Annotated in this window: 152 protein-coding genes, 2 tRNA genes and 3 pseudogenes; 92 read left to right on the top strand and 65 right to left on the bottom strand. The window is 69.6% G+C overall.

Features of this window, described 5'->3' with window-relative positions:
- Positions 1–808 (bottom strand): annotated as a pseudogene (locus AC0IWM_RS13920) (serine protease); the annotation flags it as partial.
- Positions 809–949: 141 nt separating this feature from the next.
- Here AC0IWM_RS13920 and AC0IWM_RS13915 point away from each other — a divergent pair.
- The 4 genes from AC0IWM_RS13915 to AC0IWM_RS13900 all read left to right on the top strand — a co-directional run bounded on the left by AC0IWM_RS13915 (position 950) and on the right by AC0IWM_RS13900 (position 11924).
- A complete protein-coding gene (locus tag AC0IWM_RS13915) occupies positions 950–6292 on the top strand; it encodes an alpha-2-macroglobulin family protein (protein WP_471755891.1) in 5343 nt (1780 codons plus the stop codon).
- Between the two features lie 250 nt (positions 6293–6542).
- Positions 6543–8627: a penicillin-binding protein 1C gene (pbpC, locus tag AC0IWM_RS13910; RefSeq protein ID WP_471755906.1), complete on the top strand. Its 2085-nt coding sequence runs from the start codon at positions 6543–6545 to the stop codon at positions 8625–8627.
- A 163-nt stretch (positions 8628–8790) separates the two neighbouring features.
- On the top strand, positions 8791–10641 hold the full coding sequence (locus AC0IWM_RS13905; protein WP_471755904.1) for a potassium transporter Kup: 1851 nt from the start codon (positions 8791–8793) through the stop codon (positions 10639–10641).
- A gap of 131 nt (positions 10642–10772) precedes the next feature.
- Positions 10773–11924 carry a sensor histidine kinase gene (locus AC0IWM_RS13900; protein ID WP_471755889.1) on the top strand — a complete coding sequence of 384 codons (1152 nt, stop codon included), beginning with the start codon at positions 10773–10775 and terminating at the stop codon, positions 11922–11924.
- Positions 11925–11946: 22 nt separating this feature from the next.
- Here the strand turns inward: AC0IWM_RS13900 and AC0IWM_RS13895 are convergent, their stop codons facing one another.
- Both AC0IWM_RS13895 and AC0IWM_RS13890 read right to left on the bottom strand, forming a co-directional pair.
- Positions 11947–13491 (bottom strand): cation:proton antiporter, encoded by a 1545-nt coding sequence (locus tag AC0IWM_RS13895; RefSeq protein WP_471755887.1) that lies wholly within the window; start codon positions 13489–13491, stop codon positions 11947–11949.
- A 72-nt stretch (positions 13492–13563) separates the two neighbouring features.
- The gene (locus AC0IWM_RS13890) at positions 13564–14067 is read right to left on the bottom strand and encodes an OsmC family protein (protein WP_471755885.1); all 504 of its coding nucleotides are present in this window, start codon (positions 14065–14067) and stop codon (positions 13564–13566) included.
- Positions 14068–14243: 176 nt separating this feature from the next.
- Between AC0IWM_RS13890 and AC0IWM_RS13885 the strand changes: the two genes are divergently transcribed.
- The 3 genes from AC0IWM_RS13885 to AC0IWM_RS13875 all read left to right on the top strand — a co-directional run bounded on the left by AC0IWM_RS13885 (position 14244) and on the right by AC0IWM_RS13875 (position 18637).
- Positions 14244–15119, top strand: coding sequence for a cell envelope integrity EipB family protein (locus tag AC0IWM_RS13885; protein WP_471755883.1), 876 nt, complete (start codon positions 14244–14246; stop codon positions 15117–15119).
- 159 nt (positions 15120–15278) lie between these two features.
- Positions 15279–15854, top strand: coding sequence for a PilZ domain-containing protein (locus AC0IWM_RS13880; RefSeq protein WP_471755881.1), 576 nt, complete (start codon positions 15279–15281; stop codon positions 15852–15854).
- Positions 15855–16294: 440 nt separating this feature from the next.
- Entirely contained in the window at positions 16295–18637 is a 2343-nt protein-coding gene (locus AC0IWM_RS13875; protein WP_471755879.1) for a putative bifunctional diguanylate cyclase/phosphodiesterase, read from the top strand.
- A gap of 6 nt (positions 18638–18643) precedes the next feature.
- Here AC0IWM_RS13875 and AC0IWM_RS13870 read toward each other — a convergent pair whose 3' ends face one another.
- Positions 18644–19948 (bottom strand): flavin monoamine oxidase family protein, encoded by a 1305-nt coding sequence (locus AC0IWM_RS13870; RefSeq protein ID WP_471755877.1) that lies wholly within the window; start codon positions 19946–19948, stop codon positions 18644–18646.
- A 318-nt stretch (positions 19949–20266) separates the two neighbouring features.
- On the opposite strand from AC0IWM_RS13870, the gene AC0IWM_RS13865 reads away from it, so the two are divergent.
- The 4 genes from AC0IWM_RS13865 (at position 20267) to AC0IWM_RS13850 (ending at position 25763) form a co-directional block, all read left to right on the top strand.
- On the top strand, positions 20267–20983 hold the full coding sequence (locus AC0IWM_RS13865) for a sulfate transporter family protein (protein ID WP_471755875.1): 717 nt from the start codon (positions 20267–20269) through the stop codon (positions 20981–20983).
- A 168-nt stretch (positions 20984–21151) separates the two neighbouring features.
- Positions 21152–22291: a complex I NDUFA9 subunit family protein gene (locus AC0IWM_RS13860; protein WP_471755873.1), complete on the top strand. Its 1140-nt coding sequence runs from the start codon at positions 21152–21154 to the stop codon at positions 22289–22291.
- Positions 22292–22347: 56 nt separating this feature from the next.
- A complete protein-coding gene (gltX, locus tag AC0IWM_RS13855) occupies positions 22348–23715 on the top strand; it encodes a glutamate--tRNA ligase (protein WP_471755871.1) in 1368 nt (455 codons plus the stop codon).
- Between the two features lie 119 nt (positions 23716–23834).
- Positions 23835–25763, top strand: a complete 1929-nt coding sequence (locus tag AC0IWM_RS13850) for an ABCB family ABC transporter ATP-binding protein/permease (RefSeq protein ID WP_471755869.1) — start codon at positions 23835–23837, stop codon at positions 25761–25763.
- A gap of 10 nt (positions 25764–25773) precedes the next feature.
- Here AC0IWM_RS13850 and AC0IWM_RS13845 read toward each other — a convergent pair whose 3' ends face one another.
- Entirely contained in the window at positions 25774–27348 is a 1575-nt protein-coding gene (locus AC0IWM_RS13845; RefSeq protein WP_471755867.1) for a LysM peptidoglycan-binding domain-containing protein, read from the bottom strand.
- Between the two features lie 221 nt (positions 27349–27569).
- Here AC0IWM_RS13845 and AC0IWM_RS13840 point away from each other — a divergent pair, with 221 nt between their 5' ends.
- Entirely contained in the window at positions 27570–28172 is a 603-nt protein-coding gene (locus AC0IWM_RS13840) for an LOG family protein (protein ID WP_471755865.1), read from the top strand.
- Between the two features lie 31 nt (positions 28173–28203).
- Here AC0IWM_RS13840 and cysS read toward each other — a convergent pair whose 3' ends face one another.
- Entirely contained in the window at positions 28204–29583 is a 1380-nt protein-coding gene (cysS, locus tag AC0IWM_RS13835) for a cysteine--tRNA ligase (RefSeq protein ID WP_471755863.1), read from the bottom strand.
- 328 nt (positions 29584–29911) lie between these two features.
- On the opposite strand from cysS, the gene AC0IWM_RS13830 reads away from it, so the two are divergent.
- The gene (locus tag AC0IWM_RS13830) at positions 29912–30250 is read left to right on the top strand and encodes a hypothetical protein (protein WP_471755861.1); all 339 of its coding nucleotides are present in this window, start codon (positions 29912–29914) and stop codon (positions 30248–30250) included.
- A 78-nt stretch (positions 30251–30328) separates the two neighbouring features.
- Here the strand turns inward: AC0IWM_RS13830 and AC0IWM_RS13825 are convergent, their stop codons facing one another.
- Entirely contained in the window at positions 30329–30847 is a 519-nt protein-coding gene (locus AC0IWM_RS13825; RefSeq protein ID WP_471755859.1) for a CreA family protein, read from the bottom strand.
- A 162-nt stretch (positions 30848–31009) separates the two neighbouring features.
- On the opposite strand from AC0IWM_RS13825, the gene AC0IWM_RS13820 reads away from it, so the two are divergent.
- The 6 genes from AC0IWM_RS13820 (at position 31010) to mscL (ending at position 37985) form a co-directional block, all read left to right on the top strand.
- A complete protein-coding gene (locus tag AC0IWM_RS13820) occupies positions 31010–32023 on the top strand; it encodes a DUF2865 domain-containing protein (RefSeq protein ID WP_471755857.1) in 1014 nt (337 codons plus the stop codon).
- A gap of 1074 nt (positions 32024–33097) precedes the next feature.
- The gene (locus tag AC0IWM_RS13815; protein WP_471755855.1) at positions 33098–34201 is read left to right on the top strand and encodes an OmpA family protein; all 1104 of its coding nucleotides are present in this window, start codon (positions 33098–33100) and stop codon (positions 34199–34201) included.
- A gap of 135 nt (positions 34202–34336) precedes the next feature.
- A complete protein-coding gene (locus AC0IWM_RS13810; protein ID WP_471755853.1) occupies positions 34337–35572 on the top strand; it encodes an MFS transporter in 1236 nt (411 codons plus the stop codon).
- A 299-nt stretch (positions 35573–35871) separates the two neighbouring features.
- Complete coding sequence (locus tag AC0IWM_RS13805) at positions 35872–36582, top strand: phosphatidylserine decarboxylase (RefSeq protein WP_056476635.1); 711 nt, start codon at positions 35872–35874, stop codon at positions 36580–36582.
- A gap of 9 nt (positions 36583–36591) precedes the next feature.
- Positions 36592–37464 (top strand): CDP-alcohol phosphatidyltransferase family protein, encoded by an 873-nt coding sequence (locus tag AC0IWM_RS13800; protein WP_471755851.1) that lies wholly within the window; start codon positions 36592–36594, stop codon positions 37462–37464.
- A 92-nt stretch (positions 37465–37556) separates the two neighbouring features.
- Positions 37557–37985, top strand: coding sequence for a large conductance mechanosensitive channel protein MscL (gene mscL, locus AC0IWM_RS13795; RefSeq protein WP_471755849.1), 429 nt, complete (start codon positions 37557–37559; stop codon positions 37983–37985).
- 5 nt (positions 37986–37990) lie between these two features.
- On the opposite strand, the gene AC0IWM_RS13790 is transcribed toward mscL, so the two are convergent.
- From AC0IWM_RS13790 to AC0IWM_RS13775, 4 genes are all read right to left on the bottom strand, one after another.
- Complete coding sequence (locus AC0IWM_RS13790; RefSeq protein WP_471755847.1) at positions 37991–38257, bottom strand: hypothetical protein; 267 nt, start codon at positions 38255–38257, stop codon at positions 37991–37993.
- A gap of 215 nt (positions 38258–38472) precedes the next feature.
- Positions 38473–38883, bottom strand: a complete 411-nt coding sequence (locus AC0IWM_RS13785; protein ID WP_471755845.1) for a DUF1236 domain-containing protein — start codon at positions 38881–38883, stop codon at positions 38473–38475.
- 170 nt (positions 38884–39053) lie between these two features.
- Entirely contained in the window at positions 39054–39794 is a 741-nt protein-coding gene (locus tag AC0IWM_RS13780) for a sigma-70 family RNA polymerase sigma factor (RefSeq protein ID WP_471755843.1), read from the bottom strand.
- Between the two features lie 150 nt (positions 39795–39944).
- The gene (locus tag AC0IWM_RS13775) at positions 39945–40802 is read right to left on the bottom strand and encodes a class II glutamine amidotransferase (protein ID WP_471755841.1); all 858 of its coding nucleotides are present in this window, start codon (positions 40800–40802) and stop codon (positions 39945–39947) included.
- Positions 40803–41098: 296 nt separating this feature from the next.
- Between AC0IWM_RS13775 and AC0IWM_RS13770 the strand changes: the two genes are divergently transcribed.
- The 3 genes from AC0IWM_RS13770 (at position 41099) to AC0IWM_RS13760 (ending at position 46152) form a co-directional block, all read left to right on the top strand.
- Positions 41099–43645, top strand: coding sequence for an ABC transporter transmembrane domain-containing protein (locus AC0IWM_RS13770; protein WP_471755839.1), 2547 nt, complete (start codon positions 41099–41101; stop codon positions 43643–43645).
- 139 nt (positions 43646–43784) lie between these two features.
- On the top strand, positions 43785–45020 hold the full coding sequence (locus AC0IWM_RS13765; RefSeq protein WP_471755837.1) for a L,D-transpeptidase family protein: 1236 nt from the start codon (positions 43785–43787) through the stop codon (positions 45018–45020).
- A gap of 232 nt (positions 45021–45252) precedes the next feature.
- Positions 45253–46152 (top strand): MBL fold metallo-hydrolase, encoded by a 900-nt coding sequence (locus tag AC0IWM_RS13760; RefSeq protein ID WP_471755835.1) that lies wholly within the window; start codon positions 45253–45255, stop codon positions 46150–46152.
- Between the two features lie 43 nt (positions 46153–46195).
- Here the strand turns inward: AC0IWM_RS13760 and AC0IWM_RS13755 are convergent, their stop codons facing one another.
- From AC0IWM_RS13755 to AC0IWM_RS13725, 7 genes are all read right to left on the bottom strand, one after another.
- Positions 46196–47668 (bottom strand): amino acid permease, encoded by a 1473-nt coding sequence (locus tag AC0IWM_RS13755; protein WP_471755833.1) that lies wholly within the window; start codon positions 47666–47668, stop codon positions 46196–46198.
- Between the two features lie 166 nt (positions 47669–47834).
- Positions 47835–48503 carry a DJ-1/PfpI family protein gene (locus AC0IWM_RS13750; RefSeq protein ID WP_471755902.1) on the bottom strand — a complete coding sequence of 223 codons (669 nt, stop codon included), beginning with the start codon at positions 48501–48503 and terminating at the stop codon, positions 47835–47837.
- A 137-nt stretch (positions 48504–48640) separates the two neighbouring features.
- Positions 48641–49018, bottom strand: a complete 378-nt coding sequence (locus tag AC0IWM_RS13745) for a response regulator (protein ID WP_471755831.1) — start codon at positions 49016–49018, stop codon at positions 48641–48643.
- A gap of 15 nt (positions 49019–49033) precedes the next feature.
- Entirely contained in the window at positions 49034–50305 is a 1272-nt protein-coding gene (locus tag AC0IWM_RS13740; RefSeq protein ID WP_471755829.1) for a sensor histidine kinase, read from the bottom strand.
- Positions 50306–50757: 452 nt separating this feature from the next.
- A complete protein-coding gene (locus AC0IWM_RS13735; RefSeq protein ID WP_471755900.1) occupies positions 50758–52245 on the bottom strand; it encodes a M48 family metalloprotease in 1488 nt (495 codons plus the stop codon).
- A gap of 29 nt (positions 52246–52274) precedes the next feature.
- On the bottom strand, positions 52275–53099 hold the full coding sequence (locus AC0IWM_RS13730; RefSeq protein ID WP_471755827.1) for a DNA-binding protein: 825 nt from the start codon (positions 53097–53099) through the stop codon (positions 52275–52277).
- 1494 nt (positions 53100–54593) lie between these two features.
- Positions 54594–55751, bottom strand: a complete 1158-nt coding sequence (locus tag AC0IWM_RS13725; RefSeq protein WP_471755825.1) for a right-handed parallel beta-helix repeat-containing protein — start codon at positions 55749–55751, stop codon at positions 54594–54596.
- A 1173-nt stretch (positions 55752–56924) separates the two neighbouring features.
- Between AC0IWM_RS13725 and AC0IWM_RS13720 the strand changes: the two genes are divergently transcribed.
- Positions 56925–57962, top strand: a complete 1038-nt coding sequence (locus AC0IWM_RS13720; RefSeq protein ID WP_471755823.1) for an acyltransferase family protein — start codon at positions 56925–56927, stop codon at positions 57960–57962.
- A 451-nt stretch (positions 57963–58413) separates the two neighbouring features.
- On the opposite strand, the gene AC0IWM_RS13715 is transcribed toward AC0IWM_RS13720, so the two are convergent.
- The gene (locus tag AC0IWM_RS13715; protein ID WP_471755821.1) at positions 58414–59142 is read right to left on the bottom strand and encodes a DUF3750 domain-containing protein; all 729 of its coding nucleotides are present in this window, start codon (positions 59140–59142) and stop codon (positions 58414–58416) included.
- Positions 59143–59355: 213 nt separating this feature from the next.
- Here AC0IWM_RS13715 and AC0IWM_RS13710 point away from each other — a divergent pair, with 213 nt between their 5' ends.
- Positions 59356–60858 (top strand): NAD(P)/FAD-dependent oxidoreductase, encoded by a 1503-nt coding sequence (locus AC0IWM_RS13710; protein WP_471755819.1) that lies wholly within the window; start codon positions 59356–59358, stop codon positions 60856–60858.
- Positions 60859–60863: 5 nt separating this feature from the next.
- A complete protein-coding gene (locus AC0IWM_RS13705) occupies positions 60864–62825 on the top strand; it encodes a hypothetical protein (RefSeq protein ID WP_471755817.1) in 1962 nt (653 codons plus the stop codon).
- A 9-nt stretch (positions 62826–62834) separates the two neighbouring features.
- On the opposite strand, the gene AC0IWM_RS13700 is transcribed toward AC0IWM_RS13705, so the two are convergent.
- The gene (locus AC0IWM_RS13700) at positions 62835–63545 is read right to left on the bottom strand and encodes a YoaK family protein (protein ID WP_471755815.1); all 711 of its coding nucleotides are present in this window, start codon (positions 63543–63545) and stop codon (positions 62835–62837) included.
- A gap of 219 nt (positions 63546–63764) precedes the next feature.
- Here AC0IWM_RS13700 and AC0IWM_RS13695 point away from each other — a divergent pair, with 219 nt between their 5' ends.
- The 4 genes from AC0IWM_RS13695 (at position 63765) to AC0IWM_RS13680 (ending at position 65937) form a co-directional block, all read left to right on the top strand.
- Complete coding sequence (locus AC0IWM_RS13695; protein ID WP_471755813.1) at positions 63765–64016, top strand: hypothetical protein; 252 nt, start codon at positions 63765–63767, stop codon at positions 64014–64016.
- Between the two features lie 86 nt (positions 64017–64102).
- Positions 64103–64378, top strand: a complete 276-nt coding sequence (locus AC0IWM_RS13690) for a hypothetical protein (RefSeq protein ID WP_471755899.1) — start codon at positions 64103–64105, stop codon at positions 64376–64378.
- A 109-nt stretch (positions 64379–64487) separates the two neighbouring features.
- Positions 64488–65096 carry a Crp/Fnr family transcriptional regulator gene (locus AC0IWM_RS13685; protein WP_471755811.1) on the top strand — a complete coding sequence of 203 codons (609 nt, stop codon included), beginning with the start codon at positions 64488–64490 and terminating at the stop codon, positions 65094–65096.
- A gap of 271 nt (positions 65097–65367) precedes the next feature.
- Positions 65368–65937, top strand: a complete 570-nt coding sequence (locus tag AC0IWM_RS13680; RefSeq protein WP_471755809.1) for a peptidase S14 — start codon at positions 65368–65370, stop codon at positions 65935–65937.
- Between the two features lie 17 nt (positions 65938–65954).
- Here the strand turns inward: AC0IWM_RS13680 and AC0IWM_RS13675 are convergent, their stop codons facing one another.
- Both AC0IWM_RS13675 and AC0IWM_RS13670 read right to left on the bottom strand, forming a co-directional pair.
- The gene (locus tag AC0IWM_RS13675) at positions 65955–66746 is read right to left on the bottom strand and encodes a hypothetical protein (RefSeq protein ID WP_471755807.1); all 792 of its coding nucleotides are present in this window, start codon (positions 66744–66746) and stop codon (positions 65955–65957) included.
- A complete protein-coding gene (locus AC0IWM_RS13670) occupies positions 66743–66955 on the bottom strand; it encodes a hypothetical protein (protein ID WP_471755805.1) in 213 nt (70 codons plus the stop codon). Before AC0IWM_RS13670 ends, AC0IWM_RS13675 begins: the two co-directional genes overlap by 4 nt.
- A 662-nt stretch (positions 66956–67617) precedes the next feature.
- Between AC0IWM_RS13670 and AC0IWM_RS13665 the strand changes: the two genes are divergently transcribed.
- From AC0IWM_RS13665 to AC0IWM_RS13655, 3 genes are read left to right on the top strand one after another with little or no spacing between them, the layout of a single operon-like run.
- Positions 67618–68436, top strand: coding sequence for a helix-turn-helix domain-containing protein (locus AC0IWM_RS13665; RefSeq protein ID WP_471755803.1), 819 nt, complete (start codon positions 67618–67620; stop codon positions 68434–68436).
- A 42-nt stretch (positions 68437–68478) separates the two neighbouring features.
- On the top strand, positions 68479–69546 hold the full coding sequence (locus AC0IWM_RS13660) for an MFS transporter (RefSeq protein ID WP_471755801.1): 1068 nt from the start codon (positions 68479–68481) through the stop codon (positions 69544–69546).
- A gap of 5 nt (positions 69547–69551) precedes the next feature.
- Entirely contained in the window at positions 69552–69704 is a 153-nt protein-coding gene (locus AC0IWM_RS13655) for a hypothetical protein (RefSeq protein ID WP_471755799.1), read from the top strand.
- Between the two features lie 72 nt (positions 69705–69776).
- Here AC0IWM_RS13655 and AC0IWM_RS13650 read toward each other — a convergent pair whose 3' ends face one another.
- Positions 69777–70154, bottom strand: coding sequence for a hypothetical protein (locus tag AC0IWM_RS13650; protein ID WP_471755797.1), 378 nt, complete (start codon positions 70152–70154; stop codon positions 69777–69779).
- A 479-nt stretch (positions 70155–70633) separates the two neighbouring features.
- Between AC0IWM_RS13650 and AC0IWM_RS13645 the strand changes: the two genes are divergently transcribed.
- Positions 70634–71185 carry a PilZ domain-containing protein gene (locus AC0IWM_RS13645; protein WP_471755795.1) on the top strand — a complete coding sequence of 184 codons (552 nt, stop codon included), beginning with the start codon at positions 70634–70636 and terminating at the stop codon, positions 71183–71185.
- Between the two features lie 71 nt (positions 71186–71256).
- On the opposite strand, the gene AC0IWM_RS13640 is transcribed toward AC0IWM_RS13645, so the two are convergent.
- The 4 genes from AC0IWM_RS13640 to htpG form a co-directional block, all read right to left on the bottom strand.
- A tRNA-Thr gene (locus AC0IWM_RS13640) sits at positions 71257–71332 on the bottom strand.
- Between the two features lie 59 nt (positions 71333–71391).
- On the bottom strand, positions 71392–73038 hold the full coding sequence (locus AC0IWM_RS13635) for a DEAD/DEAH box helicase (protein WP_471755793.1): 1647 nt from the start codon (positions 73036–73038) through the stop codon (positions 71392–71394).
- Positions 73039–73215: 177 nt separating this feature from the next.
- Positions 73216–73515 carry a hypothetical protein gene (locus tag AC0IWM_RS13630; protein WP_471755791.1) on the bottom strand — a complete coding sequence of 100 codons (300 nt, stop codon included), beginning with the start codon at positions 73513–73515 and terminating at the stop codon, positions 73216–73218.
- A 137-nt stretch (positions 73516–73652) separates the two neighbouring features.
- Positions 73653–75488 (bottom strand): molecular chaperone HtpG, encoded by a 1836-nt coding sequence (gene htpG / locus AC0IWM_RS13625; RefSeq protein ID WP_471755789.1) that lies wholly within the window; start codon positions 75486–75488, stop codon positions 73653–73655.
- 218 nt (positions 75489–75706) lie between these two features.
- Here htpG and AC0IWM_RS13620 point away from each other — a divergent pair, with 218 nt between their 5' ends.
- Positions 75707–75982 carry a hypothetical protein gene (locus tag AC0IWM_RS13620; protein ID WP_471755787.1) on the top strand — a complete coding sequence of 92 codons (276 nt, stop codon included), beginning with the start codon at positions 75707–75709 and terminating at the stop codon, positions 75980–75982.
- Between the two features lie 40 nt (positions 75983–76022).
- On the opposite strand, the gene AC0IWM_RS13615 is transcribed toward AC0IWM_RS13620, so the two are convergent.
- Positions 76023–78911 (bottom strand): EAL domain-containing protein, encoded by a 2889-nt coding sequence (locus AC0IWM_RS13615; RefSeq protein ID WP_471755785.1) that lies wholly within the window; start codon positions 78909–78911, stop codon positions 76023–76025.
- Between the two features lie 168 nt (positions 78912–79079).
- On the opposite strand from AC0IWM_RS13615, the gene AC0IWM_RS13610 reads away from it, so the two are divergent.
- Positions 79080–79472, top strand: coding sequence for a cupredoxin domain-containing protein (locus AC0IWM_RS13610; RefSeq protein ID WP_243214794.1), 393 nt, complete (start codon positions 79080–79082; stop codon positions 79470–79472).
- 67 nt (positions 79473–79539) lie between these two features.
- Here AC0IWM_RS13610 and AC0IWM_RS13605 read toward each other — a convergent pair whose 3' ends face one another.
- Positions 79540–80541 (bottom strand): hypothetical protein, encoded by a 1002-nt coding sequence (locus AC0IWM_RS13605; protein WP_471755783.1) that lies wholly within the window; start codon positions 80539–80541, stop codon positions 79540–79542.
- Between the two features lie 319 nt (positions 80542–80860).
- Between AC0IWM_RS13605 and AC0IWM_RS13600 the strand changes: the two genes are divergently transcribed.
- On the top strand, positions 80861–81022 hold the full coding sequence (locus AC0IWM_RS13600) for a hypothetical protein (RefSeq protein WP_200930086.1): 162 nt from the start codon (positions 80861–80863) through the stop codon (positions 81020–81022).
- A gap of 32 nt (positions 81023–81054) precedes the next feature.
- Here AC0IWM_RS13600 and AC0IWM_RS13595 read toward each other — a convergent pair whose 3' ends face one another.
- Positions 81055–82143, bottom strand: coding sequence for a cytochrome-c peroxidase (locus tag AC0IWM_RS13595; protein WP_471755781.1), 1089 nt, complete (start codon positions 82141–82143; stop codon positions 81055–81057).
- Between the two features lie 238 nt (positions 82144–82381).
- On the opposite strand from AC0IWM_RS13595, the gene AC0IWM_RS13590 reads away from it, so the two are divergent.
- Positions 82382–83422: a glutamine synthetase beta-grasp domain-containing protein gene (locus AC0IWM_RS13590; protein WP_471755779.1), complete on the top strand. Its 1041-nt coding sequence runs from the start codon at positions 82382–82384 to the stop codon at positions 83420–83422.
- A gap of 139 nt (positions 83423–83561) precedes the next feature.
- On the opposite strand, the gene AC0IWM_RS13585 is transcribed toward AC0IWM_RS13590, so the two are convergent.
- A complete protein-coding gene (locus AC0IWM_RS13585) occupies positions 83562–84155 on the bottom strand; it encodes a glutathione S-transferase family protein (RefSeq protein ID WP_471755777.1) in 594 nt (197 codons plus the stop codon).
- 75 nt (positions 84156–84230) lie between these two features.
- Between AC0IWM_RS13585 and AC0IWM_RS13580 the strand changes: the two genes are divergently transcribed.
- Positions 84231–84953, top strand: coding sequence for a helix-turn-helix transcriptional regulator (locus tag AC0IWM_RS13580; protein WP_471755775.1), 723 nt, complete (start codon positions 84231–84233; stop codon positions 84951–84953).
- A gap of 31 nt (positions 84954–84984) precedes the next feature.
- Here the strand turns inward: AC0IWM_RS13580 and AC0IWM_RS13575 are convergent, their stop codons facing one another.
- Positions 84985–85914: a glutaminase gene (locus tag AC0IWM_RS13575; protein ID WP_471755897.1), complete on the bottom strand. Its 930-nt coding sequence runs from the start codon at positions 85912–85914 to the stop codon at positions 84985–84987.
- Positions 85915–86316: 402 nt separating this feature from the next.
- Here AC0IWM_RS13575 and AC0IWM_RS13570 point away from each other — a divergent pair, with 402 nt between their 5' ends.
- Both AC0IWM_RS13570 and AC0IWM_RS13565 read left to right on the top strand, forming a co-directional pair.
- Positions 86317–86679: a NepR family anti-sigma factor gene (locus AC0IWM_RS13570; RefSeq protein WP_471755773.1), complete on the top strand. Its 363-nt coding sequence runs from the start codon at positions 86317–86319 to the stop codon at positions 86677–86679.
- Positions 86676–87260, top strand: a complete 585-nt coding sequence (locus AC0IWM_RS13565) for a sigma-70 family RNA polymerase sigma factor (protein ID WP_471755771.1) — start codon at positions 86676–86678, stop codon at positions 87258–87260. The genes AC0IWM_RS13570 and AC0IWM_RS13565 overlap by 4 nt, the downstream gene beginning before the upstream one ends.
- A 39-nt stretch (positions 87261–87299) precedes the next feature.
- On the opposite strand, the gene AC0IWM_RS13560 is transcribed toward AC0IWM_RS13565, so the two are convergent.
- Complete coding sequence (locus AC0IWM_RS13560) at positions 87300–87566, bottom strand: hypothetical protein (RefSeq protein ID WP_471755769.1); 267 nt, start codon at positions 87564–87566, stop codon at positions 87300–87302.
- 432 nt (positions 87567–87998) lie between these two features.
- On the opposite strand from AC0IWM_RS13560, the pseudogene AC0IWM_RS13555 reads away from it, so the two are divergent.
- Both AC0IWM_RS13555 and AC0IWM_RS13550 read left to right on the top strand, forming a co-directional pair.
- A pseudogene (locus AC0IWM_RS13555) lies at positions 87999–88490 on the top strand (YciE/YciF ferroxidase family protein).
- 123 nt (positions 88491–88613) lie between these two features.
- Entirely contained in the window at positions 88614–90791 is a 2178-nt protein-coding gene (locus tag AC0IWM_RS13550) for a helicase-related protein (RefSeq protein ID WP_471755767.1), read from the top strand.
- Positions 90792–90861: 70 nt separating this feature from the next.
- Here AC0IWM_RS13550 and AC0IWM_RS13545 read toward each other — a convergent pair whose 3' ends face one another.
- Positions 90862–91227 carry an SWIB/MDM2 domain-containing protein gene (locus AC0IWM_RS13545; RefSeq protein ID WP_056476824.1) on the bottom strand — a complete coding sequence of 122 codons (366 nt, stop codon included), beginning with the start codon at positions 91225–91227 and terminating at the stop codon, positions 90862–90864.
- Between the two features lie 613 nt (positions 91228–91840).
- Here AC0IWM_RS13545 and AC0IWM_RS13540 point away from each other — a divergent pair.
- Both AC0IWM_RS13540 and AC0IWM_RS13535 read left to right on the top strand, forming a co-directional pair.
- Positions 91841–91966, top strand: a complete 126-nt coding sequence (locus AC0IWM_RS13540) for a hypothetical protein (protein ID WP_272481515.1) — start codon at positions 91841–91843, stop codon at positions 91964–91966.
- Between the two features lie 577 nt (positions 91967–92543).
- On the top strand, positions 92544–92981 hold the full coding sequence (locus tag AC0IWM_RS13535) for a PRC-barrel domain-containing protein (protein WP_471755765.1): 438 nt from the start codon (positions 92544–92546) through the stop codon (positions 92979–92981).
- Between the two features lie 17 nt (positions 92982–92998).
- Here the strand turns inward: AC0IWM_RS13535 and AC0IWM_RS13530 are convergent, their stop codons facing one another.
- Complete coding sequence (locus AC0IWM_RS13530) at positions 92999–93658, bottom strand: response regulator (RefSeq protein WP_471755763.1); 660 nt, start codon at positions 93656–93658, stop codon at positions 92999–93001.
- Positions 93659–93819: 161 nt separating this feature from the next.
- Here AC0IWM_RS13530 and AC0IWM_RS13525 point away from each other — a divergent pair, with 161 nt between their 5' ends.
- From AC0IWM_RS13525 to AC0IWM_RS13495, 7 genes are all read left to right on the top strand, one after another.
- Positions 93820–94989, top strand: coding sequence for an FIST N-terminal domain-containing protein (locus tag AC0IWM_RS13525; protein WP_471755761.1), 1170 nt, complete (start codon positions 93820–93822; stop codon positions 94987–94989).
- Positions 94986–96344, top strand: a complete 1359-nt coding sequence (locus AC0IWM_RS13520) for an ATP-binding response regulator (RefSeq protein ID WP_471755759.1) — start codon at positions 94986–94988, stop codon at positions 96342–96344. Before AC0IWM_RS13525 ends, AC0IWM_RS13520 begins: the two co-directional genes overlap by 4 nt.
- A gap of 321 nt (positions 96345–96665) precedes the next feature.
- Positions 96666–98639 (top strand): acyl CoA:acetate/3-ketoacid CoA transferase, encoded by a 1974-nt coding sequence (locus AC0IWM_RS13515; protein WP_471755758.1) that lies wholly within the window; start codon positions 96666–96668, stop codon positions 98637–98639.
- A gap of 53 nt (positions 98640–98692) precedes the next feature.
- Positions 98693–99643 carry a LysR family transcriptional regulator gene (locus AC0IWM_RS13510; protein ID WP_471755756.1) on the top strand — a complete coding sequence of 317 codons (951 nt, stop codon included), beginning with the start codon at positions 98693–98695 and terminating at the stop codon, positions 99641–99643.
- A 198-nt stretch (positions 99644–99841) separates the two neighbouring features.
- The gene (locus AC0IWM_RS13505) at positions 99842–100597 is read left to right on the top strand and encodes a glucose 1-dehydrogenase (RefSeq protein WP_471755754.1); all 756 of its coding nucleotides are present in this window, start codon (positions 99842–99844) and stop codon (positions 100595–100597) included.
- A gap of 79 nt (positions 100598–100676) precedes the next feature.
- Positions 100677–101597, top strand: a complete 921-nt coding sequence (locus AC0IWM_RS13500; RefSeq protein ID WP_471755752.1) for a bestrophin family protein — start codon at positions 100677–100679, stop codon at positions 101595–101597.
- 179 nt (positions 101598–101776) lie between these two features.
- On the top strand, positions 101777–102127 hold the full coding sequence (locus AC0IWM_RS13495; RefSeq protein ID WP_471755750.1) for a GNAT family N-acetyltransferase: 351 nt from the start codon (positions 101777–101779) through the stop codon (positions 102125–102127).
- A gap of 330 nt (positions 102128–102457) precedes the next feature.
- Here AC0IWM_RS13495 and AC0IWM_RS13490 read toward each other — a convergent pair whose 3' ends face one another.
- Positions 102458–103570: a type II asparaginase gene (locus AC0IWM_RS13490; protein WP_471755748.1), complete on the bottom strand. Its 1113-nt coding sequence runs from the start codon at positions 103568–103570 to the stop codon at positions 102458–102460.
- 366 nt (positions 103571–103936) lie between these two features.
- On the opposite strand from AC0IWM_RS13490, the gene AC0IWM_RS13485 reads away from it, so the two are divergent.
- The 3 genes from AC0IWM_RS13485 (at position 103937) to AC0IWM_RS13475 (ending at position 107872) form a co-directional block, all read left to right on the top strand.
- Entirely contained in the window at positions 103937–104869 is a 933-nt protein-coding gene (locus tag AC0IWM_RS13485; protein WP_471755746.1) for a LysR family transcriptional regulator, read from the top strand.
- Between the two features lie 190 nt (positions 104870–105059).
- Complete coding sequence (locus AC0IWM_RS13480; protein WP_056476849.1) at positions 105060–105362, top strand: hypothetical protein; 303 nt, start codon at positions 105060–105062, stop codon at positions 105360–105362.
- Between the two features lie 428 nt (positions 105363–105790).
- Positions 105791–107872, top strand: coding sequence for a TonB-dependent siderophore receptor (locus AC0IWM_RS13475; RefSeq protein ID WP_471755744.1), 2082 nt, complete (start codon positions 105791–105793; stop codon positions 107870–107872).
- 42 nt (positions 107873–107914) lie between these two features.
- Here the strand turns inward: AC0IWM_RS13475 and panB are convergent, their stop codons facing one another.
- From panB to AC0IWM_RS13455, 4 genes are all read right to left on the bottom strand, one after another.
- Positions 107915–108739 (bottom strand): 3-methyl-2-oxobutanoate hydroxymethyltransferase, encoded by an 825-nt coding sequence (panB, locus tag AC0IWM_RS13470; protein WP_471755742.1) that lies wholly within the window; start codon positions 108737–108739, stop codon positions 107915–107917.
- Positions 108740–109201: 462 nt separating this feature from the next.
- On the bottom strand, positions 109202–109792 hold the full coding sequence (locus AC0IWM_RS13465) for a rhodanese-like domain-containing protein (protein ID WP_471755740.1): 591 nt from the start codon (positions 109790–109792) through the stop codon (positions 109202–109204).
- Between the two features lie 13 nt (positions 109793–109805).
- Positions 109806–110657: a quinoprotein dehydrogenase-associated SoxYZ-like carrier gene (locus AC0IWM_RS13460; RefSeq protein ID WP_471755738.1), complete on the bottom strand. Its 852-nt coding sequence runs from the start codon at positions 110655–110657 to the stop codon at positions 109806–109808.
- 84 nt (positions 110658–110741) lie between these two features.
- Positions 110742–111710, bottom strand: coding sequence for a quinoprotein relay system zinc metallohydrolase 2 (locus tag AC0IWM_RS13455; RefSeq protein WP_471755736.1), 969 nt, complete (start codon positions 111708–111710; stop codon positions 110742–110744).
- Positions 111711–111877: 167 nt separating this feature from the next.
- On the opposite strand from AC0IWM_RS13455, the gene AC0IWM_RS13450 reads away from it, so the two are divergent.
- The 14 genes from AC0IWM_RS13450 (at position 111878) to recN (ending at position 128772) form a co-directional block, all read left to right on the top strand.
- Positions 111878–112474, top strand: coding sequence for a TetR/AcrR family transcriptional regulator (locus AC0IWM_RS13450; RefSeq protein WP_471755734.1), 597 nt, complete (start codon positions 111878–111880; stop codon positions 112472–112474).
- Between the two features lie 43 nt (positions 112475–112517).
- A complete protein-coding gene (locus tag AC0IWM_RS13445; protein WP_471755732.1) occupies positions 112518–113501 on the top strand; it encodes a CobW family GTP-binding protein in 984 nt (327 codons plus the stop codon).
- 123 nt (positions 113502–113624) lie between these two features.
- A complete protein-coding gene (locus tag AC0IWM_RS13440) occupies positions 113625–113867 on the top strand; it encodes a hypothetical protein (protein ID WP_471755730.1) in 243 nt (80 codons plus the stop codon).
- A 176-nt stretch (positions 113868–114043) separates the two neighbouring features.
- Entirely contained in the window at positions 114044–115210 is a 1167-nt protein-coding gene (locus AC0IWM_RS13435) for an FtsW/RodA/SpoVE family cell cycle protein (RefSeq protein ID WP_056476877.1), read from the top strand.
- Positions 115207–116316, top strand: coding sequence for an undecaprenyldiphospho-muramoylpentapeptide beta-N-acetylglucosaminyltransferase (gene murG / locus AC0IWM_RS13430; RefSeq protein WP_471755728.1), 1110 nt, complete (start codon positions 115207–115209; stop codon positions 116314–116316). Before AC0IWM_RS13435 ends, murG begins: the two co-directional genes overlap by 4 nt.
- Positions 116317–116387: 71 nt before the next feature.
- The gene (gene murC, locus AC0IWM_RS13425) at positions 116388–117803 is read left to right on the top strand and encodes a UDP-N-acetylmuramate--L-alanine ligase (RefSeq protein ID WP_471755726.1); all 1416 of its coding nucleotides are present in this window, start codon (positions 116388–116390) and stop codon (positions 117801–117803) included.
- A gap of 370 nt (positions 117804–118173) precedes the next feature.
- A complete protein-coding gene (gene murB, locus AC0IWM_RS13420; RefSeq protein ID WP_471755724.1) occupies positions 118174–119112 on the top strand; it encodes a UDP-N-acetylmuramate dehydrogenase in 939 nt (312 codons plus the stop codon).
- Between the two features lie 304 nt (positions 119113–119416).
- Positions 119417–120340, top strand: coding sequence for a D-alanine--D-alanine ligase (locus tag AC0IWM_RS13415; RefSeq protein ID WP_471755722.1), 924 nt, complete (start codon positions 119417–119419; stop codon positions 120338–120340).
- A complete protein-coding gene (locus AC0IWM_RS13410) occupies positions 120307–121278 on the top strand; it encodes a cell division protein FtsQ/DivIB (RefSeq protein WP_471755720.1) in 972 nt (323 codons plus the stop codon). The genes AC0IWM_RS13415 and AC0IWM_RS13410 overlap by 34 nt, the downstream gene beginning before the upstream one ends.
- Positions 121279–121344: 66 nt before the next feature.
- On the top strand, positions 121345–122667 hold the full coding sequence (ftsA, locus tag AC0IWM_RS13405; protein WP_056215981.1) for a cell division protein FtsA: 1323 nt from the start codon (positions 121345–121347) through the stop codon (positions 122665–122667).
- A 120-nt stretch (positions 122668–122787) separates the two neighbouring features.
- Positions 122788–124596: a cell division protein FtsZ gene (gene ftsZ / locus AC0IWM_RS13400; RefSeq protein WP_471755718.1), complete on the top strand. Its 1809-nt coding sequence runs from the start codon at positions 122788–122790 to the stop codon at positions 124594–124596.
- 328 nt (positions 124597–124924) lie between these two features.
- Entirely contained in the window at positions 124925–125872 is a 948-nt protein-coding gene (gene lpxC / locus AC0IWM_RS13395) for a UDP-3-O-acyl-N-acetylglucosamine deacetylase (protein ID WP_471755716.1), read from the top strand.
- Between the two features lie 221 nt (positions 125873–126093).
- The gene (locus AC0IWM_RS13390) at positions 126094–126972 is read left to right on the top strand and encodes an outer membrane protein assembly factor BamD (protein ID WP_056476901.1); all 879 of its coding nucleotides are present in this window, start codon (positions 126094–126096) and stop codon (positions 126970–126972) included.
- A gap of 132 nt (positions 126973–127104) precedes the next feature.
- Complete coding sequence (recN, locus tag AC0IWM_RS13385; RefSeq protein ID WP_471755714.1) at positions 127105–128772, top strand: DNA repair protein RecN; 1668 nt, start codon at positions 127105–127107, stop codon at positions 128770–128772.
- A gap of 348 nt (positions 128773–129120) precedes the next feature.
- Here the strand turns inward: recN and AC0IWM_RS13380 are convergent, their stop codons facing one another.
- On the bottom strand, positions 129121–129363 hold the full coding sequence (locus tag AC0IWM_RS13380; RefSeq protein WP_471755712.1) for a hypothetical protein: 243 nt from the start codon (positions 129361–129363) through the stop codon (positions 129121–129123).
- An 89-nt stretch (positions 129364–129452) separates the two neighbouring features.
- Positions 129453–129974: a GcrA family cell cycle regulator gene (locus AC0IWM_RS13375; RefSeq protein WP_471755710.1), complete on the bottom strand. Its 522-nt coding sequence runs from the start codon at positions 129972–129974 to the stop codon at positions 129453–129455.
- 305 nt (positions 129975–130279) lie between these two features.
- On the opposite strand from AC0IWM_RS13375, the gene AC0IWM_RS13370 reads away from it, so the two are divergent.
- The gene (locus AC0IWM_RS13370; RefSeq protein WP_471755708.1) at positions 130280–130960 is read left to right on the top strand and encodes an HAD family hydrolase; all 681 of its coding nucleotides are present in this window, start codon (positions 130280–130282) and stop codon (positions 130958–130960) included.
- Positions 130961–131037: 77 nt separating this feature from the next.
- On the opposite strand, the gene AC0IWM_RS13365 is transcribed toward AC0IWM_RS13370, so the two are convergent.
- On the bottom strand, positions 131038–131754 hold the full coding sequence (locus AC0IWM_RS13365) for a DUF4142 domain-containing protein (protein ID WP_471755706.1): 717 nt from the start codon (positions 131752–131754) through the stop codon (positions 131038–131040).
- A gap of 237 nt (positions 131755–131991) precedes the next feature.
- Here AC0IWM_RS13365 and AC0IWM_RS13360 point away from each other — a divergent pair, with 237 nt between their 5' ends.
- Complete coding sequence (locus AC0IWM_RS13360; protein ID WP_471755704.1) at positions 131992–132690, top strand: CatB-related O-acetyltransferase; 699 nt, start codon at positions 131992–131994, stop codon at positions 132688–132690.
- Here the strand turns inward: AC0IWM_RS13360 and polA are convergent.
- The 3 genes from polA to AC0IWM_RS13345 all read right to left on the bottom strand — a co-directional run bounded on the left by polA (position 132599) and on the right by AC0IWM_RS13345 (position 136556).
- Positions 132599–135691 carry a DNA polymerase I gene (gene polA / locus AC0IWM_RS13355; protein WP_471755702.1) on the bottom strand — a complete coding sequence of 1031 codons (3093 nt, stop codon included), beginning with the start codon at positions 135689–135691 and terminating at the stop codon, positions 132599–132601. The two genes, AC0IWM_RS13360 and polA, sit on opposite strands and share 92 nt — an antisense overlap.
- 78 nt (positions 135692–135769) lie before the next feature.
- A complete protein-coding gene (locus tag AC0IWM_RS13350; protein WP_471755700.1) occupies positions 135770–136009 on the bottom strand; it encodes a helix-turn-helix domain-containing protein in 240 nt (79 codons plus the stop codon).
- 10 nt (positions 136010–136019) lie between these two features.
- Entirely contained in the window at positions 136020–136556 is a 537-nt protein-coding gene (locus AC0IWM_RS13345; protein WP_471755698.1) for a hypothetical protein, read from the bottom strand.
- Positions 136557–136723: 167 nt separating this feature from the next.
- On the opposite strand from AC0IWM_RS13345, the gene AC0IWM_RS13340 reads away from it, so the two are divergent.
- On the top strand, positions 136724–137434 hold the full coding sequence (locus AC0IWM_RS13340; RefSeq protein WP_471755696.1) for a hypothetical protein: 711 nt from the start codon (positions 136724–136726) through the stop codon (positions 137432–137434).
- A 417-nt stretch (positions 137435–137851) separates the two neighbouring features.
- Here the strand turns inward: AC0IWM_RS13340 and AC0IWM_RS13335 are convergent, their stop codons facing one another.
- The gene (locus AC0IWM_RS13335; RefSeq protein WP_471755694.1) at positions 137852–139009 is read right to left on the bottom strand and encodes a YihY/virulence factor BrkB family protein; all 1158 of its coding nucleotides are present in this window, start codon (positions 139007–139009) and stop codon (positions 137852–137854) included.
- A 331-nt stretch (positions 139010–139340) separates the two neighbouring features.
- On the opposite strand from AC0IWM_RS13335, the gene AC0IWM_RS13330 reads away from it, so the two are divergent.
- A complete protein-coding gene (locus AC0IWM_RS13330; protein WP_471755692.1) occupies positions 139341–141155 on the top strand; it encodes a monovalent cation:proton antiporter-2 (CPA2) family protein in 1815 nt (604 codons plus the stop codon).
- 4 nt (positions 141156–141159) lie between these two features.
- Here the strand turns inward: AC0IWM_RS13330 and AC0IWM_RS13325 are convergent, their stop codons facing one another.
- From AC0IWM_RS13325 to AC0IWM_RS13315, 3 genes are all read right to left on the bottom strand, one after another.
- Complete coding sequence (locus tag AC0IWM_RS13325; protein WP_471755690.1) at positions 141160–142638, bottom strand: UdgX family uracil-DNA binding protein; 1479 nt, start codon at positions 142636–142638, stop codon at positions 141160–141162.
- Position 142639: 1 nt separating this feature from the next.
- Positions 142640–143854 (bottom strand): putative DNA modification/repair radical SAM protein, encoded by a 1215-nt coding sequence (locus tag AC0IWM_RS13320; protein ID WP_471755688.1) that lies wholly within the window; start codon positions 143852–143854, stop codon positions 142640–142642.
- Between the two features lie 97 nt (positions 143855–143951).
- On the bottom strand, positions 143952–144569 hold the full coding sequence (locus AC0IWM_RS13315) for a regulatory protein RecX (protein WP_471755686.1): 618 nt from the start codon (positions 144567–144569) through the stop codon (positions 143952–143954).
- 81 nt (positions 144570–144650) lie between these two features.
- Here AC0IWM_RS13315 and AC0IWM_RS13310 point away from each other — a divergent pair, with 81 nt between their 5' ends.
- The 3 genes from AC0IWM_RS13310 (at position 144651) to AC0IWM_RS13300 (ending at position 147184) form a co-directional block, all read left to right on the top strand.
- Positions 144651–146081, top strand: a complete 1431-nt coding sequence (locus tag AC0IWM_RS13310) for a TAXI family TRAP transporter solute-binding subunit (protein ID WP_471755684.1) — start codon at positions 144651–144653, stop codon at positions 146079–146081.
- A 191-nt stretch (positions 146082–146272) separates the two neighbouring features.
- A complete protein-coding gene (locus tag AC0IWM_RS13305) occupies positions 146273–146599 on the top strand; it encodes a DUF2188 domain-containing protein (protein ID WP_471755682.1) in 327 nt (108 codons plus the stop codon).
- A 6-nt stretch (positions 146600–146605) separates the two neighbouring features.
- Positions 146606–147184: a Fic/DOC family protein gene (locus tag AC0IWM_RS13300; protein ID WP_471755680.1), complete on the top strand. Its 579-nt coding sequence runs from the start codon at positions 146606–146608 to the stop codon at positions 147182–147184.
- Here the strand turns inward: AC0IWM_RS13300 and AC0IWM_RS13295 are convergent.
- The 5 genes from AC0IWM_RS13295 to AC0IWM_RS13275 form a co-directional block, all read right to left on the bottom strand.
- Positions 147181–148635 carry a carbohydrate porin gene (locus AC0IWM_RS13295; protein ID WP_471755895.1) on the bottom strand — a complete coding sequence of 485 codons (1455 nt, stop codon included), beginning with the start codon at positions 148633–148635 and terminating at the stop codon, positions 147181–147183. The genes AC0IWM_RS13300 and AC0IWM_RS13295 overlap by 4 nt on opposite strands.
- Before the next feature lie 169 nt (positions 148636–148804).
- A complete protein-coding gene (locus AC0IWM_RS13290) occupies positions 148805–150115 on the bottom strand; it encodes a Gfo/Idh/MocA family protein (RefSeq protein ID WP_471755678.1) in 1311 nt (436 codons plus the stop codon).
- A gap of 132 nt (positions 150116–150247) precedes the next feature.
- Positions 150248–150619, bottom strand: coding sequence for a hypothetical protein (locus AC0IWM_RS13285; protein WP_471755676.1), 372 nt, complete (start codon positions 150617–150619; stop codon positions 150248–150250).
- A 96-nt stretch (positions 150620–150715) separates the two neighbouring features.
- Complete coding sequence (locus AC0IWM_RS13280; RefSeq protein WP_471755893.1) at positions 150716–151489, bottom strand: phosphatase PAP2 family protein; 774 nt, start codon at positions 151487–151489, stop codon at positions 150716–150718.
- Between the two features lie 124 nt (positions 151490–151613).
- Entirely contained in the window at positions 151614–152144 is a 531-nt protein-coding gene (locus tag AC0IWM_RS13275) for a 2'-5' RNA ligase family protein (RefSeq protein ID WP_471755674.1), read from the bottom strand.
- A gap of 122 nt (positions 152145–152266) precedes the next feature.
- Here AC0IWM_RS13275 and AC0IWM_RS13270 point away from each other — a divergent pair, with 122 nt between their 5' ends.
- From AC0IWM_RS13270 to AC0IWM_RS13235, 8 genes are all read left to right on the top strand, one after another.
- On the top strand, positions 152267–153223 hold the full coding sequence (locus tag AC0IWM_RS13270; RefSeq protein WP_471755672.1) for an alginate O-acetyltransferase AlgX-related protein: 957 nt from the start codon (positions 152267–152269) through the stop codon (positions 153221–153223).
- Positions 153224–153266: 43 nt separating this feature from the next.
- The gene (locus tag AC0IWM_RS13265; protein ID WP_471755670.1) at positions 153267–154244 is read left to right on the top strand and encodes a glutathione S-transferase family protein; all 978 of its coding nucleotides are present in this window, start codon (positions 153267–153269) and stop codon (positions 154242–154244) included.
- An 84-nt stretch (positions 154245–154328) separates the two neighbouring features.
- On the top strand, positions 154329–154847 hold the full coding sequence (locus AC0IWM_RS13260; RefSeq protein WP_471755668.1) for a hypothetical protein: 519 nt from the start codon (positions 154329–154331) through the stop codon (positions 154845–154847).
- 198 nt (positions 154848–155045) lie between these two features.
- Complete coding sequence (trxA, locus tag AC0IWM_RS13255; protein WP_471755666.1) at positions 155046–155939, top strand: thioredoxin; 894 nt, start codon at positions 155046–155048, stop codon at positions 155937–155939.
- Between the two features lie 28 nt (positions 155940–155967).
- Positions 155968–156636: an LON peptidase substrate-binding domain-containing protein gene (locus AC0IWM_RS13250; protein WP_471755664.1), complete on the top strand. Its 669-nt coding sequence runs from the start codon at positions 155968–155970 to the stop codon at positions 156634–156636.
- 27 nt (positions 156637–156663) lie between these two features.
- Positions 156664–156870, top strand: coding sequence for a Trm112 family protein (locus AC0IWM_RS13245; protein WP_056476974.1), 207 nt, complete (start codon positions 156664–156666; stop codon positions 156868–156870).
- 14 nt (positions 156871–156884) lie between these two features.
- Positions 156885–157880, top strand: coding sequence for an asparaginase (locus AC0IWM_RS13240; RefSeq protein WP_471755662.1), 996 nt, complete (start codon positions 156885–156887; stop codon positions 157878–157880).
- A 197-nt stretch (positions 157881–158077) separates the two neighbouring features.
- On the top strand, positions 158078–158473 hold the full coding sequence (locus AC0IWM_RS13235; RefSeq protein WP_056476981.1) for a hypothetical protein: 396 nt from the start codon (positions 158078–158080) through the stop codon (positions 158471–158473).
- A 67-nt stretch (positions 158474–158540) separates the two neighbouring features.
- On the opposite strand, the gene AC0IWM_RS13230 is transcribed toward AC0IWM_RS13235, so the two are convergent.
- Positions 158541–158900, bottom strand: coding sequence for a SpoIIAA family protein (locus AC0IWM_RS13230; RefSeq protein WP_056476984.1), 360 nt, complete (start codon positions 158898–158900; stop codon positions 158541–158543).
- Positions 158901–158952: 52 nt separating this feature from the next.
- Positions 158953–161211: a primosomal protein N' gene (locus AC0IWM_RS13225; protein WP_471755660.1), complete on the bottom strand. Its 2259-nt coding sequence runs from the start codon at positions 161209–161211 to the stop codon at positions 158953–158955.
- 128 nt (positions 161212–161339) lie between these two features.
- Here AC0IWM_RS13225 and AC0IWM_RS13220 point away from each other — a divergent pair, with 128 nt between their 5' ends.
- The 4 genes from AC0IWM_RS13220 to AC0IWM_RS13205 all read left to right on the top strand — a co-directional run bounded on the left by AC0IWM_RS13220 (position 161340) and on the right by AC0IWM_RS13205 (position 165445).
- The gene (locus tag AC0IWM_RS13220; RefSeq protein ID WP_471755658.1) at positions 161340–162416 is read left to right on the top strand and encodes an ABC transporter ATP-binding protein; all 1077 of its coding nucleotides are present in this window, start codon (positions 161340–161342) and stop codon (positions 162414–162416) included.
- Between the two features lie 137 nt (positions 162417–162553).
- A complete protein-coding gene (locus AC0IWM_RS13215) occupies positions 162554–163576 on the top strand; it encodes an extracellular solute-binding protein (protein WP_471755656.1) in 1023 nt (340 codons plus the stop codon).
- Between the two features lie 46 nt (positions 163577–163622).
- On the top strand, positions 163623–165356 hold the full coding sequence (locus AC0IWM_RS13210) for an ABC transporter permease (protein WP_471755654.1): 1734 nt from the start codon (positions 163623–163625) through the stop codon (positions 165354–165356).
- A 14-nt stretch (positions 165357–165370) separates the two neighbouring features.
- Positions 165371–165445 (top strand) — tRNA-Val (locus tag AC0IWM_RS13205).
- 54 nt (positions 165446–165499) lie between these two features.
- Here the strand turns inward: AC0IWM_RS13205 and AC0IWM_RS13200 are convergent.
- From AC0IWM_RS13200 to AC0IWM_RS13190, 3 genes and pseudogenes are all read right to left on the bottom strand, one after another.
- A pseudogene (locus AC0IWM_RS13200) lies at positions 165500–165927 on the bottom strand (DMT family transporter).
- 184 nt (positions 165928–166111) lie between these two features.
- Entirely contained in the window at positions 166112–167326 is a 1215-nt protein-coding gene (gene nhaA / locus AC0IWM_RS13195) for a Na+/H+ antiporter NhaA (protein ID WP_471755652.1), read from the bottom strand.
- Positions 167327–167413: 87 nt separating this feature from the next.
- Positions 167414–167671, bottom strand: a complete 258-nt coding sequence (locus tag AC0IWM_RS13190; protein ID WP_471755650.1) for a hypothetical protein — start codon at positions 167669–167671, stop codon at positions 167414–167416.
- Positions 167672–168091: 420 nt separating this feature from the next.
- On the opposite strand from AC0IWM_RS13190, the gene AC0IWM_RS13185 reads away from it, so the two are divergent.
- Positions 168092–169204: an acyltransferase family protein gene (locus tag AC0IWM_RS13185; RefSeq protein WP_471755648.1), complete on the top strand. Its 1113-nt coding sequence runs from the start codon at positions 168092–168094 to the stop codon at positions 169202–169204.
- Between the two features lie 166 nt (positions 169205–169370).
- Here the strand turns inward: AC0IWM_RS13185 and garD are convergent, their stop codons facing one another.
- Both garD and AC0IWM_RS13175 read right to left on the bottom strand, forming a co-directional pair.
- On the bottom strand, positions 169371–170936 hold the full coding sequence (gene garD, locus AC0IWM_RS13180; protein WP_471755646.1) for a galactarate dehydratase: 1566 nt from the start codon (positions 170934–170936) through the stop codon (positions 169371–169373).
- An 11-nt stretch (positions 170937–170947) separates the two neighbouring features.
- Entirely contained in the window at positions 170948–172276 is a 1329-nt protein-coding gene (locus AC0IWM_RS13175) for an MFS transporter (RefSeq protein ID WP_471755644.1), read from the bottom strand.
- A 255-nt stretch (positions 172277–172531) separates the two neighbouring features.
- Between AC0IWM_RS13175 and AC0IWM_RS13170 the strand changes: the two genes are divergently transcribed.
- A complete protein-coding gene (locus AC0IWM_RS13170) occupies positions 172532–172762 on the top strand; it encodes a tautomerase family protein (protein WP_471755642.1) in 231 nt (76 codons plus the stop codon).
- 10 nt (positions 172763–172772) lie between these two features.
- Here AC0IWM_RS13170 and AC0IWM_RS13165 read toward each other — a convergent pair whose 3' ends face one another.
- A complete protein-coding gene (locus AC0IWM_RS13165; protein ID WP_471755640.1) occupies positions 172773–173114 on the bottom strand; it encodes a hypothetical protein in 342 nt (113 codons plus the stop codon).
- A 1507-nt stretch (positions 173115–174621) separates the two neighbouring features.
- Between AC0IWM_RS13165 and AC0IWM_RS13160 the strand changes: the two genes are divergently transcribed.
- Together AC0IWM_RS13160 and AC0IWM_RS13155 are read left to right on the top strand one after the other, a co-directional pair.
- Positions 174622–175884 (top strand): nucleotide sugar dehydrogenase, encoded by a 1263-nt coding sequence (locus AC0IWM_RS13160; RefSeq protein ID WP_471755638.1) that lies wholly within the window; start codon positions 174622–174624, stop codon positions 175882–175884.
- Between the two features lie 47 nt (positions 175885–175931).
- Positions 175932–177209: a glycosyltransferase family 4 protein gene (locus tag AC0IWM_RS13155; RefSeq protein WP_471755636.1), complete on the top strand. Its 1278-nt coding sequence runs from the start codon at positions 175932–175934 to the stop codon at positions 177207–177209.
- A 329-nt stretch (positions 177210–177538) separates the two neighbouring features.
- Here the strand turns inward: AC0IWM_RS13155 and AC0IWM_RS13150 are convergent, their stop codons facing one another.
- Positions 177539–177661 carry a hypothetical protein gene (locus AC0IWM_RS13150; RefSeq protein ID WP_471755634.1) on the bottom strand — a complete coding sequence of 41 codons (123 nt, stop codon included), beginning with the start codon at positions 177659–177661 and terminating at the stop codon, positions 177539–177541.
- Between the two features lie 185 nt (positions 177662–177846).
- Positions 177847–178560: an SDR family NAD(P)-dependent oxidoreductase gene (locus AC0IWM_RS13145; protein ID WP_471755632.1), complete on the bottom strand. Its 714-nt coding sequence runs from the start codon at positions 178558–178560 to the stop codon at positions 177847–177849.
- Between the two features lie 776 nt (positions 178561–179336).
- On the opposite strand from AC0IWM_RS13145, the gene AC0IWM_RS13140 reads away from it, so the two are divergent.
- Positions 179337–180299, top strand: coding sequence for a helix-turn-helix transcriptional regulator (locus tag AC0IWM_RS13140; protein ID WP_471755630.1), 963 nt, complete (start codon positions 179337–179339; stop codon positions 180297–180299).
- Positions 180300–180408: the final 109 nt, after the last annotated feature.

Here is a 180408-nt window from a genome sequence, read left to right as displayed (position 1 = left end):
CCGCTGCGGCGGCCGGGGCGGCCGGGGCGGCCTCGGGGAAGGGCACGAAGCTGTTGGCGATGGCGATGGCGAGGCGGTCGACCTCGCCGGCCAGGGCCTTGTCGTAGCCGAGGGTGAGGCCGCGCAGGCCCGCTTCGCCGGCGGCGTAGCGGATATAGGATCTGCCCGTCCCGGTCTCGGCGGTCACGACGAGGAAATCGGGCCGCAGGAGCTTGTAGGTCACCCGCCGGTCGGGGCTCGGCGCGGTGACGCGCGCGAAGATCGCCTCGAGCCCGGTCTCGCCGGCCGGATAGGATTTCGTCTCCAGGGTGATTCGCCCGTCGGCGCTCTGCCAGCGGGTGCCGCCGGGCAGCGGCGAGCGCTTCGGCAGAATCCGCTCGGGCACGCCGAGCAGCACGCCGCTGGCCGGGTCCGGCTTGACCGTGAAGCGCGCGGCCGCACGCGCCGCAGCGCCGTCCTTCAGGAGGGCGGCCCGGCCGGCCGCATCCGGCAGCCCGGTCCCGCCGCTCCGCTTGGCATAGGCCTGGAGCGCCTCGTAGCTGCGCCGTCCGAAGGCGCCGTTGATCACGCTGTTGTAGTCGCCGGTCCAGACCAGGGCATCCTGCAGGCCCTTGCGCTCGGTCTCCGGCAGGGCCTCGAACGCGACCCGCGCCGCCTCGAAGGCCGGATCGGGCGCGGCGGGCTTCGGCCGCGTGGGCGCCGGGGCGGTGGGCCGCGGTGCGGGTGGCGTCTGGGCGGCCGCCGTGCCCGCCATCATCCCCAGCAGCAATCCGGTTACGCCCCGGATGGTCCGATCCCGTCGCGTCATGGCCGAGTCGCGTCTCCCCCGCGAGAACCGATCCGGTGTGGCAGAGCCCGCGACCGAATTCCAGACCGTTGCGGCGGATGCGCGAAGTGCTACGGTCCCGCCCGGCGCCCGGCACCGGCGCCCGGACGACGGGGTTGAAGCATGTCGGGAACAACCGGACACGGGCGTTCGCCCCGATCGGCGGTCGGCGTCGCGGGCATCCTGCAGGCCTTGGCGATCGCCAGCCTGCTGGCGTTCCCCGCCACGGTCCAGGCGCAGTCTCCGACCGCCCGAGCCGCGGCCACAGGCATGCCCAGGCCGTCCGCCGCGAAGAGCTTCGTGCGCGAGGATCTCGCCAGCGACGGCGTGCGCCTCGAGGCCACGCTGAAGGGCGAGGCCGGCACGGCCAGGCCGGATGCGAAAGCCGCCGCGAAGGCCCGCGCCGAAGGGGAAGCCCTGGTCGAGGCCGAGAAGTCGGCGGATGCCCTCAAGCCTCTCGGCCTCGCCGTGGCGGGGGAGTCCGGGGCGCCGGCGAACTGGCTCGCCTATGCGCGCGCGGCGAGCACGGTCGGCAACGACGACCAGACAGGCGACTACGCGAGTCGCCTGCGCCTGCGCCGCAACGCGCGGGCCGCCGCCTACCAGGGCTATCTGCGGGCCGGGACTGCGGCGGCCGAGGCCGAGGCCCTCGCCGTCCTGGGCGACGTCTACGCGGACGAGGCGGAATGGCGTCCGTCACTGGAAGCCTACCGCGCCAGCCTCGCGCTGGCCGACGATGCCGAGGTGCGCGAGACCTACGAATCGCTGCGGGCCGAGCACGGCTTCCGCATCCTCAACTACACCGTCGATTCGGACGCCGCGGCGCCGCGCATCTGCTTCCAGTTCTCCGAGGGCATCGCCGCCAAGACCGACTTCACGCCCTACATCGCGGTCTCGGGCGCGGCCAACGCCGCCGTCACCGGCGCCGGCCAGCAGGTCTGCGTCGACGGCCTCAAGCACGGCGAGCGCTACGCCTTCGTGGTGCGCTCGGGCCTGCCCTCAGCGGCGGGCGAAGGCCTGCTGAAATCGGCCGATTACGAGGTCTATGTCCGGGACCGCTCGCCCCAGGTCCGCTTCACGGGGCGCAACTACGTCCTGCCCCGCACCGGCCAGGCCGGCGTACCTCTGGTCTCGGTGAACGCGGCCAAGATCGACGTGGAGGTGCTGCGCGTCGGCGACCGCGGCCTCCTGCCGTCCTTGCGGGCGGAGGACTTCCTGTCACAGCTCAACGGTACCACGGCGCGGACCATCGCCGACCAGAAGGGCCAGCGCGTCTGGAAGGGTGTGCTCGACACGGCCAAGGCCGAGTTGAACCAGGAGGCCGTCACCGCCTTCCCGGTGCTTCAGGCCGTCGGCAAGCTGGAGCCCGGCATCTACATCATGATGGCGCAGGCCAGCGGAGCCGCCCCGTCTCCCGACGAGGAGGGCGGCTACGAGGCGAAGGCCACGCAGTGGTTCGTGGTCTCGGATCTCGGGCTCACGGCCTTCAAGGGCCGCGACGGCGTCCACGTCTTCGCCCGCTCGCTGGCCTCGGCCGAGACCGTGCCCGGCGCCGAGATCCGGCTGGTGGCCCGCAACAACGAGGTCCTGGCCACGGCCAAGACCGACCGGCAGGGCCACGCCGCCTTCGCGCCGGGCCTCGCGCGCGGGGAGGGGGGCATCGCGCCCGGCCTCGTGGTGGCGCAGATCGGCGACGATTACGGCTTCCTCGACCTGGGCCAGTCGGCCTTCGACCTCACCGATCGCGGCGTGAAGGGGCGGCCCCAGCCCGGCGCCGTCGAGGCCTACGTGTTTCCCGAGCGCGGGGTCTACCGCTCGGGCGAGACCGTGAATCTCACCGGACTCCTGCGTGACGCCACCGGCCTCGCGGTTCCGGAGATCCCGCTCACCCTGGTGGTCAAGCGCCCGGACGGCGTCGAGTATCGCCGCGCCCAGGTGGCCGATGCCGGCCTCGGCGGGCGCGCCCTGGCGCTGCCCCTGCTGCCGGGCGCCCAGCATGGCACCTGGCGGGTGTCGGCCTATACGGACCCGAAGGCGCCGGCCATCGGCGAGGCGAGCTTCCTCGTGGAGGATTACGTTCCCGAGCGCCTCGAGGTGACGCTGGAGAGCGCGACGCCGAGCCTGAGCCGGGGCGCGCCCGCCACCATCGACGTGGCTGCACGCTACCTCTACGGCGCGCCCGGTGCCGGCCTGGAGGTCTCCGGCACGGTGCTGGTGCAGCAGGCGGCCGGCAACGGCATCAAGGGACTTGAGGGCTTCTCCGTCGGTCTCGACGACGAGCGGGTGGAGGCCGCCTCGGCCGAGATCGACGCGCGCGCCACAACGGATGCGGCCGGCAAGGCCCGGCTCGTGGTGCCGGTGCAGGCCCTGGCCGCGCCGCGTCCCACCGAGGCGAAGATCACCCTGCAGGTGGGCGAGCCCGGCGGGCGGGCGCTGAGCCGCAGCCTGACCCTGCAGATCCTGCCCGAGGGGCCGGTGCTCGCCATCCGCAAGGGGTTCGGCGGTGACATCCAGGAGGGCGGCGTCGCCGGCTTCGACGTGGTCATGGCCGCTCCCGACGGGCGGCGCCTGGCGCAGGGCGACGTCGCCTGGACGCTCCAGCGCGTCGAGAAGACCTATCAATGGTACCGCGAGAACGGGCGCTGGTCCTACGAGCCGGTCACCAGCACGCGCCGCGTCGCCGATGGCCGCCTCGACCTGACCCCGGACGCGCCGGGCCGCGTCAGCGCCACGGTGAGCTACGGCACCTACCGGCTGGAGGCGAGCGTGCCGGGCCGGCCGTCCGCCACCGCGAGCGTGACCTTCACGGTGGGCTGGAGCGGCGGCGAGACCGCGGACGTGCCGGACCTCCTGGACCTTCGCCTCGACAAGGCGGCCTACGCCGCCGGCGAGACCCTGCGCGCGCGGCTGCAGCCGAAGTTCAAGGGACAGGCGACGCTCGCCGTCGTCAGCGACAGGCTGCACGCGCTCCTGACCATCGACGTGCCGGCCGCCGGCACCACAATCGACATTCCCGTGAAGGCGGAATGGGGCTCGGGAGCATACCTCGTGGCCACCGCCTACCGACCTCTCGACCAGGCGGCCAAGCGCCTGCCGGGCCGTGCGCTGGGCCTGGCGTGGTTCGGGGTCGACCGGGACAGCCACACCCTCGGCGTGACGCTGGAGGCACCGGCCAAGACCCGCCCGCGCGAGACCCTGACCCTGCCGATCCAGCTCGCCGGTCTGAAATCCGGCGAGGAGGCTCGGGTCAGCGTGGCCCTCGTCGACGTCGGCATCCTGAACCTGACGCGCTACGAGGCGCCCAACCCCTTCGGCTACTTCTTCGGCCAGAAGGCGCTCGGTCCCGAGATCCGCGATCTCTACGGATACCTCATCGACGGCATGCAGGGGACGCTCGGCGCCATCCGGTCGGGCGGCGACGGCGGCGCGGCCGAGCTTGCCGATTCGCCCCCGACCCAGGCGCCGCTGGCGCTCTATTCCGGGCCCGTCACGGTCGGGCCGGACGGCAAGGCGAGCGTGAGCTTCTCCCTGCCGGCCTTCAACGGCACCGGCCGGGTGATGGTCACCGCCTGGAGCCGCGCCAAGGTGGGCGCGGCCCAGGCCGACGTGATCATCCGCGATCCCGTCGTCCTCACCGGCACCCTGCCGCGCTTCCTCAACGTCGGCGACCGCTCGCGTTTTCACGTCGCCATCGACAACGTCGAGGGGCAGGCCGGCGACTACACGGTGGATCTCGATCTGACCGGCTCCGTCCTCGTCGGCGCCGAGGCCGTGCACAAGACCCTGCGGCTGGAGGCCGGCGCAAAGGGCGCCCTCGTCATCCCCATCACCGCCGCCGGACCGGGCCTGTCGCGGATCGACCTGACCCTGCGGGGACCCGGTCTACCCGGGGGCGTCGGCCAGAGCTTTGCCCTCAACATCGGCCCCGGCACGGGGGCGCTCGCCCGTCGCTCCGTGCAGACCCTCGAACCCGGTGCCTCCTTGCGCCTCTCGGACGAGCTCCTGGCCGACATCCTGCCCGGCACCGGCACGGTCTCCCTCTCCGCGTCGAATCTCGCCGGCATCGACGTGCCGGCCCTGCTCCAGTCCCTCGACCGCTACCCCTATGGCTGTTCCGAGCAGACCGTGAGCCGCGCGATGCCGCTCCTCTACGTCAACCGCCTCGCGTCGCTCGACAAACTCGGCCTCGACACACAAGCCGACGAGCGCGTGCGCCAGGCCATCGAGCGGGTGCTCGGTCGCCAGAACGCGGCCGGCGACTTCGGTCTGTGGTCCACCGAGGGGGCCAGCGACACCTGGCTCAACGCCTACGTCACCGACTTCTTGACCCGGGCCCGGGAGCGCGGGTTCGCCGTGCCCCAGACCGCCTTCGCCAATGCCCTCGACCGCCTGCGCAACGCGGTGGCCAACACCACGGAGGTCGCCGAGGGCGGCATGGACATCGCCTATGCGGCCTACGTGCTCGCCCGCAACGGCCGCCCGGTGATGGGCGACCTGCGCTACCTCGCCGACACCAAGCTGGCCTCGTTCGCGACCCCGCTGGCTCGGGGGCAGATCGCCGCCGCCCTGGCGCTGCTCGGCGACCGCGGCCGGGCGGCGAAGGCCTTCACCTCCGCGATGGCCGGCTTCCGGGAGACGGCCACGAGCCCGGTCTACCGGCCGGATTACGGCTCGCGCCTGCGCGACGGTGCCGGCCTGCTGGCGCTGGCCGCCGAGACGGGCCTGGCCCGCGACAGCGTCCAGCCGCTTGGCGCGCTCATCGCGGCCGAGCGCGCCAGTGGCCGGCCCACCAGCACCCAGGAGGAGGCCTGGATGGTGCTCGCCGCCGAGGGCCTGAGCGCGGATTCCGAAAACCTCCGCTTCACCCTCGACGGCCGCCCCGAGAGCGGCGCCGTGGCGCGCAGCTACCGGGCCGCCGCTCTCGACGGGAAACCGGTCACCCTGGTCAACGCGGGCAGCCAGCCCGTGCAGGCGGTTGTCAGCGTCAGCGGCAACCCGATCGCCTCGGAGCCGGCGGAGGCGCGCGGCTACACGATCGAGCGGCGCTACCACCGCCTCGACGGCAGCCCGGTCGACCTCGCCCAGGGAGTCCGCCAGAACGACCGCCTCGTGGTGGTGCTCACCGTGACCGAGGCCAAGGCCAGCGCCGGGCGCCTCCTCCTCGTCGACCGCCTCCCGGCCGGCCTGGAAATCGACAATCCGAAGCTTCTCGATGCCGACGCGCTGGCCGGGCTCGCCTTCGCGAAGTCGGACGTGACCCCGGTCCACACCGAGTTCCGCGACGACCGCTTCGTGGCGGCCTACGAACGCAGCCCGGAGCAATCCGCCTTCTTCCGGGTCGCCTACACCGTGCGGGCGGTCTCGCCCGGCAGCTACGTCCATCCGGCGGCCACGATCGAGGACATGTACCGGCCGGAGCGCTTCGGGCGCACCGGCTTCGGTTCGATGACGGTGAGCGCGAAGTAGGGCCGTGGAGACGAGGCCCGTCGATCCTCCTGCGCAGAGCAACGCGTTGGAAGGAAGCGCGCCGTCATGCCGGGGCCGCGCAGCGGAGCCCGGGATCCAGAACCATAGGTCGCTCGAGCTCTGGCAATGTCTGCGGCTCTCGCTTCCGGGCTCGGCTGCGGCGCCCCGGACTGACGGTGGGTTTGACAAGGCCTACGTCGCCCCATTCCCATCCTCGGACGGGGGGCCTCGGCTTGCGAAAACGAGCACGATTTGCGCGCTCGTGGCGGGCCTCCTCCTCCTCCTGCTCGTCCCGGCTCTCGCCCTCTGGCGTTTCGCCGACACCCTCCCACCCCTCGACCTCGCCCAGGCGGAACTCCGCTCCACCGTGGTGCTCGACCGGGAGGGGCGCCTGCTGCGCCCCTTCGCCACCGCCGACGGGCGCTGGCGCCTGCCGGTGACGGGCGCTCAGGTCGATCCGCGCTTCCTGGCTATGCTCACCGCCTACGAGGACCGGCGCTTCGCCTCGCATCCGGGCATCGATCCGGCGGCGACCCTCCGGGCCGCGGGGCAGTGGCTCACGGCGGGGCGCATCGTCTCGGGGGGCTCGACCCTGTCGATGCAGGTGGCCCGGCTCGTGGAGCCGCGGGCCGAGCGCTCGCTGGCCGCCAAGCTGCGCCAGATGGTGCGGGCGGTGCAGCTGGAGCGGCGTCTCGGCAAGGACGGGGTGCGCGATCTCTACCTCGCACTCGCTCCTTACGGCGGCCCGGTGGAGGGCCTGCGCGCCGCCAGCCTCGCGTATTTCGGGCGCGAGCCGGCCCGGCTGTCCTTTGCCGAGAGCGCCCTCCTCGTCGCCCTGCCGCAGGCGCCGGAGGCGCGGCGGCCGGATCGCTTCCCTCAGGCGGCCCGGCGCGCCCGCGACCGGGTCCTCGCCATCGCCGCCGCACGGGGCGTCATCACGGCGGCCGAGGCGGAGGCCGCCCGCGCCGAGCCGGTGCCGGTCGGGCGAAAGCCCTTCCCGATGCTGGCCGCCCACGCGGCGGACGCCGCGCACGCCGCCGACCCGGCCGCGCAGGTGATCCGGCTCACCCTCGATGGCCGCCTGCAGGCGAGCCTCGAAACTCTGGGTGCCGAGCGCGCGGCCGCCCTGGGGCCAGGGATTTCCGCCGCCATCCTGGCGCTCGACAACCGCACCGGCGCGGTGCTGGCCCAGGTCGGCAGCCCCGGCTATCTCGATGCGAGCCGGGCCGGTGCCATCGACATGACGGGCGCGATCCGCTCGCCGGGCTCCGCCCTCAAGCCCTTCATCTACGCGCTCGCCTTCGAGACGGGCCTCGCCCATCCGGAGACGCAGCTCGACGACCGGCCGGTCCGCTTCGCAGGTGCCTACGCCCCGGAGAATTTCGACCTCGGCTACCAGGGCACCGTGACGGCGCGGCGCGCCCTCCAGCTCTCCCTGAACGTGCCGGCCGTGGACCTGCTGGAGGTGGTCGGCCCCGCCCGCTTCATCGCGCGCCTGCGGGCGGCGGGTGCGCGCATCGATCTCCCCCGCGACACCGCGCCGGGTCTGCCGGTGGCGCTCGGCGGCCTCGGCGTCACGCTCACCGATCTCGCCCGGCTGTTCTCCGGCCTCGCCCGGCAGGGGCTGGTGCCGAACCTGACCCGTCGCGTCGGCGAGGCGTCGGGCCAGGCGTCGGGCCAAGCGGCCCCGGAGGCCCGCATCACGGAAGCCGTCGCCGCCTGGTACGTCGCCGACACCCTCCGGGGGGCGCCTCCGCCGGAGAATGCCCTGGCCGGCCGGATCGCCTACAAGACCGGCACCTCCTACGGCTACCGGGACGCCCTGGCGGTCGGGTTCGACCGGCGCGTCACGATCGCCGTCTGGGTCGGGCGGCCGGACGGCAACGCCGTGCCGGGCCTCGTCGGCCGGGTGGTCGCGGCGCCGATCCTGTTCGACGCCTTCGCCCGCTTCGGCGGGGAACCCGACCCCGTGCCGATGCCGCGAGACGCCCTGGTGACCACCACGGCCGGCCTGCCGCCGCCTCTGCGCCACATCCGGCGCGACATCCCCAAGACCCTGTCGGCGGCTTTGGGCGGCGCCCTGAAGATCGCCTACCCACCGGACGGCGCCCGCATCGATCTGGGTCTGTCGGAGCCCGCGCCCGCGCCGTTGGCGAGCCTCGCCCTGAAGGCGCTCGGCGGCGTGCCGCCCCTGACCTGGATGGTCGACGGCCTGCCGGTGGCGGGCGGCGCCCGCCGGCAATCGGCTTGGGCTCCGGAAGGGGCAGGCTTCGCGCGGATCTCGGTGATGGACGCCACGGGCGCCAGCGACAGCGTACTGGTGCGGCTCGAGTGACGCCCCTGTCCGGGGTTCAAGCCGGAGGCCGGTCGGGCCCCTGGTCGGGAGGAAACCCGCCCCTACCTGCGAGCGGCAGAGCGAACCTTCGCCGTTGCCGGAGAGCGTGCCCGTGGCCCACGAGGAATCCCGACCGGGACGGCCGGCCCTGCGCCCGGCGGTGATGCTGGGGGCGCTCGGAATCGTCTACGGCGATATCGGGACCTCGCCCCTGTACGCCTTCAAGGAGGCGGTCCGCGCCGCGAGCGCCGGCGCCCCGCCGACCCCGGTCGCCGTGACGGGTGCCGTCTCGCTGATCCTGTGGTCGCTGATCCTCATCGTCTCCATCAAGTACGCCGTGCTGATCCTGCGCGCCGACAATCGCGGCGAGGGCGGCATCGTCGCCATGCTGGCCCTGCTCGGGGCCCGTCACGCCAAGCCCGGCTCCTGGGCCGGGGTGCTCCTCGTCGTCGGCCTCGTGGGAGCCGCCCTCCTGTACGGAGACGGCGCGATCACGCCGGCGATCTCTGTGCTCTCGGCGGTCGAGGGCCTGAAGGTCGAGGCCCCGGCCCTGTCGCGCTTCGTCGTGCCGATCACGGTGCTGATCCTGGTGGGACTGTTCCTGGTCCAGAGCCGGGGTGTGGCCTTCATCGGCCGCATCTTCGGACCGGTGATGCTGGTCTGGTTCGTCGTGCTGGCGCTGCTCGGCCTCGGCGGCATCTGGCACGCGCCGCAGATCCTGGCCGCCTTCAATCCGCTCAAGGCCGTCGAGTTCCTGGGCCATGCGGGCTGGCACGTCAGCTTCGCCATGCTGGGCGCGGCCTTCCTGGCGGTCACCGGCGGCGAGGCGATGTATGCCGATCTCGGGCATTTCGGGGCCGGGCCGATCCGCGCTTCGTGGTTCGGCCTCGTGCTTCCGGCCCTGGTGATCCACTATTTCGGGCAGGGCGCGCTGCTGCTGGTGGAGCCCGACGCCATCGAGAACCCGTTCTACCGGCTGAGTCCCGACTGGGCGCATTACCCCCTGATCGGTCTGGCGACGATCGCCACCGTGATCGCCTCGCAATCGATCATCTCGGGCGCCTTCTCGCTCACCCAGCAATCGATCCAGCTCGGCTTCCTGCCGCCGATGCGGGTGGTCCACACCGCGCGGCACGAGCGCGGGCAGATCTACGTGCCGATGGTGAACTGGCTTCTTGCCGCCGCGACCCTGAGCGCGGTCCTGGTCTTCGGCTCCTCGGACGCCCTGGCCGGCGCCTACGGCATCGCGGTCGCCTCCCTGATGGCGATCACCACACTGCTCGCCGCTCTCGTGGCGCTGAAATGGGGCTACAATCCCGTCGCCGTGCTGGCGGTGAACGGGTTCTTCCTCCTCATCGACCTCGTGTTCCTCGGGGCCAACACCGTGAAGCTGTTCGAGGGCGGCTGGTTTCCGCTGATGCTCGCCGCCCTCGTCGCATTCCTGATGCTGACCTGGCGCAAGGGCAACCAACTCGTCGAGGCGGCGCGGGTTTCGCTCCGCCAGCCCGAGGACGAGTTCCTGGATCAGCTCCGACGCGATCCGCCCATCGTCCTGCCGGGAAACGCCGCCTTCCTGTCCTCGGCCACCAGCGCGATTCCCCTGCACCTCTCCCGCTTCGTCGCGCGCAGCCACGCCCTGCACAAGCGCATCCTCATCGTCACCGCCCGCTACGAGGAGGAACCCGCGGTGGCCCGCGACGAGCGCGCCGAGGTCATGGTGATTACCCCCGACATCACCCGCGTCATCCTGCGCTACGGCTTCATGGAGGATGCCTCGGTCCCCGACGGCCTGCGCTGCGCGGTGGAGGCCAAGCGCCTGCCGCCGGAATGCCTCGAGGATCTCACGATCTTCATCGGCCACGAGACCATCATCCCGAAGAGCGACCACCGCGGCATGGCGACTTGGCGCGAGGAGATCTACGCCTTCCTGCTGCGCAACGCCGAGCGCACCGGAGCGCATTTCTGCGTGCCGACGCGGCAATTGGTGGAGGTCGGCACCGAGATCGAGATCTGAGCCGGACACGGGCCATCAACTCTCGTGCGGACCTTGCTTATGCCCTTGCGGGCAGCGCTGCGGGTGTCGCAAAAGGAAGCTGCGCGGGCGGGCAGCCCGGCCGCGCCGAACCCGGGACGTGTAGCGTAGCGATGAGCGAACTGGCGCCGAAGGCCCTGGCGATCCGCCTGCGGCAGCAGGCGATCCTCTCCGATTTCGGGGTCGAGGCCCTGCGCGCCACCGAGCTGCTGCCCCTGCTCCAGCGCGCGACCGAACTCTGCGCCGAGGGCATGGAGGCGCAGTTCTGCAAGGCCCTGGAATACAAGCCGCACCAGGACTGCCTCCTCGTCTGCGCCGGGGTCGGCTGGGCCGAGGACGCGGTGGGCACGACCATCATCGGCGCCGACCTCGCCTCGCCGGCGGGCTATGCCCTGAAGACGGGACGGCCCGTGATCTCGAACCACCTCGAGAACGAGACGCGCTTCCGCACCCCGAAGCTGATGGCCGACCACGGCATCCGCCGCGCGATCAACGTGCTGATCGCCAACCGCGACGGCAATTACGGCGTACTGGAGGTGGACGACACCCGCGAGGGCCAGTTCGAAGAGGCGGACATCGCCTTCATGCAGGGCTTCGCCAACCTCGTCGGCGGCGCCATCGAGCGCCAGCGGGCCGAGGCGCGGCTGAAGGCGGCCCTGGAGCGCCAGGAACTCCTGTCGCGCGAGATGAGCCACCGGGTGAAGAACAGTCTCGCAGTGGTGGCGGGATTTCTCGGGCTGCAGGCCCGGGGCTCCGACAATGCCGACGTGAAGAGCGCGCTCGCCGATGCCCGCACCCGCGTGGAGGCGGTGGCCCAGGTCCATGACCAGCTCTGGCGCCAGCCGAGCCTGGAGGCGATCGACGTCGCGGGCTTCCTCGAAGCGCTGTGCGCCAAGCTGCAGGAGAGTGCGCCCCGCCACCGCCTGGTCTGCCGCGCGGCCCGGATGAACATCCCCGCCGATCTCGCGATCCCCCTCGGGCTCTTCGTCAACGAGCTCGTCACCAACGCGATCAAGTACGCCTACGCGGATGGCGAGGGCGAGATCCGGGTCGAGGCCCAGCCCGACGATGCGGGTGGCCTGATTCTCGCGGTGGAGGATGACGGCGCCGGGCTTCCGGAAGGATTCGATCCTACCGCGGCGCGCAGCGCCAGCCTCGGCATGCGCATCATCAACAGCCTCGCCCGCCAGCTCGGCGGCGCCCTCGCGGTCGCCCCGGACGTGCAGGGGGCGCACTTCTCCCTGCGGGTCGCGCCCCTGGCCTGAGGGCGCCGGGCTTCCGCGCGCCTCAGGTCTCGGCCCGGGGCGTCGCGTTCATCTCGGCCCAGTCGAACTCCTCCTCCAGCACGTAGTAGGCGTCGTCGCCGATATCGCCGGAGCGGCGCAGGGCCAGCACCCGGTCCCGCGCCGCCTCGATGGCGCGCCGGCGGGCGGCATCGGCGGGCAAAGCCTCGGAGGCGAAGCCCGTGTCGCGGGCCTCGGCCTGCTCCAGGGCGATGCGGAACTCCTCGCGCAGGGCCTCGGAAGGTGCGTCCTCCGCGTCCTCCAGGGTTTCGAGGGCGGCCCGGTAGGCCTCCGTCCGGCCATGCCCCACCTCGCGGCCGACGGGGTCGTTGTCCTCCAGCCCGAGCCGGCCGAGCAGGAGGCGCAGGGTCAGCCCCTGCACCGTCAGCGTGCCGATGATGACGCAGAAAGCGGTGAGCACGATGAGGTCGCGATAGGGAAAGCCCGGATCGCCGTCGGGCAGGGCCAGCGCCGTCGCGATGGTGACGATGCCGCGCATCCCCGCCCAGGACACCGCGATGCCGGCCGAGAGGCCGCGGTCACGGGTCTCGGTCCCGTCGGCCCCGAGGCGGGCGAGGTGGGCCGTGGGCAGGACCCAGATGAAGCGCACCGCCACCACGGTGAGGAACACCGCCGCGCCGACCAGCGCGTAGGAGACCTGCTGCGCCTGGGTCAGGCGCTCCAGGATCGGCCCGATCTGCAGGCCGATCAGCACGAAGGCGAGTACGTTGAGGACGAACACCGCCGTGTCCCAGACCGCGTAGGAGACGATGCGGGTGCGCGGCGGGGTGTGGCCGGGGGCGATCCGCGCCACCGTGATGGCGAAGGTGACCACGGTGAGCACCCCGGACAGGTGCACGTGCTCCGCCCCGATCCAGATCCCGAAGGCGGCCACGAACTGCAGCACGATGACGCTCGGCGCGTCAGCGACCGGGCGCGTCGCGGCGCTGTAGAGGAGGGCGAGGACCGGCCCGGCCACGAGGCTGCCGAGGATGCCGACCACGAAGGTCGGCCCGATCTCGGCGGCCGAGAACGTGCCGGAAACCGCTGCTGTGACGCCGAGGCGGTAGATCAGCAGCGAGCCCGCATCGTTCAGGAGGCTCTCGCCGCGCAGGATCGTGGTGAGGCGGTGGGGCAGGGAGACGTGGCGCAGGACCGAGAGCGCCGCGACGGCGTCGGGCGGCGCCACAACCGCGCCGAGCACGATGCAGGCGGCCCAGGGCATGTCGGGCACGAGCCACTTCACAACCACGGCCACGGCGGCCGTCGTCGCCACCACCGCGCCGAAGGCAAGGCCGGCGATCGGGCGCCAGTGGGTGCGCAGGTCCCGCACCGAGGTGTCGTAGCCGGCATCGAGCAGCACCGGCGCCAGGAACAGGGCCAGCGCCAGTTCCGGGTCGAGGACGAGGTTGGGCACGGCGGGGACGAAGGCGAGGCCGATTCCCCCGAGGGCCAGGAACACCGGATAGGGGGCGCCCACCCGGCGGGCGAGCCCGGCCAGGAGCACGGCGCCGAGGAGGACGCCGACGGTCCATTGGAAAATCATCATGTCGAGAGGAACGCACCATCACGGCGCCGGGATCACTCGCCCCGGCGCGAAACCCGGCGGTGTCGGTCAGCCCTACGCGAGGGTGACGGCGAGCTCCGGCTTGTGGTTCAGGGTCTGGAACACGACGCAGTAGCGCTCGGTCAGCTTGAGGAGCTGGTCGAGCTTGTCCTGGGAGGCGTCGGTGTCGAGGGCGAAGGCGAGGCGGATCGCGCGGAAGCCCACGGGCGCCTCCTTGTCGACCCCCAGGGTGCCGCGGAAATCGAGGTCGCCCTCGGCGCTCACCGTGCCGGACCGGAGCTCGACGCCGATCGCGGTGGCCACCGCCTTCAGGGTGACGCCGGCGCAGGCCACCAGGGCTTCGAGCAGCATGTCGCCCGAGCAGAGCTCGGCACCGGAGCCGCCGGTGGCCGGGTGCAGGCCCGCCACCGCGAGGGCGCGCCCGGTCTCGACCTTGCAGGCGATCGCGGTGTCGTCGAGGCTGCCCCGGGCGCGCAGGGTCACCACGGCCGCGTCCGGGGCGTTGCGGTATCGGTCCTTGATCGGGGCCTGGAGCGAGCGCAGGGTGTCGGCGTCCATGGGCGTTTCCTTACTCCCGTCTTCCGGTTCTTCTTCTGCAGACCCATCTAGGGCGCCCCGTCGGCGCGGCGAATGCGGACGCAGCCGATCGAACCTCGCTCGGATCCGCGGGATGCCCTATCTGGAAGGCATCGGCGGGGTCCGCATCCTCCGGCCCCGCCCTGTCAGGAGACTCCATGCGTCGTCCCAGCGTGAGTGCCGCCGCCGCGATGGCGCGGATGGCCTTCCCCGGCATCGCCGCCGGCCTCGTCCTGTTCGCGACCGGGGCGGAGGCCGCCGCGCCGATCACCCTCGCCAATCACCGGGCCGTCTACGACCTCTCCCTCGCCGAGAGCAGTGGAACCCGGGCGGTGGAGAGCGCGCGCGGGCGCATCGTCATCGATTTCACCGGGGATGCCTGCAAGGGCTACACGATGCAGACCCGGCAGGTGACGGTGCTGGAGAGCGGAGAGACCGGCAGCCGCACCTCGGACCTGCGCAACACCACCTTCGAGAGCGGGGACGGGCGCAGCTACCGTTTCAAGACCAGCACGGTGCTCAACGGCACGCCCGGCCAGGCGGTGGACGGCACCGCCGAGGCGAGTTCCGACCTGCTGAAGGTCAAGCTGAAGGAGCCCAAGCGCGACCAGTTCCAGGATTCGGGCGAGGTCCTGTTCCCCACGGTGCACATGCGGCGCCTGATCCAGGCGGCCCGCGACGGGCAGAGCACCGTCTCGGTCAAGGTCTTCGACGGCTCCGACGATGGGCGCAAGGTCTACGACACCCTCGCGGTCATCGGCCGGCAGGTCCCAACGCCGACGGCCTCCGACCGGGCGGCCGCGCGCGACAAGCCGCTGCGGGACGGACCGATGGCGAACGTGCCCCGCTGGCCCGTCACCTTGAGCTACTACATTCCCGGGCAGGGCGAGCGCACGCCGATCTACGTCCTCAGCTTCGACCTTTACGAGAACGGGGTCAGCGGCGCGCTGCGGCTCAACTACGGCGAATTCGCCGTGGTCGGCGATCTCACCCGCCTCGATACCCTTCCGTCGAGCAACGACTGCAACCCCTAGGAGCGGTGCCCGCGTGGGCGCCGGTCCACGGGCCCCGCACACGCCGCCGGGCGGGTCACTTCGCACGCATGTGAAACGGATTGCCTCAAATTGTCAGCGTCGCCGTAAAGAAATTTCCGGGACCGAGCCCTCTTATGGCACTGCAACCGCAGAACGGTCATGGACGAACCTTCCACCGCAACCCAGACGAGACTGATCCTGCCGGCCATCTGCTGGAATCGGTATCGCGCCGACTTCTATGCCGTCACCGCCGACCTCTCCGTGACCGGACTTCGCTTCCGGTCGTCCGTCGTGCCGTCCCCGGGCGAGGCCCTGTCCTGCAGCATCCGGCACGCAGGCTCCCTGGAGGCGCTGGTCATTGAGGGCGGCAGGGAGCATTTCGTCGCCCGGGTGATCCGCGCCGAGGCGCCGCTCCCCGTCATCGTGCGCCGGATGCTCGACCTCGCCTCCGAGCAGAATGGCGGCGAGGTGCCCCAGCGCGTGCATCCCCGCTTCGTGCCGGACCGGCCCGACATCCTCGTCACCATGTCCTGCGGCACCCGCATTCCCGGCCGGCTCATCAACGTCTCGGCTTCCGGCGCCGCCCTGCGTGTCGACATCCCCCTGGAGCCGGGCACGCGGATCACCCTCGGCCAGACGCCCGCCACGGTCGCCCGCTGCTTCGAAGACGGCATCGGCGCCGCGTTCCTGCAGCCCCTGTCTGTCGGAGAACTCGGACCGCACGTCACCCTGTGAGGTCGGGGACTGAAGGACGTCCCGGCTGCGGGCTGACGGAGCGACGCGATTCCGCGAGCCCGGCGCAACGTCAGCTGGCATGGTCAGCCGCGCTGCAATTAAGATTCTTTCAAATGACATCTTCTAGGCTGCGGGCTGGTCGATGAGCCGATGGACGTGACGATGGGCAAGGCGGACACAGCGGCCAATCCGAGCCCGCGGCACGGCAAGGACCTCGTCGGACGTCCGAGGACCCGCGCGATGCCCTGCGGACCGGTCGTTCCGGATCCGCGGCGCGCGGTCCGCTGAACACCGCGCACCCGATGTCGAGCCCGCCCGTCCCCTCGCTGCCCGCCCTGGCCGCCCGCGTGTCCCAGGTTCCCGTGGCCGCCTGGGGCCGTCGGTCCAGCGACCGCGTCCGGTCGCCGGTCCCTGCCGCGCCGCCGACGGACGGACCGGGCATGACGCCCGCCGAGCCCGGGACGACGAACCGCTACGATCTCGAGGCCCGGGCCGGGCACATCGACGAGGTTCTGCAACTCGCGCCCTATCTCGCGGTGACCCATGCGGTGGTCGCCGCGACGGTGCTGCTGCTGTTCTGGAGCGAATCGCGCCAGCTCTACCTGTCGTTCCTGTTCTTCTGCATCGTGCTGCCCGCCACCCTTGCGACGATCGCGGCGCGGCGCCAGCGCCTGCGTCGGCTGGATCGGGCCGGCATCCTCATGGGACACCGGATCGCGGGCGCGTTCGCGCTGATCCTGGGGATGTCCTGGAGCAGCATGCCGCTGATGCTGTTCCCGAACTCGGATGCCGAGGGACGGATGTACGTGGTGGCCATCTGCGCCGGCCTCATGGCGACCACCTACACCTTCGGCGCGCTGCCGCATCTCGGCCTCGTCTTCGCGGTGCCGATCGCCCTGGGTAGCCTGATCGCCCTCGTCCTGACGGGTGGGACGGTCGCGTGCTCGCTGGCGGCGATGCTGGCGATCTATTCGGCCTTCGTGATCCTGACCGCCGGACGCATGGGCCGGCTCTCGGAACAGCGGATCGTCGACCGGGTCCGGGTCGGCGAGCAGAACGAGACGATCAGCCTGCTCCTCCACGATTTCGAGGCGAACACGAGCGACTGGCTCTGGGAGACCGATACCGAGGGGCGGCTGCAGCACGTCTCCGAGCGCATCGGCCAAGTGGCGGGCGAACCTCCGGGCGCCCTGCACCAGGCGCCGTTCGCGGCGCTCTTTCTCGGCACCTGCGAGCCCCGGCCGATGACGCCCGAGATCGCCGAGGTGCTTACCCTCGTGGCCGAGCGCAAGATCTTCCGCGAGCGCGTGGTCGAGGTCACCATCAGCGGCCTGACGCGCTGGTGGCGCCTCAGCGGCCGGCCGATCACCGACAGAAGCGGGGCCTTCCTGGGCTTCCGTGGCGTCGGCTCGGACATCTCCGACACCCGCCAGTCCGAGGCGCGGATCGCCTACTTGGCGAGCTACGATTCGCTGACGGGCCTCGCCAACCGCACCCTGTTCCAGGACATGGCGACCCAGCTCTGCGCCCGCGCGCAGGCCTCCGGCGAACCCTGTGCGCTGCTCTATCTCGATCTCGATGGCTTCAAGTTCGTCAACGATACCTTCGGCCACGCCCTCGGCGACGTCCTGCTGGGCCGGGTGGCGCAGCGACTCTCCGGCGCGGTCCCACCCGAGGCGCTGGTCTCGCGCCTGGGCGGTGACGAGTTCGCCATTCTCCTCGCCGGCGGGAACGAGGAGGCGCTGATCGGCCTTGGCCGGCGCCTGATCGGGGCTCTGAGCATGCCCTATACCCTCGAAGGGGTTCAGGTGGAGATCGGCGCCAGTATCGGCCTCTCGATGGCGCCGCGGGATGCCCACAGTCCCGAAGGCCTCCTCAGCAGGGCCGACCTTGCGCTCTATCGCGCCAAGGCCACCGGCCGCGGCAAGGTCCGGGTGTACTCGCCCGATCTCGAGGCCACGATGCGCCTGCGGCGCGAACTCGAAGTCGACCTCAAGCGGGCGGTGGCGCAGGGGGAGTTCAGCCTGAACTACCAACCCCTCGTGGGGCTGACGGACGGCCGGGTCCGCACCTTCGAGGCCCTGCTCCGCTGGACCCGCGCCTCCGGCACCCTCGTCTCGCCGGCCGACTTCGTGCCGGTTGCCGAGGCGTCGGGCCTGATCTCCGAGATCGGCCGCTGGGTCCTGATGCAGGCCTGCCGCGAGGCCGCGCGCTGGCCCGACGACATCCGGCTGGCGGTCAACATCTCGCCGATCCAGTTCCGGAACACCGACCTCATCGCCGACGTGACGCAGGCCCTGACAGCCGGCGGGCTCGCGCCGGCACGCCTGGAGATCGAGGTCACCGAGTCGGTGTTCCTCGAGATGAACGCCACCACCATCGCCAATCTCAACGGGCTGCGCGCGCTGGGCATCCGCGTGGCGCTCGACGATTTCGGTACCGGCTACTCGTCGCTGAGCTATCTGATCCGGTTCCCCGTGGACAAGATCAAGATCGACCGCTCCTTCATCAAGGACATGGACAGCCGACCCGAGTGCCAGGCGATCATCGAGGCGATCCTGACCCTGGCGCACAAGCTCGCAATCACCGTCACGGCCGAGGGGGTCGAGACGGTGGAGCAGGCGCAGATGCTCAAGGCGAGCCGCTGCGACGACATCCAGGGCTTCCTCTTCAGCCCGGCGCGGCCGGCGAACGAGATCGCGCAGCTCATCGCCACCCTGCCGACGCGCTTCGGCGAGATCTTCCCGCTCCTGCCGGTGACGTTCCGCCGGGCGACACCCTGAGGCGGCCTAGCCGCGCAGGCGGCCGGCCACCGCCGCGCCCGCCCGCGTGCCCTCCTCATAGGCGCCCCCCGCCGTGCCCCATTGCAGGCGCGACAGGGCCTCCCCGGCGAACCAGAGCCGGTCCGCCACGGGGGCCCGCAACTGCGCCCGGGCCCCGGCATGGCCGGGCGGCACCACGGCCCAGGACCCGCGCGCCCAGGGATCGTGGCGCCACGCGCTCACCGCCGGGATGGTGAGGTCGTGCAGGGCACGGGTGCCGAAATGCGCGACGAGCGTCGCCCGGACCAGGCGGCGGACCCCGTCCGGCCCGGCCCGGCGGGCATCGAGGGCGGCGGCCATGGGCGCGTCGAGCTCGAAGAAGTGGAAGGGCGTGCCGTCGATCCGGGTGAGGAGGCCCGGGCTCGCCTCGCGTTGGCCGACGAGGCTGGCGAGCCGGTCCGCTCCGCGGAACGGGCAGGATGGCCAGTGCAGCACCGCGTGCTCGTAGATTCCGGTGGCGAATCCCGTGATCGCGTCCGCGACCTCCGGGGGGAGGGCGGGCGTGAAGAGGGGCGTGGCCCGCAGCACCATGGTGGGGATGGTGACGACGACGGCCCGGGCTGCGTAGCTCCGGGATCCCGCCCGCACCCGCACACCCGCGCCCGACCAGTCGATGCCGGTGACCGGCGTCCCGAGGGCGATCGGCAGCCCCTGGGCGAGGCGGGCGAGGTAGCCGCCGTAGCCGCCGGCGATGAAACGGTTGTCGCCGTACTCCATGCTCGGAAAGTCCTGGAGCGAAACGCGAGCGAGCGACTGCCCGGAGACGAGGCCGTGGACCCGCTCCACCCGCCGGCCCCAGGGCCCGAGGCCCGGCGGCAGGGCTGTGGCGGCCGGCCGGTCCGGTCCCGCCCAGGCCGCCTGGGTGCTCATCGCCCGGTCGGCGACCGCGAAGGCGCGGCCCAGGGCCGCCGCCTCCGCCGGGCGGCCGCGCCGGCGACCGACCCAGAGGTGGCTGTCCTGCGCCGCCACCCGCAGGGGTTCGCCTCGCTCGGTGGCCAGGCGCACCAGCGGATTGATCGGCCCCGCATGCAGCCAGTGGCCGCCGAGATCGACGGCATGGCCCCGCAGGGACGCGGTGACGAGGCGCCCGCCGACCCGGTCGCGCGCCTCCAGCACCGCCACCCGGATCCCGCGCTCGGTCAGCGCGCGCGCCGCCGCGATGCCGGCGGCGCCAGCCCCGACGACGACGACCTCCGGGTCTTCGGGCAGGGGCGCCAGGCGCGGCGCGATGCTCGGGCGCCAGCGTTCGTGCTCGGGGCGGGACGTCCTCATGGATGACGGTCTCGTTCCTGTCGGATGGGTGGCCACGGGCCTAGCAGAGGGCCGCGGCGGGCGACACCGCGCCTCCGGTCGCAATCCCGTCGCACGGGCCAGTCACACGAGAGAAAACTCCGGCGTCCAGGGTCGCGGCCGCGAATCGCCGTCCCGCCGGCCCGCGGGACGGGCGGGTGCAGCGATGCCCCGCACTTGCGCCTGCGCAGCGCCATAGCCAGAACCTGTGGCGAGAACCTCTGGACACGGTGCGCGCGGGGGCGACGCAGGCCGGGCCCTTCACGACCGGACCGACTCGAGACCACGGGATTCCCAGGTATGCTCATCCAGGCCGCCTTCGCCGCCCTCCGGCAGGTGTTCTCAGCCCCCTTGCGCGCGATCCTGTGGAAGTCTCTCGGGCTCACCGTGGGCATCCTCGTCGTCGTCTGGTTCGGGCTGACGCGGGCGATCAACTGGTTCCTGTCCCAGCACCACCTTTCGGTGGACTACCCCTTCCTCGACACCCTGGCGGTGTTCTTCGCCGGAGCCGGCCTGTTCGTCGGCCTCGCCTACGTCATGCCGGCGGTGTCGATCCTGGTGGCGGGCTACTTCCTCGACGATGCGGCCGAGATCGTCGAGCGCACGGACTTCCCCGGTGATCCGCCCGGCATCGCGCTGCCGCTGGGCACCGCGATGTTCTACGCCGTGCGCTTCGCCGGCCTGGCCCTGCTGGTGAACCTCGTGGCGCTGATCCTGTTCTTCGTGCCGGGGGTCAATCTCGTCGCGTTCTTCGGCGCCAACGCCTACCTGCTGTCGCGGGAGTATTTCGAGCTGGCCGCCGGGCGCTTCCGGCCGATGGCCGAGGCCGGCGCCATGCGGCGCCACTACGGCGGCACCACGCTCCTCGCCGGCGTGATGCTCGCCGGCCTCATGGTCGTGCCGGTGCTCAACCTCGTCACCCCGCTCTTCGGCATCGCCCTGATGGTGCACGTGCACAAGGGCCTGAGCCGGCGCACCCCGGTCGCGGGACCCCAGCCCCAGCCGCGCCTGCGCTGAGGCCCGTCCCGGCTCCCGGAACAGCCGGGTCCGAATTTCACCGGGCGGCCTCCCGTCTGGCGGGGAAGTGGTCTAGATACGCTGCACCAGGCTCAAGGACCGGCGCCGAACGATGCCCCGCAGGGGGGTCGGACGGGCGCAGGGGCCGCTTTTCGAGACGCACGAGCGATGACCGGCTTCGAGACCCTCCCCCTGACCCGCCCCGCCTCGCAGCTCGTCACCGTGTTCGGCGGGTCGGGCTTCCTCGGGCGCCACGTGGTGCGGGCGCTGGCCAAGCGCGGCTACCGGATCCGGGTGGCCGTGCGCCGGCCCGACCTCGCCCTGTTCCTGCAGCCCCTCGGCAAGGTCGGCCAGATCGTCGCCGTGCAGGCCAACCTGCGCTACCCCGAGTCGATCGCCCGGGGGGTCCAGGGGGCCGACATCGTCGTCAACCTCGTGGGCATCCTGCAGGAGACCGGCAAGCAGAGCTTCTCGCAACTGCAGGCCGAGGGCGCGGGCGAGATCGCCCGGGCGGCCGCGGCCGTCGGCGCGCCCCTGGTCCACGTCTCGGCCATCGGCGCCGACGCGGACTCGCCCTCGCAATATGCCCGCAGCAAGGCCCTGGGCGAGGCCCGGGTCGCCGAGGCCGGCGGCCCTCACGTGATCCTGCGGCCCTCGCTGGTGTTCGGCCCCGGCGACAGCTTCTTCAACCGCTTCGCCGCCCTGGCCCGCGCCCTGCCGGTGCTGCCGCTGGCCGGCGCCGAGTCCCGCTTCCAGCCCGTCTACGTCGCCGACGTGGCCGAGGCGGTGGCCCGCGCCGTGGAGGGCCACGTGCCCGCCGGCAAGGTCTACGAACTCGGCGGCCCCGAGGTCGAAACCCTCGAGGCGCTGGTGCGCTACATGCTCAAGGTGACGATGCGCAAGCGCGTGGTCCTGGGCCTGCCGCAGCCCGCGGCCCTGCTCCAGGCCCGCGCCCTCGAAGTGGTCGACACCCTCACCCTCGGTCTCCTGCCGGACAGCCTCAAGCTCACCCGCGACCAGGTCACCCTGCTCCAGAACGACAACGTCGTCTCCGAGGCGGCCAAGGCGGAGGGACGCACCCTGGAGGGCATCGGCCTGCAGCCCACCGCCATGGAGGCGGTGGTGCCGGGCTACCTGTGGCGCTTCCGCAAGGCGGGGCAGTTCTCGAAGGTGCAGGAGTTCGAGAGCGCGGTCCCCGAGACCCTGACGCCGAAGCCCTTCGTGCCGCGCAGCGGCAGCGGGCCGGCTCTCGGCCCGGATTCGAACGCGCCGAGCCGCATGGGCGTCCGCTGGGGCACCCGCGGCTGAGGCCTCCCCGCGTCACCGGAGTCCTCAGGGCCGGCGAAATGGTCTAGAGGGCGCCCATGACTCAGGCCTCTCCGTCCCATGCCGGCGCACCCCTGGTGCGCTTCGCGCCGTCGCCCACCGGCTACCTGCACATCGGCAATGCCCGGCCGGCGCTCCTCAACGCGCTGTTCGCCCGGGCGCGGAGCGGGCGTTTTCTGCTCCGCCTCGACGACACGGACCGGGAGCGCTCGACGGAAGCCTTCGCCGAGGCCGTGTCCGAGGATCTCGCCTGGCTCGGGATCGTGCCCGACCTGTTCGCCCGGCAATCCGACCGGGTGGCAATCCACGACGCGGCCGCCGCGCGGCTGAAGGCGATGGGCCGGCTCTATCCCTGCTACGAGACGCAGGAAGAGCTGGAGCGCCGGCGCCGGCGCCAGCTCGGGCGCGGCCAGCCGCCGATCTACGATCGTGCCGCCCTGAACCTCACGGAGGCCGAGCGCGCCGCCCTGGAGACGGAGGGGCGCACGCCCCATTGGCGCTTCAAGCTCGACGCCCGCACCGTGGCCTGGAACGACCTCGTGCGGGGCGAGGCCCACGTCGATTGCGCCTCGCTCTCCGATCCGGTGCTGATCCGCGCCGACGGCAGCTACCTCTACACCCTGCCTTCCGTGGTCGACGACGCCGAGATGGGCATCACCCACGTCATCCGCGGCGAGGACCACGTCACCAACACCGGCGTGCAGGTGCAGATCTTCGAGGCGCTCGGCAGCGCGATCCCGGTCTTCGGCCACCACAATCTCCTGACCACCGTGGACGGGGAAGGGCTCTCGAAGCGCCTCGGCCACCTGTCGCTCCGGGGGCTGCGCGAGGCCGGTTACGAGCCGGGCGCGGTGCGCTCGCTGGCGGTGCTCACCGGCTCGGCGGAATCCGTCCGCGCCGTGGCCGGCCTCGACGAACTCGCCGGCCTCGTGGACCTGGCGCAGATCTCGCGGGCGCCGGCGAAGTTCGACCCGCAGGAGCTCGACGGGCTCAACGCGCGCCTCGTCCACGCCATGCCCTATGCGGCGGTCGCCGGCCGCCTCGCGGCACAAGGAATCGCGTCCGAGCGCGCCGAAGCCTTCTGGGAGGCGGTACGGCCCAACCTCGCCAAGGTCTCGGAGGCGGAAGACTGGTGGCGCGTTGTCACCGGGTCCGTAGCCCCGGTCATCGCCGATCCGGCCTTCGTCGGAGCTGCCGCCGCGCTCCTGCCGGCCGAGCCCTGGGACGCCGAGACTTGGAAAGCCTGGACGGGCGCCGTGAAGGCGAGCACGGGGGCCAAGGGCAAGGCGCTGTTCATGCCGCTTCGCCTCGCCCTCACGGGCCTCGAGCACGGGCCGGACCTCGCCGGCCTCCTGCCGCTGATCGGGCGGGACGCGGTGCTGCGCCGGCTGGCGGGAAAGGGCTGAGGGCCTCCCTCTCTGCGGCGCATGCAGGGCCGCCCCCTCGGCTTCGGTGACTGTCGCCGGGCGGGCGGCACCCCTATATGCGGGCTCGACGCCGATTTAATCCCGAGCCCCGGATCCGAATGAGCACCGACCCCGCACCGGCGGCACCGGTCGCGGCCGCGCCGCCCGCGCGTCCCGGCCTCGTCGCCACCTACCGCCGTCTCTGGCCCTATCTCTGGCCCCACGGCCGGCCCGACCTGCAGCGGCGCGTCTTCCTCGCCTTCGGGCTGCTGATCGTCGCCAAGTTCGTGACGATGGTGACGCCCTTCACCTTCAAGTGGGCCACCGACGCCCTGGTGGCGATGACCGATGCCAAGCCGGGTGCGGCCGTGCCCACGGGCCTGCTCGCCGCCCCGATGCTGCTGATCGGGCTCTACGGCCTGTCCCGCATCCTGATGGCGGGGCTGACGCAGGTCCGCGACGGGCTGTTCGCTAAGGTGGCGATGCATGCCGTGCGCCGCCTGGCGCTGCAGACCTTCGAGCACATGCACCGGCTCTCCCTGCGCTTCCACCTGGAACGCAAGACCGGCGGCCTGACCCGCGTGCTGGAGCGTGGGCGCGGCGGCATCGAGGAGCTCTCGCGCCTGATGGTGCTGACCCTGGTGCCGACGATCGTCGAGTTCCTCCTCGTCATCGGGGTGCTCGCCTACGAGTTCGACTGGATCTACTCGGTGGTCGTGTTCGTGATGGTGGCCGCCTACCTCGCCTTCACCTGGAAGGCGACGCAGTGGCGCATCGAGATCCGTCGGCGGATGAACGCCTCCGACACCGACGCCAACACCAAGGCCGTCGATTCGCTGCTGAATTTCGAGACGGTGAAGTACTTCGGCGCAGAGCTGCGGGAGGCGGAGCGCTACGACGTCTCGATGGCCAAGTACGAGAAGGCCTCGACGCAGACCTACGTCTCGCTGGCGATCCTCAACGCCGGCCAGGCGGCGATCTTCACGGTGGGCATGACCATCGTGATGTGGCTGGCCGCGACGGACATCATGGCCGGGCGCACCACGCTCGGCGGCTTCGTGCTGGTCAACACCATGCTGGTGCAGCTCTCGATGCCGCTCAACTTCATGGGCATGATCTACCGCGAGATCAAACAGGCGCTGATCGACATCGACGACATGTTCCAGATCCTGCACCGCAACCCGGAGATCGCCGATCGGCCGGAGGCGCTGCCGCTCGCCGTCTCGGACGGCGTGGTGCGGTTCGAGAACGTGCGCTTCGCCTACGATCCGTCCCGGCCCATCCTCAAGGGCGTGAGCTTCGAGGTGCCGGCGGGCCGGACGGTCGCCATCGTCGGTCCCTCGGGGGCGGGCAAGTCGACCCTGTCGCGCCTGCTCTTCCGGTTCTACGAGCCGCAGAGCGGGCGCATCCTCGTAGACGGCCAGGACATCGCGCAGGTCCGGCAGGCCAGCCTGCGGGCGGCCATCGGCATGGTGCCGCAGGACACGGTCCTGTTCAACGACACCATCGGCTACAACATCCGATACGGCCGCTGGGACGCCACCCCGGCGGAGGTGCGCGCCGCCGCGTCGCTCGCGCAGATCGACCGCTTCATCTCCGCCCTGCCGGAGGGTTACGACACGCCCGTGGGCGAGCGCGGCCTGAAGCTCTCGGGCGGCGAGAAGCAGCGCGTGGCCATCGCCCGCACCATCCTGAAGGGACCGCCGATCCTGGTCCTCGACGAGGCGACCTCGGCCCTCGATTCCTTCACCGAGCGCGAGATCCAGGACGCCCTCGACACCGTGAGCCAGGGCCGCACCACCCTCGTCATCGCCCACCGCCTCTCCACGGTGGTCAAGGCCGACGAGATCATCGTCCTCGACAAGGGCGTCATCGTCGAGCGCGGCGACCACGCCACCCTGCTGGAGCATGACGGCGTCTACGCCGCGATGTGGAGCCGTCAGCGCGAGGCCGATGCCGCCCTGGAGATTCTCCAGCGCAGCGAGGCGGCCCTGCCGGTGCCCAAGGAGCGGCCGGCTTTGGTGCCGGAGCGCGTACCCGCCGAGTAGGCTCGGCGCCTCAACCCCGCCTGTCGGCCTGTGGCACCGCCGCGGTGCCGTCGGTGGGCAGGACGAAGATCTGGCCCGGATAGATCAGGTCCGGGTTGCGGATCTGCGGCTGGTTGGCGTCGAAGATCACCGTGTAGCGGGTGCCCTTGCCGTAGATGCGCCGGCTGATCTGCCACAGGCTGTCGCCGCGGATGATCTTCGCGGTTCCGATCTCCGGAACGAAGACCGTGGGGCTCCGATCCGCCGGTGCGGGGGCCTGACCCTGCGTCGCGTCCGCCTGCGCGGGCGGGGCGGCCCGCAGTGTTCCGGCTTCGGGGTTCGCGGACCCGAGTGCGGCCGGGGGCTGCGGAGCCGGCGTTCGGGGCTGCGCCGCCGCGGGCAGGGCGGCCGGGTTCTCGGGCGTTCCCGCGCGTGCGACCGGGCGCGGGCCTGCCGCGACCGGCGGCGGGCTGCCCAGGGCGAGGACCGCGCCGCCCTCGGACGGCCGGACCACCCCGGGGGCCGATGGCTTGGCCACGGTGACCGGCACGTTGAAGGCCACCTCGGAGCGGGTCTTCACCTTGCCGGAGACGGGATCGACCTGATCCACCCGGACCTTGTAGTCGCCCGGCCGGACACCGCGCCCGATGGTGAAGGCCACCCGCCCGTCGGCGCCCGCACTTCCCGGCGCCACCAGGGCGTCGTTCAGGTAGAGCCGCACGGTGGCTCCGGGCGCGGCCTGGCTCGTGACGTAGAGCCGGCCGCCTTCCTCCGCCTCGACGCTGACGATCTTCACCGGCCCGGTGCGGTCCGCATCGGCCTTGGCAGCGCCCTCCGCCGACGAGGCCGGGCCGGCCGATCCCGCAGCAGCGCGCGTGCCGGGCATGTTCGTTGCGAGCCCGCCATCGACCTTGCGGGCCTTGTCCGAATCGGTTTTGCCCGCGTCGGCGACGTCGGTTCCCGGGGGCGTGGAGGCCGGATCAGGCTGCGAGAGCACGATGGTGGGCTTGTCGGGGGAGGTCAGGGCGATGAGGGGCTTGGCATTGCGATGGGGCGAAACCACCACCGCCACGCTGTCGCGCGAGACGCGAACCTGACCGTCCGCGCCGAGCGCCCGCAGGGTGATCTCACTGTTGCCGGAGGGCAGGGCCGGGGGCACGATGGCGAACTGGCCGGAAGGGTCGACCAGCGCACGGGCAATCGGCTCGTTGTCGCGCAGCAGCTCGACGGTGGTGTTGGGCGCGGCCCGCCCGGCGATCACGGCCTCGCCATTGGGTTCGATCCGGATGATGTCGAAGGTCGGCGCTTCGCTGCCCGCTTGGCTGCCCGCGGCCCGCGCCGGCGCCTGGGCCGCCAGGGGCTTTCCCGCCGGTGTCGCCCCTTCCTCGGGAACCGCGTCCCGCCGGGCGGAGCCGTTCGGGTCGGCGGCGCCTGCGGAGGGCTTGGCTGCGGATGGGCCGCTCTCCTCGGTCGACCCGAGGCCGACCGGGGCGACGAGGCCGCGCTTGAACAGGGTGCCCGCGCCGTAGAGGGTGACCACCAGGGCAAAGCCCGCCAGGAGACCCACGCAGGCGAGGAAGATGCTGCGTCGCAACTCCGCCCTCATGACACGCCACTCCTTCGTCCACCGGCACGGCGGCCGAAATTCCATCGCCGCGGGATCGGGCCCGTCGACAAACCGGCGATTGATGGCGACATATTAGCGAACATGACCGGATCACCAAATCACACCTGCCGCATCACGGCCGGATCTTCCGTAAAATCAGCAGTTTGGCTCGTGGACAGGGATGCGCTGGCCCTGGTCGCGCCGCATCAGGGAGGCCCGGCATGGTTCCGGTAAGGACGGTCTGTGTCTATTGCGGCTCCGGCTTCGGCGGCGATCCGGCCTTCACGGCTGCCGCCGTCACCCTCGGCAAGGCCCTGGCGGAGGCCGGGATCGGGCTCGTCTACGGCGGCGGCAATGTCGGCCTGATGGGCACGGTCGCGCGCGCGGTCCTCGAGAATGGCGGCCACGTCACCGGCATCATCCCCGACTTCCTGAAGTCGCGCGAGCGCATGCTCGACGAGATCCAGGAGACCATCGTCGTGGAGGACATGCACACCCGCAAGCGACTGATGTTCGAGCGCTCCGACGCCTTCGTGGCCCTGCCGGGCGGCATCGGCACCCTGGAGGAACTGGTGGAGCAGCTGACCTGGGCGCAGCTCGGCCAGCACAACAAGCCGATCCTGCTGCTCTCGGTGGCGGATTTCTGGACGCCGCTCCTGACGCTCCTCGACCACATGCGGGCCCAGGGCTTCATCCGCGAGGGGCTCGACCTGAGCTATCTCGTGGCCACCGAGGCGGCCGACGTGGTCGGCCTCCTGCGCGACGCGGCCGGATCGGTCGCGCCGGCCCCCGCCGCGGAGGCCCTGGTGGCGGAGCGGTTCTAGGGCAGCACGCTCCCGTTCGCGGCGGCCCGACTCAGGTCGCCACGCTCCAGGTCGTTCCGTCCTTGCCGTCCTTCACGGCGACGCCCATCCCCAGCAACTCGTCGCGGATCCGGTCCGAGGCGGCCCAGTCCTTGGCGGCCCGGGCCGCGCGGCGGTCCGCGACCAGCGTCTCGACCCGCGCGACGTCGATGCCGGCCGCCCGGATCGTGCCACGATCGCGGGCCGACTTCGCCTGGGTGAGCAGGCCGAGAAGGTTGGCCCCGGCCTTCAGCGCCGCCGGGTCGTCGAGGCGGTGCAACTCGGCGAGCGCCGCAGCGGTGTTGAGGTCGTCGAGGAGCGGCTCCCGCACGCCTTCCGGGATCGTGTCGGATGCGTCCGCGTCGCCGACGGTCCCGTACCAGCGGTCGAGCGTCCGGGCCGCCTCTTCCAGGCCGCGCAGGGTCCAGTCGATCGGCTGGCGGTAATGGGTCTTCAGCATGGCGAGACGGGCCACCTCGCCGGGCCAGTCCTTCAGCACGTCGCGGATGGTGATGAAGTTGCCGAGCGACTTCGACATCTTCTCCCCCTCCACCTGGAGGAAGCCGTTGTGGAGCCAGACATCGGCCATCACGTCGGTGCCGAAGCAGCAGCGCGACTGCGCGACCTCGTTCTCGTGGTGGGGGAAGATGAGGTCGATGCCGCCGGCATGGATGTCGAAGCGCTCGCCGAGATGCTTCCAGGACATCGCCGAGCACTCGATGTGCCAGCCCGGCCGGCCCGGTTCCGCGATTCCGCAGGGGGAGGGCCAGGACGGCTCGCCGGTCTTCGAGGGCTTCCACAGCACGAAGTCGAGGGGCGAGCGCTTGTAGGGCGCGACCTCGACGCGGGCCCCCGCCTCCATCTCGTCGAGGGGACGCTTCGAGAGGGCGCCGTAATCGGGCATCGAGGGCACGTCGAACAGCACGTGGCCGTCCGCCACGTAGGCGTGGCCGCGATCCACCAGGCCGGCGATGATGGTGTGCATCTCGGCGATGTGGTCGGTCGCCCGCGGCTCGACGAAGCGCGGCCGCTCGCCCGGCACGTTGACGTCCTCCGGCATCAACACGCCGAGTTCGCGGATGTCGGCGTGGAAGGCCTTCAGGGTGCCGTCGGTGAGTTCGCGGATGCTGATCCCGCGTTCGGCAGCACGGGCGTTGATCTTGTCGTCCACGTCCGTGACGTTTCGCGCATAGGTGACGTGGGGCGCTCCGTAGAGGTGGCGCAGCAGGCGGAACAGCAGGTCGAAGACGATGATCGGCCGGGCATTGCCGATATGCGCCGCATCGTAGACCGTCGGGCCACAGGCATACATCCGCACGTTCGTCGGATCGATCGGCGCGAACGCGGCCTTCTCGCGGGTCAGCGTGTTGTAGAGCCGCAACATCGAGGCCATGAAACTTTCCTTACGTCCCGGGCCTCCATCCGTGCCCGTCCGCTCCTGAACCGCCGCACCGCGTTGGTTTTACGCGGCTTTTGCCGCAACGCACCCAACCGCCTGCCACATCGTTGCCGCGTTCCGCTCAGGGGCCTGTTGCGCGAAGGCGACGGCCGCGCCGCCCGTCCTGGGCTACCCCAAAACCATGAGCAATTCGAGAACGACGCCGGACCGGCACTCTCCGGAACCGGCTGCCTCGAAAACCACGGAGCGGCGAAAGGGTTTGTTAACCTGGTGCCGTGAGATTTTCGCCCCATACGCTTCCGACATCAGCAAGGTTCTGCCCATGCGCCGCGCGGCCGCCAGTATCGGCGCTCTCCTCGCCCTCGCCCTCACCGGTCACGGCACCCTGGCCTCCGACGGCGAGAGCCCGGCCAAGGCGCCCGGCACCGTCGAGAAGACGTTCCTGATCCCGTCGAGCGAGGGCTACGGTGTCGGCGACTGCCTCACCAACGGCGAGAGCGCCTGCGGCCAGGTGGTGGCCAACGCCTGGTGCGAGGCACAGGGCTTCGCCTCGGCCGGCTCCTTCGGCGTCGCCGCCCAGGACGAGTACACCGGTGCGATCCCGCCGGCCCCGGTGGCCAAGGCCGCCGAGCGTCCGATCCGGATCACCTGTCAGGATTGATCCTCTCCCAGGCCTGATCGAGCCTTGGGCTCGACACGCAGCCGTGCCACCCCCGCGGAGGCGGCCCGGCCTGGCGGCCTACTTCTCCATGAACGCGTCGCAGCGCGGCGGCGGCTCGGTGCCCCAGGGCATCAGCGGCACGGCCGAGGTGGAGTTCTTGGGCGAACCCTGGATCACCTTGTCCGAATAGACCATGTAGATCAGCGTATTGCGCTTGGTGTCGCAGCCGCGCACGATCTGCATCGACTTGAAGATCAGCGACCGGCGCTCACTGAATACCACCGCGCCCTGCTTGAACTTCTCCTTGAACTGCACTGGGCCGACCTGACGGCAGGCAAGCGAGATGTCCGAGACGTCTTCCGCCAGGCCGAGGGTGCCCTTGATGCCGCCCTTCTCCGGCTGCGTATACCAGCAGGCGACCCCGGCCACCGACGGATCGTCGATCCCGTAGACCACGAGCTTGTCGTTGGGCGTCAGCGGACGCCATACGGTCGACTTGTCGAAGATGCGGTCCGCATCGTCCGCGTGCGCGGGGTGCGCGGCGAGGCCGAGCCCCAGCGCCAGCGCGCAGCCTGTGAGACCCCGAAGCCACATCATCGTATCATTCCCCTCCGTTTGTTCGGGGCGCATGTGGGAAGGGTGTCGCCGTCGTGCGAGGGTCGCTAATAAACTTGTGTTGAGCCCGTTCGCCTCCGCTTCGCCGAAGTCTCCCCAGGAGGCCCCGCGCGGCGGCGTCCCGCCATTCATTGCAATCAGGCCATGCCGCTGATCCCCTCCCAGATCCGCACGCTCGTCCGAGTGCTCGCCGGCGTCCTCACCGCCACCGCCCTGACGGGTGCCGCCGAGGCGCAGACCTCCGCCTGCCTGCGCTACCGTTCGGAACTCGCCGGACTCAGCGACGGGGCCAGCACCGCGCGGGCGCTGCAGAACGAGATCGGCCGGCTCAACGCCTATTACCGCACCCTGAACTGCGAGGGCGGGCGGTTCCTGTTCTTCGACTCACGGCCCCCGCAATGCGGCGCCGTCGAGCAGCGCATCCGTGCCCTCAATGCCGGCTACGGCGCCGAGAACGGCGAGGTGACGGCCGCCCGTCGGCAGCAGCTCACGGAGGCGATCGCCTCCGCCTGCACGGATGCGGCGAGCCGCAGCCTGATCCGGGCAGATGGAACGCCGGGCGAGGCGCGGGCGCGGGGCGGCGCGCAGGTGATCTGCGTGCGCACCTGCGACGGCTCCTATTTCCCGATGACCAACCTGCCCGACGGGCGCGAGGGCGCCGACGAGCTCTGCCAAGCGCTCTGCCCGGGGGCCGAGGCTGCCGCCTATTCGATGCCGCACGGCGACGAAGCCTTGAAGCAGGCTGCCACCTTGAAAGGAAGCCGCGCCTACACCGCCCTGCCCAACGCCTTCAAGTTCCGCACGTCGTTCACGCCGAACTGCTCGTGCAAGCGCGAGGGCCAGAGTTGGGCGCAGTCGCTGGTCAAGGCCGAAAGCATGCTGGTGCGGCACAAGGGGGACATCTTCGTCACGCCGATGCAGGCCGAGGCGTTGTCGCGCCCGCCCAAGGTGCGCCTGACCCTGGTCGGCCGGGCCGACAAGACCGCCGCTGTGCTCGCCGCCGACGCCGCCACGCGCAGCACCGCCGTCGCCACCGATGCCGCCGCTCCGCCGGAGCCGGCCGTCGCGGCAACCCCGGCGACCGGAGAGGAGCGCCAGCCGGTTCGGATCATCGCCCCGAACCTGTTCTCGACCGCGACGCGTCAGGGCACCCCCTGAGGGGGCTGCCAGGCGAGAAACGGGAACCATCCCGCTCGCATTCTGTTCCGAAGGCCACATCAACGACGTGAGTGACCTTCCATGCGGAGCATCCGCCACCTCCTCCTGACCGGCACGGTCCTGCCTGTCCTGGTTCTCTCGGGGCCAGGTCTGGCTCGTCAGGATTCTGCGTCGAGCGCCACCGTCCTGCTGGCTCAAGCCGGGCCGGGCGAGGGGCCGCGAGGCGGGGGTGGCGAGGGGCCCCGCGGCGGGCCGCCCGGTGGCGGACGCGAGCGGCCCGAACCGCGTCAGGAAAGGCCCGAACCCCGTCAGGAACGCCCTGAGCCGCGTCCCGAGCGCCCGGCTCCCCGGCCCGAGCCGCGCCAGGAGCGTCCAGAGCCGCGTCCGGAACGTCCCGAGCCGCGCCAGGAGCGCCAGGAACGCGCTCCGGCCGAGCGTCCCGCGACCCGCCCCGAGCGGCCCGAACCGCGCCAGGAGCGCCCTGCCCGCGACGAGCGCAGCCCCGGCCCGGACCGCGATCAGGCTCCGCAGCGACGCGCTCCGGGCGCCGAGGGGCCGGCCGAGCGTCCGCCGGCGCCGCCGGCTGCGCGCGAGCGTACCCCCGAACGGCCGAACACGCCCGAGCGCCCCGCAGCGCCCGAGCCCAACCGTCCGGCGCCCGTGCAGCCGCGCCAAGCCCCAGCACCTGCCCCGAACGCGCCCGAGATCCGCAATCCGGCCAACCCCGCCAATCCGAACGTGCCGGGCGCCGCCCAGCCCGGACGCCCGAATGCGCCCGGCGAGCCGCGTGCCCCGGGTCAGCCGGCCCAGCCGACGCCGCAACCCGGCCAGCCCGGCGCCGTCGCTCCCAATGCGCGGCCCGGCGTTCCGGGGCGCCCGTTCGTCCCGCCGGGCGCTCCCAACCCGGACACCCAGCGCCCCGACGGCCGCCCGGGCGCCGGTGCCAGCCCGGCCGATGCGCGGCCTGACCGAGACGGTCCGATTCCGGGTAGCGGCGATCCCGGGGGCAGGGATGCCGGCAGCCGTGACTTGCGCCGCGACGGTCCCGATCGGAACGGTCCCGATCGGCAAGGCGTGGGTCGTGACGATGCGCGCCGGCCCGATCTCCGCCCTGGCGACGCCCGTCGCGACGACCGGGGCGTCGATGACCGGCGTGAAGACCGCGAGCGGCGCGATGCCTTCGAACGCCGCGACGCGCGCAGTGGCTTCAACGCGCCGGGGCGGCCGGGCTACGTTCCCGGCGGCTTCCGGGACGACGACGATGTCCGCGACTACGAGCAGGTACGCCGCGACCGTCGCGAGTTCTCGGAAGGGGGCCGGACCTACATCCGGGAGCCCGGCCGCATCATCGTGCGCGACCGCGACAACTACTTCATCCGCCACGACGAGAACGAGCGCTTCCGCGACCTCGACCGGCGCGCCTACCGCAGCGAGCGTCGCGGTGGCGACACCATCACGTATCTCGACCGTCCCGGTGGTGAGCAGATCGTTACCATCGTGGACGATGACGGCCGCCTCGTGCGCCGCTCGCGCCGCTTCCGCGATGGGCGCGAGGTTGTCATCATCGACAACAGCTTCGGCGGCGGCGCGCGCCGGCCGATCTACGAGGATGTCGTCGAACTGCCGCCGCCGGACATCCGTATCCCGCGCGACCGCTACGTCGTCGATTACGACGGGGCCGACGAGCGCACCGTATACGAGGCGCTCTCGGCCCCGCCGGTGGTCGCGGTGGACCGGCGCTATACGCTCGATCAGGTGCGCTACAGCCCGCAGCTGCGAGCCCGCATGCGCAGCGTCGACATCGACACGATCAACTTCGACACCGGGTCGTTCACGGTGACGCCGGATCAGGCCGCCCGCCTCTCCACCATCGCGGCGGCGATGAACCGGGCGGTCAAGGCCAATCCGCAGGAGGTCTTCCTGATCGAGGGCTACACCGACGCGGTGGGCTCCGACATCGACAACCTCTCGCTCTCCGATCGTCGGGCGCAGTCGGTGGCCACGGTGCTCACCCAGACCTTCCAGGTGCCGCCCGAGAACCTGACCACCCAGGGCTACGGCGAGCAGAACCTGAAGGTGAACACGCAGAACGCCGCGCGGGAGAACCGCCGGGTCACCGTCCGCCGGATCACGCCCCTGATCCAGCAGCAGGGCGAGGCGGCTCCGCCGCCCCGCTGAGCCTTCGTCCGCGGCACCGGGGGATTTTTTCCGATCCCCCGGCGCCAGACCCGGTTTCCCGCTCCCTGGGTCCGGCCTATACCCGCCGGGAGTGTGAGGGCCGGCTCCGACAAGCTGGCCCGGACAGGAGCCGGCATGGATGAGGCGCAGGGGCGGCCGGACGAGCCGGGCGCGCGGTTGATCGAAGCCGGAACACCGGCCTTCCGCCGCACCGCCATCGCCCTCGGGGCCGCTGGCTTCTCCACGTTCGCGGTTCTCTACGGGGTGCAGCCGCTGCTGCCCGTCTTCGCCGACGACTTCGCGGTCTCGCCAGCCGAGAGCAGCCTCGCCCTGTCGCTGCCCTGCGCCATGCTGGCGATCGCGCTCCTGGTGGTCAGCCCGCTCTCCGAGGTCTGGGGCCGCAAGCCTATCATGGTGGCCTCGCTCTTCGCCTCGGCGCTCCTCACCATCGTGGCCGTCCTGGTGCCGAGTTGGCACGGTTTCCTGGCCCTGCGCACCCTGACGGGACTTGCCGCCTCCGGCCTGCCGGCCGTGGCGATGGCCTATCTCGGCGAGGAGATGCACGGGCGCGCCATCGGCCTCTCGATGGGCCTGCTGATCGGCGGCAACGCGGCGGGGGGCATGGTCGGCCGGCTGCTCGCCGGCATCATCGCCGACCACGCTTCCTGGCGCTGGGGCCTCGGCACCATCGGCGTGCTGGCGCTCCTCGCCGCCATCGCCTTCGTCTACCTCTTGCCGGATTCCCGCCGGTTCCAGGCCAACCGGATGCGCTGGCGCGAAGTGCCCGGCACCTTCGGGCAGCACTTCCGCGATCCCGGCCTGCCCTGGCTGTTCGCGGAGGCGTTCCTGCTGATGGGCGGATTCGTCTGCATCTACAACTACATCGGCTTCCGCCTGCTCGATCCGCCCTTCTCCCTCAGCCAGAGCGCCATCGGGGCGATCTTCATCGTCTACCTCTTCGGCACCGTCTCCTCGGCGCTGACGGGCGAGATCGCGAGCCGGCTCGGGCGGCGCAAGGTGCTCTGGCTCGCCATCCTGCTCGGGCTCGTGGGCGTCGGCCTCACGCTTTCCGGCCACCTTGCCATGATCATCCTGGGCATCGTCCTCGTCACGGTGGGCTTCTTCGGCGCGCATTCCGTGGCCAGCAGCTGGGTCGGGCGCCGGGCCATGCGCGACCGGGCCCAGGCCTCGTCGATCTATCTCTGCCTGTACTATCTCGGCTCCTCGGTGCTCGGCACCGCCGGCGGCTGGTTCTTCGCCCATTCCGGCTGGGTCGGCGTGGTGGCGTTCTTCGCAACCCTGTACGGGCTGGCCCTCGCCATCGCCCTGCGGCTGTCGCGGCTTCCGCCCTTGGTTCAGGCCGACGGCTGACCCGGCATCCGTTGGCGCAGCCTCATTCCGCCTCCCTTCCGCGAGCAGGCAGGAGGCGACCGCTCCGCAACCGTCGCACCCCGCTCCCGGACCGCTGATGCGCGCCACCTCCTCCAGCAACCGACGAGGGCATTGCGCGGGCTGCGGCCACGCAAGACGAACAGGCGACCCATTCCGGAGGACGCTCGCGCGTCCCTGATCCGAAACCGTATGACGGATGGGCTCGCGTGCCTTATGAGAGGGCCCCTGCCCGGGCGGCCTCGGGCCGCCCACCCGCCGAAGGCTTTCCGAAAACATCCATGACCGACCTCCTCGAGACGATTCGCCGGACGCTCGTGCCGATCCACAAGGAGGGCTATCCCTTCATCGTCATCGGCATCGTGCTGACGGTGATCGGTGCCTACTTCGCGCAATTCCTCGGCTGGGTCTTCCTGATCCTGACCCTCTGGGTCTGCTACTTCTTCCGCGACCCGGAGCGGATCACGCCCGTGGGCGATGGCCTCGTGGTCTCGCCGGCCGACGGTCGGGTGAATCTCATCTCGACGGTCCTGCCCCCGCCGGAGCTCGACCTGCCGCAGGAGCCGATGCTCCGCATCTCGGTCTTCATGAACGTGTTCGACTGCCACGTGAACCGCGTGCCGGTGACGGGCCGGATCGGTCAGATCCACTACACGCCGGGTCTGTTTCTGAACGCCGAGCTCGACAAGGCCAGCGACGACAACGAGCGCAACGGCCTCGTGATGGAGACGATGCACAAGGGCGCTCCCCTGCGCGTCGGCGTGGTGCAGATCGCCGGGCTAGTGGCGCGCCGCATCGTCGGCTGGGTGCATGCCAACGACACCCTGAACGTCGGCGAGCGCTTCGGCCTCATCCGCTTCGGCTCGCGCGTCGACGTCTACCTCCCCGTCGGCACCCGCGTGCTCGTCGGCCTCGGCCAGAAGGCGGTCGCGGGCGAGACGGTGCTCGCCGATCTCGCCGGCGGGCCCGAGCGCGTGTTCCGGCGCATCTGAGGGGCACCCATGGACGACCTGTTCCCGCCCTTCGCCCCCGACGCCAACGAGCCCCGGCCGCGCCGCTTCAAGCCGGTGCCGTTCCGGATGATCGCGCCCAACATGATCACCCTGATGGCCCTCTGCCTCGGGCTGACCGCGATCCGCCTCGCCTTCGAGGGCAAGTTCGAGCCCGCGGTGATCTCCATCGTGGCCGCCGCCTTCCTCGACGGCATCGACGGACGCGTGGCCCGGATGCTCAAGGGCACCTCGCGCTTCGGGGCGGAGCTCGATTCTCTCGCCGACTTCGTCAATTTCGGCTGCGCGCCGGCGCTGATCCTGTACGGGTTCGCGCTCAAGGACCTGCGCTCGGTCGGCTGGATCGTGGCCCTGATCTTCGCCATCGCCATGGCGCTGCGGCTGGCCCGCTTCAACGCGATGCTCGACGATCCCAACCGGCCGGCCTGGAAGAAGGACTTCTTCGTCGGCATGCCGGCCCCTGCAGGGGCGCTGACCGCGATGCTGCCGCTCTACCTCAACTTCCTCGGCTTGCCGATGGAGCATTGGGCGGCCCCCGTGGTGCTCGGCTACATGCTCTGCATCGCGCTCCTGGTGGTCTCCACCGTGCCGACCTTCTCGGGCAAGACCATGGGCAAGCGCGTGCCCCGAGACTGGGTGCTGCCGATCTTTCTCGTGGTGGTGGCGGCCTTCGGCCTGTTCATCAGCTTCCCCTTCGAGGCGATGGTGGCCCTGGCGCTCGGCTACCTTGTCACCCTGCCGATCGGCGCGGCGCAGTATCGCCGCCGGGCCAAGGCGGAGGGGCAGGGCTCCCCCTCGCTCGCGGCCCCCGACGAGGCCGCCGAGCCGGTGGGACCTGTGCACGATCGCGCCGTGGACATCTGACGCGCGGCGCTGTCGCTTTCCGGTCGTCTTCGGTTAGGTTGGACCCTTGCCTGGAGTTTTCGTCCGGGCGCGGTTCGCGCGGAGGCAGGGCGATGCTCGAGGAATTCAAGAAGTTCGCGCTGCGCGGCAACGTCGTCGACTTGGCGGTAGGCGTCATCATCGGTGCCGCCTTCGGGGCGATCGTCACCTCGGCGGTGCAAGACCTGTTCATGCCGATGATTGGCGCGATCACCGGCGGATTGGATTTCTCGAACTACTACATCGCCCTTTCGTCGAGCGTGCAGAAGGGCGCGGCCTACGCGGATGCGAAGAAGCAGGGCGCCGTGATCGGCTACGGCCAGTTCATCACGGTGGCACTGAACTTCGTCATCGTCGCCTTCGTATTGTTCCTCGTGATCCGGGCCATGAACCGCCTCGTGAGCAAGGAGCAAGCTAAGCCGGACGCCGTTGCCGAGGTCCCGGCCGACGTGAAGCTCCTCTCCGAGATCCGCGATATCTTGGCGACCAAGCCGACGGTCTGACGAACCTACCGGGCTTCGCTGGGTTTCAGGGCCGCGTCGAGGTCGCCCAGCAAGCCCTCGAGCGCCTGCTCGACCGCGACCGTGCCTTCTTCATGTGTCTTCAGCCGCACCTCGAGCCGTTTCAGCTGTGGGGCGAAAGCATCCGGGGCAGCCGGATCGCCGAGATAGTCCGGGACCGTCTCTCCGGTGGTGAACACCGTCCGCAACTGCTGGCCGAGATGATCGCGCACCGGCTCGGGCAGGGCCGGTTCGAGTGTGGAATCGTCTGCCATTGTCTGGGTATCCCTCGCGTCCATCGACAAATTCATACCCACGCAACGCGTGCCGGAGAGAGTAACGGCCGAGATCGCCAAGTGTTGCACGGTCCATCGCTCGAAGACTCTCCGGCAACGACCGGGATGAACAGGTCCGGATAGAAAAAAGCCTCCGGCGAAGAAATCGCCGGAGGCCTCGATCAATCACCGCGCCGAGGGCGCGGGGCAGAGTCTTAGTCGATCACTTCGACGATGCGGTGGCTGCGATCGACCAGAACCGGGCGCTCGTTGACGACGGTGTAGCGGGCACCGCGAGCGTTGTACTCGGCCGGGACCTCGTAATAGGTCACGCCCGAGCTCGGCAGCACCGCGCCGACGCGGACGTCGCCGTTGTAATCGTAGGACGAGCGACGCTCGCGGGTCACGTACTGGCGGAAGCGGGGACGGTCATCGACACCCAGGATGCCGCCGACCGTGCCGGTGGCCGCGCCGACAGCACCGCCGACGATCGCGCCGACCGGGCCGGCCGCATCCGCACCCTCTTGGGCGCCGCGCTCTGCGCCACGGACCAGACCCTGCGCCTGGGCGGCCATGGGCAGGCTGAGGGCGATCGCGGAGGCGGCGAGAAGGGTCTTGAAGTTCATCGTATGGCTCCTGAATGAGTATCCCGCGACGCTGTGAAGCGCTGCCGGGTTCAGGGCAGTAACGTCCAACTCTCGGAAGGGATGCGTCGAAAATTCCGGGAAGGACGGGAATGGACGGCGTCGTCCGGGGCACGCGGCTCCGGTGTTCCCGATCAGACGCCCCTTCCCGATCAGGCTTCCTTGGGCATCGCCGACTGGATCAGCCGGTCCGAACTTAGGTCCTCCTCGTCGTAGCCTAGGAGCTCGGCGAGACGCCCGCGGGCGCGGCTGACACGGCTCTTCACGGTGCCGACCTTGCAGCCCATGATCGCGGCGGCTTCCTCGTAGGAGACGCCCTCGGCGCCGACCAGCACCAGGGCCTCGCGCTGGTCCGGCGGCAGCTTGCCCAGGGCCGTCTGCAGGTCCTCGACGTCGAGGCGGTCGCCCTGGTGCGGGGCGGTGGCGAGGCGGGCGGCGTAGGACCCGTCCTGATCCTCGACCTCGCGCACCCGCTTGCGATGGTCCGAGTAGAAGATGTTGCGCAGGATCGTGAACAGCCAGGCGTTCAGGTTCGTGCCCGGCTGGAAGCGTGCGCGGTGCTGCCAACCCTTCAGCAAGGTGTCCTGCACGAGGTCGTCGGAGCGCGCCGGGTTGCTCGTCAGCGACAGAGCGAAGGCGCGCAGGGACGGCACAGCGGCGAGCAGACCGTTGCGGAACTCGGGCTCGATCGCCTCGCCGCGCGCCTTCAGGGCGGCTTCCAGCTGCTCGATGAGCTCGGCGAAGCGGGTCGGCTGCTCGTCCGGCGCCAGCCGCTCGTAGACCGTGCGCAGGTGCTCGCCGAGATGGCTGCGGATGTTCGAGGACAGGTTCGGCCGGCCGTCGGCGGAGGCCGACAGGGCGTCATGGGCAGTGTCGGTCACGTCGCTTGTCATGGCTCGTCGTAATCTGGGGCGGTCAGGTTTCGTGTCGGCCCGAGGCGTCCGAGAAGCACCCGCGTGGTCAACTGATGTCTGGCGTTGTAGCGCATCTGGGCCGGCCACGCATCCCGCCGGACAACCGTGGCGGTTATGCGCGGCGCCGCATCAACAGCCGCAGGACGAGGGAACGCGTTCGGAGCGCGGGATCGGCTTGGAACTCGGCCCTTGGGAAGTGCCGCTCTTGGCATCGGCCGGCTTGAGGATGCGCACTGCGCCGTCGCGCAGGGAGAGCACGTGGCCGCGCTCCACGTCGGTCCAGCACTCGTCGCGGGTGAGCGCTTTGGTGGCGATCACCGTGACGACGTCCTTCGCCCCGGTCTCCTGCGCGAAGTCCACCCGCCAGTCCTCGTCCACCAGGGTCGCGGTGCCGAAGGGCGCGCAGCGCGTCAGGTAGCACAGGCGCTTGCCGCAATGGGCGTAGAGGGTGCGGCTGTCCGACAGCAGCATATTGAAGACGCCGAGGCCGTGCAGCGCGGCGCAGAGATCGGCCACGGCCCGGTCGATGCGCGTCGGGCTCGGCAGGTCCGGCCAGCGCTGCTGCAACTGGTCGAGCATCCAGCAGAAGGCATGCTCGCTGTCCGTGGAGCCCACCGGCTTGAACCAGGTCAGGGGCCACTTCTTCACGCCCTTGAGCTGGCCGTTATGCGCGAAGGTCCAGCGGCGGCCCCACAATTCGCGGCTGAAGGGATGGGTGTTCTCGAGGTTCACCCGGCCGCGGTTGGCCTTGCGCACGTGGGCGATGACGATCCGGCTCTTGATCGGCGTCCTGCGCAGGAGCTTGGCGAGCTCCGACTGCGCGCTCGGCTCCGGCTCGTGGAAGGCACGAGCGCCGCGTCCCTCGTAGAAGCTGATGCCCCAGCCGTCCGCGTGCGGGCCGGTCTCGCCCCCGCGCCGTGCCAGGGCGGCGAAGGAGAAGCGGATATCCGTGGGCACGTTCGCGCTCATGCCGAGCAGTTCGCACATGGAGGTTCGGGGGACTTCGCTTGGGAGGGAGGGGAGGCGTTGCGGGGCGGGGCATCCCTGGAAGGGAGCACCCGGCCGCCCACTCTAGAGGATTTTCCTGTCCACGGGAGCCGGCAATCCTCCGGAAACGCTTCGAGTCGCAATGAACGATCCGCAATCCTGTAAGCATCTCCGGCTGAAGCGCGGAAGCGGGCCGGTCGCCCGCCGAGGTGCGCCCCCGCGCTTTCACCGCCGGAGACGATCCTCTAAGCCGCTCCCGTGCCCCCACTTCCCGGGGCGACGTGGACAGGGTGCTGATGGACCGCGATCCGATCGCCTTCACCTGGCGGACCGCGCGGCGGGAGCATGCCGCCGCGGTCGGGCTGGCGCTCGGTCTCGGCGGACCCCTCGCGCTGCTCGCGCTTCTCTGCCTGCGCGATCTCGTCGGCGTCCAGGTGCACGACACCGATCCGACCGGCCCGTTCCTGCGCGTCGCCGCGGCATTGCCCTGGCGTCCCGCCGCCGAGGGCCCCTTCGTGGCCTTGGCCGGCTGGACCCTGCCGCACGGCGAACTCGTGCGCGCGGCCTTCCTCGGGCTCGCGGCGGCGGCCGTCGCCTCGGCCGGTCTCGGCTGGGCCGTGGCCCGCCTGTGCTTCCACGCCCAGGCCCGCACGGTGGCGGCCCTGCAAGGGCGGGTCACCGAGGCGATCCTGCGCGCGCCGCCCGGCGCCCGCGACGAGGCCCGCGCCTTGGCCCAGGCCATGGGCGACCTGCTTGCACGGCTCGACACGCTGTTCGGACTGGCGATCCTGGTCCCGGCCCTGGCGATCGGCAGCGTCGCTCTCGCCCTGGTCCTCGCCGGCCTCGCTGCGCCGCGCCTCGTGCCCACCGTCGCCGCCGGGCTCCTGGCCGCCGGTCTCGCTCGGGCGCTGATCCAGCGGCGGATGCAGGACCGAGCCGCCCTGCGCCTCCGGGCCGGCGGAGCCGCCGGGCGGGCGCTGTCCGACCTGATCCGGCGCATGCCGGCGGTGCGAGCCCACGGGGCGGCGGCCTTCGAGCGCGGGCGCCTTGCCGCCAAGGGCGCCAGCACCCGCGACGCCCTCAAGGCCTCGGAATCCGCCCTGGCCTATGCTCGCGCGCCCTCCATGGCGCTGGCGATCCTGCTGCCGGCGATCGTCGTCGCGGTGGCGTTGTGGCGCGGCCATGACGGTACCACGGCCCCGGTGGAGCCGGGGGCGCTGCTGGCCGCCGCTGGCGGCTTCGCCCTCGCGGTGGTGGCGCTGACCGTGACCCTCCGGATGGCGAGCCTGCATCGCGTTCTCGCCGGACCGTTCCGCGACGTCGCCGTCGCCGTGCCGTCGTTGGAAGGTCGTGCGCCGGCGCGACCCAGCACGGTGACGGCCATGCCCAAGGCGGGCGCCCTGGTGGCGCAGGGAGTCGGAGCCTACGATCCCGTCACCGGCGAGCGTCTGGCCGGCGTCGACGCCACCCTGCCGATGCCGGGCCACGTCGCCATCCTGGGCGAGCGCGGCAGCGGCAGCCGGGTCCTCGCCGCGATCCTGGCCGGACAGCTCGAACCCTCCGCCGGCGTGGTCACCTACGGCGGTATCGATCTTCGCGCCTTCGCACCGGAGGAGCGGGCTTGGCGCATCGCCCTGGCCGGTGCGGAGGCGATCCTCATCGAGGGAAGCCTGCGCCAGAACATCCTCTACGGCGCCGCCGGGACCACCGACCCCGATGACCTCATCGCCACCCTGCGGATCACCGGCCTCGACGCCTTCGCCTATGCGCGGGGGCTGGAAGGCACCGTCGACCCGGCTGCCGAGCCGGAGGTCGCCCGCGCCGTGGTGGCCGCCCGGCAGGCGGTCCGCGAGGCGCTTGCCGCCGACAAGGCCGGGCGCCTGGTCGAGCCCTTCGATCCGGCCCGCTACAACCACCAGGCCACGGTGGGCGAGAACATCCTCTTCGGCGAGCCGGTGGGGCCGGCCTTCGCGCCGGACCACATCGCGGCACACCCATATCTGCGCGCCGTCCTGGAGGCGGAGAGCCTGAGCCGCCCCCTCACGGAGATCGGCCTCCAAGTTGCCCGCAGCCTCGTGGAGATCTTCGCCGACCTGCCCGACGACCATCCGCTCTTCGAGACGTTCTCACTGTTCCCGGCGGCCGAGCGCGGCTTTTTCGAAGACCTCGTCGGACGCCAGCCCGAGGCCAAGGGCTGGCGGCGCGGCCCGGCCGGTCAGCGCGACCGCAAGCGCCTGATCGGCTTGGCCCTGCGCTACAGCGAGACCCGGCACCGCTTCGGCCTCATCGACGCCGGCTTCGAGGAGCGACTGGTGGACGCCCGCCGCTCGTTCGCGCGCCTGATGCCGGCCCACCTGCGGGGGAGTGTCGAATTCTACGATCCGACGCGTCTCACCGCCGCCGCGAGCCTGGAGGAGAACATCCTGTTCGGCCGCATCAACGGCGAGGAGGCCGGCGCCGAGGCGCGGGTGCGGGCCCTGGTGCGCCGGGTGCTCGCCGATGGCGGCCTGGAGCCGGCCGTCTATCGCCTGGGCCTCGAGAGCCGCGTCGAGCCCGGTCTTGCCGGCGGGGGCGCCAGCCTCGGCGAGAACGCCATCGGTCCGCGCGAGCGCATCGCCATCGACCTCGCCCGCTGCCTCGTGCGCCGGCCGGACATCGTCGTCGTCGCCATCGCCCTGGAGGACCGGAAAGGCGACGAGATCCGCGCCCGCCTCGCGGCCCTGCGCGCGGCCCGTGTGGGTCGGGGGCTGATCGTCTGTTTACCGGATGCCGAGGCTCTCACCGGGGTCGAGCCCTTCGACGCGGTGCTGCGCATCGAGCGCAACACGGTCCTGGCCGGCTGATCGAAGGGGAAGACCGAGCCGTCGCACGGGTTCCGGGGCCTTCCCCTATTGCGGCCCCATTGGGATGCGATAGGCAGGACGTGTGCATCGTGCACGGGCGTCCGCCCGCCAGCGGACGGATCGCTCTTCAGGACCACGCATGGTCTTCCTGTTCCGGGCTCCGCTCCGCCGCGCGGCGTCAGCCCTTCTCGCCCTCGGGGCACCGATCCTGGCCCTCGGTGCCGTGATCGCGGCGTCGCCGGTCTCGGCCGAGCCGTCCAAGGCCTTTGCGCCGATCCCGGCTGCGACTCTGGCGCTGATGCAGGCCCGCGGCACCACCGCCTCGGCTCCGGTGCTGTTCCGGGCCTATAAGAAAGAATCGGAGATCGAGGTGTGGAAGCGGGGCGGCAACGGCCGCTTCGTCCACGTGAAGACCTTCCCGATCTGCCGCTGGTCGGGCCAGCTCGGTCCCAAGCGCAAGAGCGGCGACCGCCAGACCCCCGAGGGGTTCTACACGGTGCCCCAGCGCCAGATGAATCCGAACTCGCGCTACTACCTCTCCTTCGACGTCGGCTACCCCAATGCCTACGACCGGGCGCACGGCTCCACCGGCTCGGCCGTGATGGTGCACGGGGTCTGCTCGTCGATGGGTTGCTTTGCCATGACGGACCAGGTGGTGGGCGAGATCTACGCCATTGCCCGGGAGGCCTTCGCCGGCGGCCAGTCCGCCTTCCAGTTCCAGTCCTACCCCTTCCGGATGACGGCCCTGAACATGGCCCGGCACCGGACCGACCCGAACATCGATTTCTGGCGCCAGCTCAAGGAGGGCGCCGACCGGTTCGAGGCCATCGGCGAGGAGCCGGCCGTCGGCGTTGTCGCCGGGCGCTACACCTTCGCGCCGGCGAAGGATCCGGCCAAGGAGGCCCAGGTCGTCGCCTATCACCGGGCGGAGGAGGCGCGCATCGCCACCCTGGTGGAGGAGGGAAGCGCGGCCGTGCGCACGACCTATTCCGACGGAGCGCAGCACCCGTTCTGGGCGGCGCTCGCGGCCAAGGGGGCTCCGCTCGGCGATGTGAGCCGGCCCGAGGCCCTCGCCTATGCGGGCCAGGAGGTGGTGGTCATCGCGGCCCGGCCACGTCCGGTCCAGGTGGCCGAGGCTATCTGGTCGCGCTGGATCGCGCCGGACTCGCTCCTGTCGCGGACGCGGATGCCGAACTTCGTTCCTTCCTATGATCGCGCGGCGCCGCTATTCGCGCCGATCGGCACGGCTGCCCGCGGGCTGCCGGCCTACCCGGTCGCCTGGCCGAGCCTGGTCCGACTCAGCCTGTCGGGCGACCTCCCGTCCCCCGCGATCGCTTCGGCCCGGGGCTCCATCGACGTCTTGGCGCAGCGGTGAACCGGGCTGGTGGCCGGGTCGACACAGTTCGCCGACGAAACTCTGCGCCGCCCGCATCTCTGCCCGACCATGTGCGGGCTCGCACATCGGGGTCGGGAGCGGCTTACTACCTCAGAGCAGTTCCACTTCGATCCCGGCACACGCCTATCGCCGACCAGCGAGGATTGGATCGCGCCGGTGCGACGAAGGGCACCCGATCCGCGTTGGGATCGGGGCACATGGTAATCGAACGATGACCTTCTCCTCCCGTCCCTCCGCGGATGACGGCCTCACCCTCACCTTCTGGGGTGTGCGCGGTTCGACGCCCGTCAGCGGCCCGGATTACACCGAGTTCGGCGGCAGCACGCCCTGTCTCGAGATCCGGTGTGGCGAGCGCCTGTTCCTGCTCGATGCGGGCTCGGGACTGAATGCCTGCGGGCGCCACCACCGCGACGCGATGCCCAAGGAGATCGACCTCCTCTTCAGCCATCTGCACTTGGACCACACCGCCGGGCTTCCGTTCTTCAAGCCGGTGGTGCTCGACCCGGAGCGGACCCTCAACACCTATTGCGGCAACCTCGACGGGGAGAGCGCCGCGGGCGCCCTCGACCGGCTGTTCTCGCCGCCGCTGTTCCCCGTCACGCTCGACATCATTCCGTGCCGGCTGGCCCATCACGGCTTCAGGGCCGGCGAGCGGTTGACCTTTCCGGACGGGGCCACCGTCGACACGATCCTCCTGAACCATCCGCAGGGGTCGGTGGGCTACCGCTTCGAGCATGCGGGCCGGCGGCTCTGCGTGATCAGCGACATCGAGCACAGCGACCCGTGGCCGGACACGGCCCTGATGAACTTCGTGCGGGACGCCGACCTCGTGGTCTATGACGGCATGTTCACCGAGGGCGAGTACCCAGTCTGCCGGGGCTGGGGCCACTCGACTTGGCAGAAGGGCGTGGAGCTGGCGCAGGCCGCCGGGGTGAAGGCGCTCGCCATCATCCACCTCCACCCCTGCCACACCGACGCGATGCTGCGCAGCGTCGAGGCCGACATGCAGGCGGAGATGCCCACCGCCTTCATCGCCCGCGAGCGCCAGACCGTGGCCGTGGGCGAGCCGGTGCGGAGCGCACCCACGCTGGCGCTGGCGCGCTCCGCCTGAGGTGCGCGATCCCTCTCCGAGAGGAGAGGAATCCCACCTTCGATCAGGCAGCTTCCTCGCGCCCGACGCGGCTGTGGCGCCGGCTCCAGGCGAAGTAGATGACGAGGCCGATGGCGAGCCACACGAACAGGCGCAGCCAAGTCTCCCCGTCCAGCGAAACCATCATGGCAAAGCAGCTGAGGATGCCGAGGATCGGCACCAGGGGCACCAGGGGCGTGCGGTAGTCGCGCCGCGCATCCGGCTGGGTCCGGCGCAGGATGATGACGCCGACGCAGACGAGGATGAACGCCAGCAGCGTACCGATGCTCGTCATGTGGCCGAGCTGGGAGATCGGCAGGAAGCCGCCGAGCGCGCTGGTGAACACCATGAAGAACAGGTTCGAGCGGTAGGGCGTCTTCCAGGTCGGATGGATCTTGGAGAAGAAGCCCGGCAGAAGCCGGTCCTGGCTCATGGAGTAGAACACCCGGCTCTGTCCCAGCAGCAGCACCAGGATCACGGTGGAGAAGCCTGCGATCACCCCGAGGGTCACGAGGCTGCGCAGCCACGGCAACGGCGTCTGGGCGATGGCGGTGTTCACCGGGGCGGCATCGCCCTTCATCTGGTCGTAGTGCACGAGGCCGGTGAGCACGCCCGCGAAGGCGATGTAGATCACGGTACAGATGGCCAGCGACCCAAGGATGCCGATCATCATGTTGCGCTGGGGGTTCTTGGCCTCCTGCGCCGCCGTCGAGACCGCATCGAAGCCCACATAGGCGAAGAACACGACGCCGGCGCCGCGCATGATCCCGCTCCAGCCGTACTCGCCGAAGGTGCCGGTGTTCTCGGGGATGAACGGAACGTAGTTCTGCGCCTTGATGTAGAACAGGCCGACCCCGACCACGACCGCCACCACGGCGAGCTTGATCATCACCACGACGGCGTTGACCCGGGCCGACTCGCGGATGCCGATCATCAGGAGTGCCGAGGCCGCCACGATGATGAGGATCGCCGGCAGGTTGACGAGGCCATGCGCCATCGTGCCGTCCGCGAGCTTGTAGGTCTCGAAGGGCGAGTTCACGAGACTGGGCGGCAGGTTGATCCCGAGCGTGTCGCGCAGGAAGCGGGTGACGTAGCTCGACCAGCTCACCGAGACGGTGGCGGCGCCCACGGCGTATTCGAGCACGAGGTCCCAGCCGATGATCCAGGCCACGAACTCACCCATGGTCGCGTAGGCGTAGGTGTAGGCCGAGCCCGCCACCGGGATCATGCCGGCGAGCTCGCTGTAGCACATGCCCGCGAAGGCGCAGGCGATGGAGGCGATGGCGAAGGAGATCACCACCGCGGGTCCCGCGTGCTCGGCCGCCGCGATGCCGGTCAGCGAGAACAGGCCGGCGCCGATCACGGCGCCGATGCCGAGCGCGATGAGGCTCCAGGGACCGAGTGTGCGCGCGAGCTTGTGCTCGCCGCCCTCCGCGTCGCTGTTCAGCCGTTCCAGCGATTTCGTGCGCGTGAGGTCGCCCGCGAGGCCTGCCGCCATGGGTTGATCCTATCCTGGTCTGGAGCGGCTGGGCCGCCCGGTGTTGCGCGCGGTCCCGGAAGACGATGGCAAGGGTGTCATCTGAGCGAGGCGCGATCTTGGGGTTTGCTCGATGCAGTGGCAAACGGTGAATGACGACACCAGCAGGTTTCGGGCCGCGCCCCCGTCACGGACGCGTGATCGCCGCCTCGGCCGCCGCTGCGTCGGCGCCCTCGATCAGCGGGCGGAGTATCGCCCGCGCCCGTGCGGTGGTGGCCGGGCCGGCCGTGCCCGGCGTTCCGGCCTCGAAGGGGGGTGACGGGGCATATTCGGCCACGAGCTGGCTCGTGCGGGCCGCCTCGGACCCGGCGAGGCGTGCCGAGAGCGCCAGGGCGAAATCGAGCCCCGCCGAGATGCCCGCCGCCGTAACGCGGTTGCGGTCGAAGACGACGCGTTCATCCACCGGAATGGCACCGAGGCGCGGCAGCACGCGGTCACGCACGCACCAGTGCGAGGTGGCGCGGTAGCCCTGCAGCAGACCGGCCGCTCCGAGGATCAGGGAGCCGGTGCAGACGCTGGTGATCCAGCCGGCCCGCTCCGCCCGGTCCCGCAGGAAAGCGAGGGTGCCGGAATCGCGCATCTGTGCGGGCGTGCCGTCGCCCCCCGGCACGAACAGCACGTCCAGGTCGCGCGGGCAGGTCTCGAAGCTGTCGTCGGCGACAACCGCCAGGCCGGTATCCGAGAGGACCGGCCCAGCCGCCCGCGCCACGAGGTGCAGGCCGCCTCCGGCGACCCCGGAGAGGAGAGCCTGCGGGCCGACGAGGTCCAGCGCGGTCATGCCCGGGTAGAGCAGCATCGCGATGCGCAGCGGCCGGCCCGACGACGGCGACCCGTCAGACGTCCCCGCCGCGCGCGCGCCGGCGGCGGCCAGCGCAGCGGCGCCCGCAAGTCCTGTCGCTGCGACCGCACGGCGCGTCGGGCCGGGCGGTCGGCTCACGCGGTCGGCCTGGCCTCGAAGGACTCGATCGCCTTGATGATCGTCGCCGCTCGGTATGGCTTGGTGAAGAACACGCTGCCCTCGATCAGGCGAGGCGGCGTCTGCGAGAAACCCGTGGCGTAGATGACCGGCAGGTTGGGGCGCAGGGTCCGCGCGGCCTCTGCGAGCTGCCATCCGTCCATGAGACCGGGCAGACGGATGTCGGTGAACAGGATGTCGACGGAGGCCTCGGCCTTCAGGATCTTGATGGCGATCTCGGCGGTGGCGGCCTGGAAGACCACGAAGCCGGCATCCTCCAGATCGGCGGTTATGACTTCGAGCAGCAGAGACTCGTCTTCCACCATCAGGATCCGTGATTTGGGAGATCCGCTCATCGTCGTGGCGTTCCGTCAGGCGTAGCCGAGGCGTGGCGCGCGACCGGTTCGAGTCACCTCTCCGCCCGAATGAAAAGACGATAGCTCGGTTCGGTCACGTGGCAAGTAGATCCATACTGTCGTGCCTCGCCCGGGTTCGCTGTTGATCTCCACGTGTCCGTCAGACTGTTTGGCAAATCCGAAGACCTGACTCAGACCGAGGCCGGTACCCTCGCCCACCGCCTTGGTGGTGAAGAACGGCTCGAAGGCCCGGGCGAGGATCTCCGGGGCCATGCCCCGGCCGCTATCCTCGACCGCGATGGCGACGTGGTCGACACCCTGCAGGGCGGGGATCATCCCGGCCTCGGCGGCCGGGACGTTGCGGGTGCGGATCACCGCGTGGCCACCTTCCTGGATCGCGTCGCGGGCATTCACCGCGAGGTTCAGGAGGGCGTTCTCCAACTGATTGGCATCGACGCAGACCGGCCAGACCTGGGCGGAGAGGACCATCTCGGGGGGCTCCACCGTACCGAGGGCCCCGCGTAGGAGTTCCGCCAGATCGCGGATCAGACGGTTGGGGTCGACCCGCGCCGGCTGCAGCGGCTGACGCCGGGCGAAGGCGAGCATCTTCTGGACCAGGGCCGCCGCCCGCTCCGCTCCCGTCAGGGCTCCGCGCAGGGAGCGCCGCGCGCCGCTCTCGGCGGGCAGGAAACGCTCGATCCGGTCGAGGTTGCTGATGACGACGCCGAGCAGGTTGTTGAAGTCGTGGGCGACGCCTCCAGTGAGGGACCCGATGGCGTCCATCTTCTGGCTCTGGCGCAGCATCTCCTCCGCCCTGTCGCGCTCGGCATAGGCCTCGTGCAGGGCGGCGAGCGCCTCGTCGCGCTCGCGCACGCGGGCCAGCAGCTCGGCGTTCGCGGTGCGCAGCTGCGCGGGCGAGGGCAGGGCCAGGGCCCCGGGCAGCAGAACCCAGAGCAGGATCGCGGTCACGATCGAGGCTGCGGCCGTGACCGCCTTGACCGCCGCCTCGGCCGCGTAGTCCGGAACCCACAGGGTCCAGATCTCGAAGACGTGGGTGGTGCCGCAGGCGAGAATGAACAGGGCGAAGGCCCAGAACATCCACCCGAAGGCGAGGTCACGCCGCCGGGTCACGAAGACGCCGAGGGCGATCGGGATGGTGAAGTAGGCGAGGGCGATGATCGCGTCCGAAACCACATGGGTCCAGATCAGCTCCGGCCGCCAGAGCAGGCAGATCCCGTGGGGCGCCAGGCTGGTGCGGTCGAGGAAGCCGTTCAGGATCTCGAGCATGGCGGGTCTCGAAGGGTCATGGGGTCCGTCGCTTCGGACAAGTTTTGCGCGACGGGAGCGATGCAGGGACACCTATAGCCTGAAGTCCGACCGTCGTCTTCGGCAAAAGCGCGCGTCGACTGTGAGCTTTTTCGGTCCAACTCTGTGATGGACGTCGATATAGTGTAGCCGCGCACGCTGAGATTGCGCGATCATGGCGCCGCGATGGCCGGTTTTCGGGAACATCGATGGACGGGATGGCGCCGCAACCCAGCGAAGGTCCGATGATCCCTCTGCCTCGCCAGCTGACGCGTGCCCGGTTCTAGGACTTCCAAAGGGCATACGTGCGCGATCGTCTGCGGACTCGCGGAGTCGAACGACATTTCCGCTTCCCGGAAAGATCGGGCCGGGAAGGTCCGGATTTCGCCGACGATCGTGGTCCGGACGGCAGGATCGTCCGGTCCCCGGCAGGGCTATTCCACCACGACCTTGTAGGTCTGGCCCGTCCGCAGGATGGCGCCGCGCTCCAGGCCGTTCAGCACGAGGAAGCGCTCCACCGGCTTGTCGGGAACGACCATGCGCTGCGCCAGGGTCTCGACGGTCTCGCCGGCGCCGGCCGTCACCACGACGAGGCGCAGGGGCCGCAGGGTCCGGGCCTCGGCCGGATCGATCGCGGACAGGCTCTCGGTCCAGCGTCGGAAGGCGCCGTCCGGATCGGTGCCACCCTTGGCCGCCATGATCATCCGGAAGGTGGTCTCGCCGACCCGGATCACGGTGAGGCGGAAGGTCCAGTCCTTGCCGCGGGACAGGGCCGTGGCCGCCGGGTAGCCGGCGACCATCCGGTTCTCCAGGGAGCCGGGTTCGACGACGTCGTTCCAGGTCGCCTTCAGCACCTCGTCGAGGCCCTGGCCCGGATTGCTCTCGACCTGGTCGAAGAGCAGGCGCCGGCTGCCCTCTCCGGTTGTGCCGAGGACCGCGTTACGGGTGTTCTCGATGGAAAAGCCCTCCGGCACCTCGAAGGCGATGCCGAGGGCGGGATGGAGGAACTTGCGCCCGCGCACGACGCCATCGCCCGGATTGTCCCCGTAGGCGATGCCGTCGATGGCCGCGAGGTAGCGCGCGCGCTCATCGACACCCAGGCCCGGCGCACCGATGAGGCGGGCGGCGCGGGTCACCAGGGTGATGCGCTCGGTGGTGCCCGGATGGGTCGCCAGCATGTCGGGCTCACCGGCCATACCGGTGCCGGTCTTCAGGGCCGTCGTCCGGTTGAGCGCCGTGAGGAAGCGCCCGGCGCCGAAGGGATCGTAGCCGGCCCGCGCCAGGGTGCGCACGCCGACGCTATCGGCCTCGAGTTCCTGGTCGCGCGAGAACCGCGCCAGGGCGAATTTCGACTGGCTCTGGAGCTGAGCGCCTGTCACGGGGTCATTGAGCACGTCGGCCACGACCTTGCTCACCAGCTGCGAGCGCAGCGCCAGCTCGGTGCGCGCCGTGGCGTGGCGCAGGGTGACGTGGGCGATCTCGTGGGCGAGGACCGCAGCGACCTCGGAGGTGTCGCTTGCCAGCGCCAGCAGGCCCCGGGTGACGTAGAGCCGGCCGCTCGGCAGCGCGAAGGCATTGATCACGGGCGAGTCGAGCAGGGTGACGGCATAGGTCTCCTCCGGCCGCTCCGTCGCCTTGACGAGGCGGTCGGTCACGTCGCTGACGAGCCGGAGCGTGGCCGGGGACCGGTACTCCCCGCCGAAGGAGGCCACCAGCTTGGCGTGGTCGGCATCGGAGGCGGTCCGCTCGCGTCCCGTGGTGCGGGGAGCCTCGCGGGGCACGGCCAGCGCCGCCTTCTGCACGACCGCGCCAGTCTGGTCGCCGATGCAGCCCGAGAGGAGCAGGCCGAGGAGCGGCCAGGCGGCGGCGTGAACGCCGAGCCGGGGCCGGCCAGCAGGCGAAGGGGTGGCCGTCGCGCGCATCGTGAGGCGGAGGATCGAACCCATGGCGTTCAGCGCCGCTGCGCCTGCTCCCCGTCCAGTACTTCGATCATGTCGGCACTCGCGATGTCGAGGGTCGGGCCGCGCCAAGCCTCCAGCACCCCCCGAACCCGGACCTGCCGCCCGCGCAGGGAGGCCGCACTCAAACCACGTTCCTGCAAGGCGCGCCAAGTGCGTTTCGACACGGTCACCGTGAGCCCGTCCTCGCCCCGGCGCGCGAAGTCGAGATAGGTGCGGCGCGGGCGCTCCCCGACCCACAGCACGGGACCCTGGGCCACGACGAAGCGGCCGAGACTGTTCCGCAGGGCAGCCCCGTCCCGGACGTCCGGGCCGGCCCGGCGCCAGAGGCCGCTGCCACTCCGTCGCGCTCCGGCCTCGACCGCCAGGAGGGCCGGCCGGCACAAGGTGTCCCGTTCTCCCGCATCGACCGCGACGAGGCCGAGCGCCACCAGCCCTGCCGCGAGGTCGGGCGCCCCCTCCGCCGCGGGCTCGATCTCCACCACATCGACGTGGGACCGGCCCCACCGATCGATCTCGCCCCGGGTGACCAGGGTCAGGGGGCGTCCGCTTCGGGCGAGGAGCCATGCATGGGCCTCGGCCGCGATCTCGGGGGCATCCGACCAGCGGACGCCGTCGAGCACCGCCCTGGCGCCCGAGGCCATCATCAACTCGCCCCGCGGACCGAGGCCGGCGAGACGGTCCTCCCGCGCCGGCGCCGCCAAGCAATCGGGCGCGGCCGCGCCGGCCGGCCCGGGCAGTCCCGCGCAGACGCCCAGGACGATGCCGAGGAGCCAGGCTCCTCCGATGAAGGGCGATCGTCGCCGTGCGATCGTCACGAATCCAGGTCCCCGACCGATGCTGCGAATCCCTCGCCATTGTCGTCCCGCACGGGATCGAGACAAGGAAGGGGACGGGATCGAAGGTCGGTTCACGTCGCATTGCGGCAAGATGGCCACAGCAGAGCCCCGGACACGGGCGAACGAAACCGCGAGGGGCTGGCGCTGCGGACCGGCACTTCGGAATGTGCGCGCCCGGTTGGCGGCTTCGGGCGATGATGCTAGGAACGCCCTCGGTGAGTCTCCGTAGCTCAGCTGGACAGAGCACAGGTTTCCTAGGTCACAATTGGGCGTCGCGAGGGGAAACCACGTGGCGGATCCGCTCAAATTCGGGGAACGCTCAACGTTCGCTTCTGGCGCGCGCAGCCAATCCCGAGCCAAGCCCGGCCCCCCGCTTCTGCGGGCACCGGGACGGTGTAGAGACTAGACGGGCGGCACCTAAGGGCCTCGGTGACGGGGCCTATGGTGGAGGGATAGTCCAGACCACGAACGCGCCCTCCTTCGGGAGCGCGGCGGCGGAAGCCGAAGTGGGATGAAACCTGGGGTCGCAGGTTCGAGACCTGCCGGGGACGCCACCACACTTTAAGCCTTTGTCCGGGCTGAGACACGGCCAAGGCTTTTCGTTTTCGCGCGGCCGGTCGGGCCATCGGGCCGCACCATCGTGCTGACCTCGCGTCGCCTTTCGTCCCCGGGGCTCGGCCTCGTGAACAGGCGACGCTCTGCAGGGGGGACCCGAGGCCCGAGGTGGACTGCAGGGTCAACGAGGCGGCGTCAGTTCTCTCAAGCGGATCCTCGCGCCGGCTCCGGGCCGGACGCTGTGGGATACGCCTGTCAGAGAGGTGTCGCTGGCCACCTCCTGCAAGATATTGTGATTCAAGCGCCTTCCGATCATTGTCTGTAGACGAATTCGGCAAGAAGGAATGTGGCGCGTGATGCGGGCAGCCCTCTTCGTGGCGTCTCTACTCGCCATCATCGCTGTGTCTCCGGCCAGGGCGCGATCCAGAGCGGAGGCCTATCTCGTGAAGCAGGCGATTGCAGAGGGCTGCGAGAGCCATCAGGGGACGATGGATGCTTCCGGCGCCATCGAGCGCGATCTCGACGGAGACGGACTCCCCGACCTGATCATCGCTCATGATGCGATCCGTTGCTCTGGCCAGTCAACGCGAAGCCTCTATTGCGGTATTCAGTCTGCTCGGCGAACTTCTACCTGCGGCGGGGCCCCCTGTTACAAAAGGTTCACGAGATGCTCGGCGCTGGCATAAGCGTGGGTAATGGCCGGATCCCGAAGGTGCACATGTCTGCGCATGGCGGGCACCGGGGATTCATCCGCTGGAACGGTCACCGCTTCGGTGATCGCTGATCCCACACCATCCCAAGTCCTGCCGAGTCCTGGAGCGCGAGGTCCGACCTGCGAAGGATCCCGCCGCACGGCCGGCCGGAGGGCGCCAGACGCATCTCCACGGGAAAAATCCGGCTTCCGCGTGTCGAACGCCCTCAGTACGCGCCCTTGCCGGCAGCTGGGCTTCCGGGCGTCAGCTCGAATTTCTCCGAGCCTGGATCAGCGAACCGGGGATCGGCGTAGCTCTCGCCGGGGCCGAGGGTCATGGACCAGTTGTTGAACAGGTGGGTGGCCTTGTCCTGCAAGTGGAAGACGTTGCCGGTGTGGTAGCCACCTTCGCGCTTGAACACGCTGTCGCCCGAGTTCAGGCTGACGATGTTGTCCGCGATGCTGAAGGCATCCGGCGCCGGATCCGCGTCGAGATAGAAGATGCCCATCGCCTGCGAGCCCGCTGCGGTCGCCACGATGGTATTGCGCCGGACGGACACTCGGTTGAAGCCGACGGCGAACTGACCCCCGCCGTTGTGCGGATTGAGGAAGGGCTTGTCGCGCAGGTTGAGCGCGACATTGAAGGCGATGTCGACGTTCTGGATGACGTCCCCCTTCCGTCCGCCCAATTCCATGAAGCCGACGCTGTCCGCGCACCAGTTGTGATGAATTCGGAGTTCCGAGACGGATCCGAACAATTCGATGCAGCCTCCGTCCTCGCCGTAATCGTCACTCGGCGCCGCGTTGCGGAAGAACCGGTTGTGGGCGACCTCGTGTCCGGTTCCTGCCACCAAGACCCCGTTGGCGCCGTAATCGTCGTCGGGCTGGACTGATTTCGGCGTCACTTTCACCATCGTGAGATCGTGGATGACGTTGTTGAGCACGCGCCCCTGGCTGCCGAGCAGTCCGACGCCGATGCCGACGCGGGTGATCTCGCTGTTCTGCACGGTCACGCCGACGGTGTCCTTGGGTGCCGCCACACCGTACCGGTTCGTGTCGGTGATGAGCAGCCCGTCGATGACCGTGTGCGACCCGACCGTCAGGGCGTCGGCGTAAGCTGCGGCGGCGCCGGTGATGCGGGGCGGCGGCCCCTTTCCGGACGGCCGCACGACGATGGGTTCGTCGGCCGAGCCGACGGCTCGCATGACCACCGGACCGTTGATGACGGTGCCGGCCGGAATCAGAATGGTCGTTCCGACGGGATAGACCTCGGCGAGGCCCAGGGCGTCCGTGACGGTGACGGTGCTGCCGGACTGCGCCGGCCCAGGGCGAAATGCGAGCAGGACGGCCATGGGACCGGCCACGAGGATGGTTCTGCCCATCATTGCCATCATTCACGATCCTTGATCTCGGGCGCTGTCGCCAGCGCTGGAAGGTCCGGAGGCCGTCCTGTCACGACTGGAGCGTCGCCTCGGTCCGCGTCGTGTGGGAGGACGGGAGGGGTAGGCAGAGCGCCAAACCACCAATACGACCAAGCCACCAATACGACCTTGAGTGATCGACTGCCAGTTTCGTCTTTGTGGCAAGGGTAAGCGGATGGTTGTCCGACCTTTCGCACGACCGATCGTAGACTCGTGACGTTCCGCTCGGCGCCGGATTAGACGTACCCGTTTAGGATATGGATCAGCCTTCAAGCCCGTCGGCAATACACGCAAAAGACCAGTGGCGCGCGACGATCGTTGCTGGAGGAGCTTTTCCGATCTGTATCCAAGCCGATCAGCCGGCTGACATCGCGTGAGTTCCACCGAAGGGGGAAATCAGGGCACCGCCTGAAAGCAAGCGGTACGGCGCGGGTCTGGTTCTCCCGTGATCCCGTCACCGAATCTTCTGCTCGCGAGAGAAATAATTGAATCACAATTGTAAATAACAAATCTAAATACTTATTTGGGTAAAATTTCACGTCAATCTATAATTCCTATTCATTACAATGACTTAATTTCGCGAAATTTTGCTATTCATATAGTCGTCTTGGATAGGAATTTATGAATTTAAATTCACCAGTAAAAATCTTCCTTTGTTCCCTGCTCCAAAGATGTGCTTCCGTTCGATCGAACCTTTAGTTTGTATTTTTGTATAGATAATCATCGTTGTTGGCGAGAAAATTGCCGTCCAGTGACAATAGAAATTTGAGACTCCTGCGTATTCGGAGCAACCTCTCAGCAGAGATTTCTATTGCGCTATAAAAACATGTGAGTCATTGGAGTAAATCGGCTGTCCGAATGGCACGGAATTGATTGGGTCCGGTAGTCGCTTGAGGCTTTGAAAGCGACTGTAGAAGAAGGAAGTATTTCAGGTCGCGTCGTATCTTCAGGTGTATTCCGATGAACACTCGATCGGATGCGAGGTCGAAGACGGTCGGCCTTCCGGCCGGCGCCAGTCTGTGGGCGCGGCAGATATTCCAAGCGATATCTCTAAGGAAGGCAGGTTTGGATCGGGTATTCGTATATCGAAATTCTTGAGCGTGGTCTTATTTTTGGATATGACAGGCATGTAGAGCAATGAAACGCGCCCGTGGAAATCCAAAAATAATTGATAACATACAGTATATGAGAGGATTTGCGGCTCTCCTAGTCGTTTTCTCCCATGCTCTCGACGAGAGATATTCTGCGCTTGGTGCGTTGGGCGTCGGGATTTTTTTCGTGATCAGCGGCTTCATCATGACCGTTACCGCCTGGGATTCCTTCGCGACAGAGGATGCACCGCGCGAATTTTTGCTGCGGCGAGTCCAGCGGGTCTTCCCTCTGTATTGGATAGCTTTGTCGATCAAGATCCTTATCGATAGCCGACAGAAGGACATCGTTTGGGCGACAGGCTCCTATCTCCTGCTGCCGGTCTTTTCCCCCAGCGGTTTGATCGAGCCTATCCATGGGGTAGGCTGGTCGCTCGTCTGGGAGATGGTTTTCTACTATATCTTTGCCTTGTCTCTGTCGCTCCATCGTAGATCAGGCTTCGCTCTGATACTGTCGATACTGGTCTTCCTGACCTTTGTCGGGTATCTGACGACATTCAGAAGCGTGGCCTGGCATGGCAGTTCGATTTTCCTGCTGTTTGCTTTGGGAATCGTCATCGGCATTGTCACACAATCTTCGTTCGTCGATCGATCGCGGCATAGCCTCCTTGGGGCAGGCCTGGCCCTTGCGGCTCTGGCGATCGGCATCGCGATCATCGTGTTCCAGATCAAAGAGAGCTGGTTCGAGTTCCTCGAACTTGTCTTGTCGGGAGCCATCATCCTAGCGGCTGCGGTTGCCCCTAACATCAGTCCGTCGTCGCTGGTGCTGAGAGCCATGCACGTCATCGGAGACGCATCCTACAGTCTCTATCTGACCCATACCCTGACCTTCAGCTTGATCCGGTCAATCCTGAAGAGGGCAAATCTGTTGTCGCTGGAGGCGAGTCTCTGGCCGTGCATGATTGCCATTGCCTGCGCGGTCGGAATTCTCGTTCATCTGGTCGTGGAAAAGAAAATCATCGCGTATTTCCGAGTCCAGAAACCGCGCGGCATGAATGCTGATGCAAAATCTGAAGTATCCCGGTGATTTCCTCGTGGTGGCTTCACTGACCTGGAAGGACTCCGAAAGCGTTCCGTGATCGAAACTCGCGGGTCGATCGTCGACCTGCGCGGCGTTCAGTTTGATGGCAAGCCTCGCCCCCTGAGCGGCCGGGATCGTCCAAGGCCTGACCATCGATACAGGAATGTGGCGCTCGCGCCCCACCTGACCCGTCGCCATGACAGCCCAGGTTTGTTGTCACCAGAACAATGAAAGATCCTGCCCAGGGTTGCCCTTTGATTCTTGCGCAATGGGTGCCAGAAATGCATCATATTGCGTAGCCGGGCCGTCAGCGCGCGGATAAGGAAGTCCAAGTCGCCGCTATGCTTGCTTACGTCAACATCTATATCGGCTGCTTGGCTCTCTTCCTGGAGTTGAGCGTGCATGCGCCGGTCTGGCGGGATTAGCCTCGTCCGTTCGAAAGCGCGACGACCGCACCTCACCACCCGACGCGGCCGATGGCGGGAAGCTTGAGAGCCGGACGACGGATGTCGAGGCCCGCGACGGCACCGAGGAGGTTCACCTCCAGGCCTTCGATCCAGCCCACGGTCAGCCCGAGATAGCCGCCGAGGTTCACGCGGAACCCGGTCCGCGACGGCGTCAGGCCGACCCAGCGGCCGTCATAGGGGAAGTCCTTGCCGATCGCGGTAGCGGGCAGGCTTGCCGACATCTCCGGCACTGCGCTCATCACGGCAGCCACGAAGGTGTTGGAGTTCGGGCCTGGCCAGACCGTGTAGTCGCCGGGTTGCGCGTAGCGGTAGGTCCGAATCGCCGCCCGGATGCGCGGGATCATCGCCTCCGCGGCTGGCCCGTCGGCCGCCACCACGGTCTCGGGCGCGCTTCCGAACCAGCGTCCGTCGGGCACGAAGCGATCGATCCAGATCGGCTGGCCCCAGGCCGTGTAGTCGAAGCGCTGGTAGGCGGAAGCACCGGCATCCTTGACGACGATCCAGCTATGGGTGGCGATGATGCCGCGCCAACTGACCGTCCGAGCCGAGAAGATCCGGACGATCGCCTCCGGATGGTTCGCGGCCGGGGGCAACAGACCGGTGCTCGAACGGTCGGCGGAGCGCCAATCCCCGCGGGTCTGGCTGGCGTAGAGGGCGGCTGAGAGCGCGATGGGCGCGAGATAGACCAGGACGAAGGCGAGGGCAGCGATCTTGAGCAAGGCATTTCCGGACGGCGGGAGGACAGAACCGATATGGGAAGTCCGGCCGCCAGACGGGAGGTCCGCCGTAGCGCCCGAGGCGGCCGATGCGGTTCAGGACGCGATCCGGATGCCGCAGCGAAGCAGTCCGGCCTCGCCAAGAGGGCTTCCTTAACCAATCCAGCGTTACTCCGGGCACGTTTCGTCCTTCGGTTAACTTGACGGTCCTGCCCGATGAGCCACCACTCGGAAACGCTCGTGATCGGGGCGGGACCCGCCGGCCTGACCGCCGCCTATCTACTGGCGAAGGCCGGGCGCTCGGTGACCGTCCTGGAGAAGGATCCGGTCCAGGTCGGTGGCATCAGCCGCACGGTGGCGCATAACGGTTACCTGTTCGACATCGGGGGCCATCGCTTCTTCTCGAAGTCGAAGGCCGTGGTCGATCTCTGGGACGAACTTCTTCCGGACGACTTCATCGAGCGGCCGCGCCTGTCGCGGATCTTCTACAAGGGCAAGTACTACGCCTATCCGCTGAAGGCCTTCGAGGCGCTGCGCAACCTCGGGATCTTGGAAAGCACCGCCTGCGTCGCTTCCTACCTGTACGCCCGCGCCCGTCCCATCGCGGAGCCGAAGAGCTTCCACGAATGGGTCCGCAACCGCTTCGGCGAGCGCCTGTTCTCGATCTTCTTCAAGACCTACACGGAGAAGGTCTGGGGCATGTCCTGCGATGCCATCTCGGCGGACTGGGCAGCCCAGCGCATCAACGGCCTCGATCTCGGGGCCGCGATCCGCGACGCGCTGGTGCGCTCCCTCGGCCTGCGCAAGGCACCGCGCGCCGGCGAGCCCGTGATCAAGACGCTGATCGAATCCTTCCGCTATCCCCGCAAGGGACCGGGCATGATGTGGGAGGCGGCTGCCGCGAAGGTGGTGGCCCGGGGCGGGACGCTGCGCCTCGACCGGGGCGTCGACGGCCTGCACTTCGAGGCCCGGACTGGGCTCTGGACCGTTACGGCCCGGAGTGCGGACGGCACCCGCGAGACCTTCACGGCGCGCAACGTCATCTCCTCCGCGCCTCTGCGCGAACTCGTCGGGGCGATTTCGCCCGCTCCGATCAGCACCTTCCAGGCCCGCTCCCTGCAGTACCGCGACTTCCTCACCGTGGCGCTGATCGCCCGCTCGGACCGCAACTTCCCTGACAACTGGATCTACATCCACGATCCGTCGGTGCAGGTCGGGCGCGTGCAGAACTTCCGCTCCTGGTCGCCCGAGATGGTGCCCGATGCGGCGCATACCTGCCTGGGCCTGGAGTATTTCTGCTTCGAGGGCGACGGTCTCTGGACGCGGAGCGACGCCGACCTCATCGCCCTCGCCAAGCGCGAGATCGGCCAGATCGGGCTGATCCGCTCCGAGGACGTGGTCGATGCCTGCGTCGTGCGCCAGCCCAAGGCCTATCCGGTCTATGACGAGGACTACAAGGCACACGTCGCCACCATCCGGCGGGACCTCGAACACGCCTATCCGAGCCTGCACCTCGTCGGGCGCAACGGCATGCACAAGTACAACAACCAGGACCACGCGATGATGACCGCCATGCTCACGGTGGAGAACATCCTCGCCGGAGAGCGCCGCTACGATCCGTGGTGCGTGAACGAGGACGCGGAATACACCGAGGCGGGTGTCTCCGGCGCGCAGGACGCGCTGTCCAGCGAGCGCCTGGTGCCGCGCCGGGCGGCCTGATCGCGATGGCGACGGCGGTGACCTCCGACCGGACCGTGGCCGTTCCCGAGCGCGGCCCCGGGGCCGGAGGCGCCATCCCGCGCTGGCGCTCGAGTCTGTCCCGCTCCGCCTGGCCCATCCTCGGCGCGGCGGGTCTCTATCTGCTGCTGCATCCCTACGAGGGAATCGACGGTGATGCCCGCATCTATGTCGGGCGGGCCCTCGCCGATCTCGACCCCGACGGGGTCGGACGCGACCTCATGTTCACGCATGACGGGCAGTCGCGCTTCAGCCTGTTCCCGCTCGTCCTGCGGGGATTGGTGGCGGCGCTCGGCCCCGGTCCGGCGGCCCTTTCCGTCAGCCTCGTCGGGTTGATCGCCTGGTTCTGCGCCGCCTCCGTCCTCGCTGGCACCCTCGGAGGCGGCCGGCGGCGCTGGATCGTCCTCGTCGCCCTGGCGGTCCTGCCGGCCTCGTATGGCCAGCCCGGCGTCTTCCGGATCGGCGAGGCCATGGCGACGCCGCGGACCCTGGCGGAAGCGGCGGTGCTCGCCGGCCTCGCGGCGAGCCTCTCGGGCCGTCGCGCCCTGGCGGCGGCGTTCGTGGGGATCGGCGGGCTCATCCATCCGATCATGGGTCTGGCGGGCCTGGCCGTGCTGGTCATCGCGCTGGTGGCCGAGAATCGGCGCTGGCTGCTGGTCCTGGTCCCGACGCTCGCCGCGGTCCTGGTCGCCGCCCGCCTCGGGGTGCCGCTGTTCGCGCGCCTGCTGCAGCCCGTCGACCCTGAGTTCCTGGGCATCCTGCGCCAGCGCTGCGCCGACCTCTTCCCCATGCTCTGGCCGAGCCAGGCCTGGGGGCCGCCCGCCGTCCAGGCCGCGTCGATCCTCGTCGCCGCGACCCTGGTGCCGACCCGGGCACGGCGGGTTCTGCTGGCCGCACTCCTCGCGGGGGCCTGCGGCGTCGCCGCCACCGCCGTGTTCGAGGAGCAGTGGTCGTCGCTTCTCGTGATCCAGGTCCAGCCCTGGCGCTTCCTCTGGGTCACCTCCGTCTTGGGGGCTGCCGCCTTCGGCCTCTGCGTCGCGATCCTCTCGCGCGGACCGGCGGGGGACCGGATCACTCTCGCCCTCCTGGGACTGGCCTGGGTCTACGCCACCGACCTCCTCATCGGGGGCGCTGCCGGCCTCCTCGCCGTCGGGATCCACACAGCGGTCCGCCGGGCTCGGCGGGCACCCTCGCGCGCCCTGTTGGTGGCGACCCTGAGCGTGGTCGGCCTGCTCGTCGCCAGCCGCCTCGTCATCGAGACGCTCGCCTTCGCGTCCCTCCTCGGCGACCTGACGGAGGGCGCCCATCCGGGTCTCGGCCTGATCCGGAACTTTCCGATCGTTCCGCCGCTCGCCTTCACCGCCGGCCTCGCCTGGATCGCCGCCGGGCGGATCCGGGCCGCGATCCCGGTCCTGGCCCTGGTGCTCGTCCTGGCCCTCGTCGGCTTCTGGGACCAGCGCTCCCCGGCCTTCCGGCGGATCGAGGACCGCACCCTTCTGCCCGGTCTCGTTGCCGCCATCGCGAGCCGGCCGGGCGAGGTGCTCTGGCTCGACGGCCGGGCCGAGACGTGGCTGGCGCTCGGCCGCCCGAGCTGGATCACCAACCTGCAGGGGGCCAGCATCGTGTTCTCGCGTCCCTTGGCGATGCTGTGGTCCGAGCGGATCGCCCGGCTGATCGCCCTCGGCCTCGCCACCGAAGCGCAGCGCACGCCGTTCGCCCCACCGGTCCCGCTTCGGGCCGACGATCTGCCGGCCGGCGGCGTCGCGACCCTGTGCACGGCCCCGGACGCGCCCGTCTGGATCGTGGCGCCTCTCGGCGAGGGACGGCCGGCGCCGGCCGGGGCGCGCGTGTATCCGCTCGCCGACCCGCTCGTGACACCGATGGCCAGCGTTGACGGCCTGACCTGGCAGCGCGTGACCGCCTACGGCCTGCTGGCCTGCCGCCCCTGACGCCGCGGCTCAGTCGCTGCGGAGGAGCACGAGGCCCGCCAGCGCCGCGATGGGTACGACGAGGCAGCCGAACGAGAATGCGGCGACGCCGAAAGCGCCCGCAAGGGCGCCGATTGCGAAGGCCAGCACCGCCGGCAGCATCCGGCGCATCCGCCCCTTCGCCGGGTCATCGGGCGGCACGGCGCCCCGCGCCCAGTCAACGAGGTCGATGACGGCCTGGGTGACGTTGACCGTCATCACCGTGGTGGCCGCCAGATGCGCGAGGCCGAGCCGGCCGATGGCGTTCTGGACCCCCATCGCGCCGACGCCGAGCATGCCGACAGTCACGGCCGCCGCGCCGTCAGGCGAGCCCAGCGGCGAGAGGGCGAGACCGGCGGCCCAGAAGGCGGCGAGCAGTGCGATCTCGAGCCCGAGGAGCCAGCGCAGGGGCGCCATGCCCCGGCGCTCCAGGGCCAGGGCGATGAGACGGGTCGCCGCGACCGCGGCCACGAAGGCCGGCAGCGCGAGCAGCTTGGCGACCACGCCGGTCGAGGTCGAGACGAGTTCTGCGCCCAGCAGGACGAAGTTGCCGGTCACGTGTGCGGTGAACAGGCCGGCCAGGGCGATGAACGCCGCCGCATCGACGAAGCCCGCTACGAAGGCGAGTCCGATCCCGGCGAGAAGGTCGGCGTCGAGGCGCGGGCTGCCGGGTCTGTGTGAGGAGAGGGATATCCGTGCCATCCGTGCGTCCACTGAGGCTCCGGGCAAATTCGAACCGGCTCGGGGCCTGACATAGGCCGGACGTTCTGGCCGAATGCGCCGCGGAACGGAAGCATCCGGATGCGAGAACGCCGCCGGATCTTCAGGTCACACGGATGCGACCATCCCGCCGACGACAAGAAACCTTGCGAAGCCTGTCCGAGCCCCTGAACCGGCGTCGGGGCCGTTCGTTGTGTCGACATGACGAACGCCGCAACCGATTCCTCCTCCGCCGCCGCCCGAATCGCGGATGCGCGCCACCGCGAACTCGCGACCGAGCACCTCCTGTTCGGGACGATCCGCTTCCTGGCCCAGGAACATCCGGACCTGCTCGACACCCTGGAGGCCAGCGTCGGCCACCTCTGGGACAAGGCCGACGACGATTCCCGGGACGACGAGGCCGTTCGAGAGGTGGCGCGCCGCTTCCTCAAGAGCCTGCGGGCCGAGCGCTGATTGCGCACCGCAGACACGATCCGAACTTTCGCGCAGAAGCGCCGTTCTCAACGAGACAGGAGGCTATCATGTCGAATGACCCGGTGATGTCGAGATCCATCCTTCGCACCACGCTCGCCGCGACCGTCGTACTGGGCCTGTGCGGCGGCGCTCTGGCTCGTGGCGGCGGCAGCAGCGGCGGCGACGGTCTGTCACCCTACGCTGCCTTGAGCGGAAACGACCGCTCGGCCGGTGTGAACAACGGCAATTATCGCGACCCCGCCCTCGATCCCTATCTCGGTGCCTACGAGGGCCGCTACGATCGGCCGGTGCGCGAGCGCTATCGCCCGAGCCGGCGTCCCTATTACGGCACGCCCTACTGACAGGTGCGGGCGGTGAGGGTGACCGGATCGAGGCGGCAACGGCGCCTTCCGCTGCTTGCAACGGCGCGCCTGGATCGGGCTGGCCCGTCGGGCATGGAATCCTGACGGGATGAGCATCGGCAGCCCCGGAAATCTCCTGCTCCGTTCCCTGCCCGAAGCCGAACGGGCGCAACTGGTCCCGGAGTTCAACCGGATCGAGGTCCGGAAGGGCGAACGCCTCGTCGAGGCAGGCGATCGCGCAGAGTTCGCCTATTTCCCGGAAGGTGACCTCTCCTCCAACCTGACCACCGCCAACGGGACGCGCCGGCTGGAAGTGGGGTGCTTCGGCTACGAGGCGATGATCAGCACCGCGAGCTTCCTCGGCTCGGAGCGCATGCCCCACAAGATCCTGGTTCGGGTCGGTGGACCCTGGCTGCGGATCGAGGCATCCCGCCTGCGCTCCGCTTTCGAGGCCCTGCCGGGATTGCGGCGGGTGTTGCTGCAGTTCGCCCACGTCTTCATCATGACCCTGAGCCAGACGGCCCTGTCGAACGGCGTCTGCTCCATCGAGGAGCGCTTGGCGCGCTGGCTCCTCATGGCCCAGGATCGCCTCCGCAGCGACGAACTCGCCCTGACCCACGACTTCCTCGGCCTGATGCTGGGGACCCAGCGCTCGGGCGTGACGCTCGCGATTCAGGCGCTGGAGGGGATGGGCATGATCCGAGCACGGCGGGGCTGATCACCGTGCTGGACCGACCCCGCCTCATCGCACATGCGGGCGACAGCTATGGGCCGGCCGAAGCGGAATACGAGCGCCTCATTGGCCCGTTTCGGATGCACAAAGCCGCGGCGCCCGGGTCGTAGATCGGCGTCCGGTCCCACTGCGACGGCCATCGGGCGCGCCGCGGAAAACCGCCAACAGCCCTGCGCTCGGCGGCGCGACCGCCCCCCCGGGCCGGGAACTTGCGTTCACTCTGCGACGGCCGCGTCCCGGTCGCCAGGAGGACACCATGAAAACCGGTACCCTGCCGCCTTCGGCCTTCGATATGCCCGCCATTCTCCTGTCGGGGACGGTCGACCAGGATATGTACCGCGACTTTCGCCGGCAGCTTGATGCGATCGGCGACCGGGACCTCGTGGTGGTCGAGTTGACGACCCTGGGCGGCGATCCCGAGGTGGCCCGGATGATGGGTGAGGACATCCGCTTCAAGAGCGGGATCCAGCCAGATCGCCGGTTCGTCTTCCTCGGCAAGGCCGCGATCTACTCGGCCGGCACCACTTTCATGAGCTTCTTCGCCCGGTCGAACCGCTATCTGACTCGAGGCACGCGGCTGATGGTCCATGAGCGCAAGCTCGACAAGAAGGTGATCCTCAACGGCCCCCTTACGACCTGCATCGCTTCCCTGAAGGCCGCCTTGCACGAGATCGAATGCTCCATCGAGATCCAGAACGAGGGCTTCGCCAACCTCGTCCACGGCTCGCAGGTGACCTTGGAGGAGGTGCTGCGACGGGCCCCCGAGAACTGGTACATCGAGGCCGGCGAGGCGCAGGCGCTCGGACTGATCGAGGAGATCCTCTGAGGCCGGTGCGCGGCCGGTTAGGCTGAGCCGTCGAGGAGCGCGGGATCCGGTGCGGCCTCCTCGGTGCGGTCCGGGCACCCGGCCGTTCCCAGGCGCATCACCTGCCGGCTCAACGCCCGCTCGCCGGCTTCGAGGCCGCACTTCTCCACGTGCACCACACGGTTGACGACCTGAAGGTTCGGCGTTCCCCAGAAGGCCAGGAGCGTCGGCCAGGCATCGTCGCGGTGCTCGCGCCAGACGCGATAGAGGGGCACTCGGTGATCGACCTCGGCGGTCCGGAACAAGCGCTTGCCGGAGGCGGCGCAGCGGTGGCGCTGCCGCGCCTTCAGCGCCTTCACTTGATCGCTGGGCGCCACCCATAGCTTCCAGGCGGCGACACAGGCCGCGTGCCAGCGGGCGTTCTTGTTCGGGACGCCGGAACCCCAGAGGTCCCGGTGCCAGCCGAACCGATAGACGGGCTGTCCGCAGATGCAGCAATGGCCTTTGCCGCGGTCGTGGGCCGGTTCCCGGAAGGGCGAGGGCGGCATCCGGAACGTGGCGGCAAGGCCGGAGCCCTTCTCCGTACCGAGCCGCCAGGACCAGTTCTCAGGGGTTCCGGAGCGCGTCGCGAGCGCCCGCGCCAGCCGGTCCGCGCGCAGGAGATGCGCGCGCCAGTAGCTCTCCACCGCGAGGCGCGGAGTCGGGGGGATCAGAGGACGCGACAGGGCATGCCGCAGGACGGGCGCCGGGAAGATGGCCGGCAGCGCGCGATCCAGGCGGGCCCGCGCTGCGACGTTTCGCTCGGCTCTCCACTCCGAGGCGGCACTCACGCCTGGACGAGGCTGTCGTCTGAGGGGGCGGCCGCCGACGGCACCGGACGTCCAGCCACGGCATCCGCAAGCCGGTGCAGCCGACGACCCAAATCGACCACCTCGTTCAGCGCGATCGACTTCTCGCCGTTCTTGACGGCTCGCGTGATGTCGCTGAGTTGCAGCTTGGAGATACGAAGCAACTCGGCGGCAAGCTGATCTCTGGTCATCGGGCGCATCGCGGAACGAGGTGAGGGGCGGGGTTCGCGAGATCTAGGGCGTAACGGTTACCGAGGCGTTGCCGCCAGCGGCCGGTCCCCGTGGCCGAGCCTCCATCGCCATCACGCCTCGCTTCGCGCCCGATAAACCCGGAATGTACGGCTCTGATCGCGCCGACCTGTTTTGGCGGTTCGTCTCGACCGAGTGCAAGCGAAACCGGCGCGACCTGTTCACGTTCCGACGAGCGACGAAGCGCGGCTCCATGGTCAGACAAATCACGGCGGGACGCTGCGCCGATCCGGAAGAGCGCCGCGTCGGATTTGCACCCACCAGGATTCGCCCCGCTGCAGCCGTCACGGAACCGTGAGTTGTCGCACGAGTCCGGAACACCCTATTCGAAAGGGCGTCAGGGCTGGTCGATTGGGCTTCATCCGATGGGCCGTGTTCCATCCCGTCGGGCTCAGGCGGCAGTGTCCCTTCCGTCGTTTGCCTTTTCTACGCAGCACGTCGGTCCGGAATACGCGTTCGAGGCTTATTCCGACCTGTATTCCGGCGGCGCGGACGTCGCGCGGATTGGCCCGGATTTCCACGCCCAGGTCCGAGCCTACCGGCTGGACCGCATGATCCTGTTCCAGCGCAGCCTGAACGGGGTCCAGCACAGCCGGTCTCCGCAGTGGGTCGACAGGACGGCTTCGACCACGTCACGCTTCACCTCCTCCTCGAGGGCGAGATGGTGGCCGGCCCCACCGGGAGCGAGCGTCGGGTGCGTCCGGGCGAGATCCTCGTCTGCGACAACACGCTGCCGCACCAGACCCGGGCGCACAACGTCCGCCAGATCTCGACCCCGGTGGCGCGCGACCTGATCGAGCCGCTGGTCCCGGACCTGCGCGGCTTCCACGGGGCGATCCTCCCGGAAGCCGTCGGCGGCCTCGTGGCCGATTTCATCGTTTCCTTGACCCGGCGCTCGGAATCTCTCGACTCCACGGTCGCATCCCGGTCGAGCGACGTTCTCTGCATGCTGCTGGGCGCCGCCCTGCGCGGGCACGCCGCGCCCACCGAAGCCGTGGTCTGGGCCGCCGTCCACGATGCCCCCGACGACGTCGCGCGCCGCCGCAAGACCGAGGTCCACGTGGAGCGGCACCTGGGGGACCGCGATCTCGGCGCCGAGACCATCGCGGCGCAACGCGGCAGCTCGCGCAGCCTGCTCTACCGGGCGTTCCTGAGGGATGGCGGCGTCGCCCGCTTCGTGCAGCAGCGCCGCCTCGAACGGGTGCGCAACGCCCGGCGGCGCCGGGGCGAGACGCGCTCGATCGCCACCCTCGCCTACGCCTACCGCTTCTCCAGCGAGCAGCACTTCAACCGGGTCTTCCGCACGACCTTCGGCCGTCCACCCGGGCAGTTCCGGACCCACATCCAACAGGTGCGAAGCGAGTCCCAGATGCGGGGAGGCCGGTCCTGGCCCCTCGCCGACTGGCACAGCGAACTCTACTGATGCGCACCCTGTCCGACGTGACGTCGACGCGTCGCGGATCGCATGACCGTCAACGTTCGGAACGTCGTGCCCACCGCGCCCGTTCGGACCGCCCTGAGCTTCGGACCCCTGACGCTGCTCATCCTCGCGCAGCTCTCGGCAGCCAGCGACCACTTCCTCATCACCCTGGTGACGAGTCCGGTGAAGCAGGATCTCGCCCTGAGCGACGCCCAACTCGGGCTGCTCCACGGCTCGGCCTTCGTAATCCTGTACGCGCTGACGATGCCGCTCTTCGGCAGCCTGGCGGACCGCGGCCATCAGCGCACGATCCTGCTCGCCAGCATCGGCCTCTGGACCCTGGCGACCTTGGGCTTCGGCCTAGCCGGCTCCTTCGCGGCGCTGTTCCTCTGCCGGCTCGCCCTCGGACTGGGCCAGGCCGGCCTCGCACCGGCCTCGCTGTCGCTCATCGCCCATGGCTCCGAGCAAGGGCGCATGGCCCGAAACGTGTCCCTGCTCACGGTCGGAGGCAGCTTCGGACATAGCTTCGCCCTCCTCGCCGGGCGCGCGACCCTGGCGTGGCTCGTCGTGCGGGACGGGCTGGCATTTCCCGGTCTCGGACCGCTTACCCCCTGGCGAGCGCTGTTCGTCCTCGCCTGCCTGCCGAACCTCGCGCTGATGCTCGGCGCGGCGGCCGTTCAACTGCCAACGGCCCCACCGGCGGCCACAGTGGGCCTGAGGCCCGCCTGGGCATGGATCCTGAGGCACCGGCGGATCCTATCTGCCGCACGTCGCCGCTGCCGCCTGTGCCGTCCTGGTGAGCCGGACCCTGGCCGCCTGGGGCCCGACCCTCTACGTGCGCAGCCACGGCATGAGCCCGGCGGAGAGCGGTGTCGTGCTGGGGGGCCTGCTCCTGATCGGCGGGCCGATCGGCCATCTGTCGGCCGGCTTCCTCCTGGACCGCGTCGGGCGGACGCGCCGGCGCGCAGCGACCTCGCGGATGCTCGGCCTCGGGCTCCTCGCGGCCCTGCCGCCCGCGATCGTGATGGCGACGGCCTCCGACCGGACCCCTCTCGCTCGCCGCCTTCACCCTCCTCACGGCCGTGCTCGGCTTCACCGCACCGCCCGCGGTGACGGGGGTGCAATTGCTCACCCCCGTCAGCCTGCGTGGGCGCGTCAGCGGCTTTTTCATCGCCGCCGTGACCCTGACCACCTCGGTCACCGGCCCGCCGCTCCTTGGCCTGCTGGCCGACATCGTCTTCGGGGCCGATCATCTCGGGCGCGCCCTGTGATCGTACTCTACGGCCTCGTCGGCTTCCCCGGGACGCTCCTGGCCTTTCACGCCGCGCGGCAATCACGCCGGATCACCGGCGCAGGCCGCTGAACCAGGACGAGACGGGGTCGATCACCTCGCTGGCGATGGATGCGACCCGGGCCCGCAGCCGCTCCGTCAGGGCCGGGGGGCGACCCGGCTGGCCGCCGCGCCGCTCCCGCGAGGCGGCTTCCGCCTCCGTCATCGCCGCGGCGACGAAGGCATCTTCCTGGACCTGACACGCGTCGAGGGCGCTGCGCTGCGATGCCGCCCGGCTCTGCGTCCGGGGCTGGTGCGCGAACGCTTCTCGCACACAGCCGTGCCAAGTCTCCTCTAGGGCATCGAGCCTGACCTCGGGCATCGGCTGCGCAGACGCCACCTGCGGGACGAGACTCATCAGCAGGATGGCGGACCAGAGTATCATGGGCATGCGCGGAATATGCCGGCCCAGGTGCGCCCGGACTAGAACAAAAGCGCAACACTTCGGCCGTCGCGTCCGGGCGACCTTGTCCCAAAGGCATCGGACCCTGCACGAAACCGCTGCTTCGACCGCTTCATGTGAGCGTCATTGATGATGTCGCGAAAAACTCGGCTCGCTTTCGTGGCCCTGCCGCTTCGGTCAGGCTCGAGCTGGATCAGAAAATTACAGTGCGCGGCCTATATAATCAAAAATCTAGATGTGCGTGAATCATCGTTCTATTCGGAATATGATCTTTATTATGATAAGTATCGGCAGTGATTTGTACCAACATATTGACTAAAATCTGAATACAATCACAAAACTGTCTTATAACATGGAGTAAGCTTGTTTGTATTGGATACGAATGATTGAATCTGATCAGAAGTATATTTCAATTATAATTTCTGCAACCTATTTAACGTAAATCTGCAGAATACCGAGGGGACTGGGTGCGGATTGATATCATGGCAGACAGAAGACGCGTTTACAGGCAGGCCTGTGGGCTCGATGGGCGGATCTTCGTTCCCAAGATCAGCAACGCAATTCCGTGCACGATCACGGACATCTCGTCACTGGGTGCATTCCTGAAGCCCGGTACGGGTCGCGTGGTCCCGGCGCATTTCGATCTCACGATCGGCGGAAGTAATCAGCCGCGCGCCTGTCGGATCGCACGCCAGGAATCCGACGGCTTCGGGGTCGAATTCCTCGATCCCGTTCGCCACGAGATCGAAACGATCCTGGAAGAATTCGCTTTCAAGGAAGAGCTGGTCTTCGAGGCTCTGAACCGGAATCTCGACACCGAGACGACCGTCACCCGGATTCGGTTGCGACAAACCTCTGCCGCCCTTCTCGACCTGATCGCGCGGCGCAGTTCCATCGCTTGGCAGTCAGGCGAGATCATTGAGCACTGCGCAGCGCGCCCCGGCGCGACGATCGAGGCCCAACCCGGTCCATCCGGCCGGTCGGTCCCATACGCTCGACACGCGGCACTTCCGGCCTGACAGCATCAAGAGGCGCCCATATCCCTGTCGGAACGGGCTGATTTCCAGTTTCAGCCCGAGCAGAGAACGTGTGGTGCCGGTTGCGGGACTTGAACTCGCGACCTACCGCTTACAAGGCGGTTGCTCTACCAGCTGAGCTAAACCGGCGTGCCGTCCTGCGCTATCAGCGCCGTTGCCCCGGCGCAAGCCTGACGTGAGAGATCGGATCAGGCGGCCAGGTCGCCCAGGCGGCGGGTCTCGGCGAAGATGCGGCCATCCGGGAAGCGGTAGCGGACCATCTCCGTCAGGCGCCCCTGAGCGCAGATCTCGATCGAGGCCGGACGGGTGAGCCTGTCCCGCTCCGCCGCGGCCTCGCCGGCCGTCATCGGCACGTCGCGTCCGCCGCCGAACTGGCGCCACCACTGCACCGCTTTCTCGCGGAAATATCCGGCCTGGGCGAGGCCGAGTACGATTCGGTGGTGCCGCCCGTCGCGCAGGTGGAAGGTGACCTCGAGGTCCCCCGCGGCATCGGCACTGGCGGCGAAGGTCCAGCCGGCGACCGACCGCCACCCGGCGGAACCGCGATCCGCCCGCTGGCTCGAGAGAATCGGGTGCGCATCGTCGGCGGAAGCTTCATGGCCCGGATCGGCGGCCTCCGCCTCCGCCTCGACCCAGCAGGCTTCGCAGGTGCTGGCGTTGAGAGCGATCAGGGCGCCGCAACCGGGACAGGCCTTCGCCCGGATCTCGCCTTCGCGGCCGCGGATCGCGGCGGCACTGCGGGCGGTGACGATGTCGACCGGGCCGTGCATGCGGACGAGGCCGGCATAGTCGAGGATGAGGGCATCGGTCTTGTCGGGGGCGCGACGCAGGGCGCGGCCGACCTGCTGCACGTAGAGCCCGGTGCTCTGGGTCGGCCGCAGCAGGGCGACGAGGTCCACCTGGGGCACGTTGAACCCTGTCGCGAGGACGCCGACCGAGGTCAGGCAGCGGATCCGGCCCTCGCGGAAGTCGCGCACCATGCGATCGCGCGCCCGCTTCGGGGTCTCGCCGGAGAGGCTCTCGCAGGTGTGGCCCTCGGCCCGAATCGCGTCGCGCACCGCCGTGGCGTGGGCGATGCCGGCGCAGAAGGCGAGCCAGGCCCGGCGGCCCTGCCCGTAGCCGACCATCTCCTCCACCGCCGCGCGGGTGATCCAGTCTTGGTTGACGGCGGCCTCCAGGGCGCTCGGGATATAGTCGCCCCCGCGCCGCGGCACGCCCGCGACGTCGAGGGTCGTGGCAGTGGCTTTGGAGATGAGCGGCGCGAGGTAGCCCTGGTGGATCAGGTCACCGACATTGGCCTCGTAGACGATGGCTTCGAAGAGCCGGCCGGGGCCCTCGTCCAGGCGCCCGCTGTCGAGACGGTAGGGCGTCGCCGTCAGACCGACGACGCGCAGGTTCGGGCGCTCGGCGCGCAGGGCGGCGAGGAAGCGGCCGTAGCGGGTCTCGGCGTCGCGCGGGATGAGGTGAGCCTCGTCCACGACGACGAGGTCGAACGCGTCGAGGTCGCGCGTCCGATTCCAGATCGATTGGATGCCGCAGAACAGCACCTGCGCGCCGGTATCGCGCCGGCCGAGGCCGGCGGAATAGATGCCCGCCGGTGCCGCCGGCCAGAGCGCCAGCAGCTCCCGGTGGTTCTGCGCGATGAGTTCACGGGTGTGAGTGACGACGACGATGCGATGGCGCGGGTCGCGGTCGAGCGTCTCCCGCACCAGGGCGGCGATCACCAGCGACTTGCCGGCACCGGTCGGCAGGACGATGAGGCCGGGGCCATCCCGCCGACTCCACGAAGCGTAGAGGGCGTCGAGGCTGGCACGTTGATAGGGGCGAAGATTCATCGGCGGCGCTTCTAGCGCCTGTCGGCCTCGGCGTCCGTGGCCAATCTGCCGCGCGCCCGGGTCACTTGTGGCAGACGACCCCACGCCCCGCGGACCCTTCCTAAAGCCCCGCGGACCCTTGGGGTACGCGAGGCGTCGTCGATTCGTCTCGGGCGTCGTTCGCCTCGGGAGCCCGGATCAGCAGTTGTCGGCGCTGTCACCCTTCACGACCTGACCCTCGGCGGGCTTCTTCTCGCTGCTTCCGGGCTGGGTGTTGGAGCCGACATTGTTCATCGCGCCGACGGTACCGGGCGACTCCGCCTTGGCGCCGGGCGTCACCTTCGAGGTCGAACCGCCATCGACGGTCGAAGACTTGTCCATCGAGGCGGACTTGTCCTTCATGGAGCTGGTGGTGCCGGTCGCGCAGGGCGCCGCAAACGCGGCGGTTGCGGTCAGCATCAGGGAAGCGGTCGCGACGGCGAGATATCGAACGGTCATGTTTCCTCCAGGAATGGTTATTCTGGAGTTCAAACCCGGTCAGAACCCGCACGTTCCGAAATAAATCTATCAAGTGATGCTTGTTTATTCCGGCGGAGATGCTCCGCCGGAATATAGTCTTGGATCTTAGATTGGCCTCAGGCTGCCGCCAGGGCTGCTGCCATCTTCTGGGCGAAGGCGACGGGATCCCGCGGCGTGTCGCCATCCTGCACGCGGGCGAGGTCGAGGAGCGTCCCGGCCGCCTCGGTGATCGCTTCCTGCGCCTCGACCTTGGCGCCCAGGGACCGGATCAGGGGATGGCGCGGGTTGATCTCCAGCACCGGCATGCCGCCGCCGCCGCGGCCGGCGCGGCGCAGGAGCCGCTGCATCTGCAGGTCCGGGCCATGACCCGAGGCGGAGAGCACCACGGCGCTCTCGACGAGCCGGTCGGTGGCGCGCACATCGGAAACGTCGGAGCCGAGCGCTTCCTTGAGGGCCGCGACCAGCGCCTCGACGGAGGCCGGGGCCTCCTCGCCCTCCGACGCCGCGCCCGCGAACTTCGAGAGGTCGACGGCCCCTTGCGTGACCGAGCGCAGGGGCTTGTCGTCGAAGCGGGCCAGGGCCTCGGGCCAGAACGCATCGACGTGGTCGGAGAGCAGCAGCACCTCGATACCGCGAGCGCGGAAACCCTCGAGCTGGGGCGAGCGCTTCAGGGCATCGGCATCGTCGGCGACGAGGTAGTAGATCGCCTCCTGGCCGTCCTTCATCCGCGTGACGTAGTCGGGCAGGGAGGTCCAGCCCTCGACGGCCGAAGAGTTGAAGCGCAGCAGCGGGGCGATCTCGGGCCGGCGCTCGTGATCCTCGTAGATGCCTTCCTTGAGGACGGGTCCGAAGTTCTCCCAGAACGGGCGGTAGCCCTCCGCGTCCTTGGCCCGGGTGGTGAGGTCCGAGAGCACCCGGCCGGTCACGGCGCGGCGGATCCTGGTCAGCACCGGGGTGGCCTGCAGCATCTCGCGGGAGACGTTGAGGGGCAGGTCCTCGGTATCGACCACGCCCTGGACGAAGCGCAGCCAGGAGGGGAGGAGTTCCGCCTCGTCGGTGATGAACATGCGCCGCACGTGCAGGCGCACCTTGCTGGCGCGCTCGCCCTCCACCGCCTGGAACGGCTTCATGCCGGGGACGAACAGCAGCGCCGAGAATTCCAGCGCGCCTTCCGCGCGCCAGTGCAGCGTCGCCCAGGGCTCGTCGAAGTTCATGCCGACGTGGCGATAGAACTCGGTGTACTGCTCGGGCGTGACCTCGGACTTCGCCTTGCGCCACAGCGCCGTGCCCTGGTTGGCGTTCTCCTCCTTGCCGTCCTCACCGCGGATCGCGATCGGCACGGTGATGTGGTCGGCCCATTTGCGCACGACGTGGTCGAGCCGGTAGCTCTCCAGGTACTCGTCGGCATCCTCCTTCAGGTGCAGGACGATGTCGGTGCCGGGCTCCGTCCGGGTGGCGGGCTCCAGGGTGTAGCTGCCCTGGCCCTCCGAGGCCCAGGTCCAGGCCTCCTCGGAGCCGGCGCGGCGCGAGGTGACGGTGACGCGGTCGGCGACCATGAAGGCGGAGTAGAAGCCGACGCCGAACTGGCCGATCAGGCTCGGCTTGTCCTCCGGCTTGGCATCGCTCAGGCTCTGGCTGAAGGCGCGCGTGCCCGATCGCGCGATGGTGCCGAGGTTCTGGGCCAGCTCCGCCTTCGTCATGCCGATGCCGGCATCGGTGATGGTCAGGGTCCGGGCCGCCTTGTCCGGGACGATGCGGACCTTGGCGTCGGCGGGCAGCGCGGAGGCCTGATCGGTCAGGGCCTCGAAGCGGCGCCGGTCCATGGCGTCGGCGGCGTTGGCCACCAGCTCGCGCAGGAAGATCTCCCGGTCGGAGTAGAGGGCATGGACCACGAGGTCCAACAGACGCCCGACCTCGGCACCGAATTCGTGCCGTTCCACGGTGTCGCTCAAGGGAACGCCTCCTGATGTCGAAGAGTGAGTGAAGCGTGCGCGATATGCCGTCGCGTCCCGGCGAATTCAATGGCGGCCAAGGTCGCGAGGGGGCGTGCGCCGGCGTGCCGGCCAATTTCACCGGGCCGGCGCGCAACCTTCGCGGGTCTCGGGCGTAGCCGTGCCTTCACACGACAGCGAGAAGGTCCGAGATGGAACCAATGAAGCCGATGGCGCCCATGAAGCCCATGGAACCGATGAAGCCGATGAAGGGGTCCGACCCCTGGTGGCCGCAGGAGCTGGGACAGCCCTCCACCAGCGGTGGCCAGAACGACATGCGCTACGCGTTCTTTCCCGACAAGCATCGCCTGCTGATCGAGCGGGACGGCAAGCTGACGACCTACTACAGCGGCGACCACAGGATCAGCGGCGTCTCGCAGTCGAACGGACGCTCGCCGACCTTCTCGAGCCAGAACGGCGACGTGGCGTTGGACGACCTCAGGGTCGTCGACTGATCCGCGTGCCCGGCCGGTCCCGACGGGCCGTGGCGCCGTCTCAGGCCACGGCCCGGGCGGCGTCGGTGTTCCCGCGCGACCAGCGCTCGATCGTCTTCGGAACCTCCGCGGCGGGGCTCGGCTTGGCGAAGAAGTAGCCCTGGCCCTCGTCGCAGCCCTCGCTGCGGAGGCGGTCGAACTGCGCCTCCGTCTCGATGCCCTCGGCGGTGGTCCGCATGCCCAGGCTGAGGCCGAGCCCGATCACCGCCCGGACGATGAGTCCGGAATCGGTCTTGTTGGTGATGTCGCGCACGAAGGACTGGTCGATCTTGATCTTGTCGAAGGGGAAGCTGCGCAGGTAGCTCAGGGACGAGTAGCCGGTGCCGAAATCGTCCATGGCGATCCGTACCCCGAGGCGGCGCAGGGCGTAGAGCGTCGCGAGGGTCGCGAGGTTGTCCTTGAGGAGCACCGATTCGGTGATCTCCAGCTCGAGCCGCCCTGGTGGCAGCCGGCTCTCCGTCAATGCCCGGCGTACGGCTTCGACGATGACCTCGTCGCGGAACTGCACCGCGGAGACGTTGACCGCCACCTTGATGCCGTCGGGCCAGCGCATCGCCTCGGTGCAGGCCGTGGTGAGGCACCACGCCCCGAGCGGCACGATGAGGCCGATCTCCTCGGCGACGGAGATGAACTCGCCAGGAGGAACGAGGCCGCGGACCGGATGGCGCCAGCGCACCAGCGCCTCGAAACCGCCGATGCGGCGGGCGCGGAAATCGTAGATCGGCTGGTAGTGCAGCTCGAACTCCTCGCGCACCAGGGCTTCGCGCAGGTCGAGTTCGAGGGCCCGCCGCTTCTGGAGGCTGACATCCATCTCCGCCTCGAAGAAGCGCCAGGTTCCGCGCCCGTCCGCCTTGGCGCGGTAGAGGGCGACGTCGGCGTTCTTGAGGAGCTTGTCGCAGGTGGTGCCGTCGCCGGGCGCGAAGCAGATGCCGATGCTGACCCCAACGCTGGCGCGGTGTCCGTCGAGGTCGTAGGGCGCGCTGACCACCTCGACGATCCGGCGGGCGAGGATGGCGGCCTCCTGCGGCCGCTCGGTCTGCGCCAGGATGATCGCGAACTCGTCGCCGCCGAGCCGGGCCACGGTGTCGACCTCGCGCACGCAGGCTCGCAGCCGGTCGGCGACCGCGCGCAGCAGGGCGTCTCCCACGGGGTGGCCGAGGGTATCGTTGACCTCCTTGAAGCGATCGAGGTCGAGGCAGAGCACCGAGAATGGGCTTCCGCGCCCGAGATGGGCGACCGCCTCCTCGATCCGCTCGCCGAACATCGCCCGGTTCGGTAGGCCGGTGAGCACGTCGTGCCGGGCCATGAAGGCGATGCGTGCATCCGCCTCGCGGCGCTCGGTGACGTCCTCGTAGGTCGCCACGAGGCCGCCTCCGCGGACCGCTTTGTGGGAGACCGCGACCACGCGTCCGTTTCCGAAATGCAGGAAATCCGAATCGACGGAGGCGCCGCTGGCGGTCTCGGCCTGGGCCAGGGCGAAGGCGTCGGGCGCCGGCTTCGGATAGTCGCCCCGCGTCGCGCTGAGTTCGGAGACGTCGCGATAGGACAGGCCGAGCGGAAGCTCGGCGGGCGTCAGTTCGAAGATCTCGCAGTAGCGACGGTTCACGACGGTCAGACGGCCCGCGGCGTCGAACAGGCAGAGGCCCTGGGACATGTTGTCGAGCGCAGTGTCGAGGCGCAGGTTGGCCGACTGGAGGATGGCTTCCTGCTCCTTCAGGAGCGTGATGTCGCTGCAGACTGCGATGAAGCCGCCCGTGCGCGTGGCGCTGCGGCTGATCCGGAGCCAGCGGCCGTCACGCAGGCGCAACTCGCTGCGCTCCTCTGCGGTGGCCAGGAGTCCCCGGGCGAGGTTGCCCGGACCAGCCTCCGCTTCCGCGAGAGCGGCGATCGTGCGGCCCGGCGGGAGGGTGCCGGCGCGAAAGCCGAGGTAATCCTCCGCCTGACTGTTGGTGAGGGTGATCCGACCGGCCTCGTCGACGACGACGATGCCCTCCCGGGACGTCTCCAGGGCGTCGGCGAGGCGATCCTCGGCGGAAATCCTCTGGGCGACCTCCTTCTCCATCGCGTGCCGGATGTTGTCGCGCATGATCCCCATGGCCGCCAGCAGCGTTCCGACCTCGTCGGCCCCCCCGGCCGGCATGGTTCCGCTGAGGTCGCCGCCCGCGATGCGGGTGGCCGCCTGCGAGGCGTCGGCCAGGGGTCCCATGATGCGGCGCGCCAGACAGAAGGCGACGGTGCCGGAGAGGAGCACGGCGATCAGGGTACCGAGGAGGTTGAGCCGGGTCTCCCGGGCCACGATGGCGCGCGCCTGCTGACGATAGATGAAGCCGTCGCCGGCCGTGTAGTTAATGAAGAGGTCGAAGTTCTCCTCCGCCGCCGCGGCGTGGCGGTCGAGCTCCGCGTAGGCGGCCTCGCTCCGGCCGAGGTCGGTGATCCGGGCCCGGGCTTCCGTCCATTCGGTGACCGCACGCTCGGCCGCCTGCGCCGCGCGCGTCGCCCGATCGGACTGGGCGCGCTCCACGGCGATCTCGAGGTCTTCGGCGAGCAGGCGCTGGAGACTCGCGAGGCGCTCGTCGAGGAGCGTGCGGGCCGCCGGATCGGTGATCAGCCAGCGCCGGGCCTCGACCGTACGCATCCCGGCGAAGTCGGTGGCGGCGGCGCGCGCGTAGTTGATGGACATCAGCGACCGGTCGAAGGTCTGGCTGACGAGTTCGTCCGCACGGCGGATGCTCGACGCCGCCGAGAGCCCGAGGGCGGCCGTGATCGCGCTCATGACGAGGAACGCGATCACGATCCGTCCCCGGATCGTACCGAGCATCGCACCGGCCGCGTCCACCAGGCCTCGGCCGGTGCGCACTCGCGATGTCATCGGGGCTTCGGGCGATGTCATCCAGTCTGTCCCGTCCAATGATGCGGGTCAGGATGACGGAAAGTTGTTAAGGCGATCTTGAGATCGGGTATCCAGTTTCGGTTCTTAACCGGCAGTTCACTGCGGTGTGAAACCGTGGTGGTGGATGCGGCCTGGCTAACTTAGGAGGCTGCTGGTCACGTCCCGATAGTGGATCATCTCAATCCTTATCACTGGTCAACGGATGGAACGCCGATGCGGCGCCTCACACTTGTTTGCGTGGCCTTTGGCTTTTTCGGTGCGGCGTGCGGTGGGCTGGCCCTGGCGGCCGTCGGGACACCGAGCCTGCACGTGTCCCAGAAGGGGCGCGCCTTCCAGCCGAATGCGCTGATCGTCCCGCGCGGCGCCAATGTCGAGATCGTCAACGACGACGGCGATCTCCTCCACCACGTCTACATCGACTCGCCCGACTTCACCTTCGATTCCGGAGACCTGAAACCGGGAAGCCGGACGCAGGTGGTCTTCGACGTGGGCGGGACCTTCGCGGTCCTGTGCGGAATTCATCCGAAGATGAAGCTGACCGTGCGCGTCGACGCCCGCTGAGGTGGGCGAGGACGGTGGGGGTCGGGCGGTACGCTCCGCCCCCCGCGCTGCCGGCGAGGTCGCGGCGTCAGAGCAGGGTCGAGCCCTGCAGCACGGCGTGGGCGCCGTAGTACAGTCCGATGAAGGCCGCCAGGGCGGCTCCGTACCCCACGGGGGTCAGCGCCAGGTTGCGCAGGCGGTAGGGCGCGGCGGCATTGTCGGCGGCGAGCGCCACCATCGCGACGATGATCGGCGCGTGGCCGATGGCGTCGACCTTGCCGAACTCGAAGATCGCCGAGATGAAGGTGGCGGCCAGCAGGATCGCGGCGATCCTGCGGACCAGCGGCGTGCAGACCAGCGCAAACGCGAGGGCGAATTCCACGGCGCCGGCCGCCTTCATGAAGTACTCGCCGGTGAAACCGAGAGTCATCGCGGGATGCTCGATGAAGAGCGGGAACGACCATTGCGGGTAGGCCCACTTCTCCACCGAGGCCCACATCAGCGTGATGGCCGCGGTGTAGCGCACGATGTCGAGGGGGCGGACGTTGCCGGGCAGAGAGAGGCCGAGGCCGGTCAGCGCGCAATAGGCTGCGACCCCGAGGAAGACCGGGTAGTCCGCGAGGTGGAACGCGCCGTACTGGACCAGGGCGGTGGTGAAGAGCACGACGATGCCGAGTGCCGAGAACGGCATCGTCCGCCGCCACAGGAAGCCGGCGGCGATGGCGAGTTGGAACCACGGCAGTGCGGTGTTGGCGGTCTTGAGCTCGGGGGTCAGGATGATGCCGCCGAGGGTCCAGAGGGCGACGAAGAAGCCGCCGAGCACCGCGCGGAACAGGAGCTCGGTGTTCTCGCGGGCCCAGGCGGTGGTCCGGTCGAGGGATCGGATCAGTGCTGCCCCCAGCACGGTTCCCTCGAGAAGACCGCCGACCATCAGGGCGAGCAGGGACAGGCCGACCAGCATCTCGAAATCCGAGCACAGGACCTCGCCGAGATCCCGGGGTGCCCCGACGAGGTCGTAGGCGCAGAACCATTTCACGTGAGCCATCGCGGCGTCGGAGCTCGCGAGGATGAAGACAGCCGTCGTCGTCATGACTGCGGCGCGCGGCAGCCAACGTCTTCCAGGTTGCATGGGAGAGGCCCTGTTCACGAAACCGGCTCGGGGGCTTGCCGGCACGATGAAAACTACGCGGCTTCTAGGAATTCCGGAAGGAACTTGTTAACGAACCCTTCCAAATGGTTAATTGGTTGCTTGGTGGCATCGGCCGCCACCTTCGTGCGGTTCGTCGGATGCACGGCGACCGTGTAACGCTTTCATGACCATGTCTTCGGAAGCCGCGCACCCGCGCATGGTCCCCTAACCCTGCCCGGGTTAGGGAAAGAGGAACGCCGCGCCCGACCCGAAGAGCCCGATGATCGCGACCCTGAGCCTGTCGAGCCTGATGGTGGGGACCGGGCTGTCCTACGCGGCGACGCGGGCGACGAGCCGGGCCGAAGTCCTGGAGCGCTGGTCCGGACGGCTGCTCCTCGGTGGGCTCGGGCTGCTCGGTGCGGGTCTCCCGCTCTTCCGCTGACGGCGATCCGTCCCCGATGCGGGACGTTCCCCTCAGTTCAGGCGGGGCGGGGTCGCGACGCTCGCCGTCCCATCGGCGCTCAGGGACTTCAGGAACGCGATCAGGTCGCGCTTCTCGGCCTCGGTCAGGCCGAGCGGCCGGATCGCGGGCGAACGGCTCGGCCGGTCGATGCCGCCGCGATCGTAGAGGTCGACGACCTCGCGCAGCGAGGCGAGCGACCCGTCATGCATGTAGGGCCCGCGCTCGGCGACGTCCCGCAGGGTCGGGGTCTTGAAGGCGTAGCGCAGCTGCACCGAGTCCGGGAAGAACGCGGACCGGCCGATATCCGTGCCGGTGCCGACGCCGATGTCGTGGAACGATCCGTCCGTGAAGGTCCAGCCGGAATGGCAGGCGGCGCATTGCGCCTTGCCGTTGAAGAGCGCGAACCCGGCCTTGGCGCTCGGGCTGATGGCGCGGGCATCGCCCGCCACCCAGCGGTCGAACGGCGCCTCGCCGGACACGATGGAGCGCTGGAAGGTCGCCAGCGCCAGCTCGACGGTCCGACGGCTGATCGCGCCGTCGGGGCCGGCCGCCCCCACACGATCGGGGAACGCGGCCGCGAAGGCACGAACGTAGCCGGGATCCGCCTTGAGGCGCGCGATCAGTGTCTCCTCGGGCAGGTTCATCGCGTTCGTGCCGGTGATGGGGGTGAAGGCGACGGCCTCGAGGTCGCGGAACTTGCCGTCCCAGCCGAGGATCGGGTTCTGGGCCACGTCGAGCAGGGTCGGCGTACGCACCTTCATGGCGGCACCGGTCTCGCCGATGCCGCGCGGGCGGCCGTCGCTCCAGGACTGGGTCGGGACATGGCAGCCGGCGCAGCTCATGGTGCGCGCGCCGGAGAGGAGGGTGTCGAAGAACAGGCGCTGGCCGAGGTCGGCCTTCGCCGGGCTGTAGGGATTCTCGGGCGGATGCAGCGCCTCGTCGACCCGCCGATAGGCCTCGCGCAGCGCCGAGAGTTCGGCCTGCGTCGTCCTAGCATCCGTTCGTCCTGGCTCGCCGGCGCCGGAGGCGCGTAACCCCAGCCCCGCCGCCGCGAGGGCGAACAGGGCAACGCTGGCGAGCGCGGCGCTGACTGTGCGCATCACGATCTCCTGACCTTGTCAGCGCTAGGACGAACTCGTTAACGAAGTCTCACGCGACGCCGTCGCCCTAGGCCGCCTTCGATCGGCCTCGGCCGTTCGGAAACCCTTGCCGATATGCCGCAGGATCCGGCTCGCTGGATTTGGCGCGAACGTTGCTTAGGCGGCTCCAGCCAGCGATGGCTGCGAATCCCGTCAGGTGTCCTGGGATTTCGCATCGCTTCAGGACGAGAGGCTCGGAATGACGAAATACAAACTCGAGTATATTTGGCTCGACGGCTACACTCCGGTGCCGAACCTTCGCGGCAAGACCCAGATCAAGGAATTCGACGCATTCCCGACCCTTGAGCAGCTTCCGCTCTGGGGCTTCGACGGCAGCTCGACGATGCAGGCCGAGGGCGGCAGCTCCGACTGCATGCTGAAGCCCGTGCGTCACTTCCCCGATTCCACGCGCAAGAACGGCGTGCTGGTGATGTGCGAAGTCATGATGCCGGACGGCGTCACCCCGCACACCTCCAACAAGCGCGCCACCATCCTCGACGATGACGGCGCCTGGTTCGGCTTCGAGCAGGAGTACTTCTTCTACAAGGACGGCCGCCCCCTCGGCTTTCCGGCCTCCGGCTACCCGGCTCCGCAGGGCCCGTACTATTGCGGTGTCGGCTACAAGGAAGTCGGCAGCATCGCCCGCAAGATCGTCGAGGAGCATCTCGACCTCTGCCTCGACGCCGGGATCAACCACGAGGGCATCAACGCCGAGGTGGCCAAGGGTCAGTGGGAATTCCAGATCTTCGGCAAGGGCTCCAAGAAGGCCGCCGACGAAATGTGGGTCGCCCGCTACCTGCTCCAGCGCCTGTGCGAGACCTACGAGATCGACGTCGAGTATCACTGCAAGCCGCTCGGCGCGACGGATTGGAACGGCTCGGGCATGCATGCCAACTTCTCGACCGAACACATGCGCTCGGTCGGCGGCAAGGCCTATTTCGAGGCCCTGATGGCGGCCTTCAAGGAGAACCTCGACGACCACATCGCGGTCTACGGGCCGGACAACCACATGCGCCTGACCGGCAAGCACGAGACGGCGGCGATCGATCAGTTCAGCTATGGCGTCGCCGATCGCGGCGCCTCGATCCGCGTGCCGCACAGCTTCGTCAACAACGCGTACAAGGGCTACCTGGAAGACCGCCGTCCCAACAGCCAGGGAGACCCCTACCAGATCGCCTCGCAGATCCTGAAGACCATCGCCTCGGTTCCGACCGCGACCGATCAGCAGGCGGCGGCCTAAATCATAGGCACGTCGTCGGGCATTCTGCTCGTCTGATAGCCAGGGCCTGCCGCGAAACCCGCGGCAGGCCTTCTTTTTTGCCTCTACCCTGAGCAGTCGTTTCAGGCCGGGTCGTCCGCTCGGGCGTCCCGCGCCGGGATCACGCTGCGGCGTCGAAGGCCGCGGCGAACCGCGCGCCCGGCCTCTCCATGCAGCGCTCGACCCAGGCGTCGAGGACCGGCTCGCCGGGCTTGCCGAACCAAGCATAGGGCGAGTGGAGCAGCAGGTCGGCCGCGGTGAAGCGGTCGCCGAACAGGAAGGGCCCGTCCGCCAGGGCCGCGCGCAGCCGCGCCTTCACCTCTAGGTGACTCCGGAACGTCGCCATGATGCCGGGATGGGTGACGCCGACCGCCTCGAGTGTCAGCACGGGCTCGACGACACCCGAGTACCACGCGAACCAGCTGAGATAGGCGCCGCGGCGCGGATGCCCCGGCGGGATGTTCAGGCCCGTATCCGGGAACAGGTCGGCGAGGTAGAGCATGATCGCGCTGCTCTCCCAGATCGCGACGCCGTCATGGATCAGGAACGGGACCTTGCCGTCCGGGTGCGGATTGGCCGGATCCCGGCCGCCTGTGCCGTCCCGCCGCGGGATGGTCACCCGCTCGATCGTCACGGCCTCGAGGGCGTCGAGCTCCTTCAGCAGGGCGATGACGCGGGTCGAACGGCTCTGGGGGGAATGGAAGAGGGTCAGCATGGGGGCGCTCCGGTTGGCGGCTTCGGCAGCGCGGCTTATACGGCAGGGCACCTGCCAATTTCCGTCAGTTGCACGATGGCTCGCACGGATCGCCTCTTCCGCCTCCTCCAGGCTCTGCGCGCGCTGCCGGCGCCGGTGACGGCCGCCCGCCTGGCGAAGGAGACGGACGTCTCGGTCCGGTCGCTCTATCGCGACATCGATGCCCTGCGGGCGGCCGGCGCCGTCATCGAGGGCGAGCGCGGCTACGGCTACCGCCTGATCGAGGACGGTGCGCTGCCGCCCCAGATGTTCGACCGTATCGAGATCGAAGCTCTTGCCCTGGGGCTGTCCGAGGTCCGCCACATGGGGGACCCGGCCCTGGCCCGGGCGGCCGTCGCGGTGCTCGCCAAGGTCGCCGCCACGCTGCCGGACGCGAGCCAGCAACACCTCCTCCACGCCGTCTCCCAGGTTCGCCGGTCGGGGCCGCGCTTCGCGCCCGCTCTCGGTCTGGCGACGCTGCGCGAGGGGTGCTGGCGCGAGGAGGCGGTCCGGATCCGCTACGCCGACGAGGCCGGGCGGGAGACGGTGCGCACGATCTGGCCGCTAGCGATCGTCTATCTCGAATCCAAGCTGGTGGTCCTCGCCTGGTGTTGCCTGCGTGGGGCACACCGCATCTTCCGGGCGGACCGCATCGCTGCCGCCGCGGCCACGGGCGCGAGTTTTCGGCCGAGGCGGGTGAGCCTGCTCCGAGACTATCTGGCCGCCCTGCGCGAGTCGTCCCGGCAGCGCGCGGCGCCCCCGCGCGGAACGGATTCCTGAGCCGGGTGCGTCCGCGCCGGAGCGCGATGGTTCAGGCTCCGAAGATCGACCAGCCGAGTCGCTTCGTCAGTCTCTCCAGGGCGATCCGCCCGAGATGGGAATTGCCCGAGGCGTCGAGTCCGGGCGACCATACGGCGATCGACGCCTTGCCCGGCGCGATCGCCAGGATGCCGCCGCCGACGCCGCTCTTGCCGGGCAGGCCGACGCGGTAGGCGAACTCGCCCGAGCCGTCATAGTGCCCGCAGGTGAGCATGACCGCGTTGATGCGGCGCGCCCGTTCGGGCGAGACCACCGACAGTCCCGTCAGCGGGTTGCGGCCCGAATGGGCGAGGAAGCGGCCCGCCTGGGCGAGCTGCCGGCACGACATGCTGATGGCGCAATGGTGGAAGTAGACGCCGAGGGTGAAATCGACCGGATTGTCGAGCACCCCGAAGGATTTCATGTAGTGGGCCAGCGCCATGTTGCGGAAGCCCGTGCGCAGCTCGGAGGCGGCGACGGCCTCGTCGATGGCGATGGTCGGATCCTGCGCCAGGAACTGCATGAAGCGGAGGATCTCACCGAGGGCCTCGCGGGGCTGGTGCCCGGACAGGATCAGGTCGGTGACCGCGATGGCCCCCGCGTTGATGAACGGATTGCGTGGGATGCCGCGCTCGCGCTCGAGCTGCACGATGGAGTTGAAGGGACTGCCGGAGGGTTCGCGCCCGACCCGGCGCCAGAGCCGGTCGCCGGCCATGCCGAGGGCGAGAGTCAGGGTGAAGACCTTCGAGATGCTCTGGATCGAGAAGGGCGCGTCGCAGTCGCCGGCGGACGCGATACGCCCCTCGGCGTCGATCACCACGAGGCCGAAGGCCTTGGCATCGACCCCGGCGAGCTCCGGGATGTAGGTCGCGACCTCGCCCCGGTCCGGCCGCTCCAGCATCTCGTCGGCGATCTCGCGGACGACGTGATCGAGATCGGGCAGGTCTGACGGCATCGGGCAGCGCTTCCGCGGTGGGGCGACGGGGTTGGCCGACGCGCGCAAGCGCCGGGCCATGCTGGCCTCCGCCGCAGATTGCGGCGCGCGATAGAGTCTGGTTCCGCTTGGCGCTGCGCGGCGGGAGAGCGAGCAGGCCGCGCTTTCGTACTGTTCAGCTTAGCGACAGGATCGCGATACTATAAATTTCCAATGGTAACGCTTGACCAATGTATCGCCATTGTTTCTAATCGTTTCTAACTGATGCTCATGGTCTTTCGCCTGCATTTGGCGGCTTAAGATCAGATGAATGCTTTTTTCAGAGCTCGTTAAATCGCGCAGCCTTAGCACGGCCGCCGAAATGACGGCGCTCCGGACTCTCCGGCCCCGGCCGTCGAGCGATGAGCAGCAATGAGCATTGATTCGAGCGACCCAAACCGCAGCATCGAACCCGGCGATGTCCAGCTCGCGACACCGAAGACGGGCAGTCTGGTGCAGGGGAGACCGGCACCGGTGACACGGGCGCGGTCTGGCGTTGCCGGGCCTGGAATCGCCGCCGTCGACATTGCGCATGCCATCGTCCCCGACGTCACGCCATCCCCTCAGGTCCGAACGGGCCCGGGCGAGGCCGGGATGACGGTGGAGGCCCGGCGACGCATCGGACGCAACCTGCGCCTCCTCTACGCCGAGGTGCTGAACCAGCCGCTACCCGACCGATTCGATGCCCTCCTCGCCGATCTGGCCGCCCGCAACACCACGCGAGGATCCTCATGAACAACGCGATGCCAGCTCCGGTCGGCACACCGCAGGGCGCCGACGACGAGATGCGCGGACTCCTGCTCGGGGCGATCCCGGCCCTGCGGGCCTTCGCGTTCTCGCTGACCTACGATCTCGACCGCAGCGACGACCTCGTCCAGGACACCCTCGTTCGGGCCTGGACCAAGGCCGACAGCTTCACACGGGGCACCAACCTCACGGCGTGGCTGTTCACCATCCTGCGCAACCTGTTTTACTCCGAGCAGCGCAAGCGCAAGCGCGAGGTGGAGGATGCCGACGGCGGCCTGGCTGGGCGCCTGACGAGCCTGCCTGAGCAGGAGATCCGGGTCGAGATGCTGGAGTTCCAGGAGGCCCTGAACGCGCTGCCCTTCAGCCAGCGCGAGGCGTTGGTCCTCGTCGGTGCGCAGAGCTTCACCTACGAGGAGGCGGCGGAGATCTGCGGCGTCGCCGTGGGGACGATGAAGAGCCGCGTCAGCCGGGCGCGCGGCCGCCTCATCGAGAGCCTCGGGATGAACGGGACCGACGATATCGGCGCCGATGCCCTCACCCGGGCGGCATTGGGGGCGCCGCCCGGGTAGCGATCGCGCCCCGGGCGCGACGCGTCCGCCGCCCTCGGATCAGATCAGGGCGGCGCGCACCGCGCGGGCGATCTCGGCGGGCGGCACATCGCTCCGGTCGCCCAGAAGGCGCCGCCCGGAGGCGATCACCTGGAGGGCCTCGCGGCTGCTGCCGTCGCCCAGGGCGACCGCTTCCAGGTCGCGGAGATACTGGAGTACCCCTTCGCGGGCCTTGCCGTCGCGGTCGAGCACCGGCTCGACCCGGGACGTGACGTCGTTCGCCACCGAGGCCCAGAATGCAGCCGGTCCGGCGGAATTCTCGTGCATCGCATCGCTTCCCTGACGTGTGTGGTCGCGCAAGGACCGATGACGCGCCGACGCGGCATCGCAACCCGCTTCGACGCGCCCCGGCGCCACATTGAATTAGCAAGCGAGAAGCGGAGCCTTAAATAACTTGGATCAATAAAGAAGCAAAAAAGACTAGCGGTTGTTGTCATTGGCCAATGCAAGATAGTTTTCGGGTTTCCATCTCTAAGTTGAGGATCGGCTCTCGTCGAAGTTCCGCCGGTGGAACAGAAAGCATAGGCACCGGGTTTTCAGGGCAGGTTCGAACCATCGAGGCAGCCAAGTGCCGCGATCTCGATGCGCGGCCCCCCTTGGACACTGGCGACCCGGTAGCACGCCGATGCGCAGGGCGGGCTTCGCGTCCCGGCGCGTCCGCCCCTCGATCCCGCATCAACGACGCCAGTGGAGGCAGCCATGGGCTTGTTCACCCGTGATATCAAAACCCTCAACGACCTTTTCGTCCACACGCTCCAGGATATCTACTCCGCCTAGAACCAGGTCACGAAGGCGCTGCCCAAGATGATCGCCAAGGTGACCCATCCGGAACTGAAGCAGGGCTTCGAAACTCACCTGCGTCAGACGGAGAATCAGATCCAGCGCCTGGAGAAGGTCTTTCAGATGCACGGGCACAGCCCCAAGGCGGTCACCTGCCCGGCGATCAACGGCATCATCGAGGAGGCCAGCGAGATCTCCGACAAGGATGTGCTGGACGCCGCCCTCGTGGCCTCGGCCCAGGCGGTGGAGCATTACGAGATCACCCGCTACGGCACCTTCATTGCCTGCGCCAAGCGTCTCGGTCGTGAGGATTGTGCGAGCATCCTCCAGCAGAACCTCGACGAGGAGAAGTCTACGGACCACCTGCTCACCAGCCTGGCGGAGCGGCAGCTGAACCAGCGTGCGGCCTGAACGGGCCGACGACGGTTGGGATTGCGCTGATCCGAGCCGTTGCTTTTTGAGCCGCGTCCCGCGCACCCTGGCGCGGCCCGGTCGTCCGTCCGCGGCGGATCCAGACCCCCCGACGAGAGGCCCATGGCCCGCAAACGTGCGCGACCGACGAACGAGATCCTGCTTGAGGCGGCGGCGCGCCTCGGGCTGCCGCCCCGCAGCGTCGAGGTGGACGCCCTGCGGCTTCATCTCGGCCTGCCCGAGTATGGCGGCCTCGTCGAGGATGCGGTGGTCGCCAAGGCCCTGCGCGAACTGAGGGCGCGGCGAGCCTTCGCGGAGGGCGGTGTCGCGGTCGTGAAGAAAGCGGTGCCCGCCCTGCGCGCGGCGGTGATGCGGGACGGCAGCATCGCCTGGACCATCCGGACCCTGATCCCCGTCCTCGACGGCGGGCGTCTCGACCTGCGGGTCGATGCGACGCCCGAGACCGGCATCGCCGGCATCCTGTCCGGCATGGCCCATCGCAACGATCCGAACTGGCGCCTCGAGGAGCTGCGTGCCGCCGTCGCCGAGACCCAGCCGCGGACCACGAAGGCCCTGCGCCGAGCGGTGGAGCGTCTGCGTGACCAAGTCGCCGAGGACCTGCGCGAGGTGGGAGCCGATGCCGCGACCTATATCGACCATCTCGACCGCTCCCTGCGCTCGCGCGCCTTCCTGTTCTCGCCCAACCTGAACCAGTCGCTCACCGACACCCTGAAGGGCGTGCGCGCCCGCGCCCGTAGCGTGGCGCGAGAGGATTCGCGCCTGCGCCGACTGCGCGATCAGGTCGGCTTCGGCGCCTACATCGAGAAGTTCACCGCCGCCCGGCGCCTGGGTCGGCGCATCATCTTCCACATGGGTCCGACCAATTCCGGCAAGACCTATGCGGCCCTGGAGATGCTGCGGGCGGCTCCCACCGGAACCTACCTCGCTCCCTTGCGGCTGCTGGCGCTCGAAAACTACGAGGCCCTGGCCGAGCGCGGCCTGCGCGCCGGCATGGTGACGGGCGAGGAGACGCTGGGCGATCTCAACCCGACCCATACCGCGCGCACCATCGAGACTGCCGACCTCACCCGGCCCGTCGACGTCGCGGTGATCGACGAGATCCAGATGATCGCCGATCCCGATCGGGGCTGGGCCTGGACCAACGCCCTGTTCGGGGTCGCCGCCCGCACCGTGGTGGTCTGCGGCTCGGACGATGCGCTGGCGGCGGTGCGCCGCGCTGCCGAGGCCGCCAACGAGTCCCTCGAAGTGATCACCTTCGTGCGCAAGACGCCGCTGGTGCTGCAGGAAGCGCCGGTTCCCCTGGAGAAGGTGACGCCGGGCGACGCGGTGGTGGCGTTCTCCCGCCGGGCCGTCCACGAGAACCGCGAGATCCTGGTGGCGGCCGGGCACCGGGTGGCGACGATCTACGGGGCGCTCTCGCCCGAGGTGCGCCGCGCGGAGGCCGCCCGCTTCCGGGCGGGCGAAGCCGATGTCCTCGTCACCACCGACGCCATCGGCATGGGCCTCAACCTCGGTCCCCTGAAGCGGATCGTCTTCTCGGCGGTGCGCAAGTGGGACGGCGTCGGCGAGCGGGCGCTGACCAATTCCGAGATCCGTCAGATCGCCGGCCGCGCCGGCCGCTTCGGGCACCAGGACGAGGGCTACGTCGCCGCCGTCGACGAGACAGGGCTGGAGCCGATCCGGGCGGCGCTGGCCGGCGCGCCGACAGCGCCGGCCGCCGACACGCGCTTCTTCGTGCGTCCCGACCTCATTGCGATCAATTCCGTCGCCGAGGAGATGCGCACCGACAGCCTGCGCGAGGTGCTGGCGCACTTCGCGCGTGCCACCTTCTATGCCGGCTCACCGTTCCAGCCTTCCGCCCTGGAGGAGATCCTGGAGACCGCTCGGGTGGTGGACAAGGCGCGGTTGCCGATCGCGGAGAAATTCGCGTTCTCGGTCTGCCCGGTGGACCGGCGCGATCCCGTCTCCCTCGGGATGCTGGAGCGCTGGACCCAGGCCCGGGCGGCGGGCACGAGCGTGCCGGCCCTGCGGGCGAACCTCGCGGGCGAACTGGATTACCAGGAACGGACGGTGAAGCTCGCCAGCGCCTATCTCTGGCTGTCCCGGCGCTTTCCCGAGACCTTCGACGATGCCGATGCCATGCGGGCGATGCGTGCCAGGGCGAACGGCGAGATCGAGCGCCATCTCAGGGAGACGGCAACCCGCAAGGTCGAGCGGCGCACGCGGCGGGCGGGGCTGATGAACCAGCCCCTCGGTGGCCGCCATGATCCGCGGTCGTGACCGGCCGGCAGGGGGAGGGGAAATCCCCTCCCCGACGCCGATCCGGGACGAGTGTTAAGCCGGTGGCGGCTCAGGCCGACTTGAGGTGCGCAGCCAGGTGCTTGTTCATCTCGAACATGGTGCACTTGTCCTTGCCGAAGACCTTCTTCAGCTTGTCGTCGGCCAGGATCTCGCGCTTGTTCTCCGGGTTCTGGAGATTGTGCTTTTTGATGTATTCCCAGACCTTGCTCACCACCTCGCCGCGCGGCAGGGCGGCATCGCCGACGACGGCGGCGAGCTCGGAAGACGGCTTGAGCGGCTGCTGCAGGGCGTTCGGCTTGGCACCCTCGCCCTTCGGCGCGGCGACCTTCTTGCCCTTGGCGGCGGGCTTCTCGGCGTCCTTCGGGGCAGCCTTGGGGGCGGCCTTCTCGGCGGTCTTCGTGGTGCTCTTTGCCATGGGGTCTTCCTCCGGATGTCGACGGTGAGCGCCGGTACGCCCACGGCCGGTGGCCTCGCAGCGCATAGCTGCAACAACTAAGCGGTGCCGCGAGCGTTCCAAGGGGAAACCGCCCTCTGCGCGCCCGTCATCCACAGGCGCGGAGCCGGGTGTCCGGTCGAGGCTGCTCCGTACGGAGATGAAACGGCCTCGACTTGGTGAGAACTTGGTCTGCGCCGACCTGTACTTCGACACGCCGTCGGAGCTGGCCGTCGATCCGGGGGGCGTGGGCAGGGGTGATAAAAATCATTGTGCGACAAAGGCTTACCGGGATGCGCGAGCGGATGCGCTCCAGCGTCCGTTCGGCCGGCCGCACCGCCCGCGCCCGCTGGCGTCGCGCCGTGCCGGTGCGGAACCGGTCCGGGCTCGCGTCCCGTCCGAAGGGCACCGTCCCGTACGCAAGATTTTATGGCCGCGACGAAGAATTGATGCGGAAGACTTCCTGGAAACGGTGGGGACGGACGACGGGACCGGCAGGGCTCGAACCGGTCTTCACGCCACGACGCGCAGTTTTGGGACGGAGCCGGCCCAGGCGCATCACCGAACCTTAAGGGAGAGCGATGATAACGGGATCATGATCCTCCTTGCCTTCACGCTCTCGCTGGGAGCCGCCGCCGCGCTCATCATCGGCCTCGGCACGCTGGTCTCGGTCGAGGCCCAGGCCGGCCCCGACGCCCGTGGCGATGCCGGCCTGATCTGACGGCCAGCGCCCGAACCGCCCGCGCCCGCGACCGTTGCGCCGGGGTTCCATTCCTGGCGTGATCGCTCCGTCCTGTTCGACAACTCGGTCGCCCCGTCCCTCGACAGCGCGGCCCACATCATCCGGATCGCCCCGAATCCCGCCTATCGCCTCCCGGGCATCGCGATACCGCCGAACGTGTGCACCTGCCTCGGCCGTCGCACGGCCCTGCGACGGCGCTCCCTCGCCCGCGACGGCCCCGTGATCCTCGGGGCGCTGGGCGGGATCGCCACCTGCGGCGCCGTGCTCACCGTGTTCGTCGGGACGCGATCGTGGCGGACATCCTGTTCGTGCCGTTCGGCTGCGCCATCCCCTGCGCCCGGCCGGCCTTGAGGGTGTTCGGTCTCGAGACGCTCCTGGCGAGCCGCGGGATGCGCCAGAGGCTGGCCGTACGAGATCGAGGCGGCCGCGCGGATCGGTGTGCCGGTTCGTCGAGCGGGCCTGAGGCCGGAACCCCCGCGCGGGTCGCGGCTTGTCCGGTCGAGCGCCGCGTCCGGTGCTCCCACGTCGCCGAACCCATCTCCAGAGAGGAATGCGCATGCCGACGGACCTTCCGAACGAGCGCAGCATCCGCCCGGCCGGGTCGATGGAACTCGACCCCTCGGCCGAGGGCGTCGCCATCGACGAGACCCGCCGCCTGATCGCCTCGAACAAGGTCGAGGGCACGGCCGCCTACAGCCACGACGGTGAGCACATCGGCATGGTCTACAACTTCATGGTCGACAAGGTCTCGGGCCAGGTCGCCTACGCCGTCATCTCGTTCGGCGGCTTCCTCGGTCTGGGCGAGAGCTACCATCCCGTCCCCTGGCGGGCGCTGACCTACAGCGTCGATCTCGGCGGCTACATCGTCGACATCGACCGCGACACCCTGGCGGGCGCGCCGACCCACGGCCCCGGCGAGGACCCCTTCGCCGACCCGGCCTTCGGCGAGCGCGTCGACGGTCATTACGGTGGCTCGAAGGTCCCGACCGCCTGAGGTGACGAGCGGGCGCCTCAGTTCTCCGGCGCCGCGAGGATCCGGTCGAAATCGAGGAGCGCGGTCTCGATGACGATCTGCGTACGGCTGATCACGTCGAGCTTGCGCAGGATTTCGGAGACGTGCGCCTTCACGGTGGAATCCCCGACCTGAAGCTCGTGCGCGATCTGCTTGTTGAGCTTACCCTGGCGGATCATCGCCAGCACCCGCACCTGCTGCGGGGTCAGGCTCGCGACCCGCTCGGCGATCGGCGCCTTGCGGGCGGAGGACGGGGCAAGCGTCGCGTTCGGCAGCTTCGCCGGCACCGAGAGGCCTCCAGCCAGCACATCCGCGATGGCCCGCGTCAGCGTCGCCTTGTCGACCGCCTTGGGCACGAAGCCGGCCGCTCCGTGATCGAGCGCCTCCCGGATGATCCGCGGATCTTCCAGCCCCGAGACGACGAGGATCGGCACCCGCGGCGCCTGAGCCCGGATCGTCAACAGTCCCTCGAAGCCGGTCACGCCCTGCATCGACAGGTCGAGGAGGATGATCTCGATGGCGGCCTGCGCCGTCAGAACCGCGCAGGCGCTGGCGATGCCGTCGGCCTCGTGCAGGGTCGCGTCCGGGTAGGCGAGGCCCACCGCGCTGGCGAGGGCGTCGCGAAAGAGCGGGTGATCGTCGACGATGAGGAGATGCATGCCCGCTCCGCCCGGTGCGTGCGCCCCTGCTCCGGAGCCGTTCGGCGCCGCATTGCGCGGGAACCGGCCGCCCGACATACTCGTGTCATCGCGGGGAACCGGACGTCAAGTCCGGCACGCGTCGAGCCGTGGGGGAGCGCAACGTGGCAGAGGGGACGCAGATGCGCACGCATCTGTGCGGCATCACGACGGCGTGGACGGGCGCCGCCACGGCCGACATGGCGATCGCCGAGATCGGCGCGGCCATCGGCCCGCGTCCCGTCGCCCAGATCGTGGCCTTCTTCTCGGCCGATTACGACGTCGAGACCCTGAACCGGGGGCTCTGCGCGCGCTTTCCGGGTGCGGGGATCGCGGGCTGCACCATGTCGGGTGGTATCTCGCCGGCGGGCGGCCTCGATCGGGGCCTTGTCGTCATCGCATTCCCGAGGGCGGGTTTCCGCATCGTCTCGACCTTGCTGGACGCCATCGACCACCTCGACGTGGAGCGGACCGCCTCCAGCGTGCGGGCCCTTCGCCGGAGTCTCGACGGGGCGGGCGCCGATCCGGCCTCCGGCCGCTGCTTCGCCGTCTCGCTGATCGACGGGCTCACCAATGCCGAGGAGACGGTGGTCTCGGCCATCGCCTGGGCGCTCGACGGCATCCCTCTCGTGGGCGGCTCGGCCGGCGACGATCTCACCTTCCGGGAGACCGTGCTGCTCCATGACGGCCGCATCCACCAGCGCGCCGCCGTGCTGCTCCTCGTGGAATCCGATTTCCCGGTCCAGATCTTCAAGAGCGACAATTTCGAGCCGACCGGGACCAGGTTCGTGGTCACCGCCTCCGACGACGAGCAGCGCACCGTGCATGAGCTCAACGCCGAGCCGGCGGCGCGCGAATACGCCATGGCGGTGGGCCTCGATCCCGAGCGGCTGTCGCCGATGAGCTTCGCCGCCTACCCCCTCGCGGTGAAGGTCGGGGGCGAGTATTTCTGCCGGTCGATCCGGCGCATGAACGCGGATGGCTCGCTCAGCTTCTTCTGCGCCATCGACGAGGGGGTGGTGCTCACCCTGGCGCGCCCGCGCGACATCGTAGCGGCGACGGAGGCCGAACTCGCCCGCCTCGACGCGGCATTGGGCGGCATCGACCTCGTCATCGGCTTCGAATGCGTCCTGCGCCGCCTCGACGCCGAGAGCCGGCAGGTGCGGCACGGCATCGTCGATCTCTACCGACGCTACGACATCGTCGGCTTCGACACCTACGGCGAGCAGTACCGGTCGATGCATCTCAACCAGACCTTCACCGGCATCGCCATCGGGCGGGGCGAGCCGGGCCGCGGCGGGGCCGGGCCATGATCGTCCTGCCGCCGGAGACCGCACCGCGCGTCGCCGAGGAAGATGCGCACCTGCGGCGCATCGCCAAGCTGGAGCGCATCAATGCGGCCCTGATGGCGCATGTCGAGCGCAGCATGGACCAGCAGGGCGGTGCCTACTCGCTGTTCCAGACCGCCACCATGCTGGAGGGCCGTGTCCGTACCCGGACCGAGGAGCTGACCGGGCTGATGCACCGCCTGGAACGCTCCAACACGGCGCTGGTGGCGGCCAAGGAGGAAGCGGAGAACGCCAACCGCTCGAAGACCCGCTTCCTCGCCGCCGCCAGCCATGACCTGCTGCAGCCGCTCAACGCGGCCCGGCTCTCGGCCTCGGCCCTGGCCGACTTGCCCCTGGGACCGGAGGCGGCGGCGATCTCGGGTCAGATCGAGCGCGGGCTCCAGATCATCGAAGACCTGATCAAGACCCTGCTCGACATCTCGAAGCTCGATGCTGGCGTGGTGCGCCCGGCGATCAAGCCGGTGGCCCTCGGCGAACTCCTCGCCGGTACCGTCGCGAGCTTTCGCCCCTTCGCCGAGCGCAAGGGCCTGCGCCTCACCCTGCGCGGACCCGACCTGGTGGTGGCCAGCGACCCGATGCTGCTTCAGCGCATCCTGCAGAACCTCGTCTCGAACGCCATCCGCTATACCCGGCAGGGCGGCGTGCTGGTGGCGATCCGGCGGCGAGGGGACGCCTGCCGCATCGAGGTGCTCGACACCGGCTGCGGGATCGCCCCGGCGGAGCAGGGCCTCGTCTTCGAGGAATTCTTCCGCGGCGGCGCGGAGGGGGAGGGGGGCGAGCCGGGCCTCGGGCTCGGCCTCTCCATCGTGCGCCGCATGGCCCAGGCTCTCGGCCACCCCCTCGACCTCGCCTCGCGGGTCGGGCGCGGCACCCGCATGGCCCTGACCGTGCCGGTGAGCCTGACCCCACCCGAGCGGGTGGTTCCCGCCGCCCCCGTCACGACCCGGCTCACGGGCGCGCGGGTCCTGGTGGTGGAGAACGACCCGCCCACCGCCGATGCCCTGGAGCGGCTCCTGCGCGCTTGGGACGCCGAGGTCTGCGTCCACCGCGACCTTGCCGGGGTCGAAGCGGCGCTCGCTGCCGGCATGGGTCCGCCGGACCTGCTCATCCTCGACTACCATCTCGACAACGGTGCCTGCGGCCTCGACGTGGCGACCTATCTGAACAGCCGTGCCGAGACCCGCTTGCCCGTGATCGTGACCACCGCCAACCACTCCCCCGAGATCGAGGCGCAGGTCGCCGAGCTCGGAGCGCACCTCGTCCACAAGCCGGTGCGACCCGCCCAGTTGCGGGCGCTCCTGACCTATCTGCTGGCCTGAGCGCACACAGGGCCTGCATGCCCGAAGAGTATTTTGAATAAACTTGGCCGTATCGGAGACATCGTTCCGTCTTGCCACGCTTCCGACGGCTGGTTGTGAAATCTTTTGCAGGCCCGCTTTCAGTTCAGTTTGATGCTCGATTGAAAAATTTGCATTGCACCAAGATAAAATTGCGCTGCAACGACAGTTGAAGCGCTCTTGCGAAGCTTCCTGCAGGTCTTTACGCTGGCGCGCCAGAATAAGACTTTCCCATGCGCGCCTCGCCGCAGGTCATGACCTGTCGCCCGTCGCCGGCCTGGGATGCGGAGGACGGCCCGGTTCATGAAGAAAAACAAGGTCATCACGGCTGGCGAGGCGATCGCGCTGATCCGGCACAACGACGTGGTCACCACGACGGGCTTCGTGCAGAGCTGCATCCCGGAGGCGCTGCACGCCGCCCTGGAGACGCGCTTCGTCGAGACCGGCGCCCCCCGCGACCTCACCCTGATCATGACGGCGGGGGCGGGCGACAGCAAAGGCCTCGGCACCGGGCGCCTGCACCACGAGGGCCTTCTCCGCCGCGTCATCGCCGCCAATTTCGGCCGCATGCCGAAGGTCGCCAAGGCCGCCCAGGAGAACAAGATCCTCGGCTACAACCTGCCCCAGGGCGTGATCTCGCAGCTCTATCGGGCCTGCGCCGCCGGTCAGCCGGGGCTGTTCTCGAAGGTGGGCCTGCACACCTACGTCGACCCGCGCCATGGCGGCGCCCGGGTCAACACCGTGACGGAGGACGAGATCGTCAAGCTCGTCGAGGTCGATGGCGAGGAGTGGCTGTTCTACACCGCCACTAAGATCGACGTCGCCTTCATCCGCGGCACCTCGGCCGACCCCTCGGGCAACATCTCCTTCGAGAAGGAGGCGCTGACCCTGGACTGCCTCGCCCAGGCCATGGCCGCCCGCAACAACGGCGGCATCGTCATCGCCCAGGTCGAGCGCATCGTCGATGACGGCTTCCTGCTGCCCAAGGACGTCCGCGTTCCGGGCATCCTCGTGGATTGCGTCGTGCTGGCCGAGCCCGAGATGCACCGCATGAACTACGGCGTGCAGCACGATGCGGCGCTGGCCGGCCAGATCCGCGTCCCCGTGAGCGGCATGAAGAAGATGCCCCTCGATGCCCGCAAGGTCATCGCCCGGCGCGCGGCCTTCGAGCTGCCGCCCAACGGCGTCGTCAACCTCGGCGTCGGCGCGCCCGAGGGCATCTCGGCGGTGGCGAACGAGGAGAAGGTCACCCCCTACATCACCCTGACCACCGAGGCCGGCGCGGTGGGCGGCGTCCTCGCCTCCGGGTCGAGCTTCGGCGCGGCGACGAACGCCGACTGCGTCATCGACCAGAACCAGATGTTCGATTTCTACGACGGCGGCGGCCTCGACATGACCTGCCTCGGCCTCGCCGAGTGCGACCAGCACGGCAACGTCAACACCAGCATGTTCGGCGGCCGCCTCAATGGCTGCGGCGGCTTCATCAACATCAGCCAGAACGCCCGCTCCGTGGTCTTCGCCGGTACCTTCACGGTCGGCGGCCTGGAGACCGTGATCGAGGACGGCAAGCTCCGGATCGTCACGGAGGGCCGCTCGCAGAAGTTCCTGCCGCAGGTGGAGCAGATCACCTTCAGCGGGCACTATGCGCAGATGCGCGCGCAGCCGGTGATCTACGTCACCGAGCGCTGCGTCTTCCAGCTCACCGACGAGGGCCTGGAACTCATCGAGGTCGCTCCCGGCATCGACATCGAGCGGGACATCCTGCCCCACATGGGCTTCCGGCCGATCATCAAGCAGCCGATGCCGATGGATGCCCGCCTGTTCCGAGACGAGCCGATGGAGCTGCTGGCCGACCTGCTCAATCTCAACCTCCCCGAGCGGGTCAGCTACGACGCCGAGCGCAACATCCTGTTCGTGAACCTGGAGGGCTGGCACGCCCGTGCCAAGAGCGACCTCGACGATCTGCGCCTGGTGCTGGTGGGCGCCTGCAAGAAGGCCGGCCAGCGGGTCAACACCGTGGTCAACCACGACGGGTTCCGCATCAACGAGAACCTGTACGACGACTACGCGCACATGATTCAGTACCTGCAGGCGAACTACTACCTCACCACCACCCGCTACGCGACCAGCGCCTTCCTGCGCCTCAAGATGGAAGAGGCGCTGACCCGGCGCGGCGTCGCGCCCCACGTCTTCGAGCGCAAGGAGGATGCCCATGCCTTCCTGGACGGGGCCGGCAAGATCCGACGCGCTTCCACGGCGATCGCCTCGGCGGCGTGAGCCGGGCGGCGGCGCCCGTCCCGGAGCCGTGGCGCCGACGATGAGGAAGGCTCATGGTGCTTGCGTCGGCACCTGCGCGTCGGCACAACCGATCCGTGCCGCACAGCCGTACGAGCCTGCCCGCCCTCGGGGCCTTCCTGGCGATCGCGAAGCATCGCAGCTTCCGGCGTGCAGGCCTTGAACTGGGCGTCAGCGCCTCGGCGCTGAGCCATGCCCTGAAGGGCCTGGAGTCGCAACTCGGCGTGCGCCTCCTCAACCGCACGAACCGAAGTGTCACGCTCACGGCCGCCGGCGAGGATCTGTTCGCGTCGCTCGATGGGCCGTTCGCGGCGATCGGACAGGCCGTCGAGGCGTTGAACCGTCATCGCGGCGAGCCGGCCGGCCGCGTGCGCCTCAACGTGCTGGAACATGCGAGCGCGCTCCTCCTGGCCCCGGTCCTCCCGGTCTTCCTCGCGCGCTATCCGGAGATCGCGGTCGATGTCCGCGTCTCGAACACCCTGCTCGACGTCGTCGAGGCCGGCGCCGATGCAGGAATCCGCTACGGCGACACGGTTCCGGAGGACATGATCGCGCAGCGCCTCTCCGCCGAGGTCCGCTGGGTCGTGGTCGGCGCGCCCGCCTACCTGGCGCGCTTCGGTGTGCCGATGCATCCCAACGACCTGCTCGCCCATCGCGGCCTGGGCATCCGGCTCGGCAACGACCGCATCTATCGCTGGGAGTTCGAGCGGCACGGCGAGGCCGTAGCCCTGGATGTGCCGGGGGCACTGACCCTCGACAACACCGGGCTGGCGATCGCCCTCGCGCAGGCCGGCGCCGGCCTGGCCTACCTGCCGGAACCCTGCGTGGCGACGCCGGTTCGGGAGGGGACCCTTCGGCGCGTGCTCGACGACTGGTCCCCGGCCGGCCCCGCCTTCCACCTCTATTACCCTGGGCGCCGGCAACTCCCGACCGGTCTGCGGCTGCTCATCGCACTGATCCGCGAGATGCGCCCGCTCGGCCTCTGACGTCGCCAGCATACGAAACGATGAGGATGGCTCATCGCCTCGATGAGGTGACACCGGCTCACACCGCCGGATCGTCCCGCCTACATCCAGGCCGACGCTCCGGGACGGTGTCCGCCGCCGACGACGCGCAGGGCGCGGTCATCGGGACGTCCTCCGGATCATCGGCGCGTCCGCTCTTCGAACCCGTGAGGTCCTGCCATGTCCCGTCCCGATCGATTCACCGGCCGAGTCGCGTTCGTCACCGGAGCCGCCAGCGGCATAGGACGCGCCACCGCGGTCGCCTTCGCCCGGGAGGGGGCCCGGGTCGCCATCCTCGACCGGACCGAGGCCGCGCTGCGGCAGACCGCGGATGCGATTCGGGAGGCCGGCGGCGAGGGACTGGTCCTCGCCTGCGACATCGCCCGGCCGGAGGAGGTGGAGGCGGCGGTCGCCGAGACGGTCGCGACCTTCGGCCGGCTCGACATCGCCTTCAACAACGCTGGCGTGGAGAACATCGCGGCGCCAGTGGCGGACATCGCCCTCGACGAGTGGGACCGCGTCCTCGACATCAACCTGCGCGGCACCTTCGTCTGCATGAAGCACGAGATCGCGCAGATGCTGCGCCAGGGCGGCGGCGTGATCGTCAACACCGCGTCGGGCGCCGGCATCCGGGGCGTCGCGGGGGGCGCCAGCTACGCCGCCTCGAAACACGCCGTCATCGGCCTCACGAAGTCGGCCGCGCTCGACTATGCCACCGCGAACATCCGGGTGAACGCGGTCCTGCCGGGCAACATCGCGACCCCGATGATGGACCGCTTCACCGGGGGCGACATCCAGAAGGCGATCGATCTGGAGCCGGTCGGCCGCCTGGGCCGGCCCGAGGAGATCGCGGAGGCGGTCCTGTGGATGAGCGCCGACCTCGGTGCGTTCGTCACCGGCGCCGCGATCTCGGTCGACGGTGGCTGGTCGCTCTGATCGTCACGTCTGCGGCTCGGGTCGCCGCGCCCAGGAGGCCCCGGTTGCGGGACGCGCCGCGGCCTGAGAAGACGGTGGGATGATCGTCCGTTCGCGCCCGAGCCTCCTCGATATCCTGTTCACCCTGCGCGGCTCGATCTTGCCGCAGGTCGCCCTCAAGGTCGTGGGCATCACCCTGGTGGCCGCGGTCGTGGTGGCGGCGGAGCGACGCTGGCCCGAGGCGTTTCCGGTCACCGCCGGCGTCGGGCCCTTCACCCTTATCGGGATCGCCCTGTCGATCTTCCTGAGCTTCCGCAACAGTGCCTGCTACGACCGCTGGTGGGAGGGCCGCCGCGCCTGGGGCAGCCTCGTGGTCGAGGCGCGGGGGCTCGCCCGGCTCGTGGCCGCCCTCCTGCCGGGCGAAGCCGCCGAACCCCTGCGCGGGCGCAGCCTGCGGCGCCTCTCGGCCTTCGCCCACGCCTTGCATGCGCAGCTTCGCGGCGGCGATCCTCGCGCGGCGGCCGCGCCCTGGCTTCCGGAGGCGGAGGTCGCGCTGCTGGCCCGGCATCCGAGTGCGGCGGATGCGGTGCTGGCCGGGCTCACCGCCGATCTCGCCACGGCCTATCGCCAGGGCATTCTCACCGACGTGCTGTTGGCCGCCCTGGAGCACAAGATCGCCGCCCTGGCGCAGGTCCAGGTGGTGTGCGAGCGCATCCAGAACACGCCGCTGCCCTTCGCCTACACCCTGCTCCTCTACCGGACGGCCTGGGTCTACTGCCTGCTGCTGCCCTTCGGCCTCGCCGCCTCCCTCGGCTGGGCGACGCCGGTGGCGACGGCCCTCGTCGCCTACACCTTCTTCGGCCTCGATGCCCTGGGCGACGAGCTGGAGGAGCCCTTCGGCCTCGCGCCGAACGACCTGCCCCTCGACGCCCTGCTGCGCACCATCGACGGCATCGTCCTCGACGCCCTGGGCGAGACCGCGCCGCCGCCCCTGGAGCCGGAACGCTATCTGCTGACGTGAGGGCGGGGGGCGTTCGTCAGACGTTGCCGGCCGGGCTGTTCTGCCGACGTCCGGCCTGGGCGGATCTATAGCATTCCGCTTCTGGGCGAGAGGAGGGAGCAGCCGATGGCGTATCGCTTCCCCTCACGACCAGAAGCGTGCCTCGCTTGATCACACCGCGGTCTCAAGAAGGCTTGGACATGGTCAAAATCACTTACCAAGCAGCGGAAAAAGTGGATGCTGCAGCCATCGCGACGGTCCACCTTGCGAGCTGGCGGGACGCCTACCGCTCCATTCTGGACCCGACGTTCCTCGCTGGTCCCATCGAAGAGGATCGCCATGCTCTCTGGTCTGAGAGGCTGAGCAATCCACCGCCCAACCTGCTGGTCGAGATCGCCCGAGGATCGAATCGGCGGTTGGTCGGATTCATCGCGGCCTGCCGCGACTTCGATGTGCGTTGGGGTAGTTTGGTCGACAATCTCCATGTCTTGCCAGAACTGCGCAGCCGGAAGATCGGCGAACATCTGCTTCGCTCAACAGCACGCCAGTAGGTCACGCAGGGCTCATGCAGCGGCCTGCATCTCTGGGTTTTCGAGGAAAACCACAACGGCCTACGGTTTTATCAAAGGCTCGGCGGGCGTGTCGTGGAGCGCGACACATCACGCATCCCTGCCGCGAGCGGAAAGCCGATCCTGCGGATCTCCTGGCCTTCCCTCGCGACACTCATTTGACGGTGACGAAGGGTCGGCTTCGATCCTGGGTCGATTTCGCGCGGCGGCAACGACATGTCCGCTTTCCGGCGACGCCGGCAGGCTCGTGCACGACACGGTCGGGATCGACAGCGGACACCCTGCAAAGCATCCGCCATCGACCCAGGCGGCTCAATACTCCCAGAAGATCCGCTGCAGCTCCTTGGTATCCTGCGTCTTCGTGAGCGCCACGGCGGCAAGGATCTTGGCCTTCTGCGGGTTGAGGTCGTGGGCGACCACCCAGTCGTACTTGTCGTCCGGCTGCTCGGCGTTGCGCAGCACGAAGCCGTCGCCGACGCGGGAGGAGCGGATGATCTGCACGCCCTTGGACCGGATGTCCTTCAGGGTGTCGACGAGGTAGCCCGCCACCGAGCCGTTGCCGGTGCCCGCATGGATGATCGCCTTGGCGCCCTCCGCAACGGCGGTGGTGTAGGGCTCCGGGTGCATGTTGCCGGAGCCGTACACGATGGCGACCTCCGGCAGGCTGTCGATGTCGTCGATGTTGAACTCGGAGTTGGTACCGTGGCGCTTCACCGGCGCGCGGAACCAGTAGGTCTTGCCCTCCACCACCATGCCGAGCGGCCCCCACTGGCTGAAGAACGCCGACGGCTTGATGTTGACGCGCTTGGTGGTGTCGCGCCCGGCCTGGATCTCGTCGTTCATGGTCAGGAGCACGCCCTTGGCGCGGGCGTCCTTGGCGCCCGCCACGGTGACGGCGTCGAGGAGGTTGAGGGCGCCGTCCGCCGAGATCGCGGTGGAGGGCCGCATCGAGGCCACCATCACGATGGGCTTGTCGGTCCGCACCACGAGGTCGAGGAAGTAGGCGGTCTCCTCCACCGTGTCGGTGCCATGGGTGATGACGACGCCGTCGACGTCGTCGCGCTTGACCAGGGCGGAGACCTTCTTGGCGAGCTCGATGAGCTGCGCGTTGGTGAAGCTCTCGGAGGCGATCTGGAAGGCCTGCTCGCCGCGCACGTCCGCGACCTGCGCGATGGCCGGCACGGCGGCGATGAGCTTGTCCACCGGCACCTTGGCGGCCTGATAGGTGGCGCTGTTGGCCGCGTCCGCACCGGCTCCCGCGATGGTGCCGCCGGTGGCCACGATGACCACGCGGGGCTTGGCCGAGGCGGCGGGGGCCGTGGCCGTCTCGCCGGGCTTGGCCGGAATCGGGCCCTCCAGCGCGCGCGCGGGAAGAACGGTTCCGGCCATCAGGGCCATCAGGACGATCGGCAGAGTGCGGCGCATGGGGAATCTCGGGTCGTTTCGGGACCGGCATTGTGGCCCGGCCCGGCGATCAGGCACAGCCGAAAATCACGTCCGCCCCCGCTCAATGGCGAGGCAGGCGGGCGCGAGGCGCGACGTTCCTCCCGCTGGTGCGGAGGAGCCGGAGGTGGGGGTGGCCGGGTGATCCTCGGACGACCGAGGCTGGCGGAACCACGCCCACGCCGCGGCTCTTCCCGCGACGGGAGAGGGGCATGATGTGCTCGCCGCGACGGGACGCCGTTGCCTCCAGGGTGTCCTTGCTTCCGGGATACCCTTGCCTCCGGTTTCCCTTGCCTCCGCGGCGCCGATGCTGCGCAGTGCGCCCGGATCAAACACAGCGCAGCGATCATGACCATCGATCACATCGATCTGTCCCGGGTCGACCTCAACCTGCTCGTCGCCCTCGACGCCCTGTTGGCGGAGCGCAGCGTCACCCGGGCCGCCGCCCGCATCGGCATCGGGCAATCGGCGATGAGCAGCAGCCTCGCGCGCCTGCGCACCCTGTTCGCCGACGAACTCCTGACGCGCGCGCCAGAGGGCATGCGTCCGACCCCGCGGGCGCTGGCCCTCGCCGAGCCGGTGCGGACCCTGCTGCGGCAGGTCCAGGCGCTGGTGCGCCGTGACGACGCCTTCGATCCCCGCACGGTGACCCGCACCTTCACCATCGGCCTGCCCGACAGCGCCGAGGTGCTGATCGGCCCGCGCCTCCTCGCCCACCTGCGCAACGAAGCGCCCGGCATCAGCCTGCTCCTGCGCTCCATCGACCGCATCCGCATCCTGCAGGAACTCGACGCCGACCGGGTCGACCTCGGCATCGGGTTCTTCTCGGACGGGCAGACCCACCACAAGCAGCGCCTGCTCTATCGCGACAGCTACCTCTGCATGTTCAACGCCGACCTGGTCGGCCTGGCGCCGCCGATCTCGCTGGACGATTATCTGCGCTTCCCCCACGTGCTCACCAGCCTCAAGGAGACCGCCCACGGCGTGGTCGACGATGCCCTGGCGCGGCTCGGACGTCGGCGCGTCCTGGCGGTGACCACGCCGCGCTTCCTCGCGGTGCCGTTCCTGGTGCGCAGTGCCCCCGTGCTGACCACGATGCATTCCCGGCTCGCCACCTTCTTCGCCGGGGCCCTCGGCCTCACCGTGAGCCCGGCCCCGGTGGAACTGGAGGACGTCGCGATCTCGATGCTGTGGCACGCCTCCTACGACGACGACCCGGCCCATCGCTGGCTGCGCCGCACGCTCCGCGCCCTGGTGGAGGAACCGACCGGGACGATCTGACGGCCGGGCGCCGGGATGCAGCCACGGAAGCGGCACAATCCTGCGCGATCCCCGGGGCGTGTGAGGATTCGCACGGACGCGATTCGTCGGATGGCGCGGTTCGTTACCGTTCATCAACCGTTCGGTGATTCCCTCCCAACGTGACGCTTCTGAATTGACACAGGCTCTTCGGGATCAAAGGAACGGAGCTATGAAGAACTCGCTGGTCGCGGCCCTCGTGGCCACCACGGTCGCCGTCGCGGCGATCCCGAGCGCCCAGGCGCGCGATGGCATCAGCCCTGGCGGCGCGGCCGCTCTCGGCGTGCTCGGCGGTCTCGCCGTCGGCGGCGCCATCGCCTCGTCCCAGAACGATGGCGGCTACTACCCCGGCCGTCCGGTCTACCGGGCTCCCCGCCCGGTCTATGTCGAGGAAGAGGTGTGCCACATGGAGCGCCGCGGCTACGTCGATGCCTACGGCTACGAGCACGTCCGCCGCGTCCGCGTCTGCGAATAGGCCGCGCCTCCCGACGCGACGACCGCGCCGTTCCGGCACGGTCGGCACCCCTGAATGAACGACGGCCCCGCCATCCCGGCGGGGCCGTCGTCGTTTCGGAGGGGCCGTCCGAGGAAGCTCGCACCGGGCACGCGACGGAGCATGTAATTGTATTAGTTCTAAAATGTTGCGTCATAAGCACGTTGTAAAAGAGATGGGTTTTGCACGGTAAGTCGCTCGTTGACGGGCTAAACTTTTTGTTTCACCTGACAAAAATACATTTGGCCATAGGTTGAAACGTGCCTCCCTCGTCCGTGCTTTCCTGCGTACAACCGTCGATTAGGCCGTTCAGCTTGCGAGCGACGCTGTTCTGCTCGGTGGCTGCTCTCGCCATCGGCGCAGTTTCTTCGGCGGCGGCGCAGCAATCCAGCCCGCCGAGTGCGTCGAGCGTGACCCTGGATACCCTGGAGGTGGTCGGCGACCGCCGGGGCGGCACCGCGATCGGCGCGGCCGAGGACCCGCGCGGACCCGTCGCCGGCTACGTCGCGACCCGCTCCGTCTCCAGCACCAAGACCGACACCGCGATCATCCGGACGCCGCAGGCGATCTCGGTGGTGGGGCGCCAGCAGATCGACGACCAGAAGCCGGCCTCGCTCGCCGAGGCCACGCGCTACGCGCCGGGCGTGCGCGGCGAGACCTTCGGCGCCGACCCGCGCAACGACTGGTTCCTGATCCGCGGCTTCACCGCCCAGGAATCCGGGTACTTCCTCGACGGGCTGCAGCTGTTCACCTCCGCCTTCGCCACCTGGAAGCTCGAACCCTTCGGCCTGGAGCGGCTCGAGATCCTGCGCGGTCCGAATTCCGGCCTCTACGGCGGCGCCAGCCCCGGCGGCATCATCAACGCGGTGAGCAAGCGGCCGCCGATCGTGCCGATCCGCTACGTCGAGACCGGGGTCGACAATTACGGCAATGCCTATGCGGGCTTCGACATCGGCGGACCGGTGGATGCGCCGGGCACCGAGGGCAAGCTGTTCTATCGGCTCGTCGGCCTCGGTCGGGCGGGCGGCACGCAGGTGGACTACGTCAACAACGACCGCTTCTTCTTCGCGCCCTCGATCACCTGGAAGCCCGACGCCGACACCTCGCTCACCGTCCTCGCCCAGGTGCAGCGCGACCGCGCCGGCACGCAAAACTTCCTGCCCTACGAGGGCACGGTGACACCGGCCCCCTTCGGCTTCATCAAGACGAGCCGCTTCACCGGCGACCCGGCGACCGACCGCCTGACGCGCGCCCAGGATTTCGTGGGCTACGAGTTCGAGCACCGCTTCGACAACGACATCAAGTTCCGGCAGAACGCCCGCCACGGCACCGTCACCGTCAATCTCTTCAACCGGTACGGCGGCGGCTACGCCACGACACCGGCCGCGGGCGACCTCAGCCGGTTCGACTTCTTCACCCGCGGTGCTGCGGTGCAGAGCGACATCGACAACCAGCTGGTCATCCCGTTCCGCACGGGAGATTTCGGCCACACCGTGCTCGCCGGCTTCGAGTATCGCCGCTACCAGATCGACGACTACCAGGCTTTCGGCTTCGGTCCGTCGCTGAACCTGATCCGGCCGATCTACCCCAACACTCCTCTCAACCTGGGCGCGCCCTACCAGAATGCGCTGATCACCCAGAACCAGTTCGCAGCCTATCTGCAGGACGAGATCACCTTCGGAAACTTCTCCCTGGTGCTCAGTGGGCGGCATGATTGGGTCGCGACCGACAACGTCGACCGCCTCGGCGTCAACAATGCCACTCGCGACACCAGCGCGTTCAGCGGTCGCGTCGCCCTGATCTACAATGACGAGTCCGGGCTCGCTCCCTATGTCTCCTACGCGCAGGGCTTCAACCCGACCGTCGGCCTCAACGGCGTGACTGGTCAGCTCCTGCTGCCCGAGCGGAGCGAGCAGACCGAGGTCGGCCTGAAGTACAAGCCCCCGGGCTTCGACGGCTACTTCGCCGCCGCCCTGTTCGACCTGACCCGTTCGAACGTCGTGACCACCAATCCGCTCAACATCCAGCAGGTGGTGCAGACCGGCGCAGTGAACTCGCGCGGCGCCGAGATCGAGATGGTGGCCAACCTCGCCCCCGGCCTGCGGGCCATCGCCTCGTATACCGCCTACGACCTCTCGGTGACCCGCGACCTGAACACCGCCCTGATCGGCACGACGCCGACCAACACCCCGGAGCAGTACGGCTCGCTGTTCGTGGACTACACGTTCCAGAACGGCTTCCTGCGGGGCTTCGGTTTCGGCGGCGGCGTGCGCGGCGTCGGGCGCTCCTTCGCCGATCAGGCCAATCAGTTCCGGGTGCCGGGCTACGTCGTCGGCGACCTCGTCGCCCACTACGACTGGGAAGGCTGGCGCTTCGCCCTCAACGTCGCGAACGTCTCGGACGAACGCATCGTCAACAGCTGCAGCACCGTCACGGCCTGCTACTACGGTGAGCGCCGCCGGGTGCTCGGCAGCATCGGCTACCGCTGGTAGCGTGAGACCGGCCCCCCGCGGGATCAGCCCGCGGGGCTCGGCTCAGAGCGGCTGGTACGTGTGCTCTTCGGCCGGGAAGGCCCCCGAGCGGACCTCCTCGGCATAATCCTTCACCGCGGCCTCGATCTGGCCGCGCAGGGTGCCGAAGCGCTTCACGAATTTCGGCACGCGGTCGCTCAGGCCCAGCATGTCCTCGAGAACGAGGATCTGGCCGTCGCAGGCCATCGTGGCGCCGATGCCGATGGTGGGCGTGGTGATGTCGGGGGAGGTGGCGATGGCCCGGGCCACCGGCTCGACGATGCCCTCCATCACGATGGCGAACGCGCCGGCGTCGTTGATGGCGCGGGCATCGGCCATCAGGCGGCGCTCGCCGTCGGCCTCGCGGCCCTGCACCTTGAAGCCCCCCATGGTGTTCACCGACTGGGGGGTCAGGCCGATATGGCCCATCACCGGCACGCCGCGCTCGACCAAGAAGGCCACGGTCTCGGCGAAGCGCGCGCCGCCCTCCATCTTGATCGCCCCGGCCCCCGTCTCCTTGAGCACGCGGGCGGCATTGAGGAAGGCCTGCTGCGGGCTCGCCTCGTAGGAGCCGAACGGCATGTCCACCACGACGAGGGCGCGCGCGGTGCCCCGGATCACCGCCTGGGCCTGGACGATCATCATCTCCAGGGTGACGGGCAGGGTCGATTCCATGCCGTGCATCAGCATGCCGAGGGAATCGCCCACGAGGATGAAGTCGCAGTAGGGGTCGAGGATGCCGGCGGTGTGGGCGTGGTAGGCGGTCAGCGCGATGATCTTGCGCCCCTCGGCCTTGCGCTTGGCCAGGTCGATCGCGCGGATGCGGCGGGACTGAACGGCTTGCGACATCGGACTCCACCCGGCTGGTGGGACCGCCGGAACGCGGCGGACCGTCTGCTGGTGGCGTCTCTATACACGGCCTCGCACAGGAGCGCGCGCGCCGAAAGTGACGGTCCCACGGCATTGTCGCCGGACCTCGCGCCGCAACGTCTCGATCGGTTCAGTGGTATACCAGATAACGTCCAGCCGAGCGCAGCAAAGTTCGGCAAAGGACGCCGCGCCGCAAGTCTTGCCCGGGGGCCTCGATAACAGCGATGGCGTCGCTGCTCCGTGCTCTCTCCGGGCGTTTCCTCCCTAGACTTTCGGGCGCCTATGGGTGCCTTTATTCCGCCACAACAGGACCGCTGTCAACTGCGGTCGTGCCAGCATTCCTCCAGAAGCGTGCCGATAATTTAAGCGTGGCCGCGTAGGTCGGAAACATCGTGCCGCATCAAGGGGTTCGCTCCTGCCCGTATCGGTTCGGCATCCATCTCAGCGTTGCGCTCCGGCCCCGGTGCCCGCGCTCCAGGCGGCGTCCTCGGGGATCACCGTGGTGGGGTGGCGCTCCTGCCAGCCCTCGATGCCCTCGGGGAACCAGTGCACGCGGGCATAGCCCTGGAGCACCAGCCGCTTGGCCGCGTTCCAGCTGCCCCAGCACTCGGGATGGCAGAAGGCCACGACGGCCCGGCCCTTGTCGCCCCCGGTCAGCTCCGCGACGCGCTTGAGGAACAGGGCCTCGCGGGCGGGGTCGAGCGGCGCGGCGCCGGCATTGGCCATCCAGACCGCGCCGGGCACCGATCTGTGGGCCGGCAGCCAGGGCCGGTCGTCGGGAAACCCCGCCGGGCGCCGGTCGGCCAGCGAGACGTCCAGAAGCACCGGCCTGTCGCGGGCGATGAGGGCGTCGAGCGCGTCGATGTCGATGACGCTCGCGCCGGCCAGGGTCGCGGGGGTGTAGCCCCGCTGCGGCCCGGTCCAGATACCGTCCGGCTCCGGCACGTTGACGGGGGAATCCGCCGGGCTCGCTGCCGCCAGGAGGAGCAGGGCGGTCGCGGCGACCGCGATCCTGAGGAGCCGGTGCCTCATCGCCCCGACCCGTTCAGTTCGTGGCACTCGGCGCGGTGAAGCTGTGCTCCCAGCGGCCGTTCTGGTTGTCGGTGGCCACCACCCTGATCGGGCCCTGGCCCTCCGGCTGCAGGCCGAAATTGATCACCGGGTTCGAGGCGATCGAGATGTCGCCGTCGAGGGTCAGCACGGCCTGGTCCCCGCGGGTGATCGCGACCTTGTTGATGTAGCGGGCCGGGGTGTAGTCGCGGGTGATCTGGTTCATCTGCATGCCGCTGAAGTTCGGATGGCGGATCATCAGGGTCGCCTCCACCGGGCGCCCGGGCTGGGCCTCCGCGAATTTCAGCTTCATGTCGCCCATGCCCTTCATCGCCTCCTCGTCGCTCATGCCCATTGGGGCCGAGCAGCCGCCGGAGGCCTTCACGAACTTCGTCGTCTCGAAGAGCTGTCCGTCCTTGGTCTCCACCACCGCGTGGATGTTGGTGTAGTTGTTCACCCGCACCCGCAGCTTGATCTCGCCCGCATCCGCCCCCGGGCCGAAGGCGATGTGGGCGGCATAGGGCGAGGGGTTGTCGTCGATGACGAGGTGGACACCGGCGATCCAGTCCTTCTCCGGCATCGTCAGGGTGATCGGCACCAGGGCCGCATCCATCGCCCGCACCGGGGCGTCGACCTTCACGAGACTGTCGGTCGGCGCGATCTGGCGATCCCCGAAGATCGACTTCTGGATCTCCTTCCAGCGCGCGAGGCGCTCGGCTTCGTCGTCGCTCGCACCGGCGGCGTGGACCGCGCTCGGCCGCAGCGCGGTGCCGGCGCTGGCCAGGGGCAGGGCGAGGGTCAGCGCCGCGAGGACGGAGTGGACGAGGACGGGGTTGGCTGGGCGCATCACGGCGTTTCTCCCGGTGAACGATCGGTGTCGAATCTTTGCATCATCATGTGGCGTGGGCGATGCCGGGCTCAAGTTGCCGGCTCACTCCCATTCCAGTTCCTTGAAGGCCTGGGTGACGTTGCGGCCGTGATAGGTGTCGAAGAGGACCCACTTGTCGCGCTCGGCCCGGCCGACGGTCTGGACCGCCTTCTCGATCGGAACGTCCGCCGCGATGGCCTTGCGGGTCTCGTCGCGCAGGGTCGTGAGATAGCGGGTGAGGTCGTCCAGGGCGGGCGCGACATCGACCAGCCTCGGCCCGTGGCCCGGGACCGCCTTGGTCGCCCCCATCGCGCGCAGGCGATCCACCTCCCTGAGCCAGCCCACGAGGCTGCCGTCGAGGGAGGGGATGCGGGTCACGAACAGGAGGTCGGCGGGAAACAGGATGCCGCTGGCCGAGTCGCGCATGGAGAGGTCGCAGCTCGTATGCGCGGCCCCGTGGGCGGTGAAGCGCAGGACGCGCCCGCCGAGGTCGGCCTCGGCGCCATCCGCCACTTCCAGGGTGGGATAGACCACGCTGCCGGCCCGGTCGGCGCCCAGAATCTCGGCGAGACGGCCACGATAATAGTCGCCGCGCGCGTCGAGGGCGGCGCGCAGGGCGTGGTGCCCAACATAGACCGGCTTGTCCTCGGTGAAGGCCGCCGCCCCGAAGCAATGGTCCGGGTGGACGTGGGTCAGAACCACGTGGCTGATCGGCTTATCGGTGCGCTTCCGAATCTCCGAGCGCAGCCAGGCCCCGTCGGCGAGGCTGCCGCCCGATTCGGTGACGAGCACGGACCGCTCGCCGACGATGAAGCCGATATTGGCGATGGCGTCGTCGTTCTCCGGGGTCGCCTCGGCGTCGGGGCCCCGCCGGATGAAGATGCCGGCGCCGACCTCCTGCAGGTCGAAGCCCTCGGCCGAGCGCCCCAGGGTCGGCAGGCAGCACAGGCACAGCCCGCCGAACAGGGCGCCGCGCCGCGTGGCGCTCCCGCGTGACGTGCTCCAGTGCGATCCGCCGGCGTCAGCCCGCATGGTCGTCCTCCGTTTTCTTGTTCTACCAAGTAGTAGGTAGATTTTTGTCCCCGTCAACGGCATAAGCCGGGATGCCGTCCCCCGGGCGATCACGGACTCGCGCGCGGACACGCTCGCGCGCGGACACGGTTGAACCGAAGCGGTCGGACGACGGAGATGACGGGACGATGAGGGACACCCGCGCCGTGCTGCTGCTGCAGGCCGAGACCCTGGTGCGCCGCCGGGGTTATGCCGGCTTCAGCTACGCGGACCTCGCCGAGACGGTCGGGATCCGCAAGGCGAGCATCCACCACCACTTTCCCACCAAATCCGACCTCGCCCTCGCCCTCGTGGCGGCCTACGACGCCCGCTACGACGCGGCGCTGACCGAGATCCGCGCCGGCGAGCCGGACGCGATCGGGCGGATCGCCGCCTACGGCGCGCTCTATCTCGGCGGGGTCGAGGCGGGCCTGGGCTGCCTCTGCGCCGCCCTGGCCATCGAGGGTGACGCCCTGCCGGATTCGCTCCGCTCCGACATCGCCCGCTTCTTCGAGAAGCACATCCGATGGCTCGAGGGCGTGCTCGCCGAAGGCGTCGCCGCAGGGTGCGTGCGCGCCTCGGCCGAGCCCGCAGCCACGGCCCGCATGGTGATCGCCGCCCTCGAAGGGGCCCTCCTCATGGAGCGCCTGCTGGCGGGGCCGGCGGGTTTTCGCGGCACGCTCACGGCGCTCTGCGACGGGCTGCGGCCCACCGGGGTTTCATCCCGCGGGGCTGATACAATATAACAGGCTGCAGCGACGCCTCCCGCGCCACCGACGAAGAGCCTCCATGTCCGATAGCCCGAACACCGCCTCCTCGAAGATCCCCGTCACGGTGCTGACCGGCTACCTGGGCGCCGGTAAGACGACGCTCCTGAACCGCATCCTCACCGAGAACCACGGCAAGCGGTACGCGGTGATCGTCAACGAGTTCGGCGAGATCGGCATCGACAACGACCTCATCATCGGCGCCGACGAGGAGGTGTTCGAGATGAACAACGGCTGCGTCTGCTGCACCGTGCGCGGCGACCTGATCCGCATCATGGACGGCCTGGTGAAGCGGCGCGGCAAGTTCGACGCGATCATCGTCGAGACCACGGGCCTCGCCGATCCCGCCCCCGTCGCCCAGACCTTCTTCATCGACGAGGATGTGGGCGCGGCCGCCCGCCTCGACGCGGTGGTGACGGTGGCCGACGCCAAGTGGCTCTCGGACCGCCTCAAGGATGCGCCGGAGGCCAAGAACCAGATCGCCTTCGCGGACGTGATCCTGCTCAATAAATCCGACCTCGTGGAGGAGGCCGACCTCGCCCGGGTCGAGGGCCAGATCCGCGCGATCAACCCCTACGCCAAGGTCCATCGCACCGAGCGCTGCGCCGTGCCCCTCGAGGCGGTGCTGGAGCGCAACGCCTTCGACCTCGGCCGCATCCTCGACATCGAGCCCGACTTCCTCGAGGAGGGCCATCACCATCACCACGACGACGACATGCAGTCGGTCTCGGCTAGCATCGACGGGCCGGTGGACCCGGAGAAGTTCATGCCCTGGATCTCGACCCTGACCCAGGTCCAGGGCCCCGACATCCTGCGCTGCAAGGGCATCGTCGCCTTCCCGAACGAGCCGCAGCGCTTCGTCTTCCAGGGCGTGCACCAGATCCTCGATGGCGACCTCCAGGGACCCTGGAAGGACGACGAGCCCCGCGTCTCGCGGGTGGTCTTCATCGGCCGCAAGCTCGATCCGGCGGAGATCCGCGCCGGCTTCGAGGATTGCCGGGCCTGACCGGGGCAGGGCATCCGCGCCGGCGCTGAACCGATCGTGGAGCGGAGCATTGTCCGTGCGGCCGCCGCGCTCCCGCCGTGGGGCGCGGCGATGCCGGATCCGTCCCCCGATCGGAACCCCGCCATGACCTTGCGCCGAACCCGACTGCGTCTTGCCTGCCTGACCGGCATCCTCTGCGCCGCGCCCCTACTCCTCGCTTCGGGTGCGATGGCCGGACCGGCGCAGTCCTACCAATTCCAGCAGCGTGGCGCCGCCCGGGCCTGTCCGCCGCCGCTCAAGTTCGCGGCCGGCGCCTGCGTCCGGCAATGTCCTGCGGGCTACCGCGACACCGGCCGCACCTGCCGCTTCAAGTCCATGCGCCGCTAGGGCGGAGCGGGGCCGGACGTGCCGCCATCGGGCGCGCCCGCTCCCGGCCAAACGCCGTTCCCGCAACACTTGGTTTACCATTCCGGCAGAGGATCGTGTCCGTGCCGGCGTGACGCTGCCGGTCGCGTTCGGCTGCCCGGTCCGGGGGCCGCGAGGTCCCGGAGAGCGCTGATCCCATGATGTCCCGCGCCGAACGCACGCCCCTGACGGACTGGTGGTGGACCGTCGACCGCGGCCTGCTCGCCGGGCTGGGGGCGCTCATGGTGGCGGGCCTCGTCTTCCTCATGGGCGGCGGGCCGCCGGTGGCCGAGAAGATCGGCCTGCCGACCTTCCACTTCCTCAACCGGCAGGCCCTCTACCTCGCGCCCACGATCCTCATCATCGTCGGCGTGTCCTTCCTGTCCCTGCGCCACATCCGGCGCGTCGCGCTCTTCACTTGGATGATGGGCGTCGCGCTCTGCATCCTGGCGAGCAAGTTCGGGCCGGAGATCAAGGGCGCCCATCGCTGGATCCAGTTCGGCGCCATCGGCATCCAGCCCTCGGAATTCGTGAAGCCCGCCTTCGTGGTGGTGGCGGCCTGGGCCTTCTCGGAAGGCGCGCAGCGCCGCGACATGCCGGGCGGCCTGCTGGCGATCCTGCTCCTGCCGGTCACCATCGTGCCCCTCGTGCTGCAGCCCGATTTCGGCCAGACCATGCTCATCACCATCGTGTGGTGCGCGCTCTTCTTCGTGGCCGGCCTGCACTGGTTCTGGGTCGCGGGCCTCGGCGCCGGCGGCTTGATCGGCGTCGCCGCCGCCTACCGCTTCCTGCACCACGTCCGCGAGCGCATCGACCGCTTCCTGGACAGCGATTCCGGCGACAACTTCCAGGGCTACTGGGCGCGGCAATCCTTCAATTCCGGCGGCTGGTTCGGCACCGGCCCGGGGGAGGGCGTCGCCAAGCGCCACCTGCCCGACGCCCATACCGACTTCATCTTCTCGGTGACGGGCGAAGAGTTCGGCACCATCGTCTGCCTCGGGCTCGTGCTGCTGTTCGCCTACATCGTCATGCGCGGCCTCAAGCTGGCCCGACGCACCGACGACACGTTCTCGCGCCTGGCGATCACGGGCCTGACCACCCTGTTCGGCCTTCAGGCCTGCATCAACATGGCGGTGAACGTCCGGCTGATGCCCGCCAAGGGCATGACGCTGCCCTTCGTCTCCTACGGCGGCTCCTCGCTGATCTCGCTGGCGCTGGGCATGGGCTTCCTCGTGGCCTTGACCCGCAAGCGCCCCCGGACCACCACCCTGAGCCAGAAGCCGCCGGGCACCGCGCCGGCGACCATCGCCGGAGTGATGCGTTGACCGTTGCGACCGCCACGATCCTGCTCTGTGCCGGTGGCACGGGCGGGCACCTGTTTCCCGCCGAGAGCCTGGCGCACGCCCTGCGCGCCCGCGGCGTGCGGGTCGTGCTGGCCACCGATGCCCGGGTGGATTCCATCGCCGCCGGCTTCCCGGCCTCCGAGATCGTCACCATCGCGTCGGCGACGCCGTCCGGCCGTTCCCTGATCAAGCGCGGCACCGCCCTCCTCACCCTGGGGCGCGGCTTCGGCGTCGCCGCGCGGCAGATCAAGCGCATCAACCCCGCCGCCATCGTTGGCTTCGGCGGCTACCCCACCGTGCCGCCGATGCTGGCCGGGCAGATCCTGCGCGTGCCGACTGTCCTGCACGAGCAGAACGCCGTGATGGGGCGGGCCAACGCCTTCCTGGCCCGGGGCGCGCGGGCGATCGCCACCGGCTTCCGGGAGGTGCGCGGCGTGCCGGTCAAGGCCCTCGCGCCCCGGACCCACACCGGCAACCCCCTGCGCCCGGCGGTGCTCGAGGCCGCGAAGGTCGCCTACCCGGCGGCCGGGGCCGGCGATCCCCTGTACCTCCTCGTCTTCGGCGGCAGCCAGGGCGCCCGGGTGATGGGCGAGGTCGTGCCCACGGCCCTCGCCAACCTGCCCGCCGACCTGCGCGCCCGCCTCCGCCTGGTGCAGCAGGTGCGGGCCGAGGACCTGACGCAGGTCCAGAACCTCTATCTCGGCCTGGGGCTCGCCGGCTTCGAGGCCGCGCCCTTCTTCAAGGACCTCCCGGCCCGCATGGCGGCGGCCCACCTCGTCATCGGACGATCGGGCGCCTCGACGGTCTCGGAGCTCGCCGCCATCGGCCGGCCCGCCATCCTGGTGCCGCTGCCCGGTGCCCTCGACCAGGACCAGGCAGCCAACGCCGCGACGCTCGCCGCCATCGGCGCCGCCCAGGCGATCCCGCAATCCGCCTTCACCCCGGACCGCCTCACGGCGGAGCTCGTGGACCTCTTCACCAATCCCGAAAAATTGACCGCGGCGGCCTCAGCCGCCAAAAGCGCTGGAATTCACGACGCCGCCGAGCGGCTGGCCGACATCGTCATCGCGACGGCGGCGAACCCTTGAGCCCTTCCGCCCGGTAGATCCCGTCGGCGCCGATCCGTCCGCGTCCGACGCCCCTGAGACTGGTCCTTCCCATGAAGCTGCCCGACAAGCTCGGCCCCATCCACTTCATCGGCATCGGTGGCATCGGCATGTCCGGCATCGCCGAGGTGATGCACAACCTCGGCTATACCGTGCAGGGGTCGGACGCCAACGACAACGCCAATGTCCGGCGCCTGGCCGAGAAGGGCATGCGCACCTTCATCGGCCACGAGGCCGGCAACGTCGAGGAGGCCGCCCTCGTGGTGGTCTCCACCGCGATCCGGCGCGACAACCCGGAGCTGGTCGCCGCCCGCGAGCGCCGCCTGCCGGTGGTGCGCCGGGCCGAGATGCTGGCCGAGCTGATGCGCTTCAAGTCCTGCGTCGCCATCGCGGGCACGCACGGCAAGACCACGACGACCTCCCTCGTCGCCACCCTGCTCGATGCCGGCAACCTCGACCCCACCGTGATCAACGGCGGCATCATCAACGCCTACGGCACCAACGCCCGCATGGGCGAGGGCGAGTGGATGGTGGTGGAGGCCGACGAATCCGACGGCACCTTCCTCAAGCTGCCGGCGGACGTGGCGATCGTCACCAACATCGACCCCGAGCACCTCGACCATTTCGGCTCGTTCGACGCGGTCAAGGACGCCTTCCGGCGCTTCATCGACAACATCCCGTTCTACGGCTTCGCGGTGATGTGCATCGACCACCCGATCGTGCAGGATCTCGTCGGCCACATCGAGGACCGCCGCATCATCACCTACGGCGAGAACCCGCAGGCGGATGTCCGCCTCATCGACGTGGACCTGCGCGGCGGCCAGAGCCGCTTCCGCGTGATGATCCGCGATCGGCGCCCGGGCTTCCGCCTGGAGATGGAGGATCTCGTCCTGCCGATGCCGGGCAAGCACAACGCCCTGAACGCCACCGCGGCGCTGGCCGTCGCGCACGAGCTCGGCGTCGAGCCGGAGGCGATCCGCAAGGCGCTTGCGGGCTTCGGCGGCGTCAAGCGCCGCTTCACCAAGACGGGTGAGTGGAACGGCGCGCTGATCTTCGACGATTACGGACACCATCCGGTAGAGATCAAGGCGGTGCTGAAGGCCGCCCGCGCCTCCACCGAGAGCAACGTCATCGCCATCGTGCAGCCGCACCGCTACACGCGCCTCGCCTCGCTGTTCGACGATTTCTGTACCTGCTTCAACGATGCCGACACGGTCATCGTCGCCCCCGTCTACGCGGCGGGCGAAGCCCCGATCGAGGGCATGGACCGCGACGGCCTCGTTTCGGGCCTGAAGTCGCGCGGCCATCGCGACGCCATCGCGCTGCAGCGTTCCGAGGATCTGGCCGGCATCGTCGCCGGCCGCGCCAAGCCCGGCGACTACGTGGTCTGCCTCGGCGCCGGCAACATCACGCAATGGGCCTACGCCCTGCCGGGCGAACTCTCTGCCCTGGACGGCGTGAAGGCGTGAGCCGCCGGTTGCGCGCCGCTTCGACGACGCGCGCATCCGCCGGACCCCGTGGGCCCGTGAAACGGAGGCCGAGCATCGCCTCCGGTCGCACCTGAGGGATCGGCTCCTCTAGCCCCGACTTCGCCTGTCGCGCGGCGCGGCTTACCGTCTAGGCGGATGGCAGGCGGCATGCCGGAAACGGGCGCGATCGGGCGGGTGAGTTCCGGCTCACCGCGCGGAGCGGCCGCGTCCTGCGCTTTTGGAACACCGACATCATGCAACAGACCGCGTTCGTCACCCCGACGCCCCTTCATCCCCGCTCCGCTCGCCTCGCCCTCGACGAGGGGGGCGAGGCCCACTTCCCGCAAGCGGGGAAAGGAGACGTGCGCTCATGACCGCCTTCCCGGACATCACGCCCGACATCCGCGCCCGGGCGCCGCGCTTGCGCGGGCGCCTCATCGCCAACCAGCCCCTGTCGGACCTGACCTGGTTCCGGGTCGGCGGCCCCGCCCAGGTGCTGTTCACCCCGGCCGATGCGGAGGATCTCGGCCTCCTGCTCGCGGCCCTCGACCCCGAGATGCCCGTCACTGTGATCGGCCTCGGCTCGAACCTCATCGTGCGCGACGGCGGCGTGCCGGGCGTCGTGGTGCGCCTGGGCGGCCGGGCCTTCGGCACGGTGGAGACCGACGGCGAGACCCTGCGGGTCGGCACGGCGGTGCCGGACATGCGCCTCGCCAAGGCGGCGGCCGAGGCCGGACTCGACGGGCTCGCGTTCTTCCGCGGTATTCCCGGTTCGGTCGGCGGGGCGCTGCGCATGAATGCCGGCGCCCATGGCGGCGAGACCACCGACGTGCTGGTGGAGGCCCACGGCGTCGACCGCGGGGGGCGGGCGCGTCGCTTCAGCCATGCGGAGATGAGCTTCACCTACCGGCACAGCGGCGTCCCCGACGACGTGATCTTCACGCATGCGGTGTTCCGCGGGCGGCCCGGCGAGCGGGCGGCCATCGAGGCCGAGATGGAGCGGGTCACGGCGGCGCGCGAGGCGGCCCAGCCGATCCGCGAGCGCACCGGCGGCTCCACCTTCAAGAACCCGCCCGGGGCCAAGGCCTGGCAACTCGTCGACGCGGCCGGGTGCCGCGGCCTGAGGGTCGGCGGCGCTCAGGTCTCGGAGATGCACTGCAACTTCCTGATCAACCGCGACAATGCCACCGCCGCCGACATCGAGGGGCTCGGCGAGGAGGTCCGACGGCGCGTGCGCGACACCTCCGGCATCGAGCTCCACTGGGAGATCAAGCGCATCGGTCTCGATCCCGCCGCCGCGAATCTGTAGGTCTTCCGTGGCGGCCTCGCGATCCCCCACCGGAACCGGGATCGCGAGGCCGCCGGTGACGAGCCCGTGCGCTCTTCGAATGGGGGACCCACATGGTCACGGATGTCGATACGGACGCAACGGCGTTGCCCGAGAGTGAGAACCCCTTCGCAGCCTTCCCCGAATGGGACGGGCCGGCCGATGATGACGCCTGTGCCGAGCTCTAGGGTGTCCACCACCCCCTAATCCACGGACCGGGCCAGACCGGTCCGCGACGCCATCGACAGCTTCTCCCACGACCGACGCTACACCTGACGGAGTCCCCATGTCCAAGCACGTCGCCGTCCTGATGGGCGGGTGGTCCTCCGAGCGGCCGGTCTCGCTGAATTCGGGGCATGCCTGCGCGGACGCCCTCGAAGGGCAGGGCTTCCGCGTCACCCGGGTCGATGTCCAGCCGGACATCGCGACGGTGCTGACCGACCTGCGGCCCGACGTGGCGTTCAACGCGCTGCACGGGCCGGCGGGCGAAGACGGCACGATCCAGGGCCTGCTGGAGCTCCTGCGCATCCCTTACACGCATTCCGGCGTGCTGGCCTCGGCGCTGGCGATGCACAAGGAGCGTGCCAAAGTGGTCATGCGGGCGGCCGGCGTCAGCGTCCCGGAGGGCCGCGTCGTTAACCGTCATGAGGCCGCCAAGTCACACGTGCTGACGCCCCCCTACGTGCTGAAGCCGGTGGCCGAGGGCTCCTCCATGGGGGTCATCATCGTGCGCGACGGACGCTCCCATCCGCCCCAGGAAGTGGGCCGGGAGGATTGGGGCTACGGCGATGAAATCCTTGCGGAAACCTACGTCGCCGGACGCGAGCTGACCTGCGCCGTGATGGGCGACAGGGCCCTCGGGGTGATCGAGATCAAGCCGGCTTCGGGGGAGTGGTACGACTTCGATGCGAAGTACGCCGAGGGGGGGTCGATCCACGTCCTCCCGGCAGAAATTAAACCAAATCTTTACCAGCGTGTCCAAGAGTTGTCGTTAACGGCGCATCAAGCACTCGGGTGCCGGGGCATCAGCCGTGCGGACCTTCGCTACGACGACACACCGGGGGGAACCGGTGCCCTCGTCGTGCTGGAGGTCAACACGCAACCCGGCATGACGAAGACGAGCTTGGTCCCGGAGATGGCAGCCCATGCGGGCTATAGTTTCGGTGAGCTCGTCCAATGGATGGTGGAGGACGCAACGTTGGGCCGGTAGGGGCCGAAGGTCCGCTGAGCGGCCACGGCCTGCTTGGCCCGGCCGCCGGCACGATCGCCTCCGTCCGCGCGGCACTCACCGCCCGCCTGCGCCGCTTCACGCCCCCCGGCCGCCGTTCCCGCCTCGCCCTTCCGATCGAGCGCCGCATCCCGCGCCACCTCGGCACGGCGGCCTTCTCGGTCTCCTTCGCGGCCCTGGCGCTCGCCGGCTTCGTCGGCAGCGGCGCCTATGACCGTTTCGTGGCCGAGCACGGCCGCCCCCTCGACATCATGGCGCGCCTCGCCGGCTTCGGCGTCGAGCGCGTCACCATCTCGGGCATCGCCCGGCTCTACGAGCGCGAGGTGCTCCAGGCCGCCGGCATCGACGGCCACTCCTCGGTCGTCTTCCTCGACGTGGCCGAGGCCCGCGAGCGTCTGTTGGCGGTGCCGCTGATCGCCAGCGCCTCCGTGCGCAAGGTCTACCCGAACGAGATCGTCATCACCCAGGTCGAGCGCGAGCCCGCCGCCCTGTGGCAGCGCAACGGCGAGATCGCCGTGATCGCCGCCGACGGCACGGTGATCGACCAGATGCGGGACGACCGCTACGCCGCGCTTCCCCTCGTGGTCGGCGACGACGCCAACCTCAAGCTGAAGGACTATCTCGCCCTGATCGAGGCGGCCGGCACCCTGGCCGAGCGCGTCAAGGCCGGCACCTACGTCTCCGGCCGGCGCTGGACCCTCAAGCTCGACGGCGTCGATATCCGCCTACCCGAGACGGGCGCCACCGAGGCCCTGGCCCGGCTGGTCAAGCTCGAGCGCGACAACCGGATCCTCGAGAAGGACATCATCGCGGTGGACCTGCGCATGCCCGACCGGGTGGTGGTGCGGCTCACCGAGGAGGCGGCCGCGGCCCGCGCCGAATCCCAGAAGAAGTCGAAGCCCAAGGGGACCAGCACATGAGCCGCGCGATCCGTTCGGCGCATCCCGCGTCCCGTCCCCGCCACACCCGTTCCGCCTGGTAGCCCGATGCACGACCCGCACGGCCTCACCCCACGCCTGAAGCCTCTCTCCGCCCGGCGCAGCACCACCCTCTCGGTGCTCGACATCGGAACGAGCAAGGTCGTCTGCCTCATCGCCGAGCTCCAGCCGGCCGAGGCCCTCACCACCCTGCGCGGGCGCACCCACTTCGCCCGCGTCATCGGCATCGGCCACCAGCGCTCGCAGGGGCTCAAGGGCGGCGTCATCGTCGACCTCGAGGCCGCCGAGGGCGCGATCCGCCAGGCGGTCCACGCCGCCGAGCGGATGGCGAAGGTCGAGGTGCAGTCGGTGATCGTCAACATGTCCGGCGGCCGCATCGGCTCGCAGCACTTCGAGGCCCGCGTCGGCACCCGCACCGGCACCGTCACGGGCTCCGACGTCGAACGCGTGCTGGAGACCGCCTCGGCCCACGGCGTCAGCCCCGGCCGGGCCGTGCTCCACGCCCTGCCCACCGGCTATGCCATCGACGGGCAGGGCACGGTCATCGATCCCTCCGGCATGATGGGCGACGCCCTCGGGGTCGACCTGCACGTGGTCACAGGCGAGGCGGCCGCCGCCCGCAACCTCATGCTCGCCGTCGAGCATTGCCACCTCGGCGTCGAGGCGGTGATCGCCACCCCCTACGCCGCCGGCCTCTCGGCCCTGGTGGACGACGAGGCCGAGATGGGCGTCGCCGTGGTCGACATGGGCGGCGGCACCACCAGCGTCGGCGTCTTCTCCGGCGGCCACCTCGTCCACGTGGACGCGGTGGCGGTCGGCGGCCACCACGTCACCATGGACATCGCGCGCGGCCTCTCCACCCGGGTCGCGGCGGCCGAGCGCCTGAAGACCCTCTACGGCTCGGCCATCGCCACCGCATCCGACGAGCGCGACATGATCGCGGTCCACGGAGTCGGCGAGGACGAGGGCGACGCCCCCAACCACGTGCCGCGCTCGCAGCTCGTGCGGATCATCCGCCCGCGCGTCGAAGAGGTGGTGGAACTGGTGCGCGACCGCCTGCGCGCCGCCGGCTTCTCGGCCCAGGCCGGGCGCCGGGTGGTGCTGACGGGGGGCGCGAGCCAGCTCGTCGGCCTGCCGGAGGTCGCCCGCCGGGTGATGGAGGGCCAGGTCCGCATCGGCCGGCCCCTGGGCATCCGCGGCCTGCCCGAGGCCGCCAAGGGTCCCGCCTTCTCGGCGGCGGTGGGGCTCCTGGTCTACCCGCAGGTGGCGCATGCGGAGCATTTCGAGCCGCGGGGCCACGGGGCCTTCGCCGGCACGGGAACGGACGGCTACCTCTCGCGCGTCGGACGCTGGATCCGCGAGAGCTTCTGAGACGACCGCCGGCACGCCCGGAACCCCGCGGGGTGGGCGTGGACGGCCAGACCCAATCGGCGCTCCTGACTTCTAGGCAGGCGTCAAACGAAACGTGAAAGGCACGAGAGGCTCGACACCATGGCCATCAGTCTGCAGGCGCCGGATATCCGGGAACTCAAGCCCCGCATCACCGTCTTCGGTGTCGGCGGAGCCGGCGGCAACGCCGTCAACAACATGATCGAATCCGGCCTGCTGGGCTGCGAATTCGTGGTCGCCAACACCGACGCCCAGGCGCTGACCTCCTCGAAGGCCGAGCGCGTGATCCAGATGGGCCTCGGCGTGACCCAGGGCCTCGGCGCCGGCTCGCACCCCGAGGTCGGCTCGGCCGCCGCCGACGAGGTCATCGACGAGATCCGTGACCAGCTCTCGGGCGCCCACATGTGCTTCATCACCGCCGGCATGGGCGGCGGCACCGGCACCGGCGCGGCTCCCGTCATCGCCCGCGCCGCCCGCGACATGGGCATCCTCACCGTCGGCGTCGTCACGAAGCCCTTCCAGTTCGAGGGCGTGCGCCGGATGCGCACGGCCGAGGCCGGCATCCAGGAACTCCAGGCCGCCGTCGACACCCTGATCGTGATCCCGAACCAGAACCTGTTCCGGGTCGCCAACGAGAAGACCACCTTCGCCGACGCCTTCGCGATGGCCGATCAGGTGCTCTACTCGGGCGTCGCCTGCATCACCGACCTGATGGTCAAGGAAGGCCTGATCAACCTCGACTTCGCCGACGTCCGCGCGATCATGCGCGGCATGGGCAAGGCCATGATGGGCACCGGCGAGGCCTCGGGCGAGAACCGCGCCAACCGCGCCGCGGAAGCCGCCATCGCCAACCCGCTCCTCGACGACGTCTCGATGAAGGGCGCCCGCGGCCTGCTGATCTCGATCACCGGCGGCAACGACCTCACCCTCTACGAGCTCGACGAGGCCGCCACCCGCATCCGCGAGGAGGTCGACTCGGACGCCAACATCATCCTGGGCGCCACCTTCGACGAGAGCCTCGACGGCATCATCCGGGTCTCGGTGGTCGCCACCGGCATCGAGCCGGCGCTGATCGCCGCCAACTCCCAGAACAACCCCGACATCGTGCAGACCGAGCAACGCATCGCCGAGGTCGCCGAGCGCCTGCGTGCGGAAGCGAGGGCGCGGGCCGCACAGCCCGCGTCGACCTTTCGCCCCGTCGGACAGGACGGAGCCGTAGCGGCCCCGGCCGCGCAGTCCGCCCCGGCGACGCTGCAGGCCGCCCCGCTGCAGGCTGCCCCGCTCCAGGCCGCTCCGGTCCAGGCGCCGGTGCAGCAGACCCTGCGCGCCCCCGAGTCGATGGCCCTCGCCGCAGAGCCGATGCGGGTCGAGCTGCCGCAGGCTCCGGTGATGCGCGACGAGGTGATGCTGACCCAGACCCAGCCGCGCGCCGCCATGTCCTACGAGCCCGCGCCGATGCCGGCCCCGGAGCCCGCGCCCCAGCACGCCGCCGGTCCGTTCGTGCCGCCCCGGCCGGCCGTGGCCGTGGCCCGCGCCCCCCGCATGCCGCAGATCCAGGACCTGCCGCTTCCCGCCCAGGCCCAGCTCCGGGCCCGCGAGGAGCAGCCGGCCGAGCCGGCCGCCGACTCCAAGCGCATGACGCTCCTGCGCCGCCTGGCGACGGTGGGCTTCGGTGGACGCCGCGAGGACGTGGAGGCCGCTCCGCTTCCGCAGATGCGGGCTCCCGCCGCCCCGGCCCCCCATGTCGCTCCGCCGGTCGACTACGCCAAGCGCGCGCCCGTGCAGGCGCCGCCGGCCTACCGCCCGGCCCAGGGCAACCTCGATCCACAGGGTCGTGTCGCGCCCCAGGCCCGTATGATGGACGACGATCAGCTCGAGATCCCGGCCTTCCTGCGCCGCCAGGCGAACTGAGGCCCGGGTCCGACGGACCTTTCGACACCACGGCTGAGACATTTCAGCCACAGGCCCGGAGCCTCACGGCTCCGGGCTATGCCTATTGTTAAATCGTTGTTCCAAAACGAGATTCGGATTCGCTGGTAGAAACCGCGGCTGTAACACAGCGTAAGAATCCGTGATTTGGCCTGCCTTTAAGGCGCGGCTATACGAATTTTGGAACGACAAGGCGCGGTGGTTTCGACCATCAGACGCCGGCAGGGGCTTCAAGCAGCGGACGGATCGCAAGGGCTGAGAACCCATCCCCACGGGATGGGCGCGCCCGATCACGGCCGAGGGCTATGGAATGCGAACGAACCAACAGACGACACTCAAAGCCCCCGCGACCCTGAGCGGCATCGGCGTACATTCCGGAAACCCAGTCGCGATCACGCTGCATCCGGCGCCCGCCAACCACGGCATCGCCTTCCTCCGCACCGGAATGCCAACCGGCAACGACCGGCTCATCAAGGCCCACCACGCCTGCGTCTCCGCCACCGAGCTCTGCACCGTCATCGGTGACGTCGAGAGCGGCGCGGTCGCCACCATCGAGCACCTGATGTCGGCGCTCTACGGTCTCGGGATCGACAACGTCCTCGTCGAGATCGACGGCCCCGAGATGCCCATCCTCGACGGCAGCGCCCTTCCCTACGTCCAGGCCATCGACGCCGTCGGCACCGCGAGCTGCGGTGCCGCCAAACGCTGGATCAAGGTGCTCCGCTCCGTCCGCATCGAGGTCGGCCGGGCCTTCGCCGAGCTCCGCCCCATCGACCGGGGCTTCCGCCTCGACGTCGAGATCGATTTCGAGAATCCGGTGATCGGCCGCAGCCGCAAGGCGATGGACCTGACCCCCTCCGCCTACCGCCGCGAGATCGCCGGCGCCCGCACCTTCGGCATGATGCGCGACGTGGAGCGCTACTGGAAGGCGGGCTTCGCCCTCGGCGCCTCCCTCGAGAACACCGTCGCGGTCGGCGAGACCGCCGTCGTGAACCCCGAGGGCCTGCGCTACGCCGACGAGTTCGTCCGCCACAAGTTCCTGGACGCCGTGGGCGACCTCGCCCTCGCCGGACTTCCGCTCCAGGGCGGCTACCGCTCCTATTGCGGCGGCCACCGCATGAATGTGGGCGTCCTCACCGCCCTGTTCTCCGATCGCGCCAACTACGCCATCGTCGAGGGTCCCGGCGTCCGCCGCGAGACCAGCCTGACCGAGTTCGGCGCCAGCCTCGGCATCGCCGCCTTCGTCGGCGATCTGTAGCGCCACCGACACACAGCCTTCGTTTCTGTGAAGGGCGTGGCCCGCCCGCCGCTTTCGCGCCCAAATCGCGCTCCACGGTGAATCGAGCGTGAAACGGGACGTCCGTCCGGTGTGCAGCGCACCCGGATCGTGGCATGAGGCCGTCAGCCACGCGACCGACCTTTGTGATGGCTTGACGACGCGCGTCCGAGAACGGACCCGTCTGTTGGGGGAAGACCGGAATGCGCCTTACTCATCCCAACCGCGGTGCGATGGCGGCCGTGCTGGTGTCCGTCATCGGCCTCGGCCTCGGCGGGTGCGACGCCCTCGACTCGATCAACCCCTTCGCCGAGAAGTACAAGCCCGAGGTCATCCCGGACGTTCCCGCCGACAAGCTCTACAGCGAGGGCCTGGCGCGGATGGAGGACAAGGACTACGAGGGCGCCTCGAAGAAGTTCGGCGAGCTCGACAAGGCCTACAGCTACTCCGACTGGTCGCGCAAAGCCCTGCTGATGACGGCCTACGCCAATTACGAGGGCGCGAAGTACGACGACGCCATCAACGCCTCGAAGCGCTACCTGCAGCGCCATCCGGCGAGCAAGGACGCGGCCTACGCCCAGTACCTCATGGCGATGTCGCACTATAAGCAGATCCCCGACGTGACCCGCGACCAGGATCGCTCCGAGAAGGCGCTCGCCGGCCTGCAGGAGCTCGTCCAGAAGTATCCGACCTCGGAATACGCGGCCGACGCCAAGGCCAAGATCCAGATCACCCGCGACCAGCTCGCCGGCAAGGAGATGGAGGTCGGGCGCTTCTACCTCGAGCGCCGCAACTTCCCGGCCGCGATCAACCGGTTCCGCGACGTGGTCAGCAAGTACCAGACGACCCGGCACGCCGAGGAGGCCCTGGAGCGCCTCACCGAGGCCTACATGGCCCTCGGCCTGACCCAGGAGGCGCAGACCGCCGCCGCCGTGCTCGGCCACAACTTCCCCGACAGCCCCTGGTACAAGGACGCCCACGCGCTCCTGCAGAACGGGGGGCTGGAGCCGCGCGAGGAGAAGACCTCCTGGCTCAGCAAGGTCTATCGCGGCGTCATCGGCCGCACCGCCGAGGCCCAGTAGGCCTCGCTCCCGGTTCCTTCGCCGAGTGCCGCTTTGCCGCTCCCCGTCGGGGGCGGCATCTTTTTGCGTGAAGCCGGCGCCACTTCGCCGTAAACACGGCGCCAGCGTTCACAACGGGACCTCAGACGCGGCATGCTGAGCCAGCTCGCGATCCGCGACATCGTTCTCATCGACAAGCTCGTCCTGAACTTTCGCGAGGGCCTCAGCGTCCTCACGGGCGAGACGGGCGCGGGCAAGTCGATCCTGCTCGACGCCTTCGCCCTGGCGCTCGGCGGCCGCGGCGACGGTCGCCTCGTGCGCCATGGGGAAGGGCAGGGCGCCGTCACCGCCGTGTTCGACGTGCCCCTCGACCACCCGGCCCGCACCCTCGCGGCCCAGGCCGAGATCGACACCGAGGGCGATCTCATCCTGCGGCGCGTGCAGATGGCCGATGGGCGCACCCGCGCCTTCGTCAACGACCAGGCCGTCGGCGTCCAGGTGCTGCGGGCCATCGGCGCTGCCCTCGTCGAGATCCACGGCCAGCACGACGACCGGGCGCTCGCCGATCCCACCACCCACCGGGCCATCCTCGACGCCTTCGGCGGCCTGCAGGGTCCGCTCGCGCAGGTGGCCGAGGCGGCGAGGCGGGTGAAGGGCGCGCGCTCCGCCCTGTCCGAGCACCGCGCCCGGGTCGAGGCCGCCGCCAAGGAATCCGACTTCCTGCGCCACGCCGTGGCGGAACTGGAGGCCCTCGCCCCGGAGCCGGGCGAGGAGACCACGCTGGCCGAGCGCCGCACGGTGATGCAGCAGAGCGAGAAAGTCGCGCGCGAGCTGAACGAGGCGATCGAGGCCTCGGGCGGCCCCATCGTCTCCCACCTCTCCTCGGCCCTGCGCAAGCTGGAGCGGCGGGCGGCGCAGCTGCCGGCCCTGGTCGAGCCCTGCGTCGCCGCCCTCGACACGGCCCTGACCGCCCTCGACGAGGCCCATACCATCCTCGACGTGGCCCTGCGCGAGGCCGAGTTCGATCCGCGCGAACTCGAGCGGGTGGAGGAGCGGCTGTTCGCGCTCCGTGCCGCCTCGCGGAAGTACCAGGTGCCGGTCGACGACCTCGCGGCCCTGCGCGAGCGCCACGCCGCGGACGTCGCCGCCATCGATGCCGGCGAGGAGGCCCTGAGCGGGCTGGAGGCCACCCTGGCCGCCGCCGAGGCCGCCTACGCCAAGGCCGCCGCCAAGCTCACCGAGGGGCGCAGGCGGGCGGCCAAGGCCCTCGACGCGGCGGTAAAGGCCGAGCTGCCGCCGCTCAAGCTGGAGCGCGCCCGCTTCATCACCGAGATCGCCACCGACCCGGAGTCCCGCGACGCATCGGGCTACGACCGGGTGGAATTCTGGGCGCAGACCAACCCGGGCACGCGGCCGGGGCCGATGATGAAGGTCGCCTCGGGCGGCGAGCTCTCCCGCTTCATGCTCGCCCTGAAAGTGGTGCTCGCCGACAAGGGCTCGGCCCCGACCCTGATCTTCGACGAGATCGACACCGGCGTCGGCGGGGCGGTGGCGGATGCCATCGGCGCCCGCCTGGGGCGCCTGGCCACGCGGGTGCAGGTGGTGGCCGTCACCCACGCGCCGCAGGTGGCCGCACGGGCGGAGACGCATTTCCTGATCGCGAAGGACCCCGTCAAGGGCAGCGACCGGGTCGCCACCCGGGTCGCCTCCCTGGAAGCGCCCGCGCGGCGCGAGGAGATCGCCCGCATGCTCGCCGGTGCCACGGTGACGGACGAGGCCCGGGCGGCGGCCGCGCGCCTGCTCCAATCCGCCGACGCCTGATCGTCGGGCGAACTCCGTCCGTTAACGCTCTCTTAACCATGTTCGGCGAGACTCGATGAACGGCGAGTGCGCTACGATTCGGCGCCGGCGTTGGATCGCTCGAACGAGGGACTGAGACGTTGGACCAGAGAGTTTGCGACGGCGAGATGCGGGAGGACACTGCGCATGCGTGTCAGCCCAACCTGCCCGACGACACGCGGTATCGTCTCGGGACAGCCTTGCGTTCGATCTACGAAGAGACCTGTGACACCCTGCCGATTCCCGACAGCCAGATCGACCTCCTGCTGCGCCTGCGGCACAAGGAGCGCGACCTGCGGCGGCTCGACTGAGGCTGCCGGCCGGGTCACGCTACCAGCGCCGCGCGTTCGGCTGACGCCTGTACTCGGCGGCGCGGATCTGGGTGAGGACGCGGTCCAGGCTGAGAAGCAGGGACTTTTCATCGTCGGCGGCCTGATCGACCGCTTCCTGCCCGGGGCCGAACTGCCGGCGCAGCTGCACCAGCGACAATTGGCGTTCCAGCTCCTCGCGCTGCGCATGCAGGTCGAGGAAGGCGGCCTCGTCGGCGTCGATTGCGCTCGTTGGCTCCGTCACGGCTCGTCACCTTCTTTCGCCGGCCTGGAACCGGCGACGGTGATCAACGCGCGAAGTCGAGAAACCGTGCCGCGCCGAGGCGCACAGGATCAGCGAAAGCCGCCGACGCGCCGGTCGCGCTTGCGCTCGGCCGCCGGCTGGTAGGCGATCTGCGCGTGGGTGGTGCAGTAGGGCAGGCCGGTGATCGAGCGGTCGCCGCAATAGTGGAAGTCGGGCGAGGTCGGGTCGCCGATGGGCCAGCGGCACATCGATTCCCGCAGGTCCATGATCGTCACGCGGCGCGAGATCGTCAGGGATACGGTCGCCACCACGGCGGGCGCGGCAGCGGGGGGCTCGAAGGCGACCGGAGTCATTTCGGGGTCGGCGACCGCGAGAGCCGGCGCCACGACCTCCAGCTCAGCCTCGCGCACGGCCTTGCGCGGTGAGACGCCGGGCGTCTCGGCGGACTTCACCCGACCCGACAGGCCGAGCCGGTGAACCTTGCCGATGACCGCGTTGCGGGTCACGCCGCCGAGCTGCGTCGCGATCTGGCTGGCGCTCAGGCCGTCTTCCCACAGCCGGCGCAGGAGATCGACCCGCTCATCCGACCAACCCGGGACCGTTTCCGCCATAGCCCCCTCCGAAATCGCCCGCTTCCGCCCGTTCGGCTCCCGTGACGCCCCTGCGCCCGGCCTGTGGCGCGGACATCGAGGCCGTCATCGATGATGGGCAGCGGCCCCCCGGCCGTCGATGAGCGAACCGTACAGGAGGCCGAGACGCCGAGGCAAGTGCGGCCGGAACGGTGGGCCGGTGACCCGGTCACCTGTCCACCGGCAAAGGCCGGGCGGACCCGCGCGGGCCGGCCTCGCCCGCTCCGCCGGGATGGGCTAGAGCGGCGGCTCCGCCCCGCCCGTCCGCTCCCATCCCGCGAGTGTCCATGACCGCCCTGCCGCCCATCGCCGTCTTCGATCTCGACGGAACCCTGGCCGAGACCGCCGGCGACCTCATCGGCACCCTCAACGTGATCCTGCGTCGCGAAGGCCTCCGGACGCTGCCCCTCGAACAGGCCCGGGACATGATCGGGGCAGGGGCCAAGGCCCTGATCCAGCGCGGCTTCACCACGGCCGGCGAGCCGCTGTCCACCGAGCGCCTGGAGGCGCTGTTCTCGGACTTCATCGCCCATTACGGCGACCATCTCTGCGAGCAGTCGCACCTGTTCCCGGGCGTCGTCGAGGCCTTGGACGCCCTCCGGACCCGCGGTTTCCTCCTCGCCGTCTGCACCAACAAGTACGAGGGCCAGGCCGTGCGCCTGCTCGGCCTGCTCGGCATCGCCGATCGCTTCGCGACGATCTGCGGCCGCGAGACCTTCCCCTACTTCAAGCCCGACCCGCGCCACATCACCCTGACGATCGAGCGCGCCGGCGGCGATCCCGCCCGCGCCGTGATGGTGGGCGATTCCCGCGCCGACATCGACGCCGCCAAGGCCGCCGGCATCCCCGTGGTGGCCGTTCCCTTAGGCTACACCGACCTGCCGGTGACGGAACTCGGCCCGGATCGGGTCATCGCCCATTTCGACGAGCTCGGCGCCGCCGTGGAGGCTCTGGTCCCCGCCGCCTGACGGCGACGGGCCTCGCGATAAGAAAAGGGCCGCCCCACGGGGCGGCCCTTCCGCGTTTCCGATGGGCTTGGCGCCGATCAGTTGATGCGGTCGGCGAGGTTGGCCGAGTGGGCGTGCTCGCCGGCGATGTAGGGCAGCGCCTGGTTGGCGAACTCGCGGCCCTGCGCGTTGTCGCCGTTGCGGGCGTAGGAGGCGTAGAGGCCGAGGGTGCGGGCGTCCGAGTTGGCCTGCTGGTCGACATAGGTCCGGTCGAAGTCGCGGCCCGGGCGGGCGGACTTCAGGCGGTCGATGCGGCCCTGGCCCTCGGCGCCGATGGCGACGCGGCGGCCCGGCTCGGCGGGGCTGTTGTCCACGAGGCCGACGCCGCCGAGGACGCCACCGACCACGCGCTGGGCGATGGTGGCCGAGATCGTCACCGGGGCGAGCACGACGCCGACCGGGTTGTCGAGGCGGGTCTCGAAGGGCTGGGTGTCGGAGACGACGGTGCCGCCGGCGGTCAGCGAGGTGCCCTCGGGCAGCAGGGCCTGGGTGGTGGCCTTACGCTCGACGAGGACGTTGTGGGCGTACTGACGGACGCGCGGGTTGCGCGAGCGCTCCAGGGCGATGCGGCTCGACTCGATGCTGACGGCGTCCGAGCGCAGGGCGGTGGCGCGGAAGTCGGAGGTGTCGGTCACGGCCGGCTGGTTGCCGTCGAATTGCGGGGCGACGCGGAAGGACAGGGGCTCCTGGGCCAGGGCCGGGGTAGCCAGGGCAGCGACCGACAGGCCGAGGGCGGCAAGGAGGGACTTGTTCATGGCGAGATCTCTTTCCGGGGCGCCCGAGCGGCGCCGTTCTTGAGGTTCGTTTGCGGTGCGGCAACACGTGGCCCGGCAGGGCGTTCCACCCTGCGTCGCATTGGAGCGTTGCGTTTCGGGGGGTGTTATTCCGCGCGACCGACTCCACGGCCGGTCCGCGACTTGCGGCGAGGCCGGTCCCCATGTCGGGTGTCGCATCCGCCAGCGGGCCTTGTCCCGCGACTTCCGGAAGGCTCCATGATCGAACCCCATCCGCTCTTCGACGACCTCACGCGCTTCCACCTCGCGCGTGAGATCGAGCGCTGGGGCTGGTCGATCGGAGCACATACCTACGGAGCCCCGCGCGTGCTGGAGGCAGGCCTCGCTGGCCTGACCATCGGGCGCTTCTGCTCCATCGGGCCGACCGTCACGATCACGCTGGGTAATCACCGCACCGATCTCGTGACCACCTATCCGTTCCGGGCCATCGCCGGCCTCGTCGGAGGCGGGCCGTGGGCACCGGCGGCCCTGGAGTCGGGACCGGATCACGACAGCCGCGGCGATGTGGTGATCGGCGACGAGGTCTGGCTCGGGGCGAACTCCACAATTCTCTCGGGCGTCACCGTCGGCACCGGCGCGGTCATCGGGGCGGGCGCAGTGGTGCGGCGCGACGTGCCGCCCTACGCGATCGTGACCGGCAACCCGGCCACGGTGGTCCGCCACCGCTTCGACGAACCGACCATCGCGCGACTGCTGCGCACGAACTGGTGGGCTTGGCCCGACGCGCGGATCGCCGCCTACCTCCCCCTGATCCTCGGCACCGACATCACGACCTTCCTCGACCGGGCCGAGGCGGAGGCGGCGCTCAATGCGCCTCCTCCCAGTTCAGGGCGGCGCGGGCCTCGACCACCAGCGGCACCTTCAGGGTCAGGGCGGGGGCGGGGGCGTCGACCATGATGCGGGTGATCACCGGCAGGGCCTTCGCCACCTCGTCCTCGGGCGCCTCGAACACGAGTTCGTCGTGCACCTGCAGGAGCATGCGCACGTTGAGGCGCTCGGCCCGGAGCGCTTCCTCCATGCGGATCATCGCCCGGCGGATGATGTCGGCGGCCGAGCCCTGGATCGGGGCGTTGATGGCCTGACGCTCGACCGAGGCGCGCTCGTTGGGGTTGTTCGAGCGGATCTGCGGATAATGGCAGACCCGGCCGAATAGGGTGGTGACGTAGCCGAGGTCCCGGCAGCGGCGCTTGGTGTCGTCGATATAGGCGCGGATGCCGGGGAAGCGCTCGAAATACTGCTTGATGAAGGCGCCTGCCTCCTCGCGGCCGATGCCGAGGCGATCGGCGAGGCCGAAGGCCGAGATGCCGTAGATGATGCCGAAGTTGATGGTCTTGGCTCGCCGGCGCAGGTCCGGCGTCATCTCGGCGAGCGGCACGCCGAACATCGCGCTGGCGGTGGCCGCGTGGATGTCGATGCCGTCCGCGAAGGCCTGGCGCAGCTGCGGGATGTCGGCGATGTGGGCCAGCAGCCGCAGCTCGATCTGGCTGTAATCGGCCGAGATCAGGCGGTTGCCCTCCGCCGCCACGAAGGCCCGGCGGATGCGGCGGCCTTCCTCCGTGCGGATCGGGATGTTCTGGAGGTTCGGCTCGGAGGAGGAGAGCCGGCCGGTGGTGGTGGCGGCCAGCGAGAACGAGGTGTGGACCCGGTCGGTCTCGCGGTCGGCATGCTGCTGCAGCGAATCCGTGTAGGTGGATTTCAGCTTGGCGAGCTGGCGCCATTCGAGGATCTTCTTCGGCAGCGGATGCCCGGCCTGCGCGAGTTCCTCCAGCAGGGTCGCGGGCGTCGCCCACTGGCCCGAGGGCGTTTTCTTGGCGCCGGGCAGGCCCATCTTGCCGAACAAGATGTCGCCGATCTGCTTGGGCGAGGAGACCTGGAATGTCTCGCCCGCATCCTCCTGGATCTCCTCCTCGAGGCGCACCAGGATCTGCGAGAAGTCGCCCGAGAGCCGGCTCAGCATGTTGCGGTCGACGCGGATGCCCGCCGCTTCCATGCGCGCGACGACCGGGACCAGCGGGCGCTCCAGGGTCTCGTAGACCGCGACGCGATGCTCGGCCACGAGGCGTGGCTTCATCATCCGCCACAGGCGCAGGGTGACGTCGGCATCCTCGGCCGCGTAGGCGGTGGCCTTGTCCAGCGCCACGCGGTCGAAGGTGATCTTGGCGCGACCCGTGCCGGCGACATCCGAGAAGGTGATGGGCTGGTGGCCGAGATGGCGGCGGGCGAGCTCGTCCATGCCGTGTCCGCCCTTGCCGGCATCGAGCACGTAGGAGATCAGCATGGTGTCGTCGAAGGGCGCCACGCGGATGCCGGACCGCGACAGCACGGCGAGATCGTATTTCAGGTTCTGCCCGACCTTGAGCACGCCCGGATTCTCCAGGAGCGGCTTCAGGCGCGCGATGACCACCTTCGTGTCGATCTGGCCGGCGGCCGGCTGGAACGCGTCCGTCGCCGCCTTGGCATCGCCGAACAGGTCGCCGTCGGCGCCCTTCACGGGCTCGACATGCCTGAGGGGGATGTAGGCCGCCCGGCCCGGCGCCACGCAGAGGGAGACGCCGACGAGGTTGGCGGTGTTGGCATCGAGCGAATCCGTCTCGGTGTCGACCGCGATCACGCCGGCCTCCTCGGCCTCGGCGATCCAGGCGTCGAGCTGCTCCACCGACCCGATCGTCTCGTAGGCGGCCGTGTCGAAGGGCTTGACCGATTCCGCCGCCCGCGCCGCCACGAGGCCGGCGGGCGTCGGCGCGGAGGGGCCGCGGGGCTTGGGCGCGACGTCGGGCAGGCCGAGATCGGCGAAGGGGTCGACCTCGCCGCTCGGGGCGCCGGACGCGGTCTCGGGATCGACGGGCACGGGATCCCCATGCGCGTCGGGGAAGAACGGCGCGTCGGGCGCGGGCTCGCGGTTCGGCAGCAGCGCCGGGTCGGGCTGCACCGCCTCCGGGTCGACGTGGAGCATCTGGGCGATGCGCCGGGTCAGCGTGTTGAACTCCATCGCCTTGAGGAAGCCGACGAGCTTCTGGGGGTCGGGCTTGGGCAGGCGCAGGTCGTCCAGCGGGATCGGAACCGGCACGTTCTCCTCCAGCGCCACGAGCCTGCGCGAGAGCCGGGCCTGGTCGATGCTGGCGAGCAGGGTCTCGCGGCGCTTGGGCTGCTTGATCTCGGCGGCGCGCTCCAGAAGCGCGTCGAGGCTGCCGTATTCCTTGATCAGGGCCGCGGCGGTCTTCAGGCCGATGCCGGGCACGCCCGGCACGTTGTCCGAGGTGTCGCCGATTAGCGCCAGGGCGTCGCCGATCTGCTCGGGCTGCAGGCCCTCCCACTTGGCGATGATCGCCTCGCGGTCGAGGTTGCGCTCCGGCCGGTAGCCGGGCTTGCCCTTGGCGCCGGACTCGAAGTCGTAGAACCGCACCAGGGGTCCGACGAGCTGCATCAGATCCTTGTCGGAGGAGACGATGATGACGCCGGCCCCCCGCGCCTCGGCCTGCCGCGAATAGGTGGCGATGAGGTCGTCGGCCTCGAAGCGGATCAGCTCGATCGGCTGCAGGCCGAAGGCCCGTACGGCGTCGCGCATCAGCGGCATCTGCCGCTTGAGGTCGTCCGGCGCGTCGGGCCGGTGGCCTTTGTAGTCGGGGAAGAGTTCCTTGCGGAACGAGCCCTCCGACTTGTCGAACACGATGGCCAGGTGCGTCGGCATCACGCCGGCCGCCCCCTCCTGCACGAACTGGGCGATCTTGGTGCAGAACAGCCGCACCGCCCCGGTGGGCAGGCCGTCCGAGGGCCGGGTGTTGTACTTCTGGTCCTGGTTGATCGACTGGAAGTAGGCCCGGAAGATGAACGACGAGCCGTCGACCAGGATGATCTGATCGCCGGGGCCGACGGGTGCGGAAGCGTTGGAAGGAAGCATCGAGCGGCCAGGGTTCGCGGGCGGGCACGTCTGATTAGGGCCATGACCGCGCGAACGCCAAGTCGGGTTCTGCGATCCTCACGCCTGGCGCCCCCCAGGCTTGCCCGTCTCGTCGTCCGCCTCGAATTCCAGAAGGTCGCCGGGCTGGCAATCGAGGTGCGCGCAGATCGCCGCGAGCGTTGCGAAGCGCAGGCCCTTCACCTTGCCGGCCTTGAGAAGCGACAGGTTGGCCTCGGTGATTCCAACGGCGCGGGCAAGCTCGTTCGAGCGCATCTTCCGCTTCGCCAGCATGACGTCCAGGCGGACGATGATCGGCATCGTCCCGCTCTCAGACGAACTCGCCGAGCTCGTCCTTCAGCCGCTGCGCGCTGACGAACGTGCCCGCGATCTGGACCAGCAGGCAACCCATCACGAGGGCCAAGCACTCGACGCTGCCGACGCTGACGACGAGCATCCGCTCTCCGGGGGGGTTGGGCAAGGTGAGGATCAGGGGAATGGCGGTGTTGAGCGCGACCTTGAGCGTGCCGAGCCAGAACAGGGCCCGGCCCGCCCTCCGGATCAACAGTCCCTTGGCGTCCAAAGAGAGATCGACGCCCGGCGACCCGATCACCCGCCGGACGCAATCGAGGGCCAGGAGCGCGACGATCAGGATCGGAAGGCATGCGATCGCGCAAAGCCCACGCTGCGCGGCATTCGGCCCGGGAAGCGGGGTCCCGACCTGGATCCATTGGTGCAGAAGGGCCGTCCCATCCACCGACCACCAATAGGCGGCCATCGCCATCGGCATCGCCGCCGCGAGGCACAGGCAGAGGCCGTCCTGCAACTTTCGCGACGGTAGAGCGTGGGCAGGCAGGCGAGGCGGCATCGATGGGCTCCGGCAGATACGCGGGATCATAGAGCAACCATCCATGATGAAAAGCGGTAAATAATTATTGTTTTGCAGAAATTATTTTCGTATCTCGAAAGGAGGCAGCGGTTCGGGGTTGCACCGTGCCGGCCCCGTTTCGCTCGCCCACACCGGAGATTTTCCGCATGCGTGACAATTCCCCCCAGATGGTGCCGCGTTCCCGCCCCTGCATCCTGTCGGCCGTCCTCGCCGTTGCGGCGCTGGGGGCGGCACACGCGACCGAGACGGGCGCGTTGCCCTACCGAGTCGTCGCGGCGGCCGAGCGGGTCTTCCTGGCAATTCAACCCTCCGAGCGCTCAGCGCTCGAACTGCACACGCGGTTGGAGCCCAAGACCGGCCCGCGTCGTCCCATCCGCGTCTGGATCGAGGATGGGAACCGTCGCCTGGACATTCCGGTCGCGGCGGACGGGACGATCCGGCTTCCGGCGAGCGAGGCCCTCTACGAGCGCAATCCAAGCGTCCTCACCGACCAGCCGAAGCACTCGCTCGACCTCGCCGTCGTCCTGCAGGTCCGCCTCCCGGCGAAGCCCGCGACGATCCCGACAGCCTACCTCCGTGCGGCGGCCGCGCAGGCAGAGGCTGTTCTCACACGTGTGGCTCAGGAAGATGGGGACTTTCTGCGCCTCCTGGTGAAGACCAAGGTGACGGGGCTGAAGGTCCGGTTCAAGGCCTGCTGCGCAGGGGCGCTCACTCTGGCGGACGGGCGCAGTTTTGCCCCGGATACGAGTGGGCAGGCCACGCTCCCGTTGCGCGCGCTCGACGAGAGCCGGGACGGCGATCTGCGCGTCTCGGGTGAGATCGAGCAGATCATCCCGCAGATCGACGGCGCAGGCTGAGCACCCGGCGGGCGACCAGCGCGTAAACCGTCAAGGTTCTGGCCCGACCAAGTGGACTGGCCAGAAACATCGCCCGGCGGAACTGCGATCTCCGGACCGATGGTCCCGCTTCCATCGCCCAAAACCCTTTCGGACGCCCGCCCGCGGGCATCCCCGCGAGCGCTCGGCCCTCAACCGCGCCATCGTCGTCGCGCCACGCGCTGTCCGCGCGCAGGTCCCGAAGACCCCGAGCAAGGCCAGGGCGAAGCCGGGGCCGACGCAGCCAGAGGTCCATGCGCGGTTCGCCGGGACTGAGGGTCTACCGATACGACCCGTGATCCGCCGCCCCGGCTTTGTCCGGTCGACTCGATCCCCCGGCTCCGATACCGGCCGGTCAACGCGGTCCACCTTGACGAGGGCTCCGCGACAGTCCTGCCGTCAGGCCGCAGCCCCCACCGTATCGGCCATGCGGGCGTCGCGGGTGCCCAGCGGCTGCTCCGGGCCGCGCGTCGTGTCGGCCTCGGTCTGGTGCTCCATCTCGGCGTTGATCTCGGCGCCGATGAGCACGATCGTGGTCGAGATCCAGATCCAGGTCATGAAGCCGATCACGGCGCCCAGCGAGCCGTAGGTCTCGTTGTATTTGCCGAAGTTGGAGACGTACCAGGAGAAGCCCAGCGAGGTGGCGAGCCAGGCCACGGCCGCGATCGCGCTGCCCCAGGTCACCCAGCGCCAGCGCGGCGCATCGCGGCTCGGACCGTAGCGGTAGAGCAGGGCGAGGCCTCCGAGGACGGCCAGGAGCAGCACCGGCCAGCGCAGCAGGGCGATGTACCAGGCCTCGGCGCTCAGGCCGACGATGTTGATCGCGGCCGGCACCACCACGATGCCGACCAGGGCCAGGATGATGAACAGGAGCGCGCCGGCCGTGAAGGCGAGCGAGCGCAGGTTGAGCCAGACGAAGCTGCGCTGCTCGCGCTCCTCGTAGACGATGTTGAGGGCGGAGAAGACCGCCTTCATGCCCCCGTTGGCGCTCCACAGGGACAGGACGATGCCGGTGAAGAAGGTCAGGCCGAGGGTGGTGTCGCCCTTGGCGGCGATGCGCTTGACCTGCTCGCCGATGATCTCGAGGGCGCCGGAGGGAATGACCCCCTGCAGGCTCTGCAGGTGCTCGTTGATGGTGGCCACATCCGCCACGAGCCCGTAGCACGAGACCAGGGCCGCGATGGCCGGGAAGATCGCCAGGAGCACGTAGAAGGTCACCCCGGCGGCGACCGAGACGATGTTGTTCTCCGAGACGTCGTGGAACACCCGCAGGCCGATGTCCTTCCAGCCCTTGGCCGGGATCTCGGACGGCGTACGCGCCTTGCGGCCGCGCTCGGGCTCGCTGTCGGCCACCCGGCGGGCCTCGGGACCGGCATGGGACGGGGAGGGCCGGCGGGTCGGATCCTTCGGCATCGCCCGGGCCGGCGCCGATCCGCCCGTCCGGCGCGGGAGCGCGACGAAGCCGAGGAGCGCGGTGGCGAGGGCGACGGTCCAGAGGGTGGAATTCCTGGTCTCGACGGAGTCTCGTGCGGTCGAACGCTCGTTCTGTGATGTCATCGATCGTCCGTTCCGCCGCCGAAATCGTAATCGCAAAATGACGCCGGCTTTGCTCAAGCAGCAAGCGTTGCTTCGACAACAGGACCCGGTGGCGAAGAGTTTCCTTGCCGCTCACGGAAAAGCGAGTGGGCGATCCGTTTCGGCCGGTCCGAACTTATTCCGCGAAACTCCGGTCCAGGTGCCGATGTTGTGCGTCGCGACACGTCGAGCGATCCGGGACGCGGAATTTCGGACGCATCGTGGACGTGAGGGCCGATCGCGACTTGCCCCCGCGGGCGTCACGCGGCACGGCCCTGAGAGCCCTTTCCCTCGACCCGGAGATCTCCGACCCGTGCCGCACGCGACAGAGCTGATCGCCATCATCGCCCTCGGCCTCGTGCTTGCCTTCGTCTGCGGAATGCTGGCGCAGCGCCTGCGTCTGCCGCCCCTCGTCGGCTACCTTCTCGCGGGCGTCCTCGTCGGCCCCTACACGCCGGGCTTCGTCGGCAACAGCCAACTCGCCGGCCAGCTCGCCGAGATCGGCGTGATCCTGCTGATGTTCGGCGTCGGACTTCACTTCTCGATCAAGGACCTGATGGCGGTGCGCACCATCGCGCTGCCGGGCGCCGTCGTGCAGATCGTAGCGGCCACGGCCATGGGCGGCGCCCTGGCGCTGGCCTGGGGCTGGGGCCTCGGGGCCGGCCTCGTCTTCGGCCTCGCCCTGTCGGTGGCGAGCACGGTGGTGCTGCTTCGGGCGCTGGAGGAGCGCCGGCTCCTCGACAGCGACAAGGGCCGCATCGCCGTGGGCTGGCTCATCGTCGAGGACCTCGCGATGGTGCTGGCCCTGGTGCTGCTGCCGGCGCTGGCGCCCTCCCTCGGGGGCGACGGCGCGGGCGCCGCCCACCATGCCGGGGACGGCAATCTCTGGCTCACGCTCGGGCTGACCCTGGCCAAGGTCGGGGTCTTCGCCGCGGTGATGCTGGTGGGCGGGCGCCGCTTCGTGCCGTGGCTCCTCGATCAGGCGGCCCGCACGGGCTCGCGCGAGCTCTTCACCCTGGCGGTGCTGGCGCTGGCGCTCGGCATCGCCTTCGGCTCGGCCGAGCTCTTCGGCGTCTCCTTCGCGCTCGGCGCCTTCTTCGCCGGCATGGTGCTCGCCGAATCCGACCTCAGCCATCAGGCGGCGGCCGATTCCCTGCCCCTGCAGGACGCCTTCGCGGTGCTGTTCTTCGTCTCGGTCGGCATGCTGTTCGACCCCGGCATCCTGATCCGCGAGCCGCTCTCGGTGCTGGCGGTGCTCGGCGTCATCCTCATCGGCAAGTCCCTGGCGGCCGTGGCGATCGTCCTCGCCTTCCGGCATCCCCTCGGCACCGCACTCACCATCGCGGCGAGCCTCGCCCAGATCGGCGAGTTCTCGTTCATCCTCGTCAGCCTCGGCCTGTCCCTGAAGCTCCTGCCGGAGGAAGGGCGCGACCTCATCCTCGGCGGCGCCATCCTGTCGATCACCCTGAACCCGCTCTTCTTCGCCCTCACCGACTGGGTCGGGCGCAAGGTCGCCGAGCGTCCCCGCCTCGCCGCCCGCTTCGAGCGCAAGGGCGCCGAGGCGCTGGCGGTCGCCACCGAGAGCCCGCCCCATCGCGGCCACGCGATCATCGTCGGCTATGGCCGGGTCGGCAGCACCATCGGCAAGGCGCTCAAGGCCTGGGACCTGCCCTACCTCGTCCTCGACCGCGACCGCCGCCGGGTGCTGGACCTGCGCCAGGAGGGTGTCGAGGCGGTGTTCGGCGACGCCACCGCACCGGGCATCCTCCAGGCCGCCGACATCGCCCAGGCCCGGCTGATCGTGGTGGCGACGCCGGAGGCGCACACGGCGCGGCGCATCGTCGAGCTCGCCCGGGAGATCCACCCGGGCATCGACACCCTGGTGCGCACCCACAACGACGGCGAGCGCCGCCACTTCGAGGAGCAGGGGGTCGGCCTCGTGCTGATGGCCGAGCGGGAACTGGCCTTCGGCATGACCCTCTACGCCCTGCGCAGCCTCGGCCTGAAGGAGGGCGAGGCCCGCATCTTCGTCGACAGCACCCGGGTCGAGAGCCGTTCCGCCCCGATCGAGACCGAGATCGATCAGGTCACGCCGGAGCTGCGCCCCCACAAGGAGGAGGAGGCGTGACGCGTCAGGCGGCCAGTGAGCGCCCCAGGTCGTGGACGCGGCGGAGATCCGCCACGAAGGCCGCGTAGGCCTCCGCCTTCGCCTCGTCCGGCAGGCGCAACAGGTAGGACGGGTGCACGGTGATGAAGCCCGCATAGGGCTTTTCGAACTGCGCCGGCCCCCGCGCCCGCGTGATCGGGATCGCCTTGCCCGTCAGCGCCAGCACGGCGGTGGCGCCGAGCGCCACCACGAGCCTGGGCGCGACGAAGTCGAGTTCCCGGTCGAGCCACCAGCGATAGTGGCTGACCTCGCCGGCGGTGGGCTTCTGGTGAATGCGGCGCTTGCCGCGCTCCTCGAACTTGAAGTGCTTGACCGCATTGGTGAGGTAGGCCTCGCCCCGCTTGATCCCGGCCTCTTCCATCGCCCGCGACAGCAGCTGCCCTGCGGGACCGACGAAGGGACGCCCCTGGCGGTCCTCCTGGTCGCCAGGCTGCTCGCCCACGAAGGCGATTGTGGCCCCTACCGGTCCCTCGCCGAGGACGGCCTGGGTCGCGCCGGGCACCAGCGGCTCCGAGCGCCGGATGATGGCGTTCAGCGCCTCCAGCGAATCCGGGGCCTGATCGGCCATGGCCGCGACGGCGCGGGCGGGGTTGCGCTTGACGGGCATCTGCGGCTCCCTCTCGATCATGGCGCCCGTGCGCGCCGCCGCCTGCCGGACGAGGCCCGGGATGGCGGCGGTCTCCGGCATGTTGCGCCAGTACTTCTTCGGCATCTCCGCCCGCATCGCGGACAGGTTGGTCCGGGCGGGGTTGAAGGTGCTCTCGTAGTAATCGCGCCAACCCGCCTCGAAGCCGTCCTGGGCCGGTGCGTCCTCGCGTCGCCCCGGCGGTCCGTAGGTCAGCCGCGTGCCGTCCCAGCGGGCGGAGGCCTCCGGCGTCAGGATGGTCCAGTGCAGGCTGCGGAAGCGCTCGACGAAGAACGGCGCGGCGGCTCCCAGGATGTGGTGGTCGGGCTCGAACCAGGCGACGAAGCGCTCGGGCTCGCTCGCCTCGACCCGCCGGAAGCGCAGGAAGGCGTGCATCTTGTGCAGGTCGCGGGCGATGGCCTTGGCCATCCGCTCCAGGCGATGGACCAGCGGGTCGCTCGACACCTCCAGCAGCCGGCGCTCGCCGTGCAGGCTGCGCCAGATCAGCTCGTAGAGCAGGGCATAGCGCTCGGGATCGCGGTGGAGCACCACCCGGGCGACCATCGCGCCCACCCCGCGCGGCAGGCTCAGGGGCGCCTCGTCGTCAGGGGACGGCGTCGGGGTCCCGAACAATCCCGGCGCCTCGCAGATGGACCACAGGACCCGCTCCGGGGGGACGCGCCGGCCGGCGAGGCGACGCGCGGCGGCACGGAAGCCGTCGAGATCGGCGCCCAGGGAGAGGTAGACGGCCTCGAGCGTACCGGAACATGACCCTGCCCCTTCCGCGGAGGGGGGAAGACCGGGGGTCGGCACGCCCATCTCAGAACAGGCTCAGCTGCTGCGGCGGGTCGGCCAGGCGCGCCCGCAGGTCGAGGCGGTCGGTGAGCCCGCCCGCCGGGTGATAATCGGCCGCGATGAGGAAGGGCCGCGCCCGCTTCAGGGCCGAGGTCAGGCGGGCGACGTCGTCGAGGCGCAGGCGGGTGTGGCGCCGGGCGCGGATGATCTTGTCCACAGCCCGGGCGCCGAGGCCCGGCACCCGCAGGAGCGCCTCGCGGTCGGCGCGGTTCACGTCGACGGGAAAGCGTGCCCGGTGCTTCAGGGCCCAGGCGAGCTTCGGGTCGATGTCGAGGGAGAGCATCCCGCCCTCCGTGGCGTCGGCCACGTCGTCGGGCGTGAAGGCGTAGTACCGCAGGAGCCAGTCGCCCTGGTACAGGCGGTGCTCGCGCTGGAGCGGCGGCGATGTCAGCGGCAGGATGGTCGAGCCGTCCGGAATCGGGCTGAAGGCCGAGTAATAGACCCGCTTGAGGTTGTAGGAGCCGTAGAGGAGCGCACTCTTGCGGATCAGCGCCTCGTCGGTGGTGGCGTCGGCCCCGACGATGACCTGCGTCGACTGCCCGGCGGGCGAGAACCGGCGCTTCTCGGACTTGGCTTGCGCGATGCGCTCGCCGATCTGCGCGATGGCGTGCTGGATGACGGCGCCGTCCTTCTCGGGCGCCAGGCGCTCGAGGCTCGCCTCGGTGGGCAACTCGACGTTGATCGAGAGCCGGTCGGCGTAGAGGCCCGCCTCCTCGATCAGCCAGGGGCTCGCTTCCGGAATCGACTTCAGGTGGATGTAGCCGCGAAAGCCGTGGTCGCGCCGCAGGGACTTGGCCACCCGCGTCAGCAATTCCATGGTGTGGTCGGGCGACTTGATGATGCCGGACGAGAGGAACAGCCCCTCGATGTAGTTGCGCTTGTAGAACTCCACCGTGAGGGTCACGACCTCCTCGACGGAGAACTTCGCCCGCTGGACGTTGGAGGAGCGGCGATTGACGCAGTAGGCGCAGTCGAACAGGCAATAGTTCGTCAGCAGGATCTTCAGGAGCGAGATGCAGCGCCCGTCCGGCGTGTAGGCGTGGCAGATGCCGGCCCCCGTGGTCGAGCCGAGCTCGCCCTTGCCGGCCGTGCGCTTCGGCGCCCCGGAGGACGAGCACGAGGCGTCGTACTTGGCGGCATCGGCGAGGATGCGCAGCTTCTTGGCGAGCATTTCGTCCATGACGAAGAGATGCGCCTCGTTCGTGTTTCGTTCAAGTTTTCACGCACGAATCCGGGCTTTCTCCGCCGCCGCGATGTCGCAGCCTGGAGCCTCGACCTTACGTGTCCGTCTCGAACGGATCGATGTCGGGCTCGGCCTCGATGACCCGGCGCCCCAGGCCGTAAGGGAAGCCGGCGCGGGCCATGGCGGCGAGGTCGCGGTCGCGATGGGCCTCGCGGGTCCCGGGCCTGCGCCAGGGTCCGAGGCGCCTCCGCCTAGCATAGGCCCGGGCGGCTTCCTCCTCCAGGTCGACGCCCTCGTCCGCCGTCTCCCGCTCGTTCTCCATCGCGCTGGCCACCTGCTCGCGCGACACGCCCTTGGCGGCGAGCTTGGCCGACAGGGCGCGGGCGGAGGCGCCGCGCCGGCGCAGGGCCGCGACACGCCCGGCCGTGAAGCGGGCGTCGTCCACGAGGCCGGCGCCGACCGCGCGGGCGACCGTGGCCTCGATCGCCTCGGCGTAAGCGCCCGCATCCTCGCCGCGCAGGCGGCAGCGCTTGTCGACCCGCCGCTTCAGGGTCTGCCGCAGCATCGCCACGGAGGCGCTGTAGCGTTCGAGGTAATGCAGGGCCGCCCGCTCGAGATAGGCGGGCGTGACGGGCGGTGGCGGCTTCGCCTCGGCCCGGCCATCCGGGGCAGCTCCGGCGGGGCGGCGGGACGCAACGTTTCGCGGTGTCATCGGTTCTTCACGATCCGGACGGGGTTCGGGTGTCGGTCTCGCAGATATGGTGATCACGCTGGACAAAGGCTCGTTCCTGCCATGCCGGCCTTTCTCGTGAGACGCGAGTGGCTTCTCGTCCTCCTGGCTCTCGGCTTCGCCGTGGTGGCCGGGATGCTGGTCTACCTGTCGCGCCCGACCACGCTGACCGTGGCGGTGGGCCCCCGGGACGGCGCCGAGGCGACCCTGCTGCAGACCTATGCCCAGGCCCTCGCCCGGGGCCGCGAGGATGTCCGCCTCAAGCTGAATTTCTACGATGACGTGCGCGACAGCGCCGAGGCGCTCCAGCGCAACAAGGCCGATCTCGCCGTGGTCCGGCCCGATGTCCTCCTGCCCGAGAACGGGCTCACCCTGGCGATCCTGCACGACGAGGCCCTGCTGATCGCCGCCCCCGAGGCGGCCGGCATCGAGAACTTCCCCGACCTCGCGCGCAAGCGCCTCGGCGTGGTCGAGCGGCACGCCGCCGACATGCCGTTCCTGACGAACCTCCTCGCCTTCTACGATTTCGCGGCCCACACGGCCGCCGAGCCGGTGCCCGAGGGCGGCCTCGGCCCGGCCCGGGTCGCCCTGGTGCCGCTCACGCCCCAGGAGGTCACCAGTGCCATCGCGGAGGGCCGGGTCGACGCGGTGGCGGTCATCGCCGCTCCGGCCTCGAAGGCGGCGATCTCGACGGTCCGCGCGGTCGAGGCCGCTTCGGCCGAGAAGAAGATCAACTTCGTCTCGGTGCCGGATGGCGGGGCGATCATCCAGCGGATGCCCGAGCTGCAATCCGTGACGATTCCGGCCGGCACCTTCGGCGGCCGCCCAAAGCGCCCGGACGAGGACGTGAAGACGGTGGGCGCGTCCTACCGGCTGATGGCCCGCGGGGGCGTCAGCCGCTTCACCGTCGCCTCGGTGACCCAGCACCTGTTCGAGTGGCGCTCGAAGCTGGCGCCCCTGGCGCCGATCGCCAACCTGATGAAGGCGCCGGACTTCGATTCCACCGTGGCGGCCACCAGCGCCCGGCTGCCGAACCACCCCGGCGCGGTGGATTACTTCGAGCGCGAACAGCAGACGATGTTCGAGCGCTACGAGGACTACATCTACCTGCTGGCGTTCTTCGGCGGTACCGTCGGCTCCGGCGTCGCCTGGATCGCCCAGCGCCTCGCCCGCAAGCGCCGCGAGCGCATCGACATCGTCCTCGACCGGCTCCTCGACATCCTGCGCGAGGTGCGCGCCGCCACCTGCAAGGCCGATCTCGACGGCCTCGTGCGCGAGACCGACGACCTCGTGGCCGACGTCGTCCAGCACGCCCGCGAGCGCAACATCGACAACCGCACCGTGAGCGCCCTCATCCTCGCCATCGACGCGGTCCACGCCGCGATCAACGACGAGCGGCGCAACCTCGGGGCGGGCGCCACCGAGAGCGGCCGCGCCGTGGATCACGCCCGCACGGCCCGCCTCCTGTCGCTGCATACGCCGGCGGCGGAGTAGCCCAGCGCTGTCGAGGGGACGAGTTCCGACGCGAAACACCTCGGCGGTCGGAACGTGGACGTCTCCAAGGCTCGGAAAGCTGCTGCCGGTCCTCCTGTCGATGTGGTAGTGTGCCGGCCATGTCGAAAGCGTCTTCTCCTCCATCGCGGGCGACCCGAATCGAGCGTCCAGGCGCGACGGAGGGGCTCGCCGTGATCGCCGTCGAAGGCGGCTGGAGAGTCACGACCAAGAGGGGCGTGCGTTCCGGGAAAACCTATCCGACCCGTGCTGCGGCCGTCGAGGCCGCCCAGGCCGTCATGCGCGCCAAGGGGGGCGCCATGACCGTCCACGATGGCAATGGCCGCGTCGTGGAAACCTTCATTCTCGGACGCCAGGCGTTCGAGAAGATCAGTGCGGTTGAGGGAATCCGGCTGAGCGGCACCATGAAGCGCGACCTTCGAGACGCCCAGGCGAGGGCGGAATTTCCCGGTCAGGCACGGCGTCTGCTGGCGGACAAGTACGGGCGCAGGAGCACCTGACCCGGCATGTACGGCGTCGCCGACGACGCGTATTGCTACAGGGGCACGAACGTCCTGAAGAACAGGGCGGGCTTACGCCGGCAGGCCGATCTGGACCGCTTCGAAGCGGTGATGACGGCGCAGCGGTTCGATGAGCCGTTGCCCCGGGGCCGCTTTCATGCGGCTCACTACCGATCCATTCACCGCCACATCTTCCAGGACGTCTATGCTTGGGCTGGACGTCCGAGAACGGTCAGGATCAGCAGAGGAGCGAGTGCCTTCTGCTTTCCGGAGCACATAGCCCAGGAACTCGACAGGTTGTTCGACCGCCTGAAGCGGGACGATACCTTGCGTCATCTGCCGCCGCAGGCGTTCTCCGAGCGCGCCGCCGCGTTCCTCGCGACATTGAACGCCATCCATCCCTTTCGTGACGGCAACGGCCGGGCCCAGACGGCCTTCCTGATCCTGCTCGCCCACAGGGCGGGGCATCCCCTCGCCATGCGCCGCTTCCGCCCCGATGCATTTCGCGAGAGCATGGTGGCGAGCTTCTACGGCCGCGAGGAACCCCTGCGAGACGAAATCCTCCACCTGACGACGGGCGATTAGTACCGGATGGTCCCCCGCAGCCCGAACACCGCGGCGTTGCGGATGCGCGCGCCGCTGGCGTCGCGCGGGTTGGGGACGCCGCCGCCGGGCCGGAACACGTACTGGACGTCCGGCTGCAGGGTGACGCCGGGGCCGAGCACCGCCTGATAGGTCGCCTCCAGCACCGCCTCGCTGCTGCGCCGGGGCATCGCGACGCCGGTCGCCAGGATCGTATCGGTGTCGAGCCCGCGTGCCTGGGCGGAGATCCGGGAATAGCCGAAGGCGAGGCCCACGGTGTCGTCGGAGCGGCCGGGCAGCAGGCCCTTATAGGCGATGCCCACGTCGGCATAGAGGTCGACGAGGCTGCGGTCGGCCGGCGAGGCGGAGGCGCGCAGGAACACGCTCGCGCCGTCGTTGGGGTCGTCGGGCTCGCGATAGACGGTCTGGTCGATGAGGCCGTAGAGACCCGCCTGGCCGCGGAAGCGGCGGGCGATGCCGCTGCTCTCCGGCGCGGCCAGGGAGGTGCCGGCGCCGTCGAAGCGCAGGCTGTCGAAGCGGCCGAGATGATACCAGCCGCCGAGGGTCACCGTCCCGGCCTCGCCCGTGCTCCCCGGCGCGATGTTGTAGGCGTAGGAGGCCTCCGCGATCACCAGGGGCGGGTCGTTCGTGCGGAAGTTGGTCCCCGTGCGGTTGCGCCGCTGCGGGTCGGACGCGCCGTCGCCGCGCACCGGCCCGGCCGGATCGCCGTCGAACAGCCCGACCTGGAAGGACAGGTTGGCGTTGGGCACGACCTTCGCGCGCACGCCCGGCACCGCGAGGGGATAGATCGGTCCGCCGCTCGGGATCACCACGGCCATGTTGTTGGGCCAGCCGAAGGTGGAATTCACGAACACCGTGCCGGTCTGGGTCACGGCGAACTCGGTGTCGGCGGCGATCTGCCCGAACTTCAGGCCGAACCGGTCGCCGAAGACCTTCTGCTCGAACCACAGCTCGTAGATGCGCGACGCCGGCAGGGCCTCGATGCCGCTGACCGTGATGAGGTTGCCCACCGCGCTGCGCGACAGGCCGGCGCCGTGGATCTGGAACAGGTTGGTGTGGAGCGCGCCTCCGGTCCAGCCGACCAGGGGACCGAGGTCCACGTCGATCTCGAGGTCGAGCAGGCCCTCGGCGATGCCGCGCCGGCGCAGGCCGCCCGAGACGTTGCCGAGGCTCTCGCCGAAATAGGTCAGGCTGTAGGTGACGCCGCGCTCCTTCAGGAAGGCCCGGAAGCCGAAGGGGTCGCCGAAGGGGCCGAGCTGGTCTTGGATCGAGGTATCGAGGTTGGCGGACGGACGCGAGGAGGTGACGGACTGGGCGACCGAGGTCTGGGGGTCGCCGCCCGCGCCCCGCGGCGAGCCGATGGCGCGTCCCTCCAGGGCGAGGCGCGCGGCGATCTCGGCCGGGGTCTCGGCGAGGGCGGGACCCGCCGGCACGCCGATGAGCGCGAGGACGCCGCCGAGGACGGCTGCGCCGAGCCGTCGCGGGGCAGAGGGGCGGGGCGATGGGGTCAAGGGTCCGAGCGATCCGAGGGCGGTCCCGTGCCGCCCCCGTGGCACACTAGACGGGTTGCGTGACGCCCAGGCAACTGCCCGGCGCGCGGGATCAGCCGGCGGCGTCGAGCTCGGGACCGCGGGTGACGTCGAGGCCGCCCGGCGCGTCCGGCGGCGGGCCGACCGTGACGGGCCGGCCGCTGCGGGCCGCCTCGTAGATCGCCTCCATCAGGACCTGGTCCTGCAGGCCCTCCTCGCCGGGGGTGCGGGGGCGCCGATCCTCCTGGATGCAGCGGGCCATGTGGTCGATCTCCAGGGCGAACTGGTTCTTCTGCGTCAGGATGCGCGTGTCCTGCGATTCCGCCTGCCCGTCCGGCCGCGCCACCACCAGGCGCTGGCCCCGGTAGGCGAAGGCGTTCTGCAGGTCGATGTCCGCCTTGTCGGTGTGGACCTGGAGCCGGCGCGACTCGTGCACCCCGTAGCTCGTCATGCACTGGGCGATGACCTGAGAGGGGAAGCGCAGGGTGAAGGAGACCGTCTCCTCGACCTCGCCGAACTTCGGATCGCCCACGGGCGAGTGGATCTGGGCCTCCACCGAGACCGGCTCCTCGCCGGTGAGCGCCCGCACGCCGTTGAGGCAGTAGAGCCCGATATCCGGCAGGGCCCCCCCGCCGGCCAGGGCCTTCTTCAGGCGCCATTGCTGGGGCAGCCCGGTGGTCTGGCCGTTGAAGGCCTGGATCATCCGCATCCGGCCGACCTCCCCGGAGCGGGCGAGGCGCACGACCTCGCGGTTGTAGGGCTCGTACTGGCAGCGATAGGCGATCATCAGCTTGACCTTGGCCGCCGCGCAGGCCGCGATCATGTCCCGCGCCTCGGCCGAGGAGGCCGCCATCGGCTTCTCGCAGAGCACGTGCTTGCCGGCCTTGGCCGCGGCCAGGACGTCGCCGCGATGCACCGCGTTCGGCGTCACCACGTAGACCGCCTGGACCGCCGGGTTCTGCGCCAGCCGGTCCCACTCGTCGTAGCCGTAGACCGCCTCCGGCGCGATCCCGTACTGCTCGGCCACGAGCTTCGCCTTGGCGGGGGTGCCCGACATCAGCGCGACCAAGCGGGCCCGCTTCGTCTCGCCGAAGGCCGGCAGGATCTCCTCCAGGCTGAGGCGCCCGAGGCCCACGATGGCGAAGCCGACGCGCTGGCCCGGCGGCATCGGGGCGGGCGGCGGCGGGGGCGCCCGGTCGCCGGGGCCGCGCCAGTTCGGGAACATCACCTTGCCGCCCTGCACCGCGCCGGTATCGGCCGGGACCGAGGGCCCCGGCGGCCCCGATTGCGCACCTGCGCCCGTCGCCCCGAGGGCGAGGCCGGTCAGGGTCGCGCTGCCCGCGCGGAGGAGGTTGCGGCGGGAGAGGGGGATTTCATCCGTCATGAAGCTCGCTGTCGGTTCCGGCGGGACAGGGGCCGCGGATGGGGACCCGCCAGCCTACTCCCTCGGGAACGTCACGGCGAGAAACGCGGTTCCGGCGGTTCCGGGGCCTGCGCCACCGGACCGCTGGGGCGCTCAGGCCTCGTCGCCCCGCGCGGCCAGGCGGGCCCGCAGCGACTCGATCTCCGCGCGCGCCGCCCGAAGGTCGCGCATCAGGCCGATGGGGATCGGCACCGCGGCGGGCGGGTCTGGCACGAACCGGACGCCGACGCAGTCGTCGCCGCGCCAGATCAGGCGCACCGCCCGCGTCTCTCGGGTCTTGCGGATGTGGAGATCGAAGATCTCCGGCAGGGGCACGCCGTCGCTCAAGGCGAGACGGAGACCGTCCGGACCGCTGTCGCGCACCAGGCAGGCGGTATCGGAGGCAAACGAGGCGATGCGGATATCCGCGCCGAGGAGGCTCCGCAGCCGCTGTCCGGCGCGCCGTTCCTGCTGTCCCAGAAACATGGGTTCATCTCCGGAGGTTGTATCCTTCAATAACATGGTTGTGAGGGGTCGGTGCCCTCCCGCGGGCGGCACGGGCCGCAAAATCCGACGCTATGGTTAAGGCGTCCGCTCCGGCTCCCCATGCCGGGTCGGGGCCTCGACCTCCCCGCGCTGCTGCAGGACGAGGGCCACGAACCAGCACAGGGCGGCCCAGGCGGCCCCGACGCACCAGCCGGCGACCACGTCGCTCGGCCAGTGCACCCCGAGATAGATCCGGCTGACGCCCACCAGCAGCGTCATCGAGACGCCGACGGTGAGCACGAGGATCTTCACTCCGCGCTGCCGGTCCACGCGGGCGATCAGGCTCGCCAGGGTGAGGTAGGCGATGGCCGACATCATCGCGTGGCCACTGGGGAAGCTCGCGGTGAACACCTCCATCCCGTGCGGCACGAGGTCGGGGCGGGGCCGGTGGTAGAACAGCTTGAGCACCGTCGAGGCGATCTCGCCGCCGCCGATGGCGGCGATCACGAACACGGCAATGCGCCGGCGCCCGGTCATCGCCAGGTAGGCGCAGGCCGCCGTGGTCACGAACACGATGGTGAAGACGCTGCCGAGTCCGGTGATGTCGCGCATGGTCTCCTCGAGCCAGCGCGGTCCGATCGGGTCGGAGAGGTCGGCCGGGTTGCGCAGGGCCAGCAGGACCTTGCGGTCCAGCGCCTCGGTCGAGCCCTCGCCGACCTCGTTGGCCAGGGCGAAGAAGCCGTAGCCGAGGAGGCTCACCGCCAGCAGCGCCAGGACCGGGCCGACCTCGTTGAGGCGCAGGGCCAGGCGCAAGGCATTGGCCCGGGTCACGAGCGGATTGTTGCGGTAGCCGGAGGGCAGGGCTTTCATGCGGGCGTCTTCGCGAATGCGTCGTTGGGGGAGCCGGATCGGCCCGGCATAGCGGATCGGCGGGGCGGTCTCCATCCGTGCCGCCTCCATCATCCGGGCGGCCTTCATCGGAGCGGGCTCGGCGCTACCCGAACGCGAAACTGGCGCGTCGCTCCCAGGGGCCGCCGAGGTAGCGCCAGAGCAGCAGGCCGGGCGCGGTGAAGCGGAAGGGCACGAACTCCGCCTCCAGGGCGGCGTGGAGCGCGCGGGCGGTGGCGGGATCGACCTTGTTCTGCACCGTGACGTGCGGGCGCCAGCCCTGCCGGTCCTGCGCGGTCAGCCCCTCGCTCGAGGTCTCGAAGGCGTCGGCGAGCCGCGCCCGGAAGGCCGAGAGGGCGTCGGAGGCGAGCACGAAGGCGACGCCGCGCCCGATGAAGCGCAGGCCGGTGACGGCGACCTCGGGGGGCGCCTGGGTCCGGGTCATCGCCGACAGGGTCTCGACGATGCCGGGCTCGGTGGGACCGGGCAGGTGGTGGAACAGGGTCGCGTGGGCGGGGATGTGGTTGAGCGCCTGCGGGAAATGCCGGCGGCGCAGGGCGTCGAACCGCGCGAAGGTATCGGGATCCATCGCGAGCGTGAGGATCAGCGGGTCGGGCGTGGGCGTGCGGTCTGTCATGGTCCGATCCGGCGTGAGGCAGGGAGATGGCGCGGGCGGGAGGCGCGTCCAGGACCCGGGCCCGCGACTCGGGCCCACCGCGCGGCCTGTTCAGGGCCGCCCGGGCCGGCTAGAGAGCCCCGATGCGGCGCAAACACCGGGAAATCGTCCATGTGGGGCGCGAGGGCTGGCTCTTCCTGATCGGAGGCACGAACGGTGTCCTCGAGCAGTACCGCGCCACCCTGTCCCGGTGGTGGCGCCTGCGCGGCTGGGTCAGGCTCATTGAGGCGCGGGCCGCCCGGGCCCGGGCGCTCGGCATCCGCTACGTCCACGTCGTCGTGCCCGAGAAGCTGTCGGTCTACGACGACCGGACCCAGGACCTGCGCTTCGATCCGCGCCAGGCGCCCACCCGGGTGCTGGCCCGGCGCCTGATCAACGATCCCCACTACGTCGACCTGCTGGCGCCGATGCGGGCCGCGCGCGACGGCGCGGTGCCGCTCTACTATCGCACCGACACCCACTGGAACTACGAGGGCTGCCGCCTCGCCTACGGGGTGCTGATGCGGGCCTGCGGCGCCGTGCCCCCGGCCGATCTCGACGCCCGCGAGCGCTACGAGACCACCCGGGTGCGCGACCTGGGCGAGAAGATCCTGGAGAAGCCGATCGAGACGGCGAGCCACGCGGTGCTCGACCGCGACGCCCACCGGACCTATGCGAGCCCGCTGGTGGCCGCCTACGAGGCCGCCGGCCGCGCCCCGGACCTGCATGTCGGCGCCCATGTCTGCTTCCGGAACGAGCGGCCGGACGTCGATCCGCGCACCCTGGTGCTGTTCGGCGATTCCTACGCGCATTTCGCGCCGATCATGCTCACCGGCATCCTGGCCGAGAGCTTCCGCGAGGTTCACTTCGTCTGGTCGTCGAGCATCGACTGGGGCTACGTCGAGCGCGTGCGGCCGGATCTCCTCGTGTTCGAGATGGCCGAGCGCTTCGTCACCCGCCTGCCCGACGACACCTTCGACATCGCGACCTACCAGAAGGGCGAGCACCTCGAGGCCGCCGCGCCCGCCGCCGCACCGGAGGGACTGTCCGCCGAGGCCTGAGCGCCCATCTTCCCGCGCATCGGGATCGCGGGAAGGATGCATCATGGGGCTGCTCGTCGACGGCGTCTGGCAGGATACCTGGTACGACACCAAGGAGACCGGCGGCCGCTTCAAGCGCACGGACGCCAAGTTCCGGAACTGGATCACCGCCGACGGATCCCCCGGTCCGAGCGGGGAGGGCGGGTTTCCGGCCGAGGCCGGGCGCTACCACCTCTACGTCTCGCTGGCCTGCCCCTGGGCCCACCGCACCCTGATCGTGCGCGCCCTGAAGGGCCTGGAAGAGGCGATCTCGGTCTCGGTGGTCGATCCGCACATGGGCCGGGAGGGCTGGGTCTTCGGCGAGTCACCCGGCGCCACGCCCGACACGGTCAACGGCGCGACCCGCCTGTACGAGGTCTACCTGAAGAACGATCCCGGCTTCACCGGCCGCGTCACCGTGCCGGTGCTGTGGGACAGGCGGCGCGGCGCCATCGTGTCGAACGAGTCGGCCGAGATCATCCGCATGCTCGACGGCGCTTTCGGGAGCGCCGGGCCGGACCTCTACCCGGCCGATCTCGCGGACGCGATCGACGCGGTCAACGCCCGGGTCTACGACGCCGTGAACAACGGGGTCTACAAGGCGGGCTTCGCCACCGATCCGGGCGCCTATGCCGAGGCCTTCACCGCGCTGTTTACCGAGCTCGACGCCCTGGAGGCCCGCCTCGACGCGGCGCGCTACCTCTGCGGCGACCGGCTGACGGAGGCGGACATCCGCCTGTTCACCACCCTGGTGCGGTTCGACGCCGTCTATGTCGGGCACTTCAAGTGCAACCGGCAGCGCATCGCCGACTATCCCAACCTGTCGAACTACCTGCGCGACCTCTACGCCCTGCCGGGAGTCGCCCGGACGGTGAACCTCAGCCATATCAAGCGGCACTATTACGAGAGCCACCCGACCATCAACCCGACCCGCATCGTGCCCCTCGGGCCGGCCCTCGACTTCGAGGCCCCGAACGACCGCGCCGCGCGCTTCCCGGCCTGAATGCCGGACCCGGCCCGCCAGAACCCGGGACCCTGCGCGTCCGCAGACCCTCGACGAACCGACCCGCAGCCTTACATCGGAACCATGATGCGCCTCTCGACCGCCCGCCTCGTCCTCGCCGCCGCCCCGCTGCTCGCGGCCGCTCCCGCCCTCGCCCAGACGGCCGTCAAGCTCGAGGGCCGCTGCGAGAAGCTCGTGATCGCCGGCAAGGACGTCTCGGGCACCTGCAAGAACACGCTGATGAACACGGTCTCGCGCAACCGCACGAGCTTCGACTTCGCGGCCGAGGGCCGGGCGCTCAGCTTCAGCGGCAACGGCGCCCAGCAGGAGCGCACGGAGGAGACCGACCCGCTCCAGCCGATCAACCTCGTGATCCCGAGCGAGACGACGAAGGACGGCGTGGCCCAGGGTCCGCTGGTCGCCGTCGGGTCCTGCGCCTTCAGCACGCCGGAGCCGGGCAAGACCGCGATCACCTGCGAGGCGAACGCCGCCAAGGGCACCTATCAGGGGGTCTTCGTGACCGATGCCAGGACGCCGGATGCCAGGACGCCGGATGACAAAGCGCCGGATGCGGGCCGGACCGGCGGGAGCGCCCCTCGCTAGGGAGGCCGGTCTCTCGCTGGTCGGTGTCGAGCCCGTCCGGAGGAAGCCGGAGAGGGGCCGGGCCGGGACCCGGGTGCGATCGCGTGTGGACGTCCGCTCTGGTCCGAGCGCGCGGAGTTCCCATCTCTTGACGCAGGACGGGATGGGTGGCCAGACCCGGACCTTCCCACGGATCCATACGAAGGCCTTGAGGACGTTATGCTGAACGATGCGCCGGTGCCGGGCGGGACCACCAAGGACGTGACCACGGCGAGCTTCCGCCAGGACGTGATCGCCGAGTCGATGCAGCAGCCCGTGCTGGTCGACTTCTGGGCGCCGTGGTGCGGCCCGTGCAAGCAGCTCGCCCCCGTGCTGGAGAAGGTCGTCGAGGGCTCCGCCGGGAAGGTGAAGCTCGTCAAGATGAACATCGACGAGCATCCCTCCATCGCCGGCCAGCTCGGCATCCAGTCGATTCCCGCCGTGATCGCCTTTGACAAGGGCCAGCCGGTGGACGGGTTCATGGGGGCGGTGCCCGAGGCCCAGATCAAGGAATTCATCGCGCGGCTCGCCGGCCCGGCCGGCCCGACCCCGATCGAGGAGGCGATGTCGGAGGCCGAGGCGCTCCTCGGCGTCGGTGACGTGGCGCAGGCCGCCCAGCTCTACGCCGCCGTGCTCGCCGAGGAGCCCGAGAACGTCGACGCCATCGCGGCGCTCGCCAAGATCCAGCTCGACCTCGGCGACCTCGAGAACGCCAAGCAGCTCGTCGCGATGGCGCCGCCCGAGAAGGCCTCCCATGCCGGCCTCGCCAGCGTGCGCGCGGCGATCGAGCTCGCCGAGCAGGCGGCGGCCCTCGGCGACCTCGGCACCTTCCAGGCCCGGATCGAGGCCGACCCGAACGATTTCCAGGCCCGCTTCGACCTCGCGCTCGGCCTCAACGGCCGCAACCTGCGCGACGAGGCGGTGGACCAGCTGATCGAGATCGAGCGCCGGGACCGGACCTGGAACGAGGGTGCGGCGCGCAAGCAGCTCCTCACCTTCTTCGAGGCCTGGGGCCTGATGGACAAGGCCTCGATCCGCGGGCGGCGACGCCTGTCGACCCTGGTCTTTGCGTGAGGCCGCGAACCAACCGCAGGGGAACACGATGAGCACGCATGCGGGCTACAAGGGACCGGCCGACTGCCCCGGAGTGATTCCGGTCTTCCCGCTGCCCGGTGCGCTGCTGCTGCCGCGCGGACAGATGCCGCTGAACATCTTCGAGCCGCGCTACCTCGCCATGATCGACGACGCCCTGCGGAGCGACCGGATCATCGGCATGATCCAGCCGGACGTGGAGGCCGGCTCGTCGCCGATGACGCCGAAGCTCTTCCGAGTCGGCTGCGCCGGGCGGATCACCCAGTTCGCCGAGACCGGCGACGGGCGCTACCTCATCTCGCTCACCGGCATCGCCCGGTTCCGGGTCGAGAGCGAGCTCGCCACCACCACCCGCTACCGCCGCTGCCAGGTCTCCTACGACGACTTCGCCACAGATTTCGAGGCGCGGGCGGGGGAGGAGGCCGTGGACCGCGAGGGCGTGCTGAAGGCCCTGCGCGACTTCGTCGAGGTCAACGACCTCAAGGTCGACTGGGCCGGCATTGAGGAGGCGCCCAACGAGGCCCTCGTCAACGCCCTCTGCATGATGAGCCCCTTCGGCGCCCGCGAGAAGCAGGCCATGCTGGAGGCGGCGGACCTCAAGACGCGGGCCGAGGTCTTGATTGCGGTGACCGAAATGGAGTTGGTGCGCGGGTCGGGCTCCGAGCCCACCCTGCAGTGACCATGTTCCGCGAAGGATACGCCCCAGATGGCCGATGACACCCCGAGCCCCGTCGAGGCCACCCGCGTCGACCCCAAGCTCCTCGAGCTCCTCGTCTGCCCGTTGACGAAGGACACCCTCGAGTACGATGCCGGCCGCCAGGAACTGGTGAGCCGCTCGGCGCGCCTCGCCTACCCGATCCGCGACGGCATCCCGATCATGCTGCCGGAAGAGGCGCGCGCGCTGACCGACTGACCGGGCCCGCCGGCATGACCGATCGTCCGACCGTCGCCATCGTCGCCACCGGCGGCACCATCGCGATGAAGAACGATCCCGTCACGGGGGCTCCGGTCCCCGCCCTGACGGGGGCCGACCTCGCCGCCGCGGTGCCGCGGCTCGGCGACCTCGCGCGGATCGAGGTGGTGGAATTCGCCAACCTGCCGAGCGCCTATATGGGCCCGGACCTCTGGCCGGACCTCAGCCGCACGGTGGCGGGTCTGCTGGCGCGCTCGGACATCGCGGGCGCGATCGTCCTACACGGCACCGACACCCTCGACCAGACCGCCTATTTCCTCGACCTGACGCTCGCGAGCGACAAGCCTGTGGTGATGGTGGGCGCACAGCGCAACGCCTCCGAGGCGGATGCCGACGGGGCGCGCAACCTCCTCAACGCGATCCGGCAGATCCTGGCCCAGGGCGCGCGCGAAGATCTGCGGGGGCTGGGCGTGACGGTGACGCTCAACCACAACATCAATGCGGCCCGCGAGGTGCGCAAGTCCCACACCAACAACGTCGAGACCTTCCAGTCCGGCGAGGCCGGCTTCCTCGGCCACGTGGACGAGGACCGCGTGGTGTTCGCCCGCAGGTCCCTGCGCCGCCAGACCCTGCCGCTGCCCGACCGGCTCGCCCGCGTCGAGATCGTGGCGATGGCCGCCGGCGGCGACGGGCTCCAGCTCCGCCACGCCGTGGCGGACGGGGCCGAGGGCGTGGTGATCGCCGCCTACGGCTTCGGCAACGTCAACGAGGCCCTGTACGACGCGGTGGTGGAGGCGATCGCCGCCGGCGTCACCGTCGTGGTGGCGAGCCAGGTTCCCCACGGCCGGGCGCTCCCGGTCTATGGTTTCAAGGGCGGCGGCAGCACGCTGCGCGCGGCCGGCGCGGTCTTCGCCGACGATCTCACGCCGGACAAGGCCCGTGTCCTGGCGCTGCTCGCCCTGCCGGTCACGCGCGACCGCCAAGCATTGCAGGCGTATTACGACCGATAACGCCAAGCTCCGCCGCGGTCATGGCCCGTTCAGGCACTCTCGGCAATAAGTCTCATCATCGAATTGTGGGGCCTGTCATAATCTTGCCGCTTCGGCGGATATGATCAGGGCATTCTCACTCCATCGTCTGCTTGCACAGCCGTTGCGCCGCCCTGCGGTCGCGGCTCGGGCGGACGCTTATTGCCGAAGGATGATGCATGTCCAAAGTTGCGGTGGTTCTGGCGCTCGGAGCCGGCCTGTCCTCGCCCGCGATGATCCCGGCCGCCGCCCGAGACGGCGGAAACTTCAACGGGACCTGGTCGGTGGAACTCGTCACCGAGAGCGGCATGGTCTGCGACAGCCGCTACACCTACGGGGTCTCGGTGCAGGAGGGGCAGGTGCGCCTCACCTCCGCGGCGGCCGGCGCCACCCTGAACGGCCGCGTCGGGCCGGACGGCACGGTCGGCCTCAACGTCTCGAACGGCACCGCCTCGGGCGCGGTCTCGGGCCGGCTCCAGGCCCAGAGCGGCGGCGGCACCTGGAAGGTCTCGTCCCTGTGCTCGGGCCGCTGGACGGCCCGTCGTCACACGACGCGAACCGCCCAGGCGGAGTAGGGCCGGGCGGGACCGCGTCCCGAGGCGAGCGAGCCTCGGCCGCGCGTCCCCTGGGCATCCCTTCTCGTCAGGCGGCCGCCAGCCACTGGCGCGCTTCGTCGATATGCGCGCGGTCGAAGGTCTTGATCTGGGCCGGCGAGACCTTGCCGAAGGTGTCGGCGATCATCCGCAGCCATGAGGCGTCGGTCACCAGGGCGACATGGCTGACGCCCTTCATCATGGCGAGGCCGAAGCGCGGGTCCTTGAAGAAGGCGGCCGGCTCCATGCCCTTGAAATCGCGCACGTCTTCCAGGAGCTTGATCTTGCCGCCCTTGTCGAGGTCGGCCTGCATGGCCGAGATCACGGTGTTCATCTCGGCATCGGTGATCTGGCCATCGACCACGATCTCGGCGACGCTCGAATCCGGCTTCTTGGTGTAGGTCAGCACGTGTGGCACTCCTGAAGGGTCGAACGCGACCCGAGCGAACGTCGAAGCAGCGTTATAGGAAACTCTGCGGGTCCACGTCGATGGCGACCTTCACGTTGCCGCGAATCTTGGGGCCGCGCGCCAGCCAGTCGCGCAGGTAGCTCTGCAGGTCGACGGCGCGCTCGGTCTTCACCAGCAGCCGGAATCGATAGCGCCCGCGGATCAGCGCCAGCGGCGCCTCGGCCGGCCCCAGCACCATCACGCCCTCCGGCGGCTCGGCGGCCCGGGCCAGAGCCTGCCCGTGGGCCTCGGCGACCTCGCGCTCGTTCGCCGAGACGATGAGGGCCGCCAGGCGGCCGAAGGGCGGCAGGCCGGCGGCCTCGCGGGCGCCGATCTCCTCCTCGTAGAAGCGCTCCGAATCCCCCGAGAGCAGCGCGGCGATCACCGGGTGCTCCGGCTGGTAGGTCTGGAGCAGGGCGCGTCCCGGCTTCTCGCCGCGCCCGGCGCGCCCCGTCACCTGCTGCAGCAGCTGGAAGGTGCGCTCGGCCGCCCGCGGGTCGCCGGAGGTCAGGCCGATATCGGCGTCGAGGACGCCGACCAGGGTCAGGTGCGGGAAGTTGTGGCCCTTGGCCACGAGCTGCGTGCCGATGACGATGTCGCAGCCGCCCTCCGCCACCGTCTGGAGTTCGGCCCGCAGGCGCTCGGCCCCGCCGGGAAAGTCGCTCGACAGGACGATGACGCGCTTCTCCGGGAAGAGCTCGGCCACCTCCTCGGCGATGCGCTCCACCCCGGGGCCGCAGGGGGTGAGGTTGTCGAAGGTGCCGCATTCCGAGCAGGAATCCGGGCGCCGCTCGGCATAGCCGCACTGGTGGCAGACGAGCGCCCGGCGGAAGCGGTGCTCCACCAGCCAGGTCGAGCAGTTGCGGCACTGGTAGCGGTGGCCGCAGGCCCGGCACAGGGTGAGGGGGGCGTAGCCCCGCCGGTTGAGGAAGAGCAGGGCCTGGTCGCCCGAATCCACGGTCTCCCGCACGGCCGCGACCAGGGCCGGCGCGATGAAGCGTCCGCGCTCGGGCTTGTCGGCCCGCATGTCGATGGCGGCGATGTCGGGCAGGCGCCGGCCGCCGAAGCGCTCGGGCAGGGCGATGCGGCGGTAGCGGCCCCGCTCGGCATTGACCCGGGTCTCGATGGAAGGGGTCGCGGAGGCCAGCACCACCGGGCAGTTCTCGATCCGCCCGCGCACCACCGCCATGTCGCGGGCGTGGTAGTGCACCCCGTCCTCCTGCTTGTAGGCGGCCTCGTGCTCCTCGTCGACGACGATGAGGCCGAGGTCGGCGAAGGGCAGGAACAGGGCCGAGCGCGCGCCCACCACCACGGCGATCTCGCCCGCCGTGACCCCGGCCCGGATGCGCTCGCGGCGCTTAGCCCCGATGCCCGAGTGCCAGGCCGCCGGGCGCGCGCCGAAGCGCTCGGCGAAGCGGTCGAGGAACTGCGCCGTCAGGGCGATCTCGGGCATCAGGATCAGGGCCTGATGGCCGCGGCGGACGCAATCGGCCACCGCCTCGAAATACACCTCCGTCTTGCCCGAGCCGGTGACGCCCTCCAGCAGGACGGTGGGCGCCTTCGCCTCGGCCCCCGGCGGCGGCACCTTGCCGTACGGGGCGGCGGGCGCCGGCAGGGGATCGCCGATGGCGTCCGTGGGCGCCGGCGCGTCGGGGCCTGGGTTCATCAGCGCGACGAGGTCCCGCACCGCCGCCTCCTGCGCCTCCGACAGGGGCACGCGGGCATGGTCCGGGTCCGGCGGCAGGGCGACGGGCTCGGGCGCCAGGGCCACCGCTTCCAGGGCACCGTCATCGATGAGGCCGTCGACGACGCTCAGGGAGACGCCGGCCTCCTTGGCGAGCGCGCTCTTGCCCCGCATTGCCCCGTCGGCCGCCACCGCCAGCACCTTGGTGCGCGCCGCTGTCGGCCGGGACGGGGCCTTGCCGGAGGCCCGGACACCGACCCGCACGGTCTCGGTGAGGGCGGCCTCGTCGGGCAGGCGCAGGGCCATGGCGAGCGCCGAGCCCTTCGGCGCCAGGGTGTAGCGGGCGAGCCAGTCGACGAGCTCGCGCAGGGCATCCGGCAGGGCCGGCACGTCGATCCGGCCGGTGACCGGGCGCAGGTTCGAGCCGCTGGGGCTCTGGCGCACGCCCCAGACCACCCCCACGGTCTCGCGCGGCCCGAGGGGGATCTGCACGACATCGCCGACCGAGAGGTCGAGCCCGGCCGGCACGGCGTAGCTGTAGGCGCTGTCCAGCGCCAGCGGGATCAGGATCTCGGCGACGCAGGGCATCGGGCGGGGCTTTGACGGAACATAACCGGAATATAGGGGCAACCGGGCCTCAACGCGATGGTGCAGGTGGATTGCCTCCGAGCCGCATTGGCTCCTAAGCAGCGCAACCCCGCATCGACCCGGATCCGATGACCCGTCCTGCCGAGCCCTCAGCGATCGACCCGCCGCGCCTCGACCTGAGCGGCATCGGGCTGCGCTTCGGCGCGGTGCGGGCGCTCGCGGACGTCTCGCTCCAGGTCCGGCCCGGCGAGATCCTCGCCCTGCTCGGCGATTCCGGTTGCGGCAAGAGCACGCTGCTGCGGGCCATCGCCGGGCTGGAGCAGCCGGAGACGGGCACGATCCGCCTCGACGGCGCCCTGGTGAGCGAGGGCGGCCGCGGCGTCGCCCCCGAGGCGCGGGGCGTCGGGCTGATGTTCCAGGACTACGCCCTGTTCCCCCACCTCACGGTGGCCGAGAACGTCCGCTTCGGCCTGCACGGGAAGCCCGCCGCCGAGGCCCGCGCCCTGGCGCAGGCCCGGCTGGAGCAGGTCGGCCTCGCCGATCGGGCCAGGAGCTATCCCGGCACGCTCTCGGGCGGCGAGAGCCAGCGCGTGGCCCTGGCCCGCGCCCTGGCCCCGGGGCCGCGCGTCCTCCTCCTCGACGAGCCGTTCTCGAATCTCGACCGGCGTACCCGCGACCGGGTCCGCGACGACACCCTGGCGGTCCTGCGCGCCAGCGGCGCCACCACGCTCCTCGTCACCCACGACCCCGAGGAGGCCCTGGGATTCGCCGACCGCATCGCCCTGATGCGGCGGGGACGGATCGTGCAGGTCGGCACCGGACCGGACCTGTATCTTCGCCCCGCGACGCGGTTCGCGGCCCGCTTCTTCGGCGATTGCGTCGAGTTCGACGGCACCTGCCGCGACGGCGCCGTGGCGACGCCGTTCGGGCCCGTCCCGACGCCGGGCCAGGCGGAGGGCGCCGCCATCACCCTCGGCCTGCGCCCGGAGGCGATCCGCCTCGATGCGCCGGGCGCGCCCCTCCGGGCCGTGGTGCGTGCGCGCCGCTTCCTCGGAGCGGGCGCCCTCCTGACCCTGGCGGTGGAGGGCCTCCCCGAGCTCCTGCGCCTGCCCGTCTGCGCGGACGACCCGCATCGTGCGGGCGAGACGGTGGGCCTGACCTTCGACCCGCAGCGCTGCTTTATTTTTGCGCGGGAGGCGGATTAAAAGATGGACGGGGCGCGAAGTTCTGTTGAGTGCGCGGCTTTAGTTTTGAATTGTTTTAAGTCCAGAACATCGCGCTTGTGTTTTTCTCGCCGATGCTTCTGAACACCCGCCACGTTCGAACGTGAAGGGTGTCGACCATGGCGGGTGGGATCAAGGCAATCGGGTTCGCGGGCTTCGCGCTGGCAGCCCTGATCGGGACGGCCTCGGCGGCCGAGGTGAACCTCTACACCACCCGCGAGCCCGGCCTGATCCGGCTCCTGCTCGACGCGTTCACCGCCAAGAGCGGCGTCACCGTCAACACGGTCTTCGTCGAGAAGGGGCTGGCCGAGCGCGTGGCGGCAGAGGGCGCCCGCGCCAAGGCCGACGTGCTGATGACCGTGGACGTCGGCAACCTCATCGACCTTGTCGACCGCGACCTCGCCCAGCCGGTGCGCTCGGGCGTGCTGGAGGCGGCGGTGCCCGCCACCCTGCGCGATGCCGAGGGGCGCTGGTTCGCCCTCTCCATGCGGGCCCGCGTGCTCTACGCCGACAAGGACCTCGCCGACCTCAAGGCCATCACCTACGAGGGGCTGGCCGATCCGAAATGGAAGGGCGGCCTCTGCCTGCGCTCGGGCCAGCACCCCTACAACACGGCGCTCATCGCCCATCATCTCGTAAAGCACGGGCCGGAGAAGACCGAGGCCTGGCTGCGCGCCCTGAAGGCCAACCTCGCCCGCAAGCCCGCCGGCGGCGACCGCGACGTCGCCCGCGACATCCTCGCCGATACCTGCGAGATCGGCCTCGGCAATTCCTACTATGTCGGCCTGATGCGCTCCGGCCGCGGCGGCCCCGAGCAGCAGAAGTGGGGCGAGGGCATCAAGGTGGTGATGCCGACCTTCGCGGGCGGCGGCACCCACTTGAACGTCTCCGGTGCGGTGGTGGCCAAGAACGCCCCCAACCGCGACGAGGCGGTCAAGCTCCTCGAATACCTCGTCTCCGACGAGGCGCAGGGGCTCTACGCCAAGGCCGATTACGAGTACCCGGTGAAGGCCGGCGCACCGATCGACCCGCTCCTCACGGCGCTGGGTCCCCTGACCATCGATTCCGTGCCGCTGGTGGAGATCGCCCGCAACCGCAAGGCGGCGAGCCTCCTCCTCGACACGGTGGGGTTCGATCACTGAGGGCGGCCCGCGCCTCGGTCTTGCGAAAAACGCCCTTGAGACCCGCATGACCGCGGCCGTCCCCGCCCTGCCGCTCCTCGGCCGACCCCGCGGACTCGCCTGGAGCGCGGCCGCCCTGGGGCTCTGCGCCCTGGTGCTGAGCCCGGTCGTCGCCCTCGTGGTCGCGGCGGGGGACGGGATCGGGGACGGGGCGGGCGCGGCGCTGTGGCCGCACCTCGTCGCCCACGTGCTGCCGCAGGCCCTGCGCGACACCGCCCTTCTGCTGGCCGGCGTCGGCGTGCTGGTGGTGGTGCTCGGGGCGGGCTCCGCCTGGCTCGTGGCGGCCTACGACTTTCCCGGCCGGCGCCTCCTCGAGGCGGGGCTGCTGCTGCCGATGGCGGTGCCGACCTACATCGTCGCCTTCGCGTATCTCGACCTGATGCATCCGATCGGCCCGGTGCAGACCACCTTGCGCGACCTCCTCGGCTATGCCCGCCCGCGCGATCTCGTGCTGCCCGAGATCCGCTCGCTGCCCGGCTGCATCCTGCTCCTCGGCTTCGTGCTCTACCCTTATGTCTACCTGCCGACCCGGGCGCTGTTCCTGATGCAGGCCGCCAACCTCATCGAGGCGGCCCGGATGCTCGGGCGCCGGCCCTCGGCGATCTTCCTGCGGGTCGCCCTGCCGATGGCGCGCCCGGCCATCGCCCTCGGAGCGAGCCTCGCCCTGATGGAGGCCCTGAACGACATCGGCGCGGCGGAATTCCTCGGGGTGCGCACCCTCACGGTCCAGGTCTACGCCACCTGGGTGAACCGCTCGGACCTCGCCGGCGCGGCCCAGATCGCCCTCGTCATGCTGGTGGCCGTCGTCGCCCTGGTGGCCCTGGAGCGCTGGGCCCGGGCCGGACGCGGGTTCTCGGGAGGCGCCCAGCGCCCGCGCCGCCTCGCCCGGCAGCGCCTGACGGGGGCGCGCGCCGGGGCCGCCCTGGCCCTCGGGCTCGTGCCCGTGGCGATCGGCTTCGTGATCCCGGCGAGCTACCTCGTGCAGGCGGCCCTGCGTCGGGTGTGGCGCAGCGGCCTGCCGGAGACGATCCTCCCCGAGATCGGCCATACCCTGCTCTATGCGGGCGCCGCGACCGTGATCGCCGCCGCCATCGGCTTCGTGGTGGCGGCGGGTCCGCGCCTCGTCCCGCGCCGCTGGGGCGAGGCGCTGATCCGGGTGGCGAGCCTCGGCTACGCCCTGCCGGGCGCGATCCTGGCCATCGGCCTCCTCGGCCCCCTGGCCCTCGCCGACACCGCCCTCTCGGCCGGGACGACGCGGCTCTTCGGGGTCGCCCCGGCCCTGATCGGCCTCGGCACCGGGGGCGCCCTCGTCACCGCCTACCTCGTGCGCTTCCTCGCGGTCAGCATCGGCACCTGCGAGGCCGGCCTGGCCCGCGTGCCCCGCAGCCTGCCCGATGCCGGGCGGATGCTCGGGCGCGGGCCGGGCGCCACCCTGTGGCGGGTCCAGCTTCCCCTGGCCTGGCCGGCGGTGCTGAGCGGCGCGCTCCTGGTCTTCGTCGACTGCGTCAAGGAACTGCCCGCGACCCTGCTGCTGCGCCCCCTCAACGTCGAGACCCTGGCGACCCACCTCTACGGCGAGGCCGCGCGCGGCACCTACGAGGACGGAACCGTGGCGGCCCTCCTCATCGTCGCGGTCGGGCTGGTGCCCGTGGTGATCCTGCTCCGGCTCGGGACCCCGCGCACGGAAGCCGGCGCAGAACCTGCCGATCAGCGCTTGACGCCGCCGCGCCCCTCGCCCTAGAAGGCCCTCGGTCCGGGTGCGTAGCTCAGCGGGAGAGCATTCGCTTCACACGCGAAGGGTCACAGGTTCGATCCCTGTCGCGCCCACCATTTCCCTCGAAGCCGGCTTCCCCGGAAGCCTGCCCGCCGCTTCGACGACCCTCCTCAGGACAGCGAGACGAGCACCAGGCCGCCGACCATCAGCAGGCAGCCGAGGATGCGCCCGAGTCCCGCCGTGTGCTGGGCGAAGCCGAGCCATCCGTAATGGTCGAGCAGCGTCGAGGTCACGATGGCCGCCGTCACGGTGAGGCCGGTGAAGATCGCCGCGCCCAGGCGCTCTGCCAGGAAGATCATCGCCAGCACGTAGACCCCGCCCAGGCCCACCAGGGCACGCCCGCGAGCCGCGCCGTCCCGGGCCAGGCGAGCCCGACGAAGGGCAGCGCCAGCAGATAGACCGCCGCGTTGGCCCCCGTCACCACGAAGGCGGCCAGGATCGGCTGGCCCAAGCTCCGCGCCAGGGTGGTGTTCGCCCCCGCCTGGACGGTGTTCAGCACGCCGGCGGCCACGGCGATCAGGGCGACGAGGACGGGCATGAAGAGCTCCCCTTTCCGCAGCCGGGACGGCCTGCCTGCCGGTTGTCCGAACGCTGACGGCGGCGTGCCCAGGCACGGCCGGCGACCGGCGGCCGTCAGGGGCGACAACCGGAGCGGGGCGCGAAGCTTTCAGCGCCTGCGACGTTCCTGCGCAGGCGCGGGACCGGCGCGCGCTCCGGGCGCCTCAGGCGTCGGCGGCGGCCCGGACCTTCGGGTCCCCGACCCGGCGCCGCGGCGCGAGCAGCAGGACGAGGGCGCCGGCCGCCATGCAGACGATCGATCCGGCCAGCACGCCGACCTTGGTCTCGGATTCGAGCTCGGGCGCGTCGGCGAAGGCCAGGAGGCCGATGAACAGGCTCATGGTGAAGCCGATGCCGCAGAGGAGCGAGACGCCGTAGACCTGCATCCAGCCGGCCCCCGCCGGCCGCTGGGCGAGCCCGAGCTTCACCGCCGCGAGGACGAGGCCGAACACGCCGATCTGCTTGCCGACGATGAGACCGAGGGCGACCCCGAGGGTCACGGGGTCGAGGAGCATCCCCGGCGTGAAGCCCGCGAGCGACACGCCCGCATTGGCGAAGCCGAAGATCGGCAGGATCAGGTAGGCCGACCAGGGGTGCAGGGCGTGTTCGAGCCGGTGCAGGGGCGAGGTCGGGTCGTCCGGCCGGCCGAGGCTGAGCCGCAGGGGAATCGTCAGGGCCAGCAGGACGCCGGCCACCGTGGCGTGCACCCCGGACTTCAGGACGAAGAACCACAGCACCGCACCGAGGACGAGATAGGGTGACAGGCGGCGGATGCCGGCCCGGTTCAGGCCGTAGAGCACCGCCAGGGTCACGGCCGCCCCGCCCAGCATCGGCAGAGACAGGTCGGCGGTGTAGAACAGCGCGATGATGAGCACCGCGCCGAGGTCGTCGATGATCGCCAGGGCGGTCAGGAAGACCTTGAGCGAGACCGGCACCCGGGAGCCGAGCAGGGCCAGGATGCCGAGGGCGAAGGCGATGTCGGTGGCGGCGGGAATCGCCCAGCCGCGGAGGGTCTCCGGCGAGTGCCGGTTCACCGCCACGTAGACCAGGGCCGGCGCCGCCATGCCGCCGATGGCGGCGAGGCCGGGCAGGATCCGGTCCGGCCAGGTCCGCAACCGCCCGTCCAGCATCTCGCGCTTGATCTCGAGGCCGACGAGCAGGAAGAACAGCGCCATCAGCGCGTCGTTGATCCAGTGCAGGACGCTCAGGCCCCCGACCTTGGCCTGCAAGGCCGCGAAGTAGCTCGCCGCCAGGGGCGAGTTCGCGACCACCAGCGCGAGGGCCGCGCTCGCCATCAGGACGAGCCCGCCGCCGGCCTCGCTGGTGAGCATCGACCGGAAGGCGGAGAAGGGCCGTCGGAGCGGAGAAGGGGCTTGCATGGCCCTTCCTTTACAAGGGCCGTGCCGGGACACAACCGAGCCGGGGACGGAACCGGACCGGGTCCGCGCCCCGCGGCGGCCCCCCGGTCAGCGCAGCGCGGCCGAGCGGGTGCCGCCCTTGGCACGGGTCCCGCCGTCGAACACCGTGCGGCAGCCGGGGCTGAGGCTCGCCCGGTGCACCTGCATGCAGGACACGATCCGGTCGCGGTCCGGCACGGCGCTCAGGCACAGGCGCATGACGTCGCCGCGGCACAGGGCGGCCTGCTCCTCCTCGCCGGCCCTAGCACCGGTGGCCGCGAGGGCGGGCAGCACGCAGCAGGCTGCCAGAGCGATTCGGCCGAACATGGGCATCTCCAGATCTGGCCCCGAATTCCGGCGCCGGGTCGGTTCGGATGGGGGCGACGACGACTTGCGGTTGTAATGCGGCTGGGCCGGCCGGGTTCCCCGCCGCGGCCGGCCTCCGGAAGGAGGTCGCGTGTCCCGACCCCTCGCGCCGTGCACCGCGCCCGCTCCTGCCGCAACTGTCCATGCGCGGGAGCGCCGTTCCAGGCGCATGAGGGCGGGACAAGATGCCGGAAGCCTCGTGAGGAGCGCCAGGATGACGGCCCTCTCCCAGGGGTCGGTCCCGGACCGGGATCGCCGGAACGATCGGATCGACGGTGTCCCGGGCCGTTTACCACGCGGCGCGAAGGGCCTTGTCGAAGGGGGCCGCCCCTGCAATCCCTGGATGGCCCTCGCCGTTGAGGGCGCAACCCATCTCCGGCCATGCGTCGCCTGCACTGTATCGATTCGATTCGCGGTCTGGCCGCCCTGGCGGTCATCTACGCGCATACCGTCGAGTTCGGGCTCAAGGCGCGGCTCGGGCCGTCCTCCTTCGAGCGCATCGCCCTGGCCGGACTGACCGAGTACGTCGACATCGGCAAGATCGCCGTGACGCTGTTCTTCGCGGTGTCCGGATTCGTGGTGCCTTTCTCGCTGTTCAAGGCGGGAGACCGACCCATCCTGTCCTTCGCCGTCTCGCGGTTCTTCCGCCTCTATCCCGCCTACTGGCTGTCGATTCCGTGCGGCCTGCTCGTGCTGTTCCTCTGGGCGGGGCGGGACGTACCGGCCCTGCTCGTGGCCGCCAACATCACGATGCTTCAGCAGTTCGTCGGCGTCGAGAACATCATAAGCCTGTACTGGACGCTGCAGATCGAGCTGATCTTCTACGTCCTCTGCGTGGGTCTCTTCGCTCTCGGCCGGCTCGACGATCGCGAGGGTGTCGTGCTTTCGGCCCTCGCGCTGATCGCGGCCGCCGTCACGCTGGCCTTCCTGCGCTTCACCTTGGAGCGGAAATTTCCCGTGGCGGTGCCTCTGTCGCTGGCCGTGATGTTCTGGGGTCTGTGCCTGCGCTACCACGTCCTGGAGAAGCGGCCGGGCTGGGGCTCCGCGCTCACATGGGTCACGGGCGTGCTCGTCTGCGCGGTTCCGGTGATCTCGGTGCTGGCCTATGGGCGCGACATGGGCTTTCACGAGAACTGGGTGAAGTACGTCGTCACCTACTGGCTCGCGATGGCGCTCTTCGCCCTCCTCGCCCTGAAGCTGCGCATCGAGGGACGAGTCTTCACCTACCTGGGCGCGATCAGCTACTCGATCTACCTGTTCGGGCCGGTGGTTCAGGTGGTGATCGAGCACGCCCTGGCCGGATACGAATCGGTCGTCCCGATCCACCTGTTCGCCGCCGCGACCGCCCTCGCGACCATCGCCGTCGCGGCCCTGGTGCATCGCTGGATCGAAGTCCCCGCCATCGCGCTCGGCCGCCAGGTCGCGCGCAGCCTCGCCGGGCGCGCCGGATCGGGCGCCCCGGCCGCAGCCGCGCTCGGCCGATCCGAGACCTAGCCCGTCCGTCGGAGGCGCCGCGAGGCGGAGCATCCGCGCCCCGGCCTCCGCTCCCGCGCCGTCTCGGACGACGGCCCGGCGCGGGGCTCCTCCGGCTCCGGGCTCGCCGGCTGGGCGCCGGGATGAGGCCACCCCTGGCAGCGGGACGGCGCCTGAAACCTCCGCCTCAGGTGATCGGGGCGGGATTGAACAGCGTCAGGTCGTTGAACAGGCCCCAGCGGTCGGACCAGGGCCGCTTTCGCCCGCTCGCCACGTCGAGGATGAGGTGGAACAGGTCCCGGCCGGTCTCCTCGATGGTGGAGTGGCCCGTGGCGATGCGGCCGGCATCGAGGTCGATGAGGTCGGACCAGCGCTCCGCCAGCTCGGTGCGGGTGGCGACCTTGATCACCGGGGCGTGGGCGAGGCCGTAGGGGGTGCCGCGCCCGGTGGAGAAGACCTGGAGGGTGATGCCGGAGGCGAGCTGGAGCGTGCCGCAGACGAAGTCGCTCGCCGGCGTCGCGGCGAAGATCAGGCCCTTGTCGCGGACCCGTTCGCCGGGGGCGAGCACGCCCGCGATGGCCGAGGAGCCGGACTTGGCCACCGAGCCCAGCGCCTTCTCGACGATGTTGTTGAGGCCGCCCTTCTTGTTGCCCGGGGACGGGTTGGCCCGCCGGTCGGCCCCGCCCTTGGCGAGGTAGTCGTCGTACCAGGCCATCTCGCGGATCAGCGCATCGGCGACCGCGGGGGTGGCGGCCCGGGGAGTGAGCAGGTGGATGGCGTCGCGCACCTCCGTCACCTCGGAGAATAGCACGGTGGCGCCGCAGCGGACCAGGAGGTCGGCGGCATGGCCGAGGGCCGGGTTGGCGGTGACGCCCGAGAAGGCGTCGCTGCCGCCGCATTGCAGGCCGACCACGAGGTCAGCCGCCGGGCAGGTCTCGCGGGTGCGTCGGTTGAGCACCTCCAGGCGCGCCTCCGCCATGGCCATGATGCTGTCGAGCATCATGCCGAAGCCTTCGTGGCGCTCGTCCTGCAGGCGCACCACGCCGCTGTCGGCCGCCGCGGAGCCCTCCGGCAGCAGGCGCTCCGAGACTAGCTTCTCGCAGCCGAGGCCGACCACCATGACCTCGCCGCCGAAATTCGGATTGCGGGCCAGGCTCTGCAGGGTGCGGATCGGGATCACCGCCTCGGGGGCGTTGATGGCGACGCCGCAGCCATACGCATGGGTGAGGCCGACGACGTCGTCGACGTTGGGGAAGCGCGGCAGCAGATCCTGCTTGATCCGCCGGACGGCGACGTCGAGGGTGCCGGCCACGCATTGCACGCTGATCGAGATCGCCAGGATGTTCTTGGTGCCCACCGAACCGTCCGGGTTGCGGTAGCCCTCGAAGGTATAGCCTTCCAGCGGCGGCAGGGGGGCGGGTACGCGGGTCGCCTTCTCCAGGGCGTCGAGGTCGGGCGCCAGCGGGGTCTCGACGCTGGATTCCTCGACCCAGGACCCGCGCCCCAGCGGGCGCAGGGCGATGCCCACCACCTCGCCGTAGCGCACCACCTTCCCGCCCGGCGGGATGTCGACGAGCGCCACCTTGTGGCCCTGCGGCACGAACTCGACCAGGGTCAGCCCGTCCTCGAAGACGGTGCCGGCCGGCAGGCCGAAGGCGTTGACCACGATGGCGACGTTGTCGTCCGGGTGCAGGCGCAGCGTCCGGGGCGTGTCGCCGGTCCGGTCGGAGGGGGTCGCCGGTTCACCGAGCATGGTTGTTCTCCTCACGCCTTGCGCAGCTCGACCCGCCGGATCTCGCCGACGATGACGAGGTAGGCGATCATCGCGATCAGCGCGTTGCAGCCCACGAAGACCAGGGCGCCGTTGAACGAGCCCGAGGCCTGGACGAGGTAGCCGATGACGATCGGCGTGGTGATGCCGGCGGTGTTGCCGAACATGTTGAAGATCGCGCCGCTGAGGCCCGCCGCCTCCTTGGGCGAGGTGTCGGAGATCACCGCCCAGCCCAGCGCCCCGATGCCCTTGCCGAAGAAGGCGAGCGCCATGAAGCCGATGACGAGGGCCGGCGAGTCGACGTAGTTGCAGGCGATGATCGACATCGAGAGCAGCATGCCGGCGACGATGGGGATCTTGCGGGCCCGGGTGAGGGAGCCGGTGCGCTTCAGGATCGCGTCCGAGATGACGCCGCCCAGGATGCCGCCGAGGAAGCCGCAGAGCGCCGGCAGCGAGGCGACGAAGCCGGCCTGCAGCACCGTCAGCCCGCGCTGCTTGACCAGGTAGATCGGAAACCAGGTCAGGAAGAAGTAGGTCATCACGTTGATGCAGTGCTGCGCCACGTAGATGCCGACCAGCATCCGGTTGGACAGGAGCTGGCGCACGACGCCCCAGTCGAACCCCTTCTGCGCGGCGGGCTTTCCCGCATCGAGGGCCAGGAGCGCGCCGCCGGAGGCGATGTGGTCGAGCTCGGCCTTCGTCACGGTGGGATGGTCGGCCGGATCGTGGATGACGCGGACCCAGATCGCCGCGAGCGCGATGCCGATGACCCCCATGACGATGAAGGCGTAGCGCCAGCCGTATTCGTGCGTGACCCAGGCGGTCAGGGGCGCGAACAGCACCGGGGCGAAGTACTGCGCGGCGTTGAAGATCGCGCTGGCCTTGCCGCGCTCGGCGCTGGGGAACCAGGCCGTGACGATCCGGGCGTTGCCGGGGAAGGACGGTGCTTCGGCGATGCCGACGAGGAAGCGCAAGATGAAGAGCGCGGCCACGGCGCCGCCGCCGAGGAAGCCGACCCAACCCTGAGCCAAGGTGAACAGCGACCAGAAGAAGATGCCGCCGGCATAGACCCACTTGGAGCCGTAGCGGTCGAGCATCCAGCCGCCGGGCACCTGTGCGGCGACGTAGGACCAGCTGAAGGCGGAGAGGATGTAGCCCAGGGTCACCGGGGTCAGGCCGAGTTCCTGGGACATCGGCGTGCCGGCGATCGAGATGATGGCGCGATCGGCGTAGTTCACGACCGTGGTCATGAACAGCATCAGCAGAATGCCCCAGCGGACGCGACCCTGCGCGCGCGCCTCCAGCGGTAGAGCCAGCGCCATCGTTCCCACCCGATTTTTATCGATGCCGGACTTCGTCGAGCGAAGACTCGTTTGACGGTAGGGGTACCGGCGCCGACGGGAGGCGTCCAATGCGAAGGGCGGATCGATCGATGCGCGGACGGCATCGATGAAGGTCCGTATCGTAGCCTGGCGGGATGATCGGGGGGGCGGCTTGCCGGCCTGGTCCGGCCCTGGCATGGACCCCGGCGGCCGCCCGGGGCGGCCCTCCCGACATCCGACTGCAGGACCGCACCCATGCCGCACGTGACCGTGAAGATGTACCCGGGCAAGACCGACGCGCAGAAGGCGGAGATCGCCGAGGCCCTCGCGGCCGCCCTCATGGCCAGCGCCGGCGCCGCGGAGCGGGCCGTCTCGGTGTCGATCGAGGATGTCGCCCAGGCCGATTGGGAGTCGCAGGTCTACCGCCCCGAGATCGTCGGCCGGCCGGAGACCCTCTTCAAGAAGCCGGGCTACAGCCTGCCCTGAGTCGGCGCCTTCAGCCCTTTGCACCCTGGAACGGGCGCAGCAGCCAGGCGAGGCGGCCGGCATCGTCGTCCTGAGTCTCCGTCCGCGCCGTCTTGTCGGCCACCGGCTCCGGCCCTTTCGGTGCGCTGGCATCCTGCATGATCTGGTCGAGGGGGGACGGCAGGTCCATGCCGTACTCGTTCAGGAGCAGGGCCGCGTCGAGCAGGAACCGGATCTGGTCGTCGGGGACCGGGCGGCCCTGAATCTGGGCCTCCAACACGGTCCGCGCGAAGAGGGCGGCCAACCGCGACAGCTCGGGCAGCCGGTCGGTGGGCGTCGCGGCCCCGATCGATGACGCTAGAGCGGCATTCACCCGCAATCTCCCTGTCCGGATGGCGCGACCTCGACGAACGCGCCGTGTATCTCAGGCCCTGTATACCGCGCGTTTCTCACCAGTTCGTTGAGCATTGGGAGTGACCGACATGCACCTCTGCGGCCGGTGCTGAGGCGTCGTCGCGCATTGCTCGTAAGGTCGTGCCGAGACTCGCCGGGACGTTCGGCGTGAGCACGAGGCAGCTTTCGCAAGCAGAGCACCGGAGGTGGAATCGGAATGGTCCGACATCAGCATCGCACGCTGAGCCGGATCAGGACGGAGCGGCTCCAGCGCAATCGAAGTCCCGATCGATGAAGCGGACGCCTCTCGGACGACTTTGCCTTCGCGAATTTGATCTACGAGTGGCGCCATCAACGAGCCACGGCCGATATCACGAATGCCAACCCAGTATTTGGCGGTGTCGACACGTGCTTTGCAACGCAACGATCTGGCCAATACAGGCTTTCCTAAGCAGCATATTGATACTTTGTCGCGTCTCGGTCAGACTTGATTTCGTAAAAATATTTATAAACTAGAGACGATAATTGTGCATCGAGCGTCTGATGTTCTTTTCTTATTTAAGGTTCGCATCGAGCGCTCATTCCGGGAGGCGTATCGGAAGCCCGATATCACCCGGTCATTCGGACAAGATGGGTATGCCAGGGCGCTAAGTGTTGCAGCGCACCAAATGCATTGCCGAGGTGAAAAAAAACTGCTAGCTGAACATGCATACGCATAGCCGCGCACGGCATTCAAATCTCGGACCCCGCAAGGCGAAATTCCATCAGCATTTAGGGAAGGAAATCCTGAATAGATGCCGATGATTTGAGAATGCGAAGCAATTCATCGCAGCGCGGCGAGACGTTCCGCGCATCTATGAGGGCCTCCCGCAGGGCGTCGACACCGAGGGATACATCCATCCGTCTTTGCCTTGTCGAAAGATCGGTGTGCATCTTCCGAGCCTGACGCAGGGCAAACAACCGTGGTGTGCCGTTAAATTATCGAAGGCGGGGGACTTAGATTGGCCAATCGAGAAGGTTTTTACTGGTGTGTATCACTCTGAGGGGTGCGGCTCTCAAGTTTTGATGATCGATGAGGCGGCGTAGATCCGCGCTTCTGCTGTGAAAATCCAATGTATCGTTGCTGCGCCGGGGAGTGGATCGGTCAATTGCTTGTCTAACAACGCGCAACAGGTGCTGCGACGAGGGTTGTCTTTGATGTTCAGGCGTCCTGGCGCGAATTTTGCTGAGCCACCTCGGCCCGGTTAGAGACCGCTACGTCATCGTTCGGAGATACAGGCGTGACATACCGTATAAGCTGCCTTTTAGGCTGGTAGGTGAGTGGCGCGCGAGGCCATAGGAACAGGTCTCGGTTGTCCATGCTGCGCTAGGGAAATTTGTTTTTTGCATTCCCAAGAGCCTTCGCCTATGGGATGCGAGATCAAAGAAAAGAATTCGAGATTTGATGCAATGTCGAGTTGTGACTCGAAGATTGTTGGAGCGGCCTGATGCGTATTGCTGTATTTGGACTTGGCTACGTTGGACTGACGACGACGGCCTGCCTAACGCGGCAAGGGCACGAGGTTATTGGAGTCGATGTCAGCAATGACAAGGTGCGCCAGATCAATGAAGGGCGATCGCCTATTCTGGAGCCCGGCATCGAGGATCTTCTTCAGGCGGCTCTGAAGGATGGCCGACTGAAGTGCGTAACGGCTGTCGGCTCTGAGCTGGATCGGTGCGACATCGCGATCGTCTGCGTCGGCACGCCGAGTGCCGCGGATGGATCCCACAATATGAGCTACATCGCGGAGGTGTCTCGCCAGATCGCGACGTCGCTTCGGTCCGGCAGGGTCGCCCCTCTCACGGTTGTCTACCGGAGCACCATCCGCCCCGGCACGATCGACGAACTGATCCAGCCGATCTTCAAGTTCATGCTGGGCGACAAGGTCGATGCCGTCGAACTGGTCTACAACCCCGAGTTCCTGCGTGAGTCAACAGCGATCGAGGATTACTTCGACCCGCCGAAGATCGTGGTCGGCACGGTGGACGGTGAACCCTGCCCGCGCCTCGAGCAGATGAATGAAGGTATTACGGCGCCGACTTTTTACACGCGCTTCCGAGATGCGGAGTTCACCAAGTTCGTCGACAACACCTTCCACGCGCTGAAAGTCGCGTTCGCAAACGAGATTGGCCGCGTGTGTGTCCAATTGAACATCGATACGCGCCTGGTGCATAAAATTTTCGTGTCCGACACGAAACTCAACATCTCCCCCTACTATCTCCGTCCAGGTGGCCCCTTCGGCGGATCCTGTCTGCCCAAAGATGTGCGAGCACTCCAGTACATCTCCGGCGACGTTGGCGCGAACACGCCAGTCGTCGACGCGTTGATCCGATCGAACGAGGCACACAAGCACTTCCTGTTCACGTATTGCACGCAAGGATTGAAGCCCGGTGCAAAGGTTCTGATGCTGGGATTGGCTTTCAAGAGCGACAGCGACGACCTTCGCGAGAGCCCTCACATCGATCTCGCACGCAAACTGCTCCAGGGCGGATATGAACTTGCTGTCTACGATCCTTTTCTAAAGCCGAACAACTTGGTCGGTCAGAATCTCGGGTATGCCGTTTCCTATTTGCCTGAACTGCCGAATATCCTCGTTTCGCGCGAATACGCGGAGCGGGAGCAATTCGACATCGTGATCGACACGAACGGAAAAGGTTCGGATCTTACGCTCCGTGACCCGATTGTCGTCGACATCAGTCGACTGAAATAAGTCCCTCCTGAGGCTTATCCGAGATCTGGTTGGGAGTTGAAAAGGCCATGCAGCTTCAAGGCAAGCGCGTCCTCATCATCGTCGAAAACCTGCCAGTGCCGTTCGATCGTCGCGTTTGGCAGGAAGCTCGTGCGCTCAACGAGGCAGGAGCGGTCGTCTCGATCATCAGCCCCATGGGCAAGGGATACGAGGCGCCCTACGAGTGCATCGAGGGCGTGCATGTCTATCGGCATCACCTCCCATCCGATGCCGAAAACGCCCTGGGCTACCTACGGGAATACGGCGTTGCCCTGTTCCATGAAAGCCGGTTGGCCTGGAAGATCCTGTTCAAGCATGGCTTCGATGTCATCCATGCTTGTAATCCACCGGATCTGATCTTCCTTGTCGCCCTGCAATTCAAGATCCTCGGCAAAGCCTTCATTTTCGATCATCACGACATCAATCCTGAACTTTACGAAGCCAAGTTCGGCCGGCGCGGGTTTTTCTGGCGCCTGATGATCCTGTTCGAGCGATTGACCTTCGCATGTGCGAACGTCTCGATCGCAACGAACGAAAGTTACAAGCAGATTGCGATCGAACGCGGACGAATGGCGCCCGACCGAGTCTTCATCGTCCGGAGTGGACCCGACCTGCGGCGCCTTCAGGTGCTTCCGCCAAATGCCGCTCTGCGTCGCGGACGCCAGCACATGGTCGGGTACCTCGGCGTCATGGGCGATCAGGAGGGTATCGACCTTCTGCTGGAAGCCGCAGCGCACATGATCTTCACCCTGGGGCGTGAGGACGTCCTGTTCTGCCTCGTCGGCGGTGGGTCGAGCTTGAAGGCTCTGCAGGATCAGGCCCGAAGGATGGGTCTCGAAGATTACGTCGTGTTCACGGGGCGCATTCCAGATCAGGATCTGTTTGAAATCATTTCCACGTCCGATGTTTGCGTGAACCCTGACCGGGTAAACACGATGAACGACAAGTCGACCATGAACAAGATCATCGAGTACATGGCGCTTGGGAAGCCGATCGTTCAGTTCGACGTCACCGAGGGACGCCGATCCGCGGAAGGCTCGTCACTCTACGCGAAATCGAATGATCCCATCGACTTCGCGCAGAAGATTGTCTCCCTGCTCGACGACCCCGATAAGCGTGCCGCCATGGGCGAGATTGGTCGCGAGCGTGTCGTGAACAGCCTGTCCTGGCACCATCAGGTGCCCAAGCTGATCCAGGCCTACTGCCAAGCGTGCGGGATCGCCGTGCCGTCGGCGAATTCAGAGGTGTCGAGCGAAGACGCATTCCGAAGCCCATCCATGATGGTTGGGCGCGGCACGGATCGGTAGGCTTTCTCGGGCCTCTACGCGGCAAGAAGGGTGTGAACACGGGGCGCGTGTCCGGTGTTTGCGACGAGGCTTCCGAAGCGATGCGAGCCAAATTCGGCTGAATGTCGCGAGACTGAGTCTCCAGTCGCGGCGGTAGCCACTGCGCGTTGTGCGATGCTCCCGAACTCTCGCTGAGTTGGATCAAGCTAAGCGGCTCGCAGGTGAAAGGTTTTCCTTGCCACCGCACCGATAGCCCAACGGCGTTTGAGACAGGATTGCGGTCGGAGACCTCCACGGTCCCTCACGGACGCTCTCCTCGAATGACAGGGGCCATTCGAAGCCCCGGCAGCTCACGGCCGACGGGATCGCTGTTCCATCGCCCTGCGGTTCGCCTTGAGCAGTTTTCCCATCACGATGCCGGCCGGAATGGACAGGAGTGTCCATGCGCGCAGGAAGCGAAGAAGAACCAGCATGACGATGTTGTCCTTTCGCACCGACGGTGGCGCAATGGGATTGTCCTGATCCCAACGGATCCACGAAGCACGTCGTTCCGAATAGGCAGCCCGGTCGCTGACGCAGGCCAGGGACGTTTTCGGGCAGGGGATACCCTGCGGGTTCCCCTGCGGACCGTACTGATAGGTAAAATCAGCGCTCCGTATCAGGCCGGGATCTGCTGCCCGTTCCAGGCAAAGACCCTGCCGGAATCTCCCGGTTTCAGGTCTGCGAGGACCCTCAGGAGATGCGACGCGCTGACTTCGGGCGTGAACAGCCCCGGCGCATCCGTGTCTGGCCGGAACGGACGGGAGAGTGACGTCGCCACCGTCCCGGGATGAAGTCCGGCGACGATCGCATCGGGGTGCGTGCGCCTGGCCTCGATGGCGAGGGTGCGCAGGATTTGGTTCAGGGCAGCCTTCGATGCGCGATAGGCGTACCAGCCTCCCAGGCGATTGTCCTCAATCGACCCGACGCGCGCCGACAAGGCCGCGAAGACACTTCGGCCGGTCCGGGGCATCAGGGGAAAGAAGTGCTTGGCCACGAGAGCCGGCCCGATCGTGTTCACGGCGAACACCGTCGCCATGGCCGCCGGGTCGAGGCTCCTGAGTGATTTCTCTGGCGACAGACCAGTTTGGTGGAGGACCCCGCTGGCGATCATGACGAGATCGGGAGGGCCCACCCGCGCCACGGCTTCGGCCGCCGCGGCAATTGAAGTCTCGTCAGCCAGATCGATCTGCCCCGAGTGGATCGGACGAGAGAACGACGAGCCCGAGCGGGAAAACGCGAAGACCGTCCGGCCCCCGCCTTCGGCCGCGAGCGCATCGACGAGGGCGCGGCCGATACCGCCGGAGGCGCCGATCACTACCGCACCGGTCATTTCAGAGCGCTCCCGCTGCGTCTGGGCTGGTCGGAATAGCACGTGATCGTGCTCGTAGAAGGCGGCTCTGCTGAGGCGGGAAGTCCGACACCGGCAGGCACCAGTTCGAGCTTCGATATGAAGCGCATGGATTGGACCGTCCTCGTCCCTCCGTTGACGTTACCGACCCCGTAGGCGCGCGCGGGAGCGGCCCCACCCATCATCCCCAACGCCTGATTCATCCGCCGCACGTTCCATCTCGGTTTCGTGCGGTTCCGCGCGATGGCGGCACGGACGAGCTGCTTCGTCTACGAGAATCAAACCAACCGCATCCCGCGGAGGATGCCAAATCACGAAAGCCTGTTTGATCTCGGCCTCGGCCGACGCGTCGCACCTTCCTCGAAGGCTGCCGCAGGTCATTCCGTGTGCCCACTCCGGTCGTGCGTCGCGGACGGCGCTCCCGAGCGATCAGGATTCGCCGGGTGCAAAGCGCCTGAAAATTGGCTTCGCACGGAACTTAAGTTGAATTCTCTTAGTCGAAAGTATGATCTATCCTGTTGGTCCCAATGGCGTGAGAGTTGACGCTTCCGGGAGAGATTTTTTTATCTGGACGACCGATGTGTTTCGCGGCCTGGAATCTCGTCATCGAAACCATTTATGCAGCAGCGTCCGCGCCCGACCGATGGCCGGATGCACTTCAGGCAATTGCTGAACTGCTGGATTCACGAGGCGCGCTGCTTCTGTACCAGCACCGGAACCACCGATTCGGAGCGATCGTCTCGCCGACGCTCGCATCGATGCTCCAGGAATACGAGCAGAGCTGGCAGCACCTCGACGTCCGCGCCGAGCGGGTCTTCCAAGCCATTGCCAACGGTCACCGCGACGTACAGGCCGACCATCAGCTCTTCACCGCAGACGAGATCGCCACCCTGCCGATCTACCAGGATTTCCTGCTGCCCCACGGCATCCTCTGGGGCATGGCGGTGCCGGTCTCGCCCTATCCAGAGGTGAGCGTGATCCTCTCGTTGCTGCGGGATCAGGACAAACCGGCCTATTCCGATGCACTGCAGGAGCAGCTCTTCGCGCTCAGCCGGCATGTGGAGCGTGCCCTGAGTCTGTCGATCCGGCTCATGGATGCCGAGGCCGAGCGGATCGGCTTCTCGCGGGCGCTGGACCGGATCGATTGCGGCGTCTTCGTCCTCGCCGGCGATCGCCAAGTTCTCTTCGCCAACCAGACGGCGCAGGACTTCGTTGGCGGCGGCCTCGCAATCGTGGCGGGGCGGCTCGAACTCGGCGACGGGGCGGTCCGGCGCGCTCTGGCCCAGCAACTCGGCCGCGTCGAGAATGGCGGTGCCGAAGACGGGCGTGTCGGCCCGGCGCTGATCCTGCCCGACGGCGATCGAAGCCTGATTCTTCAGATCGTCCCGCTCCAGACGCCGATCGAGGGGCCGGCCCTTCAGACGGCGAGCGTCATCGTCCTGGTGACCGATCAGGCGCAGAGCCGCCCGTTCGACCCAGCCGTCGTTCGCGACCTGTTTCACCTGACCCTGGGCGAGGCGCGGCTGGCCGCCCTCGTCGGATCCGGGACGGCGCCGGCCGATGCGGCGGTCACCCTCGGTATTACGGAAAACACCGCCCGCACGGTCCTGCGCCGGGTCTTCGAGAAGCTCGGCGTGGCCCGTCAGAGCGAGATGGCCGCTCTGATGGGAAAGCTGTTCATGCTGCGGCAGCATCCGGGATCGAAGGCGCCGCGGCCGTGACGGCCGGGTGAGTCCTGTGCCGGGGCGACTACTCCATCGTGGGCATGACGAAATCAGCCCCGGCGCGGATACCGGTGGGCCAGCGGGTCGTGATGGTCTTGAGGCGCGT

It is taken from the genome of Methylobacterium sp. AC433, from assembly GCF_979253015.1.
This window is presented reverse-complemented; position numbering and strand designations above follow the sequence as displayed.

Coding starts and splice junctions, on each gene's coding strand:
- AC0IWM_RS13270 (WP_471755672.1), top strand. CDS start 152,267: ATGCGGCGCAAACACCGGGAAATCGTCCATGTGGGGCGCGAGGGCTGG.
- mscL (WP_471755849.1), top strand. CDS start 37,557: ATGCTCGAGGAATTCAAGAAGTTCGCGCTGCGCGGCAACGTCGTCGAC.
- AC0IWM_RS13325 (WP_471755690.1), bottom strand. CDS start 142,638: ATGGGCGTGCCGACCCCCGGTCTTCCCCCCTCCGCGGAAGGGGCAGGG.
- AC0IWM_RS13140 (WP_471755630.1), top strand. CDS start 179,337: ATGCTCCAGGAATACGAGCAGAGCTGGCAGCACCTCGACGTCCGCGCC.
- ftsZ (WP_471755718.1), top strand. CDS start 122,788: ATGGCCATCAGTCTGCAGGCGCCGGATATCCGGGAACTCAAGCCCCGC.
- AC0IWM_RS13605 (WP_471755783.1), bottom strand. CDS start 80,541: ATGACGACGACGGCTGTCTTCATCCTCGCGAGCTCCGACGCCGCGATG.
- AC0IWM_RS13695 (WP_471755813.1), top strand. CDS start 63,765: ATGACGAACGCCGCAACCGATTCCTCCTCCGCCGCCGCCCGAATCGCG.
- AC0IWM_RS13365 (WP_471755706.1), bottom strand. CDS start 131,754: ATGAACAAGTCCCTCCTTGCCGCCCTCGGCCTGTCGGTCGCTGCCCTG.
- AC0IWM_RS13915 (WP_471755891.1), top strand. CDS start 950: ATGTCGGGAACAACCGGACACGGGCGTTCGCCCCGATCGGCGGTCGGC.
- AC0IWM_RS13185 (WP_471755648.1), top strand. CDS start 168,092: ATGCGTCGCCTGCACTGTATCGATTCGATTCGCGGTCTGGCCGCCCTG.
- AC0IWM_RS13775 (WP_471755841.1), bottom strand. CDS start 40,802: ATGTGCGAACTGCTCGGCATGAGCGCGAACGTGCCCACGGATATCCGC.
- AC0IWM_RS13215 (WP_471755656.1), top strand. CDS start 162,554: ATGGCGGGTGGGATCAAGGCAATCGGGTTCGCGGGCTTCGCGCTGGCA.
- AC0IWM_RS13190 (WP_471755650.1), bottom strand. CDS start 167,671: ATGTTCGGCCGAATCGCTCTGGCAGCCTGCTGCGTGCTGCCCGCCCTC.
- AC0IWM_RS13235 (WP_056476981.1), top strand. CDS start 158,078: ATGTCCAAAGTTGCGGTGGTTCTGGCGCTCGGAGCCGGCCTGTCCTCG.
- AC0IWM_RS13390 (WP_056476901.1), top strand. CDS start 126,094: ATGCGCCTTACTCATCCCAACCGCGGTGCGATGGCGGCCGTGCTGGTG.
- AC0IWM_RS13505 (WP_471755754.1), top strand. CDS start 99,842: ATGTCCCGTCCCGATCGATTCACCGGCCGAGTCGCGTTCGTCACCGGA.
- AC0IWM_RS13545 (WP_056476824.1), bottom strand. CDS start 91,227: ATGGCAAAGAGCACCACGAAGACCGCCGAGAAGGCCGCCCCCAAGGCT.
- AC0IWM_RS13245 (WP_056476974.1), top strand. CDS start 156,664: ATGGCCGATGACACCCCGAGCCCCGTCGAGGCCACCCGCGTCGACCCC.
- AC0IWM_RS13525 (WP_471755761.1), top strand. CDS start 93,820: ATGCGCACGCATCTGTGCGGCATCACGACGGCGTGGACGGGCGCCGCC.
- AC0IWM_RS13705 (WP_471755817.1), top strand. CDS start 60,864: ATGGCGACGGCGGTGACCTCCGACCGGACCGTGGCCGTTCCCGAGCGC.
- AC0IWM_RS13300 (WP_471755680.1), top strand. CDS start 146,606: ATGTACGGCGTCGCCGACGACGCGTATTGCTACAGGGGCACGAACGTC.
- AC0IWM_RS13285 (WP_471755676.1), bottom strand. CDS start 150,619: ATGTTTCTGGGACAGCAGGAACGGCGCGCCGGACAGCGGCTGCGGAGC.
- AC0IWM_RS13540 (WP_272481515.1), top strand. CDS start 91,841: ATGATCCTCCTTGCCTTCACGCTCTCGCTGGGAGCCGCCGCCGCGCTC.
- AC0IWM_RS13595 (WP_471755781.1), bottom strand. CDS start 82,143: ATGCGCACAGTCAGCGCCGCGCTCGCCAGCGTTGCCCTGTTCGCCCTC.
- AC0IWM_RS13435 (WP_056476877.1), top strand. CDS start 114,044: ATGATGTCCCGCGCCGAACGCACGCCCCTGACGGACTGGTGGTGGACC.
- polA (WP_471755702.1), bottom strand. CDS start 135,691: ATGCTTCCTTCCAACGCTTCCGCACCCGTCGGCCCCGGCGATCAGATC.
- AC0IWM_RS13870 (WP_471755877.1), bottom strand. CDS start 19,948: ATGAGGACGTCCCGCCCCGAGCACGAACGCTGGCGCCCGAGCATCGCG.
- AC0IWM_RS13720 (WP_471755823.1), top strand. CDS start 56,925: ATGAAACGCGCCCGTGGAAATCCAAAAATAATTGATAACATACAGTAT.
- murB (WP_471755724.1), top strand. CDS start 118,174: ATGACCGCCTTCCCGGACATCACGCCCGACATCCGCGCCCGGGCGCCG.
- AC0IWM_RS13805 (WP_056476635.1), top strand. CDS start 35,872: ATGACCGACCTCCTCGAGACGATTCGCCGGACGCTCGTGCCGATCCAC.
- AC0IWM_RS13745 (WP_471755831.1), bottom strand. CDS start 49,018: ATGAGCGGATCTCCCAAATCACGGATCCTGATGGTGGAAGACGAGTCT.
- AC0IWM_RS13480 (WP_056476849.1), top strand. CDS start 105,060: ATGAAGAACTCGCTGGTCGCGGCCCTCGTGGCCACCACGGTCGCCGTC.
- AC0IWM_RS13615 (WP_471755785.1), bottom strand. CDS start 78,911: ATGACATCGCCCGAAGCCCCGATGACATCGCGAGTGCGCACCGGCCGA.
- AC0IWM_RS13280 (WP_471755893.1), bottom strand. CDS start 151,489: ATGAAAGCCCTGCCCTCCGGCTACCGCAACAATCCGCTCGTGACCCGG.
- AC0IWM_RS13465 (WP_471755740.1), bottom strand. CDS start 109,792: ATGAGGCACCGGCTCCTCAGGATCGCGGTCGCCGCGACCGCCCTGCTC.
- AC0IWM_RS13780 (WP_471755843.1), bottom strand. CDS start 39,794: ATGACAAGCGACGTGACCGACACTGCCCATGACGCCCTGTCGGCCTCC.
- AC0IWM_RS13450 (WP_471755734.1), top strand. CDS start 111,878: ATGAGGGACACCCGCGCCGTGCTGCTGCTGCAGGCCGAGACCCTGGTG.
- AC0IWM_RS13160 (WP_471755638.1), top strand. CDS start 174,622: ATGCGTATTGCTGTATTTGGACTTGGCTACGTTGGACTGACGACGACG.
- AC0IWM_RS13620 (WP_471755787.1), top strand. CDS start 75,707: ATGAAGCCCATGGAACCGATGAAGCCGATGAAGGGGTCCGACCCCTGG.
- AC0IWM_RS13770 (WP_471755839.1), top strand. CDS start 41,099: ATGGACCGCGATCCGATCGCCTTCACCTGGCGGACCGCGCGGCGGGAG.
- AC0IWM_RS13335 (WP_471755694.1), bottom strand. CDS start 139,009: ATGACATCACAGAACGAGCGTTCGACCGCACGAGACTCCGTCGAGACC.
- ftsA (WP_056215981.1), top strand. CDS start 121,345: ATGCACGACCCGCACGGCCTCACCCCACGCCTGAAGCCTCTCTCCGCC.
- AC0IWM_RS13850 (WP_471755869.1), top strand. CDS start 23,835: ATGAGCACCGACCCCGCACCGGCGGCACCGGTCGCGGCCGCGCCGCCC.
- AC0IWM_RS13560 (WP_471755769.1), bottom strand. CDS start 87,566: ATGCACGAGAATTCCGCCGGACCGGCTGCATTCTGGGCCTCGGTGGCG.
- AC0IWM_RS13765 (WP_471755837.1), top strand. CDS start 43,785: ATGGTCTTCCTGTTCCGGGCTCCGCTCCGCCGCGCGGCGTCAGCCCTT.
- AC0IWM_RS13155 (WP_471755636.1), top strand. CDS start 175,932: ATGCAGCTTCAAGGCAAGCGCGTCCTCATCATCGTCGAAAACCTGCCA.
- AC0IWM_RS13600 (WP_200930086.1), top strand. CDS start 80,861: ATGATCGCGACCCTGAGCCTGTCGAGCCTGATGGTGGGGACCGGGCTG.
- AC0IWM_RS13630 (WP_471755791.1), bottom strand. CDS start 73,515: ATGACCGTTCGATATCTCGCCGTCGCGACCGCTTCCCTGATGCTGACC.
- AC0IWM_RS13735 (WP_471755900.1), bottom strand. CDS start 52,245: ATGCGCGCGACGGCCACCCCTTCGCCTGCTGGCCGGCCCCGGCTCGGC.
- AC0IWM_RS13590 (WP_471755779.1), top strand. CDS start 82,382: ATGACGAAATACAAACTCGAGTATATTTGGCTCGACGGCTACACTCCG.
- AC0IWM_RS13265 (WP_471755670.1), top strand. CDS start 153,267: ATGGGGCTGCTCGTCGACGGCGTCTGGCAGGATACCTGGTACGACACC.
- AC0IWM_RS13660 (WP_471755801.1), top strand. CDS start 68,479: ATGACCGTCAACGTTCGGAACGTCGTGCCCACCGCGCCCGTTCGGACC.
- AC0IWM_RS13310 (WP_471755684.1), top strand. CDS start 144,651: ATGCCGGCCTTTCTCGTGAGACGCGAGTGGCTTCTCGTCCTCCTGGCT.
- AC0IWM_RS13580 (WP_471755775.1), top strand. CDS start 84,231: ATGGCTCGCACGGATCGCCTCTTCCGCCTCCTCCAGGCTCTGCGCGCG.
- AC0IWM_RS13635 (WP_471755793.1), bottom strand. CDS start 73,038: ATGAATCTTCGCCCCTATCAACGTGCCAGCCTCGACGCCCTCTACGCT.
- AC0IWM_RS13260 (WP_471755668.1), top strand. CDS start 154,329: ATGATGCGCCTCTCGACCGCCCGCCTCGTCCTCGCCGCCGCCCCGCTG.
- AC0IWM_RS13455 (WP_471755736.1), bottom strand. CDS start 111,710: ATGCGGGCTGACGCCGGCGGATCGCACTGGAGCACGTCACGCGGGAGC.
- AC0IWM_RS13490 (WP_471755748.1), bottom strand. CDS start 103,570: ATGCGCCGCACTCTGCCGATCGTCCTGATGGCCCTGATGGCCGGAACC.
- AC0IWM_RS13875 (WP_471755879.1), top strand. CDS start 16,295: ATGACGCCCGCCGAGCCCGGGACGACGAACCGCTACGATCTCGAGGCC.
- AC0IWM_RS13370 (WP_471755708.1), top strand. CDS start 130,280: ATGACCGCCCTGCCGCCCATCGCCGTCTTCGATCTCGACGGAACCCTG.
- trxA (WP_471755666.1), top strand. CDS start 155,046: ATGCTGAACGATGCGCCGGTGCCGGGCGGGACCACCAAGGACGTGACC.
- AC0IWM_RS13680 (WP_471755809.1), top strand. CDS start 65,368: ATGAAAACCGGTACCCTGCCGCCTTCGGCCTTCGATATGCCCGCCATT.
- AC0IWM_RS13460 (WP_471755738.1), bottom strand. CDS start 110,657: ATGCGCCCAGCCAACCCCGTCCTCGTCCACTCCGTCCTCGCGGCGCTG.
- AC0IWM_RS13800 (WP_471755851.1), top strand. CDS start 36,592: ATGGACGACCTGTTCCCGCCCTTCGCCCCCGACGCCAACGAGCCCCGG.
- AC0IWM_RS13755 (WP_471755833.1), bottom strand. CDS start 47,668: ATGGCGGCAGGCCTCGCGGGCGACCTCACGCGCACGAAATCGCTGGAA.
- AC0IWM_RS13520 (WP_471755759.1), top strand. CDS start 94,986: ATGATCGTCCTGCCGCCGGAGACCGCACCGCGCGTCGCCGAGGAAGAT.
- AC0IWM_RS13570 (WP_471755773.1), top strand. CDS start 86,317: ATGAGCATTGATTCGAGCGACCCAAACCGCAGCATCGAACCCGGCGAT.
- AC0IWM_RS13485 (WP_471755746.1), top strand. CDS start 103,937: ATGACCATCGATCACATCGATCTGTCCCGGGTCGACCTCAACCTGCTC.
- AC0IWM_RS13650 (WP_471755797.1), bottom strand. CDS start 70,154: ATGCCCATGATACTCTGGTCCGCCATCCTGCTGATGAGTCTCGTCCCG.
- AC0IWM_RS13885 (WP_471755883.1), top strand. CDS start 14,244: ATGCGTCGTCCCAGCGTGAGTGCCGCCGCCGCGATGGCGCGGATGGCC.
- murC (WP_471755726.1), top strand. CDS start 116,388: ATGAAGCTGCCCGACAAGCTCGGCCCCATCCACTTCATCGGCATCGGT.
- cysS (WP_471755863.1), bottom strand. CDS start 29,583: ATGGCCTCGATGTTGCGGCTCTACAACACGCTGACCCGCGAGAAGGCC.
- AC0IWM_RS13750 (WP_471755902.1), bottom strand. CDS start 48,503: ATGCTGCTCTACCCGGGCATGACCGCGCTGGACCTCGTCGGCCCGCAG.
- AC0IWM_RS13700 (WP_471755815.1), bottom strand. CDS start 63,545: ATGGCACGGATATCCCTCTCCTCACACAGACCCGGCAGCCCGCGCCTC.
- AC0IWM_RS13585 (WP_471755777.1), bottom strand. CDS start 84,155: ATGCTGACCCTCTTCCATTCCCCCCAGAGCCGTTCGACCCGCGTCATC.
- AC0IWM_RS13725 (WP_471755825.1), bottom strand. CDS start 55,751: ATGATGGGCAGAACCATCCTCGTGGCCGGTCCCATGGCCGTCCTGCTC.
- AC0IWM_RS13350 (WP_471755700.1), bottom strand. CDS start 136,009: ATGCCGATCATCGTCCGCCTGGACGTCATGCTGGCGAAGCGGAAGATG.
- AC0IWM_RS13865 (WP_471755875.1), top strand. CDS start 20,267: ATGCTCATCCAGGCCGCCTTCGCCGCCCTCCGGCAGGTGTTCTCAGCC.
- AC0IWM_RS13810 (WP_471755853.1), top strand. CDS start 34,337: ATGGATGAGGCGCAGGGGCGGCCGGACGAGCCGGGCGCGCGGTTGATC.
- AC0IWM_RS13890 (WP_471755885.1), bottom strand. CDS start 14,067: ATGGACGCCGACACCCTGCGCTCGCTCCAGGCCCCGATCAAGGACCGA.
- AC0IWM_RS13820 (WP_471755857.1), top strand. CDS start 31,010: ATGCCGCTGATCCCCTCCCAGATCCGCACGCTCGTCCGAGTGCTCGCC.
- AC0IWM_RS13415 (WP_471755722.1), top strand. CDS start 119,417: ATGTCCAAGCACGTCGCCGTCCTGATGGGCGGGTGGTCCTCCGAGCGG.
- panB (WP_471755742.1), bottom strand. CDS start 108,739: ATGTCGCAAGCCGTTCAGTCCCGCCGCATCCGCGCGATCGACCTGGCC.
- AC0IWM_RS13445 (WP_471755732.1), top strand. CDS start 112,518: ATGTCCGATAGCCCGAACACCGCCTCCTCGAAGATCCCCGTCACGGTG.
- AC0IWM_RS13320 (WP_471755688.1), bottom strand. CDS start 143,854: ATGGACGAAATGCTCGCCAAGAAGCTGCGCATCCTCGCCGATGCCGCC.
- AC0IWM_RS13240 (WP_471755662.1), top strand. CDS start 156,885: ATGACCGATCGTCCGACCGTCGCCATCGTCGCCACCGGCGGCACCATC.
- AC0IWM_RS13840 (WP_471755865.1), top strand. CDS start 27,570: ATGGTTCCGGTAAGGACGGTCTGTGTCTATTGCGGCTCCGGCTTCGGC.
- AC0IWM_RS13565 (WP_471755771.1), top strand. CDS start 86,676: ATGAACAACGCGATGCCAGCTCCGGTCGGCACACCGCAGGGCGCCGAC.
- AC0IWM_RS13690 (WP_471755899.1), top strand. CDS start 64,103: ATGTCGAGATCCATCCTTCGCACCACGCTCGCCGCGACCGTCGTACTG.
- AC0IWM_RS13785 (WP_471755845.1), bottom strand. CDS start 38,883: ATGAACTTCAAGACCCTTCTCGCCGCCTCCGCGATCGCCCTCAGCCTG.
- gltX (WP_471755871.1), top strand. CDS start 22,348: ATGACTCAGGCCTCTCCGTCCCATGCCGGCGCACCCCTGGTGCGCTTC.
- recN (WP_471755714.1), top strand. CDS start 127,105: ATGCTGAGCCAGCTCGCGATCCGCGACATCGTTCTCATCGACAAGCTC.
- lpxC (WP_471755716.1), top strand. CDS start 124,925: ATGCGAACGAACCAACAGACGACACTCAAAGCCCCCGCGACCCTGAGC.
- AC0IWM_RS13895 (WP_471755887.1), bottom strand. CDS start 13,491: ATGATGATTTTCCAATGGACCGTCGGCGTCCTCCTCGGCGCCGTGCTC.
- AC0IWM_RS13250 (WP_471755664.1), top strand. CDS start 155,968: ATGAGCACGCATGCGGGCTACAAGGGACCGGCCGACTGCCCCGGAGTG.
- AC0IWM_RS13220 (WP_471755658.1), top strand. CDS start 161,340: ATGACCCGTCCTGCCGAGCCCTCAGCGATCGACCCGCCGCGCCTCGAC.
- AC0IWM_RS13515 (WP_471755758.1), top strand. CDS start 96,666: ATGAAGAAAAACAAGGTCATCACGGCTGGCGAGGCGATCGCGCTGATC.
- AC0IWM_RS13905 (WP_471755904.1), top strand. CDS start 8,791: ATGCTGGGGGCGCTCGGAATCGTCTACGGCGATATCGGGACCTCGCCC.
- AC0IWM_RS13670 (WP_471755805.1), bottom strand. CDS start 66,955: ATGACCAGAGATCAGCTTGCCGCCGAGTTGCTTCGTATCTCCAAGCTG.
- AC0IWM_RS13900 (WP_471755889.1), top strand. CDS start 10,773: ATGAGCGAACTGGCGCCGAAGGCCCTGGCGATCCGCCTGCGGCAGCAG.
- AC0IWM_RS13500 (WP_471755752.1), top strand. CDS start 100,677: ATGATCGTCCGTTCGCGCCCGAGCCTCCTCGATATCCTGTTCACCCTG.
- AC0IWM_RS13145 (WP_471755632.1), bottom strand. CDS start 178,560: ATGACCGGTGCGGTAGTGATCGGCGCCTCCGGCGGTATCGGCCGCGCC.
- AC0IWM_RS13375 (WP_471755710.1), bottom strand. CDS start 129,974: ATGGCGGAAACGGTCCCGGGTTGGTCGGATGAGCGGGTCGATCTCCTG.
- AC0IWM_RS13290 (WP_471755678.1), bottom strand. CDS start 150,115: ATGACGGATGAAATCCCCCTCTCCCGCCGCAACCTCCTCCGCGCGGGC.
- AC0IWM_RS13550 (WP_471755767.1), top strand. CDS start 88,614: ATGGCCCGCAAACGTGCGCGACCGACGAACGAGATCCTGCTTGAGGCG.
- AC0IWM_RS13150 (WP_471755634.1), bottom strand. CDS start 177,661: ATGCTGGTTCTTCTTCGCTTCCTGCGCGCATGGACACTCCTGTCCATT.
- AC0IWM_RS13275 (WP_471755674.1), bottom strand. CDS start 152,144: ATGACAGACCGCACGCCCACGCCCGACCCGCTGATCCTCACGCTCGCG.
- AC0IWM_RS13790 (WP_471755847.1), bottom strand. CDS start 38,257: ATGGCAGACGATTCCACACTCGAACCGGCCCTGCCCGAGCCGGTGCGC.
- AC0IWM_RS13760 (WP_471755835.1), top strand. CDS start 45,253: ATGACCTTCTCCTCCCGTCCCTCCGCGGATGACGGCCTCACCCTCACC.
- AC0IWM_RS13535 (WP_471755765.1), top strand. CDS start 92,544: ATGCCGACGGACCTTCCGAACGAGCGCAGCATCCGCCCGGCCGGGTCG.
- AC0IWM_RS13440 (WP_471755730.1), top strand. CDS start 113,625: ATGACCTTGCGCCGAACCCGACTGCGTCTTGCCTGCCTGACCGGCATC.
- AC0IWM_RS13495 (WP_471755750.1), top strand. CDS start 101,777: ATGGTCAAAATCACTTACCAAGCAGCGGAAAAAGTGGATGCTGCAGCC.
- AC0IWM_RS13510 (WP_471755756.1), top strand. CDS start 98,693: ATGGTGCTTGCGTCGGCACCTGCGCGTCGGCACAACCGATCCGTGCCG.
- nhaA (WP_471755652.1), bottom strand. CDS start 167,326: ATGCAAGCCCCTTCTCCGCTCCGACGGCCCTTCTCCGCCTTCCGGTCG.
- AC0IWM_RS13345 (WP_471755698.1), bottom strand. CDS start 136,556: ATGCCGCCTCGCCTGCCTGCCCACGCTCTACCGTCGCGAAAGTTGCAG.
- AC0IWM_RS13340 (WP_471755696.1), top strand. CDS start 136,724: ATGCGTGACAATTCCCCCCAGATGGTGCCGCGTTCCCGCCCCTGCATC.
- garD (WP_471755646.1), bottom strand. CDS start 170,936: ATGCTCGGTGAACCGGCGACCCCCTCCGACCGGACCGGCGACACGCCC.
- AC0IWM_RS13210 (WP_471755654.1), top strand. CDS start 163,623: ATGACCGCGGCCGTCCCCGCCCTGCCGCTCCTCGGCCGACCCCGCGGA.
- AC0IWM_RS13170 (WP_471755642.1), top strand. CDS start 172,532: ATGCCGCACGTGACCGTGAAGATGTACCCGGGCAAGACCGACGCGCAG.
- AC0IWM_RS13685 (WP_471755811.1), top strand. CDS start 64,488: ATGAGCATCGGCAGCCCCGGAAATCTCCTGCTCCGTTCCCTGCCCGAA.
- AC0IWM_RS13175 (WP_471755644.1), bottom strand. CDS start 172,276: ATGGCGCTGGCTCTACCGCTGGAGGCGCGCGCGCAGGGTCGCGTCCGC.
- AC0IWM_RS13830 (WP_471755861.1), top strand. CDS start 29,912: ATGCGCCGCGCGGCCGCCAGTATCGGCGCTCTCCTCGCCCTCGCCCTC.
- AC0IWM_RS13825 (WP_471755859.1), bottom strand. CDS start 30,847: ATGATGTGGCTTCGGGGTCTCACAGGCTGCGCGCTGGCGCTGGGGCTC.
- AC0IWM_RS13315 (WP_471755686.1), bottom strand. CDS start 144,569: ATGACACCGCGAAACGTTGCGTCCCGCCGCCCCGCCGGAGCTGCCCCG.
- AC0IWM_RS13530 (WP_471755763.1), bottom strand. CDS start 93,658: ATGCATCTCCTCATCGTCGACGATCACCCGCTCTTTCGCGACGCCCTC.
- AC0IWM_RS13225 (WP_471755660.1), bottom strand. CDS start 161,211: ATGCCCTGCGTCGCCGAGATCCTGATCCCGCTGGCGCTGGACAGCGCC.
- AC0IWM_RS13860 (WP_471755873.1), top strand. CDS start 21,152: ATGACCGGCTTCGAGACCCTCCCCCTGACCCGCCCCGCCTCGCAGCTC.
- AC0IWM_RS13360 (WP_471755704.1), top strand. CDS start 131,992: ATGATCGAACCCCATCCGCTCTTCGACGACCTCACGCGCTTCCACCTC.
- AC0IWM_RS13710 (WP_471755819.1), top strand. CDS start 59,356: ATGAGCCACCACTCGGAAACGCTCGTGATCGGGGCGGGACCCGCCGGC.
- AC0IWM_RS13845 (WP_471755867.1), bottom strand. CDS start 27,348: ATGAGGGCGGAGTTGCGACGCAGCATCTTCCTCGCCTGCGTGGGTCTC.
- AC0IWM_RS13880 (WP_471755881.1), top strand. CDS start 15,279: ATGGACGAACCTTCCACCGCAACCCAGACGAGACTGATCCTGCCGGCC.
- AC0IWM_RS13740 (WP_471755829.1), bottom strand. CDS start 50,305: ATGCTCGAGATCCTGAACGGCTTCCTCGACCGCACCAGCCTGGCGCCC.
- AC0IWM_RS13410 (WP_471755720.1), top strand. CDS start 120,307: ATGGATGGTGGAGGACGCAACGTTGGGCCGGTAGGGGCCGAAGGTCCG.